We start from the raw sequence: 223,664 nt of genomic DNA, 5'->3' as shown, positions 1-223,664 counted from the left end.
CAGCGCGGACGCCGTCGTGAGCCGCGCGGTGTCCGTCCCGAGTGGACGGACGCGGACCGGCACCGCCGCCGTGCCGAAGTGCAGCACCAGGTGCCGGTGGACGTCCGCGCCGCGCAGCCGGACGTCGAACTCGGCCGTCGCGTGCCACCGGCCCGGCGTGAGCAGGACATCGCCGCGGCGGACGTCGGTCCGCGCGGTGCCGCGCAGGTTCACGGCCACGCGGGCCACCGCCGTCACCCGGTCGTGGGATTTCCCGAGCGCCTGCAAACCACGGACCTTCACCCGCGTGTCCCCGAGGAGCAGCTCGTCGCCGACCGCGATCGTCCCCGCCGCGAGGGTGCCCGTGACGACCGTGCCGGCCCCCGAAACGGTGAACGCGCGGTCGATCCACAGCCGGACGTCAGCGTCCGGATCGGGCGTCGGCAACCCCTCGGCCAGGGTCCCGATCTCCGCGCGCAGCTCGGCGAAGCCCGCGCCCGTGGTCCCGCTGACGGCGACGCTCGGCACCGCGCCCAGCGACGTCGCGGCGATCTCGCCCAGTGCTTCCGCCGTCGCCGCCGCCGGGTCGGCCCGGTCGGCCTTGGTGACGACGAGCAGGCCGCGGCGGACGCCGAACGCGTCGAGCGCGGCGAGGTGCTCGGCCGACTGCGGCATCCAGCCCTCGTCGGCCGCGACGACGAACAGCACCGCCGGCGCGGGCCCGGCGCCCGCGAGCATGTTCGGCACGAACCGCTCGTGGCCCGGCACGTCGACGAACGCGACGTCCTCGTCGCCGATCCGCGTCCAGGCGAAGCCGAGGTCGATGGTGAGCCCGCGGCGGCGTTCCTCGGCCCACCGGTCCGGCTCCATCCCGGTCAGCCGGCGCACCAGCGTCGACTTTCCGTGGTCGACGTGTCCGGCGGTGACGATCACCCGCATCGGCGGACGGCTTCCCGGAGAGTCGCGTCCTCTTCCGGCCGCACGGTCCGCAGGTCGAGCAGGCACCGGTCCCGTTCGATCCGGCCGACGACCGCGGGCTCGCCGGTCCGGAGCGCGCCGGCGTACCGGGCGGGCAGGCTCACCGCGACGCTGGGCAGCTCGACGCCCGGCGCTCCCCCGCCGCCGACGGCCGCGACCGACGGGACCACCCGGGCGTCGATGCCGTCCCAGGCCCGGACCAGGAGGTCCGCTCGGCGCTGCAGGCTGTCGGCGGACACGTCGAGCGCCTCGCGCACCGGGGCTTTCGGCCCGCGCAACGTCGCTTCGAGGGCGGCGAGGGTCAGCTTGTCAACGCGCAAGGCCCGTGCGGCGGGGTGCCGCCGCAGCCGTTCGACGACGTCGGCCGCGCCGAACAGGAGGCCGGCCTGCGGGCCGCCGAGGAGCTTGTCGCCGCTGGCCGTGACGACCGTGGCGCCCGCGCGCAGGGCGCTCGCGGCGTCCGGCTCGTCCGGCAGGAGGGGGTGCGGGGCCAGCAGCCCGGACCCGATGTCGGCGACGACGGGCACGCCGAGCCCGGCCAGCTCGCCGAGCGCCGCCTCCGACGTGAACCCGGTGACCAGGTAGTTCGACGGGTGCACCTTGAGCACGAACCCGGTGTCCGGGCCGATCGCCTCGGCGTAGTCGCGCACGGAAGTCCGGTTCGTCGTGCCGACTTCGCGCAGCCGGGCGCCGGTCGACGCCAGAAGGTCGGGGATGCGGAAGCCGTCCCCGATCTCGACCAGCTCGCCCCGGCTGACGACGATCTCGCGGCCCGGGGCCAGGGCGAGCGCGCAGAGCAGCAAGGCGGCCGCGTTGTTGTTGACGACGTGCACCCCACCGGCGTCCGGGACGGCGGCGGCGAGCGCCGCGAGGGCGCCGCGCCCGCGCCGGGCGCGCTCGCCGGTCGCCAGGTCGAACTCGACGTCGGTGGCGCCGCCGGCCGCCACCAGGGCGTCCAGCGCGGCCGCGGACAGCGGGGCGCGGCCGAGGTTGGTGTGCACGACGACGCCGGTCGCGTTGACCACCGGCCGCAGCGACGCCGCGCTCGCCGGGAGCCGCGCGAGGACGACGTCGACGACGTCGCCCGGAGCGATCTCGCCCTGCCGAGCGGCCGTCTGGACTTCGATGACCACCGCTTTGACCAGGTCGCGCCCGAGTGTCCCGGCCGCCTTCGCGACGCGGGGCTCGGCCAGCACCGCGTCGGTCCGCGGGATCGCGCGGCGGGGGTCAGGCATGGCGGAGGCGGACGGGAATCGAACCCGCCAGCGGCAGGACCTGCCGCTCACCGGTTTTGAAGACCGTGCCGGTCACCAGGCCGGATACGCCTCCCTGCACCATGGCGACCATCCTGCCAACTCCGCGCCCGGCGGGCACGATGAACCGGTGGAGTACCGGCTGACGCAGTACGCGCACGGTGGCGGCTGTGCGTGCAAGATCCCGCCCGGCGAGCTGGAAGAGGCTGTCCGCGGCCTCACCGGGAGTTCCCCCGCCGACCCCGCCGGCGAGCTGCTCGTCGGCCTCGACACCGGCGACGACGCGGCGGCGGTCCGGATCTCCGGGACGACCGCGCTCATCGCGACCACGGACTTCTTCACCCCGGTCGTCGACGACGCCTACGACTGGGGGCGGATCGCCGCGGCCAACGCGCTGTCCGACGTCTACGCCATGGGCGGCACGCCGGTGGTGGCGGTCAACCTGCTCGGCTGGCCGCGCGAGACGCTGCCGTTCGAGCTCGCGGCCGAGGTGCTGCGCGGCGGGCTCGACGTCTGCGGCAAGGCCGGCTGCCATCTGGCCGGCGGGCACAGCATCGACGACCCGGAGCCGAAGTACGGCCTGGCGGTCACCGGCGTCGCGGATCCTTCGCGGCTGCTGCGCAACGACGCCGGGCGCGCGGGCGTGCCGCTGACGCTGACCAAGCCGCTCGGGGTCGGCGTGCTGAACTCGCGGCACAAGGCGACCGGCGAGCGGTTCGCGCAGGCGATCGACGTCATGACGACGTTGAACAGGGCCGCGGCCCGCGCCGCCCTCGCCGCCGGGGCCGTCTGCGCCACCGACGTCACCGGCTTCGGGCTGCTCGGTCACCTGCACAAGCTGGCGCGGGCGAGCGGGGTGACGGCCCGCCTCGACCCGGCCGCGGTGCCCTATCTCGACGGGGCGCGCGAGGCCCTGCGCGACGGGTACGTCAGCGGCGGGACGCGCCGGAACCTCGACTGGGTGCGCCCGTACGTGGACGTCTCCCGGATTTCCCCGGACGAGGCACTGCTGCTGGCGGACGCGCAGACGTCCGGCGGGCTGCTGGTCGCCGGCGAGCTGCCGGGGCACCCGGTGATCGGGGAGCTCGTGGCGCGCGGGGACCACACGATCGTCGTGGGCTGAGTTTTCGGGCCGTCCGGCGCGGGTACGCGGGGATCATGCCTGCACCGGACCGTTCCAGCCTCGAACAGCACCTGGCCGAGACCGAATACCCGTGCGGCCGGGACGAGCTCCTCCGGCGCGCGGCCGCGACCGGCGGCGGCGACGCCGTGCTCGGCTCGCTCGGCGGCCTGACCGAAGGCGACCAGTACGAGAACTTCGACGCCGTGTGGGAGGCGGTGTCGGCCAAGCACATCGGTGGCGCGCCCTAGGCGAGCCGCTCCACGGCGTCGCGGGCTTCCTTGAGGTCCGCGCCGGTGTTTTCGCGGTAGACCTTGATGGCCTGGATCTTCTTGCCTTCGCGCAGCAGCGCGGTGACCTCGGCGAGGCCCGGTTCTTCGACGGTCACCCCGAGCTGGGCGACGATGGCGTCCAGCTTCCGTTCCATCCGGTCGAGCCGGCGGCTGAGCCTGCGTTCGGTGTTCGACGAGCCCAGCCCGACGACCACGACGAGCAGGACGATCCCGAGCAGCAGCATCCCGTAGTCCATGGCGGGTCATGCTACGTGCGGAAAACTGTCGGTGCCCGCGGTTAAGGTGGCCCGCATGACGACTTTGCCGGATCGCCCGAACACCGCACTCCTCGTGGTCGACGTCCAGAACGGCGTCATGAAGGAGGCCCACGACCGCGCGGCGGTCCTCGCCAACCTCGTCGCGCTGGTGGAGAAGGCGCGCGCCGGCGGGACTCCGGTCGTGTGGGTGCAGCACACGAGCGAGGAGCTGCCGCGCGGGAGCGAGGTGTGGGAGTACGTGCCGGAGCTGGTGCGGGGTGAGGGGGAAGCCTTGGTGCACAAGGAGTACGGGGACTCGTTCGAGGACACCGATTTGGAGCCGGTGCTGTCTTCGCTGGGTGTCGGCCGGCTGGTGGTCGCCGGGGCGCAGACGGATGCCTGTATCCGGTCGACCCTGCACGGGGCGTTCACCCGGGGTTATGACGCCACTTTGGTGGCGGACGCGCACACCACGGAGGACTTGTCGGCGTACGGGGCTCCCGAGCCGGGGGCCGTTATCGCGCACACCAACTTGTACTGGCAGTTCCAGACCGCTCCGGGGCGGACCGCCGGGACGGTCAAGACCGCTGAGGTGGACTTCGGGGTGGCTGCTTCGGCTTGAGGTCGGCTGGGCGGGGAAAAGGTTGGCGGGAGCGGCCGGGGGTGAGCCGGCGGAGGGTGAACCAACGCGGCGGTGTCACTCACCCGCGCCCTCATACCGGGCCGCGATCGCCGCGGCCCTGGCGCGCAACTTTTTCCGCAACACCTCCGGTCCGAGCGCCTCCACCTCCGCTCCCAGCTGCCACAGCGCCCACTCCGCGTGGCGCAGGTCCTGGAACGTCACCTCCAGCCGCAGCCACTCGTCGGTGTCTTCCACGTCCATCGCCCGTCCCGCGACCGCCATGCGCAGCAGGTCCTCCCGCCGCCGCGGGTTCACCTTCACCTGCACCGCCATGTGGCCGTCCGACAGGAAGCGCGCGCAGCGTTCTCGCCATGCCCGGTCCAGGTCGACCTCGCCAGGGCGCTCCGCCGGCTCCCCCAGTTCCGAAGCCGCCAGCACCCGCGACAAGCGGTACGTCCGGTCCGCGCCGGATCTCGTCGCCAGCAGATAACCGCGGTCGCGGACCGTCACCAGACCGATCGGGTCCACCGTGCGCCACTGGGGCTGTTCCCTCACCGCCGCGTAGTGGATCCGCAGCTTGTGGCCCGCCGATACCGCCCGGCGGATCTCGGCCATCGTCGGCTCCGGGACCTCGGCGGGAGCCACTCGGCGGGAAAGCAAATCCGTCTCCGGCGACACCAGGAACCGGCTGGCCGCGTCGCGAGCCGTCGCGCGGTGGGGTTCGGGCAGTGCGTCGACCACCTTGCGGCGTGCCGACGCCAGCGCCGATTCCAGGCCGAAGCCGAGCCCGGTGGACAGCAGCGCCAAGGCCTCGTCGTGGTTCAGGCCCGTCAGCTCCGTCCGGAATCCCGGCAGCAACGCGAACCCGCCGTGGCGGCCGCGTTCCGCGTACACCGGGACACCCGCCGACGACAGCGCCTCGATGTCGCGCAGCACCGTGCGCGTCGACACCTCCAGCTCGCTCGCCAAGGCGTCCGCCGTCAGCCGGCCGCGTTGACGCAGCAACAGCACCAGCGACACCAGCCGGTCGGCACGCATGCCGACAACCTAGCGAAAACACGACAGCAGGTGTCGTGATTTGCCGAGAGGCTCCGGCTCTCGAAAGGAGCTGATGTGAACGCACAACGCACGGCGGTCAACCCGTGGCCGTGGTCGGGGGAACTGGGGTTCAACCAAGGGGAGCTCGTCTCCGGGGCCACCCGGACCCTGTACTGCTCCGGGCAAACCGCCACGGACGCCGACGGCAAGCCCGAGCACGAGGGTGACATGGCCGCCCAGCTGGCACTGAGCCTGGACAACGTGGAGGCCGTGCTCGCCGAGGCCGGCATGTCCCTGGCGAACCTCGTCCGGCTGAACGTCTACACCACCGACGTCGACGGGCTCTTCCCCCACTACGGCGTGCTGGCGGCCCGGCTCGGCGCCGCCGGAGTGGCACCGACGACCACGATGCTCGGCGTGACGCGGCTGGCCATCCCCGGCCAGCTGATCGAGCTGGAGGGCACGGCGGTCGCGTAAGACGTCCGGCTTCGAGCGGTCAACACTCCGACCGCTCGAAGCCGTACGCGCGCTTCACGCTCCCCGCAAGTGGTCTCGCAGTTCCCGGGCCACCCGGGCCATCAGCACGTCCGCCTCGGGCTGCAGGACCGCCGGGACCCGCGATTCCGTCAGCGCCACCACGCCGAACACGCGGCCGTCCGCGTGCTCGACCACCCCCGCCTCGTGGCGGAGGTTCAGCAGCGTCCCCGTCTTCGACGACCAGCGGGCCGCGTCCGAGGCGAAGTCCGGGGTCAGCCGGTGGCGGATCACGTTGTGCGCCATCAGCTCCCGCACCCCCGCCGCCACCGCCGGGTCGATCCGGGACGGTGTCCACAACGCCTGCAGCAGGTCGAGCACCGCCCGCGCCGACGCCGCGTTCGCGCGCGTCACGTCCAGCTGAGCCAGCCGGTGCCCGCGGCCCGCCGTGCCCGCGCCGATCGCCAGCGCGTGCGCCAGGTCCACCTCGCCCGCGTGGAAACGCTCGGCCGGGGTGTCGACGAGGTCCGCCATCAGGTGGCGCACGGCGATCCCGGACAGGCCCCACCCGTCCAGCGTCCGCATGATCTCGGCCGGCGGGGTCAGGCCGAACAGGACGTCGGCCGCCACGCCGTCGCTCAGCGCCGTGCTCAGGTACACCAGGTCGTCGACGGCGATCCGGGCCGGGTGGCGGAACCGCGTCAGGCCGATCGGCCCCGGCGTGGTGACCCCGCCGGGCGCGACCTCCAGCTGCGTCGCGCCGTCCAATTCACCACGGCGGATGCGCTCCAGCGTCGCCGCCGCCAGCGGGACCTTGACCAGGGACGCGATCGGGTAGACCCGGTCCGGGTCGATGCCCAGCTCGTGCCCGGACCGCAGGTCGCGGACCAGGAACGACCCGCGCAGCCCGCCGTCGGCCAGCTCGGCCCGCAGCTGCCGGACCAGTGCTTCCCCGCTCACGCCTCGGCTCCCAGGCATCGGCCGATCGCCGGCGCGAGCTTCCGCACCCGCTCGGCGTCCTCTCCCACTACGGCGAACCCGCGCGCCAGCGCGACCTCGCCGACCGGCCGCCAGTGCAGCCCCAGCTCAGAGGCCTGCGCGCGCGAGCACAGCAGGAGGTCCGCCGAGCCGAACACCGCCGCGGCCGCCGCGGTCAGCGAGCCGGCCACCTCGACCTGGGCGGGCGGCAGCCCCACGGCGTCGCGGGCCCGCAGCAGCGGATCCCGCACGTGCGGGACGTCGTCCTCCGGCTGGAGCCACACGTGCCGGCGCGGGCCGCCGGACCGCCCGGCCCGCAACGTCTCCAGGTGCACGACCCGCGCCTTCGGGGCCACCACCCCGGCCAGGCCCAGCGGCACGGACCACGCTCCTTCATCGGCCGGGACGGCGACGAGCGCCGCCCGCACTTCCTGGGTGCGGACGAGCTCGGCCCGCTCCCCCGGCGGCGCGACGCGGAACTCGAGGTGGACCGCCAGCGCGCGGGCCTCGGCGGCGAGCTCCGCCAGCTCGCGCACGCCGCAGGTGTCCGGGACCGCCACGCGCATCGGCCGCAGCCGCGCGAGCCGAGCGTCGTGTTCCAGCGTGTCGGCCAGCTGCACCAGCCGTTTCGCCGAGGGCAGGACGTCCCGGCCGAACGGCGTCAGCCGCGCCCGCCGGGTCGAGCGGTCGAAGAGCCGTTCGCCGAAGTGCCGTTCCAGCGCGGCGATCCGCCGGCTCGCGACCGGCTGCGGGATGCGCGCGACCGCCGCGCCCGCCGTGAAGCTCCCCGCCTCGCTCACGCTCACGAACGCCCTGCAGCCGCCGACCAGGTCCACGACCACACTCTATGCGATTTCGGCATCGAACCGCGCGTTTCCGTCTTGGACAGCATGAGCGGAGCCGGTGAGACTGCGGGAGTCGGTCAAGATCGGAAAGGGTGTCCCGTGCCGTTGCCCCACGTCCACCGGACCGCGCTCGCCGCGCTGGTCCTCGTTTCGCTCACCGCCTGCGCCGCCGAAGCACCCGCGCCACCGCCGCCCGTGGCGTCGAGCGCGGCCGTTGCCCCGCAGGCGGACTTCGCGCCGCTGGAGCGGGAGTTCGACGCGCGTCTCGGCGTGTACGCCGTCGACACGGGCTCCGGCCGCGAACTCACTCACCGCGCCGACGAGCGCTTCGGCTATGCCTCGACGCACAAGGCGTTCTCGGCCGCCGCGGTGCTCCAGCGCACGAACGTCGACGGGCTGGCGAAGGTGCTGAAGTACACCCGGGCCGACCTTCAGGAGAACTCACCGGTCACCGAGAAGCACGTCGAGACCGGCATTTCCCTGCGCGACGCGATCGACGCGGCCCTGCGCTACAGCGACAACACCGCGGCGAACCTGCTGTTCCGGGAGCTGGGCGGACCGCAGGGGCTCGCCGCCGCGCTGCGCGGGATCGGCGACACGACCACGCACGTCGACCGGATCGAACCCGGCCTCAACGACCTCGCGCCGGGCGACGTCCGGGACACCAGCACCCCGCGGGCGATGGCCACGACGCTGCGTGCGTTCACCCTCGGGAGCGCGTTGCCGCCGGAGAAGCGGCAGATCCTGACGGACATGATGAAGGCCAACTTGACCGGCGCGGCCCTGATCCGCGCGGGCGCGCCCGCGGGCTGGGTGGTCGCCGACAAGACGGGCACCGGCGAATACGCGACGCGCAACGACATCGCGATCGTCTGGCCACCCGGGCGCGCGCCGATCGTGCTGGTGGTGACGTCGGACAAGAAGACCGAGCACGCCGACCACGACGACCGGCTGATCGCCGCGGCGGCGAAACTCGCGTTCAGCGCTCTTCGGTGAGGACACGGACCCGGAGGTCGACGCCGTGGGTGCCGACGACCGCCGCCCGCACGAGCGACCCCGGTTCCGGTGCCTCCCCCGCGAACGTCACGTGCCCGTCGACCTCCGGGCCCTGGTGCGCCGCCCAGCCGAGCCCGGCGGCTCCGACCAGCACCTCGACCACGCTGCCCACCCGCTCCGCCGCGCGGCGGGAGACCGCCTCGTCCGCGAGGACCGACAGCTCCTCGACGCGCTCGGCGAGCAGCGGGGCCGGCACCTTGTCCGGGAATCCCGCGGCCTCGGTGCCGTCCTCGTCCGAGTAGCCGAACACCCCGGCGGAGTCCAGGCGGGCCTGCTCCAGGAACAGCTTCAGCTCGGCGAAGTCGGCGTCGGTCTCGCCGGGGAAACCCGCGATGAAGTTGGAGCGGACCCCGGCGTCCGGTGCCACCGCACGGATCCGCTCGAGCAGCTGCAGGAACCGCTCGCGGTCGCCGAAGCGGCGCATCCGGCGCAGCACCGGGCCGCTCGCGTGCTGGAACGACAGGTCGAAGTACGGTGCGACGCCCGGTGTCGCGGCGATCGCCTCGAGGAGGGTGGGCCGCAGCTCGGCGGGCTGCAGGTAGCTGACCCGGACGCGGTCGGCGACGCCGGCGAGCTTGGGCAGCAGCTTCTCCAGCGCCTGCAGGTCGCCAAGGTCCTTGCCGTACGACGTCGAGTTTTCGCTGACCAGCACCAGTTCCCGCACGCCGTGGCCGGCCAGCCACTCGGCTTCGGCGAGGATCTCGGCGGGCGGCCGGGAGACGAACGCGCCGCGGAAGCTCGGGATCGCGCAGAACGTGCAGCGCCGGTCGCAGCCCGACGCCAGTTTCAGCGGCGCGATCGGGCCGCCGCCGAGCCGGTGCCGCAGCACCCGCGGGCCGCCGGCCGGGCCGTGCCCGGGTACGTGGGCCACGGCCGCCGCAGGCCGCTGGACCGGCGTGATGGGCAGCAGCGTCCGCCGGTCACGCGGGGTGTGCGCGGGCCGGGTCCGGCCCTGGAGGACGTCCTCGATGCGGTCGCCGATCTCGGGGTAGTCGTCGAACGACAGGACGGCGTCCGCCTCCGGGAGCGCGTCGGCGAGTTCCGCGCCGTAGCGCTCGGCCATGCACCCGACGGCGACGACCTTCGCGCCCTTGCCGGACGCGGCGAGGACCGTGTCGATCGACTCCTTCTTCGCCGCTTCGATGAAGCCGCAGGTGTTCACCACGACGACGTCGGCTTCGGCCCCGGGTTCGGCGAGCTGCCAGCCCGAGCCGCCGAGCCGGGCGGCGAGCTCGTCGGAGTCGACCTCGTTGCGCGCGCAGCCCAGGGTGACCAGGGAAACCGTGCGCACGGCGATCAGTACGCGACGATGGCGACGGTCGGGGGCTTCGAGTCCCCGATCGCGGAGACGATGTCGCCCCGGCCGCTGCCTTCGTCGCCGATCGCCCGGGTCTGCACCAGCACCGGCGCGTCGACCGCCGGCGCGACGGCGTTCAGGGGCAGGTAGGCGGTGACGACCAGGCCGCTCGCGAGCAGCACCCGGGCGATCTTGCGGCGGCGATCACCGGCTTCCCGGACGCTGACGCAGGTGCCCCACTGCTGCCCGGCCGGCGCTTCCGGCGTGGTTCCCTGACGGCGACGGCGTTCTTCGGCCATCCGCTCGAGCATGCTCACGGTTCCCCCTCGGAGTCCGGTGCGGGTCGAGCCGAGCGTCGCACGCGCCGCGAAGCCCGCTCAAGGTCTTCACCGGAAGTGGCCGGAACCGGTCAGTGACCACCGAACAGCCGCCGGACCTCGGTTTCGACGTCGTCGAGCCACTTGGCCCGCTGCCGCTCGTCCGCGTCGGCGACCACCCGCAGGACGAGCCGGCGAACCTCGGGCTCGCCGAGGTAGGGCGCGAGACAGCGCTTCCAGATCGCGTCCAAGGGGTCGCCGAAGAGCGTCCGCTCGCGCTCCTCCGTAGTGTCGGAGGTGTTCACCACGAGCAGCCCGCGCAGCGAGAGCAGCGACTCCGGCGCGCCGCCGGCGTCGTCGAGGCGGTACGCCACACCCGGGACGAGGATCCGGTCGAGCCAGCCGCTCAGGATGGCGGGCGGCTTGCCCCACCAGTTCGGGTGGATCGCGACGAGGCCGCCGGCGTCCCGCAGCTCCTCGCGGTGCCGGCGCACCAGCGGGTCCGGTTCGGCGGCGAGGAACTCCTCCGCGCGGGTCCCGCTCGTGTAGGCCTCTTCGGCCGTGAGCACCGGGTCGAAGCCCTCGGCGTACAGGTCGTGGAAGCGCACCGGCCGCCCGGCGCGGGTCAGCGTGTCGCGGACCCGCTCGGCGAGCGCGTGGTTGAAGCTCCCCGGGCGGGGGTGGGCCAGCAGGACCACCACCGGCCGGGACTCGTCGTCGATCACCGCGTCAGCTTGCCACGCGGACCCGGCGGCTCAGCCGGCGTTCGCCAGCAGGCCCGGTCGCGAAGGCGCGCTCTCCATCAGGCAGCGGTGGCACGGCATCCCGCGCAGCCCGTCGAGCACTTCGGCGTCGCCGGGGAAGATCGCTTCGCCGCACAACGCGGTCAACCGGTCGGGCACCGCGCCCGCGGCCGGGACGGGGATCAGGTGGCAGACGCGTCTGCTCTCGCCGACGACGCCTCGGCGTAGCCGCACCAGCGCGAGCATCCCACCGTTTTCACCCATAGCCGAAAGGTAGGCCGAACGGGTCATCCCGGCTTCGTGCCCGCGCACCAACGATCTTCGCGACCGGTGGTCCGGGATACCAAAGTCAGGCCGGTGACAGGACCGCCGCACCCAGGCGGTGGCTCAGGTTCAGGGCGAGCTCGACGTCCAGGCGGCTGTCGGCGAGCTCGCGCGGCAGCAGCTCCTGCGCCTTGCGGACGCGGTACTGCACCGAGTTCTTGTGCATCGTCAGCTCGCCCGCGGCCGTCGTGTAGCTCCCGCCGGCCGCGAGGAACACGCGCAGGGTGTCGCGCAGCCGGCCGCAGTTCTCGTCGTCGGCGCTCAGCGGCCCGAGCGTGCTCGCGACCCACAGCCGGGCCGCGTTGAGGTCGGTCGTCATCAGCGCCACCGTGCCGACCTCCCGGAAGGTCAGGACGCGGTCGCAGTGCTCGCCGGCGGCCAGCGCCAGCGCGTGCACCCGGCGGGCCTGCTGGTGGGTGTCGCGGAAGCCGGCGACGCCGGTGCCGGGATCGCCGACCGTCACGCGCACGCCCGGGTCGGCCTCCGCGAGCGCCGCGTCGAGGTGCTCGCGGCGGACCGACGCGACCGGCAGCCACGCCCACGCGCCGGCTTCGTCGCGGGGCACGAACAGCGGCCGCCCCTCCCCGCCGGCTCGCTCGAGCACCGCCGCCGTGACCGACTCCAGGTGCGAGAGCACGTCGTGGGCTTCGGACGCGTGCCAGACGATCATCCCGACGTGCGTGCCGCGCAGCCGGTAGCCGATGACCGCCTCGGCGGCGTCGACGTCGGCCGGGCCGCCGTTCTCGCCCAGCAGGTCCACCACCTTGGCCGCCCGCGCGGCACTCCGGTTGAGCAGCCACTTGTCGCGTTCGTCCTGGTAGACGCTCACCAGCTGGCGCACCACCCGCGTGATGAACTCGTAGGCGACCTTCAGCAGCCGCCGCATCATCGCCCCGAGCAGGGCCGCGTCGTCGACGTGCCGGATGCACTCCTGGAACCCGAAGTCGAGCATCGCGGCCTGCCCGAGGTCGTACGCGCGGATCAGGTCGAACACCGGGGTGCCGCGCTGCGCCAGCCGGCGCGCGTACTCCACGGCCGCGGCCGGCGGCTCGACGTTCGCGGGGTCGATGCCGTGCTGGAGGATCTGCAGCGCGGTCTCGATGTTCTGGTAGACGCTCGCCGACAGCAGGCTCACCATGCGCTCGTCGTCGTTCACCAGCTGCGGCAGGTCGGTCGCGTAGAGCTGGACCAGCTCCCCGGCCAGCTCGGCCGCCCGGTCCGCGAGGGTGGCGGCGATCTGCCGGATGCGGTCCGAGACGGCTTCTTCGTCCACCATGGAGCTACTCTACGGGGTGAACGATCAAGCCCGTCCGGTGAACTCGTCGATCAAGGCGAACGTTTCGGCCGGGGCCTGAACGTGCGGCACGTGCCCCGCGCCCGCGACGACCTCGAACCGCGCGTCGGCGAACGCGGCCGCGTAGGCCTGGCCGAACTCCGGCGGCACCACGACGTCGTCCTCGCCCCAGATCAGCAGTGCCGGGATCCGCACCCGGGCGAGCCGGCGCAGCAGCTTCGGGTCGGCGATCCGCGGCCCGGCGTAGGCCCGCAGCGCCGCCAGGTCGGCGGGGTCCGGCCCGGGCGCGCCGGGCGGCGGCTGCGGCAGGCTGATGGCGTGGCCCTCGACGTCCGGGCCGATGCCGTCGAGCACGACCAGCTCGCCGATCCGCCGGCCGCGGTCGCGAACGGCCATTTCGGACGCGACCCAGCCGCCGAACGAGCTGGCGACCACGAGGACGTCGTGGGCGTCCTCGTCGTCCAGCAGGTCGAGGTAGGTCACGGCGAGGTCGTCGACGCCGGAGAACCAGTCCGGGCGGGGCGTGCCCGCCCAGCCCGGGTGCGTCGGCGCCAGCACCCGGGCGTGCGGCGCGAAGTGCCCGACGATCGGTTCGACCCCTCGCGGGCCGGCGCCGCCGTGCAGGACCAGCACCGTGCGGTCGCCGCTGCCGGTGTCGACGAGGGGGATGTCCAGTCCCGGGTGGGGACGCAGGGTCCGGGTCATCGGGTGTCCTTTCCGGAGTGGGCGAGCATCTGGTCGACCATCGCGGCGGGCGCGTCCGGCCGGAAGCAGGCTTCGAGGTTCTCGGCGGAGTCCCGGGCGGCTTCTTCCGACCGCGGGAACAGCGCGCTCTCGTACGCCGAGAGAGCGCTTTCGACGTCGGCGTGCGCGGCGAGCGCGAGGGCCAGCTCGGTGGCGTCGAGCATGGCGAGGTTCGCGCCTTCGCCCGCGAACGGCGACATCACGTGCGCGGCGTCGCCGAGCAGCGTCACCCCCGGCACGCGCTCCCAGCGGTGGCCGGCCGGCAGGGCGTGGATCGGGCGCGGGATCAACGGGTCGTCGCTGTCTTCGACGAGGGTTCGCAGCCCGGAGTCGAACTCCGCGAAGACGTCGAGAAGACGTTCGCGATCGGCCAGCTCCGTGACCGCCGCCGGGTCGTCGTTCTTGACCGCGGCGTACACGCGGATCCGGCCGCCGCCGTTGCGCTGGGCGATCAGGCCCAGCCCTTCGGCCAGCGCGAACATCGAGCCCGGGCCGACGAGCGCGGCCGCGTCCGGGTGCCGGGTGTCCACTTCGGACAGGTGGGCTTCCACGAACGACAGTCCGGAGTAGACCGGCACCGCGGCCGACAGCAACGGCCGGACCTTGGACCAGGCGCCGTCCGCGCCGACGACCAGATCGGCTTCGACGACCTCGCCGGTGGCCAGGGTGAGCCGGCCGGCTTCCACCGCGGTCACCTTGGTTCCCCACCGGACCACGCCGTCGGGCAGTGACTCGACCAGGATCCGCTTGAGCGCGCCGCGATCGACCTCGGGCCGGGTGCCGCCGGCGGCGTCGGCGGTCTCTTCGAACCGGACGACGCCGTGGCGGTCGAGAATGCGCAGCGCCTCGCCCTCTTCCCGCGCGATGGCCCGGAACTGCCGGGTCAGGCCGGCTTCGGCGAGCGCGCGCTGCCCGGATTCTTCGTGCAGGTCGAGCGTGCCGCCCTGGTCGCGGGCGGTCGGTGACGCGTCGAGCTCGTAGACGGCCGACGCGATCCCGCGGGTGTGCAGCACGCGGGCCAGCGTGAGGCCGCCCAGGCCACCGCCGACGATCGCGATCCGGGTCATCGGAGCTCCCCGGGTTCGGGGCGCGGGGTGGCGAGCGCGCCGTTGAGCAGCGCGTCGAACGCCCACCGGGCGCGGGTGGGGCCGGGGCCGGACACCAGGTCGGCGGCCAGCGCGGCGATGTGCGGGTGGGTGTCCGGCGAAGCGGTGGCCACGGACTCGACCATGACCTCGTGCTCGCGCGCGGCCCCCGGCTTCTCCCGGCGGGTGCCGTGCTCGACGGCGGTCGCCGTGGCGGTCAGCAGCAGCACGTCGACCGCCCAGGCGGCCTGCCCCGGTGCCATGCCGCCCTCGTCGAGCAGGGCGAGCACCGCCTCGACGAGGCTCAGGTAGCGCGGCCCGCTCAGCCGGGTCACCAGCGCGACGCGGGCCAGGCTCGGGTGCGCGAACAGGACCGACCGGTAGGAGTCCAGCACCGCCCACAGGCGTTCGCGCCAGTCCCCCGCGCCGTCCAGGCGGACCTCGGCGAGCAGTTCGTCGAGCACCGCGGCGTGCAGTTCTTCGGTGTCCTTGACGTAGACGTAGAGCGAAGCGGCACCGGTGTCGAGCTCCTTGGCGAGCCGGCGCATGGTGACGCGCTCGACGCCTTCGGCGCGCATCACCGCGACGGCCGTCGCCACGATCCCTTCGCGGGTCAACGCCGGCTTCGCCGGTCGTTCCCGGCGGTTGTACGTGCTTTCCGGAGCCATACTTCCACTGTAGCGAACATGTTCGTTACGAGCATGTTCGGGCCGAACATGTTCGGGCGACCTGCGTCACAGAGCCGGCGGACGCGCGAAGTGGCCGCGCCGATCAGTGAAGCCTGCCGCACCGTTAATCGAAAAGAATCGGAAACAACCGCGAAACACGGACCAGTCGACGATCTGGTCTGGACCACTTGTCGAAGATCACCCATCCGGCGGTTTCCCGTTCTACCACAAGGCGACAAAGAGGTCCAGACCACTGCGTCAACCCCGGTTCCGCATTTTCTTCGGAAAACCGGTTAAGCAACTTTCGGGGGGTGTGTCAACTTCTCACGAGCGGTATATCTGATTTCACCGAATCCGCACCGGCCGGCCGCACCACCGGCCGGCTCGATGCCGCCCGGAGGCGCCCGTGCACCGCTTGGACCCGGCCCGCGACCACGTCATCGGGCTCTACCGGATCGTGATCGGCTTCCTGTTCGCCTGCCACGGCGTGAAGACGCTCTTCGGCGTGCTCGGCGCGAAGGCGCCCGCCGCCGTCGGGGCGTGGCCCGGCTGGTGGGCCGCCGTCATCCAGCTCGTCTGCGGCGCGCTGATCTGCGTCGGGCTCGGCACCCGCGCGGCCGCGGTGCTCGGCTCCGGCTCGATGGCCTTCGCGTACTTCACCGTGCACCTGCCGGCCGGCCTGCTCCCGATCCAGAACGGCGGCGAGGCGGCGACCCTGTTCTGCTGGGGCCTGCTGGCCGTCGCGTTCGTCGGCCCGGGCCGCTTCGCCCTGGGCAACCTGCCGGCCCTGCACCGGACCCCGCCGGAGCCGGCGCGGGCCCGCGTCACGGCCTAGAGGCGCGAGATCCCGACGCCGCTGCGCGCGTCGGGACCGTACTTCGCCAGTTCACCCGCGAGGTCGAGCGGCCCGCTCTTCGCCCGGTCCGCTTCGGTAAGCAGGTCGCGCGGGATGATCCAGACGACCTCGAACTCGAGCCCGTTGGGATCCTTGGCGTACAACGACTTCGTGGTGCCGTGGTCGGACGAGCCGACCAGGGCGCCCGCCTCCCGGAGCCGGCCGGCGAGCCGCTCGAGGTCGCCGAGCGTGTCGACCTCCCACGCCAGGTGGTACAGCCCGACCGATGTCTCCCCCGCGCCCGAGTCCGCCGCGTGCGACCCCAGTTCGAACAGGCCGAGGTCGTGGTCGTTGGTCGAGCCGGGCGCCCGCAGGAAGGCCGCGCCGCGGTGGACGTCGCCTCCCTCGATGTAGTCGAAGCCCAGCACGTCCCGGTAGAACGCGACGCTTTCGGCGACGTTCCGGACGTACAGCACCGCGTGGTTCAAACGGAAGATCGACATCGACGGCCCCCGCGCACGGAAATCGGTTGAAGTTTCAACTCTAACGTAGCACGAACGACGCCACCCAGAGCCGGCCGAGCCAGGCCGCGTACCGCTCGTCGGACCACCCGAGCCGCTCGACGAGCTGGTGCCACAGCGTCCCGTCCGTCGTGGCGAACAGCACGTCGCGACACTCCTCTTCGGCGACCGCCAGCTGCCCGGTGGCCGCGGCTTCGCGCGCGTGCCCGCCCATGCTCTCCAGCCGCTGCCGGTCGATCTCGGCGAGCATCGCCGCCGCCGCGGGGTCGCTCGCCGCCGCGCCGCGCACCGCGAGGTGCAGCCGCGCGGTGCGGCGCATGGCGGCGGTGTTGAAGACCGCGAACGCGGTGAGCCGGGTGCGCAGGTCGGGCTCGGCGAACAGGGCCCGCAGCTCCGGCCGGTCGAGCATCGGCACGTCCTCGTCGTCTCCGCCGACGGTCACGTCCCAGGTGCGGTGCAGCAGCGCCGGCTTGTTCTTGAACGCCGAGTAGACGGTCTCCGGCGCGACTCCCGCCTCGGCGGCGACGTCGGCGATGGTCGTCCGGCCGTAACCCTTCGTGACGAACAGGTCGTGCGCGGCGGCCAGGATGCGCCGCCGGTTCTCCCGCGCCTGCTCCTGTCGCCGGCTCGAGTCGTACCGCCTCTTGACCGGCTCACTCATCCGATACATCCTCACTGTATTGAAAAAAGTACTACTGCATTGGAGTCATCATGCCATCACCGACCGAGGAGTTCCTGGCCGAGATGCTGCCGCGGCAGACGGCCGCCGAACGGGCCATGCACAACGGCGACGCCGGGCCCCGCACCGCACTGTGGTCGAAGGCCGACCCGGTGAGCCTTTTCGGCGCCTGGCTGCCGATCCGCACCGGCTGGGCCGACGTGAGCGACGCCTTCCGCCGCGTCGCCGCGCAGTTCTCGGACTCCCGCGAGTACCGCTTCGAAGTCGTCGCGGCCGGCGCGAGCGGAGATCTCGCCTACACGATCGGCTACGAGCACAACACCGTCACGCTCAACGGCAGACCGGCGACGTACACCCTGCGCGTGACGCACGTGTACCGCCGGGAAGAGGGCGACTGGAAGATCGTCCACCGCCACGGCGACCGGCCCCCGGACGAGCCCGCGCCGGACGCGCCGCTCCACTCTCGGTAGGCCCGGTGACCGACCGGGCGACAAACCTTCGACACCGCATCGAGGCCCTGGTCAGGGCGGCCCGCGGTTCGTAGGGTGAGTCCACCGCAGGACACCGTGTCAGCTGTCCCGCGGGCGGTGATGCCCCCGGATCCGACCTTTCCCCGAAGCCAAGTCCCGGGGCATCACCGCGGCCGTCGCCCTCTCCCCCGATCCGATCCGCGAATCCACCGGACGACCGGCCTGGGCTCATTTACATACATACACCATGTATGTATTCTGCCCGCATGATGACACGCAGCGATTCCTTGGGTCAGGAGCGCCGGATCCGGCTGCCGGCCGGCGAGGTGCGGTACTTCGAGCGGGGCGAAGGTGCCCCGGTGGTGTTCGTCCACGGCGTGCTGACGAACGCCGAACTGTGGCGGAAGGTCGTCCCGGACGTCGCCGCGGCCGGGTTCCGGTGCCTGGCCCCGGATCTGCCGCTCGGCTCGCACGACCTGCCGATGCGCGCCGACGCCGACCTCTCCCCCACCGGCTGCGCCGACCTCATCGCCGACTTCCTCGACGCGCTCGACCTGCGGGACGTCACACTCGTCGCGAACGACACCGGCGGCGCGTTGACGCAGATCATGCTCAGCCGCCGCCCGGAGCGCGTCGGGCGGGTCGTGCTCACGCCGTCCGACTGCTTCGAATACTTCTTCCCGCCCATCTTCAAGGCCCTGCCGCCGATCGCCCGGGTCCCCGGCTCGATGGCGGTGCTCGGCCAGTTGCTGCGGATCAAGGCGCTCTACCCGCTGCCGATCCTCTTCGGCTGGGTGACCAAGCGGCCGCTGCCCGACGACGTCGCGCAGGCCTATCTCGGGCAGCTGCGGAAGTCGGCCGGGGTGCGCCGCGACCTGCGCAAGCTGCTGCGGGACGTGCACCCGCGCCACACCCTCGCCGCCGCCGAGGCGCTGCGGACCTTCGACCGGCCGGTGCTGCTCGCGTGGGCCACCGAAGACAAGCTGTTCCCGATCCGGCTGGCCCACCGGCTCGCGGCGCTGCTGCCGGACGCGAAGCTCGTCGAGATCGCCGACGCCTACACGTTCCTGTCCGAGGACCAGCCCGCCGCGCTCGCCGGGCACATCGTCGAGTTCGCGAGCGTCATGGCAGATTAGGCGGGTGCGACGTACCCAGCAGGACCGTTCCGCCGGCACGAAGGCCGCACTGGTCGCCGCCGCGCGCGAACTGTTCGCCGCCCGCGGCTACCAGGCCGTCCCGGCGGACGAGATCACCCGCGCCGCCGGCGTCACCCGCGGCGCGCTGTACCACCACTACGCCGACAAGCCGGGCCTGTTCCGCGCCGTCGTCGAAGAGCTGGAACGCGAACTGACCGAAGAGGTCCAGGCCGCGTTCGCCGGCGGCGCCGACCCGCTGACCGGCATGCTGCAGGGCCTCGGCGTCTTCCTCGACGCGTGCCTGCGTGAGGAGGTCCGCCGCATTTCGCTCACCGACGCACCCGCCGTGCTCGGCTGGGACGTCTGGCGCGAGATCGAGGCGGAGTACGGCCTCGGCCTGATCGTCGCCGTGCTGGAGCAGGCCAGGGCGGACGGGCTGATCGTCGAAATGCCCGTCCGGGCCCTGGCCCAGCTGGTGCTCAGCGCGGTGATGGAGGCGGCCCGGATGATCGCCGCGGCGGACGACCCGGCGCGGACCCGCGCCGAGGTCCAGCAGGTCCTCGGCGGCTGGCTCGCGAGCCTCCTGCGGACCTAGCGCGTCCGGTAGGTGCTGAGGATCGCGGCTCCGACCTGAGTCGTGGACACGAGGTCGAGGTCCGCGGGGGAATCGAACAGCCGCCGGCCCGCGCCGACGGCGGTCGGGAAGACGAGCACGCGGTACTCGTCGACGAGGCCGTGCCGGGCGAGGGCCTGCGCGATCCCGACCGAGCCGATGACGACGACGTCCCGCTCCTCGCGCTCGACGGCGTCGGCGAGATTTCCCTGCAGCAGCACGGAGTTCTGCCACGCGGACACGTCCTGGAGGGTCCGCGAGGCGACCAGCTTCCCCGCGGCGTTGAGACGGTCGGGGAACTCGCCCGAGCGACCCGGCCACAGCTTCGCGAACAGCTCCCACGTCGTCCGGCCGAGCAGCAGGACGCCGGTGTCGAGGAGGGTGCCGAGGCGGAACTTGTCCCCGGCCACGGCTTCCGGGCCGTGCCGGAAGGCCCAGCTGCCGGTGGCGGTGCCCCCGGAGCCGTCCGGGTCCTCGGCGACGCCGTCCAGGGTGAGGAACTCGGCGACGATCACGCTCATGACTGCTCCCGGTGGTCTTTCGCCGCGCCCTGGTGGCGCGGCCTCACCGGTACCTACCGGCGGCGGCCGCCGGATTCATCGGCCGCCGCCGGAAGGAATATTTCCTACGCCGTGACGAGGGACAGGCCGTAGGTCTGCAGGATCTCGTTCACCGGCTGGAACCACGTCTCGCCGCCGGAGCCGCAGTTGCCCCAGCCGCCGGAGGTGACGCCCTGGGCCTGGTCGCCCGTGATGAACGAACCGCCCGAGTCACCGGGTTCGGCGCAGACGTTGGTGCGGGTCATCTGGTAGACGGCACCCTGGGAGTAGTTGACGGTCTCGTTGAGCCCTTCGACGACACCGCAGTGCCAGTGCGTCGTCGAGCCCGAGCGGCACACCGACGTGCCGACCGGCGCGACCCACGAGCCGCGGACGAGCGCGTCGCTCACCGTGCCCCAGCCGAGCACGACCGGTGCGGTCCACCAGCCGTTGCCGATGCGGATGAACGAGTAGTCGTTGCCCGGGAAGGACGAGCCGGCGAAGCTGCCCATGGCCGAGCCGTCCCAGCCGACCACCGAGCTGCCGACGCCGCCGCAGTGGCCGGCGCTGACGAAGCCGCCCTGCACGGAGAAACCGATCGAGCAGCGGGTGTTGCCGTTGATGTAGTACGGGTCGCCGCCGACTGTCCCGGCCGAGAACGGCTCGGCGGCCGGCGCGGTCGCGACGGTGACCGGGCCGGCTTCGCGGGCTTTCGCGAGGAAGGCATCGACGTCGGCGCCGTGCGCGCCCGGCCGCAGGGTGACCACGACGCTGCCGGCGCGCGGGTCGGTGCGCCAGCCGCTGACGGCCGCCGGCGCGGGGTTCGCCTTGGCGGAGGCGTCGATCGCGGCCTTCGCGGCGTCGAGCTTGGCCGCGCTGACCTTCGCCGGCGCGACTTCGGCACCGGCCTGCCGGACGGCTTGCGCCGCGGCGGGGTCGGTCACGCCGACGACGAGCTTGCCGAGCGCGGGGTCGAACCACGCACCGCCGAACGCGGCCCCGGCGGCCCGCTGGGCGGCCGGCATGACCCGCGCGGCGGTCACTTCCTGGCCCAGCCGGGTTTCGGCCTGGGCGGCGGTCAGGCCGAAGTCCCGCTGCATGGCGGCGATCAGGCCGGGCGACGCGACGGCCGGGCTGAGGGAGGACGAAGCGAGGGACGCGGTCAGGACGGCGACGCCGCCGAGGGTGAGGGCGATTCTTCGACGCATGAGGTCTCCTTCGGGCAGGGGGAAAGAAACACACCGTGCGCCGAGTGTGCGGGCGGCGGCGGAGGTGGTCCAGAAATGTCCGGTCTTCTGTCCGGAATTCGCGGAGGCGAACGACTGTCCATTGCGGACTTCCGGCATTAATACGTTGCACGACAAGGGTTTCCGGCGCGCGAAAGAAGCGCGATCCGGTGTCACCCGTCCGCGCCGACGAAGGTCTGGACCAAGTACAGCACGCGGGTGCGGGCGGTGGCGGGAAACAGAGTCTGCGGGGCAGCAGAGGTGCATGACTGTCCCCCTGGGCGGCTCCGGGGAACGAATCGCAAGAGACCGGGCGTTGACAGCCCGCGCCGCGCCCGGCGGGATCGTATTTCCTACAGGATTCCGCGCCTGGGGACCGGGATGCGGCCGGCGCACCTCCTGACGCGGGAAAACCGACACCGTCCGGCCACCCCGGAATGGGTGGCCGGACGGTTGTCGCGGAAATCAGATTTCGTCGACCTGGTAGGTCACCACCCGCGCCGGGACCAGCAGCGCACCCGAGCATTCCGCGACCGCCGGACCGAATCCGTACGGCACGAAATCGCCGGCCACGAACCAGAACGCGCTGCCGTTGGCGCAGTGCGCGATGACGCGGTACCCGTACCCCTCGCCGGGGTAGCAGCTGACCGAAACTCCCTGGCCGAACAGGGTTCCGTAGCGCTCGCCGAAACAGCCGGGTGGCGCGAAGTCGCCGCCGGCGGCGGCCGCGGGCACGACCGACAAGCCGAACAGCGAAAACAGAGCGACCCCGAGAACCGCCAATTTCCTTCGCATGAAAACTCCTCAGCGCAGAGACCCGACGTTATGAAGCGTAGAAGCGCGGAAGAATTACCGGCAATTCATCGGGCCAGTGAATGCGGGTGCAGCGGAACGTCACCACGCTGCTCCATCCGGGCTAGCCCGCGACCCTGGTCGGATGGCGGACGGGGGCCGCAATTCCTCAGCGGCTGACGCAAACCCGATCGCGGCCCGCGTTCTTCGCCGCGTAAACGGCCTTGTCCGCGGCGCCGAGCACCTCGTCCACGCCGCGGCCCGCGGCCGGGTGCACCGCCACCCCGATCGACACCGAGATCCCGGCGATCCGTGTCCCGTCCGCGGTCACGACGGCCAGCGCCGCCACCGCGTCGCGGATCCGCTCCGCGACCGCCACCGAGTGGACCCGCCCGATCCCCGGCAGCAGCACGACGAACTCCTCTCCCCGCCGAACCGGCCGACCGAGTCGTAGACCCGCACCTCGGCCCGGACGGCGCCGGCGACCGCCCGCAGGACGTCGTCGCCCGCCAGGTGCCCGTAGGTGTCGTTGACGCGCTTGAAGTGGTCGAGGTCGAGCATCAGGATCCCGCAGTCGCCCCCGGTTCGCGCCGCCCGGCTCAGCTCGGCCTCGGCCCGCGCCCGCCACTCCCCGCTGGTCAGCAGCCCGGTCTTGGGGTCTCGGGCCCGCAGCTCCAGCCGCCGCCCGAGCTCGCCGCGGTGCAGCAGCACGACCGGCAGCACCAGCAGCGGCACCAGCCACGGCCGGACCGGCAGCAGCGCGGCCGCCACGACGCCGAGGCACAGCGTCGCCGCGTCGAGCAGGTTCTCCGACACCGAGCCCGCGAGGGACAGGAACGGGCGGCCCGGCTCGTGGAGCTTGAACCCGACCATCACGAGCAACGTGTTGACCAGGGCCAGCGTCAGGCCGGCCGCGATCGGCCCGGCCACGTCGGCGACGGCGCCGGCCGCGAAGACGGTGACCACGAGCGTCGCGGCCGAGCACGTCGCCCGGTACAGCCTGCTGCCCGGCACCCCGCCGGCCGTACGCCCCCAGAGGTGCCCGTAGACCAGCACCGCGAGGACGGCGGCCAGGACCGGCGGCAGCACGAGCGCCCCGGCGAAGTACCACACCGAGGCGACGCTGACGTGCGGGTTCCGCGACAGGAACCGGCGCATCCGCTCGGTCTTCGCCGACAGCTCGGTCTGCACGACCGCCGAAGCGAGCAGGACGGCGAAGAAGAGCCACTCCCGCGGGGCCGGTTTCGTCGAGGGCACGGCCAGGACCAGCAACGCGACCGCGCCGACCTCGACCGCGACGTAGTACGGCACGACTCCGGGCGGCACGCCGCGGTACGCGAAACGGGACTCCCCCTGCTGATCCACTTACCCTCCCGTGTCCGTGGATCGGCCGGGCTCCCCCGCCCGGCGGTTCCAGGATAGGCGCACCGGGCGCGTTCCCGGAAGCCACCGGACGGAGTGTCCTCAGTGGACGCTCAGTGGGCGAACGCGGTCAGGAAGCGGTCGCGGAAGGAGTCCATCTTCCAGACCGGCGCCCGCGCGGCCGGGTGCAGGCCGTCCGTCCAGCCCCAGCCGGCGATCCGGTCCAGCACCTTCGGGTCCTTGGCGACGATCGTGATCGGCACGTCGTGCACCGCGCCCTGCGGGGTGACGACCGGCGGCTGGTGGTCGCCGAGGAACACCAGGACCGTGTTCTCGTCGCCGTAGTGCTGCATGAACGAGATCAGAGTCTTGAGCGAGTAGTCGGTGGCGTCGCGGTAGGCGTCGCGGATCTTCGCCGGGTCCTTCCAGACCGACTCCGGTGCCTCGCCCGCGCCCGGCTGCGGCGCGAAGACCGAGCCGTCGCCGACCTGGTTCCAGTCCACCAGCCAGGGCCGCGGCGACCACGGCGCGTGGCTGGAGACGAGGTCGACCTCGGCCATCACCGGCTTCCGCGCGGACTTCGCGAGCTCGGTGCGCTGCAGCATCGAGAGCGTGAACTGGTCGGGCATGGTCGCGTAGGCGTAGCCGGGGCCCTGGTAGCCGACGTGGTGGGCGTCGTAGTAGGCGTCCGGGTGGTAGAACTTCTGGCCCTCCGGCCAGTCCTTGGTGTGCGCCGGGACGTCCCACACGGTCTTCCAGCCGGCCCGCTGGAACGCGCCGCCCAGGGTCAGCCGGTCGCTGGCCAGGAGGTCGTTGTAGCGCTGCTGGTTGTCGATCCACATGCCCGACTGCACGGTCGAGTGGGCCAGCCAGCTCCCGCCGCCGAACGTCGAGGAGGACAGGAACGCGCTCTTGGCGCCGATGCCCGCCGCGCGCAGCTCGGCCGTCCCCGCGTCGAGCGTCGCGCCGATCTTCGGGGCGATGGCGGGGTCGTCGAGCGCCACCCGGCCGTAGCTCTCCACGAAGGTGAGCACGACGTTCTTGCCGCGCAGCCCGTTCAGCAGCTGGTCACCGGGGGTGCCGCGGAACGCGTCCTCGGCGGCGACTTCGCCGAACGGCCGCTGCTCACGCAGGTCGCCGGCGACCTGGCGCAGGTCGTCGTAGGCCAGCGCGACGGCGCTCTGCGCGGCGAGGGGCTTGCCCGGCGCGAGCTCGACCCCGAACACCGAGCTGACGATCCAGACCACGCCGAGCACGGCCACCACGCGCGTCGCACCGGTCCGGTGCCCCGCGGCGATCCGGCTCAGCCGCAGCATCGCCAGCACCATGAACACCACGACGGCGACCGCGAGCACGCCCGCGCCGGCGAGCGCGGCCATCGCGCCGGCCTCGCCGATCTGCCCGGCGAGGAACTCGACCCCGGCGCTGAAGAAGCTCCAGTCGTAGACCGGGTCGAACGGCTTCTCCAGCGTCGCGTAGAAGCCCGTGTCCAGCGCCTTCAGCACGACGAGCAGTCCGAGCGCCAGCCCCGCCAGCACCGCTACGACCCGCCGCGGCCGCGGCGGCAGGACCAGCACGAACGCGGCGATGACGATCCCCTCGACCGGCACCCGCACCAGCGCGTCGGCGGAGAAGGCGGTGAGGTCGTCGGGAGCGAGGAGCGCGAACAGCACCAGCAGCGCGGCGAGCGCGGTCACGACCACGCCCGCGACGGCGTGCCGCCGCCCGGTCCGGGGCAACCCGAAGTCGGGCAGCGGCGCGGCGGCCGAGACGGACTTTCCAAGCATGCGGGCCTCACGTCGTTCGCGGCGGTGACCGCCCGGCCCGTGCGGCGGGGCCGGCGATCCTCACCCGGTATACGGGTTCCGGCCCCGGGCGGTTCAAGCGGCCTCCGCCGGCGGCCAGACGTACAGCTTTTCCGGGACGATCCGGACGATCAGCCGCTGCGCGTCCGGTTCCGGCGGTGGCGTCTTCCCGCCCATGTACCGGTCGTACATTTCGTGCAGCAGCACCTTTTCCGGGTCGGCGGTGATCTCGACGGTGCCCCGGATCTCGACCCATCGGCCGGGGTTGCTCGAGACCAGCAGGCTGACCCGCGGGTCGCGTTCCATGTTCCGGGTCTTCAGGCGCCCCTTGATGGTGCTGAAGACGACGGTGCCGCCGTCGCGCTTGACGAAGATCACCGACGACTGCGGCCGTCCGTCGGCGTTCGAGGTGGCGAGCACCGCCGTGTGCGGACCGTCGAGCACTTCGCGGGCGGCTTCGGTCAGGGGCACGCTCATCGGGACGTCCTTTCGAGGTTTTCGGCCAGCCACTGCCGGAAGGTCAGCAGGCCGGGGTGCAGCGCGCGGACTTCGGCGGGATCACGGGCGCCCGCGTACGCGGTTTCGAAGTCCTGGGTGAACCGGAACATGTTGGCCAGTCCGGCGGGAAACGCGGTCACGGGGACGTCCTGGAACCGCACGGGTTCGCCGAGGAATTCGGCGAACCCGGCCGCGAGTTCGGCGCCGGTGAGGTTTTCGCCGGTGATGCTCACCGTTTTCCCCGCCAGTTCGGGCTGCCGGAGGATCGCGTGGGCGCAGCGGCCGATGTCCGCGACGGCGATGCCGGGCAGCCGCGCGGACCCCAGCGGCAGCGCCAGCGTGCGGACGCCGTCGTCGCCGCGGGCCGGGCCGCCGCCGTCGAGGAGGTTCTCCCAGTAGAACGCCGTGCGCAGGAACGTGGTCGACGCGGCGTCGAACTCCGCGTCGGCGGCGCCCTTGGCGTCGTAGTGCGGGACCAGGTAGCCCCCGGGCAGCGGCGGCAGCCGCTCGTCGCCGGGCCGGACGAAGCTCCGGGTGTCTTCGAACGTCGACCACACCACGTGCGCGACGCCGGCCCGGCGGGCCGCCGCGGCCATCGTGGCGGCGTGGGCGGTTTCCCGTTCCGGTGGGTGTTCCTGGGCGGCGGTGACGCAGAAGGCGCCGTACGCGCCGGTGAAAGCCGCCTCGACGGCCGCGAGGTCGTCGAGGTCGGCGACCACCACTTCCGCGCCCAGCCCGGCCAGTTCCTTCGCGCGCGGCGAACCCGCGTCGCGCGTGAGGGCCCGGACGGTGAAGCCGCCGTCCGGGTCCGCGGCGATCGAGCGGACCAGCCCGCCGCCCTGCCGCCCGGTGGCGCCGGCGACGGCGACCACGCGTTTTTCGTTCGGAGAAGTGCTCATACCCGTACCGACCCGGCCCGCGCGGCAAAGGAATCGGCCAGTACCCGAACTCGCCGGTTCCAAACCCGGGCGGCGGCCTTTCACCCGGGAAAGGGGCGGTAATACCCACGACAGGTGAGTGGATGCGGCCATTCGGTTGCGGGCCCGTTGCGCCGGTGTTCTCCTCGGGGTGTCCGAAGATCGGATTCCGAACGGAGGCACCGATGAACCTGTTCGACAAGGCCAAGGAAGCGCTCGGCAAGCACCCGGACCAGGCCGACCAGGGTGTGGACAAGGCCGCCGACGCCGCCAAGCAGCGGTTCGGCGAGCACTCCGACAAGATCGACCAGGGCTCGGAGAAGGTGAAGGACTACCTGCACAACCAGGGCGGCGGGCAGCAGGACGCGCCCCCGCAGTGAGCCCGGCCGTCGCCGCCGTGCCGCTTCCGGCGCGGCGGCGGGCCGGCCCAGCCGTCGGGGGGCTCCGGCAAAGTCGCGCGGCTCCGCCGCCGGTGACCGGCCGGCCAGTCGTCTTGAATGAGTCATTCAGGTCTTGAGTGATCCTAATGACTCATTCAAGACGATCGAGCGGAGCCGGCGCCGAGGGCCGGGACCCGGCCTCCCCGCGGCGCCGGCCACGGTGTCCGGCCCCGGGCGCGCTGACGCCGATCCGGTGCGCGCCAGCCGTCCGGGGGAAAGCACGCTTCGCTCCCCGCCCGGCTGGGTACCACCGGCTCCGTGGTCGCCACCTACCTCGTCCCCGTCCGGACGGCCCTCATCCTCTTCCCGTTCCTCGTGCTGGCCGTCATGCTGCCCGCCGCGTTCGTCAGCTACCGCCGGCGCGGCCGCGCGGGCGGCTGGCCGACGTTCGTCTTCTACGCGTTCCTCTTCTACCTGCTGGCGATCGCGACGCAGACGGTGCTGCCGCTGCCCGCCGACCCGGCGTACTGCGCGGGGCACACCTACGCGAGTTCTCCGCAGTTGCGGCCTTTCTACTTCGTCGAAGTCGTGTCGCAGCGCGCCCGCGGGCACTGGAGTCCCGGCGCGCTGCTGCACAACCCGGCGGTCTGGACCACCGCGCTCAACGTCGTGATGCTCGCGCCGCTGGGGTTCTACGTCCGCTACGCGCAGCGGATGCGGCTCGTGCCCGCCGCGCTGATCGGCTTCGGCGTCTCGCTGTTCTTCGAGCTGACGCAGCTGACCGGCCTGTGGTTCGTCTACCCGTGCCCCTACCGGCTCTTCAGCGTCGACGACCTGATCCTCAACACCGCCGGTGTCGTGGTGGGCTGGCTCGTCGCCGGCCCGCTCGGCCGGCTGCTGCCCTCGCCGGAGCCGGAACACGACCGGCGCCGCTACGCCGCGAAGGTCACCTTCACCCGCCGGCTCTTCGCGCTCGCCACCGACCTGCTCGGGTTCGCCGCGCTGCTCGGCTTCCTGTTCGGCCTGCTCACGCTGTTCGGCGAGGACCTGAACCACCGCGACACGCCGGTCGTCATCCTCGCCCTCGTGTGGTTCGTGGTGCTGCCCGCCGTGACCGGGTCGACGCCCGGGAAGCGGGCGATGCTGCTGCGCGTGGTGCGCCGGGGACGGCGCCGGGCCGGGCCGATCGCACTGCTGGTCCGCAACGGCGTCCTGCTCTCGCCGCTCTGGCTGGCGTGGCTGGTGCTGGACGTCGACCGCTGGGACCTCGGCGACCACCCCGGACTGCTGCTCCTGCCGGTCGCGCTGGCCGCGTCGGTGTTCGTCGTGGGGGTCTGGACGCCGCTGGCCGTGCTCCTCGACGGCGAGCACCGGGCGCCCTACGAACGGCTGACGCGGACGGTGAACGTGGCCATCGTGCCGGCCGCACCGGAGCCCGGAGCGACGCCCGAACCGGCCCGCCGGGAAGAGGTCCTTAAAGGACGGTGACGGGGGCACCGGGCTGCCCGGGCCCGGCGGCGCTGGTAGATTTCGCCGGGAGCAGGTTGAGCCGCCAGCCCGCGTTCCCGATCCCCCATCCTGGAGCCCGCATGACGACCGACGCAACGCGGCCGCGGCAGCGGTACGCCGGTGACGGCTGGTCGGTCGACGCCGGCGAAGGCGGGGACCTGTGGCTCTTCACCCTTCGCGGGGAGTTCGACTTCGCGGTTTCGGCGAAGCTCGCCGAAGCGCTCCCGGACGAGCCGGGCGCCGGCCGCGTCGTGCTGGACATGGCCGAAGTCGAGTACTGCGACTCCAGCTGCCTGCAGGTCCTGCTGCGGCTGGGCAGCAGGTTGCGTGAGGCGGGCGGCCGGCTGGCCGTCGTGACGACCGTCCCCGCCGTGCTCCGGCCGATCGAACTGCTCGGCCTCGGCGACGTCATGCCGGTGCACCCGAGCGTCGCCGCGGTCCGCGCTTCCTGGGGCGAAGAAGCATGACCTCCTCCGATATCCGTGTCGACGAGCCCGGATCCGGGCATCAGGAAGGGGAGGGCTTCTCCCCGGAGCCCGGCACGGACAGGGAGGCGGACGTGAACCTGAGAACGATCCGGCACGAGCTCGGCATCACCGCCGAGCTCACCGAGCTGGCGAGAGTCCGGCACTGGGTCCGCACCGTCCTGCGGGAGTTCCCGGCGAACGTGGTCGGCACCGCGGTCATGGTGGTCGACGAGCTGACGTCCAACGCGCTGCGCCACGGCCGCGCGCCCCACCACGTGCGCCTGCTGCCCGGCGCCGCGAAGCTGCGGATCGAGGTCGACGACGGCGGGAGCGAGCCCGCGCGCCGCCGGACACCCTCCGACCAGGGCGGCCGCGGGCTGCTGCTGGTGGAGCGCTGCGCGGCGGCCTGGGGCCAGCTGCGCCGGCCCAGCGGCAAGACCCTGTGGGCCGAACTGACCACCGACGACCCCGCGAGTGCGCGTGGCTGACCCGGTCCGCCGCACGCCGACCGTCCCGGACGCCGGCGACCGGGGCTGGACGGCCGCGCCCGTGGCGGCCGTGTGCGCCGACACCGCCGGGGTCGTCCTCGCCCTCAACGAAGCCGCCCGCACGCTCTTCCCGGGTGCCGAGCCCGGCTGCCGGCTCGCCGAGACCGTACCGGGCTGGCTGGCGGCCGCGCACCACCGCCGCGGCGACGAGGTCGTCCACGGTGCCGTCGGCCCGCAGTCCTTCGCGGCGCACCCGATCCCGCACGGCGAATCCGTCACGTGGTGGCTGGTCGACGAGACCGACGCCCGGGTGGCCCAGGACGCCCTGGCCCGCGAACAAGAGCGGACCGCGTTCCTCAGCGACGCTTCCGCCGCGCTGCTGGGCTCACTCAACCTGGAACGCTGCATGGAGGTCGCCGCCCGGCTCGCCGCGCAGCACCTCGCCGACGCCGCCCTGGTCCTGGCGCCCACCACGAGCGGGAGCTACCCGGCCGTCACCTGCGTGCGCGACGGGGAACCGACGCGGTCCCGGCTGCACATCGACCCCGACGAGCTGCCCGGCCTCGGCGAGGCGCTGCAGGGCTTTCCCCCGGTACCCTCGCGCTGGCTCGACCCGGACGCCGCACCCGGCTGGGTGCTGCCCGCGGACTTCGGCCCGGTCGGGTCGATCGTCGTCACGCCGCTGCCCGGCCACGGCGTCCCCGCCGGCGCCCTGGTGCTGCTCCGCCGCGGCGACCGGGCGTCGTTCACCGACCAGGAAGAGCTCTTCGCCCGGCTGTTCGCGGCGCGGGCCGGCGCGGCGATGTCGGCGGCGCGCGTGTTCGCGCTGCAGGCGTCGATCACCGACACGCTGATGCGCGAGCTGCTCCCGCCGACGCTCGAGCAGCTCGGCGGCGTCGAGTTCGCCGGCCGCTACCGCCCGGCCCGCGACGGCGAGCGCATCGGCGGCGACTTCTACGACGTGCACTCGGCGATCACCACCGAAGGCGACGAGTCGCTGGCCGTGCTCGGCGACGTCTGCGGCAAGGGCCTCGACGCCGCCGTGCTGACCGGCAAGATCCGCACCACGCTGCGCGCCCTGCTGCCGGTGGCCGACGACCACGAGCGGCTGCTGAACCTGCTGAACCGCACGCTCGCCGACGGCCGGAACGCCCGGTTCGTCACGCTCGTGCTGGCCTCGGCCCGCCGCGAGGGCGCCACCGTCCGGCTGCGCGTCACGAGCGCGGGCCACCCGCCGCCCCTGATCGTCCGGGCCGACGGCCGGGTCGAGGAGGCCGACACCCACGGGAGCCTGATCGGCGTGCTGCCCGAGATCGAGTCGTCCGGCACGGACGTCACGCTCGACCCCGGCGAGACGTGCCTGCTCTACACCGACGGGATCGTCGAGGCGCGCGGCGGCCCGCTCGGGGACGCGATGTTCGGCGAGGACCGGCTCCGCCAGTCCCTCACCGAGTGCGCGAACATGCCCGCCGACGCCGTCGTCGAGCGGATCCAGATGCTCGCGTCGCAGTGGATCGGCCGCGGCGCCCACGACGACATGGCCGTCCTGGCGATCACCGCGCCGCGCGGCCGGCACCTGGCCGCGGTCGGCGGCCACGGTCGCGGGAGGTACACGGCATGAGCACCCCCACCCGCACGCCCGGGGTGGCCGAGCACGCCGAACGGCTCTGGGACGCCGTCACGACGGGCGACGAGTACGCCGCCGGCGACGTCGTGGTCCAGGCGCTCGGTGCCGGCGCGGACCCGGAGAGCCTGCTGCTCGACGTGATCGGCGCGGTCCAGCGCAAGGTCGGGCAGGAGTGGGCGGCCAACCGCCTCACCGTGGCGCAGGAGCACGCCGCGACCGCGATCAACGACCGCGTCATCGCGACCTTCGGGTACGTGCTGAAGCGGCCGGAACCGCACCTCGGCCGGATCACCGTCGCCTGCGTCGACGGCGAGTGGCACGCGATGCCCGCCCGGCTGCTCGCCGAAGTGCTGCGGCTGCGCGGCTTCCGGGTCGACTACCTCGGCGCGCAGGTGCCCGCCCCGCACCTGGTCGCCCACCTGCACCGCACCGGGCCGGACGCGGTCGCGCTGTCCGGGTCGATCGCGACCCGGCTGCCGACCGCGCACGCCACGATCACCGCGTGCCAGGCGGCCGCGACGCCGGTCATCGCCGGCGGCGCCGCGTTCGGCCCCGACGGCCGGTACGCCCGCCTGCTCGGCGCCGAGGCGTGGGCGCCGGACGCGCGTTCCGCGGCCGATCGGCTGGCCGAGCCGCTCCCCCGCCCGCCGGCCGGGCACCAGCCACTCGACGACCTGCCGCACCTGGCCGACCAGGAGTACACGCTGGTCACGCGCAGCGCGGGCCGGCTGGTGAAGGCGGTGCTGGCCGGGCTGGAGGAGCGCATCCCGGCGATGCGGACCTACACCGACATACAGCGCCAGCACACCGCCGAGGACCTCGCGCACATCGTCGAGTTCCTGGCGACCGCGCTCTACGTCGGCGACGCGGCGCTCTTCACCGGGTTCCTGAGCTGGACCGCCGGCATCCTCACCGCGCGCGGCGTCCCGGCCGCCTCGCTGGTTCCGGCCCTCGAGCTGCTCGAGGCGGAGCTGCGCGACTTCCCGCGGGCCACCGGCCTGCTCGGCGCGGCACGCACGCACGTGGCGGGCCCGGCCGCCGGATCGGGGCTCTCGGCATGACGTTGACCTGCACGTGGGCCCCGGACGGCGAAACGGCCCGCGTCACGATCACCGGCGCCCTGGAGTTCGGCACGGCGGCGACGCTGCTGCAGCTGGTCACCGACCGGCTGGCCGACGACGACGGGGTCCGGGACGTGCGGCTCGACTGCGCCGGGCTCGCCTTCTGCGACTCCTCCGGGCTGTCGACCCTGCTGCTGGTCCACCGCGCGGTCACCGGCGCGGGCGCCCGGCTGCACCTGGACAACCGGCCGCGCTCGCTCGACCGGTTGCTGGCCGTCACCGGGACGACGGCGTACCTCACCGGCGAAGCCGTCGGCTCACGCGCTCGCCGCGACTCGTAGGCGGTCCAGTTCCCACGGGTCGTGGGCGCTGAAGACCGTCACCTCGTCGCCGTGCCCTCGGACCAGTTCACGCAGCCTCGCCTGCGTGCCCAGGCGCAGGTCGTGGTGGATTTCCGAGCGGGTCTGGACGACGTCGAGCACCGGGTGCGGCATCGGGGCCGCCTCGAGCTCCCGGTGGAAGTAGTACGCGTCGCCGCAGTGCAGGAGCCAGCGGGTGCCGTCGTGGACCGCGACCCCCGCGTGGCCCGCGGTGTGCCCGCCGAGCGGGACGAGCCGGATGCCGGCGTCGATCCCCCGCAGCGGTATCGACGCGAAGCCGAACCAGTCGTCTCCGGACGGCCGCTCGTAGGTCTCCCACTTCGGCCCGTGCGCCCAGTGCGCGGGCCGGTAGCGGAAGCTGGGCGCCTCGGCCAGCGCCGCGTCCCGCTCGGCCGCCAGCACGTGGACCCGCGCTCCGGGGAAGTCGGGCAGGCCGCCGCAGTGGTCGACGTCGAGGTGCGTGACGACGACGTGCCGCACGTCTTCGGGTGCGAAGCCGAGCCGGGCGATCTGGCGGACGGCGGTTTCGGCTTCGGACAGCAGCGGCTGGGCCATCGCGACCCAGTCGCCACCCAGCGTGGCAGCGGGGTCGCGGACGTCGTCGAGGCCGAGGCCGGTTTCGACGAGCACCAGACCGTCGTGGTCGGTTTCGGCGAGCAGGCAGTGGTTGACCGCGGCCGCGGGCGGCAGGCCGGGGGCTTCGATCTGCCGCACGGATCCGCAGTTGAGGTGGTGGATCTGCATGCCGGTCATCGTCCGACTTGAACTACGCTTCAAGTCAAGGAGGCCACGATGACCCTGCTCGACATCGCCGAAGTCGCCGAGAAGTCCGGGCTGGCGCCCTCGGCGCTGCGGTTCTACGAGAAGCGCGGGCTCGTCGAACCGGCCGGCCGCAACGGCCTGCGCCGCACGTACCACCCGGACGTCCTGCGCCGCCTCGACCTGGTCGCCTGCGCCCGCGGGGCGGGGTTCACGATCGCGGAGATCGCGCGGTTCCTGGTGGCGACGCCGAGCGACGACGCCCTGCGCGAGCGGATGGCGGCCAAGGCGACCGAGCTCGACGACACGATCGACCGCCTGACGAGGATGCGCGACAGCCTGCGGCACGCGGCTTCGTGCGACCATGTGCCCCTCGTCGAGTGCCCCGATTTCAAGCTGGCGCTTTCGTAGCCGGCTTCGACGGCCACCAGACGCGGCGCCCGACGTCGACCGTCAGCGCCGGCACCAGCAGCGACCGCACCAGGAACGTGTCGAGCAGGACGCCGAACGCGACGATGAACGCGATCTGGGCGAGGAACAGGATCGGGATCACCGCGAGCGCGGAGAACGTCGCGGCGAGCACCACCCCCGCCGATGTGATCACGCCGCCGGTCAGCGACAGCCCGCGCAGCGTGCCTTCGCGCGTGCCGCGGGTCAGCGCCTCCTCGCGGACGCGCGTCATCAGGAAGATGTTGTAGTCGATCCCCAGCGCCACCAGGAAGACGAACCCGAACAGCGGCACCACCGGGTCCGCGCCCGGGAAGCCCAGGACGTGGTTGAACACCACGGCGGACACGCCCATCGTCGCGGCGAACGAGAGCACCACCGTCGCGATGAGCAGCAGCGGCGCGAGCAGCGACCGCAGCAGCAGGGCCAGCACCAGGAAGATGACCAGCAGCACGATCGGGATGATCAGGGCGCGATCGTGCTCCGACGTCCGCTGCGTGTCGAGCTGGATCGCCGTCGGACCACCGACCTTCGCGTTCGCGCCGGGGACCGCGTGCACGGCGTCCCGCAGCCGCCCGACCGTCGCGACCGCCGCCTCGGAGTCGGCGGGGTCGGTCAGCACGGACAGGATCTGCACGCGGCCGTTCACCACCTCGGGCAGCGGCACCGACTGCGCCACGCCGTCCATTGTGGACGCTTTGAGCACCGCGGGCACGGCGTCCGCGTCGGCGATCGTGATGGCGGGCGCGCCGAGGCCGCCCGGGAAGTGCCGGCCGAGGATGTCCTGCCCGGTCCCGGATTCGACCTGGGTGAGGAAGACGTCGGACTGCGCGGTGCCGGACGCCTTGAGCTGCGGCAGGAACGCGACGCCGACGCCGAGGACGAGCGCCGTCACCACCCAGACCACGCGCGGGCGGCGGCCGACCAGGCGGGCCACGCGGCCCCAGATGCCGGACGTCTCGGGGTGCGGCGAGCCGAGCGCGGGCTTGAACGGCCAGAACGCGCCGCGGCCGCACAGGGCCAGCACGGCGGGCAGGAACGTCGTCGAGGCGAGCAGCGCGGCACCGATGCCGATCGCCGCGACCGGGCCGAGGCCCTTGTTCGAGTTCAGGTCGCTGAACAACAGGCACAGCACCCCGAGGATGACAGTGCCGGCCGAGGCGGCGATCGGTTCGAGCGTGGCGCGCCAGGCGAGTTTCAGCGCGTCGAAGCGGCTCGGCGTGTCACGCAGCTGTTCTCGGAACCGGGCGACCAGCAGGAGCGCGTAGTCGGTCGCCGCGCCGAACACGAGGATCGAGAGGATCCCCTGGCTCTGGCCGTTGAGCGCGAGGACGTCGTTCTTCGCCAGCAGGTAGACGACGAGGCTGGCGAGCCCGAGCGCGAACACCGCCGACAGCAGGACCAGGAACGGCAGCAGCGGGCTCCGGTAGACGGCGACGAGGATCAGCGCGACCACGCCGCCGGCGACGAGCAGCAGGATGCCGTCGATGCCGCCGAAGGCCGTCACCAGGTCCGCGATCTGCCCGGCGGGCCCGGTGACCAGCACGGTGAGCCCGTCGGGAGCGCCGGTGAGCTTCGCGCGGACCTCCTTGACGACGTCGGCGGGGTTGCCGTCGGCGAGGATCGGGACGGCCAGCTGCACGGCCTGGTCGTCGCGGGGCGCCTTCTCGGGCTGCCCGAGCGGGCCGACGACGCCGGGGACGGTGCCCAGCTCCGCGGCCTTGGCGTCGAGGAACCGGCGGTCTTCCGCGGTCAGGCCGGTGGTGCGCTCGGCGACAACGGTCGCGGGCAGCACCTGACGCGGGGTGAAGGCCTTCTGCTCGTCGGAAACCTCGGTGGCCTCGGCCGAACGCGGCAGGAAGGCGGCGTTGTCGTTCTTCGCGACTTCGCCGAGCTTCCCGGCGAACGGGCCGCCGAACCCGCCCAGTCCGAGCCAGGCGATCACCAGGAGGGCGGGGATCAGCCAGCGGAGGCGGCGCGGCTTCTCGTTCATGGTCGCTAAGGTCCTTTCGAGGGCGAACACGCCCAATTGTTCAGCAAGCTGAACATTCTGCACGACGGACTCGGAGTGACGGTGAGCACAACCCCCGAACCCGACCTGAGCACCTGGCCCACGGGCCGGCTGCTCGCCGTGGCGGCACGCCTGGTGGAACACCGCTGGGCGGCGGTGCTCGACGGCATGGGGCTCACCCACGCGGGGCTGATCGCGCTCCACACCTTGCGCGACGGGCCGCTCCCCCAGCGGACGCTGGCCCAGCGCTGCCAGGTCACGGACCAGACGATCAGCCGCACCCTCGACCGGCTGGCCAAGGCGGGGTTCGTCACGCGGACCCCGGATCCCGCGGACGCCCGGCGGCACGTCACCCAGCTGACGGCCCGCGGGCGGGCGGTCCACGAACGGGCGGTGCGAGCCGAGCCCGCGGTGCTCGGCGACCTCGGCGAGGACGCCGCGTTCCGGGCCGGCCTGCTGCAGGTGATCGCCCGGCTGTCCGCGGCGGATCGAGACCAACCGGTAACCTGACCGGTTCCGCCCAGGCCAGGCGGGTGTTCGCGCTTCCGGCGGCCGCCGCCGCCGTCATCCCGGCGATTCAGCTCCGGCCGGGCTGGGTAGCTGTTCTGGCATGTGGATCGCGGTGAGCACCCCAGTGGCCCTCCTGATCGCTACCGTCCTGATGGAGCGGTTCGAGCGACGATGCACACTGGCGCCGTCCGCGAAGCGCGAACGGGCCGAGCTGCCGGCTTCGGGCGCGCTCGACTAGCGCTCCGTCCTTTATAGACACTCGACCGGCGCCCCCTCCGGCACGGCCGCTAAACCCGGCATGTGATCCACGTCTCACTCCCCCTCGCCGAGAACCCCGGCCCGCTCCGCGGCGACTGACGAAGCAGGTCCGGCGAACCCCGGGTCCAGGGAGGAGAACACCATGCACGGCAAGACCACCCGCACGGTGACCGGGCTGGCCGCCGCGGCGGGGCTCGTCACGGCGGTGAGCATCGGGATCGCCGGCGGCGCGTCGGCGGAACCGGGGACCACGGAGGGGACCATGACCAGTCAGCCACCCCACGGCGCGCGCGCCACCGTCGAGGTGACGCCGAACCCGACGACGTACCGCGGCCAGGAAGTGACCATCACCGGCAGCTGCGGCGGCGGCACGGGCCTCAAGTCCGTCCTCGGCGGCTTCCCGGAGCACCCCGCACTGGAGAACATCCGCGTCCTCGACGCGGGCCCGGACCACTTCGTCGCCAAGGCGACCGTGGCCCAGCACATCGGCAACGGCGTCGGACCGGTCTTCGTCGACTGCGGCGGCGAAGCGGGAGTGACCCTTCTCGTCACCCACGTCTAGCGCGAACCGGCCCGCTCACCGGACGGGTCCGGCAAAGTCGTGGCCGCGCGGTCTGCCCGGCGTCGCGGCGATGTCATGAAAGGGTCGTTCATGTCGTCTGACGAGGTGAACGACCCGTTCATGACGTGCGGGCGGGACCCCGGGACGGGTTCCGGCGAGCGGGCCATTGTTCGCGGAATTCAGCAGGTCTTCCACGCGAAGTGGTAAATCGTGTCCACGCTCGCGTGTTCGGAATCCATTTCGATGTAACTCGTTCCACCGGAGCTGCCCGCGTCCGCGCGCAGTTCCGCATTGATGTTCAGGTTGCGGTCCTCACCGCACGGGGCGAAGACGAGCGCCGCCACGTCGGTGGTGTCCGTCGCGCGCCACACGCCGTGGAACGGGCCCGGGTAGGTGTGGCGCACGCGGGCCGTCGGCGCCGTGCCCGTGAAGTAGTAGTTGGCCTGCTCGAGCGCGCTCGCCCCGCTCTCGATGTGCGCGAATCCGCGGTACTCCGCCTCCGCGATCGCGTACGTGAACCCTTGCGGTACATGGACGAGCACGTTGATCTGGCAGTTCTTCCGGGCGTCGAGCGCGGACGCGCCACCGCCGGCCTTGGCGGTGAAGTTCGTGTAGTGCACCGTGAACGACGTGTTGTCGGAGGCGACGTCGGCCGTCGCCGTGGCCGTGCCCGCCGGGCAGCCCGACCCGTTGATGGTCTTGACGTCGAGCGTGATCTTTTCGGTCGGAGCCGACGACGCCGGGGAATCGACGGGTGCGGCGAGGGCGGACAGAACCATTCCGGCTACGACCAACATACCGAGCATGACGCTCCTCCAAATGGGCCACGGTGCCTTTTGATCACGATGATCGCGCGCGGAACGGATCGTAGCGCGATCGCAACCATTTCGACGGCCACTGAACGGAGTAACACGACAACTCGGAGTGCGGGAAATCCATTTCCCGCATTTTATCGTTTGAATAGTCGATTGTGCCGGGCAATCAACGGTCCGGACTGGTCCGGACCACCGGGTGCCGGAGCGAAAACGGCGGGGTCGACCCGCCGAGCAGCGCTTCGGCGTCCAGCGTGACCGCGCCGCTCCCCCGCTCCGCGAACCGCCGGGCCACCAGCGCGCCCGGGTCGTCGACGCGGTCCGCGCGGCCGGACAGGAACGCCCACTCGTGCTCGTCGGAACCGAAGTACAGCACCGTCCCGAACACCTCGCGGAAGCGACGCCACGCCGCGAGCAGCGTCTCGTTGCGCCACAGCGTCGGGCAGCCGGCCTGGCAGGTCACCACCCCGCCGGGCGCCAGGACGCGGGCGCACCGGCCAAGGAAGTCCGTGCCGTACAAGCGGTTGTGCTGCGCGTCCGGGTCGGTGTTCTCGTCCGGCAGGTCGATCACGACGACGTCGTAGGTGTCGCCACGGGCCTCGGCGGCGGCCAGGAACGCCCAGCCGTCCGCAAAGGACACCCGGACCGGCCCGCCGTCGCGGGCGAGGTCCGCGGTCGTGTAGCCGTAGGGCAGGTGCTCGGCGCAGGCCCGCACGGCCTGCTCGTCGATGTCGACGTGGTCGACGAGCGTGGCGCCCGCGGAGACCGCCAGCTGGGAGGCGACGCCTTCGCTCGATCCGATGATCAGCACCCGCCGCACCCGCTCGGCCAGCAGGAGCGCCGGCACCATCAGCGCCTCGTGGTAGACGAGCTGGCTCGCTTCGGTGCTCTGCCGTTCGCCGTCGCAGAACAGCGAAACGCCCTGCGCGGTCGTCCCGATCAGCACTTCCTGGTACGGCGTGCGCTCGTGGAACCGCACGTCGCCGACCTCCCAGACGCGGGTGAGGCCGGCGCCGACCGGTTCGTGGATCGTGGGCATCAGCGTTCTCCCCGGTGCAGGACGGACAGGTGGACCGAAGCGGCGTCCAGCGCCTTCGCCAGCAGCCGCAGCGCGTGCTCGGGGTCGGCGCGCGAGCCGCAGGTGAACACGTCGGCGAACAGCGAGCCGTGCTCGGGGTAGGTGTGCACGGACGCGTGCGACTCGGCCAGCAGCGCGATCACCGTGGCGCCCTGCGGCACGAACCGCTTGGCCACGACGTCGACGACCGTCGCGCCCGCCTCCGTCACCGCCGCCCGCAGCAGTTCGCCGAGGCGCGCGGCGTCGTTGAGCAGGCCCGGGTCGACGCCGTGCAGCTCGGCGAGCACGTGGCGCCCGGTGAACCGGCCGATCTCAGGCATCGCCCCACCTCCCGACGCAGTGGGTGCGCAGCGGCTCGATGCCGTTGAACCCGACCGACGCGTAGCTCGCGGTGTAGGCGCCGGTGCCCGGCACGTCGAGCCGGTCGCCGGTCGTCAACGACAGCGGCAGCTCGTAGGGCGTCCGCTGGTAGAGGACGTCGTCGCCGTCGCAGGTCGGCCCGGCGAGCACCACCGGCCCGCTCGGCCCGCCGGCCGCCGCCACCGGCTCGAACCGGTAGGCGATCGCCTCGTTCTCGGCCTCGGCGAGCCCGTTGTAGCGCCCGATGTCGAGGTAGACCCAGCGCCGTCCGCCGCGCCACGCGACCAGCACGACCTCGGTCCGGAGCAGGCCCGCGTCGGCGACGAGCACCCGGCCCGGCTCCAGCAGCAGCTCCGGCGGGCCGGCCGGGAAATGCGTCTCGAGCGCCGAAGCGATCGTCGCCGCGTACGCGGTCAGGGTGGGCACCGCGGTCCGGTGGGTGGTCGCGAAGCCTCCGCCGAGGTTGAGCCTCGTCATCGCGACGCGCTGCGCCGCGGCCTCGGCGAACAGCTTCGCCGCCGTGGCGATCCCGATCTCCCACGCGCCGGCGTCCGGCTGCTGCGACCCGACGTGGAACGCGATCCCGGGCCGCAGGCCCCGGGCGGCCGCGCGCAGCACGAGGTCGAGGGCCTCGGCCGGCTCGCAGCCGAACTTCCGGCCGAACGGCGTCACCGAGTCCGGCGCGTCGAGCACCACGCGGATCGACACGGCCGAGCCCGGCGCGTACTCGGCCAGGTGGTCGACGTCGGCTGCCGCGTCCGACGTGAACTCGCGGACGCCGAGGTCGAAGGCGTCCGCGATGTCCCGGGGTTTCTTGATCGGGTTGCCGTAGGCGAGGTCCGCCGGGGCCGCGCCGCGCGCCAGGCACAGCGCGAGCTCGGCGGGCCCGGCGACGTCGAAGCCGATCCCGGCCGCCACCAGCGCGTCGAGCACCGGCGGCGCCGGGTTGGCCTTGACCGCGTACCGGATCAGCGCGCCCGGGAACGCCGCGCGGACCTCGCGCGCCCGGGCCGCGACGGCGTCGGTGTCGACGACGAGGCACGGGGTCGGCGGGTCCCGTTCGTCGAGGAACCGGCGGAGGGGGTCGGCGCACACGGCGCCAGTCTTGCAAACGGCGTCAGACGAACCGCCACAGGTGGTCCGGTGTCCCGTTGTCGTCCCACTGGGTCACCTGCGCGCCGTCCGCCGTGGACTGCTGGTCGACCGCCATGACCTTGCCGCTGCGGACGTTGACGAGCTTCGACCAGCCGCCGCCCGCGTCGACGATCCGCCAGTTGTGGTCGGGGGTGCCGTTGTCCTGGAACTGCTGGACATGGGCGCCGTTGTCGAGGCTCTGGTCGTGCACCGCGAGGACCTTGCCGCTGTTGCGGTTGACGATCCGGACGGTGCCGTCGCCGTTGTCCACGACGGCCCAGAGGTGGTCGGCCGTGCCGTTGTCCGACCACTGCGTGACCTCCGCGGTGTCGGCCAGCGACATGTTCGACACGGCGAGCACCTTGCCCGACCGCTGGTTCTGCAGCTTGCGCCACACCGTCGTCGACGCCGCCGGGCGCGTCAGCAGGGCCAGGTAGCCGCCAGCGACCGGACGGGCCTGGAAGCCGCGCTGGGTGGCGTCGGCGACGACGTACCAGTCGCTGAACGGTACCCGCTGCGGCGTGACGTTCGCGTAGCTGTAGACGCCTTCGACCAGCGACGTGCGGATGTTCGGCTGGTCGGCGAGCCACGCCGCGGTCCACAGCTCCCAGTCGGCCTTCGTGTAGTTGTTGCGCGGGTCGAGCAGGACGCCGTGGGCACCGGCGCGGCCCTGGTACCAGGCCGCCTCCTGGGCGGCGACGCCGAGCGGGACCAGGTCGAGGCCGAGCACGCGGTCGGCGAAGCCGTTGTACTTCAGGCTCCACGTGCCGGGCTGGTCGTAGGCGAGCTTCAGGTGCTGGCCGTCTTCGGCGAGGGTCACCCACTGGCTGATGTAGCCGCGGGACGTCGAGCGGTAGCGCTGGGCGTCGGCGGTGTTGCCGACCGCGGTGGCGATGATCCCCATCGCGCCGACGCCGATGATGCCCTTGAGCGCGAGGTTGGCGCTGTGGGCGATGAAACCGGTGAAGTCGTCGGTCTGGTTCTGGAAGCCGGGGTCGAGGGTGTTGCCGACGAGGTACTCGGCCCACTGCCGCAGGATCCGGTAGTGGGTGTCGGCGAAGGCGACGGCGTCCGCCGCCGGCAGCCGCTGGACGAGGGCGGCGGCCATGATCAGCATGTTGGCCGACTCCTCGACCGGCATGCTCTCCTCGTTGCCGTCGTTGTGCCCGGTCGCGTCCGGGTAGTGGGTGCCGAGGTCGTGCTCGGCGAACTGCATCGGCCAGCCGCCGCGCTCGGCGTAGTCGAGCAGCGGCTCCAGGATCAGCCGCAGGTAGACCGGGGAAAGGTAGAGGTAGGCGGGGAACGCCGGGTAGGTGACGTCCACAGTGGACATGTTGCCGTTGGAGGAGATCTCCTTGAGGAAGCCCCACGGCGCGCCGCCGCGGTCGACGAGCTCGGTGCCGCCGAAGGCTTGGCGCAGGGCGAGCGCGCAGATCCCGGCGTAGTGCTCGCCGGTGGTGCCGCCGCCGGCCGCGGCGACGGCGTCGTCGTGCAGGCGCTGGTCGATCGCGGTCGCGGCGGACAGCGCGGACGCGTAGTCGTTGCCGAACCAGACGGCCATGTCCTGCCAGCTGCTCCAGTAGTGCGTCCACCAGGGGTTCAGCGGGGTGCCGAGGTAGCGGACGGCCGGCGTGCGGACGTGCCCGATCGAGAGCGTGAACGGGGTCGACGAGCCGCCGGCCGGGATCGTGCCGAGGTTCCGGTTGAAGGCCAGCACCGGCCAGCGGTCGTTGATCGCGCGCGGCTGGGCGGTGTCGCTGGTGTTGTTCAGGGTGCCTTGGCCCGCCGAAGCGGCGCGCACGACGGTGTCCTGCCCGATCTGCCAGCTGGTCCCCGACGTCGGCGCGGCGAGCACCAGCCGGCCCCAGCCGGCCTGGTCGCCGTTCTCCTGCAGGACGCCCGGGCTCGCCGGGGTGCAGCTGAGCAGGGTGTAGCCGCCCGTCTGCTGCTGGGTCCAGGTGACCGGGGTCGAGGTGTTGCCGTGCACCCACTCGGCGGAGGTGTCGAAGTGCAGGTCGACGGCGTGCGCGCGGCCGTCGGCGCTGGCGGCCTGGATGGTGACGTAGCCGAAGGGCACGCACTGGCGCTGCAGGTTCGCCGGGTCGACGGGCGAGAAGAACGTGACGGTGAGGTTCACCCCGCCGCCGGTGAGGACGTAGGTCGAGCGCGTGCCGGTGACCTGCAGGCTGACCTGCGTCAACGGGGTGAGCGCGGGTCCGCTCGGCAGGGCCGGCTGACCGGCGAAGACGTAGGCGGCGCCGTCGATGCGGGCGAGGCCGCAGAGCGCGGTGATGTGGCCGGTCCAGAAGCTCGACCAGGTGCCGGCGAGGTTGTCGGCGGGCTGCCAGGTCGACAGGTAGGGCGAGCGGACGATGAGCGGGGTGGCGGGCGGCCGGATCGGGCTGAAGGTACCGGCGGCGGCGGTGCCGGGCAGCCACAGCGCGGCGGCGACGGCGGCGGCCGTGCCCCCGGCGAGCCGGATCAGGTCCCGGCGGGTGAGGTGAGCGCGTTCTCGGGAGGACATCGGTGGCCCCTTCCACGGCGGGCGAGCTCGTGCGGGGATAACTTTTACATCGTTGGTACAACGTTGTAAATCCGCCGTTGGTCGGTGTGGTGATGGGGTGGCGGACCACTCGGGCCGCAGGTCCGGTGCACTTTTTTCGGCCGTTGCGCGGCCGAGGTCTGCCGCAGCGGATCAGGCGGCGCGCGGCGGCCGGTCCGACGCCGGCCAGACGTACGGCAAGTCGTCGGGCACGCCCGGGAACCGGGCCGCGTAGTGCTCCGGATCCTTCCGCACCAGCGCGGACCGGTGGCTGCGGTGCAAAGCCTCGTCGCCCAGCCAAGGCGGGAGGTCGCCGGTGGCCGCGAGCTCGGCCTGGGTGCGGACGGCCCCGCGACCGATCGCGCCCGTGAACTCGTCGGTCAGCTTCACCGCGCACGTGTCCGCCGCGCCCAGCTCGCACCACACCGCGCACACCTCGAGGCCGTAACGCGTCAACGCTTCCTCGTACCCCGTCCACATCTTCGCCGCCGGGTGGTGGCGCCAGCCGTAGCCCGGGATCACCAGCGCGCGCAGCACCTGGAGCGTCTCCACGCGCTGCTTGCCCAGGCGGCGGCGGTCGAGCGTGCGGGCGCTCGCGGTGAAGTCGGCACAGGGCAGGAACGTCTGCATGCCGGCCGGGTACCCCGGGACGGCCCGTCGATGCGGGAAGATCGGGGGTATGCACGCCGACCTCGTCTTCACCGGTGGCCCCGTGCTCACGAGCGGCGGCCGGGCCGGGTTCGCGGCCGTCCGCGGCGACCGGATCACCGCCGTCGGCGCCGACCCCACCCCGCTGATCGGGCCGCGCACCGAGGTCGTCGACCTGCGCGGCCGGCTGCTGCTGCCCGGCTTTCAGGACGCGCACATCCACGCCGTCGGCGGCGGGGTCGAACTCGGCAAGTGCGACCTCACCGGCGCGAACAGCGTCGTGAGCTGCCTCGACGCCGTCGCCGCGTACGCGCGAGCCAACCCGCTACTCGAGTGGCTCACCGGCAGCGGCTGGTCCCTGGACACCTTCGCGGGCGGCCTCCCCCACCGCCGGCTGCTCGACGCCGTCGTCGCGGACCGGCCGGTCGTCCTGGTCAACCGCGACCACCACGGCGCCTGGCTGAACAGCGCCGCGCTCGCCCGCGCCCGCATCACCGCGGACACGCCCGACCCGCCGGACGGCCGCATCGAGCGCGACGCCGACGGCGCCACCGGCGTCCTGCAGGAAGGCGCGATGGACCTCGTCACCCGGCTGCTGCCGCCGGTCACCGAGGTCGACGAGCTGTCCGGCCTGCTGCGCGCGCAGCGGCTGCTGCACTCGCTCGGCGTCACCGCCTGGCAGGACGCGCTGCTCGGCGAGTACGGCGGCATGCCGGACCCGTCGCGGGCGTACGCGACCGCGTCGGAACGCGGGCTGCTGACCGCCCGGGTCACGGGCGCGCTCTGGTGGGACCGCGCCCGCGGCGCCGAGCAGCTCCCGGAGCTCCTGGCGCGCCGGGAGTCGTTGCGCCGCAGCGGGTTCCGCGCCGACACCGTCAAGATCATGCTGGACGGTGTCGCCGAGAACCACACGGCGGCGCTGCTCGGCCCGTACCTGTGCACCGGCCACAGTGGACTGAGCTTCGTCGAGCCGGTGGCGCTGCGCGAGTACGTGACGCTCCTCGACGCGCACGGCTTCCAGGTGCACTTCCACGCGCTCGGCGACCGCGCGGTCCGCGACGCGCTCGACGCCGTCGAAGCCGCCCGCGCGGCGAACGGCGCCGGCCGGCGCCACCACCTCGCGCACCTGCAGGTGGTGCACCCCGACGACGTCCCGCGGTTCGGGCGGCTCGGCGCGACCGCGACGATCCAGCCGTTGTGGGCCGTGCACGAGTCTCAGATGGACGAGCTGACCATCCCCTTCCTCGGCGCCGAACGGGCGGCGTGGCAGTACCCGTTCGGCGCCCTGCTGCGGGCCGGGGCCACCCTGGCCGCCGGCAGCGACTGGCCGGTGAGCAGCCCCGACCCGCTGCTGGGCATCCACGTCGCCGTGAACCGGATCCCGTACGGCGAGGACGTCCCCGCGTTCCTACCGGAACAGCGGATCGGCCTGGCCGCGGCGATCACCGCGTACACGGCGGGTTCGGCCTACGTCAACCACCTCGACGACACGGGCGTGATCCGGCCCGGCCACCGCGCCGACCTGGTGGTGCTCGACCGCGACCCCTTCGCGGGCCCCGACCGCGAGATCGGGGCCGCGAAGGTCGCGATGACGTTCACCGGGGGCCGGTGCGTCCACGAGCCATGACGGCCGGCTCCGGTTCGACGCTCACCCGCGGCCGCAACGGCAGGTTCTCCAGGCCTTCGACGTCGAGCACGAGGAACCAGTGCGCGTTGGCCGGGATGTGGATCTTGAACATCGGTGCGGTGGCCACCCCGCCGTGCATCCGGTAGTACTGCCGGCGCCGGTAGGCCTGGAAGTTGACCTCCGTCAGGAGCCTGACGTTGGCCATCGCGTCCAGCCGGATGGTGACCACCGCGTCTCTTCGCACTTTCCCGAGATCGAACACATTCGCTTCCATTTCGCCCCTCATGACGTGTGGGTTGTGGTTGGCGGGTCGCGGGCAGCGCGGAACACGCCGCGCACCGCGACGGCGAGGTTGATCGGGGCGGGGATCAGCCGGGGCCGGTGCCCGGTTCGCAGGGCCGCCAGAGCGGCACGAAGTCCCCGTGAGACGGCGTGGAAGACCGGGTCGCGCCGGGTCCGTGGCCAGGGCTGAGGAAGGCGGGCGGGATGGTGGGGGCGGTCCCGCCGGCGGCATCGGCGGGAGCGGCCGGGTACCGCGGCGCCGGAGTGTCGTGGCCGGGCGCGCCGGCCGGGTGCGACGCGGTGTGGCGCGCGGTGACCCGAGTCTTCGCGGCGGCTTTGGCGGCGGGGTGGGTGCAGTCTTCGGTTGGCGTGGCAGGTGAGGCGGTGGTCTGTCGTTCGGTGGGAGCGGCGGTCGCCGTCGGCTCGGGGTCTACTGTCGATGGCGGGGCTGTCGCTCGGAGCGCCGAGGTGAACAGCAGCTTGGTGAAGGGCGTTTTGGCGGGCGGGTCGACGCCGAGGTCGCCGACGGGTTCCACCACGGGAGTGACGACGGTGCTGGTGACCGGCTCGACGACCGGCTTGACGGCTTGCACGACCGGTTCGACCACGGGCTCGACGGCTCGCACGACCGGGGTGAGCACGGGTGCCGCGGCGCGGATGACCTGCGAGACGGGAGCGAGGATCGGCCCGAGGACGGGCGCGGCGGCGCGCACGACCTGGGAAACCGGTCGAAGGACCGGCCCGACGATCGGTGCGGCGGCGCGCACCACGTCCGACACCGGCTCTAGGACGGGGCCGGCCGCCCGCCCGACGTGCGACACGGGTTCGACGACCGGCTCGACGGAACGCACGACGGGCGCGACCAACGGCGCGGCAGCGCGCACGACGTTCGATACCGGCTCGAGTACGGGGCCGGCCGCCTGCACGACTCGTGCGACCGGCTCGGCCACGGGCGCCGCCGCACGCACGACCTGCGAGACAGGCTCCACCACAGGCGCCGCCGCACGCACGACCTGCGAGACAGGCTCCACCACCGGCGCCGCCGCACGCACAACCCGCGAAACCGGCTCAGCCACCGATGCAACGGCTCGCGGCACCGGCTCCACCGCTCGCACGGCCTCGGAAATCGGCTCGACGGCCCGCGGCACCGGCTTGGCCGCAGCCTCCGCACCGCGAACCGAGCGCGAAACCCGCTCAGCGACCGAGACCACCGGAGCGCCACCACCGGACGGCGACTCCCCCACCACGACACCCAACGGATCCCGCCCGGCGGCCTCCGCGTGTCCCGACAGCAACCACGACACCAGCCACAAGCCGGCCGCCGCCGCGGCGACCACCAGTGCGCGCCGGGCGGCGGTTCTCACGCCACCCCTGTCGCGAGCCCTGGTCACGGTCGGCGTACCTCCGGATGCGGAAAAGCAGATCTGGGACGTACCCCCCAACGGCCTTTCCCACACCCGGGCAACGCGCCACCTGGCGCTACCACTCGACCGGCCTAGCGCTTTTTGTCAGCAAGCCTGAGTAAATCCGCCACTTGGCCGAGACCGGTCCCCCAGTCGCAGAACCAGCCCGGATCAGCCTTCCTGAGAACGCCGGTGCGACGACAACGCACCGAGCGCGAGCACCCCGTGCTGGAGCCCCTCGCGGAAGGTCGCGCGCTGGCCCGGGCTCAGGTCGGCCAGCAACGCGCCCTCCACCTCGGCGACCGCCGGGGCGCAGCCGGCCAGCACCGCGCGGCCGGCGTCCGTCAGGCCGGCCAGCAGGACGCGGCGGTTGTCCGGCTTGGGCGTCCGGGCGATCAGCCCGCGCTTCTCCAGCGCCAGCACCATTTCGTGCATCGTCTGCGGCCGCAGGAACGACCGGCGGGCCAGTTGCGCCGACGACAGCGCGCCGCTGGCCTCCAGCACCGTCAGCGCCGTGTACTGCAACGTCGTCAGCCCGACCGGGCGGAGCGCGTCGTCGAGCAGGGCCCGGATCGCCAGCTCGAGCCGTTTGACCAGGTAGAGGGTCAACGGCGGGCCGGCGGGCTGCTGCTCCGCGGACGTGCTCACGCCGCCCATCATGACACGTGCCCCCGCTATGCTCGCCGATCATGGACCTCGGCCGGCAGACCCGCGTGCGGCAAGCGTTCGACACCTTCTTCGGCCCACCCGGGCCACCGCGGGAAGACCACGTGCTCGAGCTCTTCCGCCGGACCGCGGAAACCGTGCCCGCGTACCGGAAGTTCCTCCGGGAGCACGGCATCGCGCCCGACGACGTCCGGACCATGGCCGACTTCCGGACGCTGCCGCTGCTCGACAAGGACGGCTACCACCGGAAGTACCCGCTGCCCGAGTTGTGCCGCGGCGGCACGTTCGCGGGCAACGACATGATCGCCGTCTCCTCCGGCTCCAGCGGCCACCCGACGATCTGGCCGCGCGCCCTGGAAGACGAGTTGCACGTCGCCCGCCGGTTCGAGACCGTCCTGGTGGACGCCTTCGAAGCCGACCGGCGAAGCACCCTCGCCGTCGTGTGCTTCCCGCTCGGCACCTGGGTCGGCGGGCTCTTCACCACGGCGTGCGTGCGCCACCTCGCGGCGAAGGGCTGCCCGATCACCGTCGTCGCGCCGGGCAACAACAAGGCCGAGATCCTGCGCGTGCTTCCCGAACTCGCGCCGCACTTCGAGCAGGTCGTGCTGCTGGGCTACCCGCCGTTCGTCAAGGACGTCGTCGACACCGGTCTCGCCGAGGGCGTCGACTGGCCCGCGTACGCGATCAAGCTCGTGCTGGCCGGCGAGGTCTTCAGCGAGCAGTGGCGCGAACTGGTCGGCCGGCGGGCCGGGGTGACCGACCCGGTGCGGCACATCGCCTCGCTGTACGGCACGGCCGACGCCGGTGTCCTCGGCACCGAAACCCCGGTGTCCGTGAGCATCCGCCGCTTCTTCGCCGACCGCCCCGGACTGGCGCGCGAGGTCTTCGGCGACGCCCGGCTCCCGACGCTGGTGCAGTACGACCCGGCGAGCCGCTTCTTCGAGGTGCACGACGGCACGCTCGTCTTCACCGGCGACGGCGGGATCCCGCTGATCCGCTACCACATCGCCGACGACGGCGGGGTCCTGCCGCACGGCGCGCTGCTGGAGTTGTGCGCTCGTCACGGTTTCACGCCACCGGCCGGGCCGGAGCTGCCGTTCGTGTACGTGTTCGGCCGGTCGCTGTTCACGGTGTCGTTCTTCGGCGCGAACGTCTACCCGGAGAACGTGACCGTCGGGCTGGAGCAGCCGGGGATCAGCGACACCGTCACGGGCAAGTTCGTCATCGAGTCGGTCGAGGACGAAGACCGCGACCGCCGGCTGCGGATCACGGTCGAGACGGCCCCGGGCGCGACCGCCGACGCCGCCGCGATCGCCGACGCGGTCCGCGACCAGCTGCGGCGGCTCAACAGCGAGTTCGCGCACTACGTGCCGGCCGAGCGGCAGCGGCCGGACGTCGTGCTGCGCCCGGCGGGCGACCCGGAGTACTTCCCGGTCGGCGTGAAGCACCGCTACACCCGGCGGTCCTAGGCTTCGGCCGCCCGGACGACGCGCGCGGTCGGGTCCGCCGCGTGCGGGTCGCGCACGCGGTCGGTGAGCAGGAAGCCCGGGAGCTCCAGCCCGTGGTCCTCGGTGAGCCGGAAGGTCCCGCCGGATGCGGTGGGGTCCCACCCGAGGGCCAGCCCGTGCTCCACGAGGCGCCGGACATCGGCGGCCGCCGGGTAGGAGCCGTCGGTCTCGGCCGGGGTCCAGCCCGGGCTCGTGGCCTTCGAGAGCAGGTCGGCCTCCAGGGCGCGGCCGTTCTTCCCGGCGCCCCAGGCGCGCACCCGGACGCAGCGGTGACGGTCGGCGCCGTCGCCGGCCACCTGACCGATCGTGGCCCGCCAGGTGTAGGTCCGCTCCCCGACGCGGAGCGTCCGCAGCCTCGTTCGCACCGGACCACCCTACGGCCGGGCGAGCTTGCGGAACCGTTCGCGCCGCTCGGCGGCCGACGAGCCGTCGGCGATGTCGTCGTCGAACCACGCGCTCAGCGCCGTCCACAGGTCGGCGCACGCCGCGAAGCCGGTGACCGGGGACTGCTCGGTCAGCTCGGCGATATCGGCCGCCAGCTGGTCGAGCCGCTGGTCGCACAGGCGGACGTACTCGCGGACGACGATGTCGGCGTCCAGGCCCGTCTTCCCGCGCCGGCCGGCCGCGCCGCGCAGCTGGGCGTGCAGCCGTTCTTCGCTGTACAGCGGGAAACCCGCGATCGATCCCGGGTAGCCGGAGTCGGCCGACCACGCGCGGAACGCGCAGATCGCCTGGTAGCGCGTGAACCAGTCCTGCTTGCCGGTCGCGAGCTCGGCCAGCTTGCGCCAGGCGTCCCGGTCGGCCGAGCGCCAGCGGTCGAGCGTCCGGTCGTCCGGCCCGGCGTCGGCGGCCCGGGCACGCCAGCAGTGCGCGCGGCACGCCGCGATCTCGCCGACGAGCCGCCGGACGTAGCTGACCTGCTCCCAGACGTGCGCGCGCTGCGGCCGCAGCGGCGCGGCGCGGTCCGGGGAGAACGTGACCATCTCGAAGACCCGGAACAGCTCGTGCCCGCGCAGCGCGACGAGGTCGGGGTCCTCCCCCATCACCCACGACCGGCGCTCCGGCAGCCGGCCGCTGTGGCTGATCGTCGCCGCGTGGTAGAGCTCGCGGACCGCGCGGCGGGCCACTTCGTCCCGCGCTTCGCCGACCAGACGCGGGTTGCGCGCGCGGTCGCGGAGGTCGCGCTCGCCGCGCGGGCCGACTTCGAGCATCGCGACGGCGTACACGCTGGCCGCGTTGTAGCACTCCTCCCACGACTTGCGCGGGCCCGCGGCTTCGACGGTGTCGTCGAGAGCCTGGGGATCCGGCGGCCAGCGCCGGTCCGGGCAGACGTCGGCCAGCCGCACCCGGCTGGCCGGGTAGGCGGGCTGGGGCACCGGGACCGCGCCGGTCACCGGCTCGACGTCGGCCATCGCGCGGCGCACCACGGCCCAGACCAGCGAGAGGTCGAGCGCGCGGTTCGTCAGCTGGTGCCAGCTGCTGCGCCAGCGCCGGCCGAACCGGCGGTAGTCCGCGATGAGCCGTTCGATCTCGTACTGCGACAGCGCGCCGAGGTACGACCGCATCTCGGCGGCGCGCTGGTTGTACTCCGCCAGCCGCTCCGGCGTCGCCTCGTGGACGACGATCTCCTCGACCGGCACCTTCAGCACGCGGCGGTGCAGTTCGAGCCGTTTCTCCGGCGGGATCGCGTACGGCCGCACCCGCACGTCGAGGTCGACGTAGCGGCGGAAGCGCAGCTCCAGCGCCGTCCGCAGCTCGGCGCGGCGCAGCGCCCGCGCGTCGCCCGGCGCGCCCGCCGTCGTGCGCCGCACCCACCACGAGCCGGCCACGGAGTCGCCGTGGCCGAGCACGAGCGCGTGCCGGTAGCGGGCGATCAGCAGCGCGACGGCGCGCCCGCGGCCCGCGTGCCGCGGCTGGCGCGCGAAGTCCGGGCCGATCCACCAGCGGGCCAGCGCCGGGTGGCCCCGGCTGCACACGGTGATCACGTCGTCGTAGGTCGCGAGCGCGTCGAGGTGCAGGTCGAGCTGCTCCTGCAGGGCGGCGATCTCGAGTCTGATGTAGACGTTCGACGGGTCGAGGCTCACCGCGCGGTAGTACTCGGCGAGGGCTTCGTCGTAGCGGCGGTGGGTGATGAAGTGGTTGGCGCGCTGGTAGGCGTCGAACAGCTCGTACGGGATCTTCGCGCCCCGCCAGGCCGCCCAGTGGATGTTGGTGCGGACGTAGGCGCTGCGCGGGATGACGAGCGCGGCGACGGCGTTGGCCGCGCGGTGCAGCACGCGCGGCCAGTTCTCGTCCTCGATCACCAGCGGGCTCGCGGCGAACCGCGGGACGCGGACGAGCTCGAGGATCAGCTGGTGGCGGCCGGTGGTGTTGCCCGGCCGGACGGTCCCGGTCACGGTGAACGCGGCGGGCGGCTGGGCGAGCCGGACCAGCTTGGTCGCGGCCTTCCACCAGCCTTCCGCGGCGTCGCCGGCGTGCTCGACGATCTGGATGAAGTCGTAGGAGCCGCCGACGCCCGGCACCGGCGTCGGCGTGTAGAGCCGCGAGTCGTTGAGGATCCGCTTGAACGCGGCGGTCAGCTCGACCGCGGAGTCGACCTCGCGGTCGTGGCTGCCTTCGGGGCGTTCGTCGGCGAAGAGCCGGATGTCGATCTGGTTGGCGCGGAAGGCCGCGGCTTCGAGGCGCGCCCGGCCGATGAAGTAGAGCGTCAGCACCGCGGCGACGACCACGACGGACGTCTGCAGCACGGTCCAGGTGATGACGCTCGCGACCTTCGGGTCGCGGACGAACGTCCAGCCCTGGAAGAACGGCAGGTACGGCACGACGGCGAACCCGGCCGCGACGAGTCCCGCCGCCACCGCCGCGACCCACCACCGGATCCGGTGAGCCGCCGGAAGTTCCGCTTGATCGAAGCCCCCGGGTCGTCGCGCGGACACCGTCGATCACCCCCTCGTGTCGTCAGGTTACCGATCCGGCCAGAAGTAGGCCGCCCCCGAGCGAAACGCGACGTTGCCGCGAAGTCGTTCGGCCGTGACTGTGGTCGGATCGGTAACGAACAGCGCAGCACTCGCGGAGGGGGTGTGGATCGTTACGGCCCGTGATCCGCGATCTCGGCGATCACCTGGGCGTGGCACGGTTCGGGGACGCACCAGCACCCGAGGCGCTTCCCGCGCAGGTCCGGCAGCAGCGCGAGCAGGTCCGGCCGGGACAGCAGGTGCTCGCGGTACTTGGCCAGCACCTCCTCGCGGGTACCGTCCGGGCCCGGGCGGAACGGGCTGGCGAGCTCCGACCCGGCGAGGTGCCAGCCGCCCCGGTGCATCGGCCGCCCGACGTAGACGACGTCGGCGTACTCCGGGTCGTCGCGGTGGCCCTTCAGGTTGACGACGGTGGTGGGCATGCGTGCTCCTTCCTCGCCGGTCAGCCTGGCACGCCGGGGACGCCGGCGCGGCTCGCGCCTGTCCCCCGTTGCGGTCGGCAAGGTGCGCCCCGGTGGTCCACCTAGTGCATATGCACTACCATGAGGGCTCACGGTTGAGCCGTCAGCCGCTGCCGGACGTTTCCGCGCCCGGGCCGGCAGGCTGCCTTGACCGGCACCCTTCCGCCCCACGTCCGGCTCGCTCCCGCCGTCTGACGAAAGGGTGTGCCGCGATGGTTCCCGAACCTCGCCCGGCCGACCACGAGCTCATCTCCGCCCCCGGCTGGATCGACGCCGGCCGCATGACCCTGCGCGTTTCGCGCCCCGCCCCGCGCACCGTCCTCGTCCGGGTGAGCGGCGAGGTCGACCTGAGCACCGCGCGCCGGCTCGACGAACTCCTGCAGTCCCGCATCCGCGGTGCCGTCGACGAGGTCGTCGTCGACCTCTCCGGCGTCACGTTCATCTCCGTCGCCGGGCTGAACTCGCTGCTGCGCGCCCAGCTCCTCGCCGACGCCGCCGGCGCGCGCCTCACGGTCGACCCCGGCCGCTCGCGCGCGGTGCGGCGGCTGTTCACGGTGCTGCCGATGGACTTCTACGGGGTGATGAGCCCCCGGCCGGTCGGCTGACCGCTCACGACGCCCGCCCGAGCCGCCGGACGGCTTCGACGATCTTCGCGTTCGGCACGCCCTTCACCAGGTACTCGGTGACGCCGGCCGCGGCCAGCCCGGCCATCGAGGCCCGGTCGGCGTAGGCCGAGAAGGCGAGGATGGCGGTGTCCGGGCTGCGCCGGGCGATCTCGCGCGCCGCCCTGGCCCCGCCGCCGCCCGGCATCCGGACGTCGAGCACCGCGACCGCGGGCCGGTGGTGCTCGGCGAGCCGGATCGCCTCGTCGGCGTCTTCGGCGACCGCGACCACGGCGATGTCGGCCTCCGAGTCGAGGACCTCCTTGAGGACCGCCCGGATCATCTCGTCGTCGTCGGAGATCAGCACCCGCACCTCGGTCATGATTCCGGACCCGGCACGTCGGGCAGCATCGGCAGCCAGAACTCGACGGTCGTGCCGCGGTTCGGCGCGCTCGTCACCGACAGCCAGCCGTGCGCCGCTTCGGCGCGTTCGTACATTTCGACCAGCCCGAAGTGACCGGCGGCGGCGTCGTCGGCGGCCATGCCGACGCCGTCGTCGGTGATCCGCACGAGCGTCCCGTTGTCCACTGTGGACAGCCGGAGGTCGACGCGGGTGGCGCGCGCGTGCTTGTGGACGTTGCTGAGCGCTTCCTGGCAGATCCGGTACACGGTGATCGCGGCTTCCGGGGACGGCTCGTCGGTGAGCTCGTCCGTCACCGAGTGCGCCAGCCCCCAGCGGTCCGCGACGTCGTCGACGTAGCCGGACACCGCCTCGACCAGGCCGTGCCGGTCGAGCTCGGGCGGCCGCAGCCGGGACACCAGGCCCCGCAGCCTGCCGATGGCGGCCTGCACGGACTCGTCCAGCCCGGTGACGGCGCTCGCGTGCGGCTCCGGCAGCCGGGAGGCGAGCAGCTGCAGGCGCATGCCGACGGCGACCATGGACTGGATCGACTCGTCGTGGACGTCCCAGGCGATCCGGCGCCGTTCGACCTCCTGGGCGTCGACGAGGTGGCCGACGAGCCGGCGGCGTTCGCGCAGGGCCTGCTCGGCGTTGCGGCGCTCGGTCATGTCACGAGTGACCTTCCCGAAGCCCTGCAACCGGTGCTTGTCGTCGAACAGCGCCGTGATCACCACGTTCGCCCAGAACCGGGTCCCGTCCTTCCGGACCCGCCACCCCTCGTCCTCCAGCCGGCCCTCCCGGGCCGCGGTCTCCAGCTCCCACGCCGGCTTCCCCGCCGCCACGTCCTCCGGCGGGTAGAACACCGAAAAGTGCTGCCCGATGATCTCCTCGGCGGCCCAGCCCTTGATCCGCTCGGCTCCGGCGTTCCAGCTCGAGATGTGCCCGCCCGGGTCGAGCATGAAGATCCCGTAGTCCTGGACGTTCTGCACCAGGAGCCGGAACCGCTCCTCGCTCTCGCGCAGGGCATCCTCGGCGGCGCGGCGTTCCGTCATGTCGCGGGTGACCTTCCCGAACCCCTCGAGCCGGTGCTTGTCGTCGAACAGCGCCGTGATCACCACGTTCGCCCAGAACCGGGTCCCGTCCTTCCGGACCCGCCACCCCTCGTCCTCCAGCCGGCCCTCCCGGGCCGCGGTCTCCAGCTCCCACGCCGGCTTCCCCGCCGCCACGTCCTCCGGCGGGTAGAACACCGAAAAGTGCTGCCCGATGATCTCCTCGGCGGTCCAGCCCTTGATCCGCTCCGCGCCCGCGTTCCAGCTCGCGATCCGGCCCTCGGGATCGAGCAGGAAGATCGCGTAGTCCTGGACGCTGCGCACCAGCAGCCGCAACCGGTCGTCGCGCCCGTCGTCGTCCATGGGGCAACTCTGCCGGATGGGCGCCCGGCCGGCACGGCGCGTCAGCCGGCGAGCTCGGCCGACGGCGCGGACAGCGCACACCAGACCACCTTTCCCAGGCCGTGGCGCGCGGTTCCCCAGGCCAGCGACAGCCGCTCGACCAGCGCCAGGCCCCAGCCGCCGTCGGCGCCGGGCGCGCGCCGCACCGGCGGCGCCGGGTCGTCGTCGAACACCTCGATGCGCACGTGCCCGGCCCCGACGCTCAGCCGGAGAACCGGCCGGCCGGCGCCGTGCTGCAGGGCGTTGGTCGCGAGCTCGGTGAGCAGCAGCAGCGCGTCGTCCACGACGGAGTCGCAGGCCCAGGCCGTCAGCGTGAGCCGCGCGAACCGGCGCACGACGGCCAGGCCGCCGGCCGGATCGGTCAGGGCGCACTCCGCGGTCAGCGGCGCCGGGGTCTCCACGGCGTCCAGCCTGCCGGGCGGCGCGGCGCCGCACGAGATGCAAACCCCGGCCGCGTCACTGGTGCAGGTGCATCAGCCGATCAAGCCCTCCCGGCGGGCCACGGCGACCGCTTCGAGCTTCGACCGCGCGCCGAGCTTCTCCAGCACGCGCTGGACGTGGTTGCGCGTGGTGTTGCGGGAGACGCCCAGCCGCTCGCCGATCTCCTCGGTCGTCGCGCCCTCCGCGAGCAGGTCGAGGGTTTCGCGCTCCCGCGCGGTCAGCTCCGCGCCGCGGGCGGGCCCCCGGCCGGTGAGCCGGTCGAAGATCTCGGGCAGCAGCTCGGCGTCGAAGACCACGCCGCCGGCGGCCACGTCGCGCACCGCGGACTCCAGCACGCCCAGCTGCGACGACTTCAGCAGCAGCCCCGCGCCGCCGGCCTTCGCGACCTGCACGGCGACCGACGGCGTCGCGTCCCCGGTCAGCACCAGCACCCGCGCGCCGGTCTCGCCGAGCTGCGCGACGACGCCGAGCGCGTCACCGTCGGCGAGGCGCCGGTCGAGCAGGACGACGTCCGGCTCGTGCTCACGCGTGTCGGCGACGGCTTCGGCACGGGAGCGGGCGCGGCCGACGACCGTGATCCCGTCGGCGCGGTCGAGGGCCTGCTGCAGCGCCTCGGCGACCATGTCGTGGTCCTCCACCAGGAGGACGCGGACGGGACTCGGTTCGGCGCTGGTCACGGGGTTCCCTCGGTGGACGGAGTCGCTGCCGGCCCCATCTTAGGTGTCACCACGCCGGCGAGCTCGGCCGCAACAGGCCTTCGGGGCCGGTGACCGGCAGCCAGTCGACGAGGTCTTCGTGGCGGCCGGCCGCCCGGAACACCGGCGGCCGGAAGGAGCCGGCGGGCGGGCCGGCGAGCCGCAGCACGTCGAGGAACCGCGCGACCGCGCGCGGCGACGGCAGCACCTCGGTCCCGCCGAGGTAGGCGAGCACCTTCGGCGCGCCGCCGCCCGCGGGCTCGACGACCGCCGACCAGCCGTGCACCTCGTCCCAGATCAGCGCCAGGTCGTGCCCCGGCAGGTCCGGGAGGGCGCGGTCGAGCGCCACGTAGCCGGAGGTGGGCACCTCGAGATCGAGCGAACACGACTCGAACCCGACGCCGACGGCGCGGGCGACCCGGGCGAGGTAGGCCCGCAGGCCGCGGGCGAAGTGGTATTCGATGTCCCTGCCGAAGTCGATGAGGGTGTCCATGATCTCGCCTCCCACGCCGCCGCAGCGCCGGGATACCCCCTTCGGGCGAAGATCACACTTCCGGGTTACTCCTCGATCGCGCCGCCGACGGCGCGCAGGTGCGCGCGGAACGTCAGCGCCGGATCCGCGTCGCGCGCGGCGAGGAAGTCGGCGAAGCGGACCTGCTGCCGCAGCGGCTCGCCGGCCCGGATCCGGTCGGCCTGGCGGCGTTCGGTGTCGCGGATGCCTTCGGCGAGGGTGAAAAGCTCGCTCGCGCGGTCCAGCGGGAGGAAGACGACGCCGTCGTCGTCGCCGGCCACCAGGTCCCGCGGCCCGATGCGCCAGGTCCCGACGATCGCTTCGGCCAGACCGCCGTCGACGCGCGGGCCGAGGCTGAGCGGGCCGGTGGGGATCGACCCGAGGCTGAACACCGGCAGCCCGATCGCGCGGACGTCCGCGGTGTCGCGGTGCAGGCCCCAGATCACGACGCCGGCGAGCCCGGCGGCGCGCGCTTCGAGGACGACGAGGTCGCCGACGCAGCTTTCGTCGAGGCGGCCGCCGTTGTCGACCACCAGGACACCGCCGGGGACGGCGTGCTCGAAGGCCTCCAGGAAGACGTCGACGCTGCCGACGTGGCGCGCCGGGATCGCGGGCCCGAGCAGGCGGGTGCCGGGCACGACCGCGCGCGTCGGCGCCGGGGCGCAGCGCACCGGGAGGCCGGCGCGGACGCAGGCGTCGGCGAGGTGGGCGGTGGTGAGGGTTTCGAAGCGCTGGCGAAGGTCTTCCATGCTCGGAGAATCTAGCCAGTGGTTTCGGTGGTGAGCCAGGAGAGATACGCGGCGCTGCCGCCGACGATCGGCGTCGCGACGACCTCCGGCAGGTCGTAGCCGTGCAGCTGCCCGATGCGCTCGGTCAGCGCGGGCACCCCGGCGGCCGTCGTCTTGATTTCGACGCGCCATTCCTGGTCGGTCCGCACCTCGCCGTCCCAGCGGTAGACGCTGGTCACGGGGCCGACGATCTGCGCGCAGGCGCCGAGGCGTTCTTCGATCGCCTTCGCGGCCAGCTCGCGGGCCGCGGTCTCGGAGTCGGTCGTGGACGTCACGATCACGTGCTCTGCCGCCATGGGCGCGAGGTTACCGGCGGCGCTCCCCTCGGCGGCGAGCCGGATCAGGCGGCCGGGCCGGCCCCCGAACCGCACTTGCCGCCGACCCGGCCGCCTGGCCCGACCCCGGCGGCCGCGCACCGGGCGCTTCCGGCCACGGAAGCCGATGGCCCCATTCCCCGCCCGCAGGGCTCAAGTCGTGGGCTTCGCGGTCGTCGTGGTCGTCGGCGTCGTGGTCGTCGTCGGTGTTGTCGTGCGCGTCGGCGTCGTCGTCCGCGGCGGGGTCTTGCGCCGGGTCGTTGCCGGTGGGTTCGAGTGCGGGGCCGCCACCGTCGCGTGCGTCGTCTCCGGTGCCTCCGGGGACGGCAACGTCACCAGCGTCGGTGTCTCGGTCGCCGAACTCGAAGCCGGCGGGGTGCTTCCCGCCCCTCCTCCGCCGGAACTGCTCACCGCCACCGCCACGCCGCCGATCGCCACCACCGCCACCGCGCACAGCCCCACGACCACCCCGCGGCGCGATGCCCGGCGGCCCGGGCTCGCCTCGGACTTGGCCCGGCCCAGCGACGGCGGTGGTGCCCCCGCGCCGAAACCCGGGGTCGCCGGCTCCCGTGTCTCCTCGCGGGGCGCCGGCACGCGCGGGACCGGGAGCGGGGGCGGCGGCACCGGCTGGGCGCGCGTCGCCTGGACCAGGCCCGACCGGCCCGACGCCAGGGCCGCCGCGCCGAGGGCCACGCCGTACTTCGGGTGGATGTCCACCGCCGTCGGGCGGCCGAGCTCCGCCGAGACCAGCTGGGACACCAGCGGGATCCGGGACGAGCCGCCGACCAGCAGGACCGCGCCGAGGTCCGCCGGGCGGAGGTTCGCCGACCGCAGCGCCCGGTGCAGCGAGCCGATCGTCGCCGTGATCGACGGGCGGATCATCTCCTCGAACTCGCCGCGGGTCAGCCGGACCTCCGTCTGCACCGACGGCAGCAGCACCGGCACCGCCGCCTCCGTGTCGGCCGACAACGCCTCCTTCGCCAGCACGCACTCCTGGCGCAGCCGCACCACCGCCGCCACCGCGCCCGGGTCGTCCGGGTCGATCTGCGACAGCTTCCCGTCCAGCGCCCGGTCGACGTGCCCGAACACGGCCTCGTCGAAGTCGACGCCGCCGAGTCCCTCGATGCCCTCCGGCGAACCGAGGATCTCGAACCCGGCGCCCCGCTTGCGGAGCACGGTCGCGTCGAACGTGCCACCGCCCAGGTCGTACACCGCGACGACCGCGCCGTCGTCCAGCCGCTCCTGCGCCGCGTAGTGCGCCGCCGCCGCTTCGGGCTCGGTGATCAGGCCGACGCGGTCGATCCCGGTCAGCCGCGGCACCTGCTCGAACAGCTCCCGCTTGTACGGCCCCCAGTTCGCCGGGTGCGTCAGCGTGATCCGGTCGGGCCGGCCGCCCTGCTGCCCGGCGACCGTCCGCACCACGTACCCGAGCAGGTGCGCCATCAGCGACGCCACCGAGTGCGGCGCGCCGCCGAGCAGCACCGGCGTCGGGTCGCCGAGCCGCCGCTTGAACTCCCGCGCGACGCGGTCCGGCTCGACCGCCGCGCGCCGGCTCGCCGCGTCGCCGACCAGCACGCCGCCGTCGGCCCGCAGCAGCACCACCGACGGGATGGCCGCCGTGCGGTCGCCGAGCGACACCATTTCGACGTGGCCGGCGCTGTCGACGGCGGCGGCCGTGAAGGTCGTGCCGAGGTCGATGCCCAGTCCGTAGCCCATTTTGTCAGCCTCCGCCGTGCGTGTGCTCGAAAGTCGGGTGGTCCGCCGGAGCCGGCTCCGGGTCCTCGAGGTGGTCTTCGTGCTCCGGCGGGCCGGGCGGTTCCACCGGCGGCCGGTCGTGCGGCTCCGGCGGCGGGTCGTCCGGCGGGTGACCGGCGGCCGGCGCGCGGTCCGGCGCCGGCTCGTGGTCCGGCTCGTGCTCGCGGCGCCGCGGCGGTTCGAAGGGGTGCTCCCGCTCCTGCTCCGCGGGGTGCGGCCGGCTGCCGGTGACCTCGCCGGCGTCGTGGTGCTTCGGCTCGGGCTCGGTCGCGAAACTGTGCTTCACCACCGGGTGCTCGGACAGCGAGTTCGAGGCCGCGAGCGTCGTCGTCTCGACGGCGACCGGCGGCGGCGCCGGCGCGTCCACTGTGGACGGCTGACGGCCGAACGTCACGACCGGCGCCGCGGGCGGCCCGGGCAGCGCCGGCGCCGGCGCGGTGACCTGCGCGGTCACCGTCGCGCCGCGGCCCTTGTCGGCGATCACCTCGGTCTGGTGGATGGTCGGGCCGGCCGGCTCACCGAACGGGTCGTCGGCCCGGGCCTGCTGGTCCACGGTGACCCCGACGTCGATCCCGGGCGGCCCGGTTTCGGCCTCGTCGAGGAGCACCGTCTCGTCCTGGAAGATCTCGATGTCGCCGTGCCCCGGCGCGTCCGGGGTGAGCTCGTAGGTCAGCGAGCCCTGGTGCTCCACGGTGATCGTGCCGTCCGGGTTTTCGTGGATGACGACGTCGGCGTCCTGGACGATGTCGATGTCCGTGTCGCCCGGTGTCCCGTCCCCGGGGACGACGAGGTGCTGGTGGTCGGTGTACACCTCGTCGTGGCCGTTGGTGTGCACCACGAACCGCTCGGTCGCGTCGATGATGAAGTTGCCGAACTCGTCTTCGCGGACTTCGATCTGCTCGAACTCCTCGACGGTCGGCAGTTCCTCCAGCGGCAGGCCGTCGGTGGTCTCCGGGTGCCAGACGGTGCCGGTCTGCGCTTCGACGTGACCGTCCTCGCCCCGGGTGACGGTGCTGGTCTCGACCTCCGGCACGTACTCGTGGGCGGGCACCTCGTGCGCGGTCTCCGCGGCGGCCGGTTCCGGCCGCGGCGGTGGCGCCGACGCACCGGGCGACCCGGGGGTGAGGACGTTCCCGGCGACCTCCGACGCGACGGCGCCGGCGACGGCCGCGGCCGTCCGCTTGATCTTCTTCGGCAGCTCGTTCACGACAAGACCTCCGCCCGGGCTTCGCTGAGCAGGATTCCCTCGCAGGTGCGCACCAGGACGCGGGCCGCGTCCCGGACGTCGCGCGGGGACGCGGGGTGTTCGGCGCGCCGCTGCCACCTCAGCAGCTGCGCGCCGACCGCCTGCCGGACCGCGGCGCGGCCCGCGTCCACCGGCAGGTTCAGCCGGCTCGGCACGTCGATGCCGGCCGCGCCGAGCAGCCGTTCGGCGTCCCGGGCCTCGTCGGTGGTGAACAGCACGACACCGAGCCGGATCGCGTCGATCAGCTGGATCTCGGCGAACTCGTGCGCGCCGGCGACGATCCGCTCCCATTCGTGCAGCAGCCCGCCGGTGCGGTCCGGGTAGGCCCGCAGCACCAGTTCCACCGCCTGCAGCGCCGAGCGCGCCTTGAGGACGTCGGCGCGCGCGGCGAACTGGGACGTCAGCAGCGAGCGCAGCCGGTGCAGGCCGCTGCGGGCCAGCAGCTCCCCCGACAGCGCCCGCGCGCCGGTCACGTGGCCGCTGCCGGTCAGCTCGATCGCGAGCCGGACGCCGAAGAGGCCGTAGCGGCCCAGCAGCTCGGCGCGCGCGGCCGCCGGAACGTCCACTTCGGACTCCGTGCGGGCGAACCGGTCGGCCGAGGTGAGCAACCGCGCCACCTCGGCTTCGGGCGCGGCGGCCAGCACCCGGAAGGCGCGGTACTCGGACTCCTTCAGCGACGCGGCCGAGCTGGCCAGCAGGCCGGCCACCGGGACGACGGTCTGGCAGAGCCCCCGCACGCGGGGGTCGCGGGCGTAGCGGCCGGCGATCTTCTCCGCCGAGTCGAGGGCGTCGGGGCGGGCGTGCCCGACCTCGTCGGCCTTGGACAGCACGCCGATCGTGTTCACCGGGCGGCGCTGCGCCGGGTCGTCGTGGAAGGCGTCGAGGAACCGGACGTCGTCGCCGTGGACGTGCCGCATCAGGTACACGACGGCGTCCGCGGTGCCGACGCCGTCGCCCTCGGGGACCAGCGCCGCCTCGGTGCGCCCGGACACCGCCGAGCGCGCCGAGCCGAGGCCGGGCGTGTCGATCAGGGTCATCGCGCGCAGCGCGGGCGACGGCCAGTCGACGACCAGCCGGTCGACGTCGTCGGGCGCCATGCCGAGCTCGAGACCGAGCGTCCCGGACAGCCGGCCGAACGGCAGCTGGCGCGGGATCCCGCGGACCGGGTGCAGCATGATCCGGTAGGTCGGGCCGTTGCGGTACCAGGTGACGACCCGCGTGCACTCCCCCGCGTCGGTGGCCGCGAGCTCCTGCCCGACCAGTGCGTTGAGCAGCGTGGACTTGCCCGCCTTGACGCGGCCGGCGATGGCGACGCGCAGCGGCTCGGCGAGCCGGCCGGCGATCTGCCGCAGCTGCGGCTCGGCGGGCGTGCCGGCGTACCCGGCGCACGCGCGGGCGACGAACCCGCGGACCTGGACGTAGAGCGGGGTCATCGGGCCACCGCCTTGGGCCTCGGCGCGCTGCGGACGGTCAGTTCGTCGGCGCGGCGGCCGAGCACTTCGAGGGCTTCGATGTCGGCTTCGAGGCGCTTGAGCTCGGTCGCCTCGGCGTCGTCGTCGAGGACGGCCTTCTTCGCGTTCGCCAGCGCTTCGGTGAGGGACCGCTGGAGTTCTTCGACGCGGGCGCTGTAGGCGTCGCGGAGTTCTCTTTGGACGGTCCGCATCGCGTCGCGGGAGTCCTTGCCCACCTGGAGGTTGAACTCGTCGACGAACCGGCGCACGGCGGTCTTCGCCAGGCCGCGGCGTTTTTCCAGCTGCCGCTTGCGTTCGTCGAGGAAGCCGGATCGGCCCATGAGCAGGCCGGCCGCGACGCCGAACGGCGTCGGGATGGCCAGCGCGGCCATCTTGGTGAGCATGGAGAACATGAGGAAGCCGCTGTAGGCCTTCTGGAAGGCGGCCATCCCGGTGGCGCCGCGGGTCTTGACGCCGGTGAACGACGAGTCGATCTCGATCTCCTCGACCACCGTCACCGGTGCCTGGACCTCGCGCGGCAGCACGGCCTGGGACTCGGCGAGCTCGAAGTGCTCGGCGACGCGGGCCGCGAGGCCGCGGGCTTGCTTGATGAAAGTCGTGTAGTTCTCGAGGGTCTCGTTCGCGAGGCGCTGGCGCAACCACTTCTCGAACTCTTCCCAGTTCTTGGCGGGGTCGCCGTCTTCGATGGCTTCTTCGGCCTCGTGCAGCACCCCGCGGGAGCGGGCGCGCAGGTCGTAGTCCACATCGGACGAAATGTCGGCGAAACCGTCGAAGAGCAGCTGCTGCCACTTCGCGGACTGGCTGCGCAGCGCGTCGACGCGGTCGTTGACCCGGCCCAGCTCCGCGACGAGCGCGGCGGACTGCTCGGGGTGGGCGAGCGCGGTCCGGCGGGCGCGCAGCGAGGCGTGCAGCTGCCCGACCGCGGACCCGACGTGCAGGCCGACGGCGTTCAGCGCGGACCGCTCGGCGTCCCCGACGACGCCCTGCAGGCACTTGACCAGTTGCGGGAAGCCGGATTCGACGTTCATCTCCTGGTCGGCCGACCGGGCCGCGACGGTCCGCAGCTCGGACGAGACCGCGACGGTGTCGATGGCGATCCCGCACGCTTCGAGGTGGCCGGCGTTCAGCTCGAGGATGCGCCGCCAGTGCGGGTAGAGGTCGATCTTGGTCAGCACGAAGAAGACCGTCGGGCAGAGTTCTTTCACCGTCCGGAGGAACCGCAGCTCGGCGCCGGTGAGTTCCTGGGAGGCGTCGGAGAGGAAGAGGACGGCGTGCGCCCGCGGCAGCGAGCTGACGGTGACGGCGTTGTGCAGCGAGCCGAGCCCGCCGACGCCGGGGGTGTCGACCAGCGCCAGCCCCCCGGAGAGCAGCTGGCGGCTGATCGACGCCGTGACCGACTTCAGCTTGCGGACGTTGCCGGGGTTCCCGGCTTCGGAAACGTGGTTCGGCAGGTCTTCGAGGGAGATCCGCTCGGTCCACGGCGGCGACGACGGGTCGGCCGGCTCGTAGGTCGCCAGAGCCCCGGACTCCGGCGCGTAGCGGACGACGGTCGGCACCGCGGTCGCGATGTCGTCGTCGACCGGGCAGATCTTCGCGGTCAGCAGGGCGTTGATGAGCGAGCTCTTGCCCTGCTTGAACTCCCCGACGACGTAGACGGTGATGTCCGGTTCGGACAGCAGGCGCCGGGCGTCGGTGAGGCGCTGGACGAGGTCGTCCCGCCCGTAGGCCTTCGCTCCCTTGACGGCGAGGTCGAGGGTGTCGAGGGCGATGTGCCCCCCGCCGCTCGGCTCCTGCATGACCGCTCCTCTTGCTGGGTGGTGCTCGCGTGCTTATGCCGGCTCAGTAGTGGTCGACGTCGTGGTGGTGGCCGGCGTGGTGGTCGTGGTGGTGCTCGCCGCCGTGGTGGTGGTTGTGCTCGTGGCCGTGGTGCTCGGTGGACGCCTGCTCGTTGAACTGGTCGCCGCCGTGACCGTGGTGGCCGTGGGCCTGTTCGTTCTGGAAGATGTTGCCGTGGCCGCCGGTGCTCGCCTGCTCGTTGAACTGGTTGCCACCGTGGCCGCCCGAGCCCTGCTCGTTCTGGAAGATGTTGCCGTGGCCGCCCGTGGACGCCTGCTCGTTGAACTGGTTGCCACCGTGGCCACCGGAACCCTGCTCGTTCTGGAAGATGTTGCCGTGGCCGCCCGTCGACGCCTGCTCGTTGAACTGGTTCCCACCGTGACCGCCTGAACCCTGCTGGTTCTGGAAGATGTCGCCGCCGCGGCCGCCGGTGCTCGCCTGCTCGTTGAACTGGTTCCCACCGGGACCCCCGGAACCCTGCTGGTTCTGGTAGATGTCGCCCACGGCGCCGCCGGTCGAGGCCTGCTCGTTGAACTGGTTCCCACCGGGACCCCCGGAACCCTGCTGGTTCTGGTAGATGTCGCCCACGGCGCCGCCGGTCGAGGCCTGCTCGTTGAACTGGTTCCCACCGTGACCGCCCGAACCCTGCTGGTTCTGGAAGATGTCGCCGCCGCGGCCGCCGGTGCTCGCCTGCTCGTTGAACTGGTTCCCACCGTGACCGCCCGAGCCCTGCTGGTTCTGGAAGATGTCGCCGCCGCGGCCGCCGGTGCTCGCCTGCTCGTTGAACTGGTTCCCACCGGAACCACCCGAACCCTGCTCGTTCTGGAAGATGTCTCCCACGCCGCCGCCGGTCGAGGCCTGCTCGTTGAACTGGTTCCCACCGTGCCCACCGGAACCCTGCTCGTTCTGGAACACGTCACCGTGGTGGCCGGCCGACGCCTGCTCGTTGAACTGGTTGCCGCCGCGGCCGGAGCCTTGCTCGTTCTGGAAGATGTCCCCACCGCGGCCACCCGTGGACGCCTGCTCGTTGAACTGGTTCCCCCCGGAACCACCCGAACCCTGCTGGTTCTGGAAGATGTCCCCACCGCGGCCGCCGGTCGACGCCTGCTCGTTGAACTGATTCCCCCCGGAACCACCCGAACCCTGCTCGTTCTGGAAAATGTTCCCCGAGCCCCCGGTCGAAGCCTGCTCGTTGAACTGGTTCCCACCACCGGAACCCTGCTCGTTCTGGAAAACGTCGCCCGATGAAGTCGTCATCGTGTGCACTCCTGACATTCGGATCGGTGAAGCCCGTGCCCCTCCGTTGTCATCCAGTCTTGAGCCGGCAAGCCCCTGGGTCATGAGTAGCGCCCTACTCGGCTTCCGCACCGCCGCGGCCGCGATCTACCTATGGACCGTCGCCGGGACTACTCCCCGACGCGAGCGGCCCCACCACCGAAGCCAGCTCGCGGCGCCCGGAAATACCCAGCTTCGCGTAAACGCCGTGCAGCACGTTGTCGACCGTCCGCACCGACACGACCAGCCGGTCCGCCACCGCGCGGCTCGTCAGGCCCGTCGCCACCAGGCGGGCGATCTCCAGCTCACGGACCGTCAAGTCGAGTGGCGTGTCCAAAAGAGACAAGGCCGGCGTCGCGGCGTCCTCACAGGACGCCAGCCATGCCCGCGCGCGCTGCGCCGACGTTGCCGCGCTGCCGTTCTTGCCCTCCGCTCGGTACGCCCGGGCCGCCTGCGCCGACGCCTCCGCCGCGAGCAATCGCGCGCCGACGTCCGCGAATGAAGCCGCGACCGCGTCCAATGCCGAAGCATCCGAACGAGCCGCCGCGTGCGCCGAGTACAGCGCCGCCATCCCGCCCGCCGACGGGATCTCCCCCGGGTCGGCGCCGAACCGGAGCAGGTCGTGGCGGATCTCGGCCGCGACCGCGAACCTGCCGTCCGCCTCAGCGGCCGATGCGGCCGACGCCCCCAGCGAAGCAGCGCGCGACAGCTCACCCCGCGCCACGGCGACCCACGCGCCGTCCCAGTCGCCGCGCGGCTCCGCGATCCGGCCGCTCATCGCCGTCGCCCGGACCAGTGCCGCCGCGACCGCCGGGCGGAACTCGTGGGGCTGGTCGTGCGCGTCGGCCGCCAGGGCCTCGCGCAGCCAGCGGATCGCGCCGCGGACGTTGCCGTATGCGAGCGCGACCGTCCCGAGCGACGCCGCCGCGCCCGCCACCGCCGGGCCCCAGCGGTCCCGGACGGCGTCGCGGTAGTCGTCGCCGGCCAGGTCTTCGGCCTCCTCGAGCCGGCCCGCCCGGCACAGGGCGACGATCCGGGCGTGCTCCAGCCGGACCTGTGCGCCGGGCGCGAAGGCGTCCGAAATCCGCGACGCGATCTCCAGTCCCTCGTCGACGACGCCGAGGCACGCCTCCGTCCGCCCGGTCGACGACAGCGCCCCGGCCGCGACGACCAGCGCCGAGAGCCGCAGCGCGTCGCCGCGCCGGTTGCGGTCCAGCACCGGCCCGAGCAGTTCCAAGGCCGCCCGCGACGCACCCGATGCCGCCAAGAGCGCCGCCCGGGCGGCCACGAGGTCGTCCTGGGTCCCGGACACCGCCGTCTCCGCGGTGTCCAAGACCTCGGCAGCCTCGTCGAACCGGTTCAGGCCGAACGCCAGGTTCCGCGCCCGCGTGGCCGCCACGCGGGCGTGCTGCGCGTCGGATACCGTTTCGCCCGCCAGCTCGGACAGCAGGGAGTCCGCGTCGGCGGGCCGGCCGCCCGCGATCCGGACCTGGGCGAGCAGGAACTTCGCGCCGAACCCGCCGCCCATCCGGACGGCTTCCGCCGCCAGCTGTTCGGCCTGCGGGAAGTCCTTGCGCAGCAACGTCTCCGCCGCCGCCCGGACCAGCTGCGGGTCGGTCGGCAGCCCGGCGGCCAGCCGCCAGCGCACCAGCCGCGGCTTGTCCTCGGCCCGCCGCGCGCCGGTGAGGTCCAGGGTCTGCGCGAGGATCCGGTAGGTGTCGCGCTGGCGCAGCGGCGACGTCCGGCGGCGGATCACCTCGGCGTAGAGCGGGTGCGCCAGCCGGACGTTCAGCCGCCGCCCGGTCCGTTCGGACACGACCAGCCCGGCCTGCTCGGTCGTGGCGAGGACGCGGGCCGCGCCGAGCCGCACCAGCGGTTCGCAGCCCAGTGGCTCTCCGAAGGCGAGCAGCTCCAGCAGCCGCCGTTCGTCGGCGTCGACCCGGTCGGTGCGGGTTTCGATCAGCTCGACCAGCCGCGGCGTCGCCGCGAGCGCCCCGCTCCACCGCCACACGCCGTCCTCGGCCGACAGCGAACCGCTGTCGAGGCCGCCCTGCACGAGCTCGCGCAGGAACAGCGGGTTGCCCAGCGTCAGGCCCCAAAGCCGGTGCTCCGCGCCGTCGTCGAGCCGTCCGTCGAGGACCGCGGTGATCAGCTCGGTGGTCTGCGGGCGGGTCAGCTCGCCGACGTCGAGCCGCTCGGCGACGCGGTCCTTCCACATCGCGAACACCGGGTCGGGCACGCTCACGCCGTGCGGCGCGATGACGATCACGAACGCCGACGCCGTCGCGGCCAGCTGGTGCACCAGGGTCGCGGACAGGTCGTCGAGCAGGTGCGCGTCGTCGACGCACAGCACCAGCCGGCGCCCCTCCGCGCCGCGGGTGAGGTGGCCGGCGACCTGGTTGAGCCGGTGCGCGCGGTCACCCGAACCGTCCGCGCTGCCCGGCAGCAGGTGCGCGAACGCGCCGAACGGGATCGTCGACGCCGAAGACATCGCGCGCACCCAATGCGTGCGCGCGCCGCCGCCGGCCAGCTCGGCCAGCAGCACCTTGGCCAGGCGCGTCTTGCCCGCGCCGGCGCGGCCGGTCAGCAGCAGCCCGCACACCTCGGGATCGGCCAGCGCCCGGCGCGCGAACGCCAGTTCCTGTTCGCGGCCGACCAGCGGCCAGTCGTTCGCCACACCCACTGCCTCCCCAACCCCTCACGGGCGTTCACCGCCCGCGCACACTCGTTCTTCGGATAATGAGCACGCCCGGCCCGGTCGAGTACCGAATCCGCGCGGCGATTTGGCATAAATCGACGAACGGTGCCGCAAATACGACACAACGGACAGTCGATCTCCCATTCCGTGAGCATTTACCGGTTATCCGGGAAATACCGTTATCCCCGATTTTCCGGAGATTCTTTTTCCAGTGCCACCATCATTCCTACGACGCGCGGCAGCACCACCGCGTTCCAGCCGGCCATGGCGGTGACGAGTTCCGGCTCCGGGCCGCCCGTCCACACGCGCACCTGGCCGGCGCGCAGGTCGGTGCCCAGCACGCCGGCCCACGGCACCTTCGGCGCGAACCACCGCCACCGGCGCAGTCCTTCGGCGTCCGCGTCGATCCGCCGGTGCCCGCCCGCGCCGAACCGCGCGGTGGCGCCGGCGGTGATCGCGTCGACCGCCGCCCGCGCGATCCGCGGGCAGGCAGCCGACTCGACCAGCTCGACCAGCCGCCGCCACGTTTCGCGCGCATCCGCCAGCTCGCCGCTGCCGAAGGCGTCGAACACGAACCGGCTCCGCACCGGGCCGCGGGCCAGGCCGAGCGCGTAGCTGGCCTGGCGCGGCCGGGCCGCCGCGTCGTAGGCGACCCGGTCCACTTCGGCCAGCGGGAAGACCCGGTCGCCGATCACGATCACGTCGCCCGCCGCGGCGAGCGTCCGCCCGCCGCTCGAGACCAGGATCCCGCCGGAACCGGTGAACGAGAACTTCCCGGCGGCCATCGGCTACTTGCCGGTCTTCGCCAGGCAGAGCACGACGCCGGTCTCGCCCTCCTTGCCCTGCCAGAACACCTGGTCGGCGTCCGGGTACGGAGTGCACGCGCTGATCTGCGCTTCGATCCGCGTCTTGTCCTCGACGCGCGCGACGACCTTGAGCGTCGCCTCGGGCGCCCCGCAGTCGACGATCTTCACGTAGTTGTCACCGCTTTCGGTGACGCAGTTGCCGGCCTGGGCGTTCTCGCCGTTGGACCGGGTGGCCGCCCAGACCAGCGCGAGGACGGCGGCGACCAGGATCAGGAACACGGTGAGCACGATCTTCTGCCGCCGCTTGGACTTCTTCGGCGCGGCGGCGGGCGGCTGCGCCGGGCCGGGCATCCCGGCCTGTGGCGGCACGGGTCCGGTCGGTTCCGGGAATTGGGGTCCTCCCGCGTAGGTCATGACGTTCCTCCCTCGATGTCCAGCTGTCCCCTTCTAGGCGTTCCACCCGTGTTCCACGGTGTTCCACCCGTTGTTCCCGCTCTCCCGCCAGGATGGGACCGCCCCGTTCCCCGACGTGAGGACCCGAGGATGACCCGACTGCCCGCACTGGCCGTCTCGGCGCTGGCCACCGCCGCGCTCCTGACCGGTGGGACCGCCGAAGCCGCGAGCCCGCCGTTCACCGCGTCGGTCCTCCGCGCCACGCACAACAGCTATTCGGGCGACGTCGACGGCGCGAAGGACTCGATCACCTACCAGCTCGACCACGGCGTCCGGTTCATCGAGTACGACTTCCACGACAACGGCTACGCGACCACCCACGACTACGGCGTCGGCCACGACTCGCCCGGCAACGCCGTCGACCACAGCGGCGGCAACCCGGCGTCGAACAACCTGCGCGACTGGCTGTCGGTGGTGAACACCTGGTCCGCGGCCCACCCTTCGGCCGCGCCGATCGTCGTCATGCTCGACCTCAAGGACGACTTGACCGACAACGCGAACTTCGCGGCGGGCAACCTGGCCGCCGTCAACCAGGAGCTGGAGTCGGTCTTCGGCAGCCGGCTGCTGCGGGCGCAGGACTACCCGGCCGGCTCGCCGACCGTCGACGCGCTGCGCGGGCGCGTGCTGCCGTTGCTCTCGGGCGACGGCGGCAGCCGCGGCGAGTACAAGCGGGACGTCGGCTACCACCCGGCCGTCGCGCTCAACGGCCGCGGCCAGATCGTCGAGGTGCACGACTCGGGCGGCGGCGCGCTCTGGTACTGGACCGGGACCTACGGCGCCGACGGCCGCGTCACCTGGCTGCGGCACGGGAAGTACGACAGCGGCCAGACGCCGGCCGTCGCGCTCAACGACAACGGCGACCTCGTCGAGGTTCACCAGTCACAGGGCGCGACGACGCTCTGGTACCACGTCGGCAAGCTCGGCGGCGACGGCGAGATCACCTGGCAGGCCAGCCACCAGTACGACAACGGCGTCCAGCCGACGGTCGCCTTCACCGACGCGACGCACGTGCGGGAGATCCACCAGAGCCAGAGCAGCAGCCAGAACTGGACGTGGAACGGTGCCCTCGCGGGCACGGCGGTGACGTGGACCGGCAACGCCAAGACGTCCGACGCGCGGTACGCCAAGGACACCGCCACGAACGGCACCCGGCGCGTGAAGGTGTGGGCGGGCGCGGACGGCCCGACGCCGTCGAACACCCTGCGCGTGGACACCGCGAGCGTCACCGGCGACCGGATCCGCTACCGGCAGGTCGCGTTCGACGAGTTCCAGAAGGGCGACAGCGCGGAGCTGCAGCAGGGCGCGCTGTTCTACGGGGCACCGGCGACGGAGTCGGCGTTCATCACCTCGGCCCGCCAGGCGGGCAAGCTGGTCCGCGGCTGGGACTTCGACTCGGCGGGCGACGCGACGACGCCGCTCGCGAACTACCCGGCGACCAACCACCCGTACGACGCCTGGTACCAGACCGTGGTCGCCGGCGCCGTCGAGTAGCCCACTGACATGAACGACTCTTTCATGTCGTCGGACGACATGAAAGAGTCGTTCATGTCGTCTCAGGTGGGGTCGTAGCTGCAGCGGGTGCCGGTGCGGACGCCGTCGCGCAGGACGTCGCCGATCACCGCGTCCGCCGCGGCGATCCGGGTCAGCGCGCGGCGGATCGCCTTGCCGACCGCGATCCGGGCCTTCTCCTCCGCGCCCGCGAACTCGCGGACGCGGCCCGCCAGCCCCGCGGCCGCCGACAGCTCGCCCAGCAGCCAGTCGCGTTCGGTGCGGACCTGCTCCGCGCGGCCGGTGTCGTGGTTGGCCTCGTGCTCGTCGAGCTCGGCTTCGAGGTTCGCGAGCCAGCGCCGGTAGTGCCCGGTCGCCTCCTGGTCGAGCACCGGCTGCGCGGACGTCGCCTCGGCCACCACCCCGTGCGCCAGCTCGACCGCGGTCAGCTCGTGGCCGGGGTTGTCCAGCAGCGTCGCGAGATAGCCCATGCCGACGCTGTGCTCGACCAGCGCGGACCGCCCGTCCAGGGCGAACAGCCAGTGGCTGCCCTGCCGGCGGCACGTGACGCGCCGATGCACGCCGCCGGAAGCGAACGCGGGCAGCACCATCCCGAGCTGCTCGGCCTCCCGCGTGGCCGCGGCCAGCTCCCGCGCGCCTTCGGCCGAAGCCGGTCCCAGCGCCTGCGCGAGCCGGGCGCGCGACAGCGCCGCGGCCGGCCAGTGCGCCAGCGCGAGGTTGTCGCGCACCGCCGCCCGGAAGTGCTCGGCGGCCCGCTCGGTCTCGCCCGCGGTCACCATCGCCACGCCCAGCGCGTGCTGCACCGAGCCGAAACAGGCGATGCCGAGGCTGGCCGTCATCGGCAGCCGCGCGAAGGGCGTCAGCAGCGCGTACGCGGCGAGCGCCGATTCGACGTCCGAGATCAGGTTGGCGGACTCGACGATCCCGTACATCGACACGAGCCAGCTGCTCGACCGCGGCAGCAGCGCCAGGTCCCGGCCGCGCAGCCGGGCCAGCGCCCCGGCGGCCTCGCGCTCGTCCCCGGCCGCCGCGGCGGCGACGGCCAGCCCGGCGATCAGCGCGTTGTCCACCGCGCTGAGCGTCGGCGAGTGCACCGTCTCCCGCAGCACCGGCAGCAGCTCGGCGACGCGGCCCTGGTACCAGCGGACCGACCCGAGCTGCGCGGTGTACCAGCCGATCGCGTCGGCGTCCCCGGCCTGCTCGCCGCGCAGGGCGCAGGCCGCCGCGCGGTTCTCGGCCTCCTCGAACCGGCCGGCGCGGATGCTGAGCATGACGTCGATCGCGTCGAGCACGAACCCGACCGCGAGGTGGTCGCGTTCGGCCAGCAGGCCGCGCAGATCGGCCAGGCCGCGCTGGGCGTGCGGGTCGCCGTCGAGGAAAAGGTCGACCGTGCGCCAGAGCAGGCCCATCAGCAGGTCGCTGCGGCGGTCGGTGCGGAAGCCCTCGGTGATCAGCTCCTGCGCGAGCGCACGGCGCTGGCCGCCGTGGTCCGGCCCGAGCAGGCAGTGGTGGGCCAGGCTGGCGGCCTCGGCCCAGGCGACCGGGTCACCGGCGCGCTTGGCTTCTTCGAGCACCGCGAGGATCTCGTTGCTCTCCCCCGCCACGTAGTCGGCTTCACCCGCCAGCCGCGCCTTGAGCCGCAGGGCCAGCGACGACCCCGGGTCGACCGCGGTCCGCGCACTGCGCAGCCGCGCCTGCAGCAACGTGGCCGCGGGCGCGCTCCGGTGTTCGTGGACCCACAGCCCGGCCAGGCCCAGCGCGGCCCGCGCCATCCCGGTCCCGTCGCACTCGGCCTCCGCCGCCCGGTACGCCCGGTCGAACCACTCCCGGCCGGCGCGCAGATCGCCGTCGGCCTCGAGTGCGCGCTCCCCGTTGCGCAGCAGCTCGCCGAGCGCGGTGGCCGCCGGTCGCGTTTCGCTGTCCAGCATCGCCGCCCCCTCTCCCCCGGGAAATGGTGCCCGCGTGACGGGCGGGGGTCAACGTGCGAAAACCGGCGGGAATGCCCTGGTCACGGCCGGGAATTTTCCGCCGTCACGGTCCGCGCGCGGTCCCCTCGCGACAGTCGCTGACGGCCGCCGTCAGCGCTTCGCCAGGGATCGGTAAGTCCTCCTCGCGAAGCTTCGAGGCATGAAGAACCTGAACGTCCTGATCTCCGGCGCGAGCATCGCCGGCCCCGCCCTCGCCGTGTGGCTGACCCGCTACGGCTGCACCGTCACCGTCGTCGAACGCGCCCCTTCGGTGCGTCCGGGCGGCCAGGCCGTCGACTTCAAGGGCGCCACCCACCGGACCGTCCTGGAGCGCATGGGCATCCTCGACGACGTCCTGGCCCGCCAGACCGGCGGCACCGACCAGACGATCATCGACGCCGATGAGCGGCCCCAAGCGGTGATCCCCGGCGAGTTCACCGGCGGCGAGATCGAGATCCGCCGCGGCGACCTCGCCGACATCCTCTACGAGCACGCGGACTGCGAGTACCTCTTCGGCGACACCATCACGGCGCTGACCGAGACGCCCGACGGCGTCGACGTCACCTTCGCCCACGCCGAGCCGCGCCGGTTCGACCTCGTCGTCGGCGCCGACGGCATCCACTCGAACGTCCGGCGGCTGGCCTTCGGCCCGGAGCGCGACTACGTCCACTTCCTCGGCCACTACTACGCCCTCGCCGAGCTGGGCGCGCAGATCGGCGGCGGCGAGGCGGTGATGTACAACGAGCCGGGCCGGATGGCCGCGGTCGGCGGCCCGAAGGCGTCGGCGTTCTTCGTGTTCGCCTCCCCCGAGCTGGACTACGACCGCGGCGACACCGCCACCCAGCGGCAGCTGGTGACCGAGGCCTACCGCGGCGCCGGCTGGCGGGTGCCCGAACTGATCGCGAAGCTCCCCGACGCCCGCGAGTTCTACCTGGACTCGCTGGCCCGCGTCACGATCGACCACTACTCGCGCGGCCGGATAGTCCTGCTCGGCGACGCCGCCTACGGCAACACCCTCGGCGGCTTCGGCACCGGCCTGGCGATCGTCGGAGCGTACGTGCTCGCCGGCGAGCTCCTGGCCGCGAACGGCGATCACCGCGTCGCCTTCGCCCGTTACGAAGAGCAGCTCCGGCCCTACGCCAAGGTCTCGCAGCGCGGCAGCGCGGGCCCGTTCCTCGCGCCGCCGTCGCCGCTGCGGATCAAGCTGCGGGACTGGACGTTCAAGTCCCGCTTCCTGCTCGGCCTGATGCTCAAGGCGACCGACAAGTTCGCCACGGACATCGAGCTGACCGACTACGCCTCGGGCTCGTAGGCCAGGTTCGGCCGCAGCCACTGCTCGACCTCGGCGACCTCGACGCCCTTGCGGCGCGCGTAGTCCTCGATCTGGTCGCGGCCGAGCCGGCCGACGGTGAAGTACCGCGAGTCCGGGTGCGCGAAGATCAGCCCGGACACGCTCGCCGCCGGCGTCATCGCGAACGACTCGGTCAGGTCCATCCCCAGCCGGCCGGCTTCGAGCAGCTCGAACAGCTCGCGCTTCTGGCTGTGGTCGGGGCTGGCCGGGTAGCCCAGCGCCGGGCGGATGCCGCGGAAGCGCTCCGCGTGCAGGTCGGCCAGCACGGGCTCGGCGTCCGGCTCGAACCAGTCGCGGCGGGCCCGCAGGTGGATGTGCTCGGCGAAGGCCTCGGCGAGCCGGTCGGCCAGCGCCTTGACCATGATCGCGCGGTAGTCGTCCTGCTCGGCTTCGTACTTCTCGGAGAGGGTCTCGGCGCCGTGGATCGCGACCGCGAAGCCGCCCAGATGGTCGCCGTCCGGGGCGATGTAGTCGGCCAGGCAGCGGTTCGCGCGGTCTTCCGGCTTCGAGGTCTGCTGGCGCAGCATCGGGAACCCGACGTGCGCGAACTCGCCGTCGAGCCGGATGTCGTCGCCTTCGCTGTGCGCCGGCCAAAACGCGTACGCGCCCTTCGCCGTGAAGCTGCCTTCGGCGATGATCTGGTCGAGCAGCTTGTTGGCGTCGTCGAACAGCTCGCGGGCGACCGGCTGGTCCAGGATCGCCGGGTACTTGCCCTTGAGCTGCCAGGCCAGGAACAGGAACTGCCAGTCGATCATCTCGCGCAGTTCCGCGATCGACGGCTCGACGACCCGGGAGCCGGTGAACAGCGGCGTCGGCAGGTCGGCGAACACCACCTGCTCGCGGTTCAGCCGCGCCTGCTCGAGCGTGAGCATCGGCCGGCGCTGCTTGCTCGCGTGCTGCTCGCGCAGCACCTCCTGGTCGGCGCGGTTCTTCTCGGCGAGCGCGATCGAGCGGTCCGGGTCGAGCAGGTCGGACACCACGCCGACGACGCGGGAGGCGTCCAGCACGTGGACCGTCGCGTTGTCGTAGGCGGGCGCGATCTTGACCGCGGTGTGCTGGCGGGAGGTCGTGGCGCCGCCGATCAGCAGCGGCAGCTTCAGCCCGCGCCGCTGCATCTCGGTGGCGACGGCGACCATCTCGTCCAGCGACGGCGTGATCAGCCCGGACAGCCCGACGGCGTCGGCGCCCTCGGTGACCGCGGTGTCGAGGATCTTCGCGGCGGGCACCATCACGCCGAGGTCGATCACCTCGTAGTTGTTGCAGCCGAGCACGACCCCGACGATGTTCTTGCCGATGTCGTGGACGTCGCCCTTCACCGTGGCCAGCACGATCTTGCCCTGGCCGCCCGAGGTGGCGAGCCGGCCCTCCTGGCGCGCCTTCTCCTTCTCCGCCTCCATGAACGGCTCGAGGTAGGCGACGGACCGCTTCATCACGCGGGCGCTCTTCACGACCTGCGGCAGGAACATCTTGCCGGAGCCGAACAGGTCCCCGACGATCTTCATGCCGTCCATCAGCGGGCCCTCGATGACGTCGAGGGGCCGCGCCATCTGCTGCCGGGCCTCTTCGGTGTCGTCCTCGATGTAGTCGACGATGCCGTGCACCAGCGCGTGGGACAGCCGCTCGCCGACCGTGCCTTCGCGCCATGAGAGGTCCACGACGCGCTTGGTGCCGCTGCCCTTGACGTTCTCGGCGAAGCTCACCAGCCGGTCGGTGGCGTCCTCGCGGCGGTCGAACAGGACGTCCTCGACCAGCTCGAGGAGCTCCTTCGGGATGTCTTCGTAGACGGCGAGCTGGCCGGCGTTGACGATGCCCATGTCCAGGCCCACCTGCATGGCGTGGAACAGGAACGCCGAGTGCATCGCCTCGCGGACGACGTCGTTGCCGCGGAAGGAGAACGACAGGTTCGAGATGCCGCCGGAGATGTGGACGCCGGGACAGCGTTCCTTGATCCGGGGCAGCGCGTCGATGAACGCCTTCGCGTAGCCGTTGTGCTCGGCGATGCCGGTGGCGACGGCGAGGACGTTCGGGTCGAAGATGATGTCCTCGCCCGCGAAACCGGCCTTCTGCGTGAGGATGTCGTACGCGCGGCCGCAGATCTCGACCTTGCGGTCGGCGGTGTCGGCCTGGCCCTGCTCGTCGAAGGCCATCACGACGACGCCGGCGCCGTAGTTGCGGATGGTGCGGGCCTGCGCGAGGAACGGCTCCTCGCCCTCCTTGAGGCTGATCGAGTTGACCACGCCCTTGCCCTGCAGGCAGCGCAGCCCGGCTTCGAGCACGGTCCACTTGGAGCTGTCGACCATCACCGGGATCCGCGCGACCTCGGGCTCGGTGGCGATCAGGTTGAGGAACGTCGTCATCGCCTGCTCGGAGTCGAGCAGGTCGGCGTCCATGTTGACGTCGAGCAGGTTGGCGCCGCCGCGGACCTGCTCCAGCGCGACGTCGACGGCGGCCTGGTGGTCGCCGGACTCGATGAGCCGGCGGAACCGCTTGGAGCCGGTGACGTTGGTGCGCTCGCCGATCATCACGAACCCGGTGTCGGCGCCGATGCCGAACGGCTCGAGGCCGCTGAACCGCGTGTGCGTGCGCGGCGCCGGCACCTCCCGCGGGGAGACGTCCTTCGCCGCGGCGGCGATCTTCGCGATGTGCTCCGGGGTCGTGCCGCAGCAGCCGCCGACCAGGTTGACCAGGCCGTCGCGGGCGAAGCCGCCGATCAGCCCGGCGGTCTCCTCGGGCGTCTGGTCGTAGCCGCCGAACGCGTTCGGCAGGCCGGCGTTCGGGTGGCAGGCGACGTAGGCGTCGGCGATCCGCGCGAGCTCCTCGACGTGCGGGCGCATCTCCTCGGCGCCCAGCGAGCAGTTCACGCCGACGACCAGCGGTTTCGCGTGCTCGATCGAGCTCCAGAACGCCTCGACGGTCTGGCCGGAGAGCGTGCGGCCGCTCAGGTCGACGATGGTGACCGAGATCCACAGCGGCAGGTGCGGCGCGACCTCGCGGGCGGCGGCGATCGCGGCCTTGCAGTTGAGCGTGTCGAAGATCGTCTCGATCAGCAGCAGGTCGACGCCGCCCTCGGCGAGCCCGGCGATCTGCTCGGCGTAGGACGCCTTGACCTGCTCGAACGTGACGGCGCGGTAAGCCGGGTCTTCGACCTTGGGCGACAGGCTGAGCGTGACGTTCAGCGGCCCGATCGACCCGGCGACGAACTTGCCGCCGGCCTCGTCGGCGGCCTGGCGGGCCAGCTGCGCGCCGCGGACGTTCATCTCGTGGACGTGGGACTGCAGCCCGTAGTCGGCCTGGCCGATGCTGGTCGCGGTGAAGGTGTTCGTCGTGGTGATGTCCGCGCCGGCCGCGAGGTACTGGCGGTGGACGTCGAGGATGACGTCCGGGCGGGTGAGGTTCAGCAGGTCGGGGTCGCCGGTGACGTCGTGGGTGTGCTCGCCGAAGCGGTCGCCGCGGTAGTCGGCCGGGGTGAGCCCGGCGCCCTGCAGCATGGTGCCCCAGGCACCGTCGAGGACCGCTACCCGCTGTTCGAGCAGCTCGCGCAGACGTGCTTCGGGTTCATGCGAGGTGTTCACCGGCAGCCTCCCTCGGTCGGGAGGCGCCCTTGGTCAGGTGAAGCGGGCCGAGCGTGGCGGACCCGATGGTCCGTTGCAGCGCCTCTCGGCCCGTGGACCAGGATAGTGGAACCGGCCCCCGGCTGGCCATCCCGGTCGGGCCGGGCGTCCACGATCCGGGACACCGGCCGCGACCGTCCACAGTGGAGCACTGCGTTCACCCTGCACCTCCGCCCACCGATCCTCCTCGCGGGGAAGGCGGCGCTCACCTCATCGACTGCCCTCCTTGAAAACTGAAACACGTTCTAATACGCTCCTCGCGTGGACTACGGAATCGTGCTGTTCACCAGCGACCGGGGCATCACCCCGGCGTCCGCGGCGCGTGCCGCGGAGGCCGCGGGGTTCGCCACCTTCTACGTGCCCGAGCACACGCACATCCCGGTGAAACGCGAGTCGCCGCACCCGCGCACCGGCGACGCGTCCCTGCCCGACGACCGCTACAGCCGCACCCTCGACCCCTGGGTCGCGCTCGCGACGGCGGCCGCGGTGACGTCGCGGATCCGGCTGTCCACCGCGGTGGCCCTGCCAGTGGAGAGCGACCCGATCACGCTGGCCAAGACGATCGCGAGCCTCGACCACCTCTCCGGCGGGCGCGTCACGCTCGGGACCGGCTTCGGCTGGAACGTCGACGAGCTGACCGACCACGGCGTCCCCGGCAACCGCCGGCGCACGGCGCTGCGCGAGTACCTCGAAGCGATGAGTGCACTGTGGACGGAGGAGGAAGCCTCCTACGCCGGGGAGTTCGTCTCCTTCGGGCCGAGCTGGGCGTGGCCGAAGCCGGTCCAGGCGCACATCCCGGTGCTGCTGGGCGCGGGCCCGACGGAGAAGACGTTCCGCTGGATCGCCCGCCACGCGGACGGCTGGATCACCACTCCGGCCGACTCCGACCTCGACGGGCACGTGGCCCTGCTGAAGGAGATCTGGCTCGACGAAGGGCGGTCGGGGGCGCCGCGGATCTGCGCCCTCGGGGAACGCCCCGATCCGGACCGGTTGGCGCACCTGGATTCCCTCGGCGTCACCGAGACGATCTTCGGCTTGCCGGACCGTTCGCCGGACGAGGTCGAGGCGTGGATCGGGCGGCTGGCCGGCAAACTCGGGCTCGCCGTCACCCTCTGAGGATCGCCTCAGAACCAGTGCAGGCAGTGCGGGGCCCGCTCGGTGCGGAACAGCGTGTCGGCGAGCGCGGCCGCGTCCGCATGGTGGACGCGAACGTGCCCGGCCCGCACGAGCGTGCTCGGCGCGACCCCGCCGAGGTACACCGAGCCCAGGTCGGTCACGTCGAGCGACAGGTCGGGTGCCCGGTCCGTCGGGACGCACTCGCCCTTGCCGTCGCGGACCGTCAGCAGATAACGCCCGTGCTCGCCCAGGAACGGGTCCTCGACGTCGAGGACGAGGTCGCCGTCGGCTGACCAGGCGCGGGCCGTCAACGCGCGCGGGACGTCCAGGAGGCGCACCCACAGCCAGTCCGTCTCGTCGCTCACCTCGGCCGCGCGGAAGTCCGCGAGCTGCCAGCGCAGCGGGTGGTCCGGCGGGCACTGCTTGAACACGACGCGGGTGGCCAGGTCGTGGTCGAGCAGGAAGCGGGCCAACGCCGTCGCGACGGCGTCGTCGGCGGCGATCGTCTCGTCGACCGTCAGCGTGCCGTCGAGCAGGTAGGTCGCGTACCCGTCCGGGACACCGCCGGGATCGCGGTGCAGGGCGACGTACCGCGGGGCCGCGGAGATCGGCGGCTGCCCGGCACCGGCGGCCCACCAGCGGTGCGGCCGGGACAGCGCGCCCGGCCGGGCCCGGCGGTAGCGGTCGTAGACGTCTTCCAGCAGTTCACCGCACTCCGCGCGCCGCAGCACTTCGATCGAACCTTCCGCCGGGACGGCGGTGCTCCGCGGGGCGGCCTGGTTCCGCTGCACCGTCAGCCGGTGGGTGGTGGTCGCGGGGCCGTAGCCGAACCGGCGGTAGATCACGGCCTCGCTGGCCAGCAGGACGGACAGGAACTCCCCGCGCGCCCGCGCGTCGGCGAGCTGGTGCCGCATCATCGCGGTGAGCAGGCCCCGGCGCCGGTGCGAAGGCAGGACGCCGACGGCGGTCACGCCCCCGGCCGGGACGACGACCTCCCCGGGCAGCGTCAGCTCGAAGGAGTACGCGGCCGCGGTGCCGACGGGCCGGCCCTCCGGCGTCACGGCGAGCAGGCCGCGGTCCATCTCCAGCGCCGACCAGACCCGGTCCCCTTCGGCCGGGATGCGCCCGAAGGCGGCGAAAAGCGTGTCGACGAACGTGTCGCGGTCGTGCTCGGTCGTGGTGCGGATCTCCATCGGGGCACAGTGCCGCGCCGGACCGTCACCGGGCAAGCGAATAACTCGGTGGGGCCCTTTGCGTCCCTGAACACACCGGCGGCGTGCCGTGTTTCTCCGCAACCCCGAAGCCTTCATTGTGACTACGGCTTCGGATCGGGGTTGCGGGAGGCCTGGGTTTCGGTGGTGCGCGGGTTTTCGACTGGCCCTCGCCTCCGTGTTGGCTGACCCCGGGGGGTCAGCTCTTCGCCGCGACCCCCTGTCGCGCCCGGAGGTCGAGCTCGATCTGCTCCAGCGTGCGTCCCTTGGTCTCCGGCACCAGCCACTTGGTGAGCACGAACAGCACCACGTTGATGCCGGCGAACAGGAACATCGATCCGCCGATGCCGAGCGACTTCGGGTCGGAGATGATCGGGAACACCGCGCTCACGATGCCCGTCGCGGCCCAGAGGACGACGCTGCTGACGCCCATGCCCGCCGCGCGGAACTTCAGCGGGAACACCTCGGACATCATCACCCAGACGACCGCGCCCCAGCCGAGCTCGTAGCCCACCAGGTACAGCACCATCATCACCAGCATCAGGATGCCGCGGGTGCCGGTGTCGTGGACGTTCAGCACGACGAGCCCGGCCGCCACCAGCGTGAGCACCATGATGACGTTGCCGATGAGCAGCAGCGGCTTGCGGCCCCAGCGGTCCACCACGAACACGACCCACGCGGTGAACAGGAACTTCGTCACGCCCAGCAGGACACCGGACAGCAGCGCGGCCTGCGTCGCGAAGCCGAGGCCGATCAGCATCGTCGGGAAGTACGCGTTGATCGCGTTCACGCCGCTGAACTGCTGGCCGATCGCGAGCAGCAGGGCCACGACGAGCATCGGGCGCACGAAGCCGGAGAACAGGTCGCGCAGCCGCGGCTTGTCCTCGGTGTCGAGCCGGATCACCTCGTTGATCGTGGCGATCTCTTCGTCGAGGTTGACGGTGTTGCCGTGCGCGCTGGCCAGGACCCGCCGGGCTTCCTCCTCGCGGCCGTTCTTCACCAGCCAGCGCGGGGTCTCCGGGAGGAACACCAGCCCGACGAGCAGGATCACGGCCGGCACGATGGCGCCGGCGAACATCCACCGCCAGGCCGATACCGGGCCGAGCCAGTAGCTGACCAGGAACGCGATCAGGATGCCCAGCACGATGAAGATCTGGTTCAGCGCGCCCATCGCGCCGCGCAGCCGCGCCGGCGCGAGCTCGGACAGGTAGGTCGGCACTGTCGACGACGAAAGGCCGATGCCGAGGCCGATGACCAGCCGCGAGATCACCAGCAGCGCGAACGTCGGCGAGAACGTCGCGGCGAGGGTGCCCACGATGACGATCGCCGCGGCGACCTGGATCGTGCGGCGGCGGCCGAGCGCTTCGTTGGTGCGGCTGGAGAACAGCGCGCCGACGATGGCACCGACCGACAGGCTGGCGGTGATCACGCCCTTGTCCCAGCTGGTCAGTGCCCAGAGTTTCCCGATGAACGGGAGCACCCCGGAGATCACGCCGAGGTCGTAGCCGAACAGGATGCCGCCGAGCGCGCCGAAGAAGTACAAGGTGGTTCGGCTGATGTGCCGCGCCGGGGCTGTCTGCGTCATTGCCGGGTCGCCTCTTTCGTAGGTCCAGTCCAGCCAGCGGCCACCACACTCACACGCCGGAAAAAGCCGGGCAAGACAGTCGTTGATAACGATTCAGAAACCTGATCGACGTTCACATATGTGATACCGCTTGGCGCACAACGTTGCTCCGTCCGCCACACCCTCCTTTCCGGTCCCGAATCGGTACACAATGGACACGGCCGGCCGGTTCCGGCGGTTCACGAAATCCATTGTGGACGGATCGCGCGGGCGAAATCGTCGAAGGGTTTGACCTGGTCGCAGCCCTGGTTTACCGTTTTCCGAAAGCGCTCCCAGCCTCCTATCGGTCAACGCATGGAGGCAAACGTGCGAAGCACGCGTTCCCGATCACCGAGACAATTGCTCGCGTACACGCTGGCCGCCCTGATGCCGGTCGCCGTCGCGGTCACCGTCGGCGCGCCGGCTTCCCCGGCCGCCCCCGCTCCGTACACGTGGCGCAACGCGGAGATCGGCGGCGGCGGATTCGTCCCCGGCATCGTCTTCAACCAAGCCGAACCCGGTCTCGCCTACGCCCGCACCGACATCGGCGGCGCGTACCGCTGGAACCCCGCCACCGGGCGCTGGGTTCCGCTGCTGGACTCGGTCGGCTGGACCGACTGGGGCCACAACGGCGTGGTCAGTCTGGCGACCGACCCGGTCGACCCGAACCGGGTCTACGCCGCGGCCGGGATGTACACCAACAGCTGGGACCCGAACAACGGCGCCGTCCTGCGCTCGGCCGACCGCGGCGCCACCTGGCAGGCCTCGGCGCTGCCGTTCAAGCTCGGCGGCAACATGCCCGGCCGCGGCATGGGCGAGCGGCTCGCGATCGACCCGAACCGCGACAGCGTCCTCTACCTCGGCGCGCCCAGCGGCAACGGGCTCTGGCGCAGCACGGACTCCGGTGTCACGTGGGCGAAGGTGACGGCCTTCCCGAACCCGGGCAACTACGCCCCCGATCCGAGCGACACAACCGGTTACCAGAGCGACAACGAAGGCGTCACCTGGGTGACGTTCGACCCGTCGACCGGCACCCGCGGCAACACCACGCAGACCATCTACGTCGGCGTCGCGGACAAGGCGAACACCGTCTACCGCAGCACCGACGGCGGCGTGACGTGGGCGCGGCTGGCCGGCCAGCCCACCGGGTTCCTGGCGCACAAGGGCGTCCTCGACCCGGTCGGCGGCTACCTCTACCTCGCGACCAGCGACACCGGCGGCCCCTACGACGGCGCGAAGGGCGACGTCTGGAAGTACGCGACGAAGACCGGCGCCTGGACGCGGATCAGCCCGATCCCGTCCGACAGCGCGGACGACTACTTCGGCTACAGCGGGCTGACGATCGACCGGCAGCACCCGGACACGCTGATGGTCGCGACGCAGGTGTCGTGGTGGCCGGACGTCATCTTCTTCCGCAGCACCGACGGCGGCGCCACCTGGACCCGGATCTGGGACTTCACCAGCTACCCCGACCGGTCCCTGCGGTACACCCAAGACATCTCTTCGGTGCCGTGGCTGACTTTCGGCACCCAGCCCGCTCCCCCGGTGCCGTCGCCGAAGCTCGGCTGGATGACCGAGTCGGTCGAGATCGACCCGTTCGACTCGAACCACCTGCTGTACGGCACCGGTGCGACCATCTACGGCACGTCCGACCTCACCAAGTGGGACAGCGGCGGGAAGATCACGCTCAAGCCGGTCGTCGGCGGCCTCGAGGAGACCGCCGTGCTCGACCTGGTCAGCCCGCCGTCGGGCGCGCCGCTGATCTCCGGGCTCGGCGACATCGGCGGGTTCCGGCACGACAGCCTCGACGCCGTGCCGTCGACGATGTTCACCTCGCCGGTGTTCACGACGACCACCAGCCTGGACTACGCCGAGCTGACCCCGGCGACGATCGTGCGCGTCGGCACCCTCGACCGCGGCGCCCGGCCGAACGACAACCGCGTCGCCTTCTCCACCGACGGCGGCAAGAACTGGTTCCAGGGAACCGAACCGGGCGGTGGCGCGAGCGGCGGGACGGTGGCCGCGGCCGCCGACGGCAGCCGGTTCGTGTGGAGCCCGGACGGCACGGGGGTCAGCTACTCCGTCGGTTTCGGCTCGTCGTGGACGGCGTCGGCCGGCATCCCCGCCGGCGCGGTGGTCGAGGCCGACCGCGTGGACCCGAAGCGGTTCTACGGCTTCGCTTCCGGCCGGTTCTACCTCAGCACCGACGGCGGCGCGACGTTCGCCGCCACCGCGGCCAGTGGGCTGCCGAGCGGCCCGGCGCACTTCAAGGCGGTACCCGGCGTGCCCGGCGACGTCTGGCTGGCCGGCGGGTCTGGGTCTGCGTATGGACTCTGGCACTCCACCGACTCCGGAGCGTCCTTCACGAAACTGAGCGGGGTCGCCGAAGCCGACAACATCGGGTTCGGCAAAGCCGCCTCCGGCCGGACGTATCCGGCGTTGTACACCATCGCGAAGATCGGCGGGGTGCGCGGGATCTTCCGGTCGGACGACGCCGGGGCGTCGTGGACGCGGATCAACGACGACCAGCACCAGTACGGCAACATCGGGGCCGCGCTGAGCGGCGATCCGCGGGTGTACGGCCGGGTGTACGTGGGCACGAACGGGCGAGGCGTGATCGTGGGCGACTCGGGCGGTGACCAGCCGCCGCCGGCTTCCACGACCACCACTACCCCGCCGCCGACGACCACCACCACCACGCCGGTGCCTTCGACTTCGTGCACCGCGGCCTACACGGTGACGAACCAGTGGCAGGGCGGTTTCCAGGCCGACGTGAAGGTGGGCAACGCCGGAACCGCGCCGGTGACCGGCTGGACGGTCTCGTGGTCGTTCGCCGACGGCCAGCGCGTGACGCAGGCGTGGAATGCGCAGGTGACGCAGACGGGCACGGCGGTCTCGGCGGTGGACGCGGGCTGGAACGGCACGATCGCCCCGGGCGCGAGCGCGGGCTTCGGCTTCACCGGCACCTCGGGCACGACCAACTCCAAACCGGCCGCGATCAGCCTCAACGGTAAGCCCTGCACCACTTCTTGATGCCCGTGAAGGCCTCCTTACCGGCTTCTACGACCGGTAAGGAGGCCTTCACGGCTTTTCGGGGTGCCGTCGTAGGACGTGATCAGTGCGGGACCGGACGTGCACGGCCAGGTGTTCCACGTCCAGCCGCGATAGGACGCCCGGTACCGGTCGAGCCAGTCCATCAGGCCGGTCACGTACCCGCTCGCGCAGTCGTTCTCGCCGATTCCCTCGCCACCGGGTAGCCGATGCCGGAGCACGCCGAACCGCCGTCACGCCAGCGCCGAGCAGTGCTGGTCCGGAACGCTTCGATCGCTCCCCTGGGGACGGGACACGTCGTGAGAGCGCTCCCAGCAGCGGTGGCTGCTACCCGGCACGTCCCGGCGATGTAAACCCCCCGCCGATCTTTCTCGCGGATTCCCGGATTCCACTCGAACGGCGGCATCGGCCGGCACCGGCGGGTGGCGCAGCGCGACCACGACGAGCCGTTGCCTCCTCACGGCTTCGGCCGTTCAGGAGCGTTCAGTTCCCGGCGGGCGCCACGAAGATCGCCGAAAACGGACCACCGGGTCGGCCCGCGTCCGGGTCGCGCTTTACAAGCGCGACACACCGGGGTTACCTTTCCGGCGGCTGGAAGCGCTCCCATGCCAGGTCGCCTCAACCGAACGCGGCCACCACCCAGGGGCGCCGTGGTGCGAGCCACGGCGCCCCTGTCCGCGTCCCGGGAGGCCCCGATGCACAGGTTCGCCGCCGCCCTCGCCGGAGTCTGCCTCGCCGCGGCGGGCACCACGGCGGTCGTCGCCGCCGGTCCGGCCACCGCCGCGCCGGCCTGCTCGGTCGGCTACCGCGTCAACTCGTGGCAGACCGGGTTCACCGCCGAGATCACCGTGACCAACGGCGCCACCGCGCTCTCGTCCTGGACGCTCACCTGGCACTACGCCGGGTCCCAGTCCGTCACGTCGGCCTGGAACGCCACCGTCCGCCAGTCCGGCACCGCCGTGACCGCGGAGAGCCTGCCCTACAACGCTTCGCTGCCCGCCGGCGGCACGGTCTCGTTCGGCCTGCAAGGCACCTCGACCGGCCCGGACCCCACGGACTTCGCCCTCAACGGCGTCACGTGCGGGGACACCACTCCCCCGGTCACGACGACCCCGACCGCGCCCACCACCACGACGCCCACCACCACGACGCCCACGCCACCGCCCGCCGGGTGCGCCGACGCGACGGTCTGCGACGACTTCGAGCAGCAGACCGGCAGCGCGCCGGCCGGCCGCTGGACCGTCGGCGCGGCGAACTGCCAGGGCACCGGCACGGTCGCCGTCGACACGGCGATCGCGCACTCCGGCACCCGCTCGGTGAAGGTCGCCGGTGGGGGCGGGTACTGCAACCACGCCTTCTTCGGGACGAGCGTGTCCGGCTCCGGCGTGCTGTACGGCCGGTTCTGGGTCCGCCACACCACCGCGCTGCCCGCCGGGCACGTCACCTTCATGGCCCTGCGCGACACCGCGGACGGCGGCCGCGACCTGCGGGCCGGCGGGCAGAACCAGGCCCTGCAGTGGAACCGCGAGTCCGACGACGCGACGCTGCCCGCGCAGAGCCCGGTCGGCGTCGCCCAGAGCGTCCCGCTGCCGACCGGCACCTGGTCCTGCTTCGAGTTCGCGATCGACGGCGCCGCCGGGCAGCTGCGGACCTGGCTCGGCTCCGCCGCGGTGCCCGGGCTCGTCGTCGACGGCGTCCCCACCCCCGACGTCGACCAGCAGTGGCTCGCCCGCGCCTGGCACCCGGCCGTGACCGACCTGCGGCTCGGCTGGGAAAGCTACGGCGGGGACGCCGACACGCTGTGGTTCGACGACGTGGCCGTGGGCGCCTCGAGGATCGGCTGCTAGGCCGCGACGATCCGGTCGATCTCGGCCAGCTCGTCGTCGGTGAACCCGAGGTTCTTCGTCGCCGCGACGGTGTTCTCGAGCTGGGCGACGCTGCTGGCCCCGATCAGCGCGGACGTCACGCGGCCGCGGCGCAGCACCCACGCGATGGCCAGCTGGGCCAGTGTCTGGCCGCGCCGCTTCGCGACATCGTTCAGCGCGCGGATCGTCGCCAGGGTCTCCTCGGTGAGCCGGTCGGTCGTGAGGAACGGGCTGGCGCCGGCGGCCCGCGAGTCGGCGGGGACGCCGTCGAGGTAGCGGTCGGTCAGCAGGCCCTGGCTCAGCGGCGAGTACGCGATCGAGCCGACGCCGTGCTCGTCCAAAGTGTCCAGAAGGCCGTCCTCGACCCAGCGGTTCAGGATCGAGTAGGACGGCTGGTGGATCAGCAGCGGCGTGCCCAGTTCCTTCAACGCGGCCAGCGCGGCCGTCGTCTGCTCCGGCGAATAGTTGGAGATGCCCGCGTAGAGCGCCTTGCCGGACCGGACCGCGGTGTCGAGGGCGCCCATCGTCTCCTCGATCGGCGTCTCCGGGTCCGGGCGGTGGGAGTAGAAGACGTCGAAGTGGTCCAGTCCGGTGCGCGCGAGGCTCTGGTCCAGGCTGGCCAGCAGGTTCTTGCGCGAGCCCCATTCGCCGTACGGGCCGTCCCACATCAGGTAGCCGGCCTTCGACGACACCAGGATCTCGTCGCGGTACGGGCGGAAGTCGGCGGCGTAGTGCTTGCCGAAGTTGGCCTCGGCCGCGCCGGGCGGCGGGCCGTAGTTGTTGGCCAGGTCGAAGTGCGTCACCCCGAGGTCGAACGCCCGGCGCAGCACCGCGCGCTGGACGTCGAGGGGCTTGTCGTCCCCGAAGTTGTGCCACAGGCCGAGCGACACGGCGGGCAGCTTCAGCCCGCTGCGCCCGGCGCGCCGGTACGGCATGTCCGCGTAGCGGTCTTCGGCGGCGGCGTAAGGCGACATGGTTCTCCTCGTCGGCTGGGGTCCGCGCAGTCTAGCGACGGGTGATCAGCGCGCCGGCGAACGACGCGGCGGGCGGCAACGCGGGCAGGAGCGTCGCCTGGTAGGCGTGGTAGATGTCCGGCTTGCCGGCCCAGACCGCCGCCGCGGGGCGGTTCTCCGGGTCCAGCTCGTGGTGCCACGAACCGAGCTCGCGGTCGACGAAGCACGCCTCGGCGTGGTCGCACCACTCCCGGAACCGGTTGAGGTAGGCCGCCTCGCCGGTTTCCTGGTGCAGCGTCCACGCGGCGGCGATCGCCTCCGCCACGACCCAGTGCAGGCGCGTGCGCACGACCGGCGTCCCGGCGAAGTCGGTGGTGTAGACGAATCCCGGCCGTCCGTCGACGGCCCAGCCGTGGCGGACCGCGGTCGCGAACAGCGCCTCAGCGTCGGGCAGCAACCACTCCGGCGCGTCGGTCCCGAGCGCGCGCTTGAGGTGCACGGCCAGCCGGGCCCACTCGAAGAGGTGACCGATGGTGGCGCCGAAGGGCCGGAACGGGTGGGCGGGCTCGTCGCGGTTGTGGTCCAGCCGCACGTGCCAGCCGGCGTCGTAGTGCTCCGGGAGCAGCCAGCCGTGGGCGCGGGCCTCGCCGTGCACCAGGCGCTCCACAATGGACAAGGCGCGCCCGGCCCAGACCCGGTCGCCGGTGACGTCGGCGGCGGCCAGGAACGCCTCCACGGTGTGCATGTTGGCGTTGGCGCCGCGGTAGTCCTCCAGGTGCGTCCAGCCGCGGTCCCAGACGTCGGCGACCCGGCCGGGGTCCGGCTCCCAGAACCGGCGCTCGACGACGTCGAGCGCGTCGGCCAGCAGCGGTTCCGCTTCCTCGGCGCCGGCGGCCACCGCGCTCGACGCGGCCAGGACGACGAAGGCGTGCTCGTAGGCGCGCTTCTCTGACAACGTTGTCGTCGCATACCAGCCGCCGTGGTCCGGGTCGCGCAGGAGGCCCGTCAGCGCTTCGACGCCGTACGCGACCTGCGCTCCGCTGTCCGCCCCCTGCAGCCGCGCCAGCGCGAAGACGTGCGTCATCCGGCAGGTGATCCACGTTTCGACGGGCCGGTCGAGCACCGGGCGGCCGCCGTCGTCGAGCCAGGCGAAGCCGCCACCGGGGTGGGCCGCGCGGCCGGCGAAACCGAGCAGGCGGGCGGGTTCGGCGCGCACCCACGCGGGAACCGATGAGGGAATGTCCACTCTCTGCCTTTCTCGGTGATCGACGGCCTTCCGTCAAGGTAGGCCAAGGCACCGGCCCCGGTCACCGCGGGATGTTCCGGAAGTGACCACCGCCGCGTATCCTGATCGTGAGAGCGCTCCCAGTCTTCGACGCACGCTACCCGACGAAGGGACTGACGTGACCAGGAGACGAAGTACGATCCTTGCCGCCGTGACCGTGTTGCTGGCGAGCTTGACCGCCGTCCTGCTGAACACGGGCACCGCCGAAGCGCACGGCGCCATGATGAAACCGGGCAGCCGGACGTTCCTGTGCTGGCAGGACGGGCTCAGCTCGACCGGCCAGATCATCCCGCAGAACTCAGCGTGTTCGGCCGCGGTGAACACCAGCGGCGCCAACTCGCTGTACAACTGGTTCGCCGTGCTGCGCTCCGACGGCGCCGGCCGCACGCGCGGGTTCATCCCGGACGGGAAGCTGTGTTCGGGCGGCAACGCGAACTACGCCGGTTTCGACCAGGTCGGCGACTGGCCGCTGACGCACTTGACCGCCGGGGCGTCGTTCGACTTCTCGTACAACGCGTGGGCCGCGCACCCGGGCTGGTTCTACACGTACGTGACGAAGGACGGCTGGGACCCGTCGAAGCCGCTCACCTGGGATTCACTGGAGGACCAGCCGTTCCTCACCGTGGACCACCCGGCGGTGACCGGCCAGGTCGGCACGGTCGACGGGCAGTACAAGTGGACCGGCGCGCTGCCGTCGAACAAGTCGGGGCGGCACATCATCTATTCGGTGTGGAAGCGCTCCGACAGCGCGGAGACGTTCTACGGCTGCTCGGACGTGACGTTCGACGGCGGGCACGGTGAAGTCACCGGGGTGCACGAGCCGGGCAGCCCGACGACCACGCCGACGACGCCCACGAGCCCACCGCCGCCGGACGGCTCGTGCATGGCGATGTACGAGGTGACCAGCGCCTGGAGCGGCGGCTACCAGGCGACGGTGACGGTGATGAACCACGGCACGACGGCCTACGGCGGCTGGCAGGCGGGCTGGACGCTGCCCTCGGGCCAGACGATCGGCAGCGTCTGGAACGGGACGCTGAGCCAGTCGGGCTCGACGGTGACGGTCCGCAACGCCGACTGGAACGGCCGCGTCGCCCCGGACGGATCCACCACGTTCGGGTTGGTGGTGAACGCGTCGGGGACGAACCCGGCCCAGCCGTCGGTGACCTGCCAGGGCAGCTGAGGCGTCGCGGCACCGGCCCCGTTCAGCGGACGGGGCCGGTGCTGCCGCGCGTGACCAGCCGCGGCCGCGAGGCGCAGACGTCCCCGACGTCTTCCCCGGCGACGAGGTCCCGCAGCATGGCGGCGGCGAGCCCACCGAGCTCGGCGAGCGGGCGGCGCACGGCGGAGAGCGCGGGGCGGACGAGCCGGCAGAGGTCGGAGTCGTCCCAGGAGACGACGGAGAGGTCCCCGGGAACGGAGAGGCCGAGCTCCCGAGCGGCCACGAGCGCGGCGACGGCGAGGGAGTCGGTGTCGCAGAGGAGGGCGGTGGGCCGGGGATCGGCGGTGAGCAGGCGGCGGACGGCCTCGGCGGAAGGTTCGGTGGGGAGGATGGCGGGCTGCGGCGCGGAGGCGGGATAGCCGGCGGGCGGGGAACCGACGGCCCAGATCCCGGCCGCGGCCCGCGCCTCGCGGACCCGGCCGCCACCAGGCCCGGTCCAGACGCCGGGGCGCCAGGGATCGTCGAGCCAGCCGCCGATCGGGGTCGCGGCCTGCCCGGCGCCGCCGGCGCTGCGGTGGTGCGCCGAGCCGGGGCCCGGCACCCCGCCGGCCGAAGCTCCGGTGCCGCCGCGATGCGCGGAGCCCGCGCCCGGCACTCCGCTGGCCGAAGTTCCGGCGCCACCGCGATGCGCGGAGCCCGCGCCCGGCACTCCGCTGGCCGAAGTTCCGGCGCCACCGCGATGCGCGGAGCCCGCGTCCTGCACCCCGCCGGCCGAAGTTCCGGCCCGCCCGGCGCGGCGCACCGAACCGAGGCCTGGCACACCGGCGCCCGAACTTCCGGCCTGCCCAACACCTCCGCCGCGGTGCACGGAACCGAGGCCCGGCACACCGGCACCCGAACTTCCAGCCTCCCCAGCACCTCCCCCGCGCCGCACCGAACCAAGGCCCGGCACATCGGTGCCCGAAGTTCCGGCCTGCCCAGCACCTCCGCCACGGTGCGCCGCACCCAGGCCCGGCGACCCAATGGCCCAGGTTTCCGCCCGCCCCGCACCTCCGCCGCAACCGAGCGGCGCCGCTCCCCGCACCCCCGCGGTCCGCGCCCCGAGCAGTCCGAGCCGGCGCGCCACCGTCGTGAACGCCTCCTCCCGCTCCCCCGCGTCCGCGAACGCCGCCGCCCCCGCGACCCGGACCACGTGCCGGTGCCCCAGCGCCGCCAAGTACTCCAGGGCCTCCGCCGCCCCCGCGGTGTCGTCCACCCGGACCGACGGCGCCTCCGGCAGTCCACCCGGGCCGCCGAGCACCACCGCCGGCAGCCCGATCCGCGCCACATCCGCCGCGCAGTCCGGGCCGGTCAGCAACACGCCGTCGACCTTCCGCTCCGCGCGCCAGCGGCGGTAGACCGCCACCGCCGCCTCGTGCCCGACCGCGACCCGCAGCAGCAGCTCCTGCGAAAACCCGTCGAGCAGCGCCGGGAAGAACACCTCCGCCGGCCCGTCGAGGACCAGGCCGATCGTCCCGGAGCGGCCGCCGGACAGGGCGCGCGCCGCGCTGCTCGGTGACCAGCCCAGCTCGCGGGCGATGCGCGTGATGCGGTGGCGGGTCTCCTCGGACACCCCCGGCCGGCCGTTGAGCGCGTAGGACACCGCGCCCTTGGAGACGCCGGCCTCCCGCGCGATGTCGGTGATCGTCGGACGCTTCATCGCACCCCTTCCGTGTCCGCGCGGACACCCGCCGTCGCGCACCTTGACTTTCGGCGCACCCGGAACCGAGACTCCATCCGGGAGCGCTCCCAGCCACGAGGGAGTGAGCAGCCGACGGGGAGTGCGCTGACATGAAATCCATCCGAAGACGGCTGGCCTTCGCCGTCGCTGTGGTCCTGCTCGTCCTGACCGGCGGCTGCGGCCCCGGCACCCCCGAGCGCATCACGCTCACGCTCGCGACGTTCGGCGAGTTCGGCTACGACGACCTGATCCCCGGCTACGAGTTCACCCACCCCGGGATCACCATCACCCAGGTGCGGGCCGAGCAGGGCGGCCCGTACCACCAGGACCTGCTGGCCAAGCTCCGAAGCGGACAAGGGCTCGCGGACGTCCAGGCCGTCGAAGAAGGCCACCTCGCCGACGTCCTCGCGCAGTCCGGGAAGTTCGCCGACCTCGCCGAGATCGGGCCGCCCGACGTCAAGCCCGGCCGCTGGCTGGAGTGGAAGTACGAAGCCGGCCGCAGCAAGGACGGCAAGCTCGTCGGCTACGGCACGGACATCGGCCCGCTGGCCATGTGCTACCGCAAGGACCTCCTCGAGGCCGCCGGCCTGCCGACCGACCCCGGCTCGGTGAAGACGATGTTCGCGACCTGGGACAGCTACTTCACGGCCGGCGAGAAGTACGTCAAGCGCTCGAAGGGCAAGGCCTGGTTCGACTCCGCGGCGCAGAACTTCAACGCGATGGTCAACCAGCTGCCGGTCGGCTACCTCGACCGCGACGACCGCCCGACCCTCGAGACGAACACCGCGCTCCGCGCCGCGTGGGACCAGGTGACGACCGCCGTGAAGCAGGGGCAGTCGGCCGGGCTCACCGCCTTCGCCGACGACGGCAACAACGGCCTGCGCCTGGGCGCCTTCGCGACGAAGGTCTGTCCCGCGTGGATGCTCGGCGTCATCGAACAGCAGGCGGGGCTCGGCAACGCGGGCAAGTGGGCGATCACCGACGCGTTCCCGGACGGCGGCGGCAACTGGGGCGGCTCCTACCTCACGGTCCCGAACGCGAGCGCGCACCAGCGCGAGGCCGCGGCGCTCGCCGCCTGGCTGACCGCGCCCGAGCAGCAGCTGCACGCGTTCCGGGTGAGCGGGACGTTCCCGAGCCAGGTCGACGCCTTCACCTCGCCCGACCTGCTCAGCGAGATGAACGGCTACTTCGGCGGCGCGCTGAGCGGGCAGGTCTTCGTCGCCCAGGCGCGCAAGGTCGGGAAGCCGCAGTACAAGGGCCCGGGTGACGGCAAGATCCAGGAGGAAGTGGTCGCGCCCGCGCTGAAGTCGGTCGAACGCGGCGCCGACCCGGGCGCCGTCTGGCAGCAGGTGCTGATCGGGGTGCACCAGGTGGTGCCCTGACCCCGGGGCGAAATCCGGTCGTGCCGGCCCGGAGCACCGGGCAAGGTGGCCGGTATGACCACGCTTCCCCCGCTCCTCGACCACCCCGTCCGCCGCCCCGGGCCGGACGACCACCTGCCGGTGCTCGCCGTCCTCGACCGCTGGTGGGGTGGCCTCGGCGGCGAAGAAGGCAGCCGCCAACGGGCGCTGCTGCTGCCGAAGCTGATGTTCCAGCACTTCTCCGACAGCAGCTTCCTGGTGACCGCGGACGAGCGGATCATCGCGTTCCTGATCGGCTTCCTGTCGCCGTCGCGGCCGGCGGAGAGCTACATCCACTTCGTCGGCGTCGACCCCGCCGAACGCGGAAAGGGCCTCGGCGCGGCGCTGTACGAGCGCTTCTTCGCCTACAGCCGCGAGAACGGGCGGTCGGTGGTACGGGCGATCACATCGCCGGTGAACAAGGATTCGCACGCGTTCCACACCCGGATGGGGTTCGTCACCGAACCAGGGCCGAAGGAGTTCGAGGGGTTGCCGGTCCAGCCCGACTACGACGGGCCGGGACTGGACCGGCTCAGCTTCCGCAAGGAGCTGTGATGGAGACCCGGGCCGGACGGCGGCTGCGCGGCACCGCCCGGCCCGGGAGCCTTGCTACGACACCGGCGGGTACGCGTTCTGGACCAGCTCTTCGAACTGGGCCTCGAACCACTTGCCGGACAGCGGGGCGTTCGGCAGGGCACCGGTCAGGTTGCCGCCGTTGGCCTGCTGGCTGCCGTGGAAGGTCGGGTCGCACATCGGGTCCGCGCCCTTGCCTTCGTCGTTGGGGATCTGCTCGCTCGCGCCGTCGGACTCACCCGGCGGCTTGATCCAGACGTAGGCGTCGAAGTGCGCCGCCGGCGCGACCGTCGGCCGGACACCCAGGCCCGCGCCGCTCTGGTTGCACCAGTTGCCGCGGTGCAGCCGCCGGTCGATCCGGCCCGAGTTCACGTAGGCGTCCACAGTGGATCCCGAGGCCCCGCTGGGCCGGGCCGAGCCGCCCCAGCCGTTGCGCGAGGTGTCGACCAGCATGCCGATGCCGCTGGGCAGGCCCGCGGACACGAACGCGTTGTACATCGCGGTGGCGAAGGGGACTTCCGCGAAGTACGGGTTCCACTGGTAGAACGTCGCCGACTTCAGCTGCTGCCCGCCGACCGTCAGGTTCGGATCCGGCAGGTTCGGCTCGGTCAGCGGCGTGTAGTTCGCCGTGGAGCTGATGAAGCCGTCGATGCTGTTCACGCCGGCCGTGGTGCCCTGCAGCGTCTGCTTGACGAGGTTCACGAAGGGCTGGAAGTTGCTGTCCCAGCCCAGCCACGCCGAGTGCGCGATGTCCAGGTAGTTGTAGACGTTGGAGATCGCGTGCAGCTTGTTCAGCGCGTACTGGATGCCCTGCGTGTACACCCCGGTGGACTGCGCTTCCGCGCACGCCGCCATCGAGGTGTTCGTGATCAGGTTCGGCAGCGAGTCCGGCTCCACGACCGCCACGATCCGCAACGGCGCGTACTTCGAGTCGGACAGGATCGACGCGATCAGGTCGATGTACTCGCTCTTGTAGCGGGCCAGGCCGTTCTGGGAGGCCTTCAGCTCACCGTTGGACGCCAGCGCCGCGCAGTCGCGGTTCGGCAGGTCGTAGACGACGATCTGGATGGTCACCGGCGTGCCGCCGCTCGCCTGGCTCAACGCCGCGTCGAGGTGCCCGCGCAGGCCGCGCGCGCTCGACGTGCCCTCGATCGCCGCGATCCGGTCGAGCCACACCGCCGTCGAGGTGTTCGCCACCTTGGCCATCTGGGCGCCCAGCGTGCCGCCCTTGGCCGCGGCCGCCGCACTCACCTGGCCCGACCAGTCCGGGTTCACGTACCCCTTCGAGCCGACGTACGGGTTTTCCACGTGCGTCCCGGGCTGGGGCGTCGTGGTCACCGTCGTCGGGGTGGTCGGAGTGGTCGGCGTCGTGGGGGTCGTCGGGGTCGTGGGCGTCGTCGTGGTGGTCGTGCCGCCGTCGCAGACGACGCCGTTCAGCGTGAACGACGCGGGCACGGCGTTCGTGCCGGAGTACGAGCCGTTGAAGCCGAAGCTCGCCGTCGCGTTCGACCCGAGCGCGCCGCCCCACGACGGGTTCTTCGCGCTCACGTGCTTGCCGGACTGGCTGAACGTGGCGCTCCAGCCCTGCTGCACCTGCTGGTTGCCGGCGAAGTCCCACTGGACGTCCCAGCTCGAGACGGCGTCGCCGAGGTTGGTCACCGCGACGTTCGCGGTGAACCCGGTGTCCCACTGGTTGACGGTGTAGGTGACTTTGCAGCCCGTGGCGGCGGTCGCCGGGCTGCCGCCGGCCACCAGGAGCCCCGAGACGACGGCCGCGGCCGTCAGCGAGGACGCCACGGCGAGCCGTGACTTCCTCCTCGCGGACCAGAATTCACTCTTCATCGAGTGTGCTCCTTCTGTTCGGTGGGTGGGTCAGGTGGTGCAGGCGGTCGCGCCGACGGCGAAGCCGCTGGGAGCGCCGGTCGAGGCGCCGGTCGCCTGGAAGCCGATCGACGTCGAGGCGCCGCCGGCGAGGTCGGGCGCCCACGACGGCGCCTTGGCGCTCGCCTGCTGCCCGCTCTGGGTGACGGTGGCGCCCCAGCCGCCGGTGATCTGCACCCCCGAAGGCACAGTCCAACCGAGCGCCCAGGTCTTGAGCGGCGAGGTGCCCGTGTTCTTGAGCGTCACGGAGGCGACGAACCCGCCCTGCCACGTGTTGTCGACGTGGTAGGTGACCGCGCAGCTCACCGCGGGTGGCGGGTCGGTCGTCCCGCCACCGGACCCGGTGGGCGGGATCAGGTAGGGCTGCAGGATGGCCTGCTTGGTCTGGTTGACCGTCGTCCAGTCGTCGTTGAGGATGCCGCCGGTGTCACCGGAGTTGGGGTTCCACGACCAGTACGTGAAGCTCATCCCGGTCGCGCCGGTGCCGGCGTACTTCATCAGCTCCTGCAGCCACGTCTTGTCGCGCGGGTCGGCGAGCGTGCTGCCGAACTCGCCGAGCAGCACCGGCGCGATGTTCTGCTTCTGCAGGTAGCCGAAGAAGTGGTCCCACAGCGCGGGCAGGTTCGCCGGGAAGGACGGGTCGGAGAACCACGGCTGGGCGAACACCGAAGTCGCGTACTCGTGCGCCGAGTAGACGAGCTTGTCCGGTTTGGACAGCCGCACCGGGAACTGCTGTGCGCCGGAGAGGTTGCCGCCCCACCAGCCGCACTGCGGGTCGCCGGTGCCGCTGACGCAGTCGACGCCCTCGACGATGACCAGCCAGTCGGGGTTGGCCGCGAGGACGGCGTTGCCGCCGCGTTCGGCGGCCAGGCGCCAGTCGGTCGCGGTGTCGCCGCAGCCCCAGCACGCTCCCCCGCCGCCCTGGATGGCGTGCGGTTCGTTGTGCAGGTCGGCGCCGATCACCGTGGGGTTGCCCTTGTAGTGCTGGGCCAGCATGGTCCAGTCCGACAGCCACCGGCTCTCGGGGTAGGCGCTGGTGTACCAGAGCGGGGACTGCGCACCGGAGTCCGGCCGGTGCTGGTCGAGGATGACGCGCATGCCTTTCGTGCCGGCGTACGCGATGATCTTGTCGAGCACCTGCAGGCCGGAAAGCCCTTGCAGGTCCGGGTTCTGGACGGCGTCGATGCTGGTCGGCTTCGAGCCGCTGTCGAACAGCTGGTTGGAGTACGGCAGCCGCAGCGTGTTGTAGCCGAGGCTCGCCATCTGGTCGAGCATGTCCTTGTAGTTGCGGCTCCACAGGCCGTGGGGTGAGTAGTTGCCGGTCTCGGCGCCGAACCAGTTGATGCCGGTCATCCGGACCGGCGTGCCGGTGGAGTCGACGAGCTGGGAGCCGACGGCGTGCCAGTAACCCGTGCCGGTTCCGGCTGCCGAGAGGGCCGCACTTTCACGTGAAAGTGCCGGGGTGGGGGCCGCGGTGGCCGGGGACGCCGTCAGAACGGCGCCCCCGGCCAGTGCGGCGACCGCCAGTGCGAGCAGTCGCTTCATCGAGTGCCTTTCAGCCGAACAGGGCGACGTGCGCGGCGAACGCCGTGGCGATCTCCGACTGCGCCCAGAACCGGTGGTAGGTGAACGTCGGCGCGGCGCCACCGTCCAGGTAGGACTGGACCTTCGGCCACTGCGGGTCGCTCTTGTAGAAGGAGCGGATCGACAGGAACGTCGAGCTGGAGTTGATCGCGTCGCCGTTCGGCATCGTGCCGGTCCAGCCGCTCGGGACGTACAGGCCCTGATCGGTGGTGGCGTTGTAGGCGTCGTCGAACCGGTTGTAGTCGCTCCGGGTCTCCGGCACCGCGATGCCCTTGCTGTCGGTGTTGGCCGACAGCGCCGTGAGCAGCTGCTCCCCGACCGTCTTCGCCTGGGCGTTGCTCGACCCCGACGCGTAGTAGAGCAGCGTCTTGGCCAGCGAGGCCGCGACCCCGACGTCGTTGCTGTAGTTCTTCACCGCGACGTGCAGGCTCGTGTTCGAGCCGGGGCTGGTGGCGTTCCAGGTGTCCGGCGCGCCGCTCCAGGTGAGGTCGGCCGGGATCTGGAAGCTCCCGCCGGCCCCGACCGTGGTGTTGGCGATGGCCCAGGGAACCCACTTGTCGAGGATCTTCTTGGCGCGGGCGTCGTTCGTCGCCTGGTAGTACTCGGCGATCCGCTCCATGCCCCAGGTCTGGAAGCCGAACCACTGGTTGCTCGGCGGGTCGTGCCAGACCGGCTGCTGGTCGTAGAACATCCCGTAGAACGTCGGCGTGCCGGACGGCGGGGTGCCGTACTGCCCGTCCCAGCTGTTGGTCGCGCCGCCGGCGAGGCCGCCTTCGGACGACTGCAGCCACTGCAGGAACTCGAGCTGCCGGCCGAGGCTGGTCGCCCAGTCCTGCGCTCCGGTGGCCGAGGTGACCTTCAGGCCCGGGTCCGCCGACAGCGCGTACGCGGCCAGGGGGTTCTGGTAGCCCTGGTGGGCCGCGCCGTCACCGATCCGCCACGCCCAGGCGCTGGACGAGTCCATCGAGCCGCCCCAGGCGTAGTACCAGGAGACGAGGTAGTGCTCGCTGTCCTTGCCGGTGCCCGCGGCGCAGGTGGACGCGCCGACGCAGTTGCCGATCTTCTTGAAGTACTTGTCGAACAGCGAGTACCGCAGGTAGTCGCCCATCTTCGACGCCTTCTTGACGACGGCCGCGACGTCCGCGCTCTTGCCCTGCGCGCCGGCCCACTTCTCGGCCTGGAAGGCCACCTGCACGGCGCGGGCGTCCGCGTCGGGCGCGTTGGTGTACTTCCACTGCTTCGCGTACGACGAGTCGCCGGTGAACAGGTCGAGGTAGCCGTTCTTGCCGCCGAACTTCAGGACGTCGCAGCTGGGCTGCGTGACCGTTTCCCAGACCGACTCCTGCGAGCCGCGCTGGAAGGTGTTGATGAACGCGGGCGCGGTGTTCGTGCCGTCCTCGCAGTGGCCGAACTTGTAGATGTTGTCCACGTCGAGCAGCCAGTGCATGCCGTAGACGTCCGCCGAACCGTAGGCCGCCTTCAGCTCCGCCGCGATCGGGTCGGCCCCGACCGAGACGTTGCTCTGCAGCTGCGACGGGTACTGCTTCGGGCTCGGGTACTCGGCCGCGTAGGTCGCCGGCTTGCTCGCGTTGTAGCCGGAGTTGCCGGGCTGGTCGGCCGCAGACGGGATCGCGTACGTCTCGATCGACGTCCACGCCTGGTTGAACGGGGCCCAGTCACCGGTGACCCGCCCGTAGGACGCCTCCAGCCACAGGTAGTAGCTGAACGCCTCCGACGTCGTCTCGTGGCCGTGGTCCGGGGCCTCGACGATGAGCGTCTCGATCGAGTGGTAGGGCACCAGGATGTTCCCGAACTTGCGGAAATAGCCGTTGTTCGGGTCCTTGATCTTGTTGTACTGGGTGAGGAACGCGAGCTGGTAGTCCGAAGTGGACGACGAGATCTCGTTGACCGTCACCGTCGCGGCGGTGTAGCCGCTGCTGCTCGCGGTGAAGGTCGCGCTGCCCAGGTCTCCCCCGTTGTCGGCGCTCTTCACCGTGACGTTCTGCGGGGTGTTCCAGTTCGTCGTCGAGAAGGTGACGCTCGAGGGACTCGCGGTCAGGTCGGTGCTGCCCGCCGTCCGGGCGACGTCGACCGTGACCGGCGCGGTGGGGGCACCGGCGAGACTGACCGCGAACGTCGTCGTCCCGCCCTGCTTGACCTGCGCCGTCGCCGGGCTGGCGACGATCGTGGGCCCGGACAGCACCTTTACGTTGACCGGGGTCGACGTCGTCGACGCGTTCTTGTTGTCGTAGGCCTTCGCCGTGATCGAGTACGTCCCGGCCGGGACGTTGCCCCAGTTGCCCTCGAACGGCGCGGCCGTGTCGGTCGCCAGGAGCGTGTCGCCGGCGTAGAACTCGACCTTGCCGATAGTGCCGTCGCTGTCGGCGGCCGTCGCGGCGAGCGGAATCGTCGCCGGGGCGTAGTACGTGCCGGTCGACGTCGGCGAGGTCAGCGTGACCGTGGGGGCCTTGTTGGCGCCGGTGCACGCGCTGCCGTTGACGGAGAAGTCGGTGGGTGGACGGTTCGCGGAGCCCTTGGACCCGTTGAAGCCGAACGACGTGCTCGCGCCGGTGCCGAGGTGGCCGTTGTAGGAGAGGTTCGTGGCGGTGACCGCGGCGCCGGTCTGGGCGAAGGTGGCGCTCCAGCCCTGCTGGACCTTCTGGCCGTCGAGGAAGGTCCAGCCGACCTGCCAGCTGTCGAGCGGCGCGCCGTCGTTGCGGAGCGAGACGCTGGCGGTGAACCCGGTGTCCCAGTCGTTGGTGGTGTAGGTGACGGAGCAGGCGATGTCCGCGCCGAGCGCGGGCGGTGGGGCGACCAGCGCGGCGGCGACCGCGACCGTGGCCGAGGCCAGGGCCAGGGTGCGGCCGCGCAACCGGCGCATTCGGGGAGAGGAACGCATGGCTGCGGAACTCCTTTGTCCGTAGGGAGCCAGCGATCTGGGAGCGCTTCCAGGCGCAGACGGTAGCCAGCCGGAAACCTGGATGTAAAGAATCGAGTCAGAAGGACACCGCGGTCGCGAACGTCACATCGGCGCATCCGGCGAACGGCGGCCCGCTGAACACTCCTGAACAGCCGCCGCCGATAGTTGGCCATTCACTCGAACGGTCTAGTGCCGTGGTCACGCGGAGTGTCACGGAAACGGCGTTTAGCGCCGAACGCGTAGATCTGAACGGGGAGCGCTCCCGGCCATCGGCACCGGGGAAAACACACCGGCCCTCCGGGCACGCGTGCTCGGAGGGCCGGCGAGAGGACGTTCAGCTCGAGGCGCGGACCGCCAGCGAGACCGGGAGGATGTGCTGCCGCGGCTTGAGGCTCTGGTCGTCGAGCAGCTGCATCAGCGTCTCGACCATCGCGTGGACCTGCTCGCGCGGGTCCTGGTGGACCGACGTCAGCGGCGGGTCCATCGCCGGGGCCAGGGTCGCGTTGTCGTCGAAGCTGACCACCGCGACGTCTTCGGGGATGCGGCGGCCCGCCGAGTCCAGCGTCCGCAGCGCGCCCACCGCCATCATGTCGCTGGCGACGAACACGGCGTCGAGGTCGGGGTGGCGGGCCAGCAGCGCGGACATCGCGTTCGCGCCGCCGGACAGCGTGAAGTCGGCCTCTTCCGCCAGGTCGGCGGGGTCGAGCCCGGCGTCGAGCAGCGTCTTGCGCCAGCCGGCGAGCCGGTCGATCGGGGCGCTCTGGTCCAGCGGGCCGGAGATCGTGGCGATCCGCCGCCGCCCGTTCGCGACCAGGTGCTCGACCGCCAGCCGGGCGCCGCCCTCGTTGTCGAAGTCGACGACGTGCACCCCGCGCCGGATGCCGGCCGCCTGCCCGCCGAACACCACCGGGATCCGCAGCAGCCGCAGCGCCTTGGGCAGCGGGTCGGCGCGGTGCGGCGCGAACACCAGCGCGCCGTCGACGTGGCCGCCTTCGAGGAAGCGGACCGTCCGGCTCAGGTCCTCGCGGATGTCGCTGAAGATGAGCACCATCTGGCGGCCGACGTCGGCGAGCTCCCGGTAGCCGGCGCGCATGACGGCGGCGCGGTAGGGGTCGTCGAGCAGCCGGGACTCCGGCTCCGACAGCACCACCGCCACGGCCCCGGTGCGGCGCGTGACCAGCGAGCGAGCCGCCTGGTTCGGGGAGTAGCCCAGGTCGCGCGCGGCGGCGAGGACCTTCTCGCGCGCCGCCGCGCTGACGTACGCGTCGTCGTTCAGCGCGCGCGACGCCGTCGACCGCGACACGCCGGCGAACGCCGCGACGTCCTCCAGCGTCGGCCGTTCTTCATCCCCTGCTCGAGGCCCCACGGCACCGCCCTCAATCACCCGCTACCACCCTGACCGCCTCAGCTTAACGTTCACGCCCTCGCACGTCCGGGAGCGCTCCTCGCAGGAAACGCTCCGGTTACGACCCCTTGACACCGGTGGAGGCCCCCAGCAGACTCTGCGACACCTGGGAGCGCTCCCAGTCGGGCTCCCAGCAGTGAGAGCGCTCATTCCCGTCAACAAGGTGGTTGAACACGTGAGAACGATCCGGAACGGCCTGGTCCTCGCACTGGGCATCACGATGACGGCGCTCGGCGCCACGGCCTGTGGCAGCGGTGGTGACAGCAGCACCCCGCCCGCGGCGGGCCCGAACGAGCACGTGGACCTGACGCTGGCGACGTTCACCGAGTTCGGCTACGAGGCACTCATCCCGGAGTACGAGCGGCTGCACCCGAACATCAAGATCACCCACCGCAAGACCGGCCAGGGCGGCCCGTACCACGAGGACCTCGTCACCAAGCTCGCCGCCGGCTCGGGCCTCGCCGACGTGACGGCGCTGGAAGAGGGACACCTGTCCGACTTCCTCGACAAGGGCTCGAAGTTCAACGACCTGAGCAAGATCGGGCCGGCCGACGCCTCCCCCGACCGCTGGCTCAGCTGGAAGTACGACGCCGCCAAGACCAAGGACGGCAAGCTCATCGGCTACGGCACCGACATCGGCCCGCTCGCCATGTGCTACCGCAAGGACATGTTCAAGGCCGCCGGCCTGCCGGACGACCCCGAAGCGGTCAAGCCGCTGTTCGCCACCTGGGACAGCTACTTCGCCGCCGGTGCGGACTTCGTGAAGAAGTCTGGCGGCAAGGCCTGGTTCGACTCGGCCGCGCAGAACTTCAACGCCATGGTCAACCAGCTCCCCCAGGGCTACATCGGCAGCGACGACAAGCTGGCCCTCGAGGGCAACCAGGGCATCAAGGACGCCTGGACCAAGGTCACCGACGCGGTCGCCAAGGGCGAGTCGGCCAAGCTCACCGCATTCAGCAACGAGTGGAACACCGGCTTCAAGCAGGGCGCGTTCGCCACGAAGGTGTGCCCGGCCTGGATGCTCGGCGTGATCAAGGAGCAGGCCGGCCCGGAGAACGCGAACAAGTGGGCCGTCACCGCGGCCTTCCCCGGCGGCGGCGGCAACTGGGGCGGCTCGTACCTGACCGTGCCGACGCAGTCGAAGCACCCGAAGGAGGCCGCCGAGCTCGCGGCCTGGCTGACCGCGCCGGAGCAGCAGATCAAGGCGTTCCAGGCCAAGGGCACCTTCCCGAGCCAGGTCAAGGCCCTCACCGACCCCGCGCTGCTGAGCAAGACCGACGACTACTTCGGTGGCACCAAGGTCGGCGAGCTGTTCGCCGAGCAGGCCAAGAAGGTCCAGAAGCCGCAGTACAAGGGCCCGGGCGACGGCCAGATCCAGGAGAACGCGTCCAGCCCGGCGCTGCAGGCGGTCGAGCAGGGCAAGTCGGCCGCGGACGGCTGGAACCAGATGGTCGACGCCGCGAAGAAGATCACGCGCTGAGCCGATGACCGTCCTCGACAAGGTCGCGCCGGAAGGGAGTAAGGCCGGGGAGCGCACGTCTCCCCGGCCCACCTTCCGTCACCGGTTGAGCCGGTGGGACGTCAAGGTCTCGCCGTACCTCTACATCGCGCCGTTCTTCATCCTCTTCGGGATCGTCGGGCTGTTCCCACTGCTCTACACCGCGTACGTCTCGCTGTTCAAGTGGGAGGCCGGGAGCGACGACCCCGACTTCATCGGTCTCGACAACTTCAAGGAGCTCTTCGCCGACGCGCAGTTCTGGAACGCGCTGACGAACACGATCAGCATCTTCCTGCTCTCCAGCGTGCCGCAGCTGATCATCGCGGTGCTGCTGGCGGCGCTGCTCGGCGCCCGGCTGCGCGGCGCCACCGGCTGGCGGGTGGGCATCCTGCTGCCGTACGCGGCCAGCCTCGTCGCCATCGGCATCATCTTCGCCAACCTCTTCGGCCCGAAGTACGGGCTGATCAACGGCGTGCTGCAGACCATCGGGCTGGACCCGGTCGACTGGCAGGCCAGCCGCTTCGGCAGCCACGTCGCGATCGCGATCATGGTCAACTGGCGCTGGACCGGCTACAACGCCCTGATCGTGCTGGCGGCCATGCAGGCCATCCCGAAGGAACTGCACGAGGCCGCCCTGATCGACGGCGCCGGCACGTGGCGCCGCTTCTGGAACGTCACCCTGCCGCTGCTGCGGCCGACGCTGGTCTTCGTCACCATCACCTCGACGATCGGCGGCCTGCAGATCTTCACCGAGCCGAAGCTGTTCGACGCCATGCCCGGGTCGAACAACGGCGGTTCCACCAACCAGTTCCAGACCGTGACGCTGTACCTCTACCAGACGGCGTTCCAGAACGCCGATCTCGGTTACGCCTCGGCGATCGCCTGGGTGCTGTTCGTGATCATCGTGCTCATCGCGCTGGTGAACTTCTTCCTCACCGGCCGGATCGCACGTCCCCAGGCGGTGAAGAAGAAATGACGACGACACTCCAAAGTGGACTTCGGCGGAAGGTCGCCACGCTCGGCAAGCCCCGCAAGGCGACCTACGTCGTGCTGGCGATCTTCGTGCTCGGTTCGCTGTTCCCGTTCTACTGGTCGTTCCTGGTGGCCAGCCGCGACAACGGGATGCTCACCGAGCGCATCCCGCCGTTCGTGCCCGGCGGCAACTTCTTCGCCAACGCCGCGCGGGTGTTCGACACCGTGCCGTTCTGGAAGGCGCTGGCCAACAGCGTCATCGTGTCCGGCACGGTGACCCTGACGACGGTGCTGTTCTCGTCGCTGGCCGGGTTCGCCTTCGCGAAACTGCGGTTCCGGGGGCGCAACAAGCTGTTCGTGTTCATCGTCGTCACGCTCGCGGTGCCCACCCAGCTGGGCATCATCCCGCTGTTCATCGCGATGTCCGAGCTGGGCTGGACCGGGAGCCTGACGGCGGTGATCGTGCCCAACCTGGTCACCGCGTTCGGCGTGTTCTGGATGCGGCAGTACACAGTGGACGCGCTGCCGTACGAGCTGATCGAGGCCGCGCGCGTCGACGGCTGCAGCATGATCCGGATCTTCTGGAACGTCTGCCTGCCCGCGGTCCGGCCGGCCGCGGCGATCCTGGCGATGTTCACGTTCATGATGTCGTGGAACGACTTCCTGTGGCCGCTGGTGGTCCTGGACGCGGGCAACCCGACCGTCCAGGTCGCGCTGGAAAAGCTGCAGAGCGGCTATTACGTCGACTACTCGCTGGTGCTGGCCGGAACGACCCTGGCCACCATCCCGATCCTCATCGTCTTCGTCCTCCTCGGCCGCCAGATCGTGGCCGGGATCATGCAAGGTGCCGTGAAAGGGTGAACATGTCCGTACATCCCGACAGCGTTCGGGCGGAGACCGCGTTGATGTTCCCGCCTGGCTTCGTCTGGGGCGCCGCGACCGCGGCGTTCCAGGTCGAAGGAGCCACCACGGCCGACGGTCGCACCGACTCGGTCTGGGACGTCTTCGCGCGCCGTCCGGGTGCGGTCGTGGGCGGCGACACCGGCGACCCGGCGGCCGACCACTACCGCCGGTACGGCGAGGACGTCGACCTGATGCGCCGGCTCGGGCTCGGCGCCTACCGCTTCTCGCTGGCCTGGCCCCGCGTCCGGCCGGACGGCGGCGCGCCGAACGCCGCCGGGCTCGCGTTCTACGACCGGCTGGTCGACTGCCTGCTCGAGGCCGGGGTCCAGCCGTGGGCGACGCTCTACCACTGGGACCTGCCCCAGGCGCTGGAGGAGCAGGGCGGCTGGACGAACCGGGACACGGCGTACCGGTTCGCCGAGTACACCGAGACGGTGCTGGCCCGGCTCGGCGACCGCGTCGCCAGCTGGTCGACGCTGAACGAGCCGTGGTGCGCGGCGATGCTCGGCTACGCGGGCGGCATCCACGCGCCCGGCCGCACCGACCACCCGGCCGCCGTCGCCGCCACGCACCACCTGCTGCTGGGCCACGGGCTGGCGATGGACATCATCCGGCGGCACGCGCCGGGCACGCCGGCCGGGATCACGCTCAACCTGTACCCGGTCGCCCCGCACGACCCGGCGAACGTCACCGACGTCGCGGCGGCCCGGCGCATCGACGGCCTGCAGAACCGGCTGTTCCTCGACCCGGTCCTGCGCGGCGGCTACCCGGACGACCTGGTCGCCGACCTGGCACCGTTCGGGCTCGGCGAGGTGGTGCGCGACGAGGACGCGGCGGTCATCGCCGCGCACGTGGACTGGCTGGGCGTGAACTACTACCGCGACTACCGGGTGGCGGGCCGCCCGGTGCCGGGCAGCGAGCCGGCGGGCCCGGAGTGGGTCGGCGCGGGCGACGTCCACTTCGTCCCGGACCCGGCGGCCCCGCGGACGGACTCCGGCTGGGAGGTCCAGCCGGCCGGCCTGACGGAGTCGCTGCTGCAGGTCCACCGCGGCTACCGGAGCGTGCCGCTGTACATCACGGAGAACGGCGCGGCGTACCCGGACGTGGTGGCGGACGGCGGCGACATCGTCGACACGGACCGGGTGGCATTCCTGGACTCCCACCTGCGCGCGGCGCACGACGCGCTCGCGGCGGGGGTCGACCTGCGCGGGTACTTCTACTGGTCGCTGCTCGACAACTTCGAGTGGGCCGAGGGGTACGCGAAGCGCTTCGGGCTGGTCCACGTGGACTACAAGACGCAGCGACGGACGCCGAAGCAGAGCGCGCACTGGTATTCGCGGGTGATCGGGCTGAACGGCCTGGGCTGACACACACCGCGGTGGCGGCCACCGGCGCGGGTGGCCGCCACCGCCCGCCGGACGAACGTCTTGACTGAGTCATTCAGGTCTCCAGCGGCCCTGAATGACTCAGTCAGGACCTTGCCGGGGGTGCGGCCGGGCCCGAGGGATCCGGGCCCGGCCGCCAACCTCCACGCACGTCCGCCCACCCCCGACGGTCGCGAACGTCGCATTCGGGACATCCAACGCTCCCATGGGCCATTCGCGGCGCAGGGGAGCGCGGGGCCGGTTCCTCCACGCCGGGACCGCGCGTACCGCCTCCACCCCGCGCTCCCCTGCGCCCTTGCCCGCCGGGAATCGCGCGTGCGGTCTCCTCCCGCCCCGCTCCGCCGCCTCCGCCCGCCCCGCTCCGCCGGCGCCGCCCGCCGGCTGCCGCCCGCCGGCTGCCGCCCGCCGGCTGCCGCCCGCCGGCTGCCGCCCGCCGGCTGCCGCCCGCCGGCTGCCGCCCGCCGGCTGCCGCCCGCCGGCTGCCGCCCGCCGGCTGCCGCCCGCCGGCTGCCGCCCGCCGGCTGCCGCCCGCCGGCTGCCGCCCGCCGGCTGCCGCCCGCCGGCTGCCGCCCGCCGGCTGCCGCCCGCCGGCTGCCGCCCGCCGGCTGCCGCCCGCCGGCTGCCGCCCGCCGGCTGCCGCCCGCCGGCTGCCGCCCGCCGGCTGCCGCCCGCCGGCTGCCGCCCGCCGGCTGCCGCCCGCCGGCTGCCGCCCGCCGGCTGCCGCCCGCCGGCTGCCGCCCGCCGGCTGCCGCCCGCCGGCTGCCGCCCGCCGGCTGCCGCCCGCCGGCTGCCGCCCGCCGGCTGCCGCCCGCCGGCTGCCGCCCGCCGGCTGCCGCCCGCCGGCTGCCGCCCGCCGGCTGCCGCCCGCCGGCTGCCGCCCGCCGGCTGCCGCCCGCCGGCTGCCGCCCGCCGGCTGCCGCCCGCCGGCTGCCGCCCGCCGGCTGCCGCCCGCCGGCTGCCGCCCGCCGGCTGCCGCCCGCCGGCTGCCGCCCGCCGGCTGCCGCCCGCCGGCTGCCGCCCGCCGGCTGCCGCCCGCCGGCTGCCGCCCGCCGGCTGCCGCCCGCCGGCTGCCGCCCGCCGGCTGCCGCCCGCCGGCTGCCGCCCGCCGGCTGCCGCCCGCCGGCTGCCGCCCGCCGGCTGCCGCCCGCCGGCTGCCGCCCGCCGGCTGCCGCCCGCCGGCTGCCGCCCGCCGGCTGCCGCCCGCCGGCTGCCGCCCGCCGGCTGCCGCCCGCCGGCTGCCGCCTGCCGGCTCCACCCCGCGGACTCCCCAGGCGAGCGGACACGAGAACAGGCACCGACGAGAACCCAGACTCCCCCGCACCCCGATCCGAAGCCAGAACACGGCCGGCAGCGCCGGGTCAAGGCATCTTTCCCGCCTTGACGCGGTGTTGCCGGCCGTAGTCACAATGACAGCTTCGGGGTGCCGGAAGGGCGGTGCTGGAAGGGCGGTGCTGGTGCTGGAAGAGCGGCGCCGGAAGGGCGGTGCTGGAACAGCGGCGCCGGAAGAGCCGAGCCGGAACAGCAGCGCCGGAAGAGCCGAGCCGGAAGGCACCACAGGACAGCGAACCCCACCCCGACCGTCCTGAATGACTCATTCACGTCGCCTCACGACATGAATGAGTCATTCACGTCATCCGGGCCCGGCGGGGAAGCGGCGAGCGGGGGCGTGCATTCCGGCCCCGCCGTTGCCAGACTGGCCGGTATGGGACTGCGCAGCGAAGCTTGGTTCAACAACCCCGCCGACCCCGGCATGACCGCCCTCTACCTGGAGCGGTACATGAACTGGGGGCTCACCCGCGAAGAACTCCAGTCCGGGAAGCCGATCATCGGCATCGCGCAGACCGGCTCCGACCTGTCGCCCTGCAACCGGCACCACCTGCAGCTCGCCGACCGCACCCGCGAAGGCATCCGCGAGTCCGGCGGCATCGCCATCGAGTTCCCCGTCCACCCCATCCAGGAGACCGGCAAGCGCCCGACCGCCGCCCTGGACCGGAACCTCGCCTACCTCGGGCTCGTCGAGACCCTCTACGGCTACCCCATCGACGGCGTCGTCCTCACCACCGGCTGCGACAAGACCACCCCCGCCTGCCTGATGGCCGCCGCGACCGTGGACCTCCCCGCCGTCGTGCTGTCCGGCGGCCCCATGCTCAACGGCTGGCACAACGGCGAGCGCACCGGGTCCGGGACCATCGTCTGGAAGGCGCGCGAACTGCTCGCCGCCGGGGAGATCGACGACGCCGGGTTCATGGAGCTCGTCGCGTCCTCGGCCCCGTCGCCCGGCCACTGCAACACCATGGGCACCGCCTCGACGATGAACGCCCTCGCCGAGGCACTCGGGATGAGCCTGCCCGGCTGCGCCGCCATTCCCGCGCCGCACCGCGACCGCGCGCGGATGGCCTACCTGACCGGACGCCGGATCGTCGAGATGGTGCGCGAGGACCTCAAGCCGTCCGACATCCTGACCCGCGAGGCGTTCGAGAACGCCATCGTCGTCAGCTCGGCGATCGGCGGGTCGACCAACGCGCCGATCCACATCGGCGCGATCGCCCGGCACGTCGGTGTCGAGCTGCCCCTCGAAGACTGGCAGCGCCTCGGCCACGCCGTCCCGCTGCTGGTCGACCTCCAGCCGGCCGGCAAGTACCTCGGCGAGGAGTTCCACCGCGCGGGCGGCGTCCCCGCCGTCGTGCACGAGCTGATGCGGCACGACCTGATCCACGAGGATGCCCGCACGGTCAACGGCCGCACGCTCGGCGAAAACTGCCGGGACGCCGAAGCCGGCGACCGCGACGTCATCCGCACCTTCGGCACCGCCCTCACCGAAGACGCCGGGTTCCTGGTCCTCAAGGGCAACCTCTTCGACGCGGCGATCATGAAGTCCAGCGTGATCTCGCCGGAGTTCCGCCGCCGCTACCTGGCCGGCGGCGTCTACGAAGGCACCGCGATCGTGTTCGACGGCCCCGAGGACTACCACGCCCGCATCGACGACCCCGACCTCGGCGTCGACGAACACTCGCTGCTCGTCATGCGCGGCACCGGCCCGCTCGGCTACCCCGGCTCCGCGGAGGTGGTCAACATGCGGCCGCCGGCGGAGCTGATCAAGCGCGGGATCCACGAGCTGCCGTGCCTCGGCGACGGCCGCCAGTCCGGTACGTCCGGGTCGCCGTCGATCCTCAACGCCTCCCCCGAAGCCGCCGCGGGCGGCGGGCTCGCGGTGCTGCGGACCGGCGACCGGGTGCGGATCGACCTCACCGCCGGCACCGCCGACGTCCTGATCCCCGGCGAAGAGCTCGCGCTGCGCCACAAGGAGCTGGCCGAAGCGGGCGGCTACCCGGTCCCGGACGCGCAGACGCCGTGGCAGGAGATCCAGCGGTCGATGGTCGACCAGCTCTGCGACGGCATGGTGCTGCGCCCGGCGGTGGCGTACCAGCGGATCGCGCGGACGAAGGGCATCCCCCGCGACAACCACTAGCGGCACTTTCACGAGAAAGTGCCGCTTCGGACGCGGCGGGAGGGGGTATCCCTGCGGTAGCCGAGGCGAGGAGGCCAATCATGCTGCCGGAGCGAGAACGCCACGCCCTGCGCGAGATCGAGGCTGAGCTGCAGGCGAGCGACCCCGCGTTCGCCGCCGCCTTCACCGGCCGCACCCTGCGCGAGGCCAAACGCTGGAACCTGCTGCTCGTGCTGTGCGACGTCACCGCGGTGGTCATGCTCGTCGTCGGCTTGTTCGCCCGCGACGCCGCGCTCGTGCTTTGGGGCACGGTCGGGGCCGGCGCGCTCGTCGCGTGGCACATCGCCCGCGCCGAGACGGCCGGCCAGTCCACTCAGGACGGGACGCCGGCGGCCGGGTCCACAGTGGATTAACCGGCCGCCCGCGCCGCGCCGGCCACCGCCTCCGCCATCGCCGGCACCAGCGCCTCGTCGAACACGCTCGGCACGATGTGCCCGGCGGCCAGGTCGTCGCCGGCCACGTCCGCCAGCGCGTGCGCCGCCGCCAGCAGCATCTCCCCCGTCACCCTCGGCGCGCCCGAGTCGAGCAGGCCGCGGAACATGCCCGGGAACGCCAGCACGTTGTTGATCTGGTTGGGGAAGTCGCTGCGGCCGGTGGCCACGATCTCCGCGTGCTTGCCCGCTGCCCCGGGGTCGACCTCCGGGTCGGGGTTGGCCAGCGCGAAGACGATCGCGCGGTCCGCCATCGCGGCGACGTCGCCGGGGTCGAGGAGGCCGCCCGCGCTGACGCCGACGAACACGTCCGCGCCGCGCAGCGCGTCCTGCACGCTGCCGGTGGCGCGCGCCGAGTTGGTGTTCTCCGCCAGCCAGTGCTTCTCCCCCACCAGGTCCCGGTCCGGGTGCAGGACGCCTTCGCTGTCGCAGACGACGAGGCCGTCGGCGCGGAAGCCCGCACGCAGCAGCAGCCGCGCGATCGCACTGCCCGCCGCCCCCGCGCCGGCGATGACGACCGACGTGCCCGCGGGCTCACGGCCGGTCAGCTTCAGCGCGTTGTGCAACGCACCGAGCACGACGACCGCGGTGCCGTGCTGGTCGTCGTGGAACACCGGGATGTCGAGCTCGTCGTGCAGCCGCCGCTCGACGGTGAAGCACCGCGGGGCGGCGATGTCCTCGAGGTTGATCGCGCCGAACGACGTCGCCAGGTCCTTCACGGTGCGGACGAGGTCGTCGGGTTCGCGGCTCACCGGGCAGATCGGCCACGCGTCGACGTCGGCGAAGCGCTTCAGCAGCGCCGCCTTGCCCTCCATCACGGGCAGCGCGGCGGCCGGGCCCCGGTCGCCGAGCCCGAGCAGGGCGGACCCGTCGGACACGATGGCGACCGAGTTGCCCTTGACCGTCTCCCGCGCGAGGAGCGACGGGTCGTCGCCGACCCGCTTCGCCTGGTCCGCGACGCCCGGCGTGTAGTGCTCGGCCAGGTCGCCGGCGGTGTCCAGCGCGACGCGGGTCGCGACTTCGACTTTTCCGCGGCTGCGTGACATACCCGCGGGGTACCCGGACCGCGCGGGGAGGAATCACCGCCGGTCAGTCGTAGGACAGGGCCTCGACCAGCTCGCCGGCCGTCGGGTTCGACAGGGCCCGGGCGACGTCGGCCTGCGCGACGATGCCGACCAGGTCGTGGCCGTCGATCACCGGGAGCCGGCGCACGCGGTGCTCGGACATGGTGCGCAGGATCTCCTCGGCGCCGTCGTCCGCGCCGATCGTGACGACCTCGCCCTGGGCGAGCTCGCCGACGTGGACCGCGCGCGGGTCCTTGCCCTCGGCCAGCACCTTCACCACGATGTCGCGGTCGGTGACCATGCCCTTCAGCCGGTTGTCCTCGCCGCAGATGGGCAGGGCGCCGACGTTCAGCCGGGCCATGGTCTGCGCCGCGTCGTGCACGGTGTCCGACTCCCGGGCGCAGGTCGCGTCCGACGTCATGATCTCGCGTGCGGTGGTCATCGTGAACTCCTTCCGTTCTCGGGCGGTACCGCGCGGCTACCCGGGGCACGCGGGTTTACTCGGGCGCCGCGGCGGGAATTTCGCAGCACATGCCGGATAGCCGCGGTGCCGAGCCGCCGGACACCACCGACCTCGACCGGTTGCGGTCGGCGGCGTCGACCTGCCGAGGCTGCTCGCTGTACCAGGACGCCACGCAGACCGTCTTCGGCGAAGGCACGAAACAGGCGAAGGTCCTCGTCGTCGGCGAACAGCCGGGCGACAAGGAGGACGTCGCCGGCGAGCCGTTCGTCGGGCCGGCCGGGAAGCTGCTGGACCGCGCGTTCGACGAGGCCGGCTTCGACCGGAAGGCGCTGTACGTCACCAACGCGGTCAAGCACTTCAAGTTCAAGCGCGACGAACGCGGGAAGCGGCGCATCCACCAGAAGCCGGGCCGCACCGAGGTGGTCGCCTGCCGGCCGTGGCTGCTGGCGGAGCTGCGCGCGGTGCGCCCGGACCTGGTGCTGCTGCTGGGCGCGACGGCCGCGCAGTCGCTGCTGGGCACCAAGTTCAAGCTGACGCAGCACCGCGGCGAACCGGTGGAAGCACCCGAGGACGTGGCCGAGCTGGTTCCGTCGGCGATCGCGACCGTGCACCCGTCGGCGATCCTGCGGGCTCCCGACCGCGACGAGGCCTACGCGGCCTTCGTCGATGACCTCAAGGCCGCGCACAAACTGCTCAAGTGAGCTGCTTGAGCGCCGCTTCGGCCGACGCCGCGTGCGCGTCCAGGTCCCGCCACGGGTCGTCCTTGCGCGCCAAGCGCTGCTTCTCCTTGGCCAGGCTCCACCCGTCCGGGTCCGCCTTGCCCAGCTCGCGCCAGTCCAGCGGGGTGGCCGCCGCCGCGCCCGGGCGGGCCCGCAGCGAGTACGGCGCCACGAACGTCTGCGCGTAGCCGTTGCGGTTGGCGTCCAGGAAGATCCGGTCGCCGCGCTTGTCCTTGCGCTGGGCCGTCGTCAGCCGGTCCGGGTCGTCCGCGGCGACGCGGTCGGCCAGCGCGCGGGACAGCTCGAGCACGGTTTCGGTGTCCGTCTTGGCGTCCAGCGGCGCGAGCACGTGGAAGCCGCGGCCGCCGGTCGCCTGGACGAACGGCGTCAGGCCTGCCCGCTCGTAGTGGTCGCGGATCCGCCGCGCGACCGCGCGCAGCTCGGCGACCGGCGCGCCGTCCGGCGGGTCGAGGTCGAGCACCAGCCGGTCCGGCCGCTCCGGCTCGTCCACAGTGGACAACCAGACGTGGAACTCCAGGGTGCCCTGCCCGGCCAGGTATTCCAGCGTTTCGGCGTCCTCGCAGACGACGTAGTCGTCGGTGCCGCCACCGCGCCGCGGGACGCTCTCGACGCGGATCGAGTCCGGGAAGTGCTCCCCCGGGTGCTTCTGGAACCAGCCCTGGCCGTCGATGCCGTCGGGGTAGCGCCGCAGCGTCAGCGGGCGGCCGCGCAGGTGCGGCACCATGACGTCGGCGACCGCGCGGTAGTACTCGACGACGTCGCCCTTCGTCAGCCCGTCGCCGGGGTAGTACACCTTGTCCGCGTGGGAAATCTTCATGCGCGCTCCCGCACGACGTCCGCCGCCTTCTTGTCCTCGCGCAACCCGGCGAACCGCGGGTGCCGCAGCCGCCCGTCGCGCGTCCATTCGGAGAAGTCGATCTGCGCGACGAGGTCCGGCCGGACCCAGTGCGCACCCTTTTCCCGCACCGCACCGGCGAACGGCGACCGCTTGGTCTCCCGCTCCCGCAACCGGGCGTGCAGGGAGGCCAGCAGCTGCTCGTCGAACCCGGTGCCGACCTTGCCGGCGTACTTCAGGCCGCCGTCCTCGTGGTAGCCGAGCAGCAGGGCGCCGAAGCCGTGGCGGGCGCCCTGCGGGTCGGTGAAGCCGCCGATGACGAGCTCCTGGCCCTGGGCGCACTTGAACTTCAGCCAGTCGGGGGACCGCCCGTGGTGGTACGGCGCCTCCGCCCGCTTCGCGATGACGCCCTCCCAGCCGCGCCGGCAGGCCTCCGCGTAGAACTTCTCGCCTTCGGTGTTGCGGTGGGCCGAGAGCCGGAGCGGGTCCTCGAAGTCGAACGCGTCGCGCAGCAGCGCCTTCCGCTGCCGCAGGGGCAACGAGGTCGTGTCGTGGTCGTCGTAGTACAGCAGGTCGAACAGGTAGTAGTAGACGCGCACGCCGGTGGCCCGCGCGCGGTCCGGGTCGCTGACGTGGATCCGCGGCTGCAGCGCCGCGAAACTGGTGTTGGCGCCGTCGAACGCCACGATTTCGCCGTCCGCCACGAACCGCGGGCCGCCCTGGGCCGCCAGCGCTTCGACGAGCTCCGGGTAGGCGTTGTCCATCACCTTGTGGTTGCGCGAGTAAAGCGTCGGCGTGCCCGAGTCGCGCACGCAGATCGCCCGGACGCCGTCCAGCTTGCGCTCGAAGATCCAGCCGTCGTCGGAGAACCGGCGATCGGTGAGCGTGGCCAGGGTCGGTTCGCGCCAGCCGGGTCCGGTCAGCCCGGTCACGAGGCCTTCAGCGCCTTCTCCAGCTCGGCGCGCGTCATCTTCGACCGGCCCTTCACGCCCTGCTCGCGGGCCAGCTTGTCCAGGTCGGCCTTGGACAGCTCGGCGAGGTCGGGCTCCTGCTTCTTCGCCGCCTTCTTCTCGGGCTTCTTGCCGCCGCCCTTCCGGTTCTTCACGCTGCGCGACAGCGCCTCGAACAAGTCGACGACGTCGGCCGAAGGCTCCGGCTCCTCTTCGTGGGCGATCTCCTTGCCCTGCTTCTTGGCCTTGATGAGCTCCTCGACGCGTTCGGAGTACTCGTCGCGGTAGTCGTCGGGCTTCCACGGCGCGGTCATCTCGTCGACGAGCGCGAGCGCCATGTCGAGCTCCTTGGGCCGCGGCTTGGGCAGGCTGGGCAGCCCGCCCATGACGTCCTTGGGCTTCCGCAGGTCGGCGACGAAGTGCAGGGTGTTGAGCACCATGACGTCCTCGCCGGCGCGGATCGCCGAGAGGTATTCCTTGCCGCGCAGGACGAACTTCGCGATCCCGGCCTTCTCACTGCGGTCCATCGCCTGCAGCAGCAGGCCGTACGCCTTGGCGAAGTCCTCCTTCGCCGGCTTCAGCCAGTACGTGCGGTCGAAGAACCACGGGTCGATCTCGTCGAGTTCGACGAACTGCTCGATGTCGATCCGCCGGGACCGCTCGGGCGCGATCTCGTCCAGCTCGTCGGGCTCGACGAGCACGTGGTCGCCGCCGCCGAGGTCGTAGCCCTTGACGATCTCGTCCTGGGTGACCTCGTCGCCGGTCCGCTCGTTGACCCGCCGGTTGCGGATCCGGTCCGACGTCCCGCGCTCGAACTGGTGGAAGTGGATCGTGTGGTCCGCCACCGCCGGGTATAGCTCCACCGGGACGGTGACCAGCCCCAGGCTCAGGGCACCGCTCCAGACCGGTCTGGCCATGTCTCGACCTCCTCACCGGCAGCGATACCCGCGTGACCACGGCTCGAAACGCCGGCTCGTCGCGGTGCGTGACGAACCGTCGCCGAAAACGCCGGAGCCCGCCGCGACCGGCTGGTCGCGGCGGGCTCCGGGGTCGCTCGTCAGGCGACTTCGCTGCTGCGGCCGCCGGACCGGTGCAGGCCCAGCATCTCGAGCAGCTGCGCGCAGTCTTCGGAGTCCTTCGCCCGCGCCGCGACGGCCAGCGCCGCCCGGCGCCGGGTGTCGGCCTGGGCCGGCGTGTCCCCGCCCTCGAGGAGGAGGTCCGCCACCGGTCGCAGGTCGTTCCGCTTGTCTCGCATGTTCGCTCCCCTCCGGCAATCCCCCGGTGAACCCGGTCGCCGGCCGATTACCCGGTCTCATCCCGTCCAACACAAGAGGCACCGATCGGGTTCCCGGAGACGGCCGGCGCTAGGCCGGACGAGTGAATTCACCCGGTTCTGACGGGGGAACCGGCAAGGTAGGTGAGACCCACGTCACACCAGGAGGCCGGATGGGCACCCAGCTCCGCATCAGCCGCGAGGACGGTTCGCTGCCCTGCGAAGTGTGCGGCTTCCCGACAATGCACGTCGCGCAGGTGGTGGCCGACGACGGGAGCATCCTCGGCCGCACGCTGATCTGCACGACGTGCCAGCGCGGCCGGCACCGGCCCGACGCGGCCGCCGAGACCGAGGCACCGCCGGACGAGGTCCCGGCCGGCTAGTTCGCCGTGGTCACCACCGCCGCCACGAACTCCGCCGCGACCTCGTGGAGCTTCCGGTTGCCGTCCTGGGACCGCTTCACCAGGCGCCGGAACGCCTCCTCCGCGGTGATCCGGTGCGCGGCCATCAGGATCCCCTTGGCCTGGTCGATCACCGCGCGCGTCTCGAGCGCCCGGTTCAGCTGGTCGATCAGCTCGCGGGCCGCGAAGTACCGGCGGGCGCTGCGCAGGCCGATCACCACCGTCGCCGTGTACAGCTCGAGGATTTTCGTGCCCAGTTCGCTGAAGCCGTGCTCGCCGAAGCCGAAGAGGTTCACCGCGCCGGACATGTCGTCGTCCACGGTCAGCGGCGCGGCCAGGAAGCTGGCCACCCCGAGCTGCTCGGCCGACGACACGAACTGCGGCCACAGGTCCCCCACCGCCCCGACGCCGACACGGACCGGCTGCCCGGTCTCGGCGGCGCGCAGGCACGGCCCGTCCCCGATCCGGTACTGCTCGCGGTCGAAGTTCACCGCGCGCTGATCGGTGCTGGCCACCGTCTCGGGCACGCCTTCGCGCACCAGCGTGATGCTCGCCATGTCGGCCCCCGGCACGACCTGCACGGCGTGGTCGCACACGGCCTGCAGCATCTGCCCGAGATCCAGCTCGGTGTCGAACATCGCGGTCAGCGACTCCATCGCGACCGTGACCTCGTCCAACCGCGCGGTGAGCTGCTCATCGCCGCCCGTCATCCTGGTGACGCCCCTCTTCTTGGTGCTCAGGGCGCTATCGACCAGGGAGGACCCGGGCGCGCGCCACTAGTGGGCCGCTAGCGCTTTAACGGGTCCAGCGCGAGATTACTGCATCCCGCCCGCCACGGGCACAAGCGGTCACCGCCGCGGACGCGGCACACGCCCGTTCGGAGCAACGCCGGTTGCGGCTGCTCCGAACGGGGTTAGGCTCGGGTGACGGTTCAGCACAGCAGCCGGCCTCGGCACACCCTCGAGCGCGGCAGACTCCCGCGCACCCCAGGACGGCGGCGAACCGGCATGATGGTCCCCCGACCCCGAAATCCCGCACTCCGGCTGCGCGCGACGTGGCCCGCCCCGCACGCGGTACTGGTCACCGCCCGCGGAGCCCTCGACACGGCGACGGCGGCGGACCTCGCCACCCTGCTTTCCGACCGCCTCCGCGCGGTCCCGGAGCGGCTGGTCCTCGATCTGTCCGAAGTGGACTTCCTCGGCGTCGCCGGGATCCGGGTGCTGCTGCACGCGGCCCTGCAGGCCGAGCAGAACGGCACGGAACTGCTGGTGGAGATCGGACCGAGCCCCACGGTCCGGCGCGCGCTCCAGGTGACCGGCGCCGATCAGCGGCTGGCGATCTCGGCCGGCCGGCCCGAGCCCGCACCGGCTTGACCCCCGGCCCGCCACTTCCGGCGGAGCCGCTCAGCGGGACGAGCCGGCCGTGCCCGCGTGGCCTTCCCGGGACCCGGCCGGATCCGCGCCCGGGTCCAGCACCCGCGCCCGGGCCCGCTTCGACCGGATGTACCGCTCCTCCTTCATCCGCTCCACCGTCTCCGGGTGGTGCAGCTCGAAGGCGGGCCGCTCGGAGCGGATCCGCGGCAGGTCCAGGAAGTTGTGCCGCGGCGGCGGGCACGTCGTCGCCCATTCGAGGCTGTTGCCGTAGCCCCACGGGTCGTCGACCAGGACCTGCTCGCCGTAGCGGTAGCTCTTCACCACGTTCCAGATGAACGGCAGCGTCGACGCGCCCAGCAGGAACGCCCCGATCGTCGAAATCGTGTTCAGCGTCGTGAAGCCGTCCGAGGTCAGGTAGTCCGCGTAGCGGCGCGGCATGCCCTCGTCGCCCAGCCAGTGCTGGACCAGGAACGTCGTGTGGAACCCGATGAACGTCGTCCAGAAGTGCCACTTGCCGAGGCCCTCGTCGAGCATCCGGCCGGTCATCTTCGGGAACCAGAAGTAGATCCCGGCGAACGTCGCGAACACGATCGTGCCGAACAGGACGTAGTGGAAGTGGGCGACGACGAAGTACGAGTCGGTGACGTGGAAGTCCAGGGGCGGCGACGCCAGGATGATCCCGGTGAGGCCGCCGAACAGGAACGTCACCATGAAGCCGACCGACCACAGCATCGGCGTCTCGAAGGTCAGGTGCCCCTTCCACATCGTGCCGATCCAGTTGAAGAACTTGATCCCGGTCGGCACCGCGATGAAGAACGTCATGATCGAGAAGAACGGCAGCAGCACCGCGCCGGTGGCGAACATGTGGTGCGCCCACACCGCCGCCGACAGCCCGGTGATCGCGATCGTCGCGAACACCATCAGCCGGTAGCCGTACAGCGGTTTCCGGCTGAACACCGGGATGATCTCGGTGACGATCCCGAAGTACGGCAGGGCCACGATGTAGACCTCGGGGTGGCCGAAGAACCAGAACAGGTGCTGGAACATGATCGCCCCGCCGTTCTCGGGGTCGAACACGTGCGCGCCGAGCCGGCGGTCGGCCTCCAGCCCGAACAGCGCGGCGGTGAGGATCGGGAACGCCAGCAGGATCAGGATCGAGGTGAACAGGATGTTCCAGGTGAACAGCGGCATCCGCCACATCGTCATCCCGGGCGCGCGCAGGGTCACGATCGTGGTGACCATGTTGACCCCGCCGAGGATGGTGCCGAGCCCGGACACGATCAGGCCCATGATCCACAGGTCGCCGCCGACGCCCGGCGAGTGGATCGCGTTGGACAGCGGCGTGTAGGCCGTCCAGCCGAAGTCGGGCGCGCCGCCCGGGGTGAGGAACGAGCTGATCACGATCAGCCCGCCGAACAGGTAGAGCCAGTAGGCGAACGCGTTGAGCCGGGGGAACGCGACGTCGGGCGCGCCGATCTGCAGCGGCAGGATGTAGTTGGCGAACCCGAACAGGTTCGGAGTGGCGTAGAGCAGCAGCATGATCGTGCCGTGCATGGTGAACAGCTGGTTGTACTGCTCCGGCGAGAGGAACTGCAGTCCCGGCCGGGCCAGTTCGCCCCGCATCAGCAGCGCCATCGCGCCGCCCGCCATGAAGAAGGCGAACGACGTCGTCAGGTACAGCAGGCCGATCTGCTTCGGGTCGGTGGTCCGGAACAGGGCGAGCAGGGTCCCGCCCTTCGGTCCCCGCCGCGCCACCGCCAGGGGCACCGCCCGCAGGCTCGGTGCCGGCTTCACCTCGGTCATCCGCAACTCCTGTCGCCGGACTGTCCCGTAATCCGCGTATTACTCCTGATGACCACGCGCCGCGTTCCCCCGAACGGGTGGAACTAGTCCCGCAGGGCCGGGAGCAGCTCCTTTTCGGCGAAGTCGAGGAAGCCGTCCTGCTGGTCGCCGCCGATCTGGACCAGGGCGACGTCGGTGAAACCGGCCTTCTCGAACTCGCGCAGGCCCTCGACGATCGGCTCGACGTCCGGGCCGCACGGGATCGAGCCGGCGACGTCGTCCTCGCGGACGAACTGGGTGGCGCCGGCGAACCCGGCCGGGCCGGGCAGCTCGGCGTTGACCTTCCAGCCGCCGGCGAACCAGCGGAACTGCTCGTGGGCGCGCTGCACCGCCGCGTCGCGGTCGGTGCCCCACGACACGGGCATCTGCCCGATCTTGCGGCTCGGCGGCCCGGGCTTCGTCGCGTCCCACTCGCTCGCCAGCTCGGCCTTCGGCTCGACGGCGATCATCGCGTCGGCGACCGGGGCGAACCGCCGGACCGACTGCGAACCGGACACCGCGACACCGATCGGCGTCCGGGTCTCCGGGAGGTCCCACAGCTTCGCGGAATCGACGCGGAAGTGCTTGCCCTCGTAGTCGAAGTAGCCGCCGTCGAACAGGCCGCCGATGATCTGCAGGGCTTCGGCGAGCATGTCGTGCCGCACGTTCGCCGGCGGCCAGCCGCGGCCGACGACGTGCTCGTTGAGGTTCTCCCCCGCGCCGAGCCCGAGGGTGAACCGGCCGTCCGACAGCGCCTGGACCGTCGCGGCCTTCTGCGCCACGACCGCCGGGTGGTAGCGCATGGTCGGGCAGGTCACGTAGGTCATCAGCTCGACGCGCTCGGTGCTCTGGGTGACCGCGCCCAGCACGCTCCAGGCGTAGGGCGCGTGCCCTTGCTCGTCCAGCCAGGGCGAGTAGTGGTCGCTCATGACCTCGAAGTCGAAGCCGGCCTGTTCCGCACCGGCGGCGAAGCGGACCAGGTCGTTCGGGCCGGCCTGCTCGGTCATCAGCGTGTAGCCGATCTTCATCGGCGCCTCCTCTCGATCAGCCCCCCGCGTACCCGCCCGGCGGCGCGGGTAACCGAGCGCCGTGGGGGTTTACCGGGTGATCAACCGGGTACTCAGCCCGCGAAGAGAAGGGAGTGTGCCATGCCCCAGTCGTGGAGCGGCAAGCGCGAACGGCAATATGAGCACGTCAAGGACTCGGCCGAAGACCGCGGGGCCAGCACGAAACGGGCCAAGGAGATCGCCGCCCGGACCGTGAACAAGAACCGCGCGCAGTCGGGCGAGTCCCGGCAGGCCAGCAAGACCTCGGTCCAGGACAAGTCGCCGCAGAAGCGCGGCGGCGAGCGCTCCGGCAACCGCAAGGGCCCCGGCGGCCCGACCAAGGACCAGCTGTACAACGAAGCGAAGAAGCGGAACATCAACGGCCGCTCGACGATGACCAAGAAGGAACTCGAACGGGCGCTGGGCCGGTGACGAAACCGGAAACCCCTGATCAGCAAGTGTCGGCATTCCCCCAGATGGGTAGTACCTCCCGCATGGAAGAAACACGAAGCGGCGGCTCGCACAGCAGCAAGCCGACGTTGGACGAACTGCTCGAGGAGCCGGTGGAGCTGCGGCTGCCCGCCATGGCGGAGCAGATCCCGCTGGTCCGGATGCTGACGCACGGCGTCGTGTCGCGCGCGGACTTCGGGCTGGACGCCATCGCCGACGCCAAGATGGCCGTCGACGAGGCCTGCGCGCAGCTGGTCCAGCTGGCCGAGCTCGGCACCCAGTTGCACTGCCGGTTCGTGCAGAAGGAGGACGGCCTGCACGTCGTCGTCTCCACCCGGTCGAGCGACGCGCGGCCGCCCAGCGACCGCACGTTCGGCTGGCACGTGCTCACCACGCTGAGCCGGTCGGTGACCGCGCACAGCGACGTCCTTCCGGGTGGGGGCGCGGGCATCGTCACGATCGAGCTGGTGCTGAACCCGGGAACGAGCGCGTGAGCGGCGAGCGGAAAACCCTCCTCCACCGCCCGGACGAATACGCCCACTGCGAGCCGCTGTTCGAGGAACTGGGAACCCTCGACGCCGACGACCCGCGGCGGGAGGTGGTCCGGAGCAGGCTGGTGACCGAGCTCCTGCCACTGGCCGAGCACATCGCGACCCGGTTCTCCGGGCGCGGCGAGCCCCGGGAAGACCTGGTGCAGGTGGCGCGGATCGGCCTGATCAACGCCGTCGACCGGTTCGACCCCACGCGGGGCCACGACTTCCTGTCGTTCGCCGTGCCGACGATCATGGGTGAGGTGCGCCGGCACTTCCGGGACACCGGCTGGTCGGTGCGGGTCCCGCGGCGGCTCAAGGAGCTGCACCTGTCCCTGAGCCAGGGCTCGGCGGTGCTGTCGCAACGCCTCGGGCGCGCCCCGACGCCGACCGAGCTGGCCGAGCACCTGAACCTGGACGTGGAAGAGGTCCGCGAAGGGCTGGTGGCCGGCAACGCCTACCAGGCCCTGTCGGTCGACAAGCCGGTGCACGACGACGCCGAGGCGCTGTCGCTGGCGGACACCATGGGGGAACCCGACCACGAGATGGCCATGGTCGAGAACCACGAGGCCCTCCAGCCGCTGCTGCAGGAACTGCCCAAGCGGGAGCGCGCGATCCTGGTGATGCGGTTCTTCGGCGGGCTGACGCAGACGCAGATCGCCGACCGCGTCGGGATCTCCCAGATGCACGTCTCCCGGCTGCTGTCGCAGACGCTGGAGCAGCTCCGCGGGAAGCTCACCGGCGAGGGCTGACGCCCGCCGGTTCCCGTTCCTTCTTCCTCACCACCCGTCTTGAATGAGTCATTCAGGACCTCGCCGGTCCTGAATGACTCGTTCAAGACGGTGCCGTGCTGCTTCAGAGCCAGCCCGGCCGGTCGCCCTTGCGGAGCCGCCGCCACTCCCCCGCGAACCGCTCGCGCAGCTCGTCCGCCGCCGCGGCGTCACGCGCGTACAGCATCCCGAACGTGAAGGTGTTCTGCCCTTCGCCGTGCCCGGCGATGGTCAGGTGGCGCAGGACGTCCCGGCCGACCACGGTGTCCTGGTGCTCGCCCAGCGTGCTCTGGACGGCCTTGACGTTCTTGCGCCAGGCCCGCAGCTTCTTGCCGTAGACCGGTTTCACCGTGTCGGCCGCGTAGCGAGCCCGCTTGGCCTTCTTGCGAACGTCGTGCAACGCCAGCTCCAGCTCGTGGCCGTGCTTGCCGCTCGCCGCCGCTTCGGCGCGGCGCAGCTTCGTCGCGGCCTTGCGGACCGGCTTGCGCAACGCGGTCTTCGCGGGCTTGCGCGCCCGGCCGGTCCACGGCGGTTCTTCGACCACTGTGTCCAACGCGCGCAGCAGGTTCAGGTACCGCTTGCCGGTGAGCGTCGCCAGCGCCTGGGTCCGCCCCTCCTCGGCCTCGCGGGCGAAGTAGCGAGTGAGGTACTGGCGCAGCGGCCCGAACACCAGCTCCGGCGGGACGTCGTCCAGCCGCTCGCGCAACCGCTGCTCGGTGACCTCGGTGTCCCGCGCCGGGGAGAGCTGCTGTCCGAGCCACTTCAACTCGGCCGCGAGCGGCGCGGTCGCCTCTTTGTCCACAATGGACCCGAACGTGCGCAGCGCGCTGCGCAGCTTCCGGGTCGCGACGCGCATCTGGTGGACGGAGTCTTCGACGTCCAGCCGGACCCCGACGTCCGCGCGGCGCAGGCGGGCGTAGTGGTCGCGCAGCGAGGCCAGCACGACGTCGCCCGCCGTCGGCTTCTTGCGGCCGCGCGGCGGCGCCGGGACGCGGTCGCCGATCAGGCGCCGCAGCTTCGACGGCCACGGCGAGGCCGAGGCGCCGGCTTCGGCCAGCGCCCGGTCGAACTCGTCGAGCCGGCCGGGGTCGGTCCCGGGTTCGAGCTCGAGTTCCAGCTCCCGCCACTCGTCGAGCCGCGCGCTCTCGCCGCCGGCCTCGCCGGTGACGTGGTCGTCGGTGAGCGTCGCGACCGTCCGGCCGTCGCCGTCGGCCAGGCGGTGGGCGAACCGGTCGGTGCGCAGGTGCGCGATCGGCACCAGCTTCTCCCCCAGTGTGAACGCGCGCACGAGCCGGCGCAGCCGGCCGGGGACCTTGTTCGGGTCGCCGCCCAGCGGCAGCTGGATCTCCTGCCGCTCGTCGGCGGAGACCGGCAGCTTGAGGTGCCAGCCCGCGTCGTGCCCGCCGACGCGCCGCCGCAGCGTGATGCCGCTGCGGGCCAGCCGGAAGGTCTCGGTGTCGTAGTAGGACGCGTCGAGGATCTGCTCGACCGGGTCGTCCTGCGTCGTGACACCGGCGACGCCGACGAGCCGCGGCACCCCGCTGCCCGCGACGATCTCGTACTTGCGCTCGCGTTCGGTCACCGACGACGGCGCTGCCATGATCATCCTCCCTTGGGACCGGTTCACCCGGCGGATACCCGGCGGGCCGTGGCCCGACACGGGATTCGCCGCGCGAGCAGCGGGTATCCCGGACGCGACCCCCGAGCCCGGACCAGGAGCGTGCATGAACGGCAGCCAGCCCGCAACCGACCTGACCACCGTCCTCGCCGGCGATCACCGCGAGCTGGACCGCCTGTGCACCGAGCTCGAGCTCGGCCAGGGCAGTCCGGAGAACCGCAAGGACCTCGCCGACCACCTCATCGCGGAGCTGGTCCGCCACACCGTCGCCGAAGAGTCCTTTCTCGACGGCGACGGCGCGCTCACCGAGGCGGACGGCCTGATGCGGCAGCTGGCGGGCGCGGGGCCGCAGGAGACCCGGTTCGAGCGGCTGCTGGGCGGGCTGATCCGCGCCGTCCGGCGGCACGTCCACGACGAGGGCCCGGCTGCGGTGCGCCAGGTTCGGCTCACGTGCTCGCCCGAGCGGCGGGCCGAGCTCGGCAAGGAGGTCCTCGCGGTCCGGGCCGCCGCGGCGACGGTGCCGCACCCGGACCTGTCCGACCGGGTGCCGCAGTCCGACCAGCTGTGGCCGGGACCGGACGTCGTCGACCGGGCGCGGGAAGCGCTCCGCCGGGCCGCGGACTCACCCGGTTGAGCACCGGGCGGGCGCCGGCATCGGGTTGAATACGGGCATGAGCATCGGTGAAGACGAATGGGCGCGCGACCGGGCGCGGTTCGGGCAGGACGGCGAGCCGCCGGCCGGCCCGCTGACGCGGCAGTTCGCCGACCTCACCCGTCTGCTGCTCGACGCGACCCCCACCGTCGGCGGCGTCCTGCGGCTGGTCGTCGGGGCCGCGAGCGCGCTCGTCCCCGGCGCGGACCTGGTCAGCGTCACCCTGCGGGAGCCCGGCGGCAGGTACCACACCCCGGTCGAGACCGACCCGGTCGCGGTGCGGCTGGACCAGCTCCAGTACGACCACGACGAAGGACCGTGCGTCGAGTCGGCCCGGCCGGACGGCCCGGCCATCGGCTGGTCCCAGGACCTCGCGCACGACCCGCGCTGGCCGTCGTTCGGCCCGGGCGCGGCCGGCTTCGGCTACCACTCGGTGCTGGCGACGGCGCTGCTCCCGGACGCCCGCCCGCCCCGTCTCTCGGGCGCGCTCAACATCTATTCGAGCCGGCCGGACGCGTTCGACAGCCGCTCGATCGACCTGGCGCTCCTGCTGGCGACGCACGCGTCACTGGCGCTGGCGCACACGGAGTCCGTCGCGACGGCCGAGCTGGAGCGGGAGCACCTGCGCCGCGCGGTGGAGAGCCGGGACGTGATCGGCCAGGCGAAGGGCATCCTGATGCAGCGGCGCGGCATCACCGCCGACGAGGCGTTCGACGTGCTGCGCCGCGCGTCCCAGGACCTGAACGTCAAGCTGGCCGACCTGGCCCTGACGCTCGCTACCCGGCACACCGAGGTCGATCTCCCGGTCGCGGAGCACTGACGCGGATACGGCGAAGGGCGGCACTTTCACGTGAAAGTGCCGCCCTTCGCCCGTACGCCGTTACTGGGCCGAGTACGGGGACCGGTTCTCCAGCGACGGGCTGGCGGTCGGGTAGCGGCCGTCCTGGCCCGGCACCGGGGTGACCGTCGCCTGCGGCTCGGGTTCCACCCGCTGCTGCGGGCGGCCGCCGCGCTGCTGGACCACCGCTTCCACCTCCTGCTCGCCGCGGATGCGGGCGAGCGCGGCGAGGGTGATCGCGTGGGCGATCGCGAGGATCAGCAACAGCACGCCGAGCCGGCCGACGACGCCCGGGAGGTCGCTGCCGCCCATGTCGATGGTGGAGACCAGCGCCAGCACGCCCAGCGTCGCCAGATGGAACAACACGGTCACCAGGCGGGTCATCGAAGCGCCGGCCGCCGGGTCGCCGTAGGAGTTCTCCAGGTAGCGGCGGCCGCTGCGGTAGATGATCTGCCCGTCGATCAGGACCAGCGCAACGCCGATCGCGAGGAACGACAGGTACGCGTTCGTGGTCATGCCGGGACGCTCCTTCTCCTGGGGGGACCTCTTCGGGTGAAGTACCCGGCCGGTCGCGGAGGGAAACGCCGTGGTCACCCCGTGAAGGTTTCCGGGTCCGGCCCGGTGCGGTGACCGTCGTCGAGCTTGCCGATAGCCGTCATGTCCTCGTCGTCGAGCTCGAAGCCGAAGACGTCGATGTTCTGCCGGATCCGCTCCGGCGACGACGACTTCGGGAAGACGATGTTCCCGAGCTGGATGTGCCAGCGCAGCACCACCTGCGCGGCCGTCCGGCCGTGCTTCTCCGCGAGATCCGTCAGCACGGGGTCGTCGAGGACTTCCGCCTGGGCCAGCGGGCTCCACGCTTCGGTCGCGATGCCGTGCGCCCGGTGGTACTCGCGCAGTCCGGTCTGCTGCAGCGCCGGGTGCAGCTCGATCTGGTTGACCGCGGGCACGGTTCCGGTCTCCTCGGCGAGCCGGTCGAGGTGCGCGGGCTGGAAGTTCGAGACGCCGATGGCCCGGGCCTTGCCGGCCCGCAGGATGTCCTCGAAGCCCTGCCACGTGCGCACGTAGTTGTCCTTGTGCGGCAACGGCCAGTGGATCAGGTAGAGGTCGACGTGGTCGAAGCCGAGGCGCCGCAGGCTGCCTTCCAGCGCGGTGATCGCGTTGTCGTGCCCGTGCGCGTCGTTCGCCAGCTTCGTCGTGACGAACACGTCTTCGCGCGCGAGCCCGGACTCCGCGACGCCGGCGCCGACGCCTTCTTCGTTCCGGTACATCTGCGCCGTGTCGATGTGGCGGTACCCCGCTTCCAGCGCGGTCCGCACGGCTTGGGCGGTGTCCTCCGGCGGGATCTGGAACACGCCGAACCCGAACTGCGGGATCCGCACGCCGTTGTTCAGTTCCACGGCCGGGACGTCGGTGGTCGTCATGCCTGCCGCCTACCCGAGGGTTCCGGGCACAAAACACGGCGGGACGGAACCCGCCCCGCCGTGTCACTCGATCGTGTGAGCTAGGTGCCCGGGCGGTCCACGTCACCGCGCCACGCGCCGCTCTCTCCGCCGCGGTGTTCGATGAAGTCCTTGAACCGCTTGAGGTCGCCCTTCACCCGGCGGTCGAGGACGCCGAGCTTGTCCGCCACGTTTTCGGCGAAGCCCTCCGGGTCGATGTCCATCTGGGCGGTGACCCGGGTGTGGGAGTCGTCGAGCCGGTGGAACGTGATCACCCCGGCGTGGTCCGGACCGGAGTCCGACGTCCAGGCGACCCGCTCGTCGGGGTGCTGTTCGGTGATCGTCGCGTCGAACTCGCGCGTCACGCCACCGAACCTCGTCACCCAGTGGGTGTGGGTGGCGTCGACCTGGCGGATCTCTTCGACGCCCTCCATGAACCGCGGGAACTCCTCGAACTGCGTCCACTGGTTGTACGCGGTCGAAACGGGGACCTCCACGTCCACGATTTCGGTGATCGTGCTCATGCACTCCTCCTCGTCGATGGGCTCGTCGGTGGTGTCGTCGAATCGGCTACCCGGTGCCGCACCGGTCAAACCCGGCGTGATTGACCCCGCGCCGGCCCGGGTACACGGCGGCCAGGCAAGGAGGTGTTCCGTGATCGAAGAAGCGAACAAGAAGCCGGCGGCCGACCGCTCGGTCGGTGAGCTGGTGACGGACCTGACCGACGAGGTCAAGCGGCTCGTCCGGGACGAGATGCGGCTCGCGGTGTTCGAACTGCAGCGCAAGGGCAAGAAGATGGGCGTGGGCGCCGGGCTGTTCGGCGCGGCGGGCCTGTTCGCGTTGTTCGGCGCGGGCACGCTGGTCGCGGCCGCCGTGCTGGCGCTGGCGCTGGTCCTGCCCGGCTGGCTGGCCGCGGTGATCGTCGCGGTCGTGCTGTTCCTGATCGCCGGCGTGGCGGCGCTGATCGGCAAGAAGGAAGTCACGCAGGGCGTGCCGCCGGTGCCCGAAGAAGCGATCAGCGGGGTCCGCGAAGACGTGGAGACCGTGAAGCAGGGAGTGCACACATGAGCGGGGACTTCCCGAAGAACGCCGAAGAGGCCCGGCTCGACCGGGACACCACCCGGGAGGAGCTGACCGAGACGCTGGAAGCGCTCGGGCAGAAGCTCGACGTGAAGACCCGGGTCAAGGAGAGCGTCGACGAAAAGCTGGACCACGCGACCGCGAAGGTCGCCGACGTGACGAACGAGCCGACCGCGGTCAAGTTCCGCCAGGGCGCCGACGTCGTCCGCAGCAACCCGCTGCCGGTCTTCGCCGGCGTGCTGGGCCTCGTGATCCTGATCCGGCTGATCCTGCGACGGAGGAACGACTCGTGAACAAGGTCCTGTACAAGCCGCTGAGCTGGGTCGTCGGCGCCCTCGGCGGCGTCCTCGCCGGCCAGGCGTTCAAGCAGGTCTGGAAGCGCGTGGCCGGCGAAGAGGACGCGCCCGACGCCACCGACCGCGACTACACCTGGCAGCAGGTGATCATCGCGGCGGCGGTGCAGGGCGCGATCTTCGCCGCCGTCAAGGCCGCCACCGAGCGGGCGGGTGCCATCGGCTACCAGAAGGCCACCGGGGACTGGCCGGACGACGACTGACGTCCATTGTGGACGGCGGGAGGCGGGTCCGCCGGGCGGTCACGCCTCCCGGCCGGGCTCGGGAACCGGCGTCAGGTTCGCGATCGCGTCGCCGACCCGGGGGTGGATGTCCAGCAGCAGGTCCGCGCCGGTGGCCTCCAGCGAGCGGGTGACCGCGTGGCCGCCGGCCACGACCGCGACTTCGGCGCGGGTGTTCGCCTCGAGCAGCGACCGGACGCCGGCGCAGCTGAGGAAGGCGACGCGGGTGAGGTCGACGACCAGCCGTTCGCCGGTCGCGAGAGCTTCCTCGAGGGTGCCGACCGTTGCGGCGTCGATGTCACCCACCAGCGTGACGACACGGACCTCGCCCGGTCGTACGGTGCTGGTGAAGGTCAAGCCGGACGGTTCGTCGATCGTGCGAAAGCAGTACATGGCGCTCCCTATTCAAGCGTGCAGGGGCGCTGACCGGAGCACGTGAGTCTGAACAACAGCCAACGCCCTCGACCGTACGCCCCTGTGCCCACAGGTCAACCCCGCGGGGTTTCCGCGTCCCGACCTCGGGTAACCGGCGGAGACGGACATCCGCCCCGGAAGGAGACCCATGCGTGTCGTGATCGTCGGCGGCGGGTTCGCCGGCTACCACGCGGCCAAGAGCCTGCGGAAGACCGCCGGCGAAGACGTCGAAGTGGTCGTGCTCAACCCCACGGACTACTTCCTCTACCTGCCCCTGCTGCCCGAGGTGGCGGCCGGGATCCTCGACCCACGGCGGGTGACGGTGTCGATCCCCGAGACGCTGCCGGGTGTGCGGCTCGTGCTCGGCCGGGCGACCGGGGTCGACTTCGACGCCCACGAGGTCTGCTACACCGACCCGGAGGACCGGGAGCACCGGATCCGCTACGACCGGGTGGTGCTCGCCGCGGGCAGCGTCAACAAGCTGTTGCCGATCCCGGGCGTGCCGGAGTGCGCGCACGGCTTCCGCGGTGTGCCCGAGGCGCTCTACCTGCGCGACCACATCACGCGGCAGATCGAGCTCGCCGCGGCGGCCGAAGACCCCGCCGAACGCGACGCGCGCTGCACGTTCGTGGTCGTCGGCGCCGGCTACACCGGCACGGAGGTCGCCGCGCAAGGACCCGCGTTCACCGAAGCCCTCGCCCGGCGCCACCCCGAGCTGGCCGGGCAGAAGATCCGCTGGCTGCTGCTCGACGTCGCCGAGCGCGTGCTGCCGGAGCTCGGCAAGCGGCTCGGCCGGACCGCCGACGAGGTGCTGCGCGCCCGCGGGGTCGAGGTGCTGATGAAGACCTCCGTCGACCACGCCGACGCCAAGGGCGTCACGCTGACCACCGGCGAGCCCGTACCGACCCACACGCTCGTGTGGTGCGTCGGCGTGCGGCCGGACCCGCTGGTCGCCGACCTCGGGCTGGAGACCGCCAAGGGCAGGCTCGTGGTCACCGAGCAGCTGGCGGTGCCCGGGCGCGACGACGTCTTCGCCTGCGGCGACGCGGCCGCGGTGCCCGACCTCACCCGTCCCGGCGAGTACACCGCGATGACCGCGCAGCACGCCGAGCGGCAGGGCAAGCTCGCCGGGCGCAACGTCGCGGCGTCGCTGGGCTACGGCCGCCCCGGCACCTACCGCCACCACGACCTCGGCTTCGTCGTCGACCTGGGGGCCGGCGCCGCCGCGGCGAACCCGTTGCACATCCCGCTGTCCGGGCTGCCGGCGAAGGCCGTCACGCGCGGCTACCACCTCATGGCGATGCCGGGGAACCGCGTCCGCACGGCGGTCGACTGGGTCCTGGACCGGCTGACCGGGCGCCAGACCGTCCAATTGGGACTGGTCCGGTCCGGCGCGGTGCCGCTCGACACCGACTCCCCCGAACTCCCCCGCCGCTGAAAGGACGCTTCCATGGCCGCCGAACCCGCTCGTTCCGAAGGCCCGTCGGTCGTGACCGCGGGCGACCCGTCCGGGCCGAAGATCATCGTCCTCGACCCGGCCGGCGCCGCTCGGCACGACGAGCTGCCCGCGACCTGGCGTCCGCTGGCGGAGCAGCGGGCGATCTTCTGGTGCCGGGTCCCGGCCGGCGGCGCCCTGACCGAGGCCGACGACCTCGTGGGCGACCACGGGCCCGGCGACCCGGAGATCGCCGTCGTCGTGAGCGGGCCGTTCGCGGCCGAAGCGCTCCAGCTGGTCGAACGCCACCCGGGCGGCGCCGCGCACCTGCTGCTGGTCGACCCGGCGTCGGACGCGTTCCTGCCGTCCGGTGATGCCGCGAAGGCGAACGAGGAGTGGCTGGCCGAGCACGACGACGTCGTCGCGAAGCTGCGTGAAGCGGGCACGGAGGTGCGAGTGATCGCCTCGACGACCGAAGGCCCGGAGGACCGCGTGCCCCCGCCGCTGCCGCTCGGCCACCCGGACGTGGTGGCGGCGGTGCGCGCGGCCCTCGGCGACGGTTAGTCGTCGTCGAAGACCGAGAGCGCCTGGCGGCGGTGCAGCAGGTCGACGGCGGCGTCGAGCTGGTGCTCGAGGTCTTTGAGCCGGAGGCGCTCCTCCGGGGTCAGCCCGCCGTGGTGGAGGGCGCCCTTGCGGAGGCGGTGCTCCTCGTCGATCAGGTCGGCGATGCGGTCGGTGATTTCGTGGCCTGCCATGGAAGTCGCCCTCCTGTCCGTCCGCGAGCATACGCCGCGCGGGTACTCTCGCCCGGGTGATCGAGGTCGCCGAGCTGGTGCGAGCGCGCGGGGCCCAGGCGAGCCTGTGCGTCCTGCGCGACGGCCGGGTGCTGCTCGACATCGGCCCGCCGGACGCGCTGTACTGGATCTTCTCGGCGAGCAAGCCGTTCGTCGCGCTGCTGGTGCACGAGCTGGCGGCGCGGTCGGCGGTGGACCTGGACGCGCCGGTGGCCCGCTACTGGCCGGAGTTCGCGGGCGGCGGCAAGGGCGCGGTGACGATCCGCCAGGTGCTGCGGCACCGCTCCGGCTTCGCGACGGCCCGCGGGTTCGCCGGCGACGCGCTCACGATGACCGACTGGCCGCGCGCGATCCGCGCGATCGAGCTCGCTCCGCTGCGGTGGACGCCCGGCGCGGTCGCGGCGTACCAGCCGATCGTGTTCGGGCACATCCTGGGCGAGCTGGTCCGCCGGGTGACCGGCACGCCCGTGGACGCGCTGCTCGCGTCGGAGTTCCTGGCTCCGCTGGGGCTCACCGACACGTACCTCGGGCTGCCGTCATCGCGGTGGCCCCGGCACGTCCCGGTCCGCGGCCAGGGTCTGGGCGGCCCGCTGACGGCCCGGATGGTGAACCGCCGAGCCGTCCGCCGGGCGGTGATCCCGGCGGCGGGCATCTCGACGACGGCCCGCGACCTGGCCCGGTTCTACCAGGCTTTGCTGGACGGTTTCGCGGATCAGGCGGTGACGGAGGCCCGCCGCCCCGCGGGCGACGCGGTGGTCGACCGCACGATCGGGACGCGCATCCGCTGGGCCCAGGGCTTCCAGCTGGGCGGGGTGGGCCGCCCGATGGGGACGTCGAGCGCGCGGGAGACGTTCGGGCACAACGGCAGCAACTGCTGCATAGCCTGGGCCGACCCGGGGCGGCGGCTGGTGTTCGCGTACCTGACGGACCGATTGGTGCCGGGCCACAGCGCGGCGGCGCACTTGGGCGAGGTGGCGGACGCGGTCCTGAAGGCCTGCGACTGACCGGCGGCGCGGGCGGGCTCGGTGCGGGGCGGCAAGCGCCCCAATGTGGCCTTCGGTGCGTCCTGCGCACCGAAGGCGGCCTTCGGTGCGTGGGACGCAACCAAGGCCGCCTTGGGGCGCTCGCTAGCCGCGGGCCAGGTCCACGAACGCCCGCACCACCGGCGCCACCACGCCCGCGCGCCAAGCCAGGCCCAGGTCGATCACCGGCACCGGGTCCTCCAACCGCCGCAACACCACTCCCCTCCGCTTCAACCCCCGGGCCCGGTGTTCCGGCACCGCCGCGATGCCCGCTCCCTCCGCGACCGCGCGCATCAGCTGCTCGTCCTCCGGCTCCTCGCGCACGATCGGGGGCACCCCGGCCGGCCACACCTGCGCACTGATCGCGTCGTACTGACCGGGACCGTTCGAGCGCGGCCAGAACACCACCGGCTCCTCGGCGAGCCACACCCGCCGCAACCGCCCTCGCCGGCGGGCCAGCGCGTGCCCGGACGGCAAAGCGATCAGCACCTCCTCCGACCCGACCACCGCCACCTCGATGCCCGGGGAGACCACCGGTGGCCGCACGAAGCCCACGTCGATCTCGCCCGCGGACAGCCGCGCCAGGTTCAAGCTCGTCCAGCCCGTCTCCAGCGCCAGCTCCACCTCCGGGAACGCCGCCCGGTACGCCGCCACCAGGTCGCCGGCCAGCGGGCCCGGTGCCGAACGCGTGTACGCGATCCGGAGCCGCCCCGCGTCGCCGCGGCCGGCCGCCGCGATCACGCCGCGGGCCTGGTCCAAGCGCGACAGCAGCTCCCGTGCCTCCGCCGCCGCGACCCGGCCCGCCTCCGTCAGCGCGAACCGCGGCCCCGAACGGTCCAGCAGCGCCACCCCCAGCTCCGCCTCGAACGCCCGGATCTGCTGGCTCAGCGACGGCTGCGACACGAACAGCCGCGCCGCCGCGCGCGTGAAGTGCATCTCCTCGGCGAGCACGGCGAAGTAGTGCCAACGGCGTAGGTCCACCCAGCCACTATAGGGCCGGCCTATGGATCAAGAGGGACGAAGTCTTGGACCCTCCCGGGAGCCGGTCCAACACTGGGCGACGTGAACCGCACCGACCGCAAGCTCCACGCCCTCGCCGCCGCCGCGGACCGGCACCTCCTCGACCCGATGGCCGGGTTCGTCGACCTCGCCGGGATCCGCGAAGCCGTCGAGGACCTGACCAAGGCGTTCGCGCCGCTCGGGCGCGTCCAGCACACCGTCGCCGCGAAGGCGTGCGGCCTCGCGCCCGTCCTGCGCTACCTCGCCGACCTCGGGGTCGACGCCGAGGTCGCGAGCCCCGGCGAGACGGCGGTCGCCGAAGCCGCCGGCCTGCGCGGTGCCCGGCTCGTCCTCGACTCCCCCGCCAAGACGACCGCCGAACTCGCGCACGCCCTGGCCGAAGGCACCGCGATCAACGCCGACAACTTCCAGGAGCTCGCCCGGCTCGACGGCCTGGTGGACCACCCGCGCTCGGTGCTCGGCCTGCGGATCAACCCCCAGATCGGCGCCGGCCGGATCGGCGACACCAGCACCGCGACCTCGACGTCGAAGTTCGGCATTCCCTTGCGGGACAACCGAAGCGCCATCCTCGACGCCTTCGCGCGGCGGCCGTGGCTGACCCGGCTGCACGTCCACGTCGGCTCGCAGGGCTGCCCGCCCGAGCTGATGGCCGACGGCGTCGCCGCGGTCCACGCCCTCGCCGAAGAGATCAACGCCGACCGCCGGCAGGTCACGAGCATCGACCTCGGCGGCGGTCTCCCGGTGAACTTCGCCTCCGAGGACCCGGGTCCCACCTACGCCGACTACGTCACCACGCTCCTGGCGAAAGTCCCGGCCCTCGCCGACGGGAGCTACACGTTCGTCACCGAGTTCGGCCGGTCCCTGCTGGCGAAGAACGGCTTCCTCGTCAGCACCGTCGAGTACACGAAGGTCGCCGGCGGCCGGCCCATCGCCGTGACGCACGCGGGCGCGCAGGTCGCGGCCCGCACGGTCCTCCAGCCGGAGCACTGGCCGCTGCGGCTGACCGCACTCGACGCCCAGGGCCGCCCGAAGACCGGACCCGAAGTGCCGCAGGACATCGCCGGTCCGTTGTGCTTCGCGGGTGATCTCCTGGCGAAAGAACGGCCGCTGCCGCTGCTCGAGCCCGGCGACCTCGTCGTCGCGCACGACACCGGCGCCTACTACTTCGGCGCGCACTACGCCTACAACACGCTGCCGCGCCCGGCCGTGCACGGCTTCACGGTGGACGAGCGCGGCAACGTCGAGTTCACGCCGATCCGCCGCGCGCAGTCCCTCACCGAGCTGGTCGCGGACGCGGGAGCCGAATACGTCGGAGCGCTCCCCGAAGCGTGATCACCGGCGTACGATCCGGGCACGCCGAGGGGAGACTGCCATGGGGGCCAGTCCGGAACTGCCAGCTTTTCGGGGGTCCGGGTGGCGGAGCCCCCGGCCCGGGCCGGAGGCCCGGTTGTCACTGCCGCGGTTCGCCGCGCTTCCGGTGGGGATCGTCGTCGCCGTCCAAGCGGTGGTGCTGACCGCGCTGTCGGGCCGTTACGGCTTCCACCGCGACGAGCTGTACTTCGTCGCGGCGGGCCACCGGCCGGACTGGGGCTACGTCGACAACCCGCCGATCACGCCGTGGCTCGCCCGCGCGTCGACAGCTTTGTTCGGTGAAACGCCGAGTGGTCTGCGCGTGGTCGCGACCCTGCTCGGCATGGCGACCGTCGTGGTCGTCGCACTGATCGCCCGCGAGTTCGGCGGCGGCCGCGGCGCGCAGCTGTGCACGGCGATCGCGACGGCGCTCTCGGCGTACGTCCTGGTCGTGTCGCACATGCTGGCGACGAACTCCGCGGACGTCCTGCTGTGGTCGCTGATCGCGCTGTTCGGGTTGAAGCTCCTGCGCACCGGCGACGGCCGGTGGTGGCTCGCCGTCGGCACCGCCGCCGGGGTCGGGATGGCGAACAAGTGGCTCGTCCTGCTCCTGCTGTCCGGGCTCGGCATCGGTGTGGCCGTCGCCGGGCCGCGCCGGGTGCTGCGGACCTGGTGGCTCGCCGCCGGCATCGGGATCGCCGCCGCGCTGGCCGCGCCGGTGGTGGTCTGGCAGGCGGCGCACGGCTGGCCGATGCTCACCGTCGCCGGCGGGATCAGCGAGGACGACGGCGGCGAGAACCGCGCCCTGTTCGTGCCGATGCAGCTGGTCTACCTCTCCCCTGTGCTGGTGCCCGTGTGGATCGCCGGGCTCGTGCGGCCGTGGCGCGATCCCGCCCTGCGCTGGGCTCGCGCCCTCGCGATCGCCTACCCGGTCGTCTGCGTCGAACTCCTGGTCCTGGGCGGGAAGCCGTACTACTCGGTGCCGTTGCTGCTGCCGCTGGTGGCGCTCGGCGCGGAGCCGGCGCTGCGGTGGCTCGGCCGGGGTGGAGTGCCGCGGCGGGCGCTTCTCGGCGTCGCGACCGCGGTGTGCGTGGTCGTGTCCGTCCTCACCGGACTCCCGGTGGTGCCGGTGTCGGCGCTGGGCGGCCCGCTGCTGGCGGTCAACAAGGAACCCGGTGAGCAGGTCGGCTGGCCCGGGTTCGCCGAATCGGTCGCCGGCGCGTGGGCGCGGATCCCGGCCACCGAACGGGACACCGCGGTGATCGTCGCGGGGAACTACGGGGAGGCGGGCGCGCTCGAACACTACGGGCCCGCGCTCGGCCTGCCCCAGCCGTACTCGCCGCACATGTCCTACGCCGACTGGGGCCCGCCGCCGGACCGGCTGGTCGGCCCGGTCCTGCTCGTCGGCGGCTTCGAACGCGGGTCGCCCGCGTCGCGGCTGGTCACCGGGTGCCGCCCAGTGACCAAGTACCACTCGGCCGAAGGCGTCGACAACGACGAGAACGGCACCCCGCTGTCGTTGTGCACGCTGACCGAGCCGTGGTCGACCGCCTGGCCGAAGCTGCGGCAGTTCTACTGAACCCGGTTCGCGCTACCCTCGGGCGCATGGTGGCGACGCGCACGGCGGTGGCCGTGGTGGGGGCGGGTCCGGCCGGGCTCACGGTGGCGAACCTGCTGCGGCGCGCGGGGATCCCCTGCGTGCTGCTGGAAAGCGAGAGCCGGGCGTTCATCGAACAGCGCCCGCGGGCCGGGTTCATCGAGGAGTGGGCCGTCCGCGGGCTCGAAGAGCGCGGCCTCGGCCAGCGGCTCGTCGCGAAGGCGCCGCGGCACGAGGCGTTCGAGTTCCGGTTCGCCGGGCGCCGGCACGCCTTCCGCTACGGCGACGTCACCGGGCAGCGGCATTTCGTGTACCCGCAACAGCTTCTGGTGACCGACCTGGTCGGGCAGTACACCGACGCGGGCGGCGAGGCCGTCTTCGAGGTCTCCGACGTCCGGCTGCACGGCCTGACATCGGACTCCCCGGCCGTCACGTTCCGGACCGCCGACGGGGAGCACCGGCTCGAGTGCGACTTCGTCGCCGGCTGCGACGGCGCCCGCGGCGTCACGCAGGCGTACCTGCCGCCGGAAACCACCGTGAAGGCCCACCACGACTACGGAATCGGCTGGCTGGCTCTGCTCGCGGAGGCACCGCCGTCCGCCGACGGCGTCCTGTTCGGCATCCACCCGCGCGGGTTCGGCGCGCACATGGCGCGCACGCCGACGGTGACCCGGTTCTACCTGCAGACGACGGCGGGCGAGACCGAAGCGGACTGGCCCGACGAGCGCGTCTGGACGGAGCTGAAGGCCCGGCTCGCGGTGCCGGACGGGCCGATCATCGAGGGGAAGCTGATCGAGAAGCGGATCCTCGACATGCACAACTACGTCGTGGAGCCGATGGCGCACGGCCGGCTGCACCTGGCGGGCGAGTCGGCGCACCTGGTCGCGCCGATCGCGGCGAAGGGCATGAACCTCGCGCTGCACGACGCGTTCCTGCTGGCCGAGGCCTACCAGGCGCACTACGCGGGCGATCCCACGCGGCTGGCCGGGTACTCCGACGCGTGCCTGCCGCTGGTGTGGCAGTACCAGGAGTTCTCCCAGTGGCTGTCGGACATCTTCCACCACACCGCGGCCGCGGGCGAGAACCCGTTCGCGGCGCGCATCGCGGAGGCCCGGATGCGCCGCCTGCTGGGTTCGCCCGCGGCCGCGGCGGCGTTCGCGGAGCTGTACATCGGCAAGAACGCCGACCTCTGATCAGCTCCAGGCGATCTTGAACACCCACGCGTAGCGGCCCGCCTGCCGGGCCGCGGCCGGGACGTCGATCACCAGCGCGCCGTTCTCCACGGTCCAGCGCAGGTTCCCGCGGTAGCCCAGCAGCGTGACGCGATCGCCGGCGCGGATCGGGACCGGCGCGTCGACCACCAGCCTGCTGCCCGGCGCCACCAGCGAGTGCACGTAGAACGCTTCGTTCTGCTTGACCGTGAACCGCAGGTCGCCGAGCTGGGCCATCCGCGACCAGTACGTGGTGCCGTAGATGGCCTCGCCGTTGACCTTCAGCCACGCGCCCGCGTCACGCAGGTGCCGCTGCATGACGTCCGGGATCGTGCCGTCGAAGTCCGGGCCGATGTCGAGCAGGAAGTTGCCGTTCTTCGACACGATGTCGACGAGCGTGCGGACGACCTCCTCCGCCGTCATGTACCGGTCGTCCGGGGTCGCGCGGTTGTAGCCGTAGGAGAACGGGTCGAGCCCGCGGCTCGCCTCCCACTTCGCCACCACGGTGTTCGGGTACGTCGTGTACTCCGGCGTGGTGAAGTCGTGGTCGGGGATGCCGCCGCGGTCGTTGTAGGTGACGTCCTTGGGGCGCTTGCGGTTCTTCGCGTGGTTGAAGTACTCGGTGAGCACGGTCCGGCTGTCGTTGACGCCGCCGATGTCGAACCACAGGACGTCCGGGTCGAACTCCGAGATCAGCTCGAGCACCTGCGGGGCCTGGTAGTCGCGGACGAAGTCCTTGCCCGCGGTGTAGCCGGTGTAGGGCAGCGGCGCGCCGGTGTACGGGTTGCGCGGCGCGTGGCCCATCCACGGGTTGTCCGGGTTGAACCACTCGGGCAGCGAGAAGTACAGGCCGTTGCGCAACTGGGGCGTGTACTTCCGGGACGCGGTGAACAGCTCGTCGATGATGTTCCGCTTCGGGCCGAGCTTGACGGAGTTGCGGTCGCTGACCTTGGTGTCCCACAACGCGAAGCCGTCGTGGTGCTTCGAAGTCAGCACGTAGTACTCGGCGCCGGCGTCCGCGATCAGCTTCAGCCAGCTGCGCGGATCGAACTTCGCCGCGGTGAACAGCGGGATGAAGTCGTCGTAGGCGAAGTTCTCGCCGTACTTCTCCCGGTGGTAGGCGTAGGTCGCGCCGTTCGGGTCCTGCTGGTTCTGCCAGTACCACTCGGCGTACTGCTGCCCCACCGGCGCCCACGCGGGCACGGCGTACACGCCCCAGTGGATGAAGATGCCGAACTTGCTGTCGTTGAACCAATAGGGCGCCCGGTGCGCCGACAGCGAGGCGTCGGTCGGCCGGAAGTCCGGGATCCCGAGGGTGATCGAGACCTGCTGGGTGGCAAGAGTGCCACGGCCGGCCGTGACCCGCACCTGACCGTTCGTGGTGGTCCCCGGCGGCACGGACGCGTTCGGCGCGATCCCGAGCCGGACGGTCGCCTGCTCCCCCGGCGCCAGCGCGCGGATGGCCGCCGGCACGGTCGTCCGGCCGCCGGGGACGTCGACGGTGACGCTCACCCGGTCGCCGGCGCCGAGCCACACGGTGCCGGCGTTGACGATGGTCGCCTCGGCGGCCTGCGGACCGCCGTCGGACAGGAGGTTCACCGTCGACCGGCTGTCGAGGACGAGCGCCGAGCGACCCACGGCCACCGGCTGCAGGGTGAGCGCGAAGACGTGCAGGCTGGAGACGTTCGGCGCGGGGTTCGCCGTGGTGGGGAGGGTCAGGGCGACGGCTTCGCGGGCCGGGTCGACCCAGACCTGGCCGGTGGCCAGGGAAACCGGGTTGTCGTCGACGACCCCGCCGGGCGCGTAGCGGAACGGCGAGACCAGCGCGCCGGTGCCGGTGTACCAGTCGGGGCCGGAGAGGGAACCGCTGCTCGTGCTGCCGTCGGCGTAGTGCACGGTGGCCGTGCCGCCGGTCGTGCCGTAGCTGGCGGCGACCAGGAAGTACGCGACGAAGTAGCGGCCCTTCGGCAGATCGATCCGCTGGCCGGTGGCGGCGATGTTGTTCTTCGCGCCGGCGGCCGCGGACCCGAGCGTGAACGGAACCCCGCCGACGGTGGTCGTCCGCCCGGCGGGCAGGTGTTCGGCGGGGAACGTGTAGCCGGAGCCGTCGAAGTCGCCGCCGGTGGCGGACGCGCTGTCGATGCCGTCGTTGGTGAACCACGGGTCGAGCGCGACGGGGACGGGCGGCGGGGGCGGGACGATCGGCGTGCCGGGGCTGTCCGGAGCGGCGTCCACGGGTACGGCGGCACCGGCGGGGGTGCGGCCGGCCGCGCTGAGCGCCACGGCGCCACCGAGTGCGATGCCGAGGGCTTGCCGGCGGGGGAAGGTCGTCACTGAACCTCCAGGGATCGGATGACTACGGCGGAAGGACGGCAGAGTTCGGCCATTGCTGGCCGTTCTGTCGTTGGCGGGGCTGATTCATCCGATGACTGACCCTGCTCGCTGGGTCTGCCGGTGTCAAGAGGCGATCGAAGTGAACCTCGCCCGGATCCGGCTCGTGGTTCTCGGTACGAGCTGCAGCACTCGTCGTCAGAACCAGCCGCGCACCGAAAGGCCAGACCGATGTCCACCCCTCAGAACGCGCTGAGCCGCCGCGCGATCGCCATGCTCAAGGCGGTCCTCGACGGGCGCGCCGAGCTCCGCTGCAGCTGTGAACCCGACCTCCGCGTGGACGGGTTGCCGTGCTGCGACCAGAACACCGCCCACGACCTGGCCCGCGCCGGGTTGATCCGGGCGGTCGGAACGCCGTCGCCGGGCCAATGGGCGGCGGCCGAGCTGACCGACGCCGGCCACCGCGCGCTGGGCGGCTTTCCCGCCGCCGCCGCTTGAGTGAAGCCACCGGCGGGCTTCGCACGTAGTGAATGACTCATTCCTGTCGCCTGGCGACAGGAATGAGTCATTCACGTCGTTCGAAGTCCCCCCGCCCCGTGAGAAACCTCGGGAACTGCGTGAACCGCTCCGGCCCGGCGGCCGTGCTCTGGGTGAGGGCGTCTCGCACACGCCCTCCGGAGTCGCCACGACGCAACGATCCGGGCCAGCCTCCGCCCGATCGGGACCGGGCACTCCGGCGAGCGGCCGTCGCGGCAACGGCCACCTCGCGCGGGCCCGTCCGGCATCCCCAGAATCCCGGACGGGCCCGCCCCCGGCTTTCCCGGCACTGTCCGGGATCTTGTCCGCACGCTCACCTGATCAGCGGTCCCCGGTCCGGAGCAGCCGCGCCACTGTGAGTGGATGCGACGCTTCCTGGCCGTGAGCGCGGCAGTCCTGGCGGGGTTCGGCATCCTCACGACGTCCGGCAGTGCGAAACCGGCCAGTGCCCATTCACAGAGCGCTATCCCGGCCGCTGCCGAGCACGCCGTGAACGGCTGGGTCGGCACCTGGGCCGCCGCACCCGCGGCCGCGGTGGCCAATACCCCGGACGGCTACCCCGGCTTCTCGATCCGCAACGTCGTGCACTCCAGCGCCGGCGGCAGCCGCACGCGCGTTCACCTCTCCAACGCCTTCGGCGCTTCTCCCGTGACCTTCGGGCACGTCACGATCGCGATGCAGGCCAACGGTCCCGACGCCGTGCCCGGCACGCTGCGGTCACTGACCTTCGGCGGCGCGCCCAGCGTCGTCGTCCCCGCCGGCGCCGAAGCGCTCAGCGATCCGGTGAACCTGCGGGTGCCCGCGGACGCCAACCTGCTCGTCACGACATACGTGCCGACGAAGTCCGGCCCGGTCACCTACCACCCGGCCGCGTCGCAGACGTCGTACTTCACCCGCGCCGGCGACTTCGCCGGCAGCGAGGCAGGCACCCCCTACACCGAGCAGACGTCCGTGTGGCACTACGTTTCCGGCGTCGACGTCCAAGGCGGTGCCGAAGCCTCGATCGTGACGCTCGGCGACTCGATCACCGACGGCGTCGGCTCGGTCGCCGGCGCCAACCACCGCTGGCCGGACTACCTCGCCGACCGGCTGCACGGCCGCTTCGGCGTCCTCAACGCGGGGATCAGCGCCAACCGGCTGCTGCTCGACGTCCCCGGCTCCGGCGCCGGCCAGAACGCGTTGTCCCGCTTCGACCGCGACGTGCTGAGCGTCGGCGGCGTCCGGACGCTCATCGTGCTGGAGGGCATCAACGACATCCAGCAGGACCCGCACCAGACCGACCCGAACGCGATCACCTCGGCCTACCGCCAGCTGGTGACGCAGGCGCACGCGCGCGGCATCCGGGTCCTCGGCGGCACGCTCACGCCGTTCAAGGGCTGGCGCGTCTACGACGAAACTCTGGAAGCGACCCGCACCGCGGTGAACGCGTTCATCCGCACCAGCGGGGTCTTCGACGGCGTCGTCGACTTCGACGCCGCCGTCCGCGACCCCGCCGACCCACTGCGGATGCTGCCGGCCTACGACTCCGGCGACCACCTCCACCCCGGCGACGCGGGCTACGAGCGGATGGCCGCCGCGGTCCGGCTAGACCGGCTGTGAGCGCGGGATGAACAGCACCGCCACCAAACTCAGCAGCGCCACCGCGACGAGGTAGAGCGACACCGAAAGCGAAGTGCCGGTGGACGTCTGCAGCGCCGTGGCGATCAGCGGCGCGAACCCGCCGCCCAACACCGCGCCGACGGCGTAGGAGAACGACGCGCCGCTGTAGCGGTACCGCGGCTCGAACAGCTCCGCGAACAACGCCGACTGCGGCCCGTAGGTCGCGCCCAGCCCGATGTTCAGCACCACGACCGCGACGATCAGCCAGACCGCGGCCTTGGTGTCGACCAGCAGGAAGAACGGGACCGGCCAGACGACGAGCAGGATCGACCCGGCCAGGTACACCGGTTTGCGGCCGACTCGGTCGGACCACGCCGCCGTGACGAGGATGCTCACCAGCCACGTCAGGCTGCCGACGATGACCACGACCAGCAACGTCGTGCGGTCGATCTTGAGCACCGACGTGCCGTAGGAAAGCAGGTACGCCAGGAAGATGTAGCCGACCGCGGTGTTGGCGATGAAGCTGCCCGAGGCCACCAGCAGCGCCCGGGGCCGTTCGCGGAAGACGTCGACCATCGGCCGGCTGCTGCGCGCCTCTTCCTCCCGCAGCCGCGCGAACACCGGCGTCTCCTCGATCCGCAGCCGGATCACCAGGCCGACGCCGACGAGCACGATGCTCGCCAGGAACGGCACCCGCCAGCCCCACGACGCGAACTGCGCGTCGGTCAGCGACCGGCCGAGGATGAAGAACAGCAGCTGCGCCAGGATCAGCCCCGCCGGGACGCCGATCTGCGAGAACGCGCCGTACCGTCCGCGCCGGCCTTCCGGCGCGTGCTCGACCGCCATCAGCGCCGCGCCGCCCCACTCGCCGCCCGCGCTCAGCCCCTGCAGCAGCCGCAGGACGAGCAGCAGGATCGGCGCCCAGACGCCGATCGCGGAGTAGGTCGGCAGCAGGCCGACGCCGACCGTGGCGAAGCCCATCAGGAGCAGCGACAGCACCAGCATCGCCTTGCGGCCCACCCGGTCGCCGAAGTGGCCCCACAGGATCCCCCCGACCGGGCGGGCCAGGAACCCGACGCCGAGCGTCGCGAACGCGGCCAGCGTGCCGGACGCGGGCGAGAGCGTCGTGAAGAAGAGCTTGCCGAACACGAGCGCCGTCGCCGTGCTGTAGATGAAGTAGTCGTACCACTCGATCGTGGTCCCGATCGCGCTCGCCACGGCCACCCGCCGCAGCTGTCGTGCCGCGACCGGGGTGCTCACGAGCCGGCCAGCGCGGGGACGAGGTCTTCGGCCAGCAGGTCCATCAGCAGCCCGTCGTGCCAGCTGCCGTCCGGACCGCGTTCGTACGCCCGCATCCGGCCGACCGGCTGGAAGCCCAGCGACTGGTACAGCTGGATCGCGGACTTGTTGTCCGCCGCGGGGTCGATCACCAGCCGATGGTGCCCGCGCACGGTGAACAGGTGCTCGGCCAGCGTCCGGATCGCATCCGTTCCGAGGCCGCGGCCCTGCCAGTCCGGGTGCACCGCGATGTCGATCCCGGCGTGCCGGTACTGCGGGTCGGCCTCCTCGAAGGCCAGCTCGATGCCCACGACGACGTCATCGTGTTCGATGGCGTAGGTCGTCGTGCCCTCATCGGGATCGAGCAGGTAGGACACTTGGGTGGCCACCGGTTCTTCGGCGTCCGCCCACCAGCGGGCGATGTCCGGGTGCGACAGGATCTCCTCGAACCGGGCGGCGTCCTCGGCTGCGGCAGGGCGCAGCCGGACGCGGCTTCCGGGGATCAGGCCGGTCATCGGCTCAGTGTCGACCCCGGAAGCCGTCCTGTCGAGCGGTCGTTCAGCCGCTCCTCACCAGGGGTTGTTGTCCTGCTCGTCCGGATCGGCCGCGGTCCCGCGGCGCGGCGGCGTCGCCGGCCCCGACGACGCGGGCGGCGTCGCGGCGCCACCGGACGGCGACGGCGGCGCGGGCGGCGGCTCGGCGGACGGCTGGTCCTCCGGCTCGTCCGGGTCGGGGAACCGGCCGCGGAGGTTGTCCAGCAGCAACGTCCGGGTCTCGCGGTCCTCGTCGCCGAGCTGCTCGGACATCACCCCGGCCACCTTCTCGGCGATGCCCGACTGGGCCCGCCGCATGGTGGTCAGGATGGCCCGGGACAGCTCGTCCAGCGGGAACGACTTGACCTTGTTGCTGAACGTCAGGTCGGTGACCGTGCCGTCGGCGCCGACGGTGACGCTGACGGCGCCGTCACTGCTGCTCGCGGTCAGCCGCAGCCGTTCGGTCTCCTCCTGCGCCGCCTGATAGCGCTGCGCCTTCGCCGCGAACCCGGCCGCCCAGTCGTCCATCCGGCGGATCGCTTCGTCCGGGTCGCGGATCAGGTCGCCCAGGCCGTTGTTCGGGGACGTCATGCCTGCCTCGATTCCGCCGTGCGCGGCGACGCGGCGAGCTGCCGCTCGAACGGCTGGGCGTTGGCCTCTTCGCCGTCACGGTAGGACTGTGCGGCCGTCTTGACGTTGTCCGCGAGCCCGCGGACGCCTTCCGCCGACGCGGTGAGCGCTTCCTTCGCCTTCTCCCCCGTCGGCCGGATGATCGGCGGCAGGAACGCGCACAGCAGCCCGTAGGCGTGGTCCGACATCGCCGAGTCGGCCGCGGCCGACGCCGTGTCGAGCCGGTCCACCAGGCTCTCGACGTGGCTCGCGTGCGCGACCAGCTCGTCCGGCTCGACCTCGAAGCCCGCGGCCGTCATGCGTTCACTTCCAATCCTGGTTCTTCCAGTCGCCGATCACCGGCGGCGCCACGACCTGCTCGCCCGCGAAGAAGTTCGGGTCGTCGCTTTCGAGGTAGTCGGCGGCCTTGTGTTCCTTGTCGTCTTCCTTCTTGCCACCGCGGGCGCCGGCACCCATGCCGCCCATGCCCGGGCTGCCCGCGGCGCCGGACTTGCCCGCCAGGCCCGCGTTGCGCGCCGCCGCCGCTTCGGCCTCCGCGGCCGCGCCGGACGCGGCACCGCCGCCCAGGCTGCCCGCGCCCGTGCCGCGCACGCCACCGCCGACGCCACCGGCACCCGAGCCACCGCCGCCGATCCCGCCGAGGGAACCGCCACCGGCCCCGCCGCCGGGAATGCCGCCGAGGCGGCTCGCGATGCTTTCGCCGTTGATCCCGCCGCCGCGGCCGATGGTCGGCATCTTGCCGGTGCCGCCGCCGGGGATGCCCCCCGGGCCGGTGCCGGTGGGCAGGCCGGTGATCGGGTCGATGCCGGGCGGGGTGAAGCCGGGGATCGGGCTGCCGCCGCGGATGCCGCCGTTCCCGCCCGAGACGTCCGGGATGTTCGGGATCGACGGCGGCGTGTAGCCCGTGCCACCCGTGCCGCCGGTGCTCCCGCCGATGCCGGACGGGGTGAAGCCGGACGACGTCGTCGAGTCGTCGAAGCCCGGCACCGACGAGCCGGGGATACCGGACCCGGTGAAGCTGCCACCGGGGATCTCGGGGATGCCGGCGCCCGAGAAGCCCGAGCCACCGGCCCCGCCGCCACCACTGGCGGCCGGGATGCCGGCCCCGGAGAAGCCCGAGCCGCCGGCGCCGCTGCCGCTGCCGCCACCGGGGATGCCGCTGCCGGAGAAGCCCTCGGTGCCGGAACCGCCGCCGCCCGGGATGCCCGCGCCGCCGAAGGAACCGCTGCCCCCGGCACCGCCGGCGCCGGAGCCTGCGCCACCCGCGCCGCCGAGCCCCGCGGCGTCCAGGCCGGCCGGGGTGCGGCCCGCGGCCGTGGGGTCCAGGGCCGGGTCCATCGCCGTGCGCGCCATGAGCGGCTGGGCGCCGCTCGCGCCCGCACCACCCGAGCCCGAGGCCGCGACGCCCTGCCGCTGCGCCGTGGCCGTCGGGAGCTTCGGCGGGGCCGGGAACCGCGGTGTCGCGACCGCGGCACCGATGGTCTCGTCGTACTGCGTCAGGATCTGCGCGGCGTGCTCCCGCGCGGCCTGCTGTGCCCGGTACGTCTGCATCGCCTCGCCGGCCGCGGCCGCGTACTGCACCGGGTCGGTCATCGACATCAGCTTCTGGTTGGTGCTCTGCAGGTCGAACTCCACCGGCGGGTTGGCGACCATCTGCCGCTGGGTCTCGTTGAGCGCCTGGGAGTGGATCTCCTGCTGGCGCCCGGCGAGCGTCGAGCCCTGCGCGGTCGCGCCCAGCCACTTGCCGACGCCGGCGAGGTGCTCACGGACGGCGTCACCGGCGTCGCCCTGCCAGTTGTCCGTGCTCGCCTTGATCGCGTCGGCCAGCGTCTTCTGGTGCGTGCCGAGGTCCTTGCCGACCTGCACCCACTCCTCCGAGGTCTCCGCGACGGTCGCCGGGTCGGCGTCCGTCGTGATGGCCTGGTTCATCTGCTCGTGGCTGGCGTTGGCCCACAGCGTCTTGGGCGGCCCGCCGTTCTCGCGGATGGAGAGGCCCTCGTCGAGGCCGTGCTTGGCCGCCTCGAGGTTGTTCTCGTACATCTTCTGGATCATCTGGTCGCGCAGGACCGGGTTGAGGAGCGGGTCGGGCCAGCCGGTCACCATCCCCAGGATGTCGAACTGCGTGGTGGCGACCTGGCGGAGCTCGTCACCCGACAGGATGTCGTCGCCGGTCAGCGGCCCGACGTAGTACTTCGACGACGAATCCGCCGTCACGTCGTAGAGCGGGCTGCGCGGGTTGTAGTCCGGGGATGACGGATCCGAGACGGACTCGGCGGTGGGTGCCACGGTCTCCCTCAGCTCTGGTCGGCGGTCGGGAGCGAGGTCAGCGTCGCGCGCGTGGTCTCTTCCCGGGTCTTGTAGTTCTGCTTGGCCAGCTTGATGGCCTCGATGTAGGTCGGGAACTCCTGGCGCGCCGCCTGCAGCTGGGTGACCAGGCCGTTCTCGTCGGCGGCCGTGCTCACCATGTGCGCGGAGACCCACTGACCGGTCGCGGTCCGGCTCATCTTCGGCGCGTCGTGCAGCCGCTGCAGGTTCGCCCAGCGCTGCTCGAGCGTCTCGAGCACGCCTTCGAGGGCCTCGATCAGCTGGTTGCCCGTGGTGTCGTCGATGGCGAAGCCGCCGGACTGCGCGAGCTTCTTCAGCTCGGCACCGGCGAGGCCGACGCGGACCGCGGCCATGGCCTTCTGCGCGGGTTCGGTCGCGGTCTGCATCTGCGCCGTCGCCTGGAGAGCCTGGGCAACCGCCTGGGTCTCTTCCGTCATCAGGACTGTTCCCTTTCCGGTCAGTACACCGCGGCGATGGCGTCGCGGATCGCGCGGGCGAGGTCGGCCCGCCCGGCCGGTACGTACTCGGCGGTCAGTTCGCCGGCCTCGCCGGTCGTGGTGTGCACCAGGTACCGGCCGTCGGCGGTGTCCAGCCAGCTCAGCGGGTCGCCCGCGAGCCGGTCGCCGAGCCGGCCCTGCGCGGTGACGGCGATGTGACCGCCGCCCAGCCGCGGTTCGGCGAGCACGCGTTCGAGCACGGCGACGTCCGACGGTTTCGGCGCCGGCGGCCGGCGGCCCGGCCGCACCACGGCCTTGACCTCGATCATGCCGAAGGCGTCGGTTTCTTCTTCGTCGAACTCGGCGTCCGCGATCCGCTTCGCCGTCATGGCGGAGACCTCGCGCCCGGCCGCGCGGTGCACGACGTGCCGGCCGGTGGTCGCGGCGGGGGCGGGCGGCAGGACGCCGGTGACGACCTCGACCAGCTCCTCGTCGGCGAACAGCGAGAACAGCAGATCGTCGGTGTCCGGGGCCTGGGTGATGCCGAGCGCCTGGGCGCCGTCGGTGACCACGAGCACCGCGACGTCGGCGCCGAGGCCGTCGATCCCGCTGACCGCAACCGAAACCCGCGGCTCGGCCAGCAGCTCGAACGCCGTCCGCACGCCCGGGTGCAGTTCGCCCGACACCGAAAGCCGTCGCTCCTCGAGCGCGTCGTACACCTGGCGCGCGACCCGCAGGAACCGCACCGGGTCCGCCGGAAGGTTGCCCGCGCGCAACGGGTATCGCCGGATGTCGCCGCCGGTCGCCTGGCCGACGACGAGGGCTTCGACGACCTCGAGGACGAACTCGAACCTGTCCGCCATTTCCCCTCGCTGCATTCCGTTCGTCAAACCCTCAAGCAACTTTCCTGCCGAAGGTTAGCAGTGCCCGGGAACCCCGCGTCGGCGCCGCCACGCGGGTGCCCGAAAGACCACGATCCCCGGCCTGTGCGGGCAAAGCGCGCTAGGTGATCACATCACCCGATGCGGTGCTGGTGGACGCGCAGCTGGAGGGTGACAAGATCGAGTAGCGGCGTCGCAACGCCCAGCTCACGGGCACGCGCGGTGAGATCGCCGAAGATCTGCTCCCCCTCGACCGGGTGACCGCCGAGCAGGTCGCGGTACAGCGAAGATCCCCCATCGCGGGGTCGGTGACGGTCTTCCGGGTGGCCGCGAGGTCAGCGGCGGGCACCGGGTACCCGGCGGCCGCCGCGACGGCGGCCGCTTCGGCCACGACGGCTTCGGCGAACTCCGCGCCACCGGGAACCGCGACGACGTCGCCGATGGTGCCGCGCATCAGGCTGTTCACGGCGCCGATCGCGGCGATGAACACCCATTTCGCCCACATCGACTCGGTGATCCGCGGGTCCAGGTCGGCGGTGAACCCGGCGTCTTTCAGGACGGCGTGGACATCGGCGAGCTTTTCGGGCGCGGGGTCCGTGCGGGCGCCGTAGGCCAGGCTCTGCAACGGGCCGAGCCGCCGGATGGCGCCGTCGTCGTCGATGGTGGTCTGCACCTTGGCGACGCCGCCGAGCACGGTGTCGGCGCCGAACCGCTTGTCGAGGACGTCGACGTGGGCGAGCCCGTTGAGGAACGGCAGGATCAGCGTGCCGGGTCCGACGGCGGGGGCGAAATCGTCGATGGCCGAGGCCAGGCCGGTGGCTTTGACGGCGACGAGCACGAGGTCGTAGGTCCGGTCGAGGGAGCCGGTCTCGACGAGCGGCGGCTCGAGGACGGTGTCCTCCCCGAGGCCGACGATCCGCAGGCCGCGTTCCCGCAGCAGTTCCGCTCGGGCGGGCCGCACGAGGAAGGTGACGTCGCGGCCGGCCTGCAGCAGCCGTCCGCCGAAGTAACCACCGGTCGCCCCGGCGCCGACCACGAGAATCTTCACGTCGCTCACGAGACGACGCTACGCCTGCCGCGCGGGCCTGCCGATGTGCTCCCGGCCACAGCGTTTCCACAGCAAGACACAGCAAAACGACAGGTCGATCGGGGTGCGCCGCACGTTGAGCGGGCATGGGAAGACGGATCCGCCGGACGCTGGCGGCCGCGGGGCTGACGGCGGCGACCCTGACGGCCGGAATGGTGGTCGTGACGGACGCACACCGGGCAACGCCGGTTTCGCCTTCGGTATCGGCTGCTTCGGCGCCGCCCGACGACACGGCGATCAGCCCGGTGGCGTCCACGACGTCGTATCCCGACTTGTCCTCGGTGGCCGGCTCGCTGAGCGACGCGGTGACGGCGGCGTCCCGGGGAACGGATGTCGGGTTCGTCCTGTACGACCGGGAGTCGGACAAGGAGCTGGCGTCGGTGGCCGCGGAAAGCCCGTACTACACGGCATCGGTGGTCAAGCTCCTGATCGCGATCGACGAGGTCCGCCAGGACGGAACGTGGGCGCTCCCGGACGCGGAGGCGGTCGAGGATCTGACGGACATGCTGGAGGGCAGCAACGACGCGATCGCGTCGGCGTTCTGGGAGCGCAACGGCGGCAACGCGATAGTGACCCGCACGGCGGAGTTGATCGGGCTGTCGCACACGACACCACCGACGGACCCGACGCAGTGGGGAATGGCGAAGACGAGCGCGTCCGACGTGCTGGCGACGTATGAGTATCTGCTGGACGTGATCCCGGACGAGGTGGCGGCGCCGTTGCTGGCGGCGTTGGCGGGGGCGCGAAATCCGGCGGACGACGGGTGGGACCAGTACTTCGGAATTCCGGACGGCTTGGCGGGGCGGTCCTGGCAGATCAAGCAGGGGTGGATGATTTTGCGGAACGCCCTGGTGTTGAACACGACCGGGGTCGTCAGTGGGCGGTATGTGGTGGTTTTGCTGACTCAGCAGCCGTCGGTGAGTTCGGCCAAGGGCAGGGCGGCGGTGACGGCGGGGATCAAGACGTTGGCACCCCTGCTCAGCCAGCTCGACGCGACGTGACTTATCGGGGGCCGGCGGCGCGCCGGACCCTCCACCCCCGAGGACGCCGGCAGACGGACAGCGAGCACAGGCGGCAGCTGATACGGTTTCGATCCGCGAATACGGCCCGTCGGCAGAGAAAACGCGGCCCAGGCAGCCGGCGGACACAGGCAGCGGCCGGCGCCGGTTCACGCTCCCCGGATGCGCGCCTCTGCGAGAAGCGAAGCCCCCGCGGCCGAGCGCTGCCTGCGGCGAGAAAGCCAGGCGGGATGGCGAGTGCGGCTGCCGGCGAGCCCGGCACACACTCACTTCCCGCGAGGCACGCGCTCCTGCGGAGAGGAGCCGGCAGCACACGACTCACAGCAGGCGGCGGATGCGAGCCGGACGGTGGCAGCGGATGTGGTTCCGGCCCACGAAACGCCGACGCTTCCAGCAGCGACACGACACCAGGCAGCGGCAGCGGCAACCCACGACACATACAGGCCCGGAAGGCGGGCGCCAGATGCAGGTTCGACCCTGCGGACTGCAAGCTCGGCCTTGGGAATCTGAGGGCATGGGTGTGGGCCCGTAGCCGTCTGACTGCGGGCCTATCCCATGTTCGGTTGTCACGCTGCGAAGGGCAGCGGATCATGCAGGTTGTTTCGCCTGGGTTTTCGTTCCCTGTCCAAGAATGCTGGTGGCAGAAACTCCGGTAAGCCATCAGCCGCGATGCGGACCTCCCAACCCGAGCGATGCAACAGCCGATGGTGATGGGCACACATCAACACCAGGTTGTTCAGATCTGTCCGGCCGCCTTCGGACCAGTGGTGGATGTGGTGGCCCTGGCAATGCCGGGGCGGGCGGTGACAGCCGGGGAACGCGCAACCCCGGTCACGCAGGTACAACGCCCGGCGCAGGCCAGCCGAGATCAAGCGACGGAGGCGGCCCAAGTTGAGAGGTTCGCTTTTCTCGCCGAGGACCGCGGGGATGATCATGGCGTCGCAGGCGTGGACCCGGGCTTCCGCCGCGGTCATCGTGCCAGTGTCGCCGAGGGTGGCCTGGCCGACGCCGGACTTGAGGTCGTTGAGGTGCACCGCGACCATGACGTGGGCGCGTTCGCCGGCCTGCATCGGCAGGTTCGGGGAGTTGAGGGCCAGGTCGATCGCGTCGGAGAAGGCGTCGCCGTAGCGTTCCTGCGGCGATCGCAGGTCGGCGCCTTCGCCGGTGGTAGTGCGGCGTTCGGCCAACGCGTCGAGCAGGGCGCTGGCTCGGGTTCCCGTCTCGTCGTCGAAACGACCGTGCAGCTCCCACACACCGGTTCTTTTGCGGCGGAGGGACAGTTCGCGGTCGGGGATCGCGGGTTCGGTGGTGTCGGGTTCGGGCCCGTCGGGATCGAGGTGGGCGATGATGCGGGCACCCAGGGCGGCGACCTGCTTGTGGCCCGCATCCTCGGCCAACCCCAGCAGGTGGTGTTCGGCATCCTCGCGGTACGAGGCTGGGATCTGGGTCAGGGCGCCGACGATGGTGTCGATCATCGGGTTGCTCAGCCGGCCCTCCGCAGCGGCAGCAGCGGTCAAAGGAGCGACCGCGGGAGCGCTGTCGAGGTGGTGGCCAGGATGGAGGGCGTGGGCTTGTTTGACCATCGTCTCGGCCGCGGACTTCGGAATGTCGGCCAGGTGCTCGAGCAACCGCGCGACAGACCGGTAGCCGAAGAGTTCCATCACGCCACGGGACTCGATCTCCACCAGCAACGCACCGATCGAAGCCTCGGCGGAACGCACCACGGTGAGCAGCGCGCAGATGCGATCGGCCAGCACCGTCGCATCCGTCTGCCACACCGCTTCCGTTGCCATACAACAAGGTTAGCCGAACCAGAACGCACGATCATCACACGATCAGGTGCCGAACAAAACTCCGGCAGAGGCACCACTGCGTGGGGAATCGGCGCCGCCAACCACAACCAGAAGGCAACCACCGGAGCGCCGATTCCCCACGCGACGGCGAAGCCGTATCAGTAAACTCAACCCCGAGACCCAGAACCAACAGAACGAGAACGTTCAATATCAGGCCCCCGATACAACCGTTCAGGAATCCGAGCCAAAGTAGAAGGATGCACCTGCGAACCAAGACCATAAAGCTTCTGAAAACTCATGATCAAAGGCCGCCAGGCATCAGGATCGATGTGATCCGGACTCCCCGGCACCCGAATGGACTCATGCACGAAAACCCGCTGAACCCGCACCTCGAAAGCCACAATCCCCCCACGCTGCAGAGGATCCTCCTCGGCAACCGGATGCACGGCCTCGACAACGGCCTCCATGGCAACCGGACACTCAGCGACCCGAGGCGATGAAACGGTCTCGGACGCAACCGGCGTCAACCCGGCACGCGAAAACTTGTCAGCGACATGAAAGTACCCCCGCTTGACCTTCCCGGGCGGAACGGGATCGGACCCCGTGGTCAACGCCAGCCGATCAACAGCGGCAGCCAACGAGTCCGAAGGCAGATTCAGCACGCACTCGCGCGTACGCAACAGGTTCTGAGTGGTCTTGGACCGGGCACCGAGCCCGAGCATCGCGCGCCACCCGAGCCAGAACGCCGATGACATCGGTGCCAGATTCGCCGAACCGTCCTCGTTGTCACTGGATATCAACACGACCGGCGTGCCGAAGTACAGGATCCCGGGCTCGATGGGCGTGTGCGCAGAAGTCTTCACGCCTCGATCTTGCCCAACGCACCGAAGCCGGGCTGGCGGGAATCGGCCGTCGCGATCACCGGCGCCCCGGAGAGCGCCGGCGATCGACGAACGTCAGCCGGCGGCCGTCAACGCGCGACGCGTGAGCACCCGGGCCAAGTGGCGGCGGTACTCGGCCGTCGCGTGGGGCTCGTCGGGCGGGTTGGTGTCCGACGCCGCCAGCGCGGCCGCCTCGGCGATGGACTCCCCCGCCGCCAGCGCCGACTCCGTGGCCGTTGCCCGCAGCGGGACTCCGCCCATGTTCACCAAGCCGACGCGGCCGCCGACGACCGCGACACCCACCATCGCCCAGTCGATCGCGCGGCGGGTGAACTTCTCGAAGCCCCAGCCCATCCCCGTCTGGCGGGGCACCCGGACCTCGGTCAGCAGCTCGGTCGGCTCCAGCGGTGTCGTGAACGGGCCCAGGAAGAACTCCGACGCCGGGATGCGCCGCTCCCCCGCCGGGCCGCGCGCGACCAGGACCGCGTCCGAGGCCAGGATCGCCGCCGGCAGGTCCGCCGCCGAATCCGCGTGCACCAGGGAGCCGCCGATCGTGCCGCGGTGGCGGACCTGGCGGTCGCCCACCGCCGCCGACACGTGCGCCAGCAGCGGCGCGTGCTCCAGCAGCACCGGGTCCCGGGAAAGGTCGCTATAGCGGGACAACGCGCCGATCACGACGTCGTCGCCGTCGACGCGGACGTACCGCAGCTCGTCGACCGGACCGATGTCGATCAGGTACTCCGGGGCCGCCAGCCGCAGCTTCATCAGCGGCAGCAAGGAATGCCCGCCCGCCAGCACCTTGGCGTCGTCACCCAACGAAGCCAGCCGGGACAGCGCGTCGTCCACTGTGGACACGCGCTGGTACTCGAACGAAGCCGGGATCACCGGTCCACCTCCTGGCCGGACGCGTCGATCACGGCGCTGACGATGTTGTGGTAACCCGTGCAGCGGCAGAGGTTGCCCTCGAGCCCGGCCCGCACCTCGTCGCGCGTCGGCTTCGGGTTGTCCGCCAGCAGCGACACCGACGCCATGATCATGCCCGGCGTGCAGAACCCGCACTGCAGCCCGTGCTGCTCGCGGAACGCGCGCTGCACCGGGTGCAGTTCACCGTCCGAAGAGGACAGACCCTCGACGGTCGTGACGGCGTGGCCGTCGGCCTGCGCGGCGAGCACCGTGCAGGACTTGACCGACTCGCCGTCGAGCAGCACCGTGCAGGCGCCGCAGGACGTCGTGTCGCAGCCGATGTTCGTGCCGGTCAGCCCGGCGGTGTCGCGCAGGAAGTGCACCAGCAGCGTCCGGTCCGGCACCTCCTCGGCCACCGGCCGCCCGTTGACCTCGATCGAAACCTTCACCGCGCGTTTCCCTTCCCAGCTTCTTCAAGTGCGGCCCAGACCCGGATCGGGGTCGTGGGCATGTCCAGGTGCTGCACCCCGCGCGCGGAAAGCGCGTCCACCACGGCGTTGTGCACCGCGGGCGTCGAGCCGATCGTCGCGGCCTCGCCGATCCCCTTGACCCCCAGCAGGTTCCGGTCGGTCGGGGTGGCCATGTCGACCAGCTCGAAGTCCGGCAGCTCGACGGCGGTGATGAACGAGTAGTCCGCCAGCGTCGCGGTCGTCGGGTTGCCGTCCTCGTCGTAGGTGACGACCTCCATCAGCGCCTGCGCGGCGCCTTGGCCGAGCCCGCCGTGGCGCTGCCCGCGGAAGGTCAGCGGGTTGACGATCGGGCCGGCGTCGTCGACGGCGACGATCCGCCGCAGCTCGACCTTGCCGGTCTCGGTGTCGACCTCGACCACCGCGAGGTGCGCGCCGAACGGGAACGTCGGCGTGCCGCCGCCGAACCAGACGTCGGCGGTGAGCTTGCCCCCGCCGGCCGTCTCGGCGACCTGCGCCCAGCTGAGCACCGCGCTCGACGGCGCGCCGCGGACCTGCCAGACGCCGCGCTCGGCGTCCAGCTCGAGGTCCTCCGGCGCGGCTTCGAGCAGGTCGGCGGCCAGTTCGCGGGCCTGCGCGATGACCTCGTCGGCGGCCTGGCGGATCGCCGAGCCGCCGAGCTGCAGCGACCGGGAGCCGAACGTGCCGACGGCCTTGGGCACCTCGTCAGTGTCCCCGTGGCGAACGGTGATCTTCTCCAGCGGCACGCCGAGCTGGTCGGACAGGAGCATCGCCAGCGACGTCCCAAGCCCCTGGCCGTGCGGGGAGCTGCCGGTCCACGCGACGACCGAGCCGTCCGGGTGGATGTCGACGCGGCCGCTCTCGCCACCGGCGTCGCCGCCGGTGATCTCGACGTAGGCGGCGATCCCGAGGCCGAGCTCGACGTGGTCGCCCGCCTCGCGACGCCGTTTCTGCTCTGCGCGCAGCTCGGCGTACCCGGCGGCCTCGAGGACCTTGTCCAGCGCCGCCGCGTACTCGCCCGTGTCGTAGGACGCGCCGGTCGGCGTCTGGTACGGGAACTCCTCGGGCCGGATGAAGTTGACCCGGCGCACCTCGGCCGGGTCCAGCCCGAGCTCGGCGGCGAAGCGGTCCATCGCGCGCTCGAGCGCGGCCGTCGCCTCCGGGCGGCCCGCGCCACGGTAGGCGGCGATCGGCGTCGTGTTCGTGACGACGGCCCGGCTGCGCGTCTCCACCTTCGGGAACCGGTACACGCCGACGGCCATCAGCTCGGTCAGCGTCGGCAGGAACAGCGTCCGCGGGTACGCGCCGGCGTCCTGGACGACGTCGAGGCGGTACGCGAGGACGGTGCCGTCGCGCTTGCCGCCGACGGTCACGGTGTTCTGCTGCGCGCGGCCGTGCGTCATCGAGGTGAGGTTCTCGCTGCGCGACTCGACCCAGCGGACCGGCCGGCCGATCTCCCTGGCGGCCCAGCCGAGGACGGTCGCTTCGGGGTCCGCGCCGATCTTCGCGCCGAAGCCGCCGCCGACGTCCGGCGCGATCACGCGCACGTTGTCTTCGCCGACGCCGAGGCTCATGGCCAGCTGCGTGCGGGCGATCTGGGCGTTCTGGGTGGAAAGCCAGACCGTCAGCCGGCCGTCCTCGCCCCAGGCGCACGACGCGCCGCGGACCTCCAGCGGCGCGGGCGCGACGCGCTGGTTGACGATGGTCGTCGAGACGACCACGTCGCAGTCCGCGAAGATCCCGTCGTCGAACTCCTCCGCGCCGTTGACCTGCATGACGTTGCTGCCCTTGTCGGGGTACAGCAGCGTCTCGCCGGCCAGCGCCGCGTCGATGCTCGCGACGGCGCCGAGGGGGTCGTAGTCGATGTCGACCAGCTCGGCCGCGTCGGCCAGCTGGTAGCGCTCCTCGGTGAGGACGAGCGCGACGGGCTCGCCGACGTAGCGCACCACGCCGTCGGCCAGCCAAGGTTCCTTCACCGGTCCCGCGTCGTGCGGGTCGAGGCCGAGGTCGGCGGCGGTGAACACGCCGAGCACCCCCGGCGCCGCCTTCGCCTCGCTGACGTCAATGCTTTCGATCCGCGCGTGCGCGACCGGACTGCGTACGAACACCGCATGCGCGGCGCCGGAAAGCGCTTCCTCCCGCAGATCGTCCACGTAGGTGCCGCCCGCGGTGATCAGGTTCTGATCCTCTTGGCGGACCACCCTGGTCCCGACAATGCTCATCTGGTCTCCTGCTCGCCGATACCCCGCCGATCATGCCCTGTCGTTTCAGGAGAACGCCAGCACCACGGCGAGTCCCAGCCCGGCGATCCCGATTCCGATGCGCAACGGCGTCGCCGGGAGCCGGCGGACGAGGTTCGAGCCCAGCCACGAGCCGGCGAGCGAGCCGAGGCAGACGGCGAGCGCGGCGGCCCAGACGACCTTGCCGGTGCAGGCGAAGACGATCGCGGCGAGGAGGTTCGCCGAGCCGGTGACCAGGTTCTTCGCGGCGTTCGTCCGGGCCAGGGGCTGGCTCCAGACGGAGACGAGCAGCGCGAGCATGAGCACGCCGGCGGCGGCACCGAAGTAGCCGCCGTAGACACCGATGAAGAACGCGGCGACGGCGGTGGCCGGGCTCAGGCCGTGGTGCTCGGCACCTTCGGCCAGCCGGCGCAGCCGCGGACCGGCGATGAGGACGATCGAGGCGCCGCCGATCAGCCACGGGACGATCGCGGTGAAGGCGTCGGACGGGGTCAGGAGGAGGACGAGCCCGCCGCACGCGCCGCCGACGGTGGTGATGAGGCAGAGCGGGACGAGGTTCCGGCGCTGACCGGCGAGTTCGGGGCGCGCGCCGGCGGCGGCACCGGCGGTCGTGCCGAGCATGGCGACGGTGTTGGTGACGTTCGCGGTCACCGGCGGGAGGCCGGCCGCGAGGAGGGCGGGGTAGGAGACGAGGGAGGCGAGCCCGGCGGTGGCTCCGGTCAGGCCGGCTCCGATGCCGGCCAGGACGAGGAGGAGGAAGGTGCCGGGGTTGGTGATCACGTTGTCATCTCAGCACGGCGGGATGGGTGGGCCGCGGTGAGATTGCTCCCACGGTGCGCGAGTGGCGATTGCGACAGCCGGCGGCGAGCGAGTCGCGGCCACCGGCGACGCGCAGGTACCGGCCGCAGCCACCGGCGCAAACGACGTGAATGACTCATTCATGTCGCCTGGTGACATGAATGAGTCATTCACGTCATCCAGGCCACGGCCCCCAAGCCGCGCGGTATAGGTCGTTATACGAATTACCCCGGAGTTGTCCAAAACCGGACGGGATCCGCCACCACCCTTGCCCCGCCCCGCCGAGCCGTCACAGAATCCGCGCTGACAAGGTTGTCATCGAGCGGAGACCGGACCATGGCTGAGTTGAACCGACGTACCGCCCTCCTGAGCGCGGGCGGCGTCGCGGCCCTCCTGGCCTCGGGGCTGCTGCCCGGCACGGCCGCGGCAGCAGCCGGTGAGCAGACCCGAGGCGGACCACCCGACCCCGTCGCCGCGACCTACCTGCGCGTTCTGCTCCGGCACACCCGCTGGGCCGAGCAGCAGTTCGACCAAGCCGCCGGGATCTACCCCGCGAAGGACTTCACCTTCGCCGTCGTGCTCGGCAACGCCCTCCTCCTCACCCGCGACGGCTACGACGCCGCCATCGCCGGCATCGAAAAAGACCAGCTCAACGCCCACACCCTCGCCACCATCAGGCACTTCGCCGCGTCGAACCTGCTCACCGGCGGCACCGAATGGGGCCGGAAGCTGTTCTTCGACACCACCTTCCAGTCGTACTTCCTGCTCGCCGCCCGTCTACTGTGGACCGAACTCGACGACGACACGAAGCGCAACGTCGAGCGCATCACCACCGAACAGGCCGCCTACACCACCGCGCTCGGCACCGGAGACGACCCGGCCTCCGGCAGTTGGACGCCCAACGGTCTCCAGGGCGGCTTCCAAGGCGACACCAAACTGGAAGAGATGGGCGTCTACGCCCAATCCCTCGCCCCCGCCCTCGCCTGGGCGCCGGACGACGCCCGGGCGAACGCGTGGCGACACGCCTTCGGCACCTGGAGCCGCAACGAAGGCGGGCTCCCGGCCGCCGACCTCGCCAACCCGCGGCTCGTCGACGGCCGGCCCGTCAGCGCGAACACCGCCACCAATCTCTACGACACCTTCCTCGTCGAGAACCACGGCTCCTTCGGCCCGCACTACCAGGAAGAGCTCTGGCGCACCTCCGGCCGCAACGCGATGCACTTCCTCGCCGCCGGCACGCCGCTGCCCGAGGTCCTCACCGCCCAGCCGAACGGCGAACTGCTCTGGCGCACCATGCTGCTGATGACCAGCGACGCCGGCGAGCCGCTGATGCCGATGGTCGCCGACCGCGAGCACCTCTACGGCCGGGACGTCATCCCGCTCGCCTTCCGCGCCCAGGTCCTCGGCGACCGCCACGCCGCCTACGCCGAAGCCCAGCTGGCCGCCCGGCTCGAGCCCTACCAGGCCTACGCGCCCGCCGACCGGATCACCAAGTTCTCCGGTGAGCCCAAGTACGAGCCGGAAGCCCGCGCCGAACTCGCCATCAGCTACCTCCTCCACGAGTGGCGAGCCGGGCAACGCCCCGTCACCGCCGTGACGAAGGAAGAGTTCGACGCCCACGCCACCGGTACCGCCGACTTCGGCGCCGCACCCGGCCTGCTCGCCCACCGCTCCCCCGCCGCCTGGGCGGGCACCGTCACCAAGCCCGGCTTCGTCAAGTTCGCCTGGCAGCCGCACCACGACGACTGGCTCTTCGTCCTCGGTGGTGCCAACCCGATGCTGCTGCCGGCCACGAACATCGCCGTCAGGGAACGCCACGCCACCGCCTACGCGAAGGTTCGCGACGGCTTCGACGGCACGGTCGGCGTCCTCCGCTTCGACACCGGGTACGCCGCCTTCGCCACCCTTCCCACCGGTGCCGCCGTGTACGCCAGCACCGGCGTCGCCGAGGGCGAAGGCGTCCTGAACGTCTACAACCTCACCATGCCCGGCGTCCCGGGTCTCGACGGCGACCGCACCTACACCGCCGCCGAAGGCTCCGTGACGATCAAGGCGCAGGCCGCGGCCACCGGCGCCCGGACCGACGACCTGACGTTCGCCCCGGTCACCGCCCGGCACGTCCGCATGCTCGGCGTCCAGCCCGACCCGCAGTACGGCTACTCGCTCTGGGCCTTCGAGGTCCGCGACGGCGACGGCCCGGACCTCGCCAGGGCCGGGACCGCGTCGGCGTCCTCGGCGAGCCCGGGCAAAGAGGCCAAGTACGCCAACGACGGCAACGCCACCACCCGCTGGGCAGTGTCCACATCGGACCGGCCACGCGCGGACAGCTGGCTCGCCGTGGACCTCGGCGCCGCGCAGACCGTCGACCGCGTCCGGCTGAGCTGGGAAGCGGCCGCCGGGCGCAAGTACCGCATCGAAACCTCCCAAGACGGCGTGACCTGGACGGCGGCGGCGACCTACCCGGTGCCCGCGCTCACCAGTACGAAAGGCCGGCTGGACATCGACGGCCGGGCCGGGATCACCGTCGCCGGCCCGAACCCGCTCACCGTCACCGGCGACCACGTCACGCTCTCCGACGGCCCTCCCGCCCCCTTCGTCGCCGAGCTGCGCCCCGGATCCGCGCAGGCGAGCGGCCGGGTCACCACCACCGCGGCCGCGGTCGAAGCCACCGTCACCGACGGCTTCCTCGTGCTGCTCAACCTCTCTGGCACCGCGGCGAGCGGCAGGGCGACGCTTCCCGGAGAGAACCGGCTCTACCGCGGTGAGCAGACCGTCACCCGGACCGGCACGGAGTTCTCCTACGCCCTGGCCGCGGCGGAAGGCCGCATCGAGCCCCCGCGGTTCACGCTGAAGGCGCCGGCCGGGGTGAAGGCGGTCGTCCGCGACGCGAGCCGGGTCGAGCTCACCGCGCCGGCCGGGCTGCTGCCCGTGCTCGTCACGGTGACCCCGGACGGCGGTCGCGCGCGGCCGGTGCTGCTGCCGCCGCGCCGGACCGTGCCGGTCGTCTTCGGCGACGTCCGCCCCTACCCGCTGACCGACCGCGCGCTCGGCCGGACCACCTTCCCCGCCGAGCCCCTGCCGCCGGGGATGTCCAGCCCCGCCGCGGCCGTCGACGACGACCCGGCGACGGCGTGGCGGCCGGGGCCGGACGGCCGGATGGTCGTCGATCTCGGGGCGGTGACGGCGGTTTCCGCGGTCGAACTGGCCTGGACCCGCGGCCGCGTGCCCGCCGCGAGCGTCGAAACCAGCGTCGACGGCGTCACCTACGCGACCGCGACCTCGGGTCCGGCCCGCTACGTGGCCGTCCGGACGCGCTGGCGGACCGGTGACGCGAGCCTTTCCCGGTTGTCTGTCCTGACTTGATCGATCTCGCACCGCTCGCGGTGGCCCCGATGGCGAGTACCTTGGCAGCACAGGGTCGCCGGGAGGACGGATGCGCGTCACGATCGCCGAGGTCGCCCGCCGGGCGCGGGTGAGCAAGACGACCGTGTCGAGAGTGCTCAACAACAAGGCCGATGTGGACGCGGCGACCGCGATCCGGGTGCGCGAAGTGATCGCGGCGACCGGCTACATCCCGAGCGCCGGCGCGGTCGGGCTCGCGCGCGGCGTGACCCGCACGGTCGGGATGCTGGTGCCGGGGCTGACCTGGCCGTGGATGGGCGAGGTGCTGCAGGGCGTCGCCGACGTCGTGGAGGCCAAGGGCTACGGCCTGCTGCTGTCCACGGCCAACCGCGGCACCGAATCCCTCGAGGAGTTCTCCCGGCAGGTGTCGGCCAAGGCGTTCGACGGGCTGCTGCTCGTCGAGCCGCCGGACGCGGTGCGGCACCTGCGCGTGCTGCACGACTCCGGGTTGCCGGTGGTGGTGATCGACGACCGCGGGCGACGGCCCGCGTTCCCCTCGGTGGGCACGGACAACCGGCAAGGCGGCGCGGCCGCGGCCCGGCACCTCCTCGACACCGGGCGGACGCGGTTCGCCACCGTGACCGGGCCGCGCGACTTCGGCTGCACCACCGATCGCCTCAACGGGTTCAACGACGTCGTGCGCGAAGCCGGGCTGACGCTCGACTCGCGCCTGATCATCGAAGGCGACTTCACGAGCGAAAGCGGCGAGGCCGCGATCCTCCAGCTCCTCGCCACCGGGCCGGAGTTCGACGCCGTCTTCGCGCACAACGACCTGACGGCGGCCGGGGTGCTGGCCGGGCTCCGGAAGTCCGGGCGCGCGGTGCCGGGGGACGTCGCCGTGGTCGGGTTCGACGACATCCCCCTGGCCGCGCACACCCAGCCCGCGCTGACGACGATCCGCCAGCCCCTGCGGGAAATGGGCGAGACGGCGGCGCGGCAGCTGCTCGACCGGCTGGGTGGGGCACCCCGGCCGGACGAGCCGCTGATCGTGCCGACGTCCCTGGTGATCCGCGAATCGACTCAGGAGACGGTCAACGCCGCCGACAGCGGGACGTTGCGCGAGGAATCCCCGACGTAGACGCGGTACTGGCCCGCGTTCGTCGTCCACGACCCGGTCCAGTGCGCGAGGTCCCGCGGCGTGAGCGGGAACGACACCTGCGTGCTCTGCCCGGGGTTGAGCTGCACCTTCTTGAACCCCTTCAGTTGTTTCGGCGGCTCACCGTTGCCGCTCGGCTGTCCGACGTAGAGCTGGACGACGTCGGCGCCCGCGCGGGTGCCGGTGTTGGTCACCGTCGCCGTCACGGTCGCGGTGCCGCCCGTGCCCTGGGGCGTGACGACCAGGTTCGAGAACCCGAACGTCGTGTACGACAGGCCGAAGCCGAACGGGAACAGCGGGTCGAGGTTCCGGCTGTCGTACCACCGGTAGCCGACGTTGAGGCCTTCGGAGTACTCGATCCGGTCGTTGGCGCCCGGGAACTGCTGGACGTTCGCCGTCGGCAGGTCGGCGATCTGCTTCGGGAAGCTGATCGGCAGCTTGCCCGACGGGTTGACGTCGCCGTAGAGCAGCGACGCGAGCGCGTTGCCGTTCTCCTGGCCCGGGTACCAGCCCTCGATCACCGCGGCGACCTTGCCCAGCCACGGCATGGTCACCGCCGACCCCGTGTTGAGCACGACGACCGTGCGCGGGTTGGCCGAGGCCACGGCGTCGATGAGGTCGTTCTGCTGGTGCTGCAGGTCGATCGTCTCGAGGTCCTCGGTCTCGGACTCGCCGTAGCTCGCGAACACGATGGCGACGTCCGCGGTGCGAGCGGCGGCCACCGCACCCGGGATGTTCGGCGTCTGCACGTGCTCGCCCGCGCCGTCCACATAGGACACGGTGACGCCGGAGCCCGCCCTGGCCTTGATCCCGTTGATCGGGTTGACCGACGCCGGCGACGGGTTCACCTTGGCGCTGCCGCCGCCGATGTTCTGCGGGTCGATCCCGTCGCCGCCGGATAGCGCGATCGACTTGACCGACGAACCCAGCGGAAGCACCCCGGTGTTCTTCAGCAGCACCGACCCGACCGCGGCGACGTCCCGCGCGGTCGTCACGTTGGCCGCGTTGGTCACCACCGAAGCCGGTGTACCGCGCCGAGCCCGGTCGAACACACCGAACTTGAACATCTGCGTCAGTACCCGCCGGACCATGTCGTCGACACGCGCCTGCGTGACTTCGCCGCGCGAAACGGCGTCGAGCAGGCCCTGGCCGAAGAACGCGCCGCCGGGCATCTCCATGTCGAGCCCGCCGTTGGCCAGCTGCCGCGGGCCACCGGTCGCCGAACCCCAGTCGGAGCCGACGAATCCGCCCCAGCCGGCGTCCTGCTTGATCGCCGTGGTCAGCACGCCGCTGTTCTGGCACGCCGGGACGCCGTTGATCTGGTTGTAGGCGCACATCATCGACGCGACCTGGCCCTGGCTCGCCACCTGCTGGAACGCCGGCAGGTACAGCTCGTGCAGGGTCCGGTCGTCGATGATGACGTTGTCCGACGGCGTCCCGCGCGACGCCCCGGCCTCGACGTTGTACGCCGCCGCGTGCTTGGCCTGCGCCAGCACACCCTGGCTCTGGATGCCCTGGATCGTCGAGGTCCCGGCCGCGCCGGCGAGGTACGGGTCCTCGCTGTAGGTCTCGAAGTTCCGGCCCCAGCGCGGGTCGCGGACCAGGTTGATCGTCGGGCCGAGGGCGATGTCGACGCCCTTGCCCGCGAACTCGGCGCCCATGGCGCTGCCGTACCGGTTCATCAGCCCGGTGTCCCAGGTCGCGGCGGCCGACACCGGCGCCGGGAACTGGGTGACGCCGTCGAGGCCGTCGCCGACCCCGGCCGGGCCGTCCTGCAGACCGAGGGCCGGGACGCACAGCTCCGGCACGGCGTCGGTGTTGCCGATGTACGGCCCGGTTGCGCCGTTGCCGTGCAGCACCTTCACCTTCTGCTGGGGAGTCATCGCGGCCATCAGCTGGTTGACGCGATCGGCGACCGGCGCGGTGGACCCCACCCACGGGCAGCCACCCGGGTTGGTGGGCGTGGTCGTCGGCGGGGCGCTGTCGGACGTGCGCACCGCGAACTCCCACAGCGAGACACCCCACTGGGTGGCTCGCGCGGTCGCGTTCAGCCGCACATAACGAGCCGTGCCGGACACCGCGGGATGCTCGGTGCCGCCTGCCCCGGTCACGGTGGCCGCCGTCGTCCACGACGTGCCGTTGGTGGACAGCTGGATCGTGTACGCGCTGGCGTACGCGGCTTCCCACGTCAGGTCGACGCCGCAGACCGCGCGTGCGCTGCCGAGGTCGACCTGTATCCACTGCGGGTCCGCGGCCAGGCTCGACCAGCGGGTCCCGCCGTCGCCGTCGAACGCCGCCGAAGCCGGGAACGCGTCGGACTGGACGCTGGAGGCCGAAGACGGTTGCCGCAGCGCCGCGTTCGCGCTGCCGCACGCCTGCGCGGTGCCGTCGCCGAACACCTGGAACTCCCACAGCGACACGCCCCACTGGGTCGCCCGCTGGGTCGTGGTCAGGCGGACGTACCGGCCGGTGCCGGACACCGGCAGCGTCTGCGTGCCGCCGGTGCCGGTCGTCGTCGAGTACACAGTGGACCATTGGCTGCCGTCGGCCGACGCCTGGAGCGTGAACGCCTTGGCGTAGGCCGATTCCCACTGCAGCACGACCTGGTTGAGCGCGTGCGACGCGCCGAGGTCGACCTGCAGCGTCTGCGGGTCGGCGGCCAGGCTGGACCACCGGGTGCCCGGGTCGCCGTCCACCGCCGCGGTCGCGGGGAACGCGGCGTTCTCGGTGGACGAGGCGGTCACGGCGTGCCCCTGCGAGAGCAGCGCCGGCGCGGCCTGGGCGGTGAACAGCGGGACGGTGAGCAGGCCCACCGCCACCACCGCGCCGAGGGCGAGCCGCCTCACTGGTAGACCCGCACGTAGTCGATCACCATGTCCTGCGGGAGGACGGTGCCCGCTCCCGGCGGGCCGGGGAAGTCACCGCCGATGGCGTTGTTGAGGATCAGGAAGAACGGGTGGTCGTAGACCCACGGCCCGCGCGTGCTCTCGACCGTGTCGCGGTTGATCGTCTGGAACGGGTTGCCGTCGACGTAGAACGTCATGTGGTTCGCGTCCCAGTCGAGGCCGAACTTGTGGAAGCCCGCCGCGACGTCCTGGCCGAGGTCGAGGGGTGCGCCGATGCCGCCGGCGCCGTTGTACGCGGGTGCGTGGATCGTCGAGTAGGCCAGGTTCGGCGACTTGCCGACGTGCTCCATGATGTCGATCTCGCCGCAGTTCGGCCACGGCGTGCCGCTGAAGAAGTTGGCGCCCAGCAACCAGAACGCGGGCCACAGCCCCTGCGTGCCGGACACCTTGATGTTCGCCTCGACGTGGCCGTAGGTGAAGCTGAACTTGCCCGCGGTGTTGATCCGGCCGGAGGTGTACTGGCAGGTGCCGCTGCCGCTGATCGGGTCGACCGGGCACGCGCTGCCCGGGGTGGCTTCGCGGCGGACCTGGATGACGAGGTTGCCGCGGCCGTCCTGCTTGGCGTTGTTGTTGTTCGTGTAGTACTCGAGCTCGTTGTTGACGCCGGGGCCGGTCTCGGCGGTCCACTTGCTCGCGTCCGGGTTGGCGCCCGCCGCGCCGTTGAACTCGTCGCTCCAGACCAGCGTGCCCGGGAAGTGCGGGGCCGGCGGGGCGGGCGGCGGCTGCGTCGGGTTGCCGCCGGTGCCGTAGACGTCGAAGCCCCACAGCGAGTAGCCGTAGCCGTTGGACCGGGCGGTGCCGTACATCCGGACGTACCGGCCCGAACCGTTGACGGTCAGCGTCTCCTTGAAGCCCTTGCCCGTGGTGGTCGAGTAGAGCGTCGTCCAGTTCGCGTTGTCGTTCGACACCTGGATCTGATAGGCGACGGCGTAGGCCGGGTCCCACTGCAGGACGACCTGGTGGATCGCCGCGGGCGCGCCGAGGTCGACGGTGATCCAGCCGGGGTCGACCCAGCCGGTGGTCGCGCTCGTCGCCCAGCGCGTGGCCGGGTCGTGGTCGAACGCCTTCGCCGGGACGCAGCCCGGGCAGTTGCCGTCGTCCTGGTAGGAGGACGCGGTGCCGGACTTGCCGTAGGACAGCAGGACGTCACCGGGCTGGGTCGTGCCGCTCCCGCCGTAGACCTGGAACTCCCACAGCGAATACCCGTACTGCGTGGCCCGCTGGGTGCCGGTCAGCCGGACGTACCGGCCGCTGCCCGTGACGGTCAGCGTCTGGTTGCCGCCGGTCGCGGTGGTGGTCGAGTAGAGGGTGCTCCAGGTGGTGCCGTCGGCGGACGCCTGGACCGTGAACGCCTTGGCGTACGCGGCTTCCCAGTTCAGGACCACCTGGGACAGCTGTTGGGTCGAGCCGAGGTCGACCTGGAGGTACTGCGGGTCGCTGAAACCGCTGGACCAGCGGGTACCGGCGTCGCCGTCGACGGCGGCGGACGCCGGGAACGCGGCGGACTCGGACGAGGACGCCGTCACCGGACGGCCTTGGGAGAGCAGGACGGGCGCGGCCTGCGCCACCGGCGCGGTGAGCAGGGCGGCCAGGGTCAGGGCGAGGACGGCGAGAACCCGGATCCTCGGCATGCGGCGTTGCATGGGCACCTCCACGGCGAACCGGCGCCGGGACGGCCTTGCCCCGGCGCGGATCGGCTCACGTGGTCCTCGGCGCGGGTGTGGGGCCCGCCGTCGGCACGCTCTTAGTTCAGGATATAAATAAAGGACCGTAAAATGTCAACGACGCTGCGCCGGACGGTCGCGGACCAGCCCGCGGACTGGTCCGGGCGAGGAGAATCCGCGCCGGATCCTTGACTCCGCCGAACCCGCGCTGTTAACTGCGATCTCACCGACGGAACCGGTTCCGTGACCGCCACCGGGACGGCTCCGCCGCGACACGCACCCTTCGGGCTGACTGGTTCGCGCTCCTCGCACCACCCGGTACCGCTCCTCCGGCTCACGGCGCCGGGCGGGTGACCTGGGGGCGGACCCGCCGCACCACCCGACGCCGGCGCGAGCTGTGGGGCTCGCCCGGTCCGTTTCGCACGTCCTCCCCCCGATCAGCAGGCAGGCCGATGAGATCAACGACGTTCTCCCCCGTACACCGCCTCCTCGTCATCGCCACCACCTTCGTCACCGCGGTCACCACCGCGGCGGTGGTCGGCTCCGCGCCGGCCCAGGCCGCCGCGTGCGGCACGGCGAACCTCGCGCAGGGTCACCCGGCGACCGCGTCCTCGACCGAGAACGGCGGGACACCCGCGTCCGCCGCGGTCGACGGCAACACCGGGACGCGCTGGTCCAGCGCGTTCAGCGACCCGCAGTGGCTGCAGGTCGACCTGGGCTCCGCGCAACAGCTCTGCGACGTGGTCCTCAGCTGGGAAGCCGCGTACGCCACGGCATTCACCGTTCAGTTGTCCAGCGACGCGAACAACTGGACCACGGCGTACTCGACGACCACCGGCGCCGGCGGCACGCAGACCGTGCCGCTCAGCGGCACCGCCCGTTACCTGCGGGTCAACGGCACCCAGCGGGCGACCGGCTACGGCTACTCGCTCTGGGAAGTCGCCGTGCACGGCACCGGCGGCGGGACGACCATCCCGCCGACCGACCCGCGCAACCCGGACCTCGGGCCGAACGTGTCGGTGTTCGACCCCGCGACGCCGGCCGCGACGATCCAGAACCGGCTGACGCAGATCGCGAACCAGCAGCACACCAACCAGTTCGGCACCGAGCGCTACGCCGTGCTGTTCAAGCCGGGCAACTACGACGCCGACGTCAACCTCGGCTTCTACGAGCAGGTGGCGGGCCTCGGCCTGTCGCCGGACGACGTCAACCTCAACGGCCACGTCCGCGTCGAAGCGGACTGGCTGCAGCAGGGCGACAACCCGAACAACAAGGGCAACGCGACGCAGAACTTCTGGCGGTCGGCCGAAAACCTGTCGGTGACGCTGCCGGCGGGCCAGGTCGAGCGCTGGGCCGTCGCGCAGGCGGCGCCCTACCGCCGGATGCACCTGCGGGGCAGCCAGATCCAGCTGTGGAACGGCGGCGACGGCTGGGCCAGCGGCGGCCTGATCGCCGACAGCAAGATCGACGGCGTGGCCGTTTCCGGGTCGCAGCAGCAGTTCCTGACCCGCAACAGCGAGCTGGGCGGCTGGCAGGGCGGCGTCTGGAACATGGTGTTCGTCGGCTCGACCGGCACCCCGCCGGCGTCGTTCCCGAACCCGCCGGAGACGGTCGTCGGCCAGACCCCGGTGGTCCGCGAGAAGCCGTTCCTCTACGTCGACGGTTCGGGCAGCTACAACGTGTTCGTCCCGGCGCTGCGGCAGAACTCCTCCGGGACGAGCTGGGGCCACGGCGCCCCGGCCGGGCAGTCGATCTCACTCAGCGAGTTCTACGTCGCGCACCCGTCCGACTCGGCGGCGACGCTCAACGCAGCGCTGGCGGCGGGCAAGAACCTGCTCGTGACGCCGGGTGTCTACCACCTCGACCAGGCGCTGAACGTCACGCGCCCGGACACCGTGGTGCTCGGCCTCGGCCTGGCGACGCTGATGCCGACCAACGGGACCGCGGCGATCACGACGTCCGATGTGGACGGTGTGAAGATCGCCGGGCTGCTGATCGACGCGGGCGCGGTGAACTCGCCGGTGCTCGTCCAGGTCGGCCAGCCGGGCTCGAACGCCAACCACGCGGCCGACCCGACGTCGCTGCACGACGTGTTCTTCCGCATCGGCGGCGCGGCCGTCGGGAAGGCCACGCAGACGCTGGTGGTCAACTCGAACAACGTCATCGGCGACCACATGTGGCTGTGGCGCGGCGACCACTCCTACGGCGTCGGCTGGAACGTCAACACCGCGGCCAACGGGCTCGTCGTCAACGGCGCGAACGTGACGATGTACGGCCTGTTCGTCGAGCACTACCAGCAGTACGAGGTGCTCTGGAACGGCAACGGCGGGCGGACGTACTTCTTCCAGAACGAAATGCCGTACGACCCGCCGGACCAGGCGTCCTGGTCCAGCGGCGGCGGCCGGCAGGGCTGGGCGGCGTACAAGGTGGCCGACTCGGTGACCAGCCACGAAGGCTGGGGGCTGGGCAGCTACTGCTTCTTCAACACCAACCCGTCCATTGTGGCCAGTCACTCCTTCGAGGTGCCGAACACCAGTGGCGTCCGGTTCCACAACCTGGTGTCGGTGTCACTCGGCGGCGTGGGCACGATCGCCCACGTCGTCAACGACTCGGGTGACGCCGCGAACACCGGGCACCAGGTGAGCCCGCTGGTCTCCTACCCGTAGCACGGCGGCGACGTACGCGTCCGGGCGGACCAGCCAGGCTTCGCCCGGACGCGCGCCGAGCACCCCGCCCACCGGGATCTCCACCGACCGCGCGCCCTCCCCCCGCACACCCGGCGTCGTCAGCAGCAGGAACCCCTGCCGGGCCAGGTCGCGCAACCGTCCACTCGGGACCGTTACGTCCGGCAGCAGGATCCCCGGTCCCGGCGCCGGGACCGCTCCCCGGGGTGGGCGGCCGGCGAACGGGCGCCGCGGGTCGGGCGTCGTCAACGGCGAATCCACGTACCAGAACGGTTCCGCCAGCCGGCCCGAGTCGACCTGTTCGCAGGCGGCCGGGTCGTACGCGGCACGCGTCAGGACGTCCAGCCGGCGCCGGTGCTGCTCCTCGTCCTGGGGCACCAGGAAGTCCATCGTGGCCGTCGTGACGGCCGCGTTCTCCACCGCCGCCGCGTGCCGCTCGGTGTGGTAGCTCTCCAGCAGCTCCTCCCCCGCGTCGCCGCGCAGGACGGCGGCCAGCTTCCAGGCCGCGTTCTCCGCGTCGGCCACGCCGGAGTTGAGCCCGCGTGCCCCGAACGGCGCGACGAGGTGCGCGCAGTCCCCGGCCAGCAGCACCCGGCCGACCCGCATCCGCGGCACCAGCCGCGTGTGGAAGCGGTACACCGACCGCCAGATCACCTCGTAGGGCACCGGGCCGACGATCGCCCGGATCCGCGCCTCCATCGCCCCGCCCGACTCCTCGGCCGCGAGGTCGTAGTCCTCCGGCACCTGCCAGTCGATCCGGAACTGCGAGCCGGGGCACGGGTGGATGAGCACCTGGCGGCCCGGGTTCCACGGCGGGTCGAAGTAGAACCGCCGTTCGGCGGCCCAGCCCGGCAGGTCGGCGCGGATGTCGCAGATCAGGAACAGATCCCGGAAGGACACGCCCTCGAGGTGCTGCCCGAGTGCCCGCCGCACGGTGTCCCCGCGCGCGCCCGCGCAGGCGATGGCGTAGTCGGCCTCGATCCGCCGCGGCCCGTCCGCCGTGTCGCACTCGACGACCACGCGGCCGGGCTGGGTCAGCCCCCGGACGCGGTGGCCGCGGCGGACGTCGATCAGCGGCTGCCGCTCGATCAGCTCGTCCAGGACCTCCTCGACGCGGGCCTGCGACAGGTTCACGAACGGCGGCAGCGCCGATCCGCCGTCGGGCAGTTTCAGGGAGAACAGCTCGGTGGCGCGGTGGAACGTCCGCGCGGTCGTCCAGGTGAGGCCCTCCTCGGCGAGGCAGCCCGCGCCGAGCGACGCCCAGACGTCCAAAGTGTCCCGTTGCTGGCAGATGGCCTTGGACCCCACGGGATCGCGCACCTCGTGCTCGTCGACGAGCACCACCGGTACACCCCAGCGCGCCAGCAGCAGCGCGGCCGTCTGGCCGACCGGGCCGCTGCCCAGGACGGCGACCCTCATCCTTGCAGCTGGTCCCAGACTTCGCGGTCGCGTTCGGCCGTCCACACCACCGGCCGTTCGATGCCGCCGAGCTCGTCCCACAGCCGGGAGACGTCGAAGGGCAGGCAGTGCTCGAAGATCGGCCAGTGGCCGTACTGGTCGTTCAGGGCCGCGTGCGTGCGTTCGAAGGCCTCCTTGAGCGTGCCGCCGGCGTCGCGGACCGCGCCGACCTCGCGGATCATCGTGGCCAGGAAGTGCCGGGTCTGCGCGATGGCGGCGTCGACGGCTTCGCGGCCGCGGCTCACCCCGCCGCGGCCGCCGATCAGCGACTCGGCGCCGAACGCGGCCACCCGGTCCAAAGTGGACGATGCCCAGTCGCGGTGGAACGCGTCACCGGTGTAGAGCGCGGCCTCGGCTTCGACGAGGTCGCCGGCGAAGAGGATCTTCTGCCGCGGCAGCCACGCCACGATGTCGCCTTCGGTGTGGCCGCGCCCGCAGTACTGCAGGACGAGGTCGCCGCGGTCGCCGCCGAGGTCGATGGTGAGCCGGTCGGAGAAGGTCAGCGTCGGCCAGGTCAGGCCGGGCACCGAGTCCGCGCCCTTGGCCAGCCGCGGCATCCGGCCGAACTCGCTCTCCCAGTCCTCCTTGCCGCGCTCGGCGACGAGGGCCCGGGTGTTCTCGTGCGCGACGATCACGTCCGCGTCGAACGCCGACGCGCCCAGCACGCGCACCGCGTGGTAGTGGCTCAGCACCAGGTAGCGCACGGGTTTGTCGGTGTGCTCGCGGAGTTTCGCGAGCCACTCGCCCGCCGCGACGGGCGTGGCCAGCGCTTCGAAGCAGACGAGGAAGTCCTCCCCCTCGATCGCGCCGATGTTCGGGTCGCCCTCGGCGGTCAGCGCGTAGACGCCGTCGTCCAGGACTTCGAGGGTTTGCGCTTTCTCCGCCAGGTCGGCCGAAGAGGCGAAAGCTTTCTTCGTCACGGCGAGCGCTCCTTTGATCAAAGGTTTGACTACCGGTCGCGCCAGGCTAACCCGCCGGGCCGCCGCGCGGAACCCCTCGTCGCCTAACCTGGGCCGCATGACCGACCGACCGGCCGAAGACCTCGACTACCTTTCGTTCGTCGACTACGCGATCGGGAAGACGAAGGCGGCACTGCCGGACACCGACCCCGTCGCGATGCGCCTCGGCCTGACGCTGCACCGGCTGGCGGGCGCGCTGGTCTACGACTGGGAGTCGACGGTCCACCGCCCGCGCGGCCTGAGCTGGGGCGGGTTCCGGGTGCTGTTCGTGCTGTGGCTGGGCGGCCCGCTCGAGTCCCGCCACGCGGCGCGCCTGGCGGGGATGAGCCGCGCGGCGGTGTCGGCGCTGGTCAAAACGCTGGAGCGGGACGGGCTGGTGACGCGTACGCAGGTCCCGCGCGACCGCCGGGCGGTGGAGCTCGCGCTGACCGAGGCAGGGCTTGATGCGGTGACCGACGCCTACCAGGCGCACAACGCGCGTGAGCGGGCGTGGGCGGAGTCGCTGACGCCGTCGGAGCAGACGGTCCTCATCGGACTGCTGGAGAAGCTCACCACGAGCCCGGCGGCCGCGGCGGCGCAGCGGCTCGCCTAGCTGGCGAGACCGGGCAGGGTGTGGCCGGTCTGCTCGGCCTTCGCACGCAGGTAGCGAACGTTGTTGTCGGTGGCGAAGACCCCGGTGGGCACGCGCTCGCGCACGGCGATCCCGGCCGCTTCGAGCTGCGCGGCCTTGTCCGGGTTGTTCGACAGCAGGTTCACTTCCGCGACCCCGAGCGCTTCGAGCATCTGCGCGGCGACGGTGTAGTCGCGGGCGTCTTCGGGCAGGCCCAGCGCGGCGTTGGCGGCGTAGGTGTCGAGGCCCTGGTCTTGCAGGGCGTAGGCGTCGAGCTTGTTGTAGAGGCCGATCCCCCGGCCTTCCTGGCGCAGGTAGAGCAGATAGCCACCGGCGGCGGAGATCCGGTCGACAGCTTCGGCCAGCTGCGGGCCGCAATCGCAGCGCGCGGACCCGAAGACGTCCCCGGTGAGGCATTCGGAGTGCGGCCGCACGAGCGGGACGTCCCCGGGAGTGCCGAGGACGAGGGCGAGGTGCTCACCGTCATCGGCGAGGTTCCGGAAGGTGACGGCTTCGGCGTCGACCTCGATGCCGCCGTGCAGCCGCAGCGGGATCCGCACCCGCGTCCGCACCTCAGCCGTCATGCTCTCTCCCCTGGGATCGCCCACTCGGCCGACCCTACCGGAGGTTCGAATTCGAACTTCCGGGCTCGGGCCGGTACCCGCGGCAACACCAGTGGATCACCGGTTCTTCCCGGTTCGGCCGCCGGAGTTCGCAGCGTCACGCGCGTGGCGAAATCCGCTGGCGTCCCCCTCGTATGCTCGACCCCATGATCCCCGGTGCCACCGCCGCCTCGTTCCTGCTGGTCGTGATCCTGGGGGCGATGTCGCCCGGGCCGGACTTCGTCGTCGTCACGCGCTCCTCGCTCACCGGGGGCCGGCGGGCGGGGATCGCCGCCGGGGCCGGGATCTCGCTCGGGGTCTTCGCCTGGGTCGTCGCCATCGCCTTCGGCGTCGCCGCCGTGCTCACCGCCTCCGCCGTGGCCTTCATGGTCGTCAAGCTCGCCGGGGCCGGCTACCTCGTCTTCCTCGGCGTCAAAGCCTGGCTCGCCGTGCGCCGCGGCGAGTACCGGGACCTCGGTGAAAACGCCGCGACCCGGTCGCTCGACGCCGGTGCCGCCTTCCGGCAGGGGCTCTTCACCAACCTGCTCAACCCCAAGGTCGCCGTGTACTTCCTGGCGCTGCTCCCCCAGTTCCTCCCCGCCGACGGCTCCACCCTGCAGACCCTCGAACTGGCCACCATCGCCACCGCCGGGACCATCGTCTGGTTCGCCGCCCTCGCCCTCGTCGTCGGCGCGCTCAAGCGGTTCTTCGCCGACGGCCGCGTCCGCCGGGGCCTCGACGCCGTGCTCGGCACCGTGCTCGTCGCCCTCGGGCTGAAGGTCGCCGCCGAGACGGCGTGAGGGCCCCGGCCGTCACAGCTGCCCGGCCGCCAGCGCGGTCCCCTCGACCCGCGCCTTGATCTTGGCGAACGCGATGTCGCGCGACGTCGAGGTGTCGTCGGCGAACGGGGAGAACCCGCAGTCGTCGCACGTACCGAGCCGCTCGGCGGGCAGGTACTTCGCCGCCGTCAGCACGCGGTCGCGGACCTCCTCCGGTGTCTCCACCCGCGGGTCGATCGGGTCGATCACGCCGACGAACACCCGCTGGTGGTCCCGCAGGTGATCGGCGATCACCTGCAGCGCGCGCTCCGGCTCGGCCTCGCTCGCGAGCTGGACGTAAAAGGTGCCCGCCTTCAGTTCGAACAGCGTCGGCAGCAGGCCCGCGTAGTCGACGTCGAGGCTGTGCACCGAGTCCTGGTCGCCGCCCGGGCACGTGTGGACGCCGATCTTCGCGCGCTCCTCCGCCGTGAAGCGGTCCAGCACGGCGTTGTTCAAGTCGACGAACTGCCGCAACAGCCCGCCGGACGGGTCGAGCTTCAGCGACAGCCGCCCCTCGGTGAAGTCGATCTGGACGCTGTGCGCCCCCGCGTCCAGGCTGCGCCGGATGTCGGCTTCGGCTTCGTCGACGAGATCCGCGACGAACTCCTCCTGCGAGTACCCGTCGATGCCGTCTGCCGGGTAGATCAGCGACAGCGCCGAAGCGGCGATCACGGCCTGCTTGACCGGCTTGCCGGTAAGGGCTTTCGCGCGCGTCAGGTAAGCGTCCGCGTGCGTCGCGTAGCGGAACGGGCCCGCGGTCAGGCGCGGCAGCTGCCGGGTGTGGCCGTCGGCGAACGGGATGACGACGCCGTCGGGCGCGAGGGCGGTCAGCCCGGCCAGCGGGTAGGTCGCGAAGCTCGGCTTGCCCTGTTCGCCGTCGGACACGACCGGCGAGCCGGTCTCCTCGAACCGGCTGATCGTGTCGGCCAGCGCCCGGCTCTCCAGCTCGGCGAGCGCGTCGGCGTCGATCCGTCCGGCCGCGAAGGCGCCGAGCCCGTCGATCAGGTACTCGGGACGCGGGATGCTGCCGATCGGTTCGGTGGGCAAGGTCATGGAGTCCTCCGCTGCTTGAAGGTCCGGACCGGCCTCGACCGGCGCGAAGCCGGCCTCACCGGCCTCGTGCCAGGCGAACATAACGGGTTCCGAGGCCGTCACGGAGCGCGGATCACCCGGTCGGAGCAGCAAAAAGCACGAAATGAGAAGGCGATCGGCGGTTCGCCGGGAGGACGATTGGGTATTCGCTCTGGCGATACGGCGGGTTCGGCGCCGAAGGAGTACCCCGATGCTCAGCCATCACGATCGCACCGAGCTCGAGAAGATCGAGCGGCACCTCGAGGTCACCGACCCCGACCTGGCCACCGCGCTGCGCGAAGGCCGGCGCCCGAAGTCGCGGGCGCTCCGCAGCGCCCTCCTGATCGCCGTCGACGCCGTCGCCGTGACGCTGCTGGTGCTCGGGCTCCTGCTGCCCGACCCCGGCGTGACGCTCTGCGGGATCCTCGCCCTGACCGGCACCGTCTGGACCCACGTGGCGCGCCACCGCCTCTGAGGCAACACTGGGCGACGTGAAGTGGGTCCTGCACGTCGACCTCGACCAGTTCATCGCCGCGGTCGAGATCGCCCGCCACCCCGAGCTGCGCGGGAAGCCCGTGGTCGTCGGCGGCAACGGCGACCCCGCCGAACGCGCCGTCGTCGCGACGGCGTCCTACGAGGCCCGCGAGTTCGGGATCCAGTCCGGCATGCCGCTGCGGATCGCGGCCAAGCGCTGCCCGGACGCCGTCTTCCTGCCCAGCGACCCGCCGGCGTACCTCGAGGTCTCCGAGCACGTGATGGCCGCCGTGCGGGAGTTCACCGTCGTGGTGGAGGTGCTGGGCTGGGACGAGGCGTTCGTCGGCGCGGAGACCGACGACCCGGAGGCGCTGGCGGCGGCGATCAAGGAGGCCGTGGCGCGCGAGACCGGGCTGTCGTGCGCGGTCGGGATCGGGGACAACAAGCTGCGGGCCAAGCTCGCCACCGGGTTCGGCAAGCCGGGCGGGATCTTCCGGCTGACACGGGCGAACTGGTGGGAGGTCATGGCCGCGCGCCCGACCGACGCGCTGTGGGGCATCGGCGGCAAGACGGCGAAGAAGCTCGCCGAGCTGGGCATCACGACGGTCCTCGACCTGGCCGGCGCCGACCCGGCCGAGCTGGCGGCGCGGTTCGGCCCGAAGACCGGCCCGTGGCTGCGCCTGCTCGGCGGCGGGATCAGCGACGCGGAGGTGAGCGCGACGCCGTACGTGGCCCGCTCCCGCAGCCGCGAGACGACGTTCCAGCGCGACCTCACCGACCCCGCGGAGATGGCGGCGGAGGTGTCGGCGCTGGCGAAGCGGGTGTCGCAGGACGTCCTGGAGGAAGGCCGCCCGGCGGCCCGCGTCGCGGTGAAGGTCCGGTTCGTGCCGTTCCTGACCCACACGCACAGCGTCACCCTGCCCGAGCCGACGTCGGACGCGGCGGCGATCGACCGCGCGGCCCAGGAGGTGCTGGGGATGTTCGAGCTGACCCGCGCGGTGCGGCTGCTGGGCGTGCGGGCGGAGTTCCCGCGCGAGGATTAGAGTCCGTCCGGGAGGGGCAGCGGCCGGTCCGGGTCCAGGTCCACGCCGACCGCCCGGAGCGTGTGGTCGAGCATCGCCCAGATCGTGCCGCTCAGCTGGGCGGTCAGCTGCTCCAGCGTCAACGCGCCCGGGTGGTCGAGCCAGCGGGTCGTCGCCGACTCGACGTAGCCGACCAGGCCGAACGCGATCGTGTCCGCCGGGGCCGGGTCGCGGCCGAACGCCGTCAGGTAGCCGGCGAACAGGCCGCTCAGGTGGCGGGCGATCGTGCCGCGGACGTCCGTCGGCCCCGGGGCCGCCCGGGCCAGGTAGCGGTGCAGGTGGACGTGCTCGGTCAGCCAGCGCAGGTGCGTCGCGATCACCGTCGAGATCATCTCGTTCGGCGACCCCGACGGGTGCCAGAGCGGCTCGAGCTCGGCCGTCACCAGCTCGGCCGCGCGCTGGGCGATGGCCCGCTGGAGGTCCGCCGCGTCGGCGAAGTGCTTGTACAGCCGCGTCCGGGCGACGCCGGCGCGCTCGGCGATCTGCTCGGTCGAGACGTCCGGGCCGTGTTCCGCGATCGCCGCCAGGGCCGCGTCGACGAACTCCGCGCGCCGGCGTTCCTGCTGGCCCGCCCAGCGCGTCGCCCGTCCGTCGACCTTGGTCACGCGGGAAGCCTACTCAAGCCCGGCGAGCCGGTGTACGCTCCCGAAGTATCGAGTACAGCGTGTACCCCCTACTTCCGGAGGTCGCCATGGGCGTCGAGGCCCAGGACCGGGACGTCACCGCGGCGAGGCTGCTGAAAAGCTCCGCGAAGAACTCCTACGACCCGTACGTCGACATCGACTGGGCCGCCCCGCTCGCCGAAGGCAAGGCCTACATGCCGCTGGAGCGCGTCTCGCTCTACGGCACCGACCTCTGGGCGAAGCTGACGCCGGAGCAGCGGATCGAGCTGTCCAAGCACGAGATCGCCAGCATCATGAGCGTCGGCCTGTGGTTCGAGATCGTCCTCATGCAGCTGCTCGCCCGGTACGTCTTCGACCTCGACGCGCGCACCGAGCACGCGCAGTACGCGATGACCGAGATCGGCGACGAGACCCGGCACTCGGTGATGTTCGCCCGCACCGCCGACCGGCTCGGCGTGCCGCGCTACGGCGTCCCGAAGGTCGTGCACCGCGCCGCGAAGGTGTTCGGCGCGACCGCCGCCGGGCCGTCGATGTTCGCCAGCGTGCTGGTCGCCGAGGAGACCACCGACCGGCTGCAGCGGTCGATGATGGACGACGACGGCATCCAGCCGCTGATCCGCTCGGTCAACCGCATCCACGTCGTCGAGGAGGCCCGGCACGTCCGGTTCGCCAAGGAGGAGGTGCTGCGGGAGACGCCGAAGCTGTCGAAGGCGGCGCTGCAGCGGCACCGGGTGCGGACCGCGCTGGTCGCGTTCGGCGTCATCGACAGCATGGTCGACCCGCGGATCTACCGCAGCGTCGGGATCGACCCGCGCGAAGGCCGGGCCGCGGCGCTGGCCAACCCGCACTTCCACGAGACGCGGCGCTGGATGGCCGAGAAGATCGTGCCGTTCCTGCGCGAGGCCGGGCTGATCGGCGGCCGGTCGGAAGGCATTTGGCGGCGCGCACACCTGATCTAGCCCTTAATCCCTTCGCGCGCCGGCCGCGGTTCCGCCACGATGCTCGCGTGACGACCACCATCCGGACCGCCCACGCCGGGGACGAAGCCGCGCTCGCGAAGCTCGACGAACGCACCTGGACGGCGACCGTCTCCCCCGCTCCCCCGCCGCCGCCCGGCACGCCGTTCTTCGACGAGGGCTGCCGGCCCGAAGACGTCCTCGTCGCGGAGCACGACGGCGCGGTCGCCGGCTACGTCCGGCTGAACGTGGGCTTCGGCATCCCCGCCCACGCCCACGTGCGGGTGATCGGCGGGCTCGCCGTCGACCCGGACCGGCGCCGGCTCGGCATCGCGCGCCGGCTCGTCGACGCCGCCGTGGCCGAGGCCCGGGCCCGCGGGGCGCGCAAGGTGACGCTGCGGGTGCTGGGTCACAACACCGCCGCCCGCCGCGTCTACGAGGCGTGCGGGTTCGTCGTGGAAGGTGTGCTGCGGGCCGAATTCCGCGTCGACGGCCACGACGTCGACGACGTTCTCATGGCCCGCTCGCTCGCTTGACAGCCTCCCGGCGGCTTTGCCATCCTGGGTGCCGGGTCGAGAGGCGCTGCGACGGAACTCCTTCCGCCACGCTCGGCCCGTACCACGACTCCAAGGGCGCCTCCCGCGAGGGAGGTGCTTTTTTTGATGGACACCGTGTTTGTCCGCACGGACTTCCGTGCTGCCTCCCGAGCGCTTCCGCCGACGAGCTCCGGAGTGCACCGAAGAATGAATGACGAGCTGCAGTCCCGCAACGGCCTCGACTTCGCCGTCGCCGACCTTTCCCTCGCCGACGCCGGCCGCACCCAGCTGCGGCTGGCCGAGCACGAGATGCCCGGCCTGATGGCGATCCGCCGCGAGTACGCCGCCGCGCAGCCGCTGAAGGGCGCCCGCATCGCCGGGTCCCTGCACATGACCGTCCAGACCGCCGTGCTCATCGAGACCCTCGTCGCCCTCGGCGCCGAGGTGCGCTGGGTGTCCTGCAACATCTTCTCCACCCAGGACGAGGCCGCCGCCGCGGTCGTCGTCGGCCCCGAAGGCACGATCGACGCCCCCGCCGGGACGTCCGTGTTCGCCTGGAAGGGCGAAACGCTCGAAGAATACTGGTGGTGCACCGACCGGCTCTTCGCCTTCCCCGGCGGCCAGGCGCCGAACATGATCCTCGACGACGGCGGCGACGCGACCCTGCTCGTCCACAAGGGCGTCGAGTTCGAAGCGGCGGGCGCGGTGCCGCAACCGTCCGAAGAGGACTCCGCGGAGTACCGGATCGTCCTGGAGACGCTGCGCGCGAGCCTCGCGGCCGACGGCGACCGGTTCACCCGCATGGCCAAGGAGATCCGCGGCGTCACCGAAGAGACGACCAACGGCGTCAAGCGGCTCTACAAGCTCGCCAAGGACGGCGAGCTGCTCTTCCCCGCGATGAACGTCAACGACTCCGTGACGAAGTCCAAGTTCGACAACAAGTACGGCATCCGGCACTCCCTTGTGGACGGACTCAACCGCGCCACCGACGTGATGATCGGCGGCAAGCGCGTGCTCGTCTGCGGCTACGGCGACGTCGGCAAGGGCGCGGTCGAGGCGCTGCGCGGGCAGGGCGCCCGCGTCGCGGTCACCGAGATCGACCCGATCTGCGCGCTGCAGGCGGCGATGGACGGGCTCGACGTCGTCGAGCTGGACGACGTCGTCGGGACGGCCGACATCTTCATCACCACCACCGGCAACTTCGGCATCATCTCGGCGGAGCAGATGAGCCGGATGAAGCACAACGCGATCGTCGCGAACGTCGGGCACTTCGACAACGAGATCGACATGGCCGGCCTGGCGAAGCTGCCCGGGATCGCGAAGAAGGAGATCAAGCCGCAGGTGCACGAGTGGACGTTCCCGGACGGCCACGCGATCATCGTGCTCTCCGAGGGCCGCCTGATGAACCTCGGCAACGCGACCGGCCACCCGTCGTTCGTGATGTCGAACTCCTTCACCAACCAGGCCATCGCGCAGATCGAGCTGTTCGCCAAGCCCGGCGAGTACGCCACCGACGTCCACCGGCTGCCCAAGCACCTCGACGAGAAGGTGGCCCGGCTGCACCTCGACGCGCTCGGTGTGAAACTCACCAAGCTGACGAAGGCCCAGGCGGAATACATCGGCGTCGACGTCGAAGGTCCGTACAAGCTCGATCACTACCGGTACTGATCCAGGATTGCTCCATTCGACGCAGTTTGGTTCATCGGGAAAGTGGCCATCCTCCCCGTGACAGCGCATCCCGCCCGGCCGGCACGCCGGACGGGTCCCATGCGAAGGAGTGTGTGTCAAGTGATCATTCTCGGTGTAATTCTTCTCGTCATCGGGTTCATCGTGGGTATCCCGGTGCTTTACACCATCGGCATCATTCTCGCGGTGGCCGGTGTGGCACTGGCCATCCTGGGCGGCACCGGCCGCCGGATCGGTGGGCGTGCGCACTGGTACTGATTCCCGACTAGCGAACGGCCTGGCACGGCGTCAGCAACACTGCTCGCCGCGCCAGGCCGTTCGGCCTTCTTTCACCGCCACGAAAGCGATGAAGAGGGCGACGGCCGGATCGGCCCACCACCACCCCAGAACGGTGTTGAGCACCAATCCCGCCAGCAGGACCGCGGAAAGGTAAGTGCAGAGCAAAGTCTGCCGCGAATCCGCGACCGCGCCGGCCGAACCCAGCTCCCGGCCCGCCCGCCGTTGCGCGGTGGACAGGACGGGCATCACGACGAGCGAAATCGCTGCCAGGACGACACCCGTGAGCGAGCTTTCCGGTGCCGCCGCGGTGAAGAGCGTCCGCACGGAGTCCACCGTCACGTAGGCGGCCAGCGCGAAGAACGACAGCGCGATCAGCCGCAGCGCCCGCCGTTCGCGGGTTTCCGGGTCCCGGCCCGAGAACTGCCACGCGACCGCGAGCGCGGAGGCGACTTCCACCACCGAATCGAGCCCGAAGCCGACCAGCGCGCCGGACGAGGCCACCGTGCCCGCCGTCAGCGCGACGGCGGCCTCGACGACGTTGTAGGCGATCGTCGCCGCGACGAGCAGCCGGACCCGGCGTACCAGCACCGCCCGGCGGTCCGCAGCGATCGCGACCGGCCCGCAGCAGGCGCCGGTCATGCCGGCTCACACTCTTCCCGCGGCTCGACCGCCAGCACCACCTGGACGAGCTCGCGCAGCGCGCGGGCCAGGTGAGCGTCGGCGATCTCGTAACGCACCTGACGCCCCTCGTAGCCGGCCACGACAAGGCCGCAGCCGCGCAGACACGACAGGTGGTTCGAGACGTTCGAACGGCTCAGCCCGAGATCGGCCGCCAGCTGCCCCGGGTAGGCGGGACCGTCGAGCAAGGCGGTCAGGATCCGGCAGCGGGTCGGGTCGGCGAGGGCGCGCCCGATCCGGGCCAGCGCCGACTCCCGCGTCTCACAGGTCACCATGCAGTGAACTGTACATCCACGGCTGACCGATCGTGTGCGGGCATGAAAAGGGTCCTCCGGCTCCGAGGGGGAGGGAGAGCCGAAGGACCCCCGTAAGTGTTAGCACATCGCCCAGCGCGTGTACACAGCTGCATACACGATCGTGTTACTAATCCGGCCAAAAGCAGGCCGCCCCCCGAGTGGCACGTAACCATACCTACGAAGCCATCGGCCGTGACTGTGGTCGGATTAGGAACAATCGGCACAGTACGTCCTTCATGCTGTCCTGACGCCGCGAAGGCCTCCCCGGCCGGCGGTGAAGCCGGGCGGGAAGGCCTTCGCGGATCCTGGCGGGAGGCTCAGGAAGCTTTGCGCAGCAGGGGTTTTCCGGGTGCGGTGGCGCAGCCGCACCCGCCGCCCAGCGCCTGGCAGTCGACGATCAGGCCGTGCCGGACCCGGTCACCGTCCGAACAGGCCACATCGGTGCATTCGGTGAATCCGCCTTCCGGGTGCACCACCAGCGTGCCGTGGCAGTGGTCGATGCCCACATCACACGAAGCACATTCCATAATCCCTTGGTACCACCGGGAACCCCGCGGACGTGGGACGACCGCGACGGCGTGTCGCGCCGGCCACCCGACCGGGGATCAGGCCGACTTCGGCGCCCGCTTCCGCGGCGCCGGCTTCTTCTTCGCGGCCGGCTTTTCGTCCTCATCGGACTCCTCCGAAGAGGACTTCGCCCCGCGGGACTTCTTCGCGGCGTCCACACTGGCCTGCAGCGCCGCCATCAGGTCGACGACGTCGGCCTTGGCGGTGACCGCGGCGGGCTTGGTCGTCTCGTCGCCGGCGACCTTGGCCTCGATCATCTCTTCGAGGGCCTCGCGGTAGTGGTCCTTGTACTTCTCCGGTTCGAACACCGGCTCGGCCAGCGAGTCGATCAGCGACCCCGCCATGGTCAGCTCCTGCGGCCGGATCTGCGGCGGATCGTCGCGCAGGAACGGGAAGTCGGGCTCGCGGACCTCGTCCGGCCACAGCATCGTCGTCATCACCAGCACGTCGGCGTGCACCCGCAGCACCGCCATGCTCTCCCGCTGCCGCACCGCGACCTTGGCGATGGCCACCTGGCTCGACTTGTGCAGCGCGTCCCGCAGCACGACGTACGGCTTGACCGCGTTCTTCTGCGGCTCCAGGTAGTACGTCCGGTCGTACTGGATCGGGTCGATCGACTCGAGCGGCACGAACTCCAGCACGTCGATCGTGCGCTGGCTGGGCAGCGGCAGGTCGGCCATCTCCGCGTCGGTGATCACGACCATCTCGCCGTCGGGCAGCTCGTAGCCCTTGGCGATCTCCGCGTAGGGCACTTCGGCGCCGTCGATCGTGCAGAACCGCTTGTACTGGATGCGGCCGCCGTCGGCCTCGTGCACTTGGCGCAGGGAGACGTTCTTGTTCTCGGTGGCCGCGTAGAGCTGGATCGGGATGCTCACCAGCCCGAACGACACCGAGCCCTTCCACATCGCCCGCATGCCACGCACCTCCGATAGACCACCGAGTCGACTTCACGCTCGGTAACTACCGTAGCCCGGATCGTCCCCCGGCGACAGTCTGATCTAGACCTCTGCCAGGTACTTCTCCCAGAGTGCCGGGTCCATGAACCAGTTCTGGAAGTCCGTGGGATCGGTGAACCCGTTCGCGAACCGCCGCGCGACGGCGGGGTTCTGGCCGGCCACCCCGAGGATCTGGAGCACGTGCGGGGGCGGCGGGAGCAGCAGCGCGTTGGTCCATTCGGTGACGTGCCGGGCGTACTCCCAGTAGCGCTCGAACGTGGCGTCCATCCAGGCGGCGTCGAACGGCTCCTCGCCGCGCTCGACGATCGCGTCCAGGTAGGTGGCCGCGCAGTGGCTCGCGTTGTTCGAGCCCTGGCCGGTGATCGGGTCGTTCGCGACGACGACGTCGGCCATGCCCAGCACGATCGCCCCGCCGGGCAGGGTGCCGACCGGCCGCCGCACCACCGGCGTGTAACCGCCGGCCAGCGTGGCCTTCGCGTCGGTCAGCTCGGCGTCGCGGCAGCGGTCGTACTCCCACGGCACGAACTGCTTCATCAGGTCGAGGATCCGCCCGAAGTGCTCGGCCGGGCCCGGGCGGTCGTCGAAGCAGTCCAGCGGCCCGCCGGGGACACCCTCGAAGAAGAGGATGTCGCAGTTCCCGCTCAGCGTGTACGCGGGGATCATGAACAGCTCGCCGACGCCGGGGACGATGTTGAACCGCACCGCCATCTTGTCCGGGTGCTCCGGCCGCGGCCGGACGCCGTGGGCGTAGGCCAGCGACAGCGCGCGCATCGGTTTCGTGTACGGCGAGCGCTCGGGCACCCGGTCGAACAGCTGGACCAGCTCGCCCTTGCCGGCCGAGATGATCACCAGGTCGTAGAGCCGGGACAATGCGTCCAGTTCGGACGTCATCACGCCGTGGATGACGAGCTTGCCGCCGCGCTCCTCGAACAGCTCGAGCCAGCCGGCCATCTTGACCCGCTGGTCGACCGACTGCGCGACGTGGTCCAGCTCGGCGAACCAGTCGAGGACGCGGCCGCCGTCCGGCGCCGCCACGGACACGCCGAGGCCCTCGACGTTGACGGTTTCGGCTTCCCACTGGTTGATCCCGAGGTCCCGCTCGTGCTGCAGCGCGTCGTGGAACATGCACTGCGTCGACATCACGCGCCCGCCGCGGATCTCGTCCGGCGTCCGCGCGGACATCACCGTGACGTCGTAGCCCTTCGCCTGCAGCCCAAGGGCCAGCTGCAACCCGGACTGCCCGGCGCCGACGATCAGAACCCTGCGCATGAAGCTCGTTCTCCTTCTCAGGCGTTCGGGACGCTGCCGGCCAGCTCGCGCGGGCCGGACAGCACGGCCAGCGACAGCGTGTGGCTCACCAGCTCGGTCAGGGTGGCGATCGCCGACGCGCGATCGCGGGCGTCGCAGGTGACCAGCGGGACGCTCGGGTCGAGCGCGAGCGCGTCGCGCACCTCTTCGAGGTCGTGCACCGGCATGCCCTCGAACTGGTTGACCGCGACGACGAACGGCAGGTCCGAGTCGTTCTCGAAGTAGTTGATCGCCGCGAACGACTCGTCGATCCGGCTGGTGTCGACCAGCACGACCGCGCCGAGCGCGCCCCGGCTCAGGTCGTCCCAGAGGAACCAGAACCGCGCCTGGCCCGGCGTGCCGAACAGGTACAGCAGCAGGTCCGGGCGCAGCGTGATCCGGCCGAAGTCCATCGCCACGGTCGTCGTCGACTTGCCGCCGGGCGGGATGTCGTCGACGCCTTCGCCTGCCTCGGTCATCCAGGCCTCGTTGCTCATCGGCGGCACTTCGGACACCGCGCCGACGAACGTGGTCTTGCCGACACCGAAGCCCCCGGCGACGACGATCTTCGCGGAGATCGTCAGCAGATCGCCCTCAGGCGGGGAGCCGCTTGAGCCCATCAAGGATCCTCTCGAGCACGTTGGTGTCGTGGTGGTAGGCGTGCGCCGTGGGGTGGACGAACACCGCGCCCTGGGACGCGAGGTCGCCGATCAGCACCCGCACCACGCCCAGCGGCAGGTCGAGCCCGACCGACAGCTCGGCGATCGAGCACCGCGTCCTGGCGCGTTCGTAGAGCGAGCGCGACTCGGGCATGAGCGTGCCGCTCAGCGCGGGGTCGTACCGCGGGACCGAGACCAGCGTCTCCACCAGCAGCTGGTGCCGGGTGCTGGTGCGGCCCCCGGTGAGCGCGTACGCGCGGATCCGGCGGCTGCGCCGCGGCAAGGCGGTGTCCTTCTCGGACACGGTGGCAACCTCCTCGGGCACGCTGATCACACCCTCGGGCGGCGCGCGGTGAGCACCTGGCGCAGTTCGGCGCGCACCTCGGGGGTGAGCGCGTGGCCGGCGTTGGTGATGAACTGGGTCATCTCGTAAGCGACCACCTTCATGTCCGCCTCGCCCGAGGTCAGCACCGCGAGCCCGGCACCGGAACCGATGCCCATGAACAGGAAGTAGCCGTGGGTGAGGCGGATGATGATCTGCTCGCAGCTGCCCTTCCCGAACAGCGCCGCGCTGTTGCCGGCGAGCGAGAGCAGGCCGCTGGCGATCGCCGCGAGCTGCTCGGCCTCGGCTTCGCCGACCGAGTCGGACGCGGTGAGGGGGAAGCCGTCCACACTCATGATCAGCGCGTGGCTGACACCGTGGACCTTGCGCACGAAGTCATCGAGCAGCCAGGCGAAGTTCGCCGGAGCCGGGTGGGGGGCGCTCACGAGGCGGTTCCTCCGGGCGTCTCGTCCTGCTGGGCACGGTGGTTCTCGGCGCGGGCCGCCCGCTCGCCGTCCGCGAAGGCGCCGAGGTCGGCGAGCAGCTGCTCGTGCCCGTTCGCCGCGGGTTCGGCGGCCGGGGGCGGTGGTGGCGGTTCGGGCGCGGCACCGCGGATGCTGCCGGGCACGCGCCGCGGCAGGCCGTTGGCCGTGGTGCCGCCGGTCTGCTCGAGCGGCCGCGGGCGGGGGCTCGGCTTGCGCGGCACGGCCCGCACCGGCTCCTCCCGCGGGAAGGTGCCGGGACGGCGGCGCGGCAGCCCGCCGACGGCGGCCGGTTCGCCTTCCGGCGCCTTCACCGGCTCGACGGTCACGGTCCTGGTGCCCGACCAGGCGTTTTCGGCCAGCTCGGTGACGATGCCGGTGGGCAGCAGCACGGTCGCGACCGTGCCGTGCGGGCTGCGCCGGTCCAGCCGCACGGTGACGCCGTGGCGGGCGGCGAGCCGGGAGACCACCGCGAGGCCCATGTGCCGCGCCGCGGCGTCGTCGAGGTCGCCGCCGGCGGCCAGCCGCGCGTTGAGGCCGTCGATCCGGTCGGCCGGGATGCCGATGCCCTCGTCCTCGATCCGGACGAGCACGCTGCCCTGCTCGGTCAGGTGCGCGCTGACGTTCACCGGCGAGCTGGGCGAAGACTGGTTGGCGGCGTTGTCGAACAGCTCCGCGAGCACCCGGCCCAGGTCCTCCGCGGCGAAGCCGACGACGCCGAGGTTCACCACGCGGCCGATGGTGATCCGGGCGTAGTGGTCGATCGAGGACATCGCCGCGCGCATGACGTCGAGCACCGTCGTCGCGCGGGCGGCGTCGTCGGCGGTCTCCTGGCCGGCCAGCACGCGCAGGTTCTCGGCGTTGCGGCGCAGCCGGGTCGCGAGGTGGTCGAGCTGGTAGAGCTCGGCGAGGCGGTGGTGGTCCTCCTCCCCCGCCTCCAGCTCTTCGAGCCGGGCGAGGAGCTGGTCGAGCAGGTTGAGGTCACGCAGGGCCACGCTGGCGCAGATCTCGGCGAGCACGGCGTCGTCCGACGAAGCCGGCGGGACCGCCACCGGCGGCGTCAGCTGCGCGATCGCCGGACCCGCGGCGGGCGCGTACCCAGGGTGCTTCGGCGGCGCCGTGAGGAACTGCGCGGCAGCGACCCGCGAGCGGTCCAGCAGGACGCGTGATCGATCCAGGAGTTCCCGGGCCCGGCTCGCCATGTGGTCCCACTTCTTCCTTGCTCAGGTGCGGAAAACGCGTACGCGGCGCCGACCCCCGGCGGCGACGCCCGACATGCAAGCAGAAAGCCTCGCCAGATGTCCACAGCCGGTCCCCGCGCGATCGCGCGCAGTGAGCGGATTTTCGGCACGTAGCTCCTGGTGAGCGCAGTGCGTTAGGCCAATCGGTCCATTTTTGCAATTTGCGCCCCGCAACGGAACGCACACGGACGCCGATACCGCAGGCCGGGCGGCCGCGCACGACGGAATCCACCCCTGTCCGGTTCGCCCAGATTCTTGCGTGCCCCGCAGTTTTTTGCGGGGCACGCAAGTTTTTCGCTACACTCCGTTCATGCCGCCGGAGGAACCACCGAAGCTGACGCTGCGGGAACGCAAGAAGCGCGAGGCCCGCCGGGCCCTCGCGCAGGCCGCGTTGCGGCTCACGCTGGACCGCGGGCTGGAGAACGTCCGCGTCGAGGACATCGCGAACGAGGTCGGGGTCTCGCCGCGGACATTCAACAACTACTTCTCGAGCAAGGAGCAGGCGGTCTGCTCGATGGTCGTCGACCGCCACGAGGGGATGCGCGAAGCCCTGCTCGCCCGGCCCGAGGGCGAGCCGCTCTGGGAGTCGGTCAAGCAGGCGGTGATCCACCAATATTCGCGTGAGGGCGAGCCGGATCGCGCGTATGTTGCGCGTATCCGGGAGCTGATGGGCCAGCTCATGCTGCGCGGCGAGTTCCTCAACGCCCACGCGGCGGTCGAGCGCGTCCTCGCCGAGACCATCGCGAAGCGGGCGGGCGGAGCGGACCACCTCCTGTGCCGGCTGATGGCATCCACGGTGGAAAGCGCTGTCCGCGTCGCCTTCGTCAACTGGTTCATGACCGAGGGCGAGCCGTTCCTCCCGACCCTGGAACGGCTGCTGGACGAGCTGGCCGCCGGGATGCCCACCCTGACCGGCGGCACCGCACCGCCACCCGGACCGAACACCACCACCACACCACTGGGGGAACCGTTTTGCTAGTCAAGCTCCTGCGCGCGCACCTGCGCCCGTACAAAACCACGTTGTGGGTGATCGTGGTGCTGCAGCTCGTGCAGACGATCGCCATGCTCTACCTGCCGACGCTCAACGCCGACATCGTCGACAACGGGCTGATCAAGGGCGACATGGAGTACATCCTGCGCGTCGGCGCGGTGATGCTGGCCGTGACGCTCGCCCAGATCGCGGGCTCCATCGGCGCGGTGTACTACGGCGCCCGCACCGCGATGGCGGTCGGCCGGGACATCCGGTCCGGGGTCTTCCACCGGGTGCAGGACTTCTCGGCCCGCGAGGTCGGCCAGTTCGGCACGCCGTCGCTGATCACCCGCACCACCAACGACGTCCAGCAGATCCAGATGCTCGTGGTCATGACGCTGACGCTGATGGTGTCCGCGCCGATCATGTGCGTCGGCGGGATCATCCTGGCGCTGAACCTCGACGTGCCGCTGTCGGGGCTGCTGCTGGTGATCGTGCCGGTGCTGGCGATCGCGGTCGGCACGATCATCACCAAGATGCGCCCGGCGTTCCGGCTCATGCAGGAGCGGATCGACCGGATCAACCAGGTGCTGCGCGAGCAGATCATGGGCATCCGCGTCATCCGCGCGTTCGTCCGCGACAAGCACGAACGCGAGCGCTTCGACGTAGCGAACGACCAGCTGCTCACCGTGTCGCTGCGGGTCGGCCGCCTGATGGCGCTGATGTTCCCGATCGTCATGCTGGTGATGAACGCCTCCAGCGTCGCCGTGCTGTGGTTCGGCGGGCAGCGCATCGACTCCGGCAGCATGCAGATCGGGGCCATGACGGCGTTCCTGTCCTACCTGCTGCAGATCCTGATGGCCGTCATGATGGCCACGTTCATGTTCATGATGGTGCCGCGCGCGGAGGTCAGCGCCGAGCGGATCAGCGAGGTCCTCGACACCGAGTCGAGCGTCCGCCCGCCGGTGTCGCCGATCCGCCCCGGCGCGGTGCACGGGCACTTGGAGCTGTCCGGCGTCGAGTTCCGCTACCCCGGTGCGGAAAAGCCGGTGCTGCAGGACATTTCGCTGATCGGGCGGCCGGGTGAGACCACCGCCGTGATCGGGTCCACCGGTACCGGCAAGACGACGCTGCTGAACCTCATTCCGCGGCTGATGGACGCCACCCGCGGCACGGTGAAGGTCGACGGCGTCGACGTCCGCGACCTCGACCCGGCGGTGCTCGCCCGCGCCGTCGGGCTGGTGCCGCAGAAGCCGTACCTGTTCGCCGGGACGGTCGCGAGCAACCTGCGCTACGGCAACCCGGACGCCACCGACGAAGAGCTGTGGCACGCGCTGGAAGTGGCGCAGGGCAAGGACTTCGTCGAGGCGATGGAAGGCGGTCTCGAGGCGCCGATCGCCCAGGGCGGCACGAACGTCTCGGGCGGCCAGCGGCAACGGCTCGCGATCGCGCGGATGCTGGTGCACAAACCCGAGATCTACCTGTTCGACGACTCGTTCTCGGCGCTGGACTACGCGACCGACGCGGCCCTGCGCCGCGCGCTCGTCTCCGAGACCGCCGACGCGACGGTGATCATCGTGGCCCAGCGGGTCAGCACCATCCGGGGCGCCGACCGCATCATCGTCCTCGACGAGGGCCGCGTCGTCGGTACCGGTACCCACCACGAACTGTTCGACGGCAACGAGACCTACCGCGAAATCGTGCTGTCGCAGCTCACCGAGCAGGAGGCGGCGTGAGCACGACCGAATCGCCCAAGGCCGCCGTCACCGACGCCGGCGAACGGCCGACCGCCGAGCGGCAGAAGAACACCGGGGCCGCGACCGTCGGCCCGGGCCGGTGGATGGCCGGCGGCGCCCCGCCGGAGAAGGCCCTCGACTTCAAGGGGTCCCTCAAGCGGCTGCTGCGGATGCTGGCCCCGCAGCGGCTGCACCTGATCGGCGTGCTCGTGCTCGGCGCGGCCAGCGTCGCGCTGACCGTGATCGGGCCGAAGATCCTCGGCCAGGCCACCGACGCGATCCTGGCCGGCGTGCTCGGCAAGCAGGTGCCGCCGGGGGTCACCAAGGAGCAGGTCGTCGCCGGGCTGCGCGCCCGCGGCGACGGCACGCTCGCCGACATCTACGGCCGCGTCGACCTCGTGCCCGGCGTGGGCATCGACTTCGACAAGGTCGGGCAGATCCTGCTGGTCGTGCTGGCGCTGTTCGTCATCGCGTCGTTCTTCGGGCTGATCCAGGCCCGGCTGACGACGACGTTGGTGCAGCACGCGGTGTACCGGCTGCGCGAGGACGTCGAAGCGAAGTTCTCGCGGCTGCCGCTGAAGTACTTCGACCGCCAGCCGCGCGGTGAGGTGCTGTCCCGCGTCACCAACGACATCGACAACCTGGCGATGTCGCTGCAGCAGACGCTGTCGCAGATCGTCTCGTCGCTGCTGACGGTGATCGGCGTGCTGATCATGATGTTCCTGATCTCGCCGCTGCTGGCGGTGATCGCGTTGCTCACGGTGCCGCTGTCGGCCGTCGTCGCGGCGAAGATCGGCAAGCGGGCGCAGCCGAACTTCATCAAGCAGTGGTCGACGACCGGGAAGCTCAACGCGCACGTCGAGGAGATGTACACCGGCCACTCGCTGGTCAAGGTGTTCGGCCGGCGCGAGGAGTCCGGGGCGATCTTCGACAAGCAGAACGAAACGCTGTACGAGGCGAGCTTCCGGGCGCAGTTCATCTCCGGGATGATCCAGCCGGCGATGATGTTCATCGGCAACCTGAGCTACGTGCTGGTGGCCGTGATCGGCGCGCTGCGCGTCGCCTCGGGCAGCCTGACCCTCGGCGAGGTGCAGGCGTTCATCCAGTACTCGCGCCAGTTCAGCCAGCCGGTCACGCAGATCGCCAGCATGGCGAACCTGCTGCAGTCCGGGGTCGCGTCGGCCGAGCGGGTGTTCGCGCTGCTCGACGCCGAGGAGCAGGCGCCGGAACCGGAACACCCGGAGCGGCCCGCGGTGATCCGCGGCCGCGTCGAGTTCCAGGACGTCTCGTTCCGCTACCTGCCGGACAAGCCGCTGATCGACGACCTGTCCCTGACCGTCGAACCCGGCCAGACGGTGGCGATCGTCGGCCCGACCGGCGCGGGCAAGACGACGCTGGTCAACCTGCTCATGCGGTTCTACGAGCTGGACAGCGGGCGGATCACGCTCGACGGCGTCGACATCGCGAAGATGAACCGCGAGGAGCTGCGCGACCAGACCGGCATGGTGCTGCAGGACGCGTGGCTGTTCGGCGGCACGATCGCGGAGAACATCGCCTACGGCGCGGACGACCCGAGCCGCGAGGAGATCATCGAAGCGGCGAAGGCGACGCACGTCGACCGGTTCGTCCGGACGTTGCCGGACGGCTACGAGACGGTGCTCGACGACGAGGGCGGCACGGTCAGCGCGGGCGAGAAGCAGCTGATCACGGTGGCGCGCGCGTTCCTGGCCAAGCCGGTGATCCTGATCCTGGACGAGGCGACGAGTTCGGTGGACACGCGCACCGAGGTGCTCATCCAGCGGGCGATGAACTCGCTGCGCAGCGGGCGCACGAGCTTCGTGATCGCCCACCGGCTCTCGACGATCCGCGACGCGGACGTGATCCTGGTGATGGAGCACGGGCAGATCGTCGAGCACGGCGACCACGAAACGCTGCTCGGCAGCGGCGGCGCCTACGCCCGGCTGTACGCGGCTCAGTTCGCCGAAGCCATGGCGGAAACGGACTGATCTCGCCGGAATCGCAACCGTAGTGAATGACTCATTCATGTCGCCTGGCGACATGAATGAGTCATTCACTACCTTCGGCCGCGCCCGGGAACGGGCCGCCGCGCTCCCCCGGTACCCTGGACGCTCCCGAGTGGAAGGGGTACCGGGGCGGCGATGGCGGACAAACTCGAGGAGTACCGCGGCAAGCGCGGCCGGGACCGCACCCCCGAACCCTGGCCCGACGGCCCGCCCGAGCCCGGGGGCAACGACCTCTTCGTCATCCAGGAGCACCACGCTTCCCGGCTGCACTGGGACTTCCGGCTGGAACGCGACGGCGTGCTCGTGTCCTGGGCCGTCCCGCGCGGGCTGCCGCTCGCGCCCGGGGTGAACCGGCTCGCGGTGCACACCGAAGACCACCCCATGGAGTACCTCACCTTCGAGGGCGAAATCCCGGCCGGCGAGTACGGGGGCGGCCGGATGACCGTGTGGGACACCGGGAAGTACGAAACCCTGCACTGGAACGACCACAAGGTCGAGGTCGTCTTCCACGGCGAGCGGGCGCGCGGCAAGTACCTCTTCCTCAACCGGCACAACGCCGACGACGACCGCGACTGGATGCTGCGGCGCCTCGACCCGGCCGAGCCCGGGCACGAAGACGCCCCCGAGTTCCTCGAGCCGATGACGGCCGTCGCAGGCGAGCTGCCGGCCGAGGACGACGACTGGGCCTACGAGTTCGCCTGGGGCGGCCTGCGCACGATGCTGCTCGTCTCCGGCGGCCGCGTCACCGCGCACGACGACACCGGCGCCGACGTCACCGGCCGCTACCCCGAACTGCACAAGCTGGGCGAAGAGCTCGGGTCGACGGAAGTGCTGCTGGACGGCGAAGTCGTCGTGATCAAGGACGGCAAGCCCTACCCGCAAGGCCTCGAGGAGCGCCGCCGGGCCGACGGCAACGCGGCGAAGCGGCTCAAGGCGCACTGCCCGGTGTTCTACTTCGCCTGCGACGTCCTGCACCTCGACGGCCGGCCGACCCTGGACCTGCCCTACACCGAACGCCGTCAGCTGCTGGCGGACCTGCCGGTGGCCGACCGCCACTGGCAGGTCCCCCGCTACTTCGCCGGCGGCGGCGAGGACGTCCTCGGCGCCAGCCGCCAGCACGGCCTGCCGGGCGTGGTCGCCAAGCGGGCCGACGGTCCGTACCGGCCCGGCTCCGGCGACTGGGTGTTCATCGGGAACTGAAAGCTCAGTGCACCCGCGGCAGGACAGTGAGCGGCCCGCGCCGCGCGTCCTTCAGCAGGACCACCGCGAGCACCGCCCCCGCCACCGCGACCACCGCACAGATCACCAGGCTCTCGTGGAACCCGGCCAGCGCCCCGGCCGGCCCGGGCGTGGCGGCCATGCTCGACGCGATGACCGTCGACGCCACCGCGACCCCGAACGCGCCGCCGATCTGGAACGCCGCCGTGCTCGTGCCGGATGCGATGCCCGCGTCGGCTTTGGTGGCGCCCGAGAGCGCCGCCGCCGCGAGCGCCACCGGGCCCGCGCCCAGCCCGAGGCCGAACAGCACCAGGCCGGGGAACACGGCCGTGAAGTACGCGCTGTCGGCCGAGATGCCGACCAGCAGCGCGCAGCCGATCCCGAGCAGCAGCAACGCCGTCACCGCGACCGGGCGGACGCCGCGCCGGGCCATGCCCGCCTGCGCCGCGAACGCGCCCACCACCGACGCGATCGGCATCGCCGACTGGCTCAGCCCGAACTGGATCGGCGTGTAGCCCAGCACCCCCAGCGAGTACTGCGAAAGCACGACCGACATCCCGAAGCCCGGCACCAGCGCCACGATCGTCAGCAGGTTGGCGCCCAGCACGGTGGTCGACCGGAAGAGCCGCGCGGGCAGCAGCGGGTTCACCGAGCGCTTCTCCACCAGGACCGTCAAGCCGGTCAGCACCACGAAGAGCGCGCCGAGCCCCAGGACCGGGAAGCTCGTCCAGCCCAGCTGCGGCGCTTCGACCAGCAGGTAGACCAGCAGCGCGAGCGCCGCGGTGCCCAGGACCGCCCCGGCGACGTCGAAGGTGCGCGACGCCGAGGCGTCCCGGCTTTCCCGCAGCAGCACCGGGCTCAGCACGAGCATCACGATCGCGACCGGGACGTTGACGTAGAACAGCGACTGCCACCCCAGTTTGTCGAGCAGCGCCCCGCCGAGCAGGAGACCCGTTGTCGCGCCCACCGCGGCGATCGCGGACCACGCCGCCAGCGCGCGGTTGCGCGCCCGGCCCTCCGGGAACGTGTCGGTGAGGATCGCCATCGCGGTCGGCGCCATCAGCGCCGCCGAAACGCCGTGCAGCGCCCGGGCCGCCAGCAGCAGCGGCGCGGCCGTCGCGAGCGCGGAGAGGATCGAGACCAGCAGGAACAGCACGGTCCCGAGCATGAACACCCGGCGGCGGCCCAGCAGGTCCGCGGCCCGGCCGCCGAGCAGCAGCAACCCGCCGAACGTCAGCAGGTTGCCCGAGAGGATCCACTGGGCCTCGACCGGCGAGAGCCCGAGGTCCGCCGCGATCACCGGCACGCCCATGATCACGCTCTGGGCGTCCAGGATCACCATGAAGTTGGCCGCGCAGAGCAGGATCAGGGCCGCCAGCCGGCGGGGTTCCGCCTGCCGCGCGGCCGCGTCCGGCCGCGCCGATTCCGCGAGGGTCATCCGCGCTCCCATGCTCGTTCCGATCGTGCGACCGACCGTACGAACACCGAGGCGGTGGGCTCATCTCCCCCGCTGCGAGATCAGTCGCCGCGGACGAGCACGACCACGCCCGCCACGACGACCACCGCGCCGGCGACCACGTTGCCGACGAGCGCGGCCGTCGACGGCTGCGTCTCCGCCGCGGAGCGCAGCAGCCACGGCGAAAGCGCCGTCCACGCGCCGAGCACCGGGACGACCCAGCCGAGGAACCGCAGGCGCCGCGTCGCGGTGCGGGCGATGGCCAGCGCGACCAGGACCAGGCCGACGACGGTGTTGCTCAACGCGAGCACACCCGCCCCGCCGAAGCCGGTGACCCAGGGGGCGAGCACGAGGTAAAGACCGGCGAGCAGGACGAAGCCCGCGGCGGCGCCGATGACGGCGGTCCGCTGCCGGCCGGCCGGGGTGCTGTGCGAAGTCATCTCGTCACCTCCACCCCGGAGAGGTACCCCGCGGTAGCGGCCGGTAACCGGGGCCTGCCCGCAGCCCTCGAAACGGGCAGGCCCCGGCCGGGAACTCAGCAGCCGCAGGTGTAGTACGTGATGTCCCAGTGGTTGCCCTCGTCGCAGTAGAGGTTGCCGGAGCCGGCCTTCCACTGCGGGTAGCCGTCGCCGCGCAGCCCGATGTAGCCGAAGCTGTTCTTGATGTAGGCGTCGATGCAGCTGTTGTGCGAGATGTCGACCTTGTAGCCGTTGTAGTGGCTGTAGGTGCCCGACGCGTGGCCGACCTCGGTGCCGCCGGTGATGTTGATCGCGCAGCCGCTCGCCCGCTTCAGCGTGATCACGCCGCTGACGGTGCTCTGGTTGATCTGCTCGTAGGACGTGCAGGTCGAGTTCGACCGCGTGGTGCAGCCCCCGCTCGACGAGTGCGTCACCCCGGCGGCGGACAGCTGCGACGCCGCCTGCGCCTGAGTGAGCTTCGTGACCTCGACGCTCGCCGACGCGGTGCCGATGGTCGCGAAGACCACCGTCGCGGCCGAAGCGGTCAGTCCCACAGCCACGCGCGCGAGCATCCGTTGTCCCGGCATGCCTTGCCTCCTCGGTACGACGATCCGAACGGCGGCAGCCAAAACGGGAGGGCCATAACTTCGCCAAACGCCGCGGCGCGGGCCGGCGCGGCGGCGGGGTCAGGTCCTGATCTTCGTCAAGACTTCACGAGTGCGGTCCCGGGCCGGGGATTCACTGGTGACGGCGGTGAGCTCCCGCAGCGCGCGCAGCTCCCACAACGGGAACCCGAGCTCGCGGAAGAGGCCGGCCGACGTCCGCAGCAGGCGCGCGGCCTCCGGCCCGGCGCCCTCGTCCGCGTGGGTCCGGCCGAGGCTGAGCAGGGTGTAGCCGGCGCCGCGGCGGTCACGAAGCTCGCGGAACACGCCCATCGCGACGCGCAGGTGCCACCGCGCGCCCGCCGGATCACCCGCGCCGCGGCGCGCTTCGGCGAGGCAGCGGTGGGTGTAGGCGGCGGCGTGCCGGTGCCCGATCTGCTCGAACAGCGTCAGCGACCGCGTCAGGAAGCGTTCGCCGTCGAGCGGCTCGCCGGCCTCGGTGTGCAGGGCGCCCAGGCTGCGCAGGACGTGCGCCTCCCAGTGCCGCTCGCGGGTCCGGACGGCGCCGCCGAGCGCGCCGGTGAGCAGGTCGGCGGCCCGGTCGTAGCCGCCGTGGCGGCGCAGGACGTCGGCGTAGCGCTTGGCGGCCTGGTCGTGCCCGCGGCCGTCGTCGCACTCGCTCGCGAGCAGCATGCTGACCTCGAAGCTCTCGACCGCGCGCCGCACGTCCCCGACGTCTTCGGCCAGCGACCCCAGCTGCGCGGCCGCGGCGGCCTGCCCGTGGCGGTCACCGCACGCGCGCAGCAGGCCGAGGGCTTCGACCAGCTCGGCCTCGGCGGCCCGCGGATCACCGCCGTCGAGGTGGACGTCGGCGAGCGCGGCCAGCACCGCGCCGGTGCCCTGCGGGTCGTCGAGCTGCCGGAACCGGTTTTCGGCCATGACGAAGTAGTTGCGCGCCTGCCGGCCGCGGCCGTGCTGCCAGTGCACCGAGCCGAGGTTGTAAAGCTTTTCGGCTTCGGCGCGCGGATCCTGCCGCCGCCGGGCGGCGGCCAGCCCGAGCACCGACACGGCCCGGGCAGCGTGCCCGAGCCACGGCGTGCCGGCCAGCGCGGTGCAGGCGTCGGCGAGCCGTTCGGTGAGGTCGTGCCAGCCGTGCGCTCCGGCGAGCCGCGCGGCCGCGGCGAGGTGCGAGGTTTCTCGGGCAGCCCAGGCTTCGGGATCGGCGGCAACTCGTTTCGCGGCGGCGGGATCGGGTTTCGGGAGGTCGACGGGCGTGCGGCCGCGGGCGTGCTCGGCGAGGGCGAGGGTGACTTCGCAGGCGCGGCGGAGGGCGGCGGGGTCGGTTTCCGGGGTTTCGATGACGAGGAGCCGGGTGAGGGGCGGTAAGGCCCAGTGAGTGCCGACATCGGGCCGAAGGGTTCCGTCGGCTTGGTCACCGACATCCAGTCGAGGAGCTTCTCCCCCAGCCCGTTCCACCAGATGCGCCGCCGCCAATTCCTCGAGCCGGTCGCGGGCCTCCTCCGACGGCCGGTCCAGCAGCGCCGCCACGCACCAGTCCGGCACCGGGCCCTCGAACGCCGCCAACATCCTCAGCAACGACCGGTCCGCCGCCGGGCGCTCCCGCAACGCCGAAGTCACCGCCGCCCGGACCGCGAGGTCGCCCGTGGCCAGCTCGTCGAGCCGGCGGCGGTCGTCGGCCAACCTGGCCGCCAGCTCCGCCACCCGCCGGCCCGGGCGGGCTGCCAGCTTCACCCCGGCGATCCGGACCGCGAGCGCCAGCCCGGCGCAGCACTCGAGAACCCGGTGCGCCGCCACAGGTTCCGCGCGCAGCCGCGCCTCCCCCGCGAGCGCCGCCAGCAGCGCCCACGCGTCCTCTGTGGACAGTCCGGCCACCGGGACCGGCCGCGCCCCGCACAGGCCGGGCAGCTCACGGCGCGTCGTGACCAGCGTCGCGCAACCGGGCCCGCTCGGCTGCAGCGCCCGCACCTGCGCCTCGGTCGTGACGTCCTCCAGCAGCACCAGCAGCCGGCGGTCCGCGGTGTAGCTGCGCCACAACCCCGTCAGGCCGGCGCGGTCGGCCAGTTCCGCCGGCGTCGCGCCGAGCAGGCGCAGGAACCCGGTGAGGACGGTCGCCGGCTCGGCGTCCCGCAGCGACGCGGTCAGCTGGCCGTCGGGGAAGCGGCGGCGCGCCCGCCAAGCCGCCTGGACGGCCAGCGCCGACTTCCCGGCTCCGGCGGCCCCGTGCAGCACGACCGGTCCGGAGCCGCGCAGGGCCCGGCCGGTGTCGGCGAGCTCGGCCGCGCGGCCGGTGAAATCGGGCACCGCCGGCGGCAGCTGCGCGGGCGGGCCCGGCGTCGTCCACTCGGTGCCGGCGATCCGGCGGTACACCGCGACGAGGTCGTCGCCCGGCCACACGCCCGCCTCTTCCCACAGCGCCCGCCGCGTCCGGCGGAGCACCTCCAGCGCCGACTCGCGGTGGCCGACCGAGCCGAGCGCGGACGCGAGCCGGGCCGCGAAACGCTCGTCGGCCGGCCGGGCCGCGACGACCGGGTCGAGCCGTTCGACGACCGCCCGGCCGTCGCCGTCGGCGAGCTCCAGCTCGACCAGCTGCAGCAACGCCGCCGAGCGCCGGTCCTCCAGCCACAGCTTGTGGGCCTCCAGCAGCGGCCCGCCGGTGACGTCGGCGAACGCGTCGCCCCGCCAGCACGCCAGCGCCCGTTCGAGCGCGCGGCGGCGTTGCGCGCGGTCGTCGGCGCCCGCGGACAGCAGCGTGAGGAAGTCGTCCGCGTCCAGCTCGCCCGGCTCGACGGACAACGCGTAGCCCCGCGGCCCGGACCGCAGGCGCTGCCCGGCCTCGGCGGCCCCGAAGCCGGGCGAGAGCGTCTTGCGCAGCTTCGACACGGTGACCTGCACGATCGCCGCGGCGCTCGACGGCGCGCCGTCCGGCCACAGCTCGTCGACCAGCGTGTCGCGGCCGACGAACTGGCCGGCGCGCGCGAGCAGCACGGCCAGCAGCCGCCGCGGCTGGGCCGCCGACGGCAGCCCGACGGTGGCGGTCAGCGGACCGAGGACCTGGAACCGCACGGCTACACCCCACCCGCGAGATCACCTGATCGAGCGAGCTGAATCTAGCCGTCCGACGCTGGGCTTTTCCCTCGATCACCCGGATGGCCGACGACGTTGGTTCAGGCGTTCGCCAGGAGCCGGCCCAGGAGCTCCGGCTGGTCGGCCAGCCCGGCCCGCAGCGTGTGCTCGCGCAGCGGCTTCAGGTCGCCGTAGGGCTGGTTCGCCCAGTCCAGGCGCCCCTGCGGCGGCTCGGGGTCGTACTCGATGGCGAACTGGATGTTCGTCGCGACCTGCCGGCCGGCCAGCCGTTCCACCAGGTGCAGCGCCAGGTCGATGCCCGCCGAGACGCCCGCCGCGGTGATCACCCGGCCGTCTTCGACCCACCGCTCGGCGACCGGCGTCGCGCCGAGGCCGGTCAGCACGTCGCGGAACATCCAGTGCGTCGTCGCCCGCTTGCCCTCGAGCAGCCCGGCCGCGCCGAGGACCATCGAGCCGGTGCAGACCGACGTCACCAGCTCGGCACCGGCGGCCGCGGAACGCAGCCAGGCGAGCAGGCGCTCGTCCGCCATCGCGCGGAGCGTCGGCACGGTGCCGCCGGGCACCAGCACCGCGTACGGCGACGGCACTTCGTCGAACGTGTGGCTCGGCGCGACGCACAACGGGGTGTCGGTGCCGATGGTGTCCTTCGTGGCGCCCACGACGACGGTCCGGTAGCCGGAATCCATCTGGGCCAAGGCACTCAGCACCTGGAGCGGGCCCACCAGGTCCAGCGGCGTGAGCCCCGGGTAGACGACGAAGGCGAGGGTCTTCTGCGCAGCGGTCATGGCCCTCACCCTGGCGGCGGCCGCGGTCCCGCCGGATCCGGATGTCCGAAATCCTGCGAACCGCGTCCGAAGGCCGGTCCGGCTGCTAGCGTGCGATCATGGCAGGCTCACCCAGACGGGTCACGATCGTCGGATTCCCCGACGTGGAGCTGCTGGACGTCGCCTGCCCGGCCGACGTCCTCGACGCCGCCAACCGCCACGGCGCCCGCCCGCCGTACGAGATCCGGCTCGCCACGATCGACGGCCAGGCCATCCGCACGTGCTCCGGCCTGATCCTGCAGCCCCACCTGCGGCTCGACCAGGTGGCGGCCGACCTCGACACGCTGGTCGTCGCGGGTGGCTGGGGCAGCACGACGGCCGCGTCCGACGAACGCGTGCTCGCCCACATCCGGCGGCTGGCCCAGACCAGCAGGCGGGTGGCGTCGGTCTGCACGGGTGCGGAGGTGCTCGCCGCGGCGGGGCTGCTCAACGGCCGCCGCGCGACGACCCACTGGCGCTGGGCGGCGAAGCTGGCCGACGCCTACCCGGCGGTGACAGTCGATCCCGTGCCGCTCTACATCCAGCACGGCAACGTCTACACCGCCGCCGGCGTGACCAGCGGCCTCGACCTCACCATGGCGCTCGTGGAGGCCGACCACGGGCCGACGCTGGCCCGCGAAGTCGCCCGGTCGCTGGTGACGTACCTGCAGCGGCCCGGCAACCAGGCCCAGGTCAGCCTGTTCCTGGCCGGACCGCCGCCGGAGCACCGCGAGGTCCGCGACCTCACCGCGTACATCGCCGAGCACCTCGACGCGGACCTCGGCACCCCGGCGCTCGCCGGCCGGGCGGGCCTCAGCACCCGCCAGCTGACCCGGCTCTTCGACGCCCACCTCGGCACGACGCCGGGCAAGTACGTCCGCACGGTCCGCACCGAGCACGCGGCGCGGATGCTGTCGGGCACGGACCTCCCGCTGGCGACGATCGCGCGCCGCTGCGGCTTCGGCTCGACGGAGACGTTGCGCCAGGCCTTCCTCGACCACTTCGACACCCCGCCGTCGGCGTACCGGCGCGTCCACGTCCGCCAGGCCCACGGCTGACGCATCGGGAGGAACCGGACCCTCGGCGGCCCCTCGTGCGGGCGGTGCGATCCCGCTGTCAGGATGTGCGCGTGGACCGCCCCGACCCGGACAACGACGCAACCGGCCCGATTCGCCGGATCACGGACGAGGTGTCCCCTTCGCCGGGCGCGACGCCCCGGAAGCCCGTCCGCCGGGTCCCGCCCGAGGGTGCGGCGCCGGTTCGCCGCCGCGCCGACACCGGGCCGCAGCGGGTCGCGAACACCGGCGCCCAGCGCGTTCCCGGCGCGGACAAGCGCACCGACACCGGTCCCCAGCGCACCGCCCGGCGAACGGACACCGGCCCCCAGCGCACCGCGCGCCGCGGGGACACCGGGCCGCAGCCGGTCCCGGCCGGCGCCAAGCCGCGCCCCGCTAAGAAACCCGAGCCCGAAACCGGCCATGGGCACGGCCACGGGCCCGCCGCGCCGGCGTCGAAGCGCGTCAAGCTGCTGCTGATCTGGCTGCTCGCCCCGCTCGCGCTGGCGACCGTCGTCGGCATGATCGTGCTGTACCCCTGGGGCAAGCCGGACCCGACGAGCGTCGTCCCGCAGGGCACGCCCGTGGCCGCGAACATCACGTCGACCGCGACCGGTCCCTGCCTCGCCCAGGGCCAGGTCCAGGTCGGCGACCAGACGGACCCGAACGCCAAGCCCTGCCTGACGGTCGACCTCACCATGACCGACGGCCCGGCGAGCGGGAAGCAGCTGAAGCTGACCGTCCCGATCGAGCCGAGCACGCCGCGGTTTTCCGCCGGCGACGCCGTCGTGCTCGCCTACAACGGGGGCAACGCCGGCGACCCGGCCAGCTTCCAGCTCGTGGACTTCCAGCGCGGCACCCCGCTGTTCGTGCTGGCCGCGCTCTTCGCGGTCGCCGTGCTGGTGCTCGGCCGCTGGCAGGGCCTCGCCGCGCTCGCCGCGCTCGGCTTGTCCTTCGTCGTGATCGCGCTCTTCGTCCTCCCGGCCATCCTCGCCGGGGAGAACCCGCTGGTCGTGGCCATCGCCGGGTCCGGCGCGATCATGTTCATCGCGCTCTACCTGACCCACGGGCTGTCGGCGAGAACGTCCGCGGCCGTCCTCGGCACGCTGGTCAGCCTGGCCCTCATCGGCGTCCTGTCGGCGATCTTCTCCGCCGCGGCCTCCCTGACCGGGCTCGACGACAGCACGTCGACCCTCATCGGGTCGCTCGGCCACGGCATCGACGCCCGGGGACTCCTGCTGGCCGGCGTCGTGATCGGCGCGCTCGGCGTGCTCGACGACGTGACCGTCACCCAGACCAGCGCGGTCTGGGAGCTGCGCCGCGCCAACCCGGACCTGACGTGGCAGGAGCTGTACCGCTCGGGCCTGCGGATCGGCCGCGACCACGTCGGGTCGGCGGTCAACACGCTCGTGATGGCCTACGCCGGGGCCGCGCTGCCGGTGCTGCTGTACTCGTCGATCTCCGGCGTCGGGCTGGGCGCGCTGCTCGGCAGCGAAGAGATCGCGCAGGAGATCGTCCGGACGCTCGCCGGCAGCGTCGGCATCGTGGCGGCCGTCCCGGTGACGACGATCCTGGCCGCGCTGATCGCCTCCCGCGAGCCCGCCGGGTACCTCAGCAGCACCACGAAGGCCGTTCCGTCCCACCCGTAACATCGGCGCACCCCGGGCGCGACACCGCTGGTCAAGCGCGGTAGGAAGGCGGCAGCCGAACCGGGAGGCGCGATGTTCCTGCTCGCCGGCCCGCGGTGCCTCGTGCGGAGTGCGCTGCGGGTGGTCACCGCCACTGTCCAGGCCGTCGAGTCGCTGCCGCGCATCGCCACGGCCCTGGAGGACGTCCGCGCCACCCTGCACCACGTCGAGCGCCTCGCCGCCTACATCGCCCAAGAGGTCCCGGAGCTCGTCTACCAGCTCGAACAGCTGCGCGAGGCGGACGAGGAGCTCAGTCGAGAGTCGCCACGAACCGGCTGACGGCCTCCATCGTGAACCGCTGCACGTACTTGCCGGACGGCGCCACCGACGCCAGCCGGTAGAGCGGGCGGTCGGCCACGCCGGTGCCACGCGCCTCGGCCTTCAGCTCGGCGACCAGCAGCTCGCCGAACACCAGGCCGTTCGCCTCGGTGTTGTTCATCAGCGCGTTCGCCAGCTTCCGCAGCTGCAGGATGCCCAGCTCGCGGCCGCCGGTGCCGGAGAACACCGCGAGGTCGACCTTCGCCACCTTGCCGCGCTGGCCGGCGTTGACCAGCAGGCTCACCGTGCGGGAGCCGCGGACGTCGCCGATCACCAGGTCGAGCCGCGTCGCGGTGACCAGGTCGACGCGGCGCAGGCCCCAGGTCCGCACCAGCAGCGTCGAGCCCTCCAGCCAGACCCGGCGGCGGATGCTGACCGCCATCACGTACAGCAGCGGCAGCGCGATCACGAGCGCCACGATCAGCCCGATCAGGGTGCCGCCGATCAGGCCGGCGACGCCGCCGAACGCGGCCGCGACGATCACCACGCCGATCAGGCCCGAGATCCCGCGGCGACGGCGCCCGCGCGGGTCCTCCTCGAACAGCGCCAGCCGCTCGGTCGTCTCTTCCGCCATCCTCAGGCCCCCGTCCCGGCGAGGAACGGGTTGCCCGCGCGTTCCCGGCCGATCGTCGTCGCCGGGCCGTGGCCCGGCAGCACCACCGCGTCGTCCGGCAGGCTCGTCAGCAGCTCGCGCACCGCTTCCGGGTCGGCGCCGCGGCCGACCGAGCCGGCGAACAGCGTGTCGCCGGTCAGCGCGAGCCGGCCGCCCTCGGCCGTCGCCAGGCTCAGCACCACCGAGCCCGGCGTGTGCCCCGGTACGTGCCGGACGTCGATGTCCAGCCCGGCGAAGGTGCCTGGCTCGAGCGGGACGCTGTCGCCGTCGTACAGCCGCGCGTCGGCGGGGTGCAGGCGCAGCGGGACGCCGTGCTCAGCCGCCAGCGAGGCCGCCGAAGCGACGTGGTCCGCGTGCCCGTGGGTGGCCACGAGAGCCGCCGGGACCAGCCGGTGCTCGGCGAGCGCGGCGGTCAGCGGGGTGACCACCTCCTGGCCCGGATCCACGACCACGCACGGCCCGCCGGCGGCCTCCGCCAGCAGGTAGCAGTTGGCCTGCAGCGGGCCGCTGCCGAACCCGACGACGAGCACCGAACGCCTCCCGGACTTCCGCGCCGGATGGCGCCGATCACGATCGGGTTGAGACTAGCGGGCCCTGTACATGGTCCTCACAGGCTGTGCCCATACACTGCCGCTACCTCAGACGTGTGACACGAGCGGAAACCTGGAGGGTACGGGGTGGCGACCAACCAGCAGCGCCGCGAAGCTGCGAAGCGCAAGCTCGAGAGGCAGCTCGAGCGCCGATTGGAGCAGCAGAAGCGACGCAGGAGGATCGGCGCTGGTGTCGTCGGCGTGGCCGTGCTCGTCGTGGCGGGCGTGGTGGTGTGGATCGTGAGCGCCAACGGCGGTGACGCCACCGACACGGCGGCGTCGTCCTCGGCCGCTCCGCCGCCGACCGACCTCCAGATCCCGACGCAGCGCACGGCGCTGCCGAAGCGGGCCACGGCGCTGCCGAACCCGACGACGTGCGACTTCAAGGCCGACACGACGGGCAAGGCGCCGAAGAAGGTCAACCTGCCCGACGGCAAGAACGTCCCGTCGACCGGCACGGTGAACGTGACGCTGAAGAGCACCGCGGGCGACATCCCGCTGACGCTCGACCGGGCGCTCGCGCCGTGCGCGGTGCAGAGCTTCATCAGCCTGGCCAAGCAGAACTTCTACAACGACACCATGTGCCACCGGCTCGGCACCGAGGGCCTGCAGATGCTGCAGTGCGGTGACCCCTCGGCCACCGGCGACCCGACCCAGGACGGCCAGGGCGGCCCCGGTTACACGATGCCGGACGAGGCGTTCCCGGAGATCAAGTACGGCCGCGGCATCCTCGCGATGGCGAAGACGTCCGCCCCGAACTCCGGCGGCAGCCAGTTCTTCATGGTCTACGGCAACGCCGACGGCCTCCCGGCGGACTACTCGGTGTTCGGCAGCATCAGCGACGAGGGCCTCAAGGTCCTCGACGCCGTCGCCAAGGCCGGCATCGCGAACCCGAACCCGCAGGACGGCACCGGGGCGCCGACGAAGCAGGTGAAGTTCACGGGCGTGACCGTCCAGTAGTGGCGGCGCGCATCGAGCTGAACGGGGACCCGCTCGGCCCGGACGCCTTCGTCGCGGGGATGACCTCCTACGGTCATTTCACCGCGATGCAGGTCCGGGACGGGCGGGTCCGCGGGCTCGCGTTCCACCTGGAGCGGCTCGCGACGAGCACCCGGCTGCTGTTCGGCACCGACCTCGACGTCGACCGGGTGCGGTCCTACGTCCGCCACGCGATCGCCGGCGAACCGGCGCTTTCGGTGCGGGTCATGGTGGTCACGCGCTCGTTCGACGAGCCCCTCGTGCCGGAAATCCTGGTCCGGACGCTCCCGCCGCACCCGCCCGAGCCGGCGCCGCTGCGCCTGCGGACGGTCCGGTACCAGCGGGATCTGCCGCAGGTGAAGCACCTCGGCACGTTCGGGCTGATCTACCACTCCCGCCAGGCCGAGCTGGCCGGCTACGACGACGCGCTGTTCGTCGACCCGGCCGGCCGGATCAGCGAAGCCTCGGTGTGGAACGCCGGTTTCCTGGCCGGCGACACGGTCGTGTGGCCGGAAGCCGCGGTGCTGCCGGGGATCACGATGCTGGCGCAGAAGGAAGCGTTGCGCCGCCTGGGTGTCCCGCAGGAGACGCGCGAAGTCCGGCCCGCGGACTTGCGTTTCTTCGACGCGATGTTCGTGACGAACTCCGAGACCCCGGGGCGCGCGGTCGCCTCCGTCGACGACCTCGTGCTGCCGCCCGCGGACCGGGCGGTGGAGTTGCTCGCGCGGGCGTACGAAACCGTGCCGTGGGACGAGATCTGAACCGACCCCGGACGTCATGAACGACTCTTTCATGACGTCCGGCGACCGGGCTCCGGCAAAGTCGTGGCCGCGCGGTCTGCCCGGCGTCGCGGCGATGTCATGAAAGGGTCGTTCATGTCGTCTGACGAGGTGAACGACCCGTTCATGACGTGCGGGCGACCGGATCGGCCGCGCTGACCTGACTTTGCCGGAACCCTGACGTCCGGCGACAGGAACGGGTCGTTCATGTCCACCGGCGGCCGCGAGATCTGAACCGCACTCGCTCCGCCCCCGTGTAGAGGGGCAACACCGGGACCCGCCGGGGTCACCGGGGAGAGGTGCCGACCATGGTCGCAAACCCCGCGGTGCGCCGCGTGCTCGGGCGGGCCGGGCAGGCCGGGGCCGCCGGTGTCCTCTTCGCCGTGCTCGCCGGGGGTCCCGCGCTCGCGCAGACCCAGCCTCCTCCGCCGGCCGTCAAGTACTACATCGTCCCGCACGCCGACAACCCCGACGACATCACGCTGTTCAAGATCGCCGAGCGCGCCCTCGGTGACGGCAACCGGTTCTCCGAGATCTTCAAGCTGAACCAGGGCCGGCCGAGACCCGACGGGACGCCGTTCACCGACCCCACCGCCATCGAACCCGGCCAGGTGCTGCAGCTGCCCGACGACGCCCGGGACCCCGCGGTGCAGTTCGGGCCGTTGCCCACCGCTCCCCCGGCCGCCGCCGCTCCGAAAGCCGAACCCGCTGGGGAAACCTCCGGTCTCGGCGTCGGGCTGGCCTCCGCCGTCAGCGGCACCGGCGGGCTGCTCACCGGACTGATCGCCGGGCTCTGGTGGCGCCGCCGGCCGCGGCTCGTCCCGCCGCCGCCGTTCGAGCCGGCCGGCGAAGCCGACGACGGCTCCGGCTCGGTCAGCGGCACCCTGCCCATCCCGGTCGTGCCCGAAGTCCTGCGCCCGGAACCCGTCACGACCGAACTCTCGATCATCGTGCTCGACACGGCCGAAACCCAGGTGATCGCCGCCGTCCGGCCCGGCTCGCGGTTCCACTTCCGGCTCGGCGGGAAACCGGACTTCGCCGACGACTCCACCGTGCTCGTCGTCGACGGCGAAAGCGAGCCCTGAGCTGAACGGATCAACCAGCGCCCGAACGCTGGCCTTCGGGGCGCCGGTGCCGCGATAGTCGAACGATGACCTCGGATCCGTTCGGGACTCTGCGCACAACGCTCTGGATCGGTGGTGCCCCGTGGACGGGCAAGTCGACCGTCGCCCGGCTGCTGGCCGAGCGCCACGGGCTGACGACCTACCACCACGACGACCGGACCCGGCCCGGCGCGACCGCGGCCGACGACGCCCTCGCCGGCGACCAGCTGACCGCGCTGCTGGCCGAGTTCCGGCAACGGTTCGAATGCGCGCTGGCCGACCTGCGCGCCCTGGCCTCGCCGCGGCCGATCGTCGCCGAGGGCCGGGGCCTGCGCCCGGAACTGGTCGCGCCGCTGGTGGACTCGCCGAGCCGGATGGTCGTGCTGGTGCCGACCGAGCTGTTCCGCCAGCACCAGCTACGCCACCGGCCGGACGAGCCGACGATCCCGCGGCAGCGGAGCCGCCTGACGCGCGACCGGATGCTCGCCGCGCAGGCCGTGCGCTCGGCGCGGGAGCTCGGCATCCGCGTGATCGAGATCGACGGCCGGCTCGACCCCGCCGGGGTGACCGACGTCGTCGCCGAGCACTTCCACGCCTACCTGGATGCGTGACGCCCCCGTTGGCGGAATCCGCGGCGAGCGCCGAAGATCGGTGATCGACACGTCATTCCGCGCGGCGAAGGAGCTTCCGTGGGGTTCGGGAGAAGGCCGGCGTTCGTCGTCGCGCTGGCGTTGGCGGCCACCGTCGTGACGAGCGTGCCCGCCGGCGCCACCGGCCGCTGGACCGTGACCCTCACCGGCGCGGTGACCGCCGCCGTCGCCCGCACCGGCGACGGCGGCCTGACCTTCGCGGTCTCCCGCGGCGGCACGACCGTGCTGGCCCCCTCTCCCTTGGGCCTGCGGACACGAGCCGCCGACCTGACCCGGGACCTGAAATTCCTCCGCCGCGTCGACCGCGTCGTCGACGAGCACTATTCGATGACCACCGGCAAGCGCCTGCGGCGGCACGCGCGGGCGGCGGAGACGACGTTGTCCTTCACCGGTGCGCGCGGAACCCGGCTCGATGTCGTCGTCCGCGCGGCCGCCGACGGCGTCGCCTACCGGTACGTCCTCCCCGCCGGCGGGACGGTGCTCGGCGAGGCGTCGGCGTTCAACTTGCCCACGGCGGCGCCGGCGTGGCTGCTGCCCTACTCCCCCAACTACGAGAAGGTCCGCGTCGAAACCACCGCGGGCGGCGCACCGGCCGGCGACTACGGCTTCCCGTTGCTGTTCGAGACCGGCGACGGAGGCTACACGCTGCTGACGGAGTCCGATGTGGACGGACGATACTCCGGCGCCCGGCTGACGCACCCGGCCGGCACGGCGGACTACGCGATCAAGCTGGCCGACGCCGCCGTCACCGGACCCGGGCCGTTCGCCACGCCGTGGCGGGTGGCGATCACCGGCGACCTGGCGACGGTCACCGAGTCCACTTTGGTCGACGACCTCGCGCCGGCGTCCGAATTGGACGACACGTCCTGGGTGCGGCCGGGGAAGGTCGCGTGGTCGTGGCTGTCCGAACACGACAGTCCTCGCGATCCCGTGCGGCAGAAGCAGTTCGCCGACTTCGCCGCCCGGCACGGCTGGCCGTACCTGCTCGTCGACGAAGGCTGGGACACCTCCTGGGCCCCGGCTGTCATCCGCTACGCCCGCGCCCGCGGCGTCGAGGTGCTCCTCTGGTTCCGCTGGGACGACCTCGACACGCCGGCCGAACGCGCGCGGTGGCTGCCACTGGTCAAGTCGTGGGGCGTGGCCGGGATCAAGGTCGACTTCATGGACTCGGACACGCAGGCGCGGCTCGGGTTCTACGACGACATCGCGCGGGCGACCGCCCGGCAGCGGCTGATGCTCAACTTCCACGGCGCGACCGTCCCGCGGGGGTTCCAGCGCACCTGGCCGCACGTGATGAGCTTCGAAGCCGTCCGCGGCGCCGAACAGCTCCGGACGCGTGCGGCGACCAACACGATGTTCCCGTTCACCCGCAACGTCGTCGGCAGCATGGACTACACGCCGACGGCGTTCGTGGTGTCCGATCGGGACACGACGGACGCGCACGAGGTGGCGACGTTCTTCGTCTACGAATCCGGCTGGCAGCACGGCGCGGACAAGCCGGAGAACTACGAAGCCCGGCCGGAGGCCGTGCGCACGCTCGACGAGCTGCCGACTGTCTGGGACGAAACCCGGCTGCTGTCCGGGAGACCCGGCCGTGCAGCGGTGTTCGCGCGTCGCTCGGGTGAACGCTGGTTCGTCGGCGGCATCTTCGCCGGGCCGGCCACGACGGTGACGGCACCGCTGGACTTCCTGGGACCGGGGCGCTGGGTCGCCGACACCGTCCGCGACGGGCCGACCGGGCTGCTCCGGGAAACCGAGACGGTCACGGCGGGCGAACGGCTACGCGTGCCGATCGCCGCGAACGGCGGCTTCGTGACCATCCTCAGCGGAAGGTGAACCGCGGCGGGCGCCGCTCCAGGAACGCGGCGACACCCTCCGCGTAGTCGACGCCGTGCAGGGCCTCGGAGCGGATCTCCTCGACCTCGGCGTCCGACGTCTCCTGGCCCGCCACGATCTTCTCGATGATCCGGTTCATCCCGCGGATCGACGCCTGCGACCGGGAGCAGAGCGTCGCGACGAACTCCTGCGTCGACGACTCCAGCTCCTCGGCCGGGAAGACGTCGTTGAGCAGGCCGATCTCGCGGGCGCGGCCGGCGGTGATCAGCTCGCCCGACAGCAGGAAGTACTTCGCGTGCGCCGGACCGACCAGCGACACGAGCTGGCGCGTCGAGTCGAAGTGGTAGACGATGCCGAGCTTCGCCGGCGTGATGCCGAAGCGGGCGCCTTCGGCGGCGAACCGGAAGTCGCAGGCGACCGAGACCTGGCAGCCGCCGCCGATGCAGTTGCCCTGGATCATCGCCACCGACGGCTTGCGCAGCGCGGTCAGCGCCGCCACCGCGCCCTCGACCGCCTTGTCGTAGCTCGCCGCGCCGTCGGCGGTGGTGCGCAGCTCGCCGAACTCGCTGATGTCCGCACCCGCCGAGAAGTGCTTCCCGGCGCCCGCGAGCACGAGCACCTTCACCGCGGGATCGGCGTCGACCTCGGCCACGACGTCCGGGATCGCCGACCACATGCCGTAGGTGATGGCGTTCATCTTCTCCGGGCGGGTCAGCGTGAGCCGGGCGACTTCGCCGTCGCGCGTCAACTCGAATCCGTCGGTCATGGTTGGCACCCTAGCTTCTCGCCCTGAGCGAAAAGTGCGGTGTGTGACACGGTCGGGTGGCTAGCTTGGGGCCATGGCGATGATCGAGGTGGGCGGGACGGCGTTCGGCTACGACGAAGCGGGAGAGGGGCCCGCGGTCGTGCTGCTGCGCGCCGCGATCGGCGACCGCCGGATGTGGGACGCCCAGTTCACCGCGCTCGCCGCCACGCACCGGGTGATCCGCTACGACCGCCGCGGCTTCGGCGAAACCGCCGACGGCCCCGGCGAGTACGCCCACTTCGAGGACCTGCTGGCCCTGCTCGATGCCCGGGGGATCGAGCGGGCCGCGCTGGTCGGGGCGTCGATGGGCGGGGCGTGCGCGCTGGACGCCGCCCTGGCCGCGCCGGAGCGGATCACCCGGCTCGCGCTGCTCGGCTCGGGCCTGACCGGGCACACCTGGCCAGACCACATGCTGGCGGACTTCGCCCGGCTGGCCGCGGAAGCGCTCCCCGCCGGGCGGCTCGAGCAGTACGCCGCCCGCGAGGCCGAGGTCGACCCGGCGGACGTGCGGGCGATGGCCGACGCGAACATCCGCTACCTGGTCGCCGGCCCGGACCGGGACGTCTCGGTCCTGCCGGCGGACATGGTCGCGCGGGTGCGGGAGATGTGCGAGCAGGTCTACCGGCGCGACTGGACCGCTCCACAGTGGACGGAGAAGATCCCGGACACCCGGCACCGGCTGGGCGAGATCACGACACCCGCCCTGGTGGTGATCGGGACGGCGGACGCGCCCGGGCTCGTCGAGCTGTCCCACCACCTCGCGGCGTCACTGCCGGACGCGGAGCTCGTCGAACTCCCCGACACCGGTCACCTGCCGGCGATGGAACGGCCGGCCGAGGTGACCGCGCTGCTGCGGAAGGTCCTCTGACCGGCGCTCAGGTGAAGATCTTCTGCACCTGGTCGGAGATCTTCGCGACCAGCTCGGAAAACTGCGCCAGGCCGCCCAGCAGCCCCTTGACCTTCTCCCACCGGCTGCGGACCACCGCCGGCTCGGCGGCGTCACCCGCGCGCAGGTCTTCCGCCAGGTCGGTGAGCGTGTCCTCCAGCACCTCCTGCTTCGCGAGATCCTTCCCGCGCACCTCGGCCGTCAGCCGCTCGACCAGCCGCAGCAGCGAGGAAACCGTCTCGTCGGCGCCGCCGCCCTCGATGCCGGTCTGGGTGATCCGGCCCGAGTTGTCCCCGCCGATGCTGACCTTGTTCGTGATCCGGTGTCCCATCAGGCCTCCGTTCCGTCGTTGCGGCCGGTCGTCTTCGGCACGCGCGGCCGCGGGCCGCGCTGCCCGGTCTGGGTGATCGGGGCGCGGTTGTCGCCGCCGATGCTGATGTCGTTGTTGATCACGACCGCCGCCTGCTCCTCGAACTTCGCCGTCGAGAACCCGGCGTCGCCGAGCAGCTTGCCGATCGTCGGCAGGAGCCTGCTCCCGATGATCTTCTCGTAGCGTTCGACGTCGACGAGCTGGAAGTAGTCGGTGAACAGGTTGACCGCCGCCAGCTCGCGCAGGGTGCTCGAGGCGCCGTAGCGTTCCGGGTCGAGGACCCCGGCCTCGCGCTTCGGCCGCCGGATCCACGACGCCAGGTTCGCGATCCGGCCCGGCAGGCTCGCCGGCAGCTCCAGCCAGCCGAGCAGCCCCTGCCCGAACGGGCGCAGCGACTCCTGCCGCATCTTGTCCACGACGCGGTATTCGGCCTTGATCGGCGGCAGCATGAACGGCGTCCACTCGACGTACAGCGTCGTGTCGTCCACCGCCACGTGCAGGAACGTCGTGAGCACCAGGTCCCGGTCCCAGGTCTCCACCTGGAAGCACAGGTAGTAGCGCGCCCACTCCTTCGGCTCGCGCCGGATCCGCTCGACGTCGGCCTCGCTCAGCCGGGTGTGCGGCGGGTACTCGATGTCCGGCAGGTAGGACGCCGCCTCGGCGTCGGTGAGGTGGTCGATGAGCTCGGCGGCCGGGGTGAACACGGCGTCGGTCACGGTCAGCCCGCCCAGCCGCCGGTCCGGCGACAGCGAGGCCGATTGCCGCAGGTCCGCGATCGCCCCGCGGATCTCCTCGTACAACGTCTCGGTGGTCAGCTCACGCCGCGTCTCCGGGTCGCTCTCGTCGTCGTCGAGCCGCTCCAGCGGGATCGCCATCGACCAGGAGTCGCGGCGGAAACCCGCGCCGACGAACGGTTTGTAGCCGCGGTACACCACCAGCGGCGCACCGGGCATCCCGGCGAACTCGTCACCGCGCTGGTAGCGGCCGAGCTGCTCGCGGAAGTCTTCGGTGAACAGGCCGGAGAGGCTGCCGGTGTCGGGGGCCGGCGGGGCGAAGCGCTTGAAGCGCGTGGTCAGCAGGTTCCACAGCGACCAGCGCTCGAAGGTGACGACCATGAGCACGACGATGGCCAGCACGATGCCGATGACGAACCGGGCGGTGTCGCCGCCCGAGGAGCCGTCGTAGTCGATGTCGACGTCGTCGTAGTAGCGCGACGAATACCGGCTGCCGGAGGATTCGAAGAGCTCGTCCGAGTAGGTCAGCAACAGCCACCCGACCACGACGACGACGGCTATCAGGACGAGCGTCTTCGGGTTGAACACCCGCTCGTTCGCGTACGCGGTCTTCCCCGCCCGCGCGACCACGAGCAGCACCGACAGCACGATCCAGCCGTACAGCAGCGGGTTGTCCCACGACAGCCCGATGACCACGGCCATCAGCCCCACCAGCAGGCCGTCGTAGTTCTTGCGGCGCGCCCGGGCCCGGACCGCCTCGGTCAGCACGCGGCCGGCGTCGAGACCCGGTGACGGCGGGACCGGCCGGGTCGGTTCGACGAGGAACTCGGTGATCGCTTCGGTGCTGTAGCGGGGATCGAGGTACGAAGCCGCACACAGGTAGCGCGTGGTGTCGTCGGACATGCTGCCCCCTCGGCTCGGCCGCCCCGCAATTTGCGGACCGTAGCATGCAGTCACGAAAACCGGCACCGCAATTCCGGGCGAAACCGGCACGGCCGTTTCCGGCGGGAAGAATGGTCAGGAAAGCAGCTTCGCCGTCAGTTCGCCCCGGCTCCGGACGTCGACTTTGCCGAACACCGACTTGAGGTGGTCCTGCACCGTGTGGGCCGAGATCCCGAGCCGGTCCGCGATGTCCACTGTGGACCGGCCGGCCAGCACCTCGCGGCAGACGTCGCGCTCGCGGGCGGTCAGGCCGTAGGCCGCCAGCCGCACGCTCAGCAGCTCGGCCCCCGACGCGCGCCCGACCGTCACCACCGTCTCGTCGGCGTCCTCGGCGACCAACCTGCTGGCGTGCAAGACGATCCAGCCGCCGCGGGCGTCGCGGACCCGGGCGCGGAACGTGCCGGTCGCCGCCGCCCGCGCGCCGGTGACCACCGCCCGCAGCAGCACCGCGAACCGGCCGGGGGCGATCTCGTCCAGTTCGGACCGCCACGCCGCGGCCGCCGCGGTGGCCGCCCGCTGCCTGCCGTCCGGGCCGGCCACGACGATCGCCGGGGCCGCCGGCTCCCCCGCGTCGCGCGTGCGGGCGGCCACCCGCGTCGCGGCCGCCACCGCCGGCGCGATCGCCGTCAGGAACTCGACTTCGCGGTCGCTGAACTCGCCGCGCCGCACCAGGCCGGCCGCACCCCACGACGTCCCGTCGACGCGGAACACCGCGCGCAGCTCGTGGTCCAGGCCCAGCGGCCGCCACACCTCGTTGAGCCGGCCGCTGCGCTCGGCGTCCCGGCGCGGCAGGTCCGAGAGCCGGGCCACCGGCACCGGCCGGGCGGCCAGTTCGGCGAAGGTGTGCGGCTGGGCGCCGTCGTACTCGTACGTCGCCAGCAGCGGTTCGTACTCGCCGGGGATCCGGGCACGCCCGCTGGTCATCGAGCTGATCACCGCGGTGTCCGGGTCCAGCGACGCCCAGCAGGTGAGCTCGGTGGGCACCACCCGCTCGACCAGCTCGATCACGGCGGCGTGCAGCTCGGCGACCCCGAGGCCCGCCGTCGCGAGTGCGGCGATGTCGCGCCGCGCGCCCTGTGCCCGACCCTCCCACCTGGACCGCTGTTCCCGCATCGACGCAGTATGCGCCGCGGCGCGCCGATGCGGGTATCCCACATTCACGGGATGGTCCCCCGGCCGCGCGGTTCCCACCATCGAGGGCATGACCCACTTCAGCGCCCCGGGCGAAGGCCCGGAACTCGATTCGAAGGATGCCCGGATCACCGTCAAGGTCGGTGCCGAGCACACCGGCGGGGCCTACGAGCTGTTCGAGGTCGACGCGCCCCGCGGGCCGTCGGTCCCGCCGCACTCGGAGCCCTGGGCGAAGAGCTTCTACGTGTTGCACGGCCGGATCACGGTCTACGTCGACGGCGAGCTGCACGACCTCGGCCCCGGCGCGTCGATCAGCATCCCGGCGGGCGCGGTCAACACCTTCACCGTGCACACGCCGTCGGCGAAGTTCCTCGCGGTCGGCTTGACCGACGCGATGGGCCGCTTCTTCCGCGACGTCGACCAGGCTCCGCCGGAGCGGATCCCGGAGGTCGCGAGCCGGCACGGCGTCGAGCTGGTGCGGCCGTGAACGCCGTCGTCCAGATCTTCGCCGGGATCGCCGCGCTGGTGCACCTGCTCGCGTTCACGTGGGAGGTCGTGCTGTTCGAACGGCCGGGCGTGCACGAGGGCATCTTCAAGATCCCGGCGGCGAACCTGCCCGCCACCCGGCTGTGGTCGTTCAACGTCGGGTTCTACAACCTGTTCCTCGCGGCCGGACCCGTCATCGGGCTGGTGCTGCTGCACACCGGGCAGACCGGCGCCGGGCGCGCGCTGGTGCTCTACACCTGCGCGTACATGGCCCTGGCCGGGATCGCCCTCGGCGTGTCCGACCTGCTTGCCCTCAGCCGACCCCGCGGCGCGGGCCGGGGCGGTGCCCTCGCGCAGGCGGTGCCGCCGCTGGTCGCCCTGGTCGCGGCGCTCTTCTAGCTCCGCTCGATCAGCTGCTCGCTCCAGGCGCGAATGGCCGCGGCCTGGCCGGGCGTGAGGCGGTCGAGGACGAGCCGGCGGATGGTGGCGCCGTGCGCCCGGACGGCGCGCTCGGCCGTGCGCCGGCCCTCCTCGGTCGGCTCGATCCCGGTGCGCCGGCCGGTGGCGCCGTCCTCGATGCGCGCCACCAGGCCGCGGTTCTCCATTCGCGTCAGCAGGTGCGCGACGCGGCTCTTCTCCCAGTCGAGCGCGTCGGCGAGCTCGCCGACGCGCATCGGCCGGTCCAACGTCATCAGCACGCTGAACTCGGCCTTCGAGATGCCGCAGTCGCGCTGCAGCCCGCGGTCGAGTTCGCGGTCGAGCATCCGGTGGGCGCGCATCCAGGTGTCCCAGAACTCCCACTCCGCCGGCTCCAGCATGGGCGTAGCATACAGAGTTGACGCGTCAACTCTTGGAGGACACCGATGAAGACACTGCTGCGCGGCGGCATGGTGGTCAGCATGGATCCGGCGCTCGGGGACCTTCCCCGCGGCGACGTGCTCATCGAGGACGGCCGGATCGCCGCCATCGGCGCCGCGCTCGACGTCGACGCCGAGATCGTCGACGCGACGGGGAAGATCGTGCTGCCCGGGTTCGTCGACACACATCGGCACACCTGGCAGACGGCGTTCCGCGGCCTCGGCGCGGACTGGACGTTCGACCAGTACCGCGTCGCCGCACACGGCATGCTCAAGCCCCACTACCGACCGGAAGACGTCTACCTGGGCAACCTCCTCGGCCGCCTCGAAGCCCTGAACTCCGGCGTCACGACCGTGCTCGACTGGTTCCACTGCGCCCTCCACCCGGAGAACGCCGACGCCGCGATCGCCGGGCTGGGCGACGCACCCGGCCACTCGATCTTCTGCTACGGCGCCGACGGGCCGGACATCGCGCCGGAAATCCGGCGGGTGCGCAAGCTGCTACCGGGCGACGACATGGTGCTGGGCCTGCGCGGGCCGGTGATTTCCACAATGGACGAAACCGCCGCGGATGTCGCGCTGGCACGGGAACTCGGGCTGCCGGTGAGCATGCACGTCCACGGCACCGGTGGCTGGCCGCACGGAGACCGGCCGATCGCCGGGATGCGGGACCGCGGGCTGCTCGACGAGCGCACCACCGTCGTGCACGGCAACGACCTGTCCGACGACCAGCTCGTGATGCTGGCCGAGGCGGGGTCTTCGGTGTCAGTCAGCCCGGACGTCGAGCTGAAGATGGGCTTCGCGCCGCCGGTGACCGGCCGGGCCCTCGCCGCCGGCATCCGCCCGACGTTGTCGGTCGACAACTGCCTGTCCGCCGGTGGTGACCTGTTCGGCGCCATGCGCACGGCACTGGCCGCCGAGCGAGGCGGCGTCACGGCTCGGGACGTCCTCGAGTTCGCCACCGTGGACGGCGCCCGGGCCTGCGGGCGCACCAGCGGCCGCCTCGCCGTCGGCCTCGACGCCGACCTCGTCCTGCTGGACGCCGAGGATCTCTCGGTCTTCCCCGTCGGCGACCCGGTCCGCACCGTCGTCAGCGCCGGTCACCCCGGGCTGGTCGACAGCGTCTACGTCGCCGGGAAGGCGGTCAAACGGCACGGGCGCCTGCTCGACGTCGACCTATCGCCGTTGCGTGCGCGGCTCCTGGAGTCACGCGAGCGGATCGCCGCGGCCGCCGGCGTTTCCTGGACTCCCTAGGAAGCCGACGTCACGCGGTAGACGTCGTAGACGCCTTCCACGCCGCGGACCACCTTGAGGACGTGACCGAGGTGCTTCGGGTCGCCCATCTCGAACGAGAACCGGCTGACCGCGACCCGGTCGCGGGACGTGGTCACCGAGGCCGACAGGATGTTGACCTTCTCGTCGGCCAGCACCTTCGTCACGTCGGAAAGGAGCCGGTGCCGGTCGAGCGCCTCGACCTGGATGGCCACCAGGAACACCGAAGAAGCCGAGGGCGCCCACTCGACCTCGACCAGCCGCTCGGGCTGGGACTGCAGGTCGCCGGCGTTCGTGCAGTCGGTGCGGTGCACCGAAACACCGCCGCCGCGGGTCACGAAACCGAGGATCTCGTCGCCGGGCACCGGGGTGCAGCAGCGGGCCAGCTTCGCCCAGACGTCGCTGGCGCCCTTGACGACGACGCCGACGTCGTTGGAACCCCGGCGCCGGGTGACCGTGGACGGCGTGGCCCGCTCGGCGAGCTCCTCCTCCGCCGCGTCGACGCCGCCGATCAGCGCGACCAGCCGCTGCACGACGTGCTTCGCGCTGGTGTGGCCCTCGCCGACCGCCGCGTAGAGCGACGAGATGTCGGCGTGGCGCAGCTCGGTGGCGACCGCGCCCATCGACTCCGCGGAGACCAGCCGCTGGATCGGCAGCCCGACCTTGCGGATCTCCTTGGTGATGGCTTCCTTGCCGCCTTCGATCGCCTCGTCGCGGCGTTCCTTGGCGAACCACTGCCGGATCTTGGCGCGCGCCTTCGGCGAGCCGGCGAACTGCAGCCAGTCGCGCGACGGCCCCGCGTTCTCCGCCTTGGACGTGAAGATCTCGACGACTTCGCCGTTTTCCAGCTTGCGTTCGAGCGCGACCAGGCGGCCGTTGACGCGGGCGCCGATGCAGCGGTGCCCGACCTCGGTGTGCACGGCGTAGGCGAAGTCCACCGGAGTCGAGTCGACCGGCAGCGTGATGACGTCACCCTTGGGCGTGAACACGAAGATCTCGCGCGAAGCCAGCTCGTAGCGCAGCGACTCGAGGAAGTCGCCCGGGTCCGCCGCTTCCCGCTGCCAGTCGAGGAGCTGGCGCATCCACGCCATCTCGTCGACGTCCATGGCGTTGCCGGTGTGCGTGCCCTTGGTTTCCTTGTAGCGCCAGTGCGCGGCGATGCCGTACTCGGCGGTGCGGTGCATCTCATAGGTGCGGATCTGCACCTCGAGGGGCTTGCCGTCCGGGCCGATCACCGTGGTGTGCAGCGACTGGTAGACGCCGAACCGCGGCTGTGCGATGTAGTCCTTGAACCGGCCGGGCACCGGCTGCCACAGCGCGTGCACGACACCCATCGCGGCGTAGCAGTCGCGGACGTCCTCGACGAGGATCCGCACGCCGACCAGGTCGTGGATGTCGTCCAGGTCGCGGCCGCGGACGATCATCTTCTGGTGGATCGAGTAGTAGTGCTTCGGCCGGCCCTCGACCTTCGCGGTGATCCGCGACGACACGAGGTTGCTCGTCAGGTCGGTGATGACCGACCGCAGGTAGATGTCGCGCGAGGGCGCGCGGTCGGCGACCAGGCGGACGATCTCGTCGTACTTCTTCGGCTGGAGAATGGCGAACGCGAGGTCCTCCAGCTCCCACTTCACCGTGGCCATGCCGAGCCGGTGCGCGAGCGGGGCGAGGACTTCCAGGGTCTCGCGAGCCTTGCGGGCCTGCTTCTCGGGCGGCAGGAAGCGCATGGTGCGCATGTTGTGCAGCCGGTCGGCGAGCTTGATGACCAGCACCCGGGGGTCCTTGGCCATCGCGATGACCATTTTGCGGATGGTCTCGGCCTCGGCGGAGGTGCCGAGCTTGACCTTGTCCAGCTTGGTGACGCCGTCGACGAGCTCGGCGACCTTCTCGCCGAAGTCGGCCTTCAGGCTCTCGACGGCGTAGCCGGTGTCCTCGACCGTGTCGTGCAGCAGAGCCGCGACCAGAGTCGTGGTGTCCATGCCCAGCTCGGCGAGGATGGTGGCGACGGCGAGCGGGTGGGTGATGTAGGGGTCACCGGACTTGCGCCGCTGGTTCCGGTGCAGCTCCTCGGCGACGTCGTAGGCGCGCTGGAGCAGCCCGAGATCGGCGTTGGGGTGCAGCTCGCGGTGGATGACGGCCAGGGGTTCGAGGACCTGCTTGACCGGAGCGGCGCGCTGCGCGGTGATCCGCCGGGCGAGGCGCGCCCGGACCCGCCGGGTCGCGGACGGGTTCGGCGCCGCACCGTTCGGCCTGGGCGGCTGGGCCGCCGCCTGCCCGTTCTGCTGGGCGCCCTCTTTCGCGGGCACCGCGGCGTCGAGCTCCTGGCTCACCCGCACCTCCTGCTGCTCGTGCGGCCTTCGGAACACCAGGGTAGCCGTTGCGCCTCGCGGACCTGTGGGGTGCGCCCGTTCAGGGGGATACCGAGGTTCTGACCAGCGGGTTCGCCTCGGGGTGGGCCTCGCGGGTGGGCCTCGGGTAGGCCCATCACCCCGATGCCCGATTGTGACTACGGCCGGCAGTACCGCGTCAAGGCGGGAAAGCGTGCCTTGACCGGGCACCGCCGGCCGTGTTCTGGCTTCGGATCGGGGTGCTGGGGGCGGCCTGGGTGAGCGGCGGTGCGGGCTGACAGTCCGGCAACCCTCTCAGCAGGTCTTGAGTGCGTGGACGTTTCGGCCGCTCAGGACCTCGCGGCCGCCCAGCGCTGCCAGTTCCAGGACCACCGACACTCCGTCGACCACGGCTCCCGCGTCCTCCAGGAGCTTGCCCGTCGCCGCTACCGTGCCGCCCGTTGCCAGCACGTCGTCCAGGATCGCGATGCGCTGGCCCGGCTTCACCACGCCGGCCGGCAGCTCGACCGTTGCCGTGCCGTACTCCAGCGCGTAGTCCACCCGGCCCGCCACCTGCGGCAGCTTGCCCGGCTTGCGGATCAGCACCACGCCGAGGCCGCGGGCGTACCCGACGGCCGCGGCGAGGAGGAACCCGCGGGCTTCCACGCCCGCGAGCGCCTCGACACCGGGTTCCAGCGTTTCCGCCAGCGCGTCGGTCACGGCCTTGAACGCACCCGCGTCCGCGAAGAGCGGGCTCAGGTCGCGGAACAGCACGCCGGGCTCCGGGAAGTCCGGCACCTCGGCGATCAGGCCGAGGGCGTCGTCCAGCTCCACGTCAGCGCTTCCGCTTGCCCGCGGGCTTGCCGGACGGGCGCTGCTTCTGGATCCGGGCGGGGACGCTGGCCGCAGCCGCGTACGCCTTCTCCTTGCGCAGCTCCTTCGCCAGGGCGTCGTCGTCCCCGGCGTCGAAGTCCTCTTCGCCCGCGGCCCGGCGCTCCTGGGTGACGCGGCGCTGGCGGACCCGCTCGGCCTGCTGCGCGTACTTCGGGTCGCGCATCTTGAAGTCGACCAGCAGCGGCGTCGCCAGGGCGACCGACGACAGGACGCCGACCAGCGTACCGGTGAGCTGCACCAGCGCGAGGTCCTGCAGCGTGCCCGAGCCGAGCAGCACGTACCCGACGATCAGCAGGCCCAGGATCGGCAGCAGCGCGATGAACGCCGTGTTGAACGACCGCATCAGGGTCTGGTTGAGCGCCAGGTTGGCGGCCTCGCCGTAGGTGCGGCGGGTCAGCCCGAGCAGGCCGCGCGTGTTCTCGCGGACCTTGTCGAACACCACCACCGTGTCGTACAGCGAGAACCCGAGGATCGTCAGCAGGCCGATCACGGTCGCCGGGGTGACTTCGAAGCCGATCAGCGAGTACACGCCGGCGGTGACGAGGATGTCGTGCAGCAGCGAGACGAGCGCCGCCGCGGCCATCCGCAGGTCGAAGTAGATCGCCAGGAAGATGACCACCGCGACGAGGAACACGCCGAGCGCGATCAGCGCCTTCTGCGAGATCTCACCGCCCCAGGACGCGCTCACCGCGCTGTCGCTGATCGCCTGCGCGCTGGGCTGGCCGTTGGTGCCCTTCGGCCCCAGGTCCTGGAACAGGCCCTGCTTGACCTTCGCGACGTCGGCCGCGTTCAGCGTGTCGGTGCGGATCTGGATGGTCGACGCCGCGCCGGTGCCGACCTTCTGCGCCTCGGCCGCCGGGCGGCCGAGTGCCTTCTCGAACGAGTCCTTCGCCTGCTGCTCGGTGATCACGCCGTGCGTGCCGTTGGCCGGCATCTGGATCTGCGTGCCGCCCTCGAACTCGATGCCGAGGTTGAACCCGCGGATGACCATCGACGCGAGGCAGACCAGCACCAGCGCGCCGAAGAAGAGGTACCAGCGCTTGCGCTTGCCGACGACGTCGAAGGCGCCCGTCCCGACGTAGAGCCGGTGGAAGACGCTCTCCCTCTTGCCGGGCTTGGCGGCCGCCTTGGTGTTGCCTTCGGCGTCCGTGCCCAGTTCTTCGACCCCCACGTCAGGCCTCCTTCACGTTCGCGCGGCCGACCGAGGTCGACTTCTTACGCTGCGAACCCACTTGCTGCACGGCGCCGAGGCCCAGGTGCCTCGGATTGGACAGGAACGCGTTCTTGGACGTGGACACCATGGCCACCAGCGGGTGCGTCACCAGGTACACGACCACCAGGTCGAGCACCGTGGACATGCCGAGGGTGAACGCGAAGCCCTGGACGTCGCCGACCGCGATGACGTACAGGATGGCCGCGGCCAGGAAGCTCACCGCGTCCGAAGCCAGGATGGTGCGCCGGGCGCGGACCCAGCCGCGCGGCACCGCGGACCGGAACGTCCGGCCCTCCCGGATCTCGTCTTTCAGCCGTTCGAAGTAGATGACGAACGAGTCCGCCGTGATGCCGATCGCGATGATCAGGCCGGCGATGCCCGCGAGGTCCAGCGTGTAGCCGATCCAGCGGCCGAGCAGCACCAGCACGGCGAACACCAGCGCGCCGGACAGGGCCAGCGACAGGATGGTGAGCACACCGAGCAGCCGGTAGTAGAACAGGCAGTAGATGAAGACCACCAGCAGGCCGATGCCGCCGGCGATGAGCCCGGCCTGCAGCGAGGCCAGGCCGAGGGTCGCCGACACCGTGGTCGCGTCCGAGGACGCGAACGACAGCGGCAGCGAGCCGTACTTGAGGATGTCCGAGAGGTCCTTCGCCTCGGCCTGGGTGAACTTGCCGGTGATCTGGGTGTTGCCGTCGACGATGGCCACCTGGATGTTCGGCGCGGACACGACCTGCGTGTCGAGCACGAACGCCGCCTGCTGGTTGACGTTCTTCGTCGTGAAGTCCGCCCAGATCTTGGTGCCCTCGCTCTTGAAGCTGAGGTTCACCACCCACTGGCCGTTCTGCGTGTTGTAGCTCGAGTTCGCGTCGGCGATCTCGGTGCCCGGCAGGAACTCCGGCTCGAGCAGGTACTTGTACGTGTCGTGGTCACCGCAGGCGACCAGCGGCAGCTTCGGGTCGTCGTTGCCCTCGAGGGGGTCCTTGGCGTTCGGCGCGCAGGTGAGCGACGCCATCGCCTTCGCGACGAGCTCCTGGTTCGGCTGGCCGTCGGCGCCGATCAGGTCCTTGTTCTGGCGGACCGCCTTCGCGGCTTGGATCTCCTGCGCGGTCTGCGCGTCCACCGAGCCGTCCGAGGGGGCCGGGGCCTGGCTCGACGGCGGCGGCGTGGCGCTGCTGCTCGGCGGGGCCGGCGTGGTGCTCTGCTGCGGCGCGAGGGCGCCCGCGGCACCGCCACCACCGGCGGCCGGGCTCGACGGCGGCGCGCTCGACGAAGCGGGCGGCGCGGAGCTGCTCGGCGCGCCCGAGGTCGGCGCACCGGAGGTCGGGGTGCCGGTGGCCGGCGGCGGGGTCGTGGTCTGCGGCGGCACGACCGGCTGGGTCGCGTTCGCGACGACCTTGCGGAAGCCGAGCTTCGCGGTCTTGCCCAGGTTCTTCGCCTGGTCGCCCTGCTCGCCGGGGACGGTGATGACGACGTTGTTGCCGTCGAGGAGGACCTCGGTGCCGCTGACGCCGATCCCGTTGACGCGGCGCTCGATGATCTGGCGCGCCTGGTTCAGGGATTCCCGGGTGGGCTGGCCGCCGTCGGGGGTGCGGGCGGTGAGCGTGACCCGGGTGCCGCCTTGCAGGTCGATGCCCAGCTTCGGGGTCGGCTTGTGGTTGCCGGTGAGGAACACCAGCGCGTACAGCACGATCACGATCAGGGCGAAGAAGGCGAGATAGCGTCCCGGGCGGAGATGCCCGGCCGATGATGCCACGGTGCTTCGGTCTCCTCGGACTGGGTTGCCCCAACTATGCGGTGCCCGCCCGGAGGGTTACCGGGAGGGACTGTGTGCGATTCACTCCCGGGCACGGGTATGACGGCGGACACGCACGCAGCACCGAGACAGTACTCGGTGCTGCGTGAGCCCGGCGTGCGAGGCCACACCGACTTTCGTCGGGCGTTTCCCCGGCCCGCCCCAGGGTGCCGCGGGGGGCCTACTTCTTGCCGTGCTCCAGCGGCGGGGCGACCTGAGCCGTGGTCTGCGGCTCCTCGTCCTTGATGCCGGAACTCGTCTCGATGATCGACTCCTCGGCGGGGGCCTCCGCCTCGTCCGCGGTGTCCTCGTCGGTCTCGACGACCGGCTCGACCTTTTCGCGGACCGCCAGCCGCAGCCAGGTGGTGACGACGCCCGGCGCGATCTCGATGTCGATCGTGTTGTCGCCCGAAGCGTCGGCGACGGTGCCGTAGAGACCGGAAGTGGTCATCACGCGGTCACCGGGCGCCAGGCTGCTCTGCAGTTCCTGCTGCGCGGCCTGCTGCTTCTTCTGCTTCCGCGTGCTCATCACCAGCGGCACGGCGAGGACGAGCACGAGCAGCAGGGGCAGCAATAGCTGTTGCATGATTCTCCGTTCGACGGACACCGGGCCCAGCCGAAATGTCCGGTTTTTGGGTATGTGCTCCTGTCAAGTGTGCCAGGTACCAGCGCGGACGCCAGCACCCACCCGCCGGTTCGGGCCGTTCAGTCCTGCTCGAACAGCGACGGCCCGCCCTGGTCCGGGCGCCCCGGGAGGTCCGCGGGGGGCACCATGCCGAGGTGTTCCCACGCGGTCGCGGTGGCGACCCGGCCGCGCGGGGTGCGGGCGAGCATACCGGCGCGCACGAGGTAGGGCTCACACACCTCTTCCACGGTGGTCGCCTCCTCCCCCACGGCCACCGCCAGGGTCGAGATGCCGACCGGCCCGCCGCCGAACGACCTGGTCAGCGCGGTGAGCACGGCCCGGTCGAGCCGGTCGAGACCCAGCTCGTCGACGTCGTAGACGGCCAGCGCGGCACGGGCGACGTCGCGGGTCACCTTGCCGTCGGCGCGGACCTCGGCGTAGTCGCGGACGCGCCGCAGCAGCCGGTTCGCGATCCGGGGCGTGCCACGCGAGCGGCCGGCGATCTCGGCGCAGCCGTCGCGGTCGATCGGGATCTCGAGGATCGTCGCCGCGCGGCGGACGACCAGCTCCAGCTCGGCGTCGGTGTAGAACTCCATCTGCCCGGTGAAGCCGAACCGGTCGCGCAGCGGGCCGGTCAGCGAACCCGACCGCGTGGTCGCCCCGACCAGCGTGAACGGGGCGATCTCGAGCGGGATGCTGGTCGCGCCCGGGCCCTTGCCGACGACGACGTCGACCCGGAAGTCCTCCATCGCGAGGTACAGCATCTCCTCGGCGGGGCGGGCGATCCGGTGGATCTCGTCGATGAACAGGACGTCGCCCGGCGCCAGGTTGGACAGCATCGCGGCGAGGTCGCCCGCCCGTTCCAGCGCGGGACCCGACGTGATCCGGATGGCCGCGCCCAGCTCGGCGGCGACGATCATCGCCATCGACGTCTTGCCCAGCCCGGGCGGGCCGGAGAGCAGGACGTGGTCGGGCGGCACGCCGCGGCGGCGCGCGCTCTCCAGCACCAGCTCCAGCTGCTCGCGCACGCGCGGCTGGCCGACGAACTCGTCGAGCTTGCGGGGCCGCAGCGTGCCCTCGACGTTTTCTTCGCCGGTCTGAGCCCACGCCGAGAGGGCTTCTTCTTCCTCCACGG

At 72.1% G+C, this 223,664-nt stretch carries 213 protein-coding genes, 1 tRNA gene and 1 riboswitch (2 of these 215 only partly in view); of the genes, 84 read left to right on the top strand and 130 right to left on the bottom strand.

All coding sequences use genetic code 11. The features are described from left to right. The 3 genes from selB to ABFJ78_RS11865 all read right to left on the bottom strand — a co-directional run. On the bottom strand, positions 1-918 hold the 5' portion of the coding sequence (selB, locus tag ABFJ78_RS11875; RefSeq protein ID WP_436385953.1) for a selenocysteine-specific translation elongation factor. The gene continues 798 nt to the left of window position 1, outside the view; only the first 918 of its 1,716 coding nucleotides appear in the window; its start codon is at positions 916-918; its stop codon lies beyond the left edge, outside the window. After that, complete coding sequence (gene selA, locus ABFJ78_RS11870; RefSeq protein ID WP_436385952.1) at positions 909-2,192, bottom strand: L-seryl-tRNA(Sec) selenium transferase; 1,284 nt, start codon at positions 2,190-2,192, stop codon at positions 909-911. The genes selB and selA overlap by 10 nt, the downstream gene beginning before the upstream one ends. Next, a tRNA-Sec gene (locus tag ABFJ78_RS11865) sits at positions 2,192-2,286 on the bottom strand. The genes selA and ABFJ78_RS11865 overlap by 1 nt, the downstream gene beginning before the upstream one ends. Before the next feature lie 54 nt (positions 2,287-2,340). Between ABFJ78_RS11865 and selD the strand changes: the two genes are divergently transcribed. Together selD and ABFJ78_RS11855 are read left to right on the top strand one after the other, a co-directional pair. Beyond that, positions 2,341-3,333, top strand: a complete 993-nt coding sequence (gene selD / locus ABFJ78_RS11860) for a selenide, water dikinase SelD (RefSeq protein ID WP_436385950.1) — start codon at positions 2,341-2,343, stop codon at positions 3,331-3,333. A 35-nt stretch (positions 3,334-3,368) separates the two neighbouring features. Then, the gene (locus tag ABFJ78_RS11855) at positions 3,369-3,581 is read left to right on the top strand and encodes a DUF2795 domain-containing protein (RefSeq protein WP_436385949.1); all 213 of its coding nucleotides are present in this window, start codon (positions 3,369-3,371) and stop codon (positions 3,579-3,581) included. Here the strand turns inward: ABFJ78_RS11855 and ABFJ78_RS11850 are convergent. Next, entirely contained in the window at positions 3,578-3,859 is a 282-nt protein-coding gene (locus tag ABFJ78_RS11850; protein ID WP_436385948.1) for a hypothetical protein, read from the bottom strand. The two genes, ABFJ78_RS11855 and ABFJ78_RS11850, sit on opposite strands and share 4 nt — an antisense overlap. Before the next feature lie 55 nt (positions 3,860-3,914). Here ABFJ78_RS11850 and ABFJ78_RS11845 point away from each other — a divergent pair, with 55 nt between their 5' ends. Further along, positions 3,915-4,481 (top strand): isochorismatase family protein, encoded by a 567-nt coding sequence (locus tag ABFJ78_RS11845; protein WP_436385946.1) that lies wholly within the window; start codon positions 3,915-3,917, stop codon positions 4,479-4,481. 75 nt (positions 4,482-4,556) lie between these two features. Here the strand turns inward: ABFJ78_RS11845 and ABFJ78_RS11840 are convergent, their stop codons facing one another. Next, entirely contained in the window at positions 4,557-5,519 is a 963-nt protein-coding gene (locus ABFJ78_RS11840; RefSeq protein WP_436385945.1) for a helix-turn-helix transcriptional regulator, read from the bottom strand. A 75-nt stretch (positions 5,520-5,594) separates the two neighbouring features. On the opposite strand from ABFJ78_RS11840, the gene ABFJ78_RS11835 reads away from it, so the two are divergent. Then, a complete protein-coding gene (locus ABFJ78_RS11835) occupies positions 5,595-5,996 on the top strand; it encodes a RidA family protein (protein WP_436385943.1) in 402 nt (133 codons plus the stop codon). Positions 5,997-6,050: 54 nt separating this feature from the next. Here ABFJ78_RS11835 and ABFJ78_RS11830 read toward each other — a convergent pair whose 3' ends face one another. Continuing rightward, positions 6,051-6,953 carry a serine hydrolase gene (locus ABFJ78_RS11830; RefSeq protein ID WP_436385941.1) on the bottom strand — a complete coding sequence of 301 codons (903 nt, stop codon included), beginning with the start codon at positions 6,951-6,953 and terminating at the stop codon, positions 6,051-6,053. Further along, positions 6,950-7,813 carry a LysR family transcriptional regulator gene (locus tag ABFJ78_RS11825; protein WP_436385940.1) on the bottom strand — a complete coding sequence of 288 codons (864 nt, stop codon included), beginning with the start codon at positions 7,811-7,813 and terminating at the stop codon, positions 6,950-6,952. The genes ABFJ78_RS11830 and ABFJ78_RS11825 overlap by 4 nt, the downstream gene beginning before the upstream one ends. 102 nt (positions 7,814-7,915) lie before the next feature. Between ABFJ78_RS11825 and bla the strand changes: the two genes are divergently transcribed. Next, positions 7,916-8,812, top strand: a complete 897-nt coding sequence (bla, locus tag ABFJ78_RS11820; protein ID WP_436385938.1) for a class A beta-lactamase — start codon at positions 7,916-7,918, stop codon at positions 8,810-8,812. On the opposite strand, the gene rimO is transcribed toward bla, so the two are convergent. The 8 genes from rimO to ABFJ78_RS11780 form a co-directional block, all read right to left on the bottom strand. Further along, positions 8,796-10,163: a 30S ribosomal protein S12 methylthiotransferase RimO gene (rimO, locus tag ABFJ78_RS11815; RefSeq protein WP_436385937.1), complete on the bottom strand. Its 1,368-nt coding sequence runs from the start codon at positions 10,161-10,163 to the stop codon at positions 8,796-8,798. The genes bla and rimO overlap by 17 nt on opposite strands. Before the next feature lie 5 nt (positions 10,164-10,168). Continuing rightward, positions 10,169-10,486: a hypothetical protein gene (locus ABFJ78_RS11810; protein WP_436385935.1), complete on the bottom strand. Its 318-nt coding sequence runs from the start codon at positions 10,484-10,486 to the stop codon at positions 10,169-10,171. A 92-nt stretch (positions 10,487-10,578) separates the two neighbouring features. Further along, complete coding sequence (locus ABFJ78_RS11805; protein ID WP_436385934.1) at positions 10,579-11,211, bottom strand: NAD(P)H-dependent oxidoreductase; 633 nt, start codon at positions 11,209-11,211, stop codon at positions 10,579-10,581. Between the two features lie 30 nt (positions 11,212-11,241). Beyond that, positions 11,242-11,475: a hypothetical protein gene (locus tag ABFJ78_RS11800; RefSeq protein ID WP_436386768.1), complete on the bottom strand. Its 234-nt coding sequence runs from the start codon at positions 11,473-11,475 to the stop codon at positions 11,242-11,244. Positions 11,476-11,578: 103 nt separating this feature from the next. Then, on the bottom strand, positions 11,579-12,829 hold the full coding sequence (locus ABFJ78_RS11795) for a PucR family transcriptional regulator (protein WP_436385933.1): 1,251 nt from the start codon (positions 12,827-12,829) through the stop codon (positions 11,579-11,581). A 24-nt stretch (positions 12,830-12,853) separates the two neighbouring features. Then, positions 12,854-13,552 (bottom strand): alpha/beta fold hydrolase, encoded by a 699-nt coding sequence (locus ABFJ78_RS11790; protein WP_436385932.1) that lies wholly within the window; start codon positions 13,550-13,552, stop codon positions 12,854-12,856. Then, positions 13,549-14,658 (bottom strand): FAD-dependent oxidoreductase, encoded by a 1,110-nt coding sequence (locus ABFJ78_RS11785; protein ID WP_436385931.1) that lies wholly within the window; start codon positions 14,656-14,658, stop codon positions 13,549-13,551. The genes ABFJ78_RS11790 and ABFJ78_RS11785 overlap by 4 nt, the downstream gene beginning before the upstream one ends. Then, positions 14,655-15,344, bottom strand: coding sequence for a TetR/AcrR family transcriptional regulator (locus ABFJ78_RS11780; RefSeq protein WP_436385930.1), 690 nt, complete (start codon positions 15,342-15,344; stop codon positions 14,655-14,657). The genes ABFJ78_RS11785 and ABFJ78_RS11780 overlap by 4 nt, the downstream gene beginning before the upstream one ends. A 406-nt stretch (positions 15,345-15,750) precedes the next feature. Between ABFJ78_RS11780 and ABFJ78_RS11775 the strand changes: the two genes are divergently transcribed. Then, a complete protein-coding gene (locus tag ABFJ78_RS11775; RefSeq protein WP_436385929.1) occupies positions 15,751-16,179 on the top strand; it encodes a DoxX family protein in 429 nt (142 codons plus the stop codon). Here ABFJ78_RS11775 and ABFJ78_RS11770 read toward each other — a convergent pair. Continuing rightward, entirely contained in the window at positions 16,176-16,682 is a 507-nt protein-coding gene (locus tag ABFJ78_RS11770; protein WP_436385927.1) for a VOC family protein, read from the bottom strand. The two genes, ABFJ78_RS11775 and ABFJ78_RS11770, sit on opposite strands and share 4 nt — an antisense overlap. A gap of 40 nt (positions 16,683-16,722) precedes the next feature. Beyond that, a complete protein-coding gene (locus ABFJ78_RS11765; protein ID WP_436385926.1) occupies positions 16,723-17,361 on the bottom strand; it encodes a TetR/AcrR family transcriptional regulator in 639 nt (212 codons plus the stop codon). Between the two features lie 50 nt (positions 17,362-17,411). Here ABFJ78_RS11765 and ABFJ78_RS11760 point away from each other — a divergent pair, with 50 nt between their 5' ends. The 3 genes from ABFJ78_RS11760 (at position 17,412) to ABFJ78_RS11750 (ending at position 19,580) form a co-directional block, all read left to right on the top strand. After that, positions 17,412-17,849, top strand: a complete 438-nt coding sequence (locus tag ABFJ78_RS11760; protein WP_436385925.1) for a YybH family protein — start codon at positions 17,412-17,414, stop codon at positions 17,847-17,849. Between the two features lie 269 nt (positions 17,850-18,118). After that, positions 18,119-18,985: an alpha/beta fold hydrolase gene (locus ABFJ78_RS11755; protein ID WP_436386765.1), complete on the top strand. Its 867-nt coding sequence runs from the start codon at positions 18,119-18,121 to the stop codon at positions 18,983-18,985. A gap of 4 nt (positions 18,986-18,989) precedes the next feature. Beyond that, positions 18,990-19,580, top strand: a complete 591-nt coding sequence (locus ABFJ78_RS11750) for a TetR/AcrR family transcriptional regulator (protein WP_436385924.1) — start codon at positions 18,990-18,992, stop codon at positions 19,578-19,580. Here ABFJ78_RS11750 and ABFJ78_RS11745 read toward each other — a convergent pair. The 8 genes from ABFJ78_RS11745 to ABFJ78_RS11710 all read right to left on the bottom strand — a co-directional run bounded on the left by ABFJ78_RS11745 (position 19,577) and on the right by ABFJ78_RS11710 (position 26,719). Continuing rightward, complete coding sequence (locus ABFJ78_RS11745) at positions 19,577-20,119, bottom strand: dihydrofolate reductase family protein (protein ID WP_436385922.1); 543 nt, start codon at positions 20,117-20,119, stop codon at positions 19,577-19,579. The two genes, ABFJ78_RS11750 and ABFJ78_RS11745, sit on opposite strands and share 4 nt — an antisense overlap. A 104-nt stretch (positions 20,120-20,223) precedes the next feature. Next, positions 20,224-21,345, bottom strand: a complete 1,122-nt coding sequence (locus ABFJ78_RS11740) for a S1 family peptidase (RefSeq protein ID WP_436385920.1) — start codon at positions 21,343-21,345, stop codon at positions 20,224-20,226. A 483-nt stretch (positions 21,346-21,828) separates the two neighbouring features. Next, entirely contained in the window at positions 21,829-22,158 is a 330-nt protein-coding gene (locus ABFJ78_RS11735; protein WP_436385919.1) for a hypothetical protein, read from the bottom strand. Between the two features lie 166 nt (positions 22,159-22,324). After that, a complete protein-coding gene (locus ABFJ78_RS11730; protein ID WP_436385918.1) occupies positions 22,325-22,534 on the bottom strand; it encodes a diguanylate cyclase in 210 nt (69 codons plus the stop codon). Next, a complete protein-coding gene (locus ABFJ78_RS11725; RefSeq protein ID WP_436385917.1) occupies positions 22,483-23,520 on the bottom strand; it encodes a GGDEF domain-containing protein in 1,038 nt (345 codons plus the stop codon). Before ABFJ78_RS11725 ends, ABFJ78_RS11730 begins: the two co-directional genes overlap by 52 nt. Before the next feature lie 110 nt (positions 23,521-23,630). Continuing rightward, positions 23,631-25,304, bottom strand: a complete 1,674-nt coding sequence (locus tag ABFJ78_RS11720) for a sulfatase-like hydrolase/transferase (RefSeq protein WP_436385916.1) — start codon at positions 25,302-25,304, stop codon at positions 23,631-23,633. Positions 25,305-25,397: 93 nt separating this feature from the next. After that, positions 25,398-25,799: a PPOX class F420-dependent oxidoreductase gene (locus ABFJ78_RS11715; protein ID WP_436385915.1), complete on the bottom strand. Its 402-nt coding sequence runs from the start codon at positions 25,797-25,799 to the stop codon at positions 25,398-25,400. Next, entirely contained in the window at positions 25,796-26,719 is a 924-nt protein-coding gene (locus ABFJ78_RS11710; RefSeq protein ID WP_436385913.1) for an NmrA family NAD(P)-binding protein, read from the bottom strand. Before ABFJ78_RS11710 ends, ABFJ78_RS11715 begins: the two co-directional genes overlap by 4 nt. 203 nt (positions 26,720-26,922) lie before the next feature. On the opposite strand from ABFJ78_RS11710, the gene ABFJ78_RS11705 reads away from it, so the two are divergent. The 7 genes from ABFJ78_RS11705 (at position 26,923) to ABFJ78_RS11675 (ending at position 32,610) form a co-directional block, all read left to right on the top strand. Next, on the top strand, positions 26,923-27,117 hold the full coding sequence (locus ABFJ78_RS11705) for an antitoxin (protein ID WP_372665412.1): 195 nt from the start codon (positions 26,923-26,925) through the stop codon (positions 27,115-27,117). A 318-nt stretch (positions 27,118-27,435) separates the two neighbouring features. Beyond that, positions 27,436-28,605, top strand: a complete 1,170-nt coding sequence (locus ABFJ78_RS11700; protein ID WP_436385912.1) for a VanZ family protein — start codon at positions 27,436-27,438, stop codon at positions 28,603-28,605. Positions 28,606-28,706: 101 nt separating this feature from the next. Further along, complete coding sequence (locus tag ABFJ78_RS11695) at positions 28,707-29,093, top strand: STAS domain-containing protein (RefSeq protein WP_436385911.1); 387 nt, start codon at positions 28,707-28,709, stop codon at positions 29,091-29,093. A gap of 92 nt (positions 29,094-29,185) precedes the next feature. Continuing rightward, positions 29,186-29,581: an ATP-binding protein gene (locus ABFJ78_RS11690; protein ID WP_436385910.1), complete on the top strand. Its 396-nt coding sequence runs from the start codon at positions 29,186-29,188 to the stop codon at positions 29,579-29,581. Then, positions 29,574-31,202: a PP2C family protein-serine/threonine phosphatase gene (locus ABFJ78_RS11685; RefSeq protein WP_436385909.1), complete on the top strand. Its 1,629-nt coding sequence runs from the start codon at positions 29,574-29,576 to the stop codon at positions 31,200-31,202. The genes ABFJ78_RS11690 and ABFJ78_RS11685 overlap by 8 nt, the downstream gene beginning before the upstream one ends. Continuing rightward, positions 31,199-32,269 carry a cobalamin B12-binding domain-containing protein gene (locus ABFJ78_RS11680; RefSeq protein ID WP_436385908.1) on the top strand — a complete coding sequence of 357 codons (1,071 nt, stop codon included), beginning with the start codon at positions 31,199-31,201 and terminating at the stop codon, positions 32,267-32,269. The genes ABFJ78_RS11685 and ABFJ78_RS11680 overlap by 4 nt, the downstream gene beginning before the upstream one ends. Then, positions 32,266-32,610 carry an STAS domain-containing protein gene (locus ABFJ78_RS11675; protein WP_436385907.1) on the top strand — a complete coding sequence of 115 codons (345 nt, stop codon included), beginning with the start codon at positions 32,266-32,268 and terminating at the stop codon, positions 32,608-32,610. Before ABFJ78_RS11680 ends, ABFJ78_RS11675 begins: the two co-directional genes overlap by 4 nt. Here ABFJ78_RS11675 and ABFJ78_RS11670 read toward each other — a convergent pair. Next, a complete protein-coding gene (locus ABFJ78_RS11670; protein ID WP_436386763.1) occupies positions 32,587-33,393 on the bottom strand; it encodes an MBL fold metallo-hydrolase in 807 nt (268 codons plus the stop codon). The two genes, ABFJ78_RS11675 and ABFJ78_RS11670, sit on opposite strands and share 24 nt — an antisense overlap. A gap of 48 nt (positions 33,394-33,441) precedes the next feature. On the opposite strand from ABFJ78_RS11670, the gene ABFJ78_RS11665 reads away from it, so the two are divergent. Continuing rightward, positions 33,442-33,819, top strand: coding sequence for a MerR family transcriptional regulator (locus ABFJ78_RS11665; RefSeq protein ID WP_436385906.1), 378 nt, complete (start codon positions 33,442-33,444; stop codon positions 33,817-33,819). Here the strand turns inward: ABFJ78_RS11665 and ABFJ78_RS11660 are convergent. Beyond that, positions 33,800-35,848: an MMPL family transporter gene (locus ABFJ78_RS11660; protein WP_436385905.1), complete on the bottom strand. Its 2,049-nt coding sequence runs from the start codon at positions 35,846-35,848 to the stop codon at positions 33,800-33,802. The genes ABFJ78_RS11665 and ABFJ78_RS11660 overlap by 20 nt on opposite strands. 75 nt (positions 35,849-35,923) lie before the next feature. Here ABFJ78_RS11660 and ABFJ78_RS11655 point away from each other — a divergent pair, with 75 nt between their 5' ends. The 3 genes from ABFJ78_RS11655 (at position 35,924) to ABFJ78_RS11645 (ending at position 37,196) form a co-directional block, all read left to right on the top strand. Then, entirely contained in the window at positions 35,924-36,376 is a 453-nt protein-coding gene (locus ABFJ78_RS11655; RefSeq protein ID WP_436385904.1) for a MarR family winged helix-turn-helix transcriptional regulator, read from the top strand. A 112-nt stretch (positions 36,377-36,488) separates the two neighbouring features. Next, positions 36,489-36,614, top strand: coding sequence for a hypothetical protein (locus ABFJ78_RS11650; RefSeq protein ID WP_436385903.1), 126 nt, complete (start codon positions 36,489-36,491; stop codon positions 36,612-36,614). A gap of 162 nt (positions 36,615-36,776) precedes the next feature. Further along, positions 36,777-37,196: a hypothetical protein gene (locus ABFJ78_RS11645; RefSeq protein WP_436385902.1), complete on the top strand. Its 420-nt coding sequence runs from the start codon at positions 36,777-36,779 to the stop codon at positions 37,194-37,196. A gap of 179 nt (positions 37,197-37,375) precedes the next feature. Here ABFJ78_RS11645 and ABFJ78_RS11640 read toward each other — a convergent pair whose 3' ends face one another. The 6 genes from ABFJ78_RS11640 to ABFJ78_RS11615 form a co-directional block, all read right to left on the bottom strand. Next, positions 37,376-38,002 (bottom strand): DUF4360 domain-containing protein, encoded by a 627-nt coding sequence (locus ABFJ78_RS11640; RefSeq protein ID WP_436385901.1) that lies wholly within the window; start codon positions 38,000-38,002, stop codon positions 37,376-37,378. Positions 38,003-38,177: 175 nt separating this feature from the next. Continuing rightward, on the bottom strand, positions 38,178-39,047 hold the full coding sequence (locus ABFJ78_RS11635; protein ID WP_436385900.1) for a spermidine synthase: 870 nt from the start codon (positions 39,045-39,047) through the stop codon (positions 38,178-38,180). Next, positions 39,047-39,406: an adenosylmethionine decarboxylase gene (gene speD, locus ABFJ78_RS11630; RefSeq protein WP_086675122.1), complete on the bottom strand. Its 360-nt coding sequence runs from the start codon at positions 39,404-39,406 to the stop codon at positions 39,047-39,049. Before speD ends, ABFJ78_RS11635 begins: the two co-directional genes overlap by 1 nt. Continuing rightward, on the bottom strand, positions 39,399-40,541 hold the full coding sequence (locus ABFJ78_RS11625; protein ID WP_436385899.1) for a type III PLP-dependent enzyme: 1,143 nt from the start codon (positions 40,539-40,541) through the stop codon (positions 39,399-39,401). The genes speD and ABFJ78_RS11625 overlap by 8 nt, the downstream gene beginning before the upstream one ends. Before the next feature lie 22 nt (positions 40,542-40,563). Beyond that, positions 40,564-43,104 carry a glutaminase domain-containing protein gene (locus ABFJ78_RS11620; RefSeq protein ID WP_436385898.1) on the bottom strand — a complete coding sequence of 847 codons (2,541 nt, stop codon included), beginning with the start codon at positions 43,102-43,104 and terminating at the stop codon, positions 40,564-40,566. 171 nt (positions 43,105-43,275) lie between these two features. After that, the gene (locus ABFJ78_RS11615; RefSeq protein WP_436385897.1) at positions 43,276-43,752 is read right to left on the bottom strand and encodes an MSMEG_6728 family protein; all 477 of its coding nucleotides are present in this window, start codon (positions 43,750-43,752) and stop codon (positions 43,276-43,278) included. Positions 43,753-43,801: 49 nt separating this feature from the next. On the opposite strand from ABFJ78_RS11615, the gene ABFJ78_RS11610 reads away from it, so the two are divergent. Continuing rightward, positions 43,802-45,397: an amidohydrolase gene (locus ABFJ78_RS11610; protein ID WP_436385896.1), complete on the top strand. Its 1,596-nt coding sequence runs from the start codon at positions 43,802-43,804 to the stop codon at positions 45,395-45,397. Here ABFJ78_RS11610 and ABFJ78_RS11605 read toward each other — a convergent pair. The 3 genes from ABFJ78_RS11605 to ABFJ78_RS11595 form a co-directional block, all read right to left on the bottom strand. Beyond that, positions 45,366-45,671: a DUF1883 domain-containing protein gene (locus ABFJ78_RS11605; protein WP_086685181.1), complete on the bottom strand. Its 306-nt coding sequence runs from the start codon at positions 45,669-45,671 to the stop codon at positions 45,366-45,368. The genes ABFJ78_RS11610 and ABFJ78_RS11605 overlap by 32 nt on opposite strands. Positions 45,672-45,765: 94 nt before the next feature. Next, positions 45,766-47,043: a hypothetical protein gene (locus tag ABFJ78_RS11600; RefSeq protein ID WP_436385895.1), complete on the bottom strand. Its 1,278-nt coding sequence runs from the start codon at positions 47,041-47,043 to the stop codon at positions 45,766-45,768. A gap of 210 nt (positions 47,044-47,253) precedes the next feature. Next, entirely contained in the window at positions 47,254-47,742 is a 489-nt protein-coding gene (locus tag ABFJ78_RS11595) for a MarR family winged helix-turn-helix transcriptional regulator (RefSeq protein ID WP_436385894.1), read from the bottom strand. 29 nt (positions 47,743-47,771) lie between these two features. Between ABFJ78_RS11595 and ABFJ78_RS11590 the strand changes: the two genes are divergently transcribed. Then, positions 47,772-49,217, top strand: a complete 1,446-nt coding sequence (locus tag ABFJ78_RS11590) for a phenylacetate--CoA ligase family protein (RefSeq protein ID WP_436385893.1) — start codon at positions 47,772-47,774, stop codon at positions 49,215-49,217. Here ABFJ78_RS11590 and ABFJ78_RS11585 read toward each other — a convergent pair. From ABFJ78_RS11585 to ABFJ78_RS11575, 3 genes are all read right to left on the bottom strand, one after another. After that, positions 49,214-49,621, bottom strand: coding sequence for a hypothetical protein (locus ABFJ78_RS11585; protein ID WP_436385892.1), 408 nt, complete (start codon positions 49,619-49,621; stop codon positions 49,214-49,216). The two genes, ABFJ78_RS11590 and ABFJ78_RS11585, sit on opposite strands and share 4 nt — an antisense overlap. 9 nt (positions 49,622-49,630) lie before the next feature. Beyond that, complete coding sequence (locus ABFJ78_RS11580; RefSeq protein ID WP_436385891.1) at positions 49,631-52,114, bottom strand: hypothetical protein; 2,484 nt, start codon at positions 52,112-52,114, stop codon at positions 49,631-49,633. A 230-nt stretch (positions 52,115-52,344) separates the two neighbouring features. Then, a complete protein-coding gene (locus ABFJ78_RS11575) occupies positions 52,345-52,653 on the bottom strand; it encodes a DUF4326 domain-containing protein (protein WP_436385890.1) in 309 nt (102 codons plus the stop codon). 251 nt (positions 52,654-52,904) lie between these two features. Between ABFJ78_RS11575 and ABFJ78_RS11570 the strand changes: the two genes are divergently transcribed. Continuing rightward, a complete protein-coding gene (locus ABFJ78_RS11570; RefSeq protein WP_436385889.1) occupies positions 52,905-53,297 on the top strand; it encodes an STAS domain-containing protein in 393 nt (130 codons plus the stop codon). Between the two features lie 4 nt (positions 53,298-53,301). On the opposite strand, the gene ABFJ78_RS11565 is transcribed toward ABFJ78_RS11570, so the two are convergent. The 15 genes from ABFJ78_RS11565 to ABFJ78_RS11495 all read right to left on the bottom strand — a co-directional run bounded on the left by ABFJ78_RS11565 (position 53,302) and on the right by ABFJ78_RS11495 (position 69,396). Beyond that, positions 53,302-53,676, bottom strand: a complete 375-nt coding sequence (locus ABFJ78_RS11565) for a response regulator (protein ID WP_436385888.1) — start codon at positions 53,674-53,676, stop codon at positions 53,302-53,304. Beyond that, positions 53,673-55,106 (bottom strand): PAS domain-containing sensor histidine kinase, encoded by a 1,434-nt coding sequence (locus tag ABFJ78_RS11560; protein WP_436385887.1) that lies wholly within the window; start codon positions 55,104-55,106, stop codon positions 53,673-53,675. Before ABFJ78_RS11560 ends, ABFJ78_RS11565 begins: the two co-directional genes overlap by 4 nt. 41 nt (positions 55,107-55,147) lie before the next feature. Further along, the gene (locus tag ABFJ78_RS11555; protein WP_436385886.1) at positions 55,148-55,546 is read right to left on the bottom strand and encodes an ATP-binding protein; all 399 of its coding nucleotides are present in this window, start codon (positions 55,544-55,546) and stop codon (positions 55,148-55,150) included. 72 nt (positions 55,547-55,618) lie between these two features. Then, positions 55,619-56,263 (bottom strand): response regulator transcription factor, encoded by a 645-nt coding sequence (locus ABFJ78_RS11550; protein WP_436385885.1) that lies wholly within the window; start codon positions 56,261-56,263, stop codon positions 55,619-55,621. A gap of 46 nt (positions 56,264-56,309) precedes the next feature. Further along, on the bottom strand, positions 56,310-56,774 hold the full coding sequence (locus ABFJ78_RS11545) for a DUF6292 family protein (protein ID WP_436385884.1): 465 nt from the start codon (positions 56,772-56,774) through the stop codon (positions 56,310-56,312). A gap of 65 nt (positions 56,775-56,839) precedes the next feature. Further along, complete coding sequence (locus ABFJ78_RS11540; RefSeq protein ID WP_436385883.1) at positions 56,840-57,541, bottom strand: RraA family protein; 702 nt, start codon at positions 57,539-57,541, stop codon at positions 56,840-56,842. A gap of 11 nt (positions 57,542-57,552) precedes the next feature. Then, a complete protein-coding gene (gene cutA, locus ABFJ78_RS11535; RefSeq protein WP_436385882.1) occupies positions 57,553-57,876 on the bottom strand; it encodes a divalent-cation tolerance protein CutA in 324 nt (107 codons plus the stop codon). 171 nt (positions 57,877-58,047) lie between these two features. Then, positions 58,048-59,610 carry an Hsp70 family protein gene (locus ABFJ78_RS11530; RefSeq protein WP_436385881.1) on the bottom strand — a complete coding sequence of 521 codons (1,563 nt, stop codon included), beginning with the start codon at positions 59,608-59,610 and terminating at the stop codon, positions 58,048-58,050. A gap of 4 nt (positions 59,611-59,614) precedes the next feature. Next, positions 59,615-60,856: a hypothetical protein gene (locus ABFJ78_RS11525; protein WP_436385880.1), complete on the bottom strand. Its 1,242-nt coding sequence runs from the start codon at positions 60,854-60,856 to the stop codon at positions 59,615-59,617. Next, positions 60,853-62,328, bottom strand: coding sequence for a dynamin family protein (locus tag ABFJ78_RS11520; protein ID WP_436385879.1), 1,476 nt, complete (start codon positions 62,326-62,328; stop codon positions 60,853-60,855). Before ABFJ78_RS11520 ends, ABFJ78_RS11525 begins: the two co-directional genes overlap by 4 nt. Beyond that, entirely contained in the window at positions 62,325-64,163 is a 1,839-nt protein-coding gene (locus tag ABFJ78_RS11515) for a dynamin family protein (protein ID WP_436385878.1), read from the bottom strand. Before ABFJ78_RS11515 ends, ABFJ78_RS11520 begins: the two co-directional genes overlap by 4 nt. A 43-nt stretch (positions 64,164-64,206) precedes the next feature. After that, entirely contained in the window at positions 64,207-65,460 is a 1,254-nt protein-coding gene (locus ABFJ78_RS11510; RefSeq protein WP_436385877.1) for a glycoprotein, read from the bottom strand. Positions 65,461-65,590: 130 nt separating this feature from the next. Then, positions 65,591-68,155 (bottom strand): AAA family ATPase, encoded by a 2,565-nt coding sequence (locus ABFJ78_RS11505; RefSeq protein ID WP_436385876.1) that lies wholly within the window; start codon positions 68,153-68,155, stop codon positions 65,591-65,593. A gap of 200 nt (positions 68,156-68,355) precedes the next feature. After that, positions 68,356-68,961 carry a hypothetical protein gene (locus ABFJ78_RS11500; protein ID WP_436385875.1) on the bottom strand — a complete coding sequence of 202 codons (606 nt, stop codon included), beginning with the start codon at positions 68,959-68,961 and terminating at the stop codon, positions 68,356-68,358. 3 nt (positions 68,962-68,964) lie between these two features. Continuing rightward, the gene (locus ABFJ78_RS11495; protein WP_436385874.1) at positions 68,965-69,396 is read right to left on the bottom strand and encodes an LppU/SCO3897 family protein; all 432 of its coding nucleotides are present in this window, start codon (positions 69,394-69,396) and stop codon (positions 68,965-68,967) included. 129 nt (positions 69,397-69,525) lie between these two features. On the opposite strand from ABFJ78_RS11495, the gene ABFJ78_RS11490 reads away from it, so the two are divergent. After that, complete coding sequence (locus ABFJ78_RS11490) at positions 69,526-70,926, top strand: hypothetical protein (protein ID WP_436385873.1); 1,401 nt, start codon at positions 69,526-69,528, stop codon at positions 70,924-70,926. A 62-nt stretch (positions 70,927-70,988) separates the two neighbouring features. Here the strand turns inward: ABFJ78_RS11490 and ABFJ78_RS11485 are convergent, their stop codons facing one another. Further along, positions 70,989-72,872: a hypothetical protein gene (locus ABFJ78_RS11485; RefSeq protein WP_436385872.1), complete on the bottom strand. Its 1,884-nt coding sequence runs from the start codon at positions 72,870-72,872 to the stop codon at positions 70,989-70,991. Positions 72,873-73,071: 199 nt separating this feature from the next. Here ABFJ78_RS11485 and ABFJ78_RS11480 point away from each other — a divergent pair, with 199 nt between their 5' ends. Beyond that, positions 73,072-74,223, top strand: coding sequence for an FAD-dependent monooxygenase (locus ABFJ78_RS11480; protein ID WP_436385871.1), 1,152 nt, complete (start codon positions 73,072-73,074; stop codon positions 74,221-74,223). On the opposite strand, the gene metH is transcribed toward ABFJ78_RS11480, so the two are convergent. After that, positions 74,205-77,834 carry a methionine synthase gene (gene metH, locus ABFJ78_RS11475; protein WP_436385870.1) on the bottom strand — a complete coding sequence of 1,210 codons (3,630 nt, stop codon included), beginning with the start codon at positions 77,832-77,834 and terminating at the stop codon, positions 74,205-74,207. The two genes, ABFJ78_RS11480 and metH, sit on opposite strands and share 19 nt — an antisense overlap. Positions 77,835-77,848: 14 nt before the next feature. Further along, positions 77,849-77,927: riboswitch (S-adenosyl-L-homocysteine riboswitch) on the bottom strand. A gap of 207 nt (positions 77,928-78,134) precedes the next feature. Here metH and ABFJ78_RS11470 point away from each other — a divergent pair. Next, positions 78,135-78,989 carry a TIGR03619 family F420-dependent LLM class oxidoreductase gene (locus ABFJ78_RS11470; RefSeq protein ID WP_436385869.1) on the top strand — a complete coding sequence of 285 codons (855 nt, stop codon included), beginning with the start codon at positions 78,135-78,137 and terminating at the stop codon, positions 78,987-78,989. 8 nt (positions 78,990-78,997) lie between these two features. Here ABFJ78_RS11470 and ABFJ78_RS11465 read toward each other — a convergent pair whose 3' ends face one another. Together ABFJ78_RS11465 and ABFJ78_RS11460 are read right to left on the bottom strand one after the other, a co-directional pair. After that, positions 78,998-80,182 (bottom strand): GNAT family N-acetyltransferase, encoded by a 1,185-nt coding sequence (locus ABFJ78_RS11465; RefSeq protein WP_436385868.1) that lies wholly within the window; start codon positions 80,180-80,182, stop codon positions 78,998-79,000. 217 nt (positions 80,183-80,399) lie between these two features. Next, the gene (locus ABFJ78_RS11460; RefSeq protein WP_436385867.1) at positions 80,400-81,785 is read right to left on the bottom strand and encodes a sugar porter family MFS transporter; all 1,386 of its coding nucleotides are present in this window, start codon (positions 81,783-81,785) and stop codon (positions 80,400-80,402) included. 345 nt (positions 81,786-82,130) lie between these two features. Between ABFJ78_RS11460 and ABFJ78_RS11455 the strand changes: the two genes are divergently transcribed. Next, positions 82,131-84,836 (top strand): cellulose binding domain-containing protein, encoded by a 2,706-nt coding sequence (locus tag ABFJ78_RS11455; protein ID WP_436385866.1) that lies wholly within the window; start codon positions 82,131-82,133, stop codon positions 84,834-84,836. A gap of 713 nt (positions 84,837-85,549) precedes the next feature. Then, the gene (locus ABFJ78_RS11450; RefSeq protein ID WP_436385865.1) at positions 85,550-86,701 is read left to right on the top strand and encodes a cellulose-binding domain-containing protein; all 1,152 of its coding nucleotides are present in this window, start codon (positions 85,550-85,552) and stop codon (positions 86,699-86,701) included. On the opposite strand, the gene mgrA is transcribed toward ABFJ78_RS11450, so the two are convergent. Together mgrA and ABFJ78_RS11440 are read right to left on the bottom strand one after the other, a co-directional pair. Next, on the bottom strand, positions 86,698-87,693 hold the full coding sequence (gene mgrA, locus ABFJ78_RS11445; RefSeq protein WP_436385864.1) for an L-glyceraldehyde 3-phosphate reductase: 996 nt from the start codon (positions 87,691-87,693) through the stop codon (positions 86,698-86,700). The two genes, ABFJ78_RS11450 and mgrA, sit on opposite strands and share 4 nt — an antisense overlap. A gap of 31 nt (positions 87,694-87,724) precedes the next feature. Then, on the bottom strand, positions 87,725-88,918 hold the full coding sequence (locus ABFJ78_RS11440) for an AGE family epimerase/isomerase (protein ID WP_436385863.1): 1,194 nt from the start codon (positions 88,916-88,918) through the stop codon (positions 87,725-87,727). A gap of 190 nt (positions 88,919-89,108) precedes the next feature. Here ABFJ78_RS11440 and ABFJ78_RS11435 point away from each other — a divergent pair, with 190 nt between their 5' ends. Next, positions 89,109-90,137 (top strand): lytic polysaccharide monooxygenase auxiliary activity family 9 protein, encoded by a 1,029-nt coding sequence (locus tag ABFJ78_RS11435; RefSeq protein WP_436385862.1) that lies wholly within the window; start codon positions 89,109-89,111, stop codon positions 90,135-90,137. A gap of 22 nt (positions 90,138-90,159) precedes the next feature. Here ABFJ78_RS11435 and ABFJ78_RS11430 read toward each other — a convergent pair whose 3' ends face one another. Then, positions 90,160-91,815: a substrate-binding domain-containing protein gene (locus tag ABFJ78_RS11430; RefSeq protein ID WP_436385861.1), complete on the bottom strand. Its 1,656-nt coding sequence runs from the start codon at positions 91,813-91,815 to the stop codon at positions 90,160-90,162. Positions 91,816-91,946: 131 nt separating this feature from the next. Between ABFJ78_RS11430 and ABFJ78_RS11425 the strand changes: the two genes are divergently transcribed. Together ABFJ78_RS11425 and ABFJ78_RS11420 are read left to right on the top strand one after the other, a co-directional pair. Then, positions 91,947-93,218, top strand: a complete 1,272-nt coding sequence (locus ABFJ78_RS11425) for an ABC transporter substrate-binding protein (protein WP_436385860.1) — start codon at positions 91,947-91,949, stop codon at positions 93,216-93,218. 54 nt (positions 93,219-93,272) lie between these two features. Further along, the gene (locus ABFJ78_RS11420) at positions 93,273-93,791 is read left to right on the top strand and encodes an N-acetyltransferase family protein (RefSeq protein ID WP_436385859.1); all 519 of its coding nucleotides are present in this window, start codon (positions 93,273-93,275) and stop codon (positions 93,789-93,791) included. 54 nt (positions 93,792-93,845) lie between these two features. Here ABFJ78_RS11420 and ABFJ78_RS11415 read toward each other — a convergent pair whose 3' ends face one another. The 4 genes from ABFJ78_RS11415 to ABFJ78_RS11400 all read right to left on the bottom strand — a co-directional run bounded on the left by ABFJ78_RS11415 (position 93,846) and on the right by ABFJ78_RS11400 (position 101,524). After that, positions 93,846-95,651 (bottom strand): glycoside hydrolase family 6 protein, encoded by a 1,806-nt coding sequence (locus tag ABFJ78_RS11415; RefSeq protein WP_436385858.1) that lies wholly within the window; start codon positions 95,649-95,651, stop codon positions 93,846-93,848. Between the two features lie 30 nt (positions 95,652-95,681). Continuing rightward, positions 95,682-97,235: a cellulase family glycosylhydrolase gene (locus tag ABFJ78_RS11410; RefSeq protein ID WP_436385857.1), complete on the bottom strand. Its 1,554-nt coding sequence runs from the start codon at positions 97,233-97,235 to the stop codon at positions 95,682-95,684. Positions 97,236-97,245: 10 nt separating this feature from the next. After that, a complete protein-coding gene (locus ABFJ78_RS11405) occupies positions 97,246-100,173 on the bottom strand; it encodes a glycoside hydrolase family 48 protein (protein ID WP_436385856.1) in 2,928 nt (975 codons plus the stop codon). Between the two features lie 355 nt (positions 100,174-100,528). Continuing rightward, entirely contained in the window at positions 100,529-101,524 is a 996-nt protein-coding gene (locus ABFJ78_RS11400; protein ID WP_436386761.1) for a LacI family DNA-binding transcriptional regulator, read from the bottom strand. 250 nt (positions 101,525-101,774) lie between these two features. Between ABFJ78_RS11400 and ABFJ78_RS11395 the strand changes: the two genes are divergently transcribed. The 6 genes from ABFJ78_RS11395 to ABFJ78_RS11370 all read left to right on the top strand — a co-directional run bounded on the left by ABFJ78_RS11395 (position 101,775) and on the right by ABFJ78_RS11370 (position 110,218). Beyond that, positions 101,775-103,079: an ABC transporter substrate-binding protein gene (locus ABFJ78_RS11395; RefSeq protein WP_436385855.1), complete on the top strand. Its 1,305-nt coding sequence runs from the start codon at positions 101,775-101,777 to the stop codon at positions 103,077-103,079. A gap of 4 nt (positions 103,080-103,083) precedes the next feature. Next, positions 103,084-104,073 (top strand): carbohydrate ABC transporter permease, encoded by a 990-nt coding sequence (locus ABFJ78_RS11390; protein ID WP_436385854.1) that lies wholly within the window; start codon positions 103,084-103,086, stop codon positions 104,071-104,073. Then, positions 104,070-104,930 (top strand): carbohydrate ABC transporter permease, encoded by an 861-nt coding sequence (locus tag ABFJ78_RS11385; RefSeq protein WP_436385853.1) that lies wholly within the window; start codon positions 104,070-104,072, stop codon positions 104,928-104,930. Before ABFJ78_RS11390 ends, ABFJ78_RS11385 begins: the two co-directional genes overlap by 4 nt. Then, entirely contained in the window at positions 104,927-106,339 is a 1,413-nt protein-coding gene (locus ABFJ78_RS11380) for a GH1 family beta-glucosidase (protein ID WP_436385852.1), read from the top strand. Before ABFJ78_RS11385 ends, ABFJ78_RS11380 begins: the two co-directional genes overlap by 4 nt. Before the next feature lie 1,720 nt (positions 106,340-108,059). Then, the gene (locus ABFJ78_RS11375; RefSeq protein ID WP_436385851.1) at positions 108,060-109,826 is read left to right on the top strand and encodes an IlvD/Edd family dehydratase; all 1,767 of its coding nucleotides are present in this window, start codon (positions 108,060-108,062) and stop codon (positions 109,824-109,826) included. Between the two features lie 80 nt (positions 109,827-109,906). After that, positions 109,907-110,218 (top strand): DUF3040 domain-containing protein, encoded by a 312-nt coding sequence (locus tag ABFJ78_RS11370; RefSeq protein ID WP_436385850.1) that lies wholly within the window; start codon positions 109,907-109,909, stop codon positions 110,216-110,218. On the opposite strand, the gene ABFJ78_RS11365 is transcribed toward ABFJ78_RS11370, so the two are convergent. Beyond that, complete coding sequence (locus ABFJ78_RS11365; RefSeq protein ID WP_436385849.1) at positions 110,215-111,342, bottom strand: NAD(P)-dependent malic enzyme; 1,128 nt, start codon at positions 111,340-111,342, stop codon at positions 110,215-110,217. The genes ABFJ78_RS11370 and ABFJ78_RS11365 overlap by 4 nt on opposite strands. Before the next feature lie 43 nt (positions 111,343-111,385). Next, a complete protein-coding gene (locus ABFJ78_RS11360) occupies positions 111,386-111,802 on the bottom strand; it encodes a CBS domain-containing protein (protein ID WP_436385848.1) in 417 nt (138 codons plus the stop codon). Between the two features lie 89 nt (positions 111,803-111,891). Here ABFJ78_RS11360 and ABFJ78_RS11355 point away from each other — a divergent pair, with 89 nt between their 5' ends. Continuing rightward, entirely contained in the window at positions 111,892-112,524 is a 633-nt protein-coding gene (locus tag ABFJ78_RS11355; protein ID WP_436385847.1) for a UdgX family uracil-DNA binding protein, read from the top strand. Here the strand turns inward: ABFJ78_RS11355 and ligD (ABFJ78_RS11350) are convergent. The 4 genes from ligD (ABFJ78_RS11350) to ABFJ78_RS11335 all read right to left on the bottom strand — a co-directional run bounded on the left by ligD (ABFJ78_RS11350) (position 112,517) and on the right by ABFJ78_RS11335 (position 115,603). After that, the gene (gene ligD / locus ABFJ78_RS11350; RefSeq protein WP_436385846.1) at positions 112,517-113,380 is read right to left on the bottom strand and encodes a non-homologous end-joining DNA ligase; all 864 of its coding nucleotides are present in this window, start codon (positions 113,378-113,380) and stop codon (positions 112,517-112,519) included. The genes ABFJ78_RS11355 and ligD (ABFJ78_RS11350) overlap by 8 nt on opposite strands. Beyond that, positions 113,377-114,321 (bottom strand): non-homologous end-joining DNA ligase, encoded by a 945-nt coding sequence (ligD, locus tag ABFJ78_RS11345; RefSeq protein ID WP_436386759.1) that lies wholly within the window; start codon positions 114,319-114,321, stop codon positions 113,377-113,379. Before ligD (ABFJ78_RS11345) ends, ligD (ABFJ78_RS11350) begins: the two co-directional genes overlap by 4 nt. Positions 114,322-114,326: 5 nt before the next feature. Next, positions 114,327-115,265 (bottom strand): Ku protein, encoded by a 939-nt coding sequence (locus tag ABFJ78_RS11340; RefSeq protein ID WP_436385845.1) that lies wholly within the window; start codon positions 115,263-115,265, stop codon positions 114,327-114,329. 140 nt (positions 115,266-115,405) lie between these two features. After that, positions 115,406-115,603: a hypothetical protein gene (locus tag ABFJ78_RS11335; protein WP_436385844.1), complete on the bottom strand. Its 198-nt coding sequence runs from the start codon at positions 115,601-115,603 to the stop codon at positions 115,406-115,408. 191 nt (positions 115,604-115,794) lie between these two features. On the opposite strand from ABFJ78_RS11335, the gene ABFJ78_RS11330 reads away from it, so the two are divergent. After that, positions 115,795-116,004 carry a hypothetical protein gene (locus tag ABFJ78_RS11330; protein ID WP_436385843.1) on the top strand — a complete coding sequence of 70 codons (210 nt, stop codon included), beginning with the start codon at positions 115,795-115,797 and terminating at the stop codon, positions 116,002-116,004. Here ABFJ78_RS11330 and ABFJ78_RS11325 read toward each other — a convergent pair. Further along, positions 116,001-116,732 (bottom strand): ANTAR domain-containing protein, encoded by a 732-nt coding sequence (locus tag ABFJ78_RS11325; protein WP_436385842.1) that lies wholly within the window; start codon positions 116,730-116,732, stop codon positions 116,001-116,003. The two genes, ABFJ78_RS11330 and ABFJ78_RS11325, sit on opposite strands and share 4 nt — an antisense overlap. Before the next feature lie 297 nt (positions 116,733-117,029). Between ABFJ78_RS11325 and ABFJ78_RS11320 the strand changes: the two genes are divergently transcribed. Further along, positions 117,030-117,395 carry an STAS domain-containing protein gene (locus ABFJ78_RS11320; protein WP_436385841.1) on the top strand — a complete coding sequence of 122 codons (366 nt, stop codon included), beginning with the start codon at positions 117,030-117,032 and terminating at the stop codon, positions 117,393-117,395. A 30-nt stretch (positions 117,396-117,425) separates the two neighbouring features. On the opposite strand, the gene ctaD is transcribed toward ABFJ78_RS11320, so the two are convergent. Next, positions 117,426-119,198 (bottom strand): aa3-type cytochrome oxidase subunit I, encoded by a 1,773-nt coding sequence (gene ctaD, locus ABFJ78_RS11315; RefSeq protein ID WP_436385840.1) that lies wholly within the window; start codon positions 119,196-119,198, stop codon positions 117,426-117,428. Positions 119,199-119,281: 83 nt separating this feature from the next. Continuing rightward, on the bottom strand, positions 119,282-120,244 hold the full coding sequence (locus tag ABFJ78_RS11310; protein ID WP_436385839.1) for an LLM class F420-dependent oxidoreductase: 963 nt from the start codon (positions 120,242-120,244) through the stop codon (positions 119,282-119,284). Positions 120,245-120,364: 120 nt separating this feature from the next. Here ABFJ78_RS11310 and ABFJ78_RS11305 point away from each other — a divergent pair, with 120 nt between their 5' ends. The 3 genes from ABFJ78_RS11305 (at position 120,365) to ABFJ78_RS11295 (ending at position 121,994) form a co-directional block, all read left to right on the top strand. Next, positions 120,365-120,694, top strand: a complete 330-nt coding sequence (locus tag ABFJ78_RS11305; protein WP_436385838.1) for a plasmid stabilization protein — start codon at positions 120,365-120,367, stop codon at positions 120,692-120,694. Between the two features lie 62 nt (positions 120,695-120,756). Further along, positions 120,757-121,206 (top strand): ATP-binding protein, encoded by a 450-nt coding sequence (locus ABFJ78_RS11300; protein WP_436385837.1) that lies wholly within the window; start codon positions 120,757-120,759, stop codon positions 121,204-121,206. Next, a complete protein-coding gene (locus tag ABFJ78_RS11295) occupies positions 121,203-121,994 on the top strand; it encodes a SigB/SigF/SigG family RNA polymerase sigma factor (RefSeq protein WP_436385836.1) in 792 nt (263 codons plus the stop codon). Before ABFJ78_RS11300 ends, ABFJ78_RS11295 begins: the two co-directional genes overlap by 4 nt. Positions 121,995-122,097: 103 nt before the next feature. Here ABFJ78_RS11295 and ABFJ78_RS11290 read toward each other — a convergent pair whose 3' ends face one another. Next, positions 122,098-123,612: a CHAD domain-containing protein gene (locus tag ABFJ78_RS11290; protein WP_436385835.1), complete on the bottom strand. Its 1,515-nt coding sequence runs from the start codon at positions 123,610-123,612 to the stop codon at positions 122,098-122,100. Positions 123,613-123,736: 124 nt separating this feature from the next. On the opposite strand from ABFJ78_RS11290, the gene ABFJ78_RS11285 reads away from it, so the two are divergent. Beyond that, positions 123,737-124,264 carry a hemerythrin domain-containing protein gene (locus ABFJ78_RS11285; RefSeq protein WP_436385834.1) on the top strand — a complete coding sequence of 176 codons (528 nt, stop codon included), beginning with the start codon at positions 123,737-123,739 and terminating at the stop codon, positions 124,262-124,264. 37 nt (positions 124,265-124,301) lie between these two features. Beyond that, positions 124,302-125,102 carry a GAF and ANTAR domain-containing protein gene (locus tag ABFJ78_RS11280; RefSeq protein ID WP_436385833.1) on the top strand — a complete coding sequence of 267 codons (801 nt, stop codon included), beginning with the start codon at positions 124,302-124,304 and terminating at the stop codon, positions 125,100-125,102. Positions 125,103-125,162: 60 nt separating this feature from the next. Here ABFJ78_RS11280 and ABFJ78_RS11275 read toward each other — a convergent pair whose 3' ends face one another. The 3 genes from ABFJ78_RS11275 to ABFJ78_RS11265 form a co-directional block, all read right to left on the bottom strand. After that, the gene (locus tag ABFJ78_RS11275; protein ID WP_436385832.1) at positions 125,163-125,636 is read right to left on the bottom strand and encodes a hypothetical protein; all 474 of its coding nucleotides are present in this window, start codon (positions 125,634-125,636) and stop codon (positions 125,163-125,165) included. A 74-nt stretch (positions 125,637-125,710) separates the two neighbouring features. Further along, entirely contained in the window at positions 125,711-126,544 is an 834-nt protein-coding gene (locus ABFJ78_RS11270) for an aldo/keto reductase (protein ID WP_436385831.1), read from the bottom strand. An 80-nt stretch (positions 126,545-126,624) separates the two neighbouring features. Beyond that, on the bottom strand, positions 126,625-127,086 hold the full coding sequence (locus ABFJ78_RS11265) for an SRPBCC family protein (RefSeq protein WP_436385830.1): 462 nt from the start codon (positions 127,084-127,086) through the stop codon (positions 126,625-126,627). Between the two features lie 130 nt (positions 127,087-127,216). Between ABFJ78_RS11265 and ABFJ78_RS11260 the strand changes: the two genes are divergently transcribed. From ABFJ78_RS11260 to ABFJ78_RS11250, 3 genes are read left to right on the top strand one after another with little or no spacing between them, the layout of a single operon-like run. Next, positions 127,217-127,630 carry a phage holin family protein gene (locus tag ABFJ78_RS11260; RefSeq protein WP_436385829.1) on the top strand — a complete coding sequence of 138 codons (414 nt, stop codon included), beginning with the start codon at positions 127,217-127,219 and terminating at the stop codon, positions 127,628-127,630. Beyond that, positions 127,627-127,935, top strand: coding sequence for a DUF3618 domain-containing protein (locus tag ABFJ78_RS11255; RefSeq protein WP_372665500.1), 309 nt, complete (start codon positions 127,627-127,629; stop codon positions 127,933-127,935). The genes ABFJ78_RS11260 and ABFJ78_RS11255 overlap by 4 nt, the downstream gene beginning before the upstream one ends. Continuing rightward, positions 127,932-128,198, top strand: coding sequence for a DUF4235 domain-containing protein (locus ABFJ78_RS11250; RefSeq protein ID WP_436385828.1), 267 nt, complete (start codon positions 127,932-127,934; stop codon positions 128,196-128,198). Before ABFJ78_RS11255 ends, ABFJ78_RS11250 begins: the two co-directional genes overlap by 4 nt. 39 nt (positions 128,199-128,237) lie before the next feature. Here ABFJ78_RS11250 and ABFJ78_RS11245 read toward each other — a convergent pair whose 3' ends face one another. Next, the gene (locus ABFJ78_RS11245; RefSeq protein ID WP_436385827.1) at positions 128,238-128,609 is read right to left on the bottom strand and encodes an STAS domain-containing protein; all 372 of its coding nucleotides are present in this window, start codon (positions 128,607-128,609) and stop codon (positions 128,238-128,240) included. 169 nt (positions 128,610-128,778) lie between these two features. Here ABFJ78_RS11245 and ABFJ78_RS11240 point away from each other — a divergent pair, with 169 nt between their 5' ends. Then, positions 128,779-130,068, top strand: a complete 1,290-nt coding sequence (locus ABFJ78_RS11240; RefSeq protein WP_436385826.1) for an NAD(P)/FAD-dependent oxidoreductase — start codon at positions 128,779-128,781, stop codon at positions 130,066-130,068. 12 nt (positions 130,069-130,080) lie between these two features. Further along, entirely contained in the window at positions 130,081-130,629 is a 549-nt protein-coding gene (locus tag ABFJ78_RS11235; RefSeq protein WP_436385825.1) for a hypothetical protein, read from the top strand. On the opposite strand, the gene ABFJ78_RS11230 is transcribed toward ABFJ78_RS11235, so the two are convergent. Continuing rightward, positions 130,626-130,820: a DUF2630 family protein gene (locus tag ABFJ78_RS11230; protein ID WP_091388895.1), complete on the bottom strand. Its 195-nt coding sequence runs from the start codon at positions 130,818-130,820 to the stop codon at positions 130,626-130,628. The genes ABFJ78_RS11235 and ABFJ78_RS11230 overlap by 4 nt on opposite strands. Positions 130,821-130,876: 56 nt before the next feature. Between ABFJ78_RS11230 and ABFJ78_RS11225 the strand changes: the two genes are divergently transcribed. Beyond that, positions 130,877-131,863: a serine hydrolase domain-containing protein gene (locus ABFJ78_RS11225; protein ID WP_436385824.1), complete on the top strand. Its 987-nt coding sequence runs from the start codon at positions 130,877-130,879 to the stop codon at positions 131,861-131,863. 123 nt (positions 131,864-131,986) lie between these two features. On the opposite strand, the gene ABFJ78_RS11220 is transcribed toward ABFJ78_RS11225, so the two are convergent. Further along, positions 131,987-132,862, bottom strand: a complete 876-nt coding sequence (locus ABFJ78_RS11220) for a LysR family transcriptional regulator (RefSeq protein WP_436385823.1) — start codon at positions 132,860-132,862, stop codon at positions 131,987-131,989. A gap of 81 nt (positions 132,863-132,943) precedes the next feature. On the opposite strand from ABFJ78_RS11220, the gene ABFJ78_RS11215 reads away from it, so the two are divergent. From ABFJ78_RS11215 to ABFJ78_RS11205, 3 genes are all read left to right on the top strand, one after another. Beyond that, positions 132,944-134,233, top strand: a complete 1,290-nt coding sequence (locus ABFJ78_RS11215) for a diaminopimelate decarboxylase (RefSeq protein WP_436385822.1) — start codon at positions 132,944-132,946, stop codon at positions 134,231-134,233. Positions 134,234-134,348: 115 nt separating this feature from the next. Beyond that, positions 134,349-135,830, top strand: coding sequence for an ArnT family glycosyltransferase (locus ABFJ78_RS11210; RefSeq protein WP_436385821.1), 1,482 nt, complete (start codon positions 134,349-134,351; stop codon positions 135,828-135,830). 26 nt (positions 135,831-135,856) lie between these two features. Continuing rightward, positions 135,857-137,041 carry a 4-hydroxybenzoate 3-monooxygenase gene (locus tag ABFJ78_RS11205; protein ID WP_436385820.1) on the top strand — a complete coding sequence of 395 codons (1,185 nt, stop codon included), beginning with the start codon at positions 135,857-135,859 and terminating at the stop codon, positions 137,039-137,041. Here the strand turns inward: ABFJ78_RS11205 and ABFJ78_RS11200 are convergent, their stop codons facing one another. Then, positions 137,042-139,393 carry an alpha-L-fucosidase gene (locus ABFJ78_RS11200; protein ID WP_436385819.1) on the bottom strand — a complete coding sequence of 784 codons (2,352 nt, stop codon included), beginning with the start codon at positions 139,391-139,393 and terminating at the stop codon, positions 137,042-137,044. It abuts the gene before it with no gap. A 228-nt stretch (positions 139,394-139,621) separates the two neighbouring features. Here ABFJ78_RS11200 and ABFJ78_RS11195 point away from each other — a divergent pair, with 228 nt between their 5' ends. Beyond that, positions 139,622-139,888, top strand: a complete 267-nt coding sequence (locus ABFJ78_RS11195) for a hypothetical protein (protein ID WP_436385818.1) — start codon at positions 139,622-139,624, stop codon at positions 139,886-139,888. Between the two features lie 402 nt (positions 139,889-140,290). Next, positions 140,291-141,526 (top strand): SGNH/GDSL hydrolase family protein, encoded by a 1,236-nt coding sequence (locus tag ABFJ78_RS11190; RefSeq protein WP_436385817.1) that lies wholly within the window; start codon positions 140,291-140,293, stop codon positions 141,524-141,526. On the opposite strand, the gene ABFJ78_RS11185 is transcribed toward ABFJ78_RS11190, so the two are convergent. From ABFJ78_RS11185 to ABFJ78_RS11150, 8 genes are all read right to left on the bottom strand, one after another. Beyond that, positions 141,512-142,786, bottom strand: coding sequence for an MFS transporter (locus ABFJ78_RS11185; RefSeq protein ID WP_436385816.1), 1,275 nt, complete (start codon positions 142,784-142,786; stop codon positions 141,512-141,514). The genes ABFJ78_RS11190 and ABFJ78_RS11185 overlap by 15 nt on opposite strands. Next, positions 142,783-143,319, bottom strand: a complete 537-nt coding sequence (locus tag ABFJ78_RS11180) for a GNAT family N-acetyltransferase (protein WP_436385815.1) — start codon at positions 143,317-143,319, stop codon at positions 142,783-142,785. The genes ABFJ78_RS11185 and ABFJ78_RS11180 overlap by 4 nt, the downstream gene beginning before the upstream one ends. A gap of 54 nt (positions 143,320-143,373) precedes the next feature. Then, entirely contained in the window at positions 143,374-143,928 is a 555-nt protein-coding gene (locus tag ABFJ78_RS11175; RefSeq protein ID WP_436385814.1) for a YbaB/EbfC family nucleoid-associated protein, read from the bottom strand. Beyond that, positions 143,925-144,266: a type VII secretion target gene (locus tag ABFJ78_RS11170; protein WP_372665516.1), complete on the bottom strand. Its 342-nt coding sequence runs from the start codon at positions 144,264-144,266 to the stop codon at positions 143,925-143,927. Before ABFJ78_RS11170 ends, ABFJ78_RS11175 begins: the two co-directional genes overlap by 4 nt. Positions 144,267-144,270: 4 nt before the next feature. After that, positions 144,271-146,253, bottom strand: coding sequence for a hypothetical protein (locus ABFJ78_RS11165; RefSeq protein ID WP_436385813.1), 1,983 nt, complete (start codon positions 146,251-146,253; stop codon positions 144,271-144,273). 8 nt (positions 146,254-146,261) lie between these two features. Next, a complete protein-coding gene (locus ABFJ78_RS11160; RefSeq protein ID WP_436385812.1) occupies positions 146,262-146,729 on the bottom strand; it encodes a hypothetical protein in 468 nt (155 codons plus the stop codon). 20 nt (positions 146,730-146,749) lie between these two features. Continuing rightward, a complete protein-coding gene (locus ABFJ78_RS11155; RefSeq protein ID WP_436385811.1) occupies positions 146,750-147,592 on the bottom strand; it encodes an ESX secretion-associated protein EspG in 843 nt (280 codons plus the stop codon). A gap of 139 nt (positions 147,593-147,731) precedes the next feature. Further along, positions 147,732-148,667 carry a 2-dehydropantoate 2-reductase gene (locus ABFJ78_RS11150; RefSeq protein ID WP_436385810.1) on the bottom strand — a complete coding sequence of 312 codons (936 nt, stop codon included), beginning with the start codon at positions 148,665-148,667 and terminating at the stop codon, positions 147,732-147,734. A gap of 116 nt (positions 148,668-148,783) precedes the next feature. Here ABFJ78_RS11150 and ABFJ78_RS11145 point away from each other — a divergent pair, with 116 nt between their 5' ends. After that, positions 148,784-149,698, top strand: a complete 915-nt coding sequence (locus ABFJ78_RS11145) for a hypothetical protein (protein ID WP_436385809.1) — start codon at positions 148,784-148,786, stop codon at positions 149,696-149,698. Positions 149,699-150,282: 584 nt separating this feature from the next. Here ABFJ78_RS11145 and ABFJ78_RS11140 read toward each other — a convergent pair. From ABFJ78_RS11140 to ABFJ78_RS11115, 6 genes are all read right to left on the bottom strand, one after another. Then, the gene (locus ABFJ78_RS11140; RefSeq protein WP_436385808.1) at positions 150,283-151,509 is read right to left on the bottom strand and encodes a DUF222 domain-containing protein; all 1,227 of its coding nucleotides are present in this window, start codon (positions 151,507-151,509) and stop codon (positions 150,283-150,285) included. A gap of 167 nt (positions 151,510-151,676) precedes the next feature. After that, positions 151,677-152,372, bottom strand: a complete 696-nt coding sequence (locus ABFJ78_RS11135) for a flavin reductase family protein (protein ID WP_436385807.1) — start codon at positions 152,370-152,372, stop codon at positions 151,677-151,679. A gap of 93 nt (positions 152,373-152,465) precedes the next feature. Then, the gene (locus ABFJ78_RS11130; protein WP_436385806.1) at positions 152,466-153,275 is read right to left on the bottom strand and encodes an FAD binding domain-containing protein; all 810 of its coding nucleotides are present in this window, start codon (positions 153,273-153,275) and stop codon (positions 152,466-152,468) included. Continuing rightward, positions 153,272-153,742, bottom strand: a complete 471-nt coding sequence (locus ABFJ78_RS11125; RefSeq protein WP_372665525.1) for a (2Fe-2S)-binding protein — start codon at positions 153,740-153,742, stop codon at positions 153,272-153,274. The genes ABFJ78_RS11130 and ABFJ78_RS11125 overlap by 4 nt, the downstream gene beginning before the upstream one ends. Next, positions 153,739-156,003: a xanthine dehydrogenase family protein molybdopterin-binding subunit gene (locus ABFJ78_RS11120; RefSeq protein ID WP_436385805.1), complete on the bottom strand. Its 2,265-nt coding sequence runs from the start codon at positions 156,001-156,003 to the stop codon at positions 153,739-153,741. The genes ABFJ78_RS11125 and ABFJ78_RS11120 overlap by 4 nt, the downstream gene beginning before the upstream one ends. A 45-nt stretch (positions 156,004-156,048) precedes the next feature. Then, entirely contained in the window at positions 156,049-156,801 is a 753-nt protein-coding gene (locus ABFJ78_RS11115; protein ID WP_436385804.1) for a sulfite exporter TauE/SafE family protein, read from the bottom strand. Positions 156,802-157,155: 354 nt separating this feature from the next. Between ABFJ78_RS11115 and ABFJ78_RS11110 the strand changes: the two genes are divergently transcribed. Continuing rightward, the gene (locus ABFJ78_RS11110; protein ID WP_436385803.1) at positions 157,156-160,182 is read left to right on the top strand and encodes a discoidin domain-containing protein; all 3,027 of its coding nucleotides are present in this window, start codon (positions 157,156-157,158) and stop codon (positions 160,180-160,182) included. 70 nt (positions 160,183-160,252) lie between these two features. Further along, on the top strand, positions 160,253-161,299 hold the full coding sequence (locus ABFJ78_RS11105) for a LacI family DNA-binding transcriptional regulator (RefSeq protein WP_436385802.1): 1,047 nt from the start codon (positions 160,253-160,255) through the stop codon (positions 161,297-161,299). On the opposite strand, the gene ABFJ78_RS11100 is transcribed toward ABFJ78_RS11105, so the two are convergent. Then, entirely contained in the window at positions 161,242-164,163 is a 2,922-nt protein-coding gene (locus ABFJ78_RS11100) for a glycoside hydrolase family 3 C-terminal domain-containing protein (protein ID WP_436385801.1), read from the bottom strand. The genes ABFJ78_RS11105 and ABFJ78_RS11100 overlap by 58 nt on opposite strands. Further along, positions 164,160-165,866 (bottom strand): discoidin domain-containing protein, encoded by a 1,707-nt coding sequence (locus tag ABFJ78_RS11095; RefSeq protein WP_436385800.1) that lies wholly within the window; start codon positions 165,864-165,866, stop codon positions 164,160-164,162. Before ABFJ78_RS11095 ends, ABFJ78_RS11100 begins: the two co-directional genes overlap by 4 nt. A gap of 473 nt (positions 165,867-166,339) precedes the next feature. Between ABFJ78_RS11095 and ABFJ78_RS11090 the strand changes: the two genes are divergently transcribed. Next, positions 166,340-168,553, top strand: coding sequence for a discoidin domain-containing protein (locus ABFJ78_RS11090; RefSeq protein ID WP_436385799.1), 2,214 nt, complete (start codon positions 166,340-166,342; stop codon positions 168,551-168,553). Here the strand turns inward: ABFJ78_RS11090 and ABFJ78_RS11085 are convergent. Beyond that, on the bottom strand, positions 168,455-169,990 hold the full coding sequence (locus ABFJ78_RS11085) for an FAD-dependent monooxygenase (RefSeq protein ID WP_436385798.1): 1,536 nt from the start codon (positions 169,988-169,990) through the stop codon (positions 168,455-168,457). The genes ABFJ78_RS11090 and ABFJ78_RS11085 overlap by 99 nt on opposite strands. Beyond that, on the bottom strand, positions 169,987-170,949 hold the full coding sequence (locus ABFJ78_RS11080) for an MBL fold metallo-hydrolase (RefSeq protein WP_436385797.1): 963 nt from the start codon (positions 170,947-170,949) through the stop codon (positions 169,987-169,989). Before ABFJ78_RS11080 ends, ABFJ78_RS11085 begins: the two co-directional genes overlap by 4 nt. Before the next feature lie 97 nt (positions 170,950-171,046). On the opposite strand from ABFJ78_RS11080, the gene ABFJ78_RS11075 reads away from it, so the two are divergent. Next, positions 171,047-171,580, top strand: a complete 534-nt coding sequence (locus tag ABFJ78_RS11075) for a MarR family winged helix-turn-helix transcriptional regulator (protein ID WP_436385796.1) — start codon at positions 171,047-171,049, stop codon at positions 171,578-171,580. Here ABFJ78_RS11075 and ABFJ78_RS11070 read toward each other — a convergent pair. Beyond that, positions 171,577-172,182 carry a GTP cyclohydrolase II gene (locus ABFJ78_RS11070; protein ID WP_436385795.1) on the bottom strand — a complete coding sequence of 202 codons (606 nt, stop codon included), beginning with the start codon at positions 172,180-172,182 and terminating at the stop codon, positions 171,577-171,579. The two genes, ABFJ78_RS11075 and ABFJ78_RS11070, sit on opposite strands and share 4 nt — an antisense overlap. A gap of 185 nt (positions 172,183-172,367) precedes the next feature. Here ABFJ78_RS11070 and ABFJ78_RS11065 point away from each other — a divergent pair, with 185 nt between their 5' ends. Continuing rightward, a complete protein-coding gene (locus ABFJ78_RS11065) occupies positions 172,368-173,000 on the top strand; it encodes a LysE family translocator (protein WP_436385794.1) in 633 nt (210 codons plus the stop codon). A 12-nt stretch (positions 173,001-173,012) separates the two neighbouring features. Here the strand turns inward: ABFJ78_RS11065 and ABFJ78_RS11060 are convergent, their stop codons facing one another. Then, positions 173,013-174,071 (bottom strand): cobalamin-independent methionine synthase II family protein, encoded by a 1,059-nt coding sequence (locus ABFJ78_RS11060; RefSeq protein WP_436385793.1) that lies wholly within the window; start codon positions 174,069-174,071, stop codon positions 173,013-173,015. A gap of 229 nt (positions 174,072-174,300) precedes the next feature. On the opposite strand from ABFJ78_RS11060, the gene ABFJ78_RS11055 reads away from it, so the two are divergent. Together ABFJ78_RS11055 and ABFJ78_RS11050 are read left to right on the top strand one after the other, a co-directional pair. Beyond that, positions 174,301-174,564: a DUF3040 domain-containing protein gene (locus tag ABFJ78_RS11055; protein WP_436385792.1), complete on the top strand. Its 264-nt coding sequence runs from the start codon at positions 174,301-174,303 to the stop codon at positions 174,562-174,564. A gap of 16 nt (positions 174,565-174,580) precedes the next feature. Beyond that, positions 174,581-175,606 carry a DNA polymerase IV gene (locus ABFJ78_RS11050; protein WP_436385791.1) on the top strand — a complete coding sequence of 342 codons (1,026 nt, stop codon included), beginning with the start codon at positions 174,581-174,583 and terminating at the stop codon, positions 175,604-175,606. Here the strand turns inward: ABFJ78_RS11050 and ABFJ78_RS11045 are convergent. After that, positions 175,603-176,250, bottom strand: coding sequence for a TetR/AcrR family transcriptional regulator (locus tag ABFJ78_RS11045; protein ID WP_436385790.1), 648 nt, complete (start codon positions 176,248-176,250; stop codon positions 175,603-175,605). The genes ABFJ78_RS11050 and ABFJ78_RS11045 overlap by 4 nt on opposite strands. 86 nt (positions 176,251-176,336) lie before the next feature. Here ABFJ78_RS11045 and ABFJ78_RS11040 point away from each other — a divergent pair, with 86 nt between their 5' ends. The 4 genes from ABFJ78_RS11040 (at position 176,337) to ABFJ78_RS11025 (ending at position 179,704) form a co-directional block, all read left to right on the top strand. Next, complete coding sequence (locus ABFJ78_RS11040) at positions 176,337-177,227, top strand: AurF N-oxygenase family protein (RefSeq protein ID WP_436386757.1); 891 nt, start codon at positions 176,337-176,339, stop codon at positions 177,225-177,227. A gap of 47 nt (positions 177,228-177,274) precedes the next feature. Beyond that, a complete protein-coding gene (locus tag ABFJ78_RS11035) occupies positions 177,275-177,760 on the top strand; it encodes an N-acetyltransferase family protein (protein WP_436385789.1) in 486 nt (161 codons plus the stop codon). A gap of 207 nt (positions 177,761-177,967) precedes the next feature. Further along, positions 177,968-179,428, top strand: coding sequence for an adenosylhomocysteinase (ahcY, locus tag ABFJ78_RS11030; protein WP_436385788.1), 1,461 nt, complete (start codon positions 177,968-177,970; stop codon positions 179,426-179,428). A 120-nt stretch (positions 179,429-179,548) separates the two neighbouring features. After that, complete coding sequence (locus tag ABFJ78_RS11025) at positions 179,549-179,704, top strand: hypothetical protein (RefSeq protein ID WP_004559113.1); 156 nt, start codon at positions 179,549-179,551, stop codon at positions 179,702-179,704. A gap of 30 nt (positions 179,705-179,734) precedes the next feature. Here the strand turns inward: ABFJ78_RS11025 and ABFJ78_RS11020 are convergent, their stop codons facing one another. From ABFJ78_RS11020 to ABFJ78_RS10980, 9 genes are all read right to left on the bottom strand, one after another. Beyond that, positions 179,735-180,364: a cation transporter gene (locus tag ABFJ78_RS11020; protein ID WP_436385787.1), complete on the bottom strand. Its 630-nt coding sequence runs from the start codon at positions 180,362-180,364 to the stop codon at positions 179,735-179,737. After that, a complete protein-coding gene (gene cmtR, locus ABFJ78_RS11015) occupies positions 180,361-180,678 on the bottom strand; it encodes a Cd(II)/Pb(II)-sensing metalloregulatory transcriptional regulator CmtR (RefSeq protein ID WP_436385786.1) in 318 nt (105 codons plus the stop codon). The genes ABFJ78_RS11020 and cmtR overlap by 4 nt, the downstream gene beginning before the upstream one ends. Before the next feature lie 338 nt (positions 180,679-181,016). Continuing rightward, on the bottom strand, positions 181,017-181,226 hold the full coding sequence (locus ABFJ78_RS11010; RefSeq protein ID WP_436385785.1) for a hypothetical protein: 210 nt from the start codon (positions 181,224-181,226) through the stop codon (positions 181,017-181,019). A 78-nt stretch (positions 181,227-181,304) separates the two neighbouring features. Continuing rightward, the gene (locus tag ABFJ78_RS11005) at positions 181,305-182,180 is read right to left on the bottom strand and encodes a Ku protein (RefSeq protein WP_436385784.1); all 876 of its coding nucleotides are present in this window, start codon (positions 182,178-182,180) and stop codon (positions 181,305-181,307) included. Positions 182,181-182,264: 84 nt separating this feature from the next. Then, positions 182,265-183,491 carry a styrene monooxygenase/indole monooxygenase family protein gene (locus ABFJ78_RS11000; protein ID WP_436385783.1) on the bottom strand — a complete coding sequence of 409 codons (1,227 nt, stop codon included), beginning with the start codon at positions 183,489-183,491 and terminating at the stop codon, positions 182,265-182,267. A 17-nt stretch (positions 183,492-183,508) separates the two neighbouring features. Continuing rightward, positions 183,509-184,129, bottom strand: coding sequence for a GTP-binding protein (locus tag ABFJ78_RS10995; protein WP_436385782.1), 621 nt, complete (start codon positions 184,127-184,129; stop codon positions 183,509-183,511). Continuing rightward, on the bottom strand, positions 184,104-184,472 hold the full coding sequence (locus ABFJ78_RS10990; RefSeq protein ID WP_436386755.1) for a DUF742 domain-containing protein: 369 nt from the start codon (positions 184,470-184,472) through the stop codon (positions 184,104-184,106). Before ABFJ78_RS10990 ends, ABFJ78_RS10995 begins: the two co-directional genes overlap by 26 nt. 26 nt (positions 184,473-184,498) lie before the next feature. Beyond that, complete coding sequence (locus tag ABFJ78_RS10985; protein WP_400872478.1) at positions 184,499-184,936, bottom strand: roadblock/LC7 domain-containing protein; 438 nt, start codon at positions 184,934-184,936, stop codon at positions 184,499-184,501. Beyond that, a complete protein-coding gene (locus ABFJ78_RS10980) occupies positions 184,933-186,174 on the bottom strand; it encodes a sensor histidine kinase (RefSeq protein WP_436385781.1) in 1,242 nt (413 codons plus the stop codon). Before ABFJ78_RS10980 ends, ABFJ78_RS10985 begins: the two co-directional genes overlap by 4 nt. A gap of 349 nt (positions 186,175-186,523) precedes the next feature. On the opposite strand from ABFJ78_RS10980, the gene ABFJ78_RS10975 reads away from it, so the two are divergent. The 4 genes from ABFJ78_RS10975 to ABFJ78_RS10960 all read left to right on the top strand — a co-directional run bounded on the left by ABFJ78_RS10975 (position 186,524) and on the right by ABFJ78_RS10960 (position 192,143). Beyond that, positions 186,524-187,192 (top strand): TetR/AcrR family transcriptional regulator, encoded by a 669-nt coding sequence (locus tag ABFJ78_RS10975; protein WP_436385780.1) that lies wholly within the window; start codon positions 186,524-186,526, stop codon positions 187,190-187,192. After that, positions 187,186-188,919: an ABC transporter ATP-binding protein gene (locus tag ABFJ78_RS10970; protein ID WP_436385779.1), complete on the top strand. Its 1,734-nt coding sequence runs from the start codon at positions 187,186-187,188 to the stop codon at positions 188,917-188,919. The genes ABFJ78_RS10975 and ABFJ78_RS10970 overlap by 7 nt, the downstream gene beginning before the upstream one ends. After that, entirely contained in the window at positions 188,916-190,925 is a 2,010-nt protein-coding gene (locus ABFJ78_RS10965) for an ABC transporter ATP-binding protein (RefSeq protein WP_436385778.1), read from the top strand. The genes ABFJ78_RS10970 and ABFJ78_RS10965 overlap by 4 nt, the downstream gene beginning before the upstream one ends. Positions 190,926-191,078: 153 nt before the next feature. Then, entirely contained in the window at positions 191,079-192,143 is a 1,065-nt protein-coding gene (locus ABFJ78_RS10960; protein ID WP_436385777.1) for a DNA polymerase ligase N-terminal domain-containing protein, read from the top strand. 4 nt (positions 192,144-192,147) lie between these two features. Here ABFJ78_RS10960 and ABFJ78_RS10955 read toward each other — a convergent pair whose 3' ends face one another. The 5 genes from ABFJ78_RS10955 to ABFJ78_RS10935 all read right to left on the bottom strand — a co-directional run bounded on the left by ABFJ78_RS10955 (position 192,148) and on the right by ABFJ78_RS10935 (position 198,567). Further along, complete coding sequence (locus ABFJ78_RS10955; RefSeq protein ID WP_436385776.1) at positions 192,148-193,599, bottom strand: MFS transporter; 1,452 nt, start codon at positions 193,597-193,599, stop codon at positions 192,148-192,150. A gap of 80 nt (positions 193,600-193,679) precedes the next feature. Continuing rightward, positions 193,680-194,057 (bottom strand): SPW repeat protein, encoded by a 378-nt coding sequence (locus ABFJ78_RS10950; RefSeq protein ID WP_372665557.1) that lies wholly within the window; start codon positions 194,055-194,057, stop codon positions 193,680-193,682. A 95-nt stretch (positions 194,058-194,152) separates the two neighbouring features. Next, positions 194,153-194,635 carry a hypothetical protein gene (locus ABFJ78_RS10945; protein WP_436385775.1) on the bottom strand — a complete coding sequence of 161 codons (483 nt, stop codon included), beginning with the start codon at positions 194,633-194,635 and terminating at the stop codon, positions 194,153-194,155. Positions 194,636-194,761: 126 nt separating this feature from the next. Continuing rightward, positions 194,762-197,761, bottom strand: a complete 3,000-nt coding sequence (locus tag ABFJ78_RS10940) for a BTAD domain-containing putative transcriptional regulator (protein WP_436385774.1) — start codon at positions 197,759-197,761, stop codon at positions 194,762-194,764. 101 nt (positions 197,762-197,862) lie between these two features. Then, on the bottom strand, positions 197,863-198,567 hold the full coding sequence (locus tag ABFJ78_RS10935) for a DJ-1/PfpI family protein (RefSeq protein ID WP_436385773.1): 705 nt from the start codon (positions 198,565-198,567) through the stop codon (positions 197,863-197,865). A gap of 98 nt (positions 198,568-198,665) precedes the next feature. On the opposite strand from ABFJ78_RS10935, the gene ABFJ78_RS10930 reads away from it, so the two are divergent. From ABFJ78_RS10930 to ABFJ78_RS10920, 3 genes are all read left to right on the top strand, one after another. Further along, positions 198,666-199,643 (top strand): GlxA family transcriptional regulator, encoded by a 978-nt coding sequence (locus ABFJ78_RS10930; RefSeq protein WP_436385772.1) that lies wholly within the window; start codon positions 198,666-198,668, stop codon positions 199,641-199,643. 71 nt (positions 199,644-199,714) lie between these two features. Next, positions 199,715-201,289 (top strand): YibE/F family protein, encoded by a 1,575-nt coding sequence (locus tag ABFJ78_RS10925; RefSeq protein WP_436385771.1) that lies wholly within the window; start codon positions 199,715-199,717, stop codon positions 201,287-201,289. A gap of 72 nt (positions 201,290-201,361) precedes the next feature. Further along, positions 201,362-201,607, top strand: coding sequence for a hypothetical protein (locus ABFJ78_RS10920; protein WP_436385770.1), 246 nt, complete (start codon positions 201,362-201,364; stop codon positions 201,605-201,607). Here ABFJ78_RS10920 and ABFJ78_RS10915 read toward each other — a convergent pair. Next, entirely contained in the window at positions 201,579-202,220 is a 642-nt protein-coding gene (locus tag ABFJ78_RS10915; RefSeq protein WP_436385769.1) for a hypothetical protein, read from the bottom strand. The two genes, ABFJ78_RS10920 and ABFJ78_RS10915, sit on opposite strands and share 29 nt — an antisense overlap. A gap of 2 nt (positions 202,221-202,222) precedes the next feature. Beyond that, on the bottom strand, positions 202,223-202,789 hold the full coding sequence (locus ABFJ78_RS10910; RefSeq protein ID WP_436385768.1) for an MBL fold metallo-hydrolase: 567 nt from the start codon (positions 202,787-202,789) through the stop codon (positions 202,223-202,225). 147 nt (positions 202,790-202,936) lie between these two features. Here ABFJ78_RS10910 and ABFJ78_RS10905 point away from each other — a divergent pair, with 147 nt between their 5' ends. From ABFJ78_RS10905 to ABFJ78_RS10885, 5 genes are all read left to right on the top strand, one after another. Next, positions 202,937-203,809: a peptidylprolyl isomerase gene (locus ABFJ78_RS10905; protein WP_436385767.1), complete on the top strand. Its 873-nt coding sequence runs from the start codon at positions 202,937-202,939 to the stop codon at positions 203,807-203,809. Then, positions 203,809-204,588: an aminotransferase class IV gene (locus ABFJ78_RS10900; RefSeq protein ID WP_436385766.1), complete on the top strand. Its 780-nt coding sequence runs from the start codon at positions 203,809-203,811 to the stop codon at positions 204,586-204,588. Before ABFJ78_RS10905 ends, ABFJ78_RS10900 begins: the two co-directional genes overlap by 1 nt. Positions 204,589-204,914: 326 nt before the next feature. Then, positions 204,915-205,691, top strand: a complete 777-nt coding sequence (locus ABFJ78_RS10895; protein WP_436385765.1) for a LysM peptidoglycan-binding domain-containing protein — start codon at positions 204,915-204,917, stop codon at positions 205,689-205,691. A 65-nt stretch (positions 205,692-205,756) separates the two neighbouring features. Further along, a complete protein-coding gene (locus tag ABFJ78_RS10890) occupies positions 205,757-206,320 on the top strand; it encodes a hypothetical protein (RefSeq protein ID WP_436385764.1) in 564 nt (187 codons plus the stop codon). 78 nt (positions 206,321-206,398) lie between these two features. Further along, the gene (locus tag ABFJ78_RS10885) at positions 206,399-208,195 is read left to right on the top strand and encodes a glycoside hydrolase family 97 catalytic domain-containing protein (protein WP_436385763.1); all 1,797 of its coding nucleotides are present in this window, start codon (positions 206,399-206,401) and stop codon (positions 208,193-208,195) included. On the opposite strand, the gene ABFJ78_RS10880 is transcribed toward ABFJ78_RS10885, so the two are convergent. Next, positions 208,182-208,961, bottom strand: coding sequence for an enoyl-CoA hydratase/isomerase family protein (locus ABFJ78_RS10880; protein ID WP_436385762.1), 780 nt, complete (start codon positions 208,959-208,961; stop codon positions 208,182-208,184). The genes ABFJ78_RS10885 and ABFJ78_RS10880 overlap by 14 nt on opposite strands. Positions 208,962-209,034: 73 nt before the next feature. Here ABFJ78_RS10880 and ABFJ78_RS10875 point away from each other — a divergent pair, with 73 nt between their 5' ends. Beyond that, positions 209,035-209,868: an alpha/beta fold hydrolase gene (locus tag ABFJ78_RS10875; protein WP_436385761.1), complete on the top strand. Its 834-nt coding sequence runs from the start codon at positions 209,035-209,037 to the stop codon at positions 209,866-209,868. Positions 209,869-209,875: 7 nt separating this feature from the next. Here the strand turns inward: ABFJ78_RS10875 and ABFJ78_RS10870 are convergent, their stop codons facing one another. From ABFJ78_RS10870 to ABFJ78_RS10860, 3 genes are all read right to left on the bottom strand, one after another. Then, positions 209,876-210,217 carry a hypothetical protein gene (locus ABFJ78_RS10870; protein ID WP_436385760.1) on the bottom strand — a complete coding sequence of 114 codons (342 nt, stop codon included), beginning with the start codon at positions 210,215-210,217 and terminating at the stop codon, positions 209,876-209,878. Further along, positions 210,217-211,893 (bottom strand): hypothetical protein, encoded by a 1,677-nt coding sequence (locus ABFJ78_RS10865; protein ID WP_436385759.1) that lies wholly within the window; start codon positions 211,891-211,893, stop codon positions 210,217-210,219. The genes ABFJ78_RS10870 and ABFJ78_RS10865 overlap by 1 nt, the downstream gene beginning before the upstream one ends. A 114-nt stretch (positions 211,894-212,007) precedes the next feature. Then, positions 212,008-213,045 (bottom strand): helix-turn-helix transcriptional regulator, encoded by a 1,038-nt coding sequence (locus tag ABFJ78_RS10860; RefSeq protein ID WP_436385758.1) that lies wholly within the window; start codon positions 213,043-213,045, stop codon positions 212,008-212,010. Between the two features lie 88 nt (positions 213,046-213,133). Here ABFJ78_RS10860 and ABFJ78_RS10855 point away from each other — a divergent pair, with 88 nt between their 5' ends. Next, positions 213,134-213,550 (top strand): cupin domain-containing protein, encoded by a 417-nt coding sequence (locus ABFJ78_RS10855; protein ID WP_436385757.1) that lies wholly within the window; start codon positions 213,134-213,136, stop codon positions 213,548-213,550. Further along, the gene (locus ABFJ78_RS10850) at positions 213,547-213,948 is read left to right on the top strand and encodes a DUF1304 domain-containing protein (RefSeq protein ID WP_436385756.1); all 402 of its coding nucleotides are present in this window, start codon (positions 213,547-213,549) and stop codon (positions 213,946-213,948) included. Before ABFJ78_RS10855 ends, ABFJ78_RS10850 begins: the two co-directional genes overlap by 4 nt. Here the strand turns inward: ABFJ78_RS10850 and ABFJ78_RS10845 are convergent. Next, positions 213,945-214,367, bottom strand: coding sequence for a MarR family winged helix-turn-helix transcriptional regulator (locus tag ABFJ78_RS10845; protein WP_436385755.1), 423 nt, complete (start codon positions 214,365-214,367; stop codon positions 213,945-213,947). The two genes, ABFJ78_RS10850 and ABFJ78_RS10845, sit on opposite strands and share 4 nt — an antisense overlap. 45 nt (positions 214,368-214,412) lie before the next feature. Between ABFJ78_RS10845 and ABFJ78_RS10840 the strand changes: the two genes are divergently transcribed. After that, positions 214,413-215,660: an amidohydrolase family protein gene (locus tag ABFJ78_RS10840; protein ID WP_436385754.1), complete on the top strand. Its 1,248-nt coding sequence runs from the start codon at positions 214,413-214,415 to the stop codon at positions 215,658-215,660. On the opposite strand, the gene ABFJ78_RS10835 is transcribed toward ABFJ78_RS10840, so the two are convergent. The 6 genes from ABFJ78_RS10835 to ruvB all read right to left on the bottom strand — a co-directional run. After that, positions 215,657-218,005, bottom strand: a complete 2,349-nt coding sequence (locus tag ABFJ78_RS10835; protein ID WP_436385753.1) for a RelA/SpoT family protein — start codon at positions 218,003-218,005, stop codon at positions 215,657-215,659. The genes ABFJ78_RS10840 and ABFJ78_RS10835 overlap by 4 nt on opposite strands. A gap of 312 nt (positions 218,006-218,317) precedes the next feature. Then, the gene (locus tag ABFJ78_RS10830; RefSeq protein WP_436385752.1) at positions 218,318-218,836 is read right to left on the bottom strand and encodes an adenine phosphoribosyltransferase; all 519 of its coding nucleotides are present in this window, start codon (positions 218,834-218,836) and stop codon (positions 218,318-218,320) included. Between the two features lies 1 nt (position 218,837). Then, positions 218,838-220,067 (bottom strand): protein translocase subunit SecF, encoded by a 1,230-nt coding sequence (gene secF, locus ABFJ78_RS10825; RefSeq protein ID WP_436385751.1) that lies wholly within the window; start codon positions 220,065-220,067, stop codon positions 218,838-218,840. 1 nt (position 220,068) lies between these two features. Then, positions 220,069-221,865 carry a protein translocase subunit SecD gene (secD, locus tag ABFJ78_RS10820; RefSeq protein ID WP_436385750.1) on the bottom strand — a complete coding sequence of 599 codons (1,797 nt, stop codon included), beginning with the start codon at positions 221,863-221,865 and terminating at the stop codon, positions 220,069-220,071. Between the two features lie 220 nt (positions 221,866-222,085). After that, positions 222,086-222,490, bottom strand: coding sequence for a preprotein translocase subunit YajC (gene yajC, locus ABFJ78_RS10815; RefSeq protein ID WP_436385749.1), 405 nt, complete (start codon positions 222,488-222,490; stop codon positions 222,086-222,088). 119 nt (positions 222,491-222,609) lie between these two features. After that, positions 222,610-223,664, bottom strand: partial view of a Holliday junction branch migration DNA helicase RuvB gene (gene ruvB, locus ABFJ78_RS10810; protein ID WP_436385748.1) — the 3' portion only. 13 nt of this gene lie beyond the right edge of the window; the window shows 1,055 of its 1,068 coding nt (coding positions 14-1,068); its start codon lies off the right edge, out of view; its stop codon occupies positions 222,610-222,612.

Source organism: Amycolatopsis sp. MEPSY49 (assembly GCF_051337345.1).
In the GTDB taxonomy this organism is placed as follows: Bacteria; Actinomycetota; Actinomycetes; order Mycobacteriales; family Pseudonocardiaceae; genus Amycolatopsis.
Note: the sequence above shows the minus strand (reverse complement) of the source record. Positions and strands in the feature narration are given on the sequence as shown.

What these genes read in the sequence shown, in the direction of transcription:
- ABFJ78_RS11595 (WP_436385894.1), bottom strand. Translation starts at nt 47,742, where the DNA reads ATGATGGGCGGCGTGAGCACGTCCGCGGAGCAGCAGCCCGCCGGCCCG.
- ABFJ78_RS11520 (WP_436385879.1), bottom strand. Translation starts at nt 62,328, where the DNA reads ATGACCCCGCTCTACGTCCAGGTCCGCGGGTTCGTCGCCCGCGCGTGC.
- ABFJ78_RS11245 (WP_436385827.1), bottom strand. Translation starts at nt 128,609, where the DNA reads ATGTACTGCTTTCGCACGATCGACGAACCGTCCGGCTTGACCTTCACC.
- ABFJ78_RS11010 (WP_436385785.1), bottom strand. Translation starts at nt 181,226, where the DNA reads ATGGAATGTGCTTCGTGTGATGTGGGCATCGACCACTGCCACGGCACG.
- mgrA (WP_436385864.1), bottom strand. Translation starts at nt 87,693, where the DNA reads ATGTCGCCTTACGCCGCCGCCGAAGACCGCTACGCGGACATGCCGTAC.
- ABFJ78_RS11780 (WP_436385930.1), bottom strand. Translation starts at nt 15,344, where the DNA reads ATGGCTCCGGAAAGCACGTACAACCGCCGGGAACGACCGGCGAAGCCG.
- ABFJ78_RS10935 (WP_436385773.1), bottom strand. Translation starts at nt 198,567, where the DNA reads ATGACCGCTGCGCAGAAGACCCTCGCCTTCGTCGTCTACCCGGGGCTC.
- ABFJ78_RS11695 (WP_436385911.1), top strand. Translation starts at nt 28,707, where the DNA reads ATGACGACCGACGCAACGCGGCCGCGGCAGCGGTACGCCGGTGACGGC.
- cutA (WP_436385882.1), bottom strand. Translation starts at nt 57,876, where the DNA reads ATGGCGGCAGAGCACGTGATCGTGACGTCCACGACCGACTCCGAGACC.
- ahcY (WP_436385788.1), top strand. Translation starts at nt 177,968, where the DNA reads ATGAATGACGAGCTGCAGTCCCGCAACGGCCTCGACTTCGCCGTCGCC.
- ABFJ78_RS11770 (WP_436385927.1), bottom strand. Translation starts at nt 16,682, where the DNA reads ATGTCGATCTTCCGTTTGAACCACGCGGTGCTGTACGTCCGGAACGTC.
- ABFJ78_RS10980 (WP_436385781.1), bottom strand. Translation starts at nt 186,174, where the DNA reads ATGGCGAGCCGGGCCCGGGAACTCCTGGATCGATCACGCGTCCTGCTG.
- ABFJ78_RS11800 (WP_436386768.1), bottom strand. Translation starts at nt 11,475, where the DNA reads ATGCTCGCGCTGGTGCGGCTACGCCGAGGCGTCGTCGGCGAGAGCAGA.
- ABFJ78_RS11020 (WP_436385787.1), bottom strand. Translation starts at nt 180,364, where the DNA reads ATGACCGGCGCCTGCTGCGGGCCGGTCGCGATCGCTGCGGACCGCCGG.
- ABFJ78_RS11370 (WP_436385850.1), top strand. Translation starts at nt 109,907, where the DNA reads ATGCTGCCGGAGCGAGAACGCCACGCCCTGCGCGAGATCGAGGCTGAG.
- ABFJ78_RS11765 (WP_436385926.1), bottom strand. Translation starts at nt 17,361, where the DNA reads ATGAGTGAGCCGGTCAAGAGGCGGTACGACTCGAGCCGGCGACAGGAG.
- ABFJ78_RS11090 (WP_436385799.1), top strand. Translation starts at nt 166,340, where the DNA reads ATGAGATCAACGACGTTCTCCCCCGTACACCGCCTCCTCGTCATCGCC.
- ABFJ78_RS11605 (WP_086685181.1), bottom strand. Translation starts at nt 45,671, where the DNA reads ATGGAAGCGAATGTGTTCGATCTCGGGAAAGTGCGAAGAGACGCGGTG.
- ABFJ78_RS11460 (WP_436385867.1), bottom strand. Translation starts at nt 81,785, where the DNA reads ATGACGCAGACAGCCCCGGCGCGGCACATCAGCCGAACCACCTTGTAC.
- ctaD (WP_436385840.1), bottom strand. Translation starts at nt 119,198, where the DNA reads ATGACCGAGGTGAAGCCGGCACCGAGCCTGCGGGCGGTGCCCCTGGCG.
- ABFJ78_RS11155 (WP_436385811.1), bottom strand. Translation starts at nt 147,592, where the DNA reads ATGGCGGACAGGTTCGAGTTCGTCCTCGAGGTCGTCGAAGCCCTCGTC.
- ABFJ78_RS11335 (WP_436385844.1), bottom strand. Translation starts at nt 115,603, where the DNA reads ATGCGAGACAAGCGGAACGACCTGCGACCGGTGGCGGACCTCCTCCTC.
- ABFJ78_RS10840 (WP_436385754.1), top strand. Translation starts at nt 214,413, where the DNA reads ATGAAGACACTGCTGCGCGGCGGCATGGTGGTCAGCATGGATCCGGCG.
- ABFJ78_RS11490 (WP_436385873.1), top strand. Translation starts at nt 69,526, where the DNA reads ATGACCCGACTGCCCGCACTGGCCGTCTCGGCGCTGGCCACCGCCGCG.
- ABFJ78_RS11280 (WP_436385833.1), top strand. Translation starts at nt 124,302, where the DNA reads ATGAGCATCGGTGAAGACGAATGGGCGCGCGACCGGGCGCGGTTCGGG.
- ABFJ78_RS11120 (WP_436385805.1), bottom strand. Translation starts at nt 156,003, where the DNA reads ATGAGCATTGTCGGGACCAGGGTGGTCCGCCAAGAGGATCAGAACCTG.
- ABFJ78_RS11385 (WP_436385853.1), top strand. Translation starts at nt 104,070, where the DNA reads ATGACGACGACACTCCAAAGTGGACTTCGGCGGAAGGTCGCCACGCTC.
- ABFJ78_RS10845 (WP_436385755.1), bottom strand. Translation starts at nt 214,367, where the DNA reads ATGCTGGAGCCGGCGGAGTGGGAGTTCTGGGACACCTGGATGCGCGCC.
- ABFJ78_RS11755 (WP_436386765.1), top strand. Translation starts at nt 18,119, where the DNA reads ATGACACGCAGCGATTCCTTGGGTCAGGAGCGCCGGATCCGGCTGCCG.
- ABFJ78_RS11110 (WP_436385803.1), top strand. Translation starts at nt 157,156, where the DNA reads ATGGCTGAGTTGAACCGACGTACCGCCCTCCTGAGCGCGGGCGGCGTC.
- ABFJ78_RS11430 (WP_436385861.1), bottom strand. Translation starts at nt 91,815, where the DNA reads ATGAAGCGTCCGACGATCACCGACATCGCGCGGGAGGCCGGCGTCTCC.
- ABFJ78_RS11255 (WP_372665500.1), top strand. Translation starts at nt 127,627, where the DNA reads ATGAGCGGGGACTTCCCGAAGAACGCCGAAGAGGCCCGGCTCGACCGG.
- speD (WP_086675122.1), bottom strand. Translation starts at nt 39,406, where the DNA reads ATGCCTGAGATCGGCCGGTTCACCGGGCGCCACGTGCTCGCCGAGCTG.
- ABFJ78_RS11105 (WP_436385802.1), top strand. Translation starts at nt 160,253, where the DNA reads ATGCGCGTCACGATCGCCGAGGTCGCCCGCCGGGCGCGGGTGAGCAAG.
- ABFJ78_RS11610 (WP_436385896.1), top strand. Translation starts at nt 43,802, where the DNA reads ATGCACGCCGACCTCGTCTTCACCGGTGGCCCCGTGCTCACGAGCGGC.
- ABFJ78_RS11000 (WP_436385783.1), bottom strand. Translation starts at nt 183,491, where the DNA reads ATGCGCAGGGTTCTGATCGTCGGCGCCGGGCAGTCCGGGTTGCAGCTG.
- ABFJ78_RS10860 (WP_436385758.1), bottom strand. Translation starts at nt 213,045, where the DNA reads ATGCGGGAACAGCGGTCCAGGTGGGAGGGTCGGGCACAGGGCGCGCGG.
- ABFJ78_RS11060 (WP_436385793.1), bottom strand. Translation starts at nt 174,071, where the DNA reads ATGACCTTGCCCACCGAACCGATCGGCAGCATCCCGCGTCCCGAGTAC.
- ABFJ78_RS11425 (WP_436385860.1), top strand. Translation starts at nt 91,947, where the DNA reads ATGAAATCCATCCGAAGACGGCTGGCCTTCGCCGTCGCTGTGGTCCTG.
- ABFJ78_RS11785 (WP_436385931.1), bottom strand. Translation starts at nt 14,658, where the DNA reads ATGACCCGGATCGCGATCGTCGGCGGTGGCCTGGGCGGCCTCACGCTG.
- ABFJ78_RS11095 (WP_436385800.1), bottom strand. Translation starts at nt 165,866, where the DNA reads ATGCAACGCCGCATGCCGAGGATCCGGGTTCTCGCCGTCCTCGCCCTG.
- ABFJ78_RS11715 (WP_436385915.1), bottom strand. Translation starts at nt 25,799, where the DNA reads ATGAGCGTGCCCCTGACCGAAGCCGCCCGCGAAGTGCTCGACGGTCCG.
- ABFJ78_RS11375 (WP_436385851.1), top strand. Translation starts at nt 108,060, where the DNA reads ATGGGACTGCGCAGCGAAGCTTGGTTCAACAACCCCGCCGACCCCGGC.
- ABFJ78_RS11320 (WP_436385841.1), top strand. Translation starts at nt 117,030, where the DNA reads ATGATGGTCCCCCGACCCCGAAATCCCGCACTCCGGCTGCGCGCGACG.
- ABFJ78_RS11140 (WP_436385808.1), bottom strand. Translation starts at nt 151,509, where the DNA reads ATGGCAACGGAAGCGGTGTGGCAGACGGATGCGACGGTGCTGGCCGAT.
- ABFJ78_RS11660 (WP_436385905.1), bottom strand. Translation starts at nt 35,848, where the DNA reads ATGAACGAGAAGCCGCGCCGCCTCCGCTGGCTGATCCCCGCCCTCCTG.
- ABFJ78_RS11855 (WP_436385949.1), top strand. Translation starts at nt 3,369, where the DNA reads ATGCCTGCACCGGACCGTTCCAGCCTCGAACAGCACCTGGCCGAGACC.
- ABFJ78_RS10880 (WP_436385762.1), bottom strand. Translation starts at nt 208,961, where the DNA reads ATGACCGACGGATTCGAGTTGACGCGCGACGGCGAAGTCGCCCGGCTC.
- ABFJ78_RS11570 (WP_436385889.1), top strand. Translation starts at nt 52,905, where the DNA reads ATGGTTCCCGAACCTCGCCCGGCCGACCACGAGCTCATCTCCGCCCCC.
- ABFJ78_RS11005 (WP_436385784.1), bottom strand. Translation starts at nt 182,180, where the DNA reads ATGCGGGCGATGTGGAAGGGCTCGGTGTCGTTCGGGCTGGTGAGCATC.
- ABFJ78_RS11670 (WP_436386763.1), bottom strand. Translation starts at nt 33,393, where the DNA reads ATGCAGATCCACCACCTCAACTGCGGATCCGTGCGGCAGATCGAAGCC.
- ABFJ78_RS11325 (WP_436385842.1), bottom strand. Translation starts at nt 116,732, where the DNA reads ATGACGGGCGGCGATGAGCAGCTCACCGCGCGGTTGGACGAGGTCACG.
- ABFJ78_RS11145 (WP_436385809.1), top strand. Translation starts at nt 148,784, where the DNA reads ATGGGAAGACGGATCCGCCGGACGCTGGCGGCCGCGGGGCTGACGGCG.
- ABFJ78_RS11665 (WP_436385906.1), top strand. Translation starts at nt 33,442, where the DNA reads ATGACCCTGCTCGACATCGCCGAAGTCGCCGAGAAGTCCGGGCTGGCG.
- ABFJ78_RS11205 (WP_436385820.1), top strand. Translation starts at nt 135,857, where the DNA reads ATGGTGGCGACGCGCACGGCGGTGGCCGTGGTGGGGGCGGGTCCGGCC.
- ABFJ78_RS11190 (WP_436385817.1), top strand. Translation starts at nt 140,291, where the DNA reads ATGCGACGCTTCCTGGCCGTGAGCGCGGCAGTCCTGGCGGGGTTCGGC.
- ABFJ78_RS11330 (WP_436385843.1), top strand. Translation starts at nt 115,795, where the DNA reads ATGGGCACCCAGCTCCGCATCAGCCGCGAGGACGGTTCGCTGCCCTGC.
- ABFJ78_RS11530 (WP_436385881.1), bottom strand. Translation starts at nt 59,610, where the DNA reads ATGGGCTACGGACTGGGCATCGACCTCGGCACGACCTTCACGGCCGCC.
- ABFJ78_RS10855 (WP_436385757.1), top strand. Translation starts at nt 213,134, where the DNA reads ATGACCCACTTCAGCGCCCCGGGCGAAGGCCCGGAACTCGATTCGAAG.
- ABFJ78_RS11415 (WP_436385858.1), bottom strand. Translation starts at nt 95,651, where the DNA reads ATGAAGAGTGAATTCTGGTCCGCGAGGAGGAAGTCACGGCTCGCCGTG.
- ABFJ78_RS11300 (WP_436385837.1), top strand. Translation starts at nt 120,757, where the DNA reads ATGGAAGAAACACGAAGCGGCGGCTCGCACAGCAGCAAGCCGACGTTG.
- ABFJ78_RS11075 (WP_436385796.1), top strand. Translation starts at nt 171,047, where the DNA reads ATGACCGACCGACCGGCCGAAGACCTCGACTACCTTTCGTTCGTCGAC.
- ABFJ78_RS11240 (WP_436385826.1), top strand. Translation starts at nt 128,779, where the DNA reads ATGCGTGTCGTGATCGTCGGCGGCGGGTTCGCCGGCTACCACGCGGCC.
- ABFJ78_RS11500 (WP_436385875.1), bottom strand. Translation starts at nt 68,961, where the DNA reads ATGGCCGCCGGGAAGTTCTCGTTCACCGGTTCCGGCGGGATCCTGGTC.
- ABFJ78_RS11275 (WP_436385832.1), bottom strand. Translation starts at nt 125,636, where the DNA reads ATGACCACGAACGCGTACCTGTCGTTCCTCGCGATCGGCGTTGCGCTG.
- ABFJ78_RS11735 (WP_436385919.1), bottom strand. Translation starts at nt 22,158, where the DNA reads ATGCGAAGGAAATTGGCGGTTCTCGGGGTCGCTCTGTTTTCGCTGTTC.
- ABFJ78_RS11180 (WP_436385815.1), bottom strand. Translation starts at nt 143,319, where the DNA reads ATGACCGGCCTGATCCCCGGAAGCCGCGTCCGGCTGCGCCCTGCCGCA.
- ABFJ78_RS11285 (WP_436385834.1), top strand. Translation starts at nt 123,737, where the DNA reads ATGAACGGCAGCCAGCCCGCAACCGACCTGACCACCGTCCTCGCCGGC.
- ABFJ78_RS10920 (WP_436385770.1), top strand. Translation starts at nt 201,362, where the DNA reads ATGTTCCTGCTCGCCGGCCCGCGGTGCCTCGTGCGGAGTGCGCTGCGG.
- ABFJ78_RS10890 (WP_436385764.1), top strand. Translation starts at nt 205,757, where the DNA reads ATGACCTCGGATCCGTTCGGGACTCTGCGCACAACGCTCTGGATCGGT.
- ABFJ78_RS11170 (WP_372665516.1), bottom strand. Translation starts at nt 144,266, where the DNA reads ATGACGGCCGCGGGCTTCGAGGTCGAGCCGGACGAGCTGGTCGCGCAC.
- ABFJ78_RS11290 (WP_436385835.1), bottom strand. Translation starts at nt 123,612, where the DNA reads ATGGCAGCGCCGTCGTCGGTGACCGAACGCGAGCGCAAGTACGAGATC.
- ABFJ78_RS11790 (WP_436385932.1), bottom strand. Translation starts at nt 13,552, where the DNA reads ATGACCCGGACCCTGCGTCCCCACCCGGGACTGGACATCCCCCTCGTC.
- ABFJ78_RS10975 (WP_436385780.1), top strand. Translation starts at nt 186,524, where the DNA reads ATGCCGCCGGAGGAACCACCGAAGCTGACGCTGCGGGAACGCAAGAAG.
- selA (WP_436385952.1), bottom strand. Translation starts at nt 2,192, where the DNA reads ATGCCTGACCCCCGCCGCGCGATCCCGCGGACCGACGCGGTGCTGGCC.
- ABFJ78_RS10995 (WP_436385782.1), bottom strand. Translation starts at nt 184,129, where the DNA reads ATGGGCTCAAGCGGCTCCCCGCCTGAGGGCGATCTGCTGACGATCTCC.
- ABFJ78_RS11710 (WP_436385913.1), bottom strand. Translation starts at nt 26,719, where the DNA reads ATGAGCACTTCTCCGAACGAAAAACGCGTGGTCGCCGTCGCCGGCGCC.
- ABFJ78_RS11055 (WP_436385792.1), top strand. Translation starts at nt 174,301, where the DNA reads ATGCTCAGCCATCACGATCGCACCGAGCTCGAGAAGATCGAGCGGCAC.
- ABFJ78_RS11510 (WP_436385877.1), bottom strand. Translation starts at nt 65,460, where the DNA reads ATGACGACTTCATCGGGCGACGTTTTCCAGAACGAGCAGGGTTCCGGT.
- ABFJ78_RS11265 (WP_436385830.1), bottom strand. Translation starts at nt 127,086, where the DNA reads ATGAGCACGATCACCGAAATCGTGGACGTGGAGGTCCCCGTTTCGACC.
- ligD (WP_436385846.1), bottom strand. Translation starts at nt 113,380, where the DNA reads ATGAAGATTTCCCACGCGGACAAGGTGTACTACCCCGGCGACGGGCTG.
- ABFJ78_RS11195 (WP_436385818.1), top strand. Translation starts at nt 139,622, where the DNA reads ATGTCCACCCCTCAGAACGCGCTGAGCCGCCGCGCGATCGCCATGCTC.
- ABFJ78_RS11160 (WP_436385812.1), bottom strand. Translation starts at nt 146,729, where the DNA reads ATGACGGAAGAGACCCAGGCGGTTGCCCAGGCTCTCCAGGCGACGGCG.
- ABFJ78_RS11405 (WP_436385856.1), bottom strand. Translation starts at nt 100,173, where the DNA reads ATGCGTTCCTCTCCCCGAATGCGCCGGTTGCGCGGCCGCACCCTGGCC.
- ABFJ78_RS11065 (WP_436385794.1), top strand. Translation starts at nt 172,368, where the DNA reads ATGATCCCCGGTGCCACCGCCGCCTCGTTCCTGCTGGTCGTGATCCTG.
- cmtR (WP_436385786.1), bottom strand. Translation starts at nt 180,678, where the DNA reads ATGGTGACCTGTGAGACGCGGGAGTCGGCGCTGGCCCGGATCGGGCGC.
- ABFJ78_RS11850 (WP_436385948.1), bottom strand. Translation starts at nt 3,859, where the DNA reads ATGGACTACGGGATGCTGCTGCTCGGGATCGTCCTGCTCGTCGTGGTC.
- ABFJ78_RS10960 (WP_436385777.1), top strand. Translation starts at nt 191,079, where the DNA reads ATGGCGGACAAACTCGAGGAGTACCGCGGCAAGCGCGGCCGGGACCGC.
- ABFJ78_RS11420 (WP_436385859.1), top strand. Translation starts at nt 93,273, where the DNA reads ATGACCACGCTTCCCCCGCTCCTCGACCACCCCGTCCGCCGCCCCGGG.
- ABFJ78_RS11640 (WP_436385901.1), bottom strand. Translation starts at nt 38,002, where the DNA reads ATGCTCGGTATGTTGGTCGTAGCCGGAATGGTTCTGTCCGCCCTCGCC.
- ABFJ78_RS11390 (WP_436385854.1), top strand. Translation starts at nt 103,084, where the DNA reads ATGACCGTCCTCGACAAGGTCGCGCCGGAAGGGAGTAAGGCCGGGGAG.
- ABFJ78_RS11840 (WP_436385945.1), bottom strand. Translation starts at nt 5,519, where the DNA reads ATGCGTGCCGACCGGCTGGTGTCGCTGGTGCTGTTGCTGCGTCAACGC.
- ABFJ78_RS11070 (WP_436385795.1), bottom strand. Translation starts at nt 172,182, where the DNA reads ATGACGGCTGAGGTGCGGACGCGGGTGCGGATCCCGCTGCGGCTGCAC.
- ABFJ78_RS11305 (WP_436385838.1), top strand. Translation starts at nt 120,365, where the DNA reads ATGCCCCAGTCGTGGAGCGGCAAGCGCGAACGGCAATATGAGCACGTC.
- ABFJ78_RS11740 (WP_436385920.1), bottom strand. Translation starts at nt 21,345, where the DNA reads ATGCGTCGAAGAATCGCCCTCACCCTCGGCGGCGTCGCCGTCCTGACC.
- ABFJ78_RS11590 (WP_436385893.1), top strand. Translation starts at nt 47,772, where the DNA reads ATGGACCTCGGCCGGCAGACCCGCGTGCGGCAAGCGTTCGACACCTTC.
- ABFJ78_RS11310 (WP_436385839.1), bottom strand. Translation starts at nt 120,244, where the DNA reads ATGAAGATCGGCTACACGCTGATGACCGAGCAGGCCGGCCCGAACGAC.
- ABFJ78_RS11845 (WP_436385946.1), top strand. Translation starts at nt 3,915, where the DNA reads ATGACGACTTTGCCGGATCGCCCGAACACCGCACTCCTCGTGGTCGAC.
- ABFJ78_RS11545 (WP_436385884.1), bottom strand. Translation starts at nt 56,774, where the DNA reads ATGGACACCCTCATCGACTTCGGCAGGGACATCGAATACCACTTCGCC.
- ABFJ78_RS10915 (WP_436385769.1), bottom strand. Translation starts at nt 202,220, where the DNA reads ATGGCGGAAGAGACGACCGAGCGGCTGGCGCTGTTCGAGGAGGACCCG.
- ABFJ78_RS11720 (WP_436385916.1), bottom strand. Translation starts at nt 25,304, where the DNA reads ATGCTTGGAAAGTCCGTCTCGGCCGCCGCGCCGCTGCCCGACTTCGGG.
- ABFJ78_RS11040 (WP_436386757.1), top strand. Translation starts at nt 176,337, where the DNA reads ATGGGCGTCGAGGCCCAGGACCGGGACGTCACCGCGGCGAGGCTGCTG.
- ABFJ78_RS11485 (WP_436385872.1), bottom strand. Translation starts at nt 72,872, where the DNA reads ATGCTGGACAGCGAAACGCGACCGGCGGCCACCGCGCTCGGCGAGCTG.
- ABFJ78_RS11635 (WP_436385900.1), bottom strand. Translation starts at nt 39,047, where the DNA reads ATGCCCACGATCCACGAACCGGTCGGCGCCGGCCTCACCCGCGTCTGG.
- ABFJ78_RS11760 (WP_436385925.1), top strand. Translation starts at nt 17,412, where the DNA reads ATGCCATCACCGACCGAGGAGTTCCTGGCCGAGATGCTGCCGCGGCAG.
- ABFJ78_RS11680 (WP_436385908.1), top strand. Translation starts at nt 31,199, where the DNA reads ATGAGCACCCCCACCCGCACGCCCGGGGTGGCCGAGCACGCCGAACGG.
- ABFJ78_RS11355 (WP_436385847.1), top strand. Translation starts at nt 111,892, where the DNA reads ATGCCGGATAGCCGCGGTGCCGAGCCGCCGGACACCACCGACCTCGAC.
- ABFJ78_RS10955 (WP_436385776.1), bottom strand. Translation starts at nt 193,599, where the DNA reads ATGACCCTCGCGGAATCGGCGCGGCCGGACGCGGCCGCGCGGCAGGCG.
- ABFJ78_RS11615 (WP_436385897.1), bottom strand. Translation starts at nt 43,752, where the DNA reads ATGCAGACGTTCCTGCCCTGTGCCGACTTCACCGCGAGCGCCCGCACG.
- ABFJ78_RS10865 (WP_436385759.1), bottom strand. Translation starts at nt 211,893, where the DNA reads ATGTCCGACGACACCACGCGCTACCTGTGTGCGGCTTCGTACCTCGAT.
- ABFJ78_RS10895 (WP_436385765.1), top strand. Translation starts at nt 204,915, where the DNA reads ATGGTCGCAAACCCCGCGGTGCGCCGCGTGCTCGGGCGGGCCGGGCAG.
- ABFJ78_RS11515 (WP_436385878.1), bottom strand. Translation starts at nt 64,163, where the DNA reads ATGCAGGAGCCGAGCGGCGGGGGGCACATCGCCCTCGACACCCTCGAC.
- ABFJ78_RS11620 (WP_436385898.1), bottom strand. Translation starts at nt 43,104, where the DNA reads ATGTCCTCCCGAGAACGCGCTCACCTCACCCGCCGGGACCTGATCCGG.
- ABFJ78_RS10950 (WP_372665557.1), bottom strand. Translation starts at nt 194,057, where the DNA reads ATGACTTCGCACAGCACCCCGGCCGGCCGGCAGCGGACCGCCGTCATC.
- ABFJ78_RS11480 (WP_436385871.1), top strand. Translation starts at nt 73,072, where the DNA reads ATGAAGAACCTGAACGTCCTGATCTCCGGCGCGAGCATCGCCGGCCCC.
- ABFJ78_RS11175 (WP_436385814.1), bottom strand. Translation starts at nt 143,928, where the DNA reads ATGACGTCCCCGAACAACGGCCTGGGCGACCTGATCCGCGACCCGGAC.
- ABFJ78_RS11495 (WP_436385874.1), bottom strand. Translation starts at nt 69,396, where the DNA reads ATGACCTACGCGGGAGGACCCCAATTCCCGGAACCGACCGGACCCGTG.
- yajC (WP_436385749.1), bottom strand. Translation starts at nt 222,490, where the DNA reads ATGCAACAGCTATTGCTGCCCCTGCTGCTCGTGCTCGTCCTCGCCGTG.
- ABFJ78_RS11575 (WP_436385890.1), bottom strand. Translation starts at nt 52,653, where the DNA reads ATGCCCACCACCGTCGTCAACCTGAAGGGCCACCGCGACGACCCGGAG.
- ABFJ78_RS11560 (WP_436385887.1), bottom strand. Translation starts at nt 55,106, where the DNA reads ATGGACGACGACGGGCGCGACGACCGGTTGCGGCTGCTGGTGCGCAGC.
- ABFJ78_RS10870 (WP_436385760.1), bottom strand. Translation starts at nt 210,217, where the DNA reads ATGGGACACCGGATCACGAACAAGGTCAGCATCGGCGGGGACAACTCG.
- ABFJ78_RS11705 (WP_372665412.1), top strand. Translation starts at nt 26,923, where the DNA reads ATGAACCTGTTCGACAAGGCCAAGGAAGCGCTCGGCAAGCACCCGGAC.
- ABFJ78_RS11085 (WP_436385798.1), bottom strand. Translation starts at nt 169,990, where the DNA reads ATGAGGGTCGCCGTCCTGGGCAGCGGCCCGGTCGGCCAGACGGCCGCG.
- ABFJ78_RS11745 (WP_436385922.1), bottom strand. Translation starts at nt 20,119, where the DNA reads ATGAGCGTGATCGTCGCCGAGTTCCTCACCCTGGACGGCGTCGCCGAG.
- ABFJ78_RS11675 (WP_436385907.1), top strand. Translation starts at nt 32,266, where the DNA reads ATGACGTTGACCTGCACGTGGGCCCCGGACGGCGAAACGGCCCGCGTC.
- ABFJ78_RS11365 (WP_436385849.1), bottom strand. Translation starts at nt 111,342, where the DNA reads ATGTCACGCAGCCGCGGAAAAGTCGAAGTCGCGACCCGCGTCGCGCTG.
- ABFJ78_RS11450 (WP_436385865.1), top strand. Translation starts at nt 85,550, where the DNA reads ATGCACAGGTTCGCCGCCGCCCTCGCCGGAGTCTGCCTCGCCGCGGCG.
- ABFJ78_RS11565 (WP_436385888.1), bottom strand. Translation starts at nt 53,676, where the DNA reads ATGACCGAGGTGCGGGTGCTGATCTCCGACGACGACGAGATGATCCGG.
- ABFJ78_RS11540 (WP_436385883.1), bottom strand. Translation starts at nt 57,541, where the DNA reads ATGGAAGACCTTCGCCAGCGCTTCGAAACCCTCACCACCGCCCACCTC.
- ABFJ78_RS11795 (WP_436385933.1), bottom strand. Translation starts at nt 12,829, where the DNA reads ATGGTGGACGAAGAAGCCGTCTCGGACCGCATCCGGCAGATCGCCGCC.
- ABFJ78_RS10930 (WP_436385772.1), top strand. Translation starts at nt 198,666, where the DNA reads ATGGCAGGCTCACCCAGACGGGTCACGATCGTCGGATTCCCCGACGTG.
- ABFJ78_RS11465 (WP_436385868.1), bottom strand. Translation starts at nt 80,182, where the DNA reads ATGGAGATCCGCACCACGACCGAGCACGACCGCGACACGTTCGTCGAC.
- ABFJ78_RS11410 (WP_436385857.1), bottom strand. Translation starts at nt 97,235, where the DNA reads ATGAAGCGACTGCTCGCACTGGCGGTCGCCGCACTGGCCGGGGGCGCC.
- ABFJ78_RS11230 (WP_091388895.1), bottom strand. Translation starts at nt 130,820, where the DNA reads ATGGCAGGCCACGAAATCACCGACCGCATCGCCGACCTGATCGACGAG.
- ABFJ78_RS11645 (WP_436385902.1), top strand. Translation starts at nt 36,777, where the DNA reads ATGCACGGCAAGACCACCCGCACGGTGACCGGGCTGGCCGCCGCGGCG.
- ABFJ78_RS10875 (WP_436385761.1), top strand. Translation starts at nt 209,035, where the DNA reads ATGGCGATGATCGAGGTGGGCGGGACGGCGTTCGGCTACGACGAAGCG.
- ABFJ78_RS11270 (WP_436385831.1), bottom strand. Translation starts at nt 126,544, where the DNA reads ATGACGACCACCGACGTCCCGGCCGTGGAACTGAACAACGGCGTGCGG.
- ABFJ78_RS11340 (WP_436385845.1), bottom strand. Translation starts at nt 115,265, where the DNA reads ATGGCCAGACCGGTCTGGAGCGGTGCCCTGAGCCTGGGGCTGGTCACC.
- ABFJ78_RS11360 (WP_436385848.1), bottom strand. Translation starts at nt 111,802, where the DNA reads ATGACCACCGCACGCGAGATCATGACGTCGGACGCGACCTGCGCCCGG.
- ABFJ78_RS11235 (WP_436385825.1), top strand. Translation starts at nt 130,081, where the DNA reads ATGGCCGCCGAACCCGCTCGTTCCGAAGGCCCGTCGGTCGTGACCGCG.